This window comes from Agilicoccus flavus (assembly GCF_014857905.1).
Lineage (GTDB): Bacteria > Actinomycetota > Actinomycetes > Actinomycetales > Dermatophilaceae > Agilicoccus > Agilicoccus flavus.
Genome location: NZ_JACYXE010000006.1, coordinates 56,773 through 256,116, shown reverse-complemented (window position 1 = coordinate 256,116; position 199,344 = coordinate 56,773). Strand labels below are relative to the sequence as shown.

Genomic DNA, 199,344 nt, shown 5'->3' with positions numbered 1-199,344 from the left:
CGCATGGGCCACCACGCCGACACCATCGGAGGTCACGGACAAGCCGGTAGACCACGAAGTACGCTTCACCTACGGAGTGCCTTCCGGTTCGGAAACCTTGAGTCGTCGCAAACCCAAGTTTTCCTGCTGGACAGGCACTTCCGTGCTTCTACGCGCCGATCACACCCGAGTCTCGTGAACGATCCGGGTTAGACCGAAAATCTAAAATCCACCACGTCGCCGCAGATACCAACCTCTGGAGAAGTTAGCTACTCCCCGGGTTTGACCTTGTCGTAACGGCAAGGTTTACCGTCTCTTGCTATGACTATTTCAGTGATTGACAGCGCGTCGAGCATGCGCCGAGTGCTCGCAGCGACACCCGATGACCGCGCCGATCTGGTCCGTGAGATGTGGTCTCCCCTGGCTGGGATGTACCACTTCATCCCGGGAGGGGTCGACATGGCCACCGTGCACCGACAGAACTTCGGCTTCGACTGGGAGGGCGCAACCGAACCGATCCAGGGGGCCCTCGAGCGTCTCGTCGAGGCAGACGCCTGGAACCGCATCACTACGGCGCTCGAGTCCGGAGCCGCGGCACTCCGGGCAGCTGCCCCGGGCATCGAGGTGCCCGATCTGCAGGTGCTCCTCGTGTTAGGCGATCCCGACAACAAGCACTTCGTCGACGAGATCCAGGGGCTGTCCGCATTCGGTGGAATCAGCGGCTACATCACCATCACCGTCTGGCCCACGCCCCAGGTTCTGGAGCGACTCGAAGCGATTGCCGTTCATGAACTGCACCACAATGTGCGGTACTCGCCGGGCGGAGTCGTATGGGACCCGATGACGGTCACCGTCGGCGAGCAGGTAATCTCGGAAGGGCTTGCGGACGTGTTCGCTGCGGAGCTGTTCGGCGACCGCGGGTACACGCATTTCGTCAGTGAAAGCACCCACAACGATGCCGAAGTCCTTGCGAAGGTCGCAAGCGGGCTGCACGTCACAGGCATGCAGAACTTCACGGCGTGGGTGCATGGTGACGCGAGCGCGCGCCTCCTCGGCGCAGAGCCAGTTGGTCTGCCCACGGGTGCTGGCTACGCAGCCGGCATACGGCTAGTTCGCGCCTACCTCGATGCCACAGGAGCCACTGCGGCACAGAGCATTGCCGTGCCTGTGGACGAGGTTCTGCGTGTCGCCGCGCCTCAACTGGGCTTGCGCCTCAATCGGGAAGAATGAGAACGACGTCAACCAGCTGGAGGCAGTCCGTGGAGTGGACCGTGCACGAGCTCGCAGAACGTGCGGGCATCAGCGGGCGAACGCTGCGTCACTACCACCAGATTGGGCTGCTCGAGCCAGACCGCGTCGGGTCCAACGGTTACCGGTACTACGGGCCCGACGCAGTCTCCCGCCTGCAGCGAATCCTGCTGTTGCGAGAAACGGGCATGCCGCTGGCCGACATCGCGGACGTACTTGATGTGCCCACAACTCCTGAGGTGGAAGTCCAAGCGCTCACCGGGCACTTGGAGCATCTCGCTAGGGAACGCGACTCTCTGAATCGACGCATCAACGCGGTGGAGCACACTTTGTCCATGCGTCGCCAGGGCCGCGAACCTCGCATGGATGTCATGCTCGAGGGATTCAATGACCGATATGAGACTGAGGTCGTCGAGCGCTGGGGCCGGGAAGCATTCGACGCATCGAATCGGTGGTGGCATGGGAAATCGGTCCAGCAGCAGAAGGAATGGAAAGCCAGAGCCGACGCCCTGCTGGCTCAGTGGCGTGAGATCCAGGAAGACGGGCATGAACTGGACTCGGCCGTAGCGCAAGAGCACGCGTCAGTTCATCTGGAATGGTTCAAGGAGATTCCGGGAACTCCTACCCACGCAGGCGATACGGCGAAGTCCGTCGACATGATCCGAGGTCTCGCGGACCAGTACGAAACGAACCCCGACTTCCATGCCGCCTTCGGAACCCCGGAGGCCGCAAGGTTCGCTGCAAACGCGTTGCGACTTCGCATTCGAGGACTAAAGTCCTCTTCTGCGGATGACCTCAGAGGTTAGTTTGAAAATCTGAACTCCACGACATCGCCGTCGGCCATGACGTAGTCCTTGCCCTCCATGCGCACCTTGCCCGCGGCCTTGGCGTCGGCCATGGAGCCGGCGGCCACGAGGTCGTCGAACGAGACGATCTCGGCCTTGATGAAGCCCTTCTGGAAGTCCGTGTGGATGACGCCCGCGGCCTGGGGGGCGGTCCAGCCCGTGTGGATCGTCCACGCGCGCGACTCCTTGGGGCCCGCGGTGAGGTAGGTCTGCAGCCCGAGCGTGCGGAACCCCTTGTGGGCGAGCTGCTCCAGGCCCGGCTCGGTGACCCCGACCGACTCGAGCAGCTCGGCGGCCTCCGCCTCGTCGAGCTCGGCGAGGTCCATCTCGAGCTTGGCGTCGAGGAAGATCGCCTCGGCCGGGCTGACGAGCGCCTGGAGGCGGTCCTGCAGGTCGGTGTCGGTGAGCTGGTCCTCGTCGACGTTGAAGACGTAGAGGAACGGCTTGGTCGTCATGAGCCCGAGCTCGCGCAGCAGGGCCACATCGGTGCCCTTCGCCGCCAGCTCACCGGCCTTGGCGAAAAGCGTGTCGCCCACCTCGAGGACCTCGTTCGCGGCCACGGCCGCGTCGAGGATCGCCTTGTCGGTCTTCTTGCCCTTGACCTCCTTCTCGAGGCGCGGGATCGCGCGCTCGAGGGTCTGCAGGTCGGCGAGGATCAGCTCGGTGTTGATCGTCTCGATGTCGTCCTTGGGGCTCACCTTGCCGTCGACGTGGGTGACGTCGTCGTCGTCGAACGCGCGGATGACCTGGCAGATCGCGTCGGCCTCGCGGATGTTCGCGAGGAACTTGTTGCCCAGCCCCTCCCCCGTGGACGCGCCGCGGACGATGCCGGCGATGTCGACGAAGCTCACCGTCGCGGGGAGGATCTTCTCGCTGCCGAAGATCCCGGCGAGCGTCTTCAGACGCGGATCCGGCAGCGGGACGACCCCGACATTCGGCTCGATGGTCGCGAAGGGGTAGTTCGCCGCGAGCACGTTGTTCTTCGTGAGCGCGTTGAACATCGTGCTCTTGCCGACGTTGGGGAGACCGACGATTCCGATGGTGAGTGCCACGGGGACAGGAGTCTAGTCGCCCGCGCGACACCTCCCGTCCGGGCCGGGCGTCGGCGACCTTGTCGGTGCCGGCTGTCACCGTGTGGTCATGGACAGCACCCACGTGCTCGCGCTGGTCGCGGGCCTGCTCCTCGGCGCCGCGTTCACCTGGCTCCTCGTGCGCGCGAGGTACGTCGCCCCGCTGGCCGCCGCCGGCGCCGAACGCGACGCCCTCCGCTCCCGGGTCGAGGACCTGCGGGGGCGCGACGAGGCCGACGACGCGGTCACCGCGGTGCTCGCGCCCCTCGCGAGCGCCCTGACCCGCGTGGAACGCCAGGTGGGGGTCCTCGAGCGCGACCGGGTCGAGCAGTTCGGGGAGCTCGGCGAGCGACTCGGCGAGGTCTCGGCCACGACCCGGCGCCTCCACGAGGAGACGGCCTCGCTCGCCGGCTCGCTCAACTCGTCGACCACGCGGGGGGTCTGGGGCGAGACGCAACTGCGGCGGATCCTCGAACACGCGGGCCTGCTGGCCCGCTGCGACTTCGACGAGCAGGTGTCCGGCACGACCCGGGGGGGCGTCGCGGTGCGCCCCGACATCGTCGTCCACCTGCCCGGCGGCAAGTGCCTCGTCGTCGACGCGAAGGCGCCGCTGACGGCCTTCCTCGCCGCCCAGGGCACCGACGTCGACGACGCCGACCGGGCCGGCCTCCTGCGGTCGCACGCCACGTCGCTGCGCGGCCACGTCGACACCCTCGCGAAGAAGGAGTACTGGACGGCGTTCGAGACCTCGCCCGAGCTCGTGGTCTGCTTCGTCCCGTCCGACGCCACCCTCGCCGCGGCCCTGGGCTCCGATCCCGCGCTGTACGACCACGCGCTCGGCCGCGGCGTCGTCCTCGCCTCCCCCGCCACGCTGCTCGCCCTGCTGCGGACCGTGGCGTACGCGTGGCGTCAGGAGTCCCTGACCGAGAACGCCCGCGAGCTGCTCGAGCTCGGCCACGACCTGTACGCGCGGCTCGGGACGCTCGGCGGGCACGTCTCGAAGATGGGCGCGTCGCTGCGCCGCAGCGTCGAGACGTACAACGGGCTCGTCGGAGCACTCGAGTCGAGGGTGCTCGTCACCGCCCGCCGCATGCACGACCTCGGGCTGGCCCACGAGCAACCGCCGGTGGTCAGCGCCGTCGACGTGGCGCCGCGGCCCCTCACCGCCGTCGAGCTGCTCGAGACCGCCGACGACGGGGCGGCCCGGCGCGACGACCTGGCCCTCGACCGCGAACGACGCCGGGCACAGACGCCGCGCAGCGAGCGTGAGCACCCGGCGTGACGCCGGCCGTCGGCCCCTGCCCGCCGAACCCGGGGCCGGGCCGTGGTTCAGGCCGATCCCCCCATGGGATTCAGCGCAGGGAGGCCCCGGCGTCGCTCTTGACCTTCGCGTCGAAGGCGATGCCGCGCGCCTTGAGGTCGCGGCGCAGGTCGGCGGGCAGGGCGAACAGCAGGCTCTCCGTGGCCGACGTCACCGGGGCGACGTCGGTGTAGCCGAGCTCCGCGAGGTGGTCGAGCACGTCGTTGACGAGGATCTCGGGCACCGACGCCCCGCTCGTCACGCCGACCGTGCCCACGCCCTCGAACCAGGCGGGGTCGATCTCGTCCGCGTAGTCGACGAGGTGGCCGGCCCGGGCGCCGTACTCGAGCGCGACCTCCACGAGGCGCACGGAGTTGGACGAGTTGCGCGAGCCGACGACGATCATGAGGTCGGTGTCGGGCGCCATCTGGCGGACCGCGAGCTGCCGGTTCTGCGTCGCGTAGCAGATGTCGTCGCTCGGCGGGTCCTGCAGGCTCGGGAACCGCTCCCGCAGACGCCGCACCGTCTCCATCGTCTCGTCGACGCTCAGCGTCGTCTGCGACAGCCAGACGACCTTCTCGGGGTCCCTGACCTGCACGTTGGCGACATCCTCGGGGCCGTCGACGAGCGTGATGTGCTCGGGGGCCTCCCCCGCGGTGCCCACGACCTCCTCGTGGCCCTCGTGCCCGATGAGGAGGATGTCGAAGTCGGAGTCGGCGAAGCGTTTCGCCTCCTTGTGCACCTTCGTCACGAGCGGGCACGTCGCGTCGATGGCCTTGAGCGAGCGTTCCCGCGCCTGCTCGTGCACGACGGGGGCCACCCCGTGCGCGGAGAACACGACGGTCGCACCCTCAGGCACCTCGTCGGTCTCGTCGACGAAGATCGCGCCGCGGCGCTGCAGGACCGCGACGACGTGCTTGTTGTGCACGATCTCCTTGCGGACGTACACGGGGGCGCCGTACAGCTCGAGGGCCTTCTCCACGGTGACCACCGCGCGGTCGACGCCGGCGCAGTAGCCGCGGGGGGCGGCGAGCAGGACTCTCTTCGCATCGGTCACGCCCCCATCGTAGGGAGGCCGCCTGGGCGCACGGTGAACGCACCGGGGGCCGCTCGTCGCATTCGCGCCCTCTGACCCGCTCACGCCGGCTCGCACGCTCGCCTTCGCTCACCGCCGCTCGCCGCTCGAACCCACCGGGCCGCGGCTCGCCACGCCCGCCGACACCGCCCCTGCCCGGCCCGTCGAGACGTGCGCGACATACTCGTGCCCGTGAGCCCCGCCCTGCCCGAACGCGCCGCGGACACGCGCGCCGACGCGCCGTGGCCGGTCCGGCTGCTCTCGATGAAGATCTCCGACTACGTCGACAAGATGTCGCCGTTGTGGGTCGAGGGGCAGGTCGTGCAGCTCAACCGCCGCGGCGGGGCGTCCACGTGCTTCCTCACCCTGCGCGACGCGGACGTCGACATGTCGCTGTCGGTGTCGGTCGCGGCCCGGACCCTCGACGCGCTCGGAATGCCGCTGCGCGACGGCTCCCGGGTCGTCGTGCACGCCAAACCCACCTTCTGGGCCCGCCGCGGCACCCTCCAGCTCGACGCCCGCGAGATCCGCCCCGTCGGCGAGGGCGAGCTGCTGCTGCGCCTCGAGCACCTCAAGCAGCTCCTCGCCGCCGAGGGGCTGTTCGCTCCGGACCGCAAGAAGCCGTTGCCGTTCGTGCCGCGCCTCGTCGGCCTCGTGTGCGGTCGCAACAGCGCCGCCGAGCGGGACGTCGTCGAGAACGCCCGCCGGCGGTGGCCGTCGGTCCGCTTCGAGATCCGTGAGGTGCCCGTGCAGGGCACCGACGCCGTCCTCGCGGTCCGCCGGGCCCTCGAGGAGCTGGACGCGCACCCCGAGGTCGACGTCATCGTGCTCACCCGCGGTGGCGGGTCCTTCGAGGACCTGCTGCCGTTCTCGAACGAGTCCCTCGTCCGCGCGGTCGCCGGCGCCGTCACCCCGGTGGTCAGCGCGATCGGCCACGACGTGGACACGCCGCTGCTCGACTTCGTCGCCGACGTGCGCGCGTCCACCCCGACCGACGCCGCCAAGCGCGTCGTCCCCGACGCGGCCGCCGAGCGGGCCGGCGTCGACTCCCTGCGCGGGCGCCTCGGCGGCGCCGTGGTCGGACGATTCGCCGCCGAGCGGCGCCGGCTCGACGACCTGCGCAGCCGCCCGGTCCTCTCCTCGCCCCAGGACATGCTCGCCCCGCGCCGGGCCGAGCTCGAGCGGGCCCGGGTCGCCGCCCGCCGGGCACTGCTCGTCCGGGTCCATCGCGCGAGCGACCGGATCGACCATCTCGCGGCCCAGGTCCGAGCCCTCTCGCCGCAGTCGACCCTCGAACGGGGATACGCCGTCGTCCAGCACGCCGACGGGCGCGTCGTCGTCGACCGGGAGGACGTGGAGGTCGACGAGGTGCTCCGCGTCCGCGTCGCCCGCGGCGACTTCGGCGTCCGGCCGGTCACCGCCGCCGACGCCCACCGCCCCGGGCCGGTCGCGGCCGCGCCGACGACGGCACCGAAGACGAAGCAGGCGACGCGGCCGAAGACCGCGAGGACGCAGACCGCGAGGACGAAGAACAACCCCCGACCCGAGAGGACGTCATGACCGACGAGACCCCGACCGGCAGCGACGACCCCACCCCCGACCCGGCGCAGACGTCGGCCGCCACCCCCGCGACACCCGCGGACACCGGCTCGTCGGACGAGGTCGCGGCGGGGCCGACGGCGGAACACGCCGACATCGCCGGGATGGGCTACGAGCAGGCGCGCGACGAGCTCGTCTCGATCGTGTCCCGGTTGGAGGCGGGCCGGACCGAGCTCGAGGAGAGCATGCGGTTGTGGGAGCGCGGGGAGGCGCTCGCGGCGCACTGCACGCGGTGGCTCGACGGCGCCCAGGAACGCCTGGAGCACCGGGTGGCCGAGGACGGCTGACGCGGCCTGGGTCGACCCCGGATCATCCGGGCCGCTCCCGCGGGCGCCGATCGGGGCGTGGTCAACCCGCCCGGTACGGGGTGAGGGCGGCGGCGAAGGCGCGCAGGTCCTCCTCCTCCGCGGCCCCGACGAGGACGTACGTCATCTGCGTCGCCTCGTCACGGGCGACGAGCGAACGCCGCGTGGGGTCGCCCTCGGCGAGCCTCCTGCTCCACGTCAGCCCGCCGGCGGAGACGGTGCCCGTGTCCCGGCCGCCGTACGTCTGCGCCGACACCCAGCCGTCCAGCGCGGCCCCCGGGGCCGAGCGCGTCTGCTGGACGGAGAGGTAGCGCCGGTCCTCCCCGTCGTGGTAGCCCACCCGCCACACCGTCGGACCCGCCGGGACGGGGCCGTACGAGACGCTCGTCGGACGCCACCCCGCGGGCGGCGTGGCCGCGAACCGCAGCGGCCAGCCCGTCTGCGCGGCGACCGTCCGGGCCGACGACGCGGCGTCGACCGGCGGCAACGAGCGCCCGGCGGGCCGGGGGGTGAGCGCCGACCACGCGAGCACGAAGGCGAGGAGAACGAGCATCGACAGCACGAGGCTGCGCATGCCACCACCGCGACGCTTGCGGGCGGGCGCGCCCGTTCCCGATCCCGACGCCGCCGGCGTCGCCGCCCTCGTCCCACCGTTCGTCGACCCCGACGGCGGGGTCGGCGTCGCGGCGGGCTGCGGATCCGTGTCGGGCATGGAGCCATCCTCCCCCACCGGCGGAACGGCCGTGCGCAAGGGGCGGGCCGCGGAACAAGAATGCCGGTCCGCATCGGCCCGCACCGGCCCCGCTCGGGCACTACGGTGTCCAGCATGCACGCGCCCGTCATCGTCGCCGGAGAAGCCCTCATCGACATCGTCACGTCCCGGACCGGGACGGCGGAACACGTCGGCGGTTCGCCGGCGAACGTCGCCATCGGCCTGTCGCGGCTGGGTCACCGCACGCGCCTCGCCACCCACGTCGCCCACGACGAGCGGGGCGAGCGCATCCTCGCCGCGCTGGCGGAGGAGGACGTCGAGGTGACCGATCGCAGCGCCGACGCGGAGCGGACGCCCACCGCTCAGGCGAACCTCGACGACCACGGCGCCGCCACCTACACCTTCGACCTCACGTGGGAGATCGACCCGGGCCTCGAGGTCGCCCCGGGGACGCACTTCCACACCGGGTCGATCGCCGGCACCATGCGCCCCGGCGCCGACGACCTCGTCACCGTCGTCGAGCGCGCCCGCGAGACCGGGACGGTGTCCTACGACCCGAACGCCCGGCCCAAGATCATGCTCACGGCCGCGTCCGTGCTCGAGCAGATCGAGCGGCTCGCCGCCCTCGCGGACGTGGTCAAGGCGAGCGACGAGGACATCGAGTGGCTCTACGACGGCCTCTCCCTCGAGGACGCCCTGCGCCGCTGGCAGGGCCTCGGCGTCCCCCTCGGGCTCATCACCCGCGGTGGCGACGGCGCCCTCGTGTGCCTCGGCGACGAGATCCGCCACGTCGGGCTCGGCGCCGCCGACGTCGTCGACACCGTCGGGGCGGGCGACTCGTTCATGGCGGGCCTCATCTCGGGCCTGCTCGACCTCGGGTACCTCGGCGACACCCAGGCGCGCGAACGGCTCCGCGGCGCGTCGATCGACGACCTGGAGCCGGCCCTCAACCGTGCCCTCGCGGCGGCCGCCATCACCGTCTCACGCGCGGGCGCCAACCCGCCCCGGCGCGACGAGCTCGACCCCGCCTACGCGTGACCCGGCCGGCGCGCCTCGGGGCGGGCACGCGCCGCCGCCGCCGGGCGCCGCGGGGCGCGGCGACCCGGCTACCCTGATCGTCGAATCGCGAGCCGGGCAGGTCCCGGCGAGGCGACCGGCCGTGGCGGCCCGTCGCCGGACAGCGCGGCGAGGACGACAGGAGTCGACATGCCCGAGTTCGCCTACGAGGATCTTCTCCCCCTGGGTGACGACCCGACGCCCTATCGCCTCCTGACCACCGACGGCGTCCGGACGGTCGAGGGCCCCGGCGGGCGCACGTTCCTGGAGGTCGCACCGGAGGCGCTGCGCCTGCTCACGGCGACCGCGATGCACGACATCGCCCACTACCTGCGGCCGGGCCACCTGGCGCAGCTGCGGACGATCCTCGACGACCCCGAGGCGAGCGACAACGACAAGTTCGTCGCCCTCGACCTGTTGAAGAACGCGAACATCGCCAGCGGCGGCATCCTGCCGATGTGCCAGGACACCGGCACGGCCATCGTCATGGGCAAGCGGGGGCAGCACGTCCTCACCGCGGGGGACGACGAGGCGGCCATCGCGCGCGGCGTCCACGACGCCTACACGAGCCTCAACCTCAGGTACAGCCAGATGGCGCCCGTGACGATGTGGGAGGAGCGGAACACGGGCACCAACCTGCCCGCCCAGATCGAGCTGTACGCGGACACCGCCCCCGGGCACGAGACCGGGTACAAGTTCCTCTTCATGGCCAAGGGCGGCGGGTCGGCGAACAAGTCGTTCCTGTACCAGGAGACCAAGGCGATCCTCTCGCCGAACCGGCTCCTCGACTTCCTCCGCGAGAAGATCGCCTCGCTCGGCACCGCCGCCTGCCCGCCGTACCACCTCGCCGTCGTCATCGGTGGCACGTCGGCCGAGTTCGCGCTCAAGACGGCCAAGTACGCGAGCGCCCGGTACCTCGACGAGCTCCCCCGCACCGGCGACGCGGCCACCGGCCGCGGCTTCCGCGACGTCGAGCTCGAGGCCCAGGTGCACCGGCTCACCGCGGAGCTCGGCATCGGCGCGCAGTTCGGCGGCAAGTACTTCTGCCACGACGTCCGCGTCGTACGCCTCCCCCGCCACGGCGCGTCGTTGCCCGTCGCCATCGCCGTCTCGTGCTCGGCCGACCGGCAGGCCCGCGCCAAGATCACCGCCGAGGGCGTCTTCCTCGAGCAGCTCGAGACCGACCCGGCGCACTACCTGCCCGACACCACCCACCACCACCTCTCCGACGAGGACGCCGCCGCCGAGGCGCCGGTGGGTGCCGCGTCGACGGGCCGGGGCGCCGTGGTCGAGATCGACCTGTCCCGCCCGATGCCCGAGATCCTCGCCGAGCTGAGCCGGCACCCCGTCAAGACCCGCCTGTCGCTGACCGGGACGCTCGTCGTGGCCCGCGACATCGCCCACGCGAAGATCCGCGAGCGACTCGAGGCCGGCGACGACATGCCGCAGTACCTCAAGGACCATCCCGTCTACTACGCGGGGCCCGCCAAGACCCCCGCGGGCATGGCCAGCGGGTCGTTCGGCCCGACGACCGCGGGTCGCATGGACTCCTACGTCGACGAGTTCCAGGCCGCGGGCGGCTCGATGGTCATGCTCGCGAAGGGCAACCGCAGCGCGGCGGTGACGAAGGCCTGCGCGGCGCACGGCGGCTTCTACCTCGGCTCGATCGGCGGCCCCGCCGCCCGCCTGGCCCAGGACTGCATCAAGAAGGTGGAGGTCCTCGAGTACCCCGAGCTCGGCATGGAGGCGGTCTGGCGCATCGAGGTCGAGGACTTCCCGGCCTTCATCGTCGTCGACGACAAGGGCAACGACTTCTTCGCCGAGGTCGGTCCGTCGACGGTGGCACGGACCATCCCCACGCGTCCGGGCCTGACGTGACCGCGCCCCCGCTCGCCCCGCGCCCCCACACCCCGGCCCAGGCGTGGGCCGAGCTGTCCGACGGCAACGCCCGGTTCGTGGCCGGCACCCCGCTGCATCCGAACCAGGACGCCGCCCGGCGACAGGAGCTGGCCGGGGGGCAGCGCCCCTTCGCCACGTTCTTCGGATGCTCTGATTCGCGGGTCGCCGCCGAGGTGATCTTCGACCGGGGCCTCGGCGACCTGTTCGTCGTGCGCACCGCGGGTCACGTCGTCGACACGACCTCGCTGGGGTCGCTCGAGTTCGGCGCCCAGGAGCTCGACGTCCCCCTCATCGTCGTGCTGGGCCACGACTCGTGCGGGGCCATCGCCGCCTCGATCCGCGCCTTCGAGGAGGGCTCGATGCCGCCCGGCTTCATGCGGGATCTCGTCGAGCGCGTCACCCCCAGCGTCACCGCCTCGTTCCGGGCACACGAGACCGCACCCGACGAGGTGGGGCGCGAGCACGTCCGGCAGACCGTGACCCTGCTGCAGGATCGATCGCGCTGCCTCGCCGAGCGCATCGCGGACGGGCGTCTCGCCATCGTCGGGCTCACCTACACGTTGACGGACGGGCGCGCACGCGTCGTGGCCAGCGCCGGGGACCTGACCCTCCAGTAGATCTCGAGGACTGCGGCCTCGACGCGTCGAGCTCGGGAGCCACGCCCCACGAGTGCGGCGAGCGCCGTTAACTCCGGCCACGGTCGGCCGATCGGAGTAGCGCCCCGCGACAACCTGAGGGTCGTCGGTCCCTGCTCCGAGGATGATGATGACGACGACCACGCCGTTCCACGACGCCACCGCGGACGCCGCCCCGCAGACCCAGCCCACCACCGTCGTCGAGCAGCAGCCGACCGCGACCCCGGGCCTGGACCTGACCCCCGCGCCGCCGGCGACGTACCCGGTGGCGGTGCCCGCGCCGGCGCGGGCCCTCGACCTCACTTCGGGGGTCCCGGTCGCCTACCAGCCCCCGGTCGCCCACCAGGCGCCGGTCGCCCACCAGGCGCCGGTCGCGCCCGCCCCCGTCGTCGCGCCCTCGGTCGCTCCCGGCCCCGGCCGGCGGCCCCGCACCCCCGCCGAGGCCTACGCTGCCCTCCTCGAGGGCAACTCCCGGTTCACCGGCAACGCCCCGCACTACCCCAACCACCACACGGCCCGCCGCGACGCCCTGACGCAGGGCCAGGAGCCCTTCGCCGTCGTCTTCAGCTGCGCCGACTCCCGCGTCCCCCCGGAGCTCGTGTTCGACCGTGGCCTCGGGGACCTCTTCGTCGTGCGGACGGCCGGCCACGTCATCGGCCCGACGTCGCTCGGGACCATCGACTACGCCGTCGAGAACCTCGACACCCCCCTCATCGCCGTGGTCGGCCACGCCTCGTGCGGCGCGGTCGCCGCGACCGTCGGGGCGCACGAGACCGGTCGACTCCCCGACGGCAACATCCGCGCGCTCGTCGACCGCGTCATGCCGAGCGTCACCACCGCCAAGGCGGAGGGCGACGGGACGCTCGACGAGTGCATCGTCCAGCACGTCCACGCCACCGTGCACCAGCTCCCGGTCGTCTCACCGGCCATCGCCCAGCGCCTCGACGCGGGCACCCTGGGCGTCGTCGGCATGGTCTACCACCTCTCGAACGGCCGCACCGAGGTCATCTCGCACCTCGGTGACTTCCGCATCTGAGCGGCACCCCACCCGGGTACGCGAACGGGCCGGTCACCCCACTCGGGGAGTGACCGGCCCGTTCGTCGTCGGTGTCAGAGCGACAGGCGCTCGCGCACGACCTCCGCGAGCTCGTTGGCGACGCTCGAGGCCTCCTCGTTCGTCGGGGCCTCGACCATGACGCGGACGACGGGCTCGGTGCCGGACTTGCGCAGGAGGACCCGCCCCGTGCCGTGCAGCCGCGCCTCGACGTCGCGCACCGCGGCCGCGACACCCTCGTCGCCGTCCACGGCGTCCTTGTCGACGCCCTTGACGTTGATCATGCACTGCGGCAGGCGCGACATGACCTCGGCGAGCTCCTTGAGGGTCCGCCCGGTGGCCGCGACCCGCGCCGCGAGCAGGAGCCCGGTGAGGGTCCCGTCGCCGGTGGTGGCGTGGTCGAGGAGCACGACGTGCCCCGACTGCTCGCCACCGAGGGAGAAGCCCCCCGCCTTCATCTCCTCGAGGACGTACCGGTCGCCGACGCCCGTCTGCAGGACGGCGACGCCCTCCCGCTCCATCGCCTGGAGCATCCCCAGGTTGCTCATCACCGTCGCGACGAGCGTGTTCGACGCCAGCGTGCCGTGGTCGCGCATCGCGAGCGCGAGGATCGCCATGATCTGGTCACCGTCGACGGGCGCGCCCGTGTGGTCGACGGCGAGGCACCGGTCGGCGTCGCCGTCGTGCGCGACGCCGAGGTGGGCGCCGTGCTCGACGACGGCCGCCTGGAGCATCCCGAGGTGGGTCGATCCGTAGCCGTCGTTGATGTTGAGCCCGTCCGGCTCCCCACCGATGACGTGCACCGTGGCCCCCGCGGCCCGGAACGCGTGCGGGGACACCCGGCTCGCGGCGCCGTGCGCGGCGTCGACGACGACCGTGAGGCCCTCGAGTCGGTTCGGGAGGGCCGACAGCAGGTGCGCCACGTAGCGGGCGTCGCCGTCGTCGAGGGGGCGCACCCGGCCGACCGCGTCGCCCGTGGGTCGCTCCCACTCGTCGTCGAGGCGCGCCTCGATGGCGTCCTCCACGGCGTCGTCGAGCTTGTGGCCGCCGCGCGCGAAGAACTTGATGCCGTTGTCGGGCATCGCGTTGTGCGAGGCCGAGAGCATGACGCCGAGGTCGGCGTCCAGCTCGGCCGTGAGGAACGCGATGGCCGGGGTGGGCAGCACGCCGGCGTCGTACACGTCGACCCCGGACGAGGCGAGGCCGGCCACGACGGCCGCCGAGAGGAACTCCCCCGACGCGCGGGGGTCGCGGCCCACGACCGCGGTCGGGCGGTGGCCGGAGGCGGCGGCGCCGTCGGTGAGCACGTGGGCGGCGGCCACGGAGAGCCGAAGGGCCAGATCGGCGGTGACGTCACGATTGGCGAGGCCACGCACGCCGTCCGTGCCGAAGAGTCGCTTGGCCATGCAACAGGTCCTTCCTGTCGATCCGCGGGACGTCGTGCCCGGCGGATCCGCGGGTGGGTACGCGAACGGCGACCCCGCCCTCGGAGATCGATGCTCCCAGGGTGCGGGGCCGCCGTCGGGTTTCGCCGGGAGGGCGATCAGCGCTTGCTGTACTGCGGCGCCTTGCGGGCCTTCTTCAGACCGGCCTTCTTGCGCTCCGGGACGCGGGCGTCGCGGGTCAGGAAGCCGGCCTTCTTCAGGGCCGGGCGGTTGAGGTCGGCGTCGACCCCGTTGAGCGAGCGGGCCACGCCGAGACGGACGGCGCCGGCCTGGCCGGACGCGCCGCCGCCGTGCACGCGGACGAGCACGTCGTAGGCGCCGTCGAGCTCGAGCACCTTGAGGGGCTCGTTGACGATCTGCTGGTGCACCTTGTTCGGGAAGTACTCCTCGAGCGTGCGCCCGTTGATCTTCCACTCGCCGGCGCCGGGGACGATGCGCACCCGGGCGATGGCCTGCTTGCGGCGGCCGGTGGCCGCGCCGGGGGCCGAGGCGGACGGGCGGCGCACCTCGCCGCCGTCGGCCGGGGCGGCCGCGGACTCGGTGGTGTACTCGGAGACGGCGGGCTCGTTCTCTTCGAGCTCGACGTCGGGCGTGAAGTCGGTCACGGTTCTCCTCGTTGTTCCTGCGTCAGATCGCGGGCGCGATTACTGCGCGACCTGCGAGATCTCGAACGGCACCGGCTTCTGGGCCTGGTGCGGGTGGGTGTCGCCGGCGTACACCTTGAGCTTGCGCATCTGCTCGCGGGCGAGGGAGTTCTTCGGCAACATGCCGCGGATCGCCTTCTCGACGGCGCGCTCGGGGCTCTTGGCCATGAGCTCGGTGTACGAGGTGGCGCGCAGGCCGCCCGGGTAGCCGGAGTGGCTGTACGCCTTCTTCTGCTCCAGCTTGGCGCCGGTCAGGGCCACCTTGTCGGCGTTGATGATGATGACGAAGTCGCCGGTGTCGATGTGCGGCGCGAAGATCGTCTTGTGCTTGCCGCGCAGGAGCTGCGCGGTCTGGGACGCGAGGCGCCCGAGCACGACGTCGGTCGCGTCGATGACGTGCCAGGCGCGCTCGATGTCGCCCGGCTTGGGGGTGTAGGTACGCACGCGAACAGCCCTTGCTTTCTCTCGTGAACAGCGTCTCGGTCGTGCGCGCCGCGCCGCGGCTGCTTACGTGGAGCCGGCGGGAGGCGTCGGGCGCAACCGGACCGACATCGCTTCGGACGGGTCGGATCGCCGTTTCGCACAACGAGGTTCCACTCTACCGGCTCCCCTCCTCGCGCTCGAATCGCCGACCCCGGCGCCCTGACCTGCGACGACGCGGCCGAACACCCTCATTCGCACCGGCTGTACATAAGATATGTGCACATGATCTGTGCATCGAAGGGGGACGACATGACCGAGTCCGAGGGGCCGTCCGCGCCGTATCCGGTCGACCGGGACGCTCTGCGCGTCCTCGCCCATCCCCTCCGCTCGCGCCTGCTGGCCGAGCTGCGCGTCCTGGGCGAGGCGACCGCCACGGACCTCGCGCGAGCTCTCGACACGAACACCGGCGCCACGTCCTACCACCTGCGCCGCCTGGCCGACGCCGGCCTCGTGGAGGACACCGGCCACGGCACGGGGCGGCGCCGCACCTGGGCGGCGAGCACCGCCGACCGACCCCTCGACGTGGACGACCCCGACGACGACGACGAGGCGGGTCTCGACTGGCTGGCGCGGGACTACGTCGCCCACTTCGCCGAGAAGGCCCAGGCCTGGATCGGGGCCCGCCCGGACTACCCCCTGGAGTGGCAGGAGGTGTGTGGGCTCGACGACGCGCTCGTCCAGGTCACCGACGAGCAGCTCTCCGCTCTGCGGTCCGAGATCGCCGACGTCCTCGCCCGGTACCGGCGCGTCGGGGCCGGCAACCCGCAGGCCCGTCGGGTGACGGTGTGGACGTGCGCCCTCCCCGTCGACCCGCCCCGCCGCCGCTGACGGGCCGTCCTTCCCCGCCTGTCCCCGACGGCGCCGCCCCTCACGCGACGAGGACGAGCGCCGCGGTCCCGGCGGCGACCGCGAGGATCGCCACCGGGGCACCCTCCCGGGCCAGGTCGCGGGCCCGCACCTCGAGCCCGCGGGCCCGGCACCGCTGCCACCACAGCAGGTTCGCGAGCGAGGCCCACGGCAGGATCAGGGGGCCGGCCCCCACCCCCACGAGCACCGCCGTGAGCCGGGTCGGATCGGGCCCGACGAACCCCTCGAACGCGAGGTAGGCGGGCAGGTTGTCCACCGCGTTGGCCGCGAGGGCCGAGGCCCCGGCGAGCGCCCACGGCCCCCACGTCCCGGGGGCCGCGGACCCGAGCAGCGGGGTCAGGTGATCGACGAGGGAGCCGACGACGACGAAGAGCCCGAAGGCGAACGCCGCGAGGTCGAACGGCAGCATCCGGGCCAACCGCCCCGGGGCGATCCGGGCCGGCGCCCGCGCGGCGAATGCGAGCAGCAGCACGAGCGCCGCCCCGCCCGCCGCGGCCCAGGCGTGCGCGCCGGCGAGGACGGCGACGGCGAACCCGGCGACCGCGACCACCGAGGCGGCCAGGAGGGCCGTGTCGGTCCGGGGCGGCGCCGTCGGGGGGTCGTACCGGCCCCGCAGCGGCACGTGGAACCGGAGTGCGGCGTAGGCCACGACCGTCACGGCGCAGGCCGCGGCCGGGGCCCACGTCAGCGCGACGAACCCGGCCGCGCTCACACCCAGCCGCTGGGCGGCCAGCAGGTTGGTCAGGTTCGAGACCGGCAGCAGGAGACTGCCCGCGTTCGCGAGCCAGACGCAGACGTACGCGAAGGGACGTGCGTCGACCCGGATCGAGGCGGCGAGGGTGAGGAGCACGGGGGTGAGCAACACCGCCGTCGTGTCGAGGCTGAGCACGACGGTGACCGCCACCGCCAGGAGGCAGACCAGGAGGAACAGGCGCAGCCGGCTGCCCCGCCCCGCGCGGGCCACGAGGTGCGCCGCGCGGTCGAAGAGGCCCGCGGCGTCGCACAGCTCGGCGACGAGACTCCCCGCGAGGAGGAAGAGCAGGATCGGCCAGGTCCGCTCCCACACCCGGGCCACGTCGGCGGCGTCGACGTCGCCGACGGCGAGCAGGAGGGCGGCCGCGGCCAGGGCCACCGCGCCCTTCATCCCCGGGCGTCCTGTCCCGGGCCGGGCTCCACGGCGACGGGCGGCTCGTCGCGGCGGCGGCGCGCGGCGTGGGCCCGGGCCGCGAGCTCGTGCTCCGGCGGGTAGGCGACCTCGGCCAGGCTCAGCCCGTGGGCCGGCATGACGGTCACGCCCGAGTCGCGGCGGGCGGCCGAGAGCACCTGCGCGGGCCACGCGACCGGGCGGCGCCCCTGCCCGACCGGCACGACCGCCCCGACGAGCGAGCGCACCATCGAGTGACAGAACGCGTCGGCGACGACGCGGCCCACGACGAGCGGACCGGTGCGGTGCCAGTCGAACGTGAGCAGGGTGCGCACGGTCGTCGCGCCCTCGCGCCGCTTGCAGAACGCGGCGAAGTCCTGCAACCCGCACAGCGCCGCCGACGCGGCGTTCATCGCGTCCAGGTCGAGCGGCCCCTGCACGGTGACCGTGTCCCTCCGGCGAAGCGGGTCGAGCCCGCCGGGGACGTCGCACAGCCGGTAGGCGTAGCGGCGCGAGATGGCCGAGAAGCGGGCGTCGAACCCGTCCGGGGCCGGCGCGACGCGCCGCACCACGACGTCACCGGGAAGCACCCCGGCCAACCGCGTGAGCGCGGCGTCGGCGGGCGGCCTGCGCGAGCGACCGGGCAGCGCCGCCCAAGCGGAGGCCGGGACGTCGACGTGGGCGACGGCCCCGCGCGCGTGGACGCCTGCGTCGGTGCGGCCGGCCACGGTGACCCGGGCCGGCTCCCGCAACCGCAGGATGCGGGCCAGGGCGGCGGTCAGTTCCCCCTCGACGGTCCGCAGGCCGGGCTGGGCCGCCCAGCCCGAGAAGTCGGTGCCGTCGTAGGCGAAGTCGAGGCGCAGGCGCAGGTGCGGATCCGAGGGGCCGGTGCCCGGCCCGGCGCTCGGGTCCGTCACCAGATCGGGCGGGGCTGCGACAGCGCCGCCACGCTCGCCCTGCTCAGCGCACTCGCCGCGGCGGACCCGCTCACCGCCGGCCGCACCGACGCCCCGCGCGAACGCGAGAGGTGGGCGCCGACGATGCGCGACGCGTCGTTCACGTGGCGCACGCCCTCGCCCATCGACGCGTTCCGGTAGGACAGGACGGCCATGGTGTAGTCGCGCCCCGCCCCGCTCGCGTGCCCGATGCTGTTGACGCGCCACCCCTTGGGGCTCAGGGGCACCCAGCCGTTCTTCACCTGCGCCCGCACGCCGGCCGGGACCCGTCCCACGCCCCAGCGCTGCTCGGGTGAGACCCGGCCCATGAGCCGGAGCACGTAGGCGCGGTCGCGCGCCGACAACAGCGTCGAGCGCGGCGCGACGAGCGCGTCCATGAGCCTGAGCTGGTCCGGCGCCGTCGTGGCGGTCCTTCCCCACGATCCGGCCGACCGCGTCGACGTCATGCCCGCGGCCCGCGCGACCCGGTCGAGCGCGGACCGACCGCCCGCCTGGCGCAGCAGGCTCGTCGTCGCGTCGTTGTCGCTGAACCGGATCATGCGCTCGGCGAGGCGCTGCTGGCCGGCGCTGAGGAAGCGCCCGCCGGCGCGACGATCCCGGATGATCGCCGTGAGGACCATGACCTTGACGATGCTGCCGGTGCAGTTCGTGAGCCCGGGGTTGTACGTGAACACCGCACCCGTGCGGCGGTCCCGCACCGCGACCGACACCTCGTCGGCGGACGAACCGAACGCGGCCCGCAGCTCGCGCCGCAGGGACGCCGATCCCTCGAGCTCGGCCTCGAGCGCGGCCGAGGCCGGCGACCCCACCGTTCCCTGGACCGCCGTGGCCGGCGACGCCAGACGGGCGGGCCCGGCGGCCGACGCCGGCGCGGGCGACCCCACCACTCCGGCCGTGGCGAGGGCCGCAGTCGCGGTGACGACGAGGCGGGCGCGCCGGACCGCGCGGTCGCGGCGGACTCGGGTCATGGCGTGGTCCTTCGGAGGTGGGCGCCCGCGTCGCGGGCGTCATCGGCACCCTCGTGCCGTGAGATCAGTCTACGTGGGCGGACCTGCGTGTGAGGGTGGTCCGAGCCCGGGACACGCGGCGACCCCCGGCCCGATCGCGGGGATCGGGTCGGGGGTCGCCCGTGTGGTCTGCCGCGACGCGCGCCGCGGCATCGCTCACTTGGAGTCGGTGTTCTCCGGGGCCTCGTCGGCCGGGGCAGCCTCGGTCGTCTCCGCCGACTCGGTCGTCTCCGTCGACTCGGTCGTCTCCGTCGCGGCCGCCGGGGTGGCCTCGACGTCGGCCTCGTCCTTGTCCGTCGGCGCGGCGTCGGCGGCGGCGCGCGTGGTGGCGGCCTCCGCCTCCTTCACCGTCGCCTGCTTCGGGGAGAAGGGCTCACGCACGAGCTCGATGACGGCCATGGGGGCGTTGTCGCCCTTGCGGGGGCCGATCTTCGTGATGCGCGTGTACCCACCCGGGCGGGCGGCGACGTCGGGCGCGATCTCCGTGAAGAGACGGTGGACGGCACCCTTGTCGCGCACGACGGTGAGGACGCGGCGACGAGCGGACAGGTCACCGCGCTTGGCGAACGTCACGAGCCGCTCGGCGAGGGGGCGCAGGCGCTTCGCCTTGGCCTCCGTCGTCGTGATGCGGTCGTGCTGGAAGAGCGCCGTGGCGAGGTTGGCCAGGATGAGCCGCTCGTGGGCCGGGCCGCCGCCGAGGCGGGGACCCTTGGTGGGGGTAGGCATGGTGTCTCCTAATGATTCGACCGAACCGCGCCGGCGGGCACCGAGGCGGAACAGTCACGCGGGTCGGTCAGTACTGCTCGTCCTCGGCGAACGCGGCGTCGTCGTCCTCGTCGTACCGGTCGGCGATGGCGCTCGGGTCGAACCCGGGCGGGCTGTCCTTGAGCTGCAGGCCCATGCCGACGAGCTTCGCCTTGACCTCGTCGATCGACTTCGCACCGAAGTTGCGGATGTCGAGGAGGTCCGCCTCGCTGCGCCCGACGAGCTCACCCACGGTGTGGATGCCCTCGCGCTTGAGGCAGTTGTACGAGCGGACCGTGAGGTCGAGGTCCTCGATCGGCAGCGCCAGGTCGGCGGCGAGCGCCGCGTCCGTCGGCGACGGGCCCATGTCGATGCCCTCGGCCTCGACGTTGAGCTCGCGGGCCAGCCCGAACAGCTCGACGAGCGTCTTCCCGGCCGAGGCGAGCGCGTCGCGGGGAGCCATCGAGTTCTTCGTCTCGACGTCGACGACGAGCTTGTCGAAGTCGGTGCGCTGCTCGACACGCGTGGCCTCCACCTTGTAGGTGACGGCGAGGACCGGCGAGTAGATCGAGTCGACGGGGATGCGGCCGATCTCGGCGTCCCCCGCCTTGTTCTGCGAGGCCGAGACGTAGCCGCGGCCACGCTCGACGGTCAGCTCCATCTCGACCTTGCCCTGCTCGTTGAGCGTGGCGAGGTGGAGGTCGGGGTTGTGCACCTCGACCCCGGCCGGCGGCGCGATGTCCGCGGCCGTGACGGCGCCCGCACCCTGCTTGCGCAGGTACATGACGACCGGCTCGTCGTGCTCGCTGCTGACGACGAGGCCCTTGATGTTGAGGATGAGCTCGGTGACGTCCTCCTTCACCCCGGAGATCGTCGAGAACTCGTGCAGCACGCCGTCGATGCGGATGCTGGTGACGGCCGCACCGGGAATGCTCGACAGGAGGGTGCGACGAAGGCTGTTGCCCAGGGTGTAGCCGAAGCCGGGCTCGAGGGGCTCGATGACGAACCGCGATCGAGCCGGGGACACGACCTCCTCGGAGAGGACGGGGCGCTGTGCGATGAGCACTGGTGTCTTCCTTCCCACGGACCCCCGCTATATGAGGCCCATGAACGTGCCGGCCTCCGCGAGACCGGCGGCCCGTTCGTCTCTGTCCACGAACGGACCTTCGGCCGACCGCGGCCCCGCTCTCGCGGGGCGCGGCCGGCCCGGGTGCACGACGAGGCGTGCGCGTGTCCGCGGCCCGAACGTCGGACGTCCGGGCCGCGATCGCAGACTCAGTTCTTGGAGTAGAGCTCCACGATGAGCTGCTCGGTGAGCACCGTGTCGATCTGCTCGCGCACCGGGAGCTGGTGCACGAGGATCTGCAGCGTGCCCGGGACGACCTTCAGCCACGCCGGGACGGGGCGGTCGCCGAACGTCTGGCGGGCCAGCTCGAACGGGAACGTCTCACGCGACTTGGGGCGGACGTCGATGATGTCGTACTGGCTGACGCGGTACGACGGGACGTCGACGCGCTGACCGTTGACGTGGAAGTGACCGTGCGTCACGAGCTGACGGGCGGCGCGACGCGTGCGGGCGAGCCCGGCGCGGTACACGACGTTGTCGAGGCGCGACTCGAGGATCTGGAGCAGGTTCTCGCCGGTCTTGCCCTGGCGACGCACCGCCTCCTCGTAGTAGCCACGGAACTGCTTCTCCATGACGCCGTAGGTGAAGCGGGCCTTCTGCTTCTCCTGGAGCTGGTGCAGGTACTCCTTCTCCTGGATGCGGCCGCGGCCGTGCTGTCCGGGCGGGAAGGGGCGGTTCTCGAAGTTCTTGTCGCCACCGACGAGGTCGGTCTTGAGACGGCGGGACTTCTTCGTGATGGGGCCGGTGTAACGAGCCATGTTCTACTTCTCCCGATTCTCAGACGCGGCGACGCTTGGGCGGGCGGACACCGTTGTGCGGCGTGGGCGTGACGTCACTGATCGAACCGACCTCCAGGCCGGTCGCGGTGAGCGAGCGGATCGCGGTCTCGCGACCGGAACCCGGACCCTTGACGAAAACCTCGACCTTGCGCATGCCGTGCTCCATGGCGCGGCGCGCGGCGGCCTCGGCCGCCATCTGAGCGGCGAACGGGGTGGACTTGCGTGAGCCCTTGAAGCCGACCTGGCCGGCCGAGGCCCACGAGATCACGGCGCCCGTGGGGTCCGTGATCGAGACGATCGTGTTGTTGAACGTGCTCTTGATGTGAGCGTGCCCGTGGGCGACGTTCTTCTTCTCCTTGCGGCGCACCTTCTTGGCGCCCGCAGCCATGCGGCCCTTGGGAGGCATGAGTTCTCTTTCCTACGAGGTTCTTCGGCGATGTCCGGCGGAGCAAGGGACCGGGCGCGCGAGACGCGGCCCGGGCGGGGGCGAGCCCCCGCGTGCCTTACTTGGCCTTCTTCTTGCCCGCGACGGTGCGCTTGGGGCCCTTGCGGGTACGCGCGTTGGTCTTGGTGCGCTGGCCGCGGACGGGCAGACCGCGCCGGTGGCGCAGACCCTGGTAGCTGCCGATCTCGACCTTGCGTCGGATGTCGGCGGCCACCTCGCGGCGGAGGTCACCCTCGAGCTTGTAGTTGCCCTCGAGGAAGTCGCGCAGCTTGACGAGGTCCTCGTCCGCGAGATCGCGGACCCGGGTCGCCGAGTCGATGCCGGCGGCCTGGACGGCCTCCTTCGCGCGGGTGCGGCCCACGCCGAAGATGTAGGTGAGAGCGATCTCCACGCGCTTCTCGCGCGGGAGGTCCACTCCGACAAGACGTGCCATGTGGGGTTGTTCTCCCTGTTCGTTCGGAGGTCTGGAGCAACACCGGTCCGCGGCCGCCCGCAGGCGGTGCGGTCCCCGGCCTCCGTGCCGGGGGTGACGTCCGGGTCCGCGTCGCGGGCCCGGGGCCGGGTGCTGCTGTCGAGAGTCGTCGCGTCCTGGTGAAGCTCGACGACGTCGTGCGAGGGGGCGTCAGCCCTGCCGCTGCTTGTGGCGCGGGTCCTGGCAGATGACCATGACCCGTCCGTTGCGGCGGATGACCTTGCACTTGTCGCAGATCTTCTTGACGCTCGGCTGAACCTTCATCTGCCTGCCGTCTTCGGATCGACCCGGACGCGCCACCGCACGAAGCGGCCCGGCCCGGGTGGTGGAGACGCCGGCGGGTGCCGGCGTCACGGTGGTCAGCGGTAGCGGAAGACGATGCGGCCGCGGGAGAGGTCATACGGGCTCAGCTCGACCACGACCCGGTCCTCGGGGAGGATCCGGATGTAGTGCTGACGCATCTTGCCCGAGATGTGAGCGAGAACCTTGTGACCGTTGGTCAGCTCCACCCGAAACATCGCGTTCGGGAGGGCTTCGACGATCGTGCCCTCGATCTCGATGACTCCGTCCTTCTTAGCCATGTCCTCCACATTCCGTGAGTCGTGTCGTGCCGGGACCGGCACGACCGTGTTCGGCCGGCCATCCGGCCGACCGGGCGCAGGACGTCGCCTTCGCACCGAAGCGGGGAAGAGCGACCGTTCCGGTCACCGCACACCCCTGCGGGCGGCGGAACAGGCAGGACGGGCGAACGTGTCCACCCGCCCGGGACGCCTGTAGACCGGACATACCTGAGCCGACACACCAGTCTAGTGCAGCCGCCCGCCACAGGCGAATCCCCCGGCAGACACCGGGCACCGCGGCCCGGGACCGCGGCGCGCGCCGCTTTACGGGTCAGTCGAGCGGAGCGAACGGGGCGCCGACCGCCGACAACTGAGCCTTTCCACCGTCGAGCGCGGTGAGCACCCAGAGACCGGCATCGGTGACCGCCACCGTGTGCTCCCAGTGCGCGGCCGTGGTGCCGTCGGCCGACACGACGGTCCAGTCGTCGTCGAGCACGAGCGTGTCGGGCGTGCCCAGCGTGACCATCGGCTCGATCGCGACGGTGGCCCCGGAGCGCACCTTCGGCCCGCGCCGGGACGACCGGACGTTGGGCACGGGTGGGTCCATGTGCATCTCGCGGCCGATGCCGTGGCCCTCGTACTCGTCGACGACACCGTATCCGCGGCCGGTGGCCTCGAGGTGGCCCTCCACCGCCGCACCGAGGTCACCGACGTGGCCGCCGACGGCGAAGGCCGAGACGCCGGCCCACAGCGACGCCAGGGTGTCCGCGACGAGGGCCGCTTCCTGCGGGGTGCGGGCCTGCCCGTCCACGACGAGCGTGATCGCCGCGTCGCCGTGCCAGCCGTCGACGCTCGCCCCGCAGTCGATGGACACCACGTCGCCCGCCCGCAGCACCCGCTCCCCCGGGATCCCGTGGACGACCTGCTCGTCGACGCTCACGCACAGGGTGTGGCGGTAGCCCGGCACGTCGGGGAACGAGGGGCGCGCGCCGTGGCCGGTGATGAACTCGCGCGCTAGGACGTCGAGATCCAGGGTCGTCAGACCGGGCCGCGCGCTCTGCGCGAGCAGGTCGAGCGTCTGCGCCACGACCAGACCGGCGCGTCGCATGGCACGCAGCTCGTCGTCGCTCTTCGTCTCGAGGCGGGGGCGTCCGAAGATCACGGGACTCGCGTCACAGGGGTCGTCTCCCGAAGGGTCGTGTGTGGTCGTGCCGGGCGGCCGGGCCGGTCAGGCCGCGGTGGCCCGGAGAGCCCCCATGAGGCGCGCGAACACGTCGTCGACGTCGCCCGTCCCGTCGACCGTGCGGAGCAGTCCCCGCTCGGCGTACCGGGCCGCCAGCGGCTCGGTCTCGCGGGTGTACACGGCCAGCCGCTCCCGGACGACGTCCTCGGTGTCGTCGGCCCGACCCTCGATCTGCGCCCGCTTGAGGAGACGCTCGACCACGACGTCGACGGGCACCTGCAGCTCGAGCACGTGGTCGAGGCTCTTGCCGTCCGCGGCGAGCATCTGGTCCAGGGCGCCGACCTGGTCGGGCGTGCGGGGGTACCCGTCGAGCAGGAACCCCGCCGCCGCGTCCGGCTGGGCCAGACGGTCCGCGACGATCTCGTTGGTCACCGAGTCCGGCACGTACCGGCCGGCGGCGAGGATGTCGGCCACCTTGCGGCCGAGCTCCGTCCCGCCCTTGATGTTCGATCGGAAGATGTCGCCCGTCGAGATCGCCGGGACACCGAGCTCGCCGGCGATCCGGGCGGCCTGCGTGCCCTTGCCGGCTCCGGGGGGGCCGAGGATGATCAGTCGCATCAGCGGAGGAACCCTTCGTAGTGGTGCTGCTTGAGCTTGGACTCGATCTGCTTGACCGTCTCGAGTCCGACGCCGACGATGATGAGGATCGACGTCCCACCGAAGGGGAAGTTCTGGTTGGCGTCGACCATCACCAGCGCGATGAGCGGGATGAGCGACACCAGTGCCAGGTAGATGGCCCCGACCACGGTGATGCGGTTGAGGACGTAACTCAGGTACTGCTCCGTGGGCCGGCCCGCCCGGACGCCGGGGATGAAGCCACCGTACTTCTTCATGTTGTCGGCGACCTCCTCCGGATTGAAGGTGATCGACACGTAGAAGAACGTGAAGAAGACGATGAGGACAACGTACACGGCCATGTAGATCGGGTGGTCACCCCGAACGAGGTGGGCTCCGATCCACTGGACCCAGCCGGGCGGGTTCGGGTTGCCTTGCTGGAACTGGACGATGAGCCCGGGGATCGCGAGCAGCGAGGACGCGAAGATGATCGGGATGACGTTGGCCTGGTTGACCTTGAGCGGGATGTACGTCGAGGTGCCCCCGTACATCCGCCGGCCGATCATCCGCTTCGCGTACTGCACGGGGATGCGCCGCTGACACTGCTCGACGAAGACGACGATGCCGATGACGACGAAGCCGATGAGGATGACGAGCAGGAACGTGTCCCAGCGCCCGTCGCGCTGCTTGATCGCCCAGAGCGAGCCGGGGAAGCCGGCGGCGATGGACGTGAAGATGAGCAGCGACATGCCGTTGCCCACGCCGCGCTCGGTGATGAGCTCGCCCATCCACATGATGAGGCCGGTGCCCGCGGTCATCGTCAGGACCATGAGCCCGACCGTGAACAGGCTGTCGTCGACGAGGATCTGCTGGCAGTTGGAGCCCGGGAACAGCTGGCTGGGGTTCCGCGCGAACGTCACGAACGTCGCGGACTGGAGCACGGCCAGGGCGATCGTCAGGTAGCGCGTGTACTGCGTCAGCTTCGACTGGCCCGTCTGACCCTCCTTCTTGAGGGTCTCGAACCGCGGGATGACGACGGTCAGGAGCTGCACGATGATGCTCGCGGTGATGTAGGGCATGATGCCCAGCGCGAAGATCGACAGTTGCAGCAGCGCCCCACCGCTGAACAGGTTGGCGAGGCCGAGCAGCTGGTTGGTCTGCCCTCCCGCCGGGCGGCACTGCTGGACGGCGGCGTAGCTCACACCCGGCGACGGCATGACCGAGCCGAGCCGGAAGATCACGACGATGAACATCGTGAACAAGAGCCGCTTACGCAGATCCGGGGTCTTGAAGGCCCGCACGACAGCGGAAAGCACTCGTCCTCCTCCATGGCGCTCAGCGCCGACGATCAGTGCGGCGCGCGATGCGCCGACGCGGCCCCGCGCACCGAATGCGCGTCACCACGTTCGATACCCGCGTGAACCGCGTCGGGCGCCCGGCCGAATCCCTTCGACCGACACCACGATCCGTTCGGCCGCGCGCGAATACCCCTCGACAACGGTAACACCCCGGGGCCGGCGGAGCCGGGCACCCGGGGTGCAGGGGCGGGGTCGCTCCGCCCGGAATGACCCCGGGCGGAGACGACACTCACAGCTCGGTGACCGAGCCGCCCGCCGCTTCGATCTTGCTCTTCGCCGAGGCGGAGAACTTGTGTGCGGTGACGTCCACCTTGGCGGTGAGCTCACCGTCGCCGAGCACCTTGACCAGGTGTCCGGCGCGCACGGCGCCCTTGGCCACGAGGTCGTCGACACCGACGGTGCCGCCGTCCGGGTAAAGAGCGCTCAGGCGGTCGAGGTTGACCACCTGGTACTCCGTGCGGAACGGGTTGGTGAACCCGCGCAGCTTAGGCAGGCGCATGTGCAGCGGCATCTGGCCACCCTCGAAGCGCTCGGGCACCTGGTAACGCGCCTTCGTGCCCTTCGTGCCGCGACCGGCGGTCTTGCCCTTGCTGCCCTCACCGCGACCGACGCGCGTGCGCGCGGACTTGGCACCGGGGGCGGGACGCAGGTGGTGCGGCTTCAGCGCGTGCGTCTTCTCGGTCTTGTCCGGCGTACCGGCCATGATCACTCAACCTCCTCGACGGCGACCAGGTGGGCCACCGTGCGGACCATCCCGCGGAACTCGGGACGGTCCTCCTTGACGACGGAGTCGCCGATCCGCTTGAGGCCCAGCGAACGCAGCGTCTCGCGCTGGTTCGACTTGCCACCGATCTCGGATCGGGTCTGGGTCACCTTGAGACGTGCCATCACGCACCAACCCCCGCCGCGCGGGCCCGGAGCATGGCCGCCGGGGCGACGTCCTCGAGCGGCAGGCCGCGGCGGGCCGCGACCGACTCGGGACGCTCCAGGTCCTTCAGCGCCTGCACCGTCGCGTGGACGATGTTGATGGCGTTGTCCGAGCCGAGCGACTTGCTCAGCACGTCGTGGATGCCGGCGCACTCGAGGACGGCGCGCACCGGACCACCGGCGATGACACCGGTACCGGGCGACGCGGGGCGGAGCAGGACGACGCCGGCGGCGGCCTCACCCTGCACGGGGTGCGGGATCGTGCCCTGGATGCGGGGCACCTTGAAGAAGGACTTCTTGGCGGCCTCGACACCCTTGGCGATCGCCGCGGGCACCTCCTTGGCCTTGCCGTAGCCGACGCCCACGGTGCCGTCGCCGTCCCCGACCACGACGAGCGCGGTGAAGCTGAAGCGGCGGCCACCCTGGACGACCTTGCTCACACGGTTGATCGTGACGACCCGCTCCAGGAACTGGTTGCGGTCGTCGGCGGCGTTGTTGCCGCGGCGGTTGTCGCGATCGCGGCGGTCGCGACCGCCCGCGCGGTCGCTGCCACCGGCCTCGCCGCCGGTCGTACGGCGCTGGGGTCCGGGCATCAGACGTTCCTCTTTCCGGTCTCGGCGATCTCGGTCATGCGCGTCACAGCGACAGACCCCCCTCGCGGGCGCCGTCGGCGATCGCGGCCACGCGACCGTGGTACTGGTTGCCGCCGCGGTCGAACACGACGGCCTCGACGCCGGCGCCCTTGGCGCGCTCCGCGAGGAGCTCCCCGACGCGGCGCGCCTTGGCCGTCTTGTCGCCGTCGAAGGACCGCAGGTCCTTCTCCATCGTCGACGCGGACGCGAGGGTGCGTCCCACCGCGTCGTCGACGATCTGGGCGACGATGTGCCGCGACGAACGCGACACGACCAGGCGCGGACGCGCGGCGGTGCCGGCGATGCGCTTGCGCAGACGGAAGTGGCGACGGGTCCGGGCCGCGGCCTTGCCCTTGCCACGCTTGATGATGAGTGCCATGGCTTACTTACCAGCCTTTCCGACCTTGCGGCGGATCTGCTCGCCCGCGTAACGCACGCCCTTGCCCTTGTACGGGTCGGGCCGGCGGAGCTTGCGGATGTTGGCCGCGACCTCGCCGACGAGCTGCTTGTCGATGCCCTGGACCGAGAACCGGGTGGGCGCCTCGACGGCGAACGTGATGCCCTGCGGGGGCTCGACGGTGATCGGGTGGCTGTAGCCGAGCGCGAACTCGAGGTTGCCCCCCTTGTTCTGCACGCGGTAACCGGTGCCGTAGATCTCGAGCTTCTTCTCGTAGCCCTTGCTCACGCCCTCGACCATGTTCGCGATGAGCGAACGGGTCAGGCCGTGCAACGACCGCGACTCGCGCTCGTCGTTCGGCCGCGTGACCGCGATCGCACCGTCGTCGTCGTGGCCGACCGTGATGGGCTCCGCGACGGCGAGCGCGAGCTCGCCCTTGGGACCCTTGACGGTCACCGCACGGCCGTCGATCTTCACCTCGACGCCCGACGGCACGGTGACGGGGAGTCGTCCGATTCTGGACATTTGCGTCTCCTCTCTGTCCTCGTACCGACTACCAGACGTAGGCGAGGACTTCCCCACCCACGCCCTTCGTGGCGGCCTGCTTGTCGGTCAACAATCCGGAGGACGTGGAGATGATCGCCACGCCCAGGCCTCCGAGCACCTTGGGCAGGTTCGTCGACTTGGCGTACACGCGCAGACCGGGCTTGGACACGCGACGCACACCGGAGATCGAGCGCTCCCGGTTGGGGCCGTACTTCAGGTCGATGATGAGCGTCCGGCCCACCTCGGCGTCCTCGGCGCGCCATCCAGCGATGTAACCCTCGCTCTTCAGGATGTCGGCGATGTTGGACTTGAGCTTCGAGAACGGCATGGAGACCGCGTCGTGGTGCGCCGAGTTGGCGTTCCGCACGCGGGTCAACATGTCCGCAATCGGGTCTGTCATCGTCATTGGGCTTCTCCGCCCTTCCTCACCGGGGTTTCGCACTCCGCCTCTCGGCGGGTTTGACCTACGGTGTAGAAGCTGTGTGTGGGTGGGCTCTTACCAGCTGCTCTTGGTGACGCCGGGAAGCTCACCGCGGTGAGCCATCTCCCGGACGCACACTCGGCACAGACCGAACTTGCGGTACACCGAGTGGGGACGCCCGCACCGCTGGCAGCGGGTGTAGGCGCGCACCTTGAACTTGGGCTTGGCGTTGGCCTTGTTGATCAGCGCAGTCTTCGCCACGATCAGTTCTCCTTGAACGGGAATCCGAGGTGACGCAGCAGAGCGCGCCCCTCCTCGTCGTTGGTGGCCGTGGTGACCACGGTGATGTCCATGCCGCGCACGTGGTCGATCCGGTCGGGGTCGATCTCGTAGAACATGGACTGCTCGTTGAGCCCGAACGTGTAGTTACCACGCCCGTCGAACTGCTTCGGGGAGAGCCCGCGGAAGTCGCGGATCCGCGGCAGCGCCACGCTCACGAGACGGTCGAGGAACTCCCACATGCGGTCGCCGCGCAGCGTCGTGTGCGCACCGATCGGCATGCCCTCGCGCAGCTTGAACTGCGCGATCGACTTGCGCGCCTTCGTCACGACCGGCTTCTGCCCGGTGATGAGCGTGAGGTCGCGGACCGCGCCCTCGATGCGCTTGCTGTCGCGGGCCGCCTCGCCGACGCCCATGTTGACGACGACCTTGACGACGCCCGGGATCTGCATGACGTTCGCGTACTCGAACTGCTCGCGCAGCGCCGGCTTGATCTCCGCGGCGTACCGCGCCTTCATGCGGGGAGCCGTGGCCGTGGTGGTGTCCGTCATCAGATGTCCTTCCCCGAGCGCACGGCGACGCGGATCCGCTGCGCCTTCTGGCGGCCGTCACGCTCGACCATCTCGACCCGGGTCCGGACGCGCGTGGGCTTCTTCGTCTCGGGGTCGACGACGGCCACGTTGCTCACGTGGACCGGGGCCTCGGTGACGACGATGCCGCCCGCGCGGGTCTGGCCACCGGCCTGGCCCGCACGCGTGTGCTTCGTGATCCGGTTGATGCCCTCGACGAGCACCCGGTTGGTCTCGGGGAAGACCTCGATGACCTTCCCCTGCTTGCCGCGGTCGCCGCCCTTGTCCTGCTTGCGACCGCTGATGACCTGCACGAGGTCACCCTTCTTGATCTTCATCTTGGCCATGGTTCAGAGCACCTCCGGCGCCAGCGAGATGATCTTCATGAACTTCTTCTCACGCAGCTCGCGCCCCACAGGACCGAAGATACGGGTACCGCGCGGGTCCCCGTCGCCCTTGAGGATGACGGCTGCGTTCTCGTCGAACTTGATGTAGGAACCGTCGTTACGACGGCGCTCCTTCTTCGTGCGGACGATGACCGCCTTGACGACGTCGCCCTTCTTGACGTTGCCGCCCGGGATGGCGTCCTTGACCGTGGCGACGATGACGTCACCGATGCCGGCGTAACGCCGACCCGAGCCACCGAGAACCCGGATGCACAGGATCTCCTTGGCACCGGTGTTGTCGGCGACGCGCAGTCGCGACTCCTGCTGGATCACTTCTCACTCCTGTCGTCGCGCCGGTTCTCTGCTCCGGGTGTCTCCCCCGGCATCGAGCCTTGCGGAACGGATCTGTGGTCTTGACCGACCCGCGGACACATGGTCCGGGACCGGGGCCGGGGGGCGACGCGACCCGCATCACCCCCGCGGCTGCCTGCGGGGCGCCTGCCCCGCGGAGAGCTCACTTGGCGCGTTCGAGGATCTCCACGACGCGCCAGCGCTTGCCGGCCGACAGCGGACGGGTCTCCATGATGACGACGCGGTCGCCCGTGCCCGCCTCGTTGTTCTCGTCGTGCGCCTTCAGACGGCTCGTGCGTCGCAGGACCTTGCCGTAGAGCGCGTGCTTGACGCGGTCCTCGACCTCGACCACGACGGTCTTGTCCATCTTGTCGCTGACGACGTAGCCGCGAGCGGTCTTGCGGAAGTGGCGCGCCGTGGTCGCGCCGTCGTTGTCGGTGCTCACGTTCGTCTCCTCCGTGCTGTTGGCCGCGGTCACTTCTCCACCTTCGCTCCGCCGATGTTGAGCTCGCGCTCCCGCATGATCGTGTAGATCCGGGCGATGTCCTTGCGGACGGCGCGCAGTCGGCCGTTGTTCTCCAGCTGGCCCGTGGCCGACTGGAACCGCAGGTTGAAGAGTTCACCCTTGGCCTTGCCGAGCTCCTCGACGAGCTGCTCGGACGACAGGTCGCGGAGCTTCTCCGGGGTCAGGTCCTTGCTTCCGACCGCCATCAGTTGTCACCACCCTCACGCTGGACGAAGCGGCACTTCATCGGCAGCTTGTGCATCGCCAGGCGCATGGCCTCGCGAGCGATCTCCTCGGACACACCGGACAGCTCGAACATGACGCGTCCCGGCTTGACGTTCGCGACCCACCACTCGGGCGAACCCTTACCGGAACCCATGCGGGTCTCGGCGGGCTTCTTCGTGAGCGGACGGTCCGGGTAGATGTTGATCCAGACCTTTCCGCCACGCTTGATGTAGCGGGTCATCGCGATACGGGCCGACTCGATCTGGCGGTTCGTGACGTAGGCCGGCTCGAGGGCCTGGATGCCGTAGTCACCGAACGCGATCGTGGTACCGCCCTTGGCAGCGCCCGAGCGACCCGGGTGGTGCTGCTTGCGGTGCTTGACTCGACGGGGGATCAACATCAGGACTCAGCTCCCTGCGTGCTCGCGGGCGCCTCGGCGGGCGCACCGGACTCGTTGGGACGACCCGCGCCACGGCCACCGCCGGCGGGACGGCGAGCCCCACCGCGAGCCGGACGCTCACCGCGGGGGCCACCGCGCTGGGGGCGCGACGGCGCGGCCGCCTGCTGCGCCGCGAGCTCGCGGGCCGTCAGGTCGCCCTTGTAGATCCAGACCTTGACTCCGATGCGGCCGAACGTCGTCCGGGCCTCGTAGAAGCCGTAGTCGATGTTCGCGCGAAGCGTGTGCAGCGGCACGCGCCCCTCGCGGTAGAACTCCGAGCGGCTCATCTCGGCGCCGCCGAGACGGCCCGAGCACTGCACGCGAATGCCCTTGGCGCCGGCGCGCAGCGAGGACTGCATCCCCTTGCGCATGGCGCGGCGGAAGGACACGCGGGCCGAGAGCTGCTCGGCGATGCCCTGCGCCACGAGCTGGGCGTCCATCTCGGGGTTCTTGACCTCGAGGATGTTGAGCTGGACCTGCTTGCCCGTCAGCTTCTCGAGCTCACCGCGGATGCGGTCGGCCTCGGCGCCGCGGCGACCGATGACGATGCCCGGGCGCGCCGTGTGGATGTCCACGCGGACGCGGTCACGGGTGCGCTCGATCTCGACGCGGCTGATGCCGGCGCGGTCCATGCCCGTGGACATGAGCTTGCGGATCGCGACGTCTTCCTTCACGTAGTCGCGGTAACGCTGCCCGTCCTTGGTGCTGTCCGCGAACCAGCGGCTCTTGTGCTCCGTCGTGATGCCCAGGCGGAAACCGTTGGGGTTGACCTTCTGACCCATTAGCGGGTGCCTCCGTTCCGGGTGCCGGCCTGCGACACGTACACCGTGATGTGGCTGGTGCGCTTCATGATCTTGAAGGCCCGGCCCTGCGCACGCGGCTGGAAACGCTTCATCGTGGGGCCTTCGTCGACGTGCGCGGCGCTGACGACCAGGTTGCGCTCGTCGAACGGCAGGCTGTGCTTGTCGGCGTACACCCGGGCGTTCGCCATGGCGCTGGCCAGGACCTTGCGGACCGGGTCGGACGCCGTCTGCGGGGCGAACTGCAGGATGGCGAGCGCCTCGACGGCGTTCTTCCCGCGGACCAGGTCGACGACGCGGCGGGCCTTCATCGGCGTCACGCGCACCTGGCGCGCGACGGCCTTGGCCGACACGACGTTCTCGTTTTCGGTGATGTTGGTGGTCATCAGCGGCGACGTCCCTTCTTGTCGTCCTTGATGTGACCCTTGAACGTCCGGGTCGGGGCGAATTCGCCGAGCTTGTGCCCGACCATCGCCTCGGTGACGAACACGGGGACGTGCTTGCGCCCGTCGTGCACCGCGAACGTGTGACCCAGGAAGTCGGGAGCGATGACGGAGCGGCGCGACCACGTCTTGATGACGGTCTTGGCACCCTTCTCGTTCTGCACGTCCACCTTCTTCTGGAGGTGGTCGTCGATGAAGGGGCCCTTCTTCAGGCTACGAGGCATTCTTCAGGCTCCTTGTCAGCGCTTCTTGCCAGTACGACGGCGACGCACGATGAGCTTGTCGCTTTCCTTGTTCGGGCGACGCGTGCGGCCTTCCGGCTGACCCCAGGGGCTCACGGGGTTACGTCCACCGGACGTGCGACCCTCGCCACCACCGTGCGGGTGGTCCACCGGGTTCATGACGACACCGCGGACGGTCGGGCGCTTGCCCTTCCAGCGCATGCGACCGGCCTTGCCCCAGTTGATGTTGCTCTGCTCGGCGTTCCCGACCTCGCCGACGGTGGCGCGGCAGCGCACGTCGACGTTGCGGATCTCACCGGACGGCATGCGCAGCTGGGCGTACGGACCGTCCTTGGCGACGAGCTGCACGCGGGCGCCGGCGCTGCGGGCGATCTTCGCGCCACCGCCGGGCCGGAGCTCGATGGCGTGGATGACCGTACCGACGGGGATGTTGCGCATCGGCAGGTTGTTGCCCGGCTTGATGTCCGCGCTCGGCCCGTTCTCGATCGGGTCGCCCTGCTTGATGCGGTTCGGCGCGAGGATGTAACGCTTCTCGCCGTCCGCGTAGTGCAGCAGCGCGATGCGCGCCGTGCGGTTGGGGTCGTACTCGATGTGCGCGACCTTGGCCGGGATGCCGTCCTTGTCGTGGCGACGGAAGTCGATGACGCGGTAGGCGCGCTTGTGACCGCCGCCGATGTGACGCGTCGTGATCCGGCCGCTGGCGTTGCGCCCGCCCGTCTTGGTCAGCGGGCGCACGAGCGACTTCTCCGGCGTGGAGCGGGTCACCTCGACGAAGTCGGCGACGCTCGAACCACGACGACCGGGAGTGGTCGGCTTGTACTTGCGGATACCCATTGCTTAGTCCTTCGTTCCTCTCTCGGACGTCGCTCGGCTCACGCCGAGGCGCTCCCGAAGACGTCGATCGAGCCTTCCTTGAGGGTGACGATGGCGCGCTTGGTGTCCTTGCGCTTGCCGAGCCCGAAGCGGGTCCGTCGCGTCTTGCCCTGGCGGTTGAGCGTGTTCACGGAGGAGACCTTGACGCCGAAGATGGACTCGACGGCGATCTTGATCTGCGTCTTGTTCGCGCGGGGGTCGACGAGGAAGGTGTACTTCCCCTCGTCGAGAAGGCTGTAGGACTTCTCGGAGACGACCGGCGCGAGCACGATGTCGCGGGGGTTCTTGTTCAGGTTCACTTCGACTCCTCCGAGATCTCCGTGCGGCCGTGGCGGCCGGCCTCGACGAAGGTGCGCAGGGCGCCCTGCGTGAAGACGACGTCGTCCGCGCAGAGCACGTCGTACGTGTTGAGCTGGTCGGCCCAGAGGACGTGCACGTTCTCGAGGTTGCGCACGGACAGCGCGCCGAGCTCGTCGGTGCGCTCGAGCACGACCAGGAGGTTGCGGCGCTCCGTCAGGCTGCCGAGCAGCCCGGCGGCGGTCTTCGTCGAGGGCGCCTCGCCCTCGACGACCGCGGTGAGCGCGTGGACGCGGCCGTGGCGGGCCCGGTCCGAGAGGGCCCCGCGCAGGGCGGCGGCCTTCATCTTCTTGGGCGTGCGCTGGCTGTAGTCACGCGGCTGCGGGCCGTGGACGACGCCACCGCCGGCGAACTGCGGCGCGCGGGTCGAGCCCTGACGGGCGCGGCCGGTGCCCTTCTGGCGGTACGGCTTGCGGCCACCGCCACGCACCTGGCCCCGCGTCTTCGTGGCGTGGGTCCCCTGGCGCGCCGCGGCGAGCTGGGCCACGACCACCTGGTGGATCAGCGGGATGTTGGTCTGGACGTCGAAGATCTCGGGCGGCAGGTCGACCGTGCCCGACTTCGCGCCCTTCGCGTCGATGATGTCGATCGTCGTCATGACGTCACGCTCCCTTGGCGGCAGTGCGGACGAGCACGATGGCACCACGGGGACCGGGGACGGCGCCCTTGACGAGCAGCAGGCCCTTCTCGGCGTCCACCGCGTGGATCGTGAGGTTCTGGGTGGTCTGGCGCACACCGCCCATGCGGCCGGCCATGCGGACGCCCTTGAACACGCGACCGGGGGTCGCGCAGGCGCCGATGGAACCGGGCTTGCGGTGGTTGCGGTGCGCACCGTGGGACGCGCTCACGCCGTGGAAGCCGTGACGCTTCATGACACCGGCGAAGCCCTTGCCCTTGGTGCGGCCGACGACGTCGATCTTCTGGCCGCCCTCGAACGCCTCGACCGTGATCTCCTGGCCGAGCTCGAAGGACGAGGCGTCCGACGTGCGCAGCTCCAGGAGGTGTCGACGCGGCGTGACTCCGGCCTTCTCGAAGTGGCCGGACATGGGCTGATTGACCTTACGCGGGTCGATCGCGCCGTAGGCGATCTGCACCGCGTCGTACCCGTCGACGTCCTGGCCGCGGACCTGCGTGACGACGCACGGGCCGGCCTTGATGACCGTGACCGGGACGAGGCGGTTCTCGGCGTCCCAGACCTGGGTCATGCCGAGCTTCTCGCCGAGGAGGCCCTTGACGGCGCGCTGGTGCTGGTTGGTGACAGCAGTCATGATGCTTCCTCCTTCCCGATCAGAGCTTGATCTCGATGTTGACGTCCGCCGGCAGGTCGAGTCGCATGAGCGAGTCGACCGCCTTGGGCGTCGGGTCCACGATGTCGATGAGGCGCTTGTGCGTGCGCATCTCGAAGTGCTCGCGGCTGTCCTTGTACTTGTGGGGCGACCGGATGACGACGAAGACGTTCTTCTCCGTCGGTAGCGGCACCGGGCCGACGACCGTCGCGCCCGCGCGGGTCACCGTGTCGACAATCTTGCGCGCCGATGAGTCGATGACCTCGTGGTCGTACGACTTCAACCGGATGCGGATCTTCTGTCCCGCCATCGCTCGTCAGACTCTCTCTCGTCGTCCATCATGTCGGATCCGGCCTCATCCCCGACCCCCGCGGTCGGGCGTGTCGCGCGGTGCCCGATCGAACAGGCACATGCCAGCGACCCGCCCACCTGATCGGTGTCGGTGCGATGGAACCGGTGCTCTTCTCGCACGCGAGCGTCACCGGTTCCGAGAATCCGCGAAGATCCTTGGTGCTAGTAACCTCTCGCGAGGGACGCGGGCCCGCCACACCGGTGGATCCGGCGGCAGGGCTGCATCAAGCAACCTGTCCATAGTGCCAGATCGGCCGGTGCCGCATCAAATCGGGGCTCAGCAACGCCGCCGTGCCGCCGATACGTGGCCGCGACGTCGCCGGCTCCGAGGACCGGTCGCCCGCTCCCCGGTCGGTGGATCATCGCACGGGGGCGGGGCGCTTCGGGGGGTCTTGCCCCCGCCCACCCGATCCCCTAGCGTCTGAGCACCATTCGCAGTCTCGCCGCTGAGCTGCACGCGCGAGGCACCCTGCACAGGAGCGTGTCCATGACCTCAGTACGCGTGTGCGCAGCGGCCGGTCTGACCGCCGTCGGCCTGGCCCTGAGTCCCTCCCTCGTCCAGGCCGCACCGACGGCCGCCCAGGCCGAGCAGGCCCCGTACGGCTCGCCGCGGTGGCAACAGCAGTACGAGGAGCGGTTGCGGGGTGAGGTCGACAGCGAGCACCCGACGACGTGGATGCGCACGCTCGGCGCGAACGCCGCGCACGTCGGCACCCCCGGCAACCGACGCAACCTCGACTACGCCGTCGAGCAGCTGCGCGGGTACGGGCTGGACGTCGACGTCGACTCCTACTCGGTCCTCGCCACCCGACCGAAGAAGATCTCGGTCCGCCAGACGGCACCGCAACGCCGCGACCTGTCGGTCATCGAGGACGGGGCCGCGGACTTCACGAGGCCCGAGGACCTGCCCGTCGGATACAACGCCTACTCCCCCGCCGGCACGGTCGCCGGCGACGTCGTCTACGTCAACTACGCCCGCCCCGAGGACTTCGCGGAGCTGAAGAAGCGCGGGATCTCCCTCGAGGGACGCATCGCCCTGGCCCGGTACGGACAGAACTTCCGGGGGGTCAAGCCCGACCTCGCCGCCAAGGCGGGCGCCGTCGGCATGATCATCTACTCCGACCCGGCCGACGACGGGTTCGTCAAGGGTGAGGTCTACCCCGACGGCCCATGGCGCTCCGCCGATGCGATCCAACGGGGGTCGGTGCTGCGGATCTGGGACTACCCCGGCGACCCGCTCACCCCCGGCACCCCCTCGACCCCGGGCACCGCGCGCATCGCGGCGAAGGACGCGCGCACCATCGCCCCGATCCCGACGACACCGATCTCCTACGGCCAGGCCCGGGGGCTCATCGCCTCCCTCAGCGGCGCCCGCGTCGGCAAGGACTGGCAGGGCGGGCTCGACGTCCCCTACCGCTTCGGCGGTCCCGGCGGCACGAAGGTCCGGCTCGACCTCGACATCGGTCACGAGCAGGTCCCGATCCACAACGCCGTCGCGACGATCCCGGGCACCGACGCGGACGCCGGCTACGTCCTCGTCGGTGGGCACCGCGACACGTGGGGCACCGGCGTCGTCGACAACGAGTCGGGCTGGGTCTCGACGATGGAGATCGCACGCTCGCTCGGGGAGCTCTACCGCGACGGCTGGCGGCCGCGGCGCACCATCGTCCTGGCCGGCTGGGACGGCGAGGAGTACGGCCTCCTCGGCTCGACGGAGTACGCCGAGAACAACGCCGCGAAACTGCGCGAGGGCGCCATCGCCTACCTCAACATGGACGGCACGGCAGGGCGCCGGTTCGGAGCGGGAGCGGTGCCCGCCCTCGACGCGGTGATCCGGTCGGTGACCGCCGACGTCGACGACCCGTCCGGTGAGGGGTCGGTGTACGACGCGTGGTCCACGGCCTCCCAGGGCGAGACCGAGCCGGGGCGGCTCGGATCGGGGTCGGACTACACCGGGTTCCTGCAGCACCTCGGCGTCGCCTCGGCCGACATCGGCTTCGGCAGCGCGGGCGGGCAGTACCACTCCCTCTACGACAACCTCGACTACACGCAGCGCTTCGCCGACCCCGGGTTCAAGGGCGTCACGGCGGCGGCCGAGGTCTCGGGCAGCCTCGCCCTGCGCCTGGCCAACGCCGACATCCTGCCGATGAGGTACAGCGCCTACGCCGCCGACACGATCACGCGCCTGGAGGCGATGCGCGCCGAGGTGAGCGACCCCGCCGCCCTCGACCCTCGCCGCGGCGAAGGCCTGGGCGGCGGCGACGCGACGCCTCGAGAGCGCGGGCGCCCGGCTCGCCGTCGGTGGCCTCGTCTCGGGCGAGCGCCCCGTCGCCGCCAAGGTCAACGCCGCGATCCGCGCGCAGGAGCGGGCCCTGACCGACCCCGTCGGCCTGCCGTCCCGCCCGTGGTTCAAGCACCTCGTCTGGGCGCCGGGGCAGACGACCGGCTACGCCGCCCAGCCGCTGCCGGCGCTCGCCGAGGCGGCCCAGGCGAAGGACGACGCCGCCTTCGCCACCGCGGCGAAGGCCCTGACGGCCGCTCTCGATCGGGCGACCGCGGCGGCCGTGGAGGGCACGCCTCGCTGATCCTCCGACCACGGGCACGACGAAGGGCCCCGGGAGATCCCGGGGCCCTTCGCCGATGTGCGCCTAGGCGCAGGTGATCACTTGACGATCTTGGTGACGCGACCCGCGCCGACCGTCCGGCCACCCTCACGGATGGCGAACTTGAGGCCCTCTTCCATCGCGATGGGCTGGATGAGGTCGACCTTCATGTCGGTGTTGTCACCGGGCATGACCATCTCGGTGCCCTCGGGCAGGTGCACGACGCCCGTGACGTCCGTCGTCCGGAAGTAGAACTGCGGACGGTAGTTGTCGTAGAACGGCGTGTGACGGCCACCCTCGTCCTTGGACAGGATGTAGACCTGGCCCTCGAACTCGGTGTGCGGGGTGATCGAACCCGGCTTGCAGATGACCTGGCCGCGCTCGACGTCCTCGCGCTTGGTGCCGCGCAGGAGCAGACCGACGTTCTCACCCGCACGACCCTCGTCGAGGAGCTTGCGGAACATCTCGATGCCGGTGACCGTCGTCGTGGACGAGGCCTCCTTGATGCCGACGATCTCGATGGTCTCGTTGACCTTGAGGATGCCGCGCTCGATACGACCGGTGACGACCGTGCCACGACCGGTGATCGTGAAGACGTCCTCGACCGGCATGAGGAACGGCTTGTCGATGTCGCGCTCGGGCTGCGGGATGTACTCGTCGACCGCGTTCATGAGCTCGACGACCGACTTGCCCCACTCGGCGTCGCCCTCGAGCGCCTTGAGCGCCGAGACCTTGACGACCGGGACGTCGTCGCCCGGGAACTCGTAGTCGGAGAGGAGCTCACGGACCTCCATCTCGACGAGCTCCATGATCTCCTCGTCGTCGACCATGTCGGCCTTGTTCAGCGCCACGACGATGTAGGGGACGCCGACCTGGCGGGCCAGGAGGACGTGCTCCTTCGTCTGCGGCATCGGGCCGTCGGTCGCCGCGACCACGAGGATCGCGCCGTCCATCTGAGCCGCACCCGTGATCATGTTCTTCACGTAGTCGGCGTGCCCGGGGCAGTCGACGTGCGCGTAGTGACGGCTCTCGGTCTGGTACTCGATGTGAGCGATCGAGATCGTGATACCGCGCTGCTTCTCTTCGGGCGCCTTGTCGATCGAGTCGAACGGGGAAGCCTCGTTCAGGTCCGGGTACTGGTCGTGCAGCACCTTGGAGATGGCAGCCGTCAGCGTCGTCTTGCCGTGGTCGATGTGACCGATGGTGCCGATGTTGACGTGCGGCTTGGACCGCTCGAACTTCGCCTTCGCCACTGGGGTCCTCCTGTTGGACTTGGTGTGTCACGCCCCGCGCGCGGTGCGGCGCGATGACGCTGTGGGTTGATGATTCTGCTTCACGTGAAGAGCATCAACGGGTGAGTCTACCCGCCTCACTCGCCCCGCATCTTCTTCACGATCTCCTCGGCGACGTTCCGGGGAACCTCGGCGTAGGAGTCGAACTGCATCGTGTAGTTGGCGCGCCCCTGCGTCTTGCTGCGGAGGTCGCCGACGTACCCGAACATCTCGGACAGCGGGACGAGGCCGCGCACGACCTTGGCGCCGCTGATGTCCTCCATGGCCTGGATCTGGCCACGGCGGGAGTTGATGTCGCCGATGACGTCGCCCATGTAGTCCTCGGGCGTGCGCACCTCGACGGCCATCATCGGCTCGAGGAGCACCGGGTCGGCCTTGCGGACGGCCTCCTTGAGGGCCATCGACCCGGCGATCTTGAACGCCATCTCCGAGGAGTCGACGTCGTGGTAGGCCCCGTCGAGCAGGGTCGCCTTGATCCCCACCAGCGGGTAGCCGGCGAGCACGCCGTACTGCATGGCCTCCTGGATGCCGTGATCGACCGACGGGATGTACTCGCGCGGGATGCGCCCACCCGTCACCTTGTTGTCGAACTCGTACATCTCGTTCTCGTCCGTGCCGAGGGGCTCGAACGTGATCTGGACCTTGGCGTACTGGCCCGACCCACCCGTCTGCTTCTTGTGGGTGTAGTCGTACTTCTCGACGGCGCGACGAATGGTCTCGCGGTAGGCCACCTGCGGCTTGCCGACGTTCGCCTCGACCTTGAACTCGCGCTTCATGCGGTCCACGAGGATGTCGAGGTGGAGTTCGCCCATGCCGCCGATGACGGTCTGGCCGGTCTCCTCGTCGAGGCGCACGGTGAAGGTCGGGTCTTCCTGCGCGAGGCGCTGGATGGCGGTCCCGAGCTTCTCCTGGTCGCCCTTCGTCTTCGGCTCGATGGCGACGTGGATGACCGGCTCCGGGAACGTCATCGACTCGAGGACGACCTGCTGCCCCATGTCGGAGAGCGTGTCACCGGTCGTCGTGTCCTTGAGACCGATGACCGCGTAGATGTGCCCCGCCGACGCCTTGTCGACCGGGTTCTCCTTGTTCGCGTGCATCTGGAAGAGCTTGCCGAGGCGCTCGCGCTTGCCCTTGGTGGCGTTCATGACCGGCTGGCCGGCCGTGATCTCACCGGAGTACACGCGGATATAGGTCAGCGTGCCGAAGAACGGGTGCGCCGCGATCTTGAACGCCAGCGCCGAGAACGGCGCCGTCGAGCTCGGGTCGCGCGTGACGATCTCGTCCTCGTCGTCCGGCGCGTGCCCCTCGACCGGCGGGAGGTCGAGCGGGCTCGGCAGGTAGTCCAGGACGGCGTCGAGCAGGGGCTGGACGCCCTTGTTCTTGAACGCGGTGCCGCAGAAGACGGGGTTGACCTCGCCGGCGAGCGTCAGGGCGCGGACGCCCTTCTTGACCTCGTCCTCCGTGAGGTCGCCCTCCTCGAGGTACTTCTCCATGAGCGTCTCGTCGGACTCGGCGACCTTCTCGAGGAGCTCGGTGCGGTACTCATCGGCCTTGTCGACGAGGTCGGCGGGAATGTCCTCGACCTCGTAGTCGTCGCCGAGCTTCGTCTCGCCGCGCCACACGAGGGCCTTCATGCGGACGAGGTCGACGACGCCGATGAAGTCGCTCTCGGCGCCGATGGGCAGCTGCATGCACAGCGGCGTCGCGCCGAGGCGGTCGACCATCGTCTTCACCGAGAAGTAGAAGTCGGCGCCCATCTTGTCCATCTTGTTGATGAAGCAGATGCGCGGGACGCCGTAGCGGTCGGCCTGACGCCACACCGTCTCGGACTGGGGCTCGACGCCTTCCTTCGCGTCGAAGACCGCGACCGCACCGTCGAGCACTCGGAGGTTGCGCTCGACCTCGACCGTGAAGTCGACGTGGCCGGGCGTGTCGATCAGGTTGATCTGGGTGTTCTTCCAGAAGGAGGTGACGGCGGCGGAGGTGATGGTGATCCCCCGCTCCTTCTCCTGCTCCATCCAGTCGGTCGTCGACGCACCGTCGTGGGTCTCGCCCATCTTGTGGTTGACACCGGTGTAGAACAGGATCCGCTCGGTGGTGGTGGTCTTGCCGGCGTCGATGTGCGCCATGATGCCGATGTTGCGAACCTTGGACAGGTCGGTCAGGACATCCTGTGCCACTAGATCTCTCGTCTCATCTCGTCGTCTCGTCCCGGTGCGGTGCGCCGGGCCTGGTGGCCGTGCCGACGGCCGGTGCCGTCGCCGCCCGATCGGGGCGGCGACGGCGAGGGTGCCTTACCAGCGGTAGTGCGCGAAGGCCCGGTTCGACTCGGCCATCTTGTGCGTGTCCTCGCGGCGCTTCACCGCGGCACCGAGGCCGTTGCTCGCGTCGAGGATCTCGTTCATGAGGCGCTCGGTCATCGTCTTCTCGCGACGCTGCCGGGCGTAGCCCACGAGCCAGCGCAGCGCCAGCGTCGTGCTGCGGCCGGCGCGGACCTCGACGGGCACCTGGTAGGTGGCGCCACCGACGCGGCGGCTGCGGACCTCGAGGGTCGGCTTGACGTTGTCGAGCGCGCGCTTGAGCGTGAGGACCGGGTCGGTGCCGGTCTTCTGGCGGGCGCCCTCGAGGGCGCCGTAGACGATCCGCTCGGCGATGGACTTCTTGCCGTCGAGCAGGATCTTGTTGACGAGCTGCGTCACCAGCGGCGACCCGTAGACCGGGTCGACGACGAGGGCGCGCTTCGGGGCGGGTCCCTTACGAGGCATTACTTCTTGTCCTTCTTCGCTCCGTAGCGGCTGCGGGCCTGCTTGCGGTTCTTGACGCCCTGCGTGTCGAGGGCGCCGCGGACGATCTTGTACCGCACACCGGGGAGGTCCTTCACGCGGCCTCCGCGGACGAGCACCATCGAGTGCTCCTGCAGGTTGTGGCCGACGCCGGGGATGTACGCGGTGACCTCGATCTGGGAGGTCAGCTTGACGCGCGCCACCTTGCGGAGGGCGGAGTTCGGCTTCTTGGGCGTCGTGGTGTACACACGCGTGCACACGCCGCGACGCTGGGGGCTGCCCTTGAGCGCAGGCGTCTTGGCCTTGGTGGCCTTGTCCTGCCGGCCCTTGCGGACGAGCTGGTTGATGGTGGGCACTCAGTCTCCGATGGTCGAGATGTCATCGGGCCGCTCGCGCGAGCGAGCCGACCCTCCTTGAAGAACCGCGACCCGGGGCCGCGGTGCTCTCCCCTGCACTACGCATCCGATGCGTCGGCGCGGAGCAGACGTCCGGATGCGTCGCCCGGCGAGAGGACACGTCCCGGCGAGTGTGACTCGCGCCTGGAGGGCGTCCGCGACCGATCGAACACCTCGATCGCTTCTCGGACCCCTCGCCCGGCGCCCGCGCCCTACGCCGGCTCTCAGGCGACAGAACGCCCGAGACCCACCCGATGGAACGCATGACAACGCCAGGACATGCCCGTCCAGCCTACCGTCCGCGCTCACGACCGGCCAAATCGCGGCCGACCCAGGGGGTCCGGGACCTCGTGCGGCACACCGGTGCGCGCGCCCTGCACCTGCCGTTCACCCGCCGGCGACCTGCGCGCCACCGCAGCGTCGTGTGGTCTCCACTCTGGCCGCGCCCCCGGCTAGAGTTGGTCGGTCGTCCAGTCCAACGGCCGCGAGCCGTCTCGTGGGGGGAAACCACATGCGCACCACATCACTGCCCGGGACCGCCCGGGAACACGTCGGGATACGGACCTTCGGGTACGTCTTCGTCCCGCCGACGCTCGTCGTCCTCGCCGTCGGCGTCGTGAGCGTCGCGACGGGCCATCCGGTGGCGACCTTCACCATGGAACCGACCACGGCGCTGGGCGGGGCCCCGTACGTCGGCGCGGTCTCGTCCCTGGGCTGCTACGGGTGGGCCGCCGCCATCGGGATCTTCCTCCTCGGCGCCTGCCTGCTCTACGACGGGATGCGCCGCCGGGACGCCGCGTTCCTGGCCTGTTCCGCCCTCATCACCGGGTACCTGCTCGCCGACGACGCGTTCACGCTCCACGAGGCCGTGCTGCCGGCGGTCGGCATCCCCGAGTTCGTCACGTACCTGGCCATCCTCGCGGTGATCGGGGCCTACGCCGCCGCGTTCCACGCCGAGATCCGCCGCAGCGCCTGGCTCTTCCTCGGCCTCGCCGTCCTCCTGCTCGGAGGGTCCGTGGCCGTGGACGCCGCGTGGGAGATCCTCGAGCCGGCCCGCGGGGCCAACATCGAGCAGCTCGCCGAGGACGCCGCGAAGCTCCTCGGCATCAGCTCCTGGGTCGGGTACGCCGCCCTGTCCGTGCGTGGCCTCGTCCGCGCCCGCTTCGCCGGGACCGGGGGTCGCTGACACCTCGCGACCGCCGCCCAGCGGCCCACGCGTCACACACCACGCCGGAGGGCGGCCACCCGCAACGGGTGACCGCCCTCCGGTCGTCTCGAGCCGACGGCTCAGTTGTCCAGACCCAGCGTCGCGTCGTCGAGCCGGACCGCCTCGCCCGAGCCCGGGCCGAAGCTCGGGTAGTCGAACTGCTGGTAGTCGGGCATCGAGTACATCGCCGCCTTGGCCTCCTCCGTCGGCTCCACCCGCACGTCGCGGTACCGGGGCAGACCCGTACCGGCCGGGATGAGCTTTCCGAGGATGACGTTCTCCTTAAGGCCGAGCAGCGGGTCGGACTTGGCGTGGATCGCCGCGTCCGTGAGCACCCGCGTCGTCTCCTGGAACGACGCCGCCGACAGCCACGAGTCGGTCGCGAGCGACGCCTTCGTGATGCCCATGAGCTCCGGACGACCCGAGGCCGGCTTGCCGCCCTCGGCGACGACCCGACGGTTCTCGGTCTCGAAGACGCCACGCTCGGCCATCGAGCCGGGCAGCAGTTCGGCGTCGCCCGCCTCGATGATCGTCACCCGACGCAGCATCTGCCGGACGATGACCTCGATGTGCTTGTCGTGGATCGACACACCCTGCTGGCGGTACACCTTCTGGACCTCGTCGACGAGGTGCATCTGCACCGCGCGCGGGCCGAGGATGCGGAGCACCTGCTTGGGGTCGATCGCACCCTGGACGAGCTTCGTGCCGACGGCGACGTGCTGCCCCTCCTCGACGAGCAGGCGGGACCGCTTGCTCACCGGGTAGGCGTGCTCGTCGGTGCCGTCGTCCGGCGTGAGCAGGATGCGACGCGCCTTGTCCGTCTCCTCGATGGTGATCCGGCCGGTGGCCTCCGCGATCGGGGCGACACCCTTCGGGGTCCGGGCCTCGAAGAGCTCGACCACGCGGGGCAGACCCTGGGTGATGTCGTCACCCGCGGCGCCACCGGTGTGGAACGTCCGCATCGTCAGCTGCGTGCCGGGCTCACCGATCGACTGGGCCGCGATGATGCCGACCGCCTCGCCGATGTCGACGAGCTTGCCGGTGGCGAGCGAACGGCCGTAGCACCGCGCGCACGTCCCGACGTGGCTGTCGCAGGTGAGCACGGAGCGCACCTTGATCTCCTCGACCCCGGCCGCGATGAGCGCGCCGATGACGACGTCGCCCAGGTCGGCGCCGGCCTCGACGAGCGTCTCGCCGTCCTTGACGACGTCCGCCGCGAGCGTCCGCGCGTACACGGCCGCCTCGACGTCGTCGTGCGGGACGAGGGTGCCGTCGGAGCGACGCGTGCCGATCGGGAGCGTGAGCCCGCGCTCGGTCCCGCAGTCGTCCTCACGGATGATGACGTCCTGGCTGACGTCCACGAGACGACGGGTCAGGTAGCCCGAGTCGGCGGTCCGCAGCGCGGTGTCCGCCAGACCCTTGCGGGCACCGTGCGTCGAGATGAAGAACTCGAGCACGGACAGACCCTCGCGGAAGTTCGCCTTGATCGGGCGGGGGATGATCTCGCCCTTCGGGTTGGCCATGAGGCCGCGCATGCCGGCGATCTGGCGGAGCTGGAACCAGTTGCCTCGGGCACCGGAGGAGACCATCCGGTAGATGGGGTTGTCCCGCGGGAAGAAGCCCTCCATCTCCTTGGCGACCTCGGCGCTGCCCTGGGTCCAGATCTCGATGAGCTCCTGGCGGCGCTCCTCGTCGGTGATGAGACCGCGCTCGTACTGGACCTGGACCTTCTCGGCCTTGGTCTCGTAACCGGAGAGGATCTCGGTCTTGCGCGGCGGCGTGACGACGTCGGAGATGGCGACGGTCGTGCCGGACCGGGTGGCCCAGTAGTAGCCCGCCTCCTTGAGCGCGTCGAGGCTCGCCGCGACCTGCACCTTGCTGTACCGCTCGGCGAGGTCGTTGACGATCGTCGACAGGCGCTTCTTGTCGACCGGGAGGTCGACGTAGGGGTAGTCGACGGGCAGGGTCGTGTTGAAGATCGCCCGGCCGAGCGTCGTCTCGACGACGATCTGGTCGACCGCGCCGTCCGCGTTCGCCTCGACGCCCTCGGGCAGCTCGTAGCCGGCCGGGGGGACGAAGTCGGTGAGACGGATCTTCACGAGCGACCCGAGGCCGATCTCGCCCGCGTCGAAGGCCATCCGCGCCTCGTCGACGGTGCTGAAGGAACGACCGGTGCCCGGGCCCTCCTCGAGCGTCGAGGTGAGGTGGAACAGGCCGATGATCATGTCCTGGCTGGGCATGGTCACCGGGCGGCCGTCCGCCGGCTTGAGGATGTTGTGGCTGCTGAGCATGAGGATGCGGGCCTCGGCCTGCGCCTCGGCGCTCAGCGGCACGTGGACCGCCATCTGGTCACCGTCGAAGTCGGCGTTGAACGCGCCGCAGACGAGCGGGTGGAGCTGGATGGCCTTGCCCTCGACGAGCTGCGGCTCGAACGCCTGGATGCCCAGACGGTGCAGCGTGGGCGCACGGTTGAGCAGCACCGGGTGCTCGGTGATGACCTCTTCGAGGACGTCCCACACCTGCGGCCGCGCGCGCTCCACCATCCGCTTGGCGGACTTGATGTTCTGCGCGTGGTCGAGGTCGACGAGCCGCTTCATGACGAAGGGCTTGAAGAGCTCGAGCGCCATCTGCTTGGGCAGGCCGCACTGGTGCAGCTTGAGCGTCGGGCCGACGACGATGACCGAACGGCCCGAGTAGTCGACGCGCTTGCCGAGCAGGTTCTGGCGGAACCGACCCTGCTTGCCCTTGAGCATGTCGGACAGCGACTTCAGCGGCCGGTTTCCCGGGCCGGTGACCGGACGACCGCGGCGCCCGTTGTCGAACAGCGCGTCGACGGCCTCCTGCAGCATCCGCTTCTCGTTGTTGACGATGATCTCGGGCGCACCGAGGTCGAGCAGCCGCTTGAGGCGGTTGTTCCGGTTGATGACGCGGCGGTACAGGTCGTTGAGGTCGGAGGTCGCGAAGCGGCCACCGTCGAGCTGCACCATCGGGCGCAGGTCCGGCGGGATGACCGGGACCGCGTCGAGGACCATGCCGTCGGGGTTGTTCGTCGTCGTCTGGAAGGCGGTGACGACGCGCAGCCGCTTGATGGCGCGGGTCTTCTTCTGGCCCTTGCCGGTCGCGATGATCTCGCGCAGCAGCTCCGACTCGGCGTCGAGGTCGAAGGACTCGAGGCGGCGCTGGAGCGCCGCGGCGCCCATGCCGCCCTCGAAGTACATGCCGTAGCGGTCGCGCATCTCGCGGTAGAGCGCCTCGTCGCCCTCGAGGTCCTGGACCTTGAGGTTCTTGAAGCGGTCCCACACCTGGGAGACGCGCTCGATGAGCTGGTCCGCCTTCTTGCGGATGCTGTTCATCTCGCGCTCGGCGGACTCGCGCACCTTGCGGCGCACGTCGCCCTTGGCGCCCTCGGCCTCGAGCTCGGCGAGGTCGGCCTCGAGCTTCTTGGCGCGCGCCTCGACCTCGGCGTCGCGCTGCTTCTCGAGCTCCTTCTTCTCGACCTCTATCTGCGCCTCCATCGAGGGCATGTCGCGGTGACGGGCCTCGGTGTCGACGGACGTGATCATGTACGCCGCGAAGTAGATGACCTTCTCGAGGTCCTTCGGGGCGAGGTCGAGGAGGTAGCCGAGCCGGCTCGGCACGCCCTTGAAGTACCAGATGTGCGTGACGGGCGCCGCCAGCTCGATGTGGCCCATGCGCTCACGGCGGACGCCGGATCGCGTGACCTCGACGCCGCAGCGCTCGCAGATGATGCCCTTGAAGCGGACCCGCTTGTACTTGCCGCAGTAGCACTCCCAGTCGCGGGTGGGGCCGAAGATCTTCTCGCAGAAGAGCCCGTCCTTCTCCGGCTTGAGGGTGCGGTAGTTGATGGTCTCGGGCTTCTTGACCTCACCGTGGCTCCAGGCGCGGATGTCGTCCGCGGAGGCCAGGCCGATGCGAAGCTCGTCGAGGAAATTCACGTCCAGCACTGAGTGCTCCCTGCTCTCATTTCGTGTGCGTCACAAGGTCTTACGTCGTGGCCCGCCGGGCCGGTCGGTGCGTGGACCGACCGAACCGTCGGGGGCCGCCGGGGTAGTCCCCGACGGCTCACACCTCCTCGACGCTGCTCGGCTCGCGCCGGCTCAGGTCGATGCCGAGTTCCTCCGCGGCGCGGAAGACCTCCTGGTCCGGCTCGCGGAGGTCGATCGCCGTGCCGTCCGAGGACAGCGCCTCGACGTTGAGGCACAGCGACTGCATCTCCTTGATGAGGACCCGGAACGACTCCGGCACGCTCGGCTCGGGGATGTTCTCGCCCTTGACGATGGCCTCGTAGACCTTGACGCGTCCGGAGACGTCGTCGGACTTGATGGTGAGCAACTCGCGCAGGGCGTAGGCGGCGCCGTAGGCCTCGAGGGCCCAGACCTCCATCTCGCCGAAGCGCTGGCCACCGAACTGCGCCTTACCACCCAGGGGCTGCTGCGTGATCATCGAGTACGGACCCGTGCTGCGCGCGTGGATCTTGTCGTCGACGAGGTGGTGCAGCTTGAGGATGTACATGTAGCCCACCGAGATCGGCTCCGGGTACGGCTCGCCGGAGCGGCCGTCGAACAGCCGCGCCTTGCCGCTGGAACCGATGAGGCGCTGCCCGTCGCGGGTCTTGCGGGTCGCGTCGAGCAGACCGGTGATCTCGTCCTCGCGGGCGCCGTCGAAGACCGGCGTCGCCACGCGGGTGCCGGCCGGGGCCGACAGCGCGTCGTCGGGCAGCATGGCCGCCCACTCGGGCTCGCCCTCGACCTCCCAGCCGCGGCTGGCCGCCCACCCGAGGTGGAGCTCGAGGATCTGGCCGATGTTCATGCGGCCGGGGACGCCGAGCGGGTTGAGGACGATGTCGACCGGGGTGCCGTCCTCGAGGAACGGCATGTCCTCGACCGGGAGGATCTTGGAGATGACGCCCTTGTTGCCGTGCCGGCCGGCGAGCTTGTCGCCGTCCGTGATCTTGCGCTTGTTCGCGACGTAGACGCGCACCAGCTGGTTGACGCCCGGGGGAAGCTCGTCGCCCTCCTCGCGGTCGAACACCTTGACGCCGATGACCGTGCCGGTCTCACCGTGCGGGACCTTCAGCGACGTGTCGCGGACCTCGCGGGCCTTCTCGCCGAAGATCGCGCGCAGGAGACGCTCCTCCGGGGTCAGCTCGGTCTCACCCTTGGGCGTGACCTTGCCGACGAGCAGGTCGCCGTCGCGGACCTCGGCGCCGACGCGGATGATGCCGCGCTCGTCGAGGTCGGCGAGGACCTCGTCGGAGACGTTCGGGATGTCCCGCGTGATCTCCTCCGGGCCCAGCTTCGTGTCGCGGGCGTCGACCTCGTGCTCCTCGATGTGGATCGAGGACAGGACGTCGTCCTGCACGAGACGCTGACTCAGGATGATCGCGTCCTCGAAGTTGTAGCCCTCCCACGGCATGAACGCCACGAGCAGGTTGCGACCCAGGCTCATCTCGCCGCCGTCCGTGGCCGGACCGTCGGCGATGACCGCGCCGACCTCGAGGCGCTGCCCCTCGTCGACGAGGACCCGCTGGTTGTAGCTCGTGCCCTGGTTGGAGCGCTGGAACTTCGCGATCCGGTAGCTCTGGTGCGTGCCGTCGTCGTTGCCGACGGTGACGACGTCGGCCGAGACCGACTCGACGACACCCGCCTTGGTCGCGCGGACCACGTCACCCGAGTCGAGCGCCGCGCGGTACTCCATGCCGGTACCGACGTACGGCGCCTCGGAACGCACCAGCGGCACGGCCTGACGCTGCATGTTGGCGCCCATCAGCGCCCGGTTCGCGTCGTCGTGCTCGAGGAACGGGATGAGGGCGGTCGCGGCCGACACCATCTGGCGCGGGGAGACGTCCATGTAGTCGACGTCGACGCCCGGGAGGTCCTCGGACTCGCCGCCCTTGGAGCGGACGAGCACGCGCTCGTCGACGAAGAAGCCGTCCTCGCCGATGGGCGCGTTGGCCTGCGCGATGACGAACTCGTCCTCCTCGTCGGCCGACAGGTAGTGGACCTCGTCCGTGACGCGGCCGTGCTCGACCTTCCGGTACGGCGTCTCGACGAACCCGAACGGGTTGATCCGGCCGTACGAGGCGAGCGAGCCGATGAGGCCGATGTTCGGGCCTTCCGGCGTCTCGATCGGGCACATGCGGCCGTAGTGGCTCGGGTGGACGTCGCGGACCTCCATGCCGGCGCGGTCGCGGGAGAGACCACCCGGGCCGAGCGCCGACAGGCGACGCTTGTGCGTCAGACCCGCGAGCGGGTTGTTCTGGTCCATGAACTGCGAGAGCTGGCTCGTGCCGAAGAACTCGCGGATCGAGGCGACGACCGGGCGGATGTTGATGAGTGTCTGCGGCGTGATGGCCTCGACGTCCTGCGTCGTCATCCGCTCGCGCACGACGCGCTCCATCCGCGACAGACCCGTGCGGACCTGGTTCTGGATGAGCTCACCGACGTTGCGCAGGCGGCGGTTGCCGAAGTGGTCGATGTCGTCGACCTCGACGCGGACGGCGACGTCCTCTCCCCCGCGGCGACCCGGCATCGAGTCCTGACCGGCGTGCAGCGCGACGAGGTACCTGATGGTGGCGACGATGTCGTCGACCGTCAGGGTCGACTCCGACAGCTCCGCCTCGATACCCAGCTTCTTGCACACCTTGTAGCGGCCGACCTTCGCGAGGTCGTAGCGCTTGGGGTTGAAGTACAGGTTGTCGAGGAGGGTCTGCGCGGCCTCCTTGGTCGGCGGCTCGCCCGGACGCAGCTTGCGGTAGATGTCCAGCAGCGCGTCGTCCTGGCCGCTCGTGTTGTCCTTCTCGAGCGTCGCGCGGATCGAGTCGTACTCGCCGAACTCCTCGAGGATCTGCGCGTCGGTCCACCCCAGGGCCTTGAGCAGGACCGTCACCGACTGCTTGCGCTTGCGGTCCACGCGAACGCCGACCATGTCGCGCTTGTCGACCTCGAACTCGAGCCACGCGCCGCGGCTCGGGATGACCTTGGCGGAGTAGATGTCCTTGTCCGAGGTCTTGTCCGGGGTGCGCTCGAAGTACACGCCCGGGCTGCGCACGAGCTGGCTGACGACCACGCGCTCGGTGCCGTTGATGACGAAGGTGCCGCGGTCGGTCATTAGTGGGAAGTCGCCCATGAAGACCGTCTGGCTCTTGATCTCGCCCGTGTGGTTGTTCATGAACTCGGCGGTGACGAACAGCGGCGCGCTGTACGTCATGTCGCGCTCCTTGCACTCCTCGATGGAGTACTTCTGCTCCTCGAGGCGGTGGTCGCGGAACGACAGCGACATCGAACCCGAGAAGTCCTCGATCGGGGAGATCTCCTCGAAGATCTCCTCGAGGCCCGAGTGCTCGGGCACGTCCTTGCGACCGGACTCGATCGCCGCAGCGACCCGGTCCTGCCAGCGCTCGTTGCCGAGCAGCCAGTCGAAGCTCTCGGTCTGGAGGGCGAGGAGGTCGGGGACCTCGAGGGGTTCGCGGATCTTCGCGAAGGAGACACGGCCGGAAGCCGTGATCGCGCTGGGCATCTTCTGGGTCGCGGTACGCGAGGCAGCCAAGGATGGTCCTTCCAGAGGCCTATGTGTTTCGGCGGTTGCGCGCCTGCCACACGACCACGAGTGATCCGTAGGCCGCTCACCTGCGACGACGTCCCCGGATGGGGGCCGCGGGTCGGAGGCGGCGGGCCGATGATCACTCCGGGGACGATCCACCGTCGACCCCGGGGCAGCACATGGGCAGCGCAAAGCGACAGCATACCCGATATGGGCGGGCAAAGCCAGTCGGCCGTTGGAGGGCGGACCTGAGCCCCCACGCCGACGAATCGGGCGCCCGCAGCGTGCGTCCCGCGGACCGGGTTCGCCCCGGTGTGCTCACGGGGCCTTTCCGGCGGACACCTCCCGGCGGACCGGCGTCGACATCCGACGACCACGAGGATGCCCCCACCACCGGCGCAGGTCAAGCATGCGCGTGGGCGAGTGGCCGACCGCCTCGATCGCACGGGGCCGCCGGGGCGGGGACAGGCCGGCCGACAACGCGACGCGGCGGCACCGATCCGTGGATCGATGCCGCCGCGTCAGGGCGTGTCCCGGGGCGCCACACGGGCACCCCGGGAGGACGTCACTTGAGGGTGACGGTGGCGCCGGCGCCCTCGAGGGCAGCCTTCGCCTTCTCCGCGTCCTCCTTGGAGACCTTCTCCAGGACCGACTTGGGCGCGCCGTCGACGAGGTCCTTGGCCTCCTTCAGGCCGAGGCTCGTGAGACCGCGCACCTCCTTGATGACCTGGATCTTCTTGTCGCCCGCGGACTCGAGGACGACGTCGAACTCGTCTTGCTCCTCCGCTGCGGCAGCGCCCTCGCCGCCACCGGCGGGGGCGGCGCCGCCGGCCACGGCGACCGGGGCGGCGGCGGTGACGTCGAACTTGTCCTCGAACGCCTTGACGAACTCGGACAGCTCGATGAGCGTCATCTCGGAGAAGACGTCGAGAAGCTCGTCGTTGCTGAGCTTGGCCATGATGGCTTCCTTCCTGGTGATGCTGTGATGCCGGGAGTGGCTGGTTGTCGTGATGAGACCGGATCGCGGGAGCGATCAGGCCTGCGCGTCGCCACCCTCGGCGACCTTGGCGCGCAGGGCCTCGACGGTGCGGACCGTCTTGCTCAGCGGCGCCTGGAATAGGGCAGCGGCCTGACTCGTCTTCGCCTTCATGGCGCCGGCGAGCTTGGCCAGCAGAACCTCGCGGGACTCGAGGTCCGCGAGCTTGGTGATCTCCTCCGCCGTCATGGGCTTGCCGTCGAGGACGCCGGCCTTGATGACGAGGAGCGGGTTGGCCTTCGAGAAGTCACGCAGGCTCTTCGCGGCCTCCACCGGGTCACCGGTGATGAACGCGATCGCCGACGGACCGGTGAGCTGCCCGTCGAACGCCGTGACACCGGCGTCCTTCGCGGCGAGCTCGGTCAGCGTGTTCTTCACGACCGAGTACGTGCCGTACTCGCGCAGGGAGGCCCGCAGGCCGGCCAGCTGCGCGACGGTCAGGCCGCGGTACTCGGTGAGAACGGCCGCACCGGACTCGCGGAACTTCTCCGAGAGCTCGGCAATGGCTGCCTGCTTCGCGGGCGTTGCCATGGGGCCTCCTTCGTTCGTGCTGTGCCGGTCACCCCGACCCCGACACGAGAAAAGCTCCCGGCGCAGGGCACGGGAGCTCGGGGCGCACCGACCGAGATCGGGCGCGGAGTGTCGTGGCCTGCGCCGGACGCCCCTGCATGGGGGTCCTTCGGCCGCTCTTCCACCTGAGGTGGCAGCGCGACGACCGACGGTCATGGGTCTCCTCGATCTTACGGGCCGTTCACGACGCGGCCAAATCGCCGGTCGCGTCCGATGATCCGGGAGGCGCCGGCCGGCCCCGCGAGGCGTCCACGAGACCCCGGAGGCCCGATCCTCACCGCCGAACACGGGCAGAGGCCCGGACCGCACGGATGCGGTCCGGGCCCCTCGGGGCCGACGTGAGGAGGCTCAGGCCTCGTCCGCCGACAGGAGGTTGCGGGTGCGCGTGAAGTCCAGCGGGATGCCCGGGCCCATCGTCGTGCTCATCGTCGCCTTCGAGATGTAGCGACCCTTGCTCGCCGACGGCTTGAGACGGAGGATCTCCTCCAGCGCCGCCGAGTAGTTCTCGACGAGCGCCTTCTCGTCGAACGACGCCTTGCCGATGATGAAGTGCAGGTTGCTGTGCTTGTCGACGCGGAACTCGATCTTGCCGCCCTTGATGTCCGAGACCGCCTTGGCGACGTCCATCGTCACGGTGCCGGTCTTCGGGTTCGGCATGAGGCCGCGAGGGCCGAGCACCTTGCCGAGCCGACCCACCTTGCCCATGAGGTCCGGGGTGGCGACGACGGCGTCGAAGTCCAGCCAGCCGCCCTGCACCTTGGCGAGCAGCTCGTCGGAGCCGACGTGGTCGGCGCCGGCCGCCACGGCCGCGTCGGCGTTCGCGCCCGTCGCGAAGACGAGGACGCGGGCCGTCTTGCCCGTGCCGTTCGGCAGGTTCACCGTGCCGCGCACCATCTGGTCCGCCTTGCGCGGGTCGACGCCGAGGCGGAACGCCACCTCGACCGTCGGGTCGAACTTCGTCGCCGCCGTGTCCTTGGCGAGCCGGACCGCCTCGAGCGGGCCGTACACCTTGGCCTGGTCGATCTTTTCCTCCGCGGAGCGGTAGGCCTTGCTGCGCATGTGATTCTCCTTCTGTGTTCCTGGAGTCGTGGTGCGGGCCCCGCGCAGGCCCTACCACTGCCCGCCGCCGAACGGCGGCGAGAGCACGTCGTGGACCCGATCAGCCCTCGACCGTGATACCCATCGAGCGCGCCGTCCCCGCGATGATCTTCGCGGCCTGGTCGATGTCGTAGGCGTTGAGGTCCTCGAGCTTCTGCTGGGCGATCTCGCGGACCTGGTCGTTGGTGAGCTTGGCGACCTTGGTCTTGTGCGGCTCGCCGGAGCCCTTGGCCACGCCGGCCGCCTTCTTGATCAGCTCGGCCGCCGGGGGCGTCTTCGTCACGAAGGTGAACGAGCGGTCCTCGTAGACCGTGATCTCGACCGGGATGACGTTGCCGCGCTGGGACTCCGTCGCGGCGTTGTACGCCTTGACGAACTCCATGATGTTCACGCCGTGCTGACCGAGGGCCGGGCCCACGGGCGGCGCCGGAGTCGCGGCACCGGCCTGGATCTGCAGCTTGATGAAGCCGGAGACCCTCTTCTTCTTGGGAGGCATTCGCCTACCCCTTCCTGTCGTCGTGGGCCGACGCCGTGGGCGATGACCCGGTTGCAGTACTGCCGGACGGGTGCGCAGGCCCGGGACACACGTACGTCACGGGTGGGCCTGCACGACCGAAGAGTCGGCGATGTCGCCGACTCTTCAGTGTACGTGGCGGCGGACGAGGCGATGACGCCCGCCGGGGCGGCCCCCGGTGGGGGCCGCGGGTCAGATCTTGGCGACCTGGTTGAACGAGAGCTCGACCGGCGTCTCGCGACCGAAGATCGACACGAGCACCTTGAGCTTCTGCGTCTCGGGCAGGACCTCGGAGATCGTCGCCGGCAGGGTCTCGAACGGGCCCTCCATGACGGTGACGGACTCGCCGATCTCGAACTCGACCTCCACCGGCGAGCCGGATGCGGCCTGCGCCGGACGCGGACGGGCCGACTCCTGCGCCGCGGCCTGCTCCTGGGCCTGCGGCGCGAGCATCGACAGGACCTCGTCGAGGCTCAGCGGGACCGGGGAGTACGCGTTGCCGACGAAGCCGGTGACGCCCGGGGTGTGGCGGACCGCACCCCAGCTCTCGTCGGTGAGGTCCATGCGCACGAGCACGTACCCGGGCATCCGCACCCGCCGGACGACCTTGCGCTGCCCGTTCTTGATCTCGGTGACCTGCTCCATCGGGACCTCGGCCTGGAAGATGAACTCCTCCATGTTGAGGCTGGTCACGCGCTGCTCGAGGTTCTGCTTGACGCGGTTCTCGTACCCGGCGTAGCTGTGGACGACGTACCACTCGCCCTCGGCGAAGCGCAGGCTGCGGCGCAGCTCCTCGACGGGATCGACCGCCGGCTCCTCCTCCGCCTCCGCGTCGTCCGACACCTCGGCATCGTCGGACACCTCGGCATCGCCGGACACCTCCGCGTCGTCCGACACCTCGGCATCGCCGTCGACGGCGTCGGTGGGGGCCTCGTCGGACGCCGGAGCCTCATCGAGGCCGGGCTCCTCCGTCTCGTGCTCGTCGGCCCCGGTCACGTCCTCGTCGGCGTCGTCGACCGTCGCCTCCACGGCCGCCGCGTCGTCCCCGGCGTCCACCAGGTCGGCGAGGGACTCCTGCGTCGCCTCGGCGTCGTCGACGTCGGGCGCTCCGTTGTCCTCGACCTCGGGTGTCGGCTGATCGGACACGCGTTGACCTACTTCCTTCTCGAAAACGACGGATCCCGCGGCGCGCACGCCGCGGGAGGTGACGATCCTCGCCGCTCAGTCTCCGGCGAAGATCCAGAACATCAACTTCGTGAACGCGGCGTCGAGCCCGAACACGACGAGCATGACCACCGTGACGAAGACGATGACGACGATCGTGTAGCTCGTCAGCTCCTGCCGAGACGGGGGGACGACCTTGCGCATCTCGTCGACCACCTGGCCGACGAACAGCGCGATCGCGCGGAAGAACCGGGCGAACGGGTTGCCCTTCTTGCCACCGTCCTGCGGGGCCGACCCGGACGTCGCCCCGGACGACACCGTCTTCTGGTCGCTCACGGATCCTCATCTCTGCGCGCGACCTCGCCCCGGCCGTACGCACCTCGGCGTCGGTCACACCCATCCGGGGGTGACACCTCGTTGCGCCGATCGGTGCCCACGGGGGCGCCGGCCGGCGTCACACGCAGGGCAGGAGGGACTCGAACCCCCAACCGCCGGTTTTGGAGACCGGTGCTCTACCAATTGAGCCACTGCCCTACTGGGTGGACCTTGGTCGACGAGCACTCGGCGGGTCGGGCGGGACCGGAACGAACCGGGCCGCGCGGAAGACACGCCGGGCACGCCTATCGAGGCACCCGAACGGGAAGCATACGTGAACCCGCGCGCCCAAGGCCAACCGAGTCCCGCACGCGGGGGCCGTGTCCCGGCCGCGACTCCCTGCGGTCGGAACACCGGGGATCGACGGTCGATCCACGGACGACCCGCCTTCGCCGGCCGTTCCGGACACCTGACCAGCATCGACCTCGCCGGGCGGGCGGACCCACCCGAACGTCCGGGGCGCGGGTCGGCCCGGCGCGTCTGGGAGACTGACGGCATGTCGGCCCCGGTCCACGCTCTCCCGAAGGCCCACCTCCACCTGCACTTCACCGGCTCGATGCGATACACGACCCTGCTCGAGCTGGCCGACGGTCACGGGATGCGGCTGCCCCGGTTCCTCACCGACGCCTGGCCCCCGGACCTGCGCGAGGCCGACGAGCGGGGCTGGTTCCGGTTCCAGCGGATGTACGACGCCGCCCGGGCCTGCGTGCGCAGCGAGGCCGACATGCGCCGCATCGTCGCCGAGGCCGCCGAGGGCGACGCCGACGAGGGGTCGGGGTGGCTCGAGCTGCAGGTCGACCCGACGAGCTACGCGCCGCACGTCGGGGGGCTCACCCCGGCGCTGGAGATCGTCCTCGACGAGGCGAAGGCCGCGTCGGCGCGCACCGGGACCCAGGTGGCCGTCGTCGTGGCCGCGAGCCGCATCCGCCATCCGCTGGACGCCCGGACGTTGGCCCGCCTCGCCGCCTCGTACGCCGGGGACGGGCCGGGCGAGGTCGTCGGGTTCGGCCTGAGCAACGACGAGCGGCGCGGCGTGACCGACGACTTCGCGCCCGCCTTCGCGATCGCGGCGCGCGCGGGGCTCGCGCTCGTCCCCCACGGCGGCGAGCTCCTCGGGGCCGACGCGGTGGCCGACACCATCGCCGCCCTCCACCCCGACCGCCTCGGGCACGGGGTGCGCAGCATCGAGGATCCGGCGGTCCTGCGGCAGGTCGTCGATCACGACATCACTCTCGAGGTGTGCCCCGGCAGCAACGTCGCGCTGGGCGTCTACGCGCGGCAGGGGGACGTGCCCCTGCGCGGGCTCGTCGACGCGGGGGCCCGCGTGGCCCTCGGCGCCGACGACCCGCTGCTCTTCGGCAGCCGACTCGCCGACCAGTACGAGTACGCCCGCGCGGTGCACGGCTTCGACGACGCCGGCCTCGCCCACCTCGCGCGCGGGTCGATCGACGGCAGCCGCGCCCCAGAGTCCACGAAGGCCCGCCTGCGCCGGGGGGTCGACGACTGGCTCGCCCTCGGCGACGGGACGGGCTCGCCGCGCGACGAGCGGGCCGGCGCCGACCCGGTCGACCCGATCGCCTGACCGGTCGGTCGGCCGCGGCGGGCACGCCGTGGCCCTCACCTCCCCCGGCCCGCTCGGTCCTGTGGCTCCCGGCCCTCCCGGTCCTGTGGCTCCCCCTCCCGGTCCTGCGAGCCGGCCACCGGCCCGGCGTCAGTCGGGCTGCGGCAACACCCGCCCGCCCGCGACGACGAGCCGCAGGGAGGCGTCGGGGCCCACGCCCACGAGGTCCGCGCGGGCGCCCGGGGCGAGAACGCCGACGTCGGTGCGGCCCAGCCTCGCGGCGGGCACCTGCGTGGCCGCCCGCAGGGCGGCCTCGAGCCCGACCCCGGCCTCCCGGACGGCGAAGGCGACGGCCCGGTCGAGCGTGAGCGTGCTGCCGGCGATCGCACCCGTCGAGCGCACGCGGGCGACCCCGTTCTCGACGCGGACGGCCAACGGCCCCAACCGGTAGTCGCCGTCGCCGGCCCCGGCGGCGCTCATCGCGTCGGTGACGAGTGCGACGCGACCGGGGGCGGCGGCGAACACGGCCGCGACGACCGCGGGGTGGAGATGGACGCCGTCCGCGATGACCTCGAGGGTCGCGCACTCCGCCGTCGTCAGCGCGAGGATCGGCCCCGGTTCGCGGTGGTGCAGTGGCCGCATCGCGTTGCACAGGTGGGTGGCCACGCCCACGCCCGCGTCGAGGGCGCGGCGCGTCTGGTCGTACGTCGCGTCGGTGTGCCCGAGCGCGGCGACGACCCCGGCGGAGACGAGGCGACCGACCGCCTCGAGGCCCCCGTCGAGCTCCGTGGCGAGGGTGACCATGCGCACGGCGCCGTCACCGGCCTCGAGCACGGCGTCGATCGCGGCCGGGGTCGGCGCCGTCAGCAGGGACGGGTCGTGGGCGCCGCGGTGGGCCGGCGAGAGACACGGCCCCTCGAGATGGATCCCGACGAGCTCGCCGGAGCGCACGAGCGGCGCGAGGGCCGCCACGTCGGCGGCGAGGACGTCCGGGGCCTGCGTGACGAGACTCGCCATCATCGACGTCGTCCCCCGCGCCCGATGCGCCGCGAGGACGCGGCGCGCCTGCTCCGGGTCGCCGCTCGTGAACGAGGCACCGCCGCCGCCGTGCGCGTGCATGTCGACGAAGCCGGGCGCGAGGACCGTGCCGGGCGGGAGGCGCACCTGACCGGCCCGGCGCTCGGCGGGGTCCGACGCGTCGGCCGGCCGGCCGGGGCCGAGACCGGCGATCCGGTCACCGACGACCCGGACCCAGCCCGGCGCCAGCCACGCGTCCGGGGCGAGGACGGCGTCGGCGACGAACGTCGTCGCGCCGGCGGGAGCCGTCACGGGGTCGTGTTCGCGGGGGTCGACTCCGCGGCGTCGCCCGACTCGTCCTCCCGGCCCGGCGTCCTCAGGTTCCAGCGGCGGATCACGAACCGGAAGAGCACGTAGTAGATCACCGCGTAGACGAGCCCGACCCCGAGGAGCAGCAGGGGCCGCTGGGCGATGCCCCAGTTGAGGACGAAGTCGAACAGGCCCGCCGAGAAGCTGAACCCGTCGTGGATGCCGAGGGCGTTGCAGATCGCCAGCGACGTGCCGGTGAGCAGCGCGTGGACGACGTACAGGGGGAACGCCACGAACATGAACGCGAACTCGAGCGGCTCGGTGATGCCCGTGAGGAACGCCGTCAGCGCGACGGAGCTCATGAGGCCCAGCGTCGCCTTGCGGGCGTGGGGACGCGCCTCGTGGGCGATGGCGAGGGCCGCGGCCGGCAGGCCGAACATCATCACCGGGAAGAAGCCCGTCATGAACGCGCCGGCGGTCGGGTCGCCGGAGAGGAAACGCGCGATGTCGCCGGTCACGGGCTCCCCGCCGGGCGGGGTGTACTGCCCGAGCAGGAACCACGGCACCGAGTTGAGGATGTGGTGCAGCCCGAGCGGGATGAGGAGCCGGTTGAGCGTGCCGTAGACGAACCCGCCGACGACGGCGTTGTCCGCGACCCAGCGCCCGATCCCGCTGAGGCCGGCGTCGAACGCGGGGTAGATGAACGAGAGGAGCACGGCGAGAACGAGCGACGCGAACGCCGTGAGGATCGGCACGAGGCGCCGGCCGCCGAAGAACGCGAGGTAGGGCGGCAGCTTGGTCCGGTGGAAGCGGGCCCAGAGCCACGACGCGATGAGCCCGACGAGGATGCCGCCGAGGACGCCGAAGTTGACGACGGCCTGCTCGCCCTTGGGGTCGAGGCGCCCGGCGAGGACGTATGGGCTCATCGCCCCGCACACGCTCTCGAAGGTGAGATAGCCGACGACGGCGGCGAGCGCGGTCGACCCGTCCGCCTTCTTCGCCATGCCGATGGCGATGCCGAGCGCGAACAGCAGCGGCAGGTGGTCGAAGAGCGCAGCCCCGCCCGCACCGACGACGGCGGCGACCGGGCCCCAGCCGAAACCCTTCGCGCCGAGCATGTCCTCCGCGCCGAGGCGGAGCATGAGCCCCGCCACCGGCAGCGCGGCGATCGGGAGCATGAGGCTCCGGCCGAACTTCTGGATGCCGGCGAGCCCGATGCGGGGGCTGCGGGCCCCCGGACTCCCCGCGTCGGCGGTGGCACCTGCACTGGTCATGGGACGCGTCCTTTCGCGAGGCCGTGACGGCCGGGTCACGTCGTCGCCCTCCGGAGGCGGCGGCGGACCCCCCCGGCGCAGCACCTCGGCGCACGACGGAACGTCACCGGCAGCGCGTGCGACGGACGGGGGTCTCGACCGACCGTCCCGAGAGTACGCGCCGGGGTAGCGTCGGGGGCGGACCTGCGCCGATCCCGCGGCGGGTCCCGCCCTCAGCGAAGGAGATCTCCGTGAGCACCCAGGCCGAGCAGATCCTCGCCGCCCTCGGCGGCGACGCCAACGTCCTCGACATCGAACCGTGCACGACCCGGTTGCGGACCGAGGTGGCCGACCCCTCACTCGTCGACGACGCGGCGCTCAAGGCGGCCGGCGCCCACGGCGTCATGCGGGCCGGCAACGTCGTCCAGGTCGTCGTCGGGCTCGAGGCCGACACGATCGCCGACGAGATCGAGGACCTGAGGTGAGCGCTCCCCCGGTCGATCCCGCGGATCCCGTCGTCGGCCCCACCGCGGTCCTCGCCCCGTGCGCGGGCGTCGTGCGCCCGCTGAGCGAGGCGCCCGACCCCGTCTTCGCCGCCGAGATGGTCGGCTCCGGCGTGGCCGTGGAGCCCGATCCCGTGCGCGGCGCGGCCCTCGCACCCGTCTCGGGGACGGTGGTCAAGGCCCACCCGCACGCGGTGGCGATCGTCCGCGACGACGGCGTGGGCGTGCTCGTCCACCTCGGCATCGACACGGTGCGCCTGCGCGGCGAGGGCTTCGACCTGCTCGTCGCGACCGCGGACCGCGTCGAGGCCGGCTCCGAACTCGTGCGGTGGGACCCGGCGGGCGTCGCCGAACTCGGACTGTCGCCGTGGGTCCTCGTGTGCGTGTTCGACACCCCGCCCGGCGCGGTCGCCCCGCCCGACCCCGGCGCCCACGTCCGCGCGGGCGACCGCCTCTTCGACTGGCCGGCCGCCTGAGGCCCGTCGCCCCGGCCGGCTCCGAGGTCTACAGGGTCGCGCCGACGAGGACCGGCTCGTTGACGAGTTCGACCCCGAACGCGTCGAGGACCCCGCCGCGCACCTCGCGGGCGAGGGCGAGGACGTCGGTGGCGCGGGCCGAGCCCCGGTTGGTCACGGCCAGGGTGTGCTTCGTGGAGAGGGCGGCCGGGCCCGGCATCCCGTGACCCTTGGCGAAGCCGGCCCGGTCGATGAGCCACGCGGCGCTCGTCTTCACCGCGCCGTTCTCGCCCGGGAAGGCGGGCGGCTCGACGTCCGGCCCGAGGCGGGCGGCCACGCGGGCCCGCAGCGCGTCGAAGCGACCTCGGGAGAGGATCGGGTTGGTGAAGAACGACCCGCAGCTCCACGTGTCGTGGTCGGCGGGGTCGAGCACCATGCCGCGGCGGCGGCGCTGCGCGAGGACGGCCTCGCGGGCGTCGGCCAGCGGCACCCGCTCCCCCACCTCCACCTCCAGCCCGCGGGCCAGGTCGGCGTAGGCGATCGGGCGGGAGAGGTCGGCGAGCTCGAACTGGAAGACGACCTCGAGGACCACGTAGCGCGGCGATCCACCGTGCGCCGAGGCCTTGAACAGCGAGTCCCGATAGGCGAATCCGCAGTCGGCGTTCGCGAACGTGCGCACCGCCTCCTCGCGGCGGTCCCACACGCGCACCTGCGCGATCGTCTGGGCCACCTCCTGGCCGTACGCCCCCACGTTCTGCACCGGCGTCGCGCCGACGAGACCGGGGATGCCGGCGAGGGCCTCGATGCCCGCCCACCCCTGCTCGACGGCGTGCGCGCACAGGGCGTCCCAGTTCTCGCCGGCGGCGACGCGGACCGTCGCCCCCGAGCACGCGTCGGAGCTCTCGACGCGGATGCCGCGGGTGGCCACGGCCACGACGGAGCCGGGGAACCCGTCGTCGGCGATCACGAGGTTCGACCCACCCGAGACGAGCAGCAAGGGCTCGCCGGCGTCGTCGACCTCACGGACCGCGTCGACGAGCTCGTCGGTCGTCTCGGCGGTGACGAGCCGGTCGGCCGGGCCGCCGACGCGCATCGTCGTGCGCTCGGACAGGGGGGCGTTCTCCTCGACGCGCACGTCAGCGCAGTTCCACGGTCGCGAGGGCCCGTGACAGGACCTTGGCGCCGTCGTGCGTCACCGCCAGTTCGACCGTCACGGTCCGGGACGCCTCGTCGACCTTGCGGACAACCCCCGCGACCTCGACCTCGACCTGACCCGTGGCGGGCACGACGACCGGGGCGACGAACTTCGTGCCGTACTCGCGGACCGCGCTCGGATCGCCGGCCCAGCCGACGACGAGGTCGAGCGCGGCTCCCATCGTCAGCATGCCGTGCGCGATGACGTCGGGCAGGCCGGCGGCTCTCGCGGCGGGGTCGGACCAGTGGATGGGGTTCCGGTCGCCGCTCGCGGCGGCGTACGCGACGAGGCGGGCGCGGTCGAAGACCAGCGTGGTGGCGCCGATCTGCTCGCCGACCCCGATGCCCTCGAAGACCCGGCGGCCGGGCACGGTGTTCTCGGTCACGACTGCTCCCCCCGCACGACGATGCTCGACACGGACCGGCACCGGGGCGCGCCGTCCACGGTCGTCAGGACGCAGCGCGTCGTGACGAGGGAGTTGCCGCCGACCTCGCGGATCCGGTCGACGTGGACGGTCGTGAGGATCTCGTCACCCGCGACGAGCGGGTGGTCGTAGACGAACTTCTGCTCCCCGTGGACGACCCGGCCCCAGTCGACGCCCGTCCCCGGGTCGTCGAAGAACACCTTCTCGGCGTTCATGGAGATCTGGGCCGCGTACGTCGGCGGGGCGACGAGGTCGGCGTAGCCGGCGGCCCGGGCGGCCTCGACGTCGTGGTGCCGGGGGTCGCTCGTGCCGAGGGCGCGCGCGAAGTCGCGGACGTTCTCCCGGCCGACGACGAAGGTGCCGGCCGGTTCCAGCACCCGACCTTCGAACGAGGTGTTGACAGGCATGAGCACACCCTAGGTGCTGGCGGCCGGCCGACGGCGGGGGCGGGCTCCCGACCGTCGGTCCGTGCCGCCCGATCCGGGCGCGCAGGCGTCCACGCCGCTCTCGGGCAGGGTGATCGGCTGCCCGTGCGGGGTGGCCGCGGCGGCGGCGTGCCAACGGCCCTCCCGCGTCTCGACCTGCGCCGGCGTGAGGACGCCGTCGGCCGCCAACACGTCGACGAGCGCCGACGCCCAAGCCCGGTGGTAGTCCGGCTCGTCGGCCAGCCGCGCACCGAGGGCGGCGGCGAAGCGCGGCCAGGCGAGGACCCCGCGGTCGGCCAGGTGGACGGCTATCGCGAACACACTCGCCTGCCACGGTTCGCAGAACAGCGGCCCCTCCTCCCGCGGCACCGGAACGCCCACGTCCGGGAGGTCGCGTGGGGTGAGCCGGCCCGGCGGGGTGCCCACGGCCCGCCGCGGCCCGGGACGGCCCGGCGGGCGCGGCTCGCCGCCGGTCACGCCGTCCCCCTGTTCTCGACGTCGTCCGCGGCGTCGGCGTCGTCGGCGGGGTCGGTGGCGTCGGCGGTGACATCGGCGGCGTCGGCGGGTCGCAGGTAGGGCTCGAAGGCGTCGATCGTCACCGTCACGGTGGGGTCCGCGTCCGCGCCGAACAGCTCCCGCCCGTCGAAGGCGACCGTATACAGCCACTCCGGCGACGACGTCGGCCGTGCCTGAGCGCGGATCGACCCTCGGGCCGCTCCCGCAGCGTCGGGGGCGGCGTTGCGGTCGGGGAAGACGTGCGCGCCGCGGACGGCCACGACCTGCCCGACCTTGCCCCGGGCGTAGCGCGGCAGCCGGGTGTGGCCGCTCGGGTGCATGACCAGCGTGCGGACCCGCCGACCGACCGCGAACCGGGCCGGCGCGTCGGCGTCGCGATCGTAGGGCGAGCCGCGTTCGAGGGACTCGCGCAGAGTGGGCCAGGGCACGGCCGCCGGCGCCGGTGGGGCGGCGCCGGGGCGCAACCCGTCGTCGATGTCCGCGGCGCGGCCGGTGTCGAGGAGTCCCGACTCCGCGAGCAGCCGGTCGAGTCCGCGCAGCCAGATCTCGTAGTAGCTGCTGCCCAGGTAGAGCGCCGGCGGCAGCGACTCCCGCACGTGGCGGGAGCGGTCGATGGTCCACCGTCCGAGCGCGCCGGTGGCCAGCGTGAGCGCGAGGGCCCGGCGCTCCCAGTCCGCGTGGAAGACGGGTTCGGCCTCCTCCAGCACGACCGGTCCGAAGCCGTGCATCCCACCGAGGTCGTGCACCCCGTCCACGGTTCAGCCCTCCGTCGCCGTGGGCGCCGACGACGCCGCGACGTGGTCGTCCTTCGGGGCGTCCTTCGGGTCGTCCACGCGGTCGGCAGGGAGGTCGACCACGCTCATGCCGATCATCGCGTCCCGCGTCACCAGGTCCGCGAGCGCCTCGACCGACCAGCCGTCGGTCCCGGCGGGTCGCACCGGCACGACGAGATAGCGCACCTCGGCGGTCGAGTCCCACACCCGGACGGCCGTGTGCGCCGGCAGTGTCACGCCGGCGTCGGCGAGCACCCCGCGGGGGTCGCGGACGGCCTTCGCGCGGTAGGCCGGCGACTTGTACCAGACCGGCGGCAGGCCGAGGACGGGCCACGGATAGCACGAGCAGAGCGTGCAGACGACGAGGTGGTGCAGGTCGGGGGTGCATTCGAGCGCCACCAGGTGCTCGCCCTGGCGGCCGGCGTACCCCAGCGACGCCACGGCCGCGGTCGCATCGGCGAGCAACCGTTCCCGGAACGCCTCGTCCGTCCAGGCGAGGGCGACGACCCGGGCGCCGCGGTGCGGCCCCACCTCGTGCTCGTAGTACTCGACGATCGCGTCGAGCGCGTCGGGATCCACGAGTCCGGCCTCGACGAGCAGGGACTCGAGCGCACGCGTCCGCGCGTCCATCTCGCTCAGGGAGCTGCCGTGCGTGTGGTCGTGCTCGTGCTCGCTCATCCTGCGCAGTGTAGGGCCGGTCCGGGACGGTCCCGCTGCGCAACGAAGGCCGTCACCCTGCCGGGTGACGGCCTTCGTTGCGCAGCGGACTCAGCGCGTCTCGCGGTGCGGGGTCTGCTTGCGGCAGTTGGGGCAGAACTTCGCCAGCTCGAGCCGGTCGGGGTCGTTGCGGCGGTTCTTCTTGGTGATGTAGTTGCGGTCCTTGCAGTCCACGCACGCAAGCGTGATCTTGGGGCGGACGTCGCTGGACTTGCTGGCCACGGTGCTACCTGACTTTCACGATCGGACGGCGGTCGGCCCGGGGCGCGTCGTGCGCGGGACCTCGACGGACCAGGATACGCGCCCCGGATACGGATCCGTGAACGCGCTGGTAGCGAGGGCGGGACTCGAACCCGCGACACCACGATTATGAGTCGTGTGCTCTAACCACCTGAGCTACCCCGCCGGGAGTCGGCACGCTCCGTCCTCCACGTCGACGAGTCGATGGGAGGAGGACCGGCGAGCACCGGAGCCCCGATAGGGAATCGAACCCTAGACCTTCTCCTTACCATGGAGACGCTCTGCCGACTGAGCTATCGGGGCCTACCTGCCCGGGGCACGAACGCGCCGGACACGCAGGGAAAAACATACACGTTGGGGGCCGGTCGACAAAAATCCGGACGTGCGCATCGTCCCTCGTGGACGACCGCGTTCACTCCCCCGGCCCGTCGTCCACACCCCGCGCGACGAGCGCGTCGCCGACGGCGTCGGCGTGGCGGACGGCGCGCACGACGAGCGGGACGAGCAGCGCCCGGGGGCTACGCCCCATCCCGCGGGCGGCCCGCGCGTCGGCGACCTCCCGGGCGATGCCGGTCAACGCCGGGACGGTCCGGATCGTCAGACCGAGTGCGAGCGCGACCCGGTCCGGGTCGACGCCGACCCGGCGCAGGGGTCCCAGGGCGCCGACGACCGCGTCCATCATCGCCTCGATGCGCGTCGTCGCCGTGACGACGCCGGCCGCCAGGATCGCGACGAGGAGGCCGCCGACGACGACCACCGCCTCCCGCGGACCCGCGGCCCACCACTGGAGAACCGCCAGGACGGCGACGACCCACCGCAGCGCCCACACCTGGGCGAGGAGCCGTCGGACGCCCAGCCCCGCCCCGAGGTGCACCGCCGCGACGACGACGGCCCCGAGCGCGGGCGCGGCGGGGTCGCGCCACGCGAGCAGCAGGGTCGTCGCGACCAGCAGCCCGAGAACCTTGCCCCCCACCGGCGCCCGGTGCAGCCAGGAGTGCCCGGGCACGTAGAGGGAGGTCAGCACGCGTCCGCCTCCATGAGCGCGCGGTACGTGGCGACGCCGGCGGGTCCGTCCCCGTCGGCGACGACCCGCCCCTCGTCGACGACGATCACCCGTTCGAGGCCGCCGAGCAGCTCGAGGTCGTGGGTGACCATGAGCACCTGCTGGGGAAGGCCGTGGAGGAGGGCGGCGACACGACGGGTGTGGCGCAGGTCGAGCAGCGTCGTCGGCTCGTCGCAGACGAGCACGTCGGGTTCGGTGACGAGGATGCTCGCGAGGGCGAGGAGCTGGCGCTGGCCGCTCGAGAGCAGGCCCGCGGGATGGTCGGCGTGCCCGGCGAGGCCGAATCGCTCGAGGGTCTCCTCGACGCGGGCGGTCGTCTGCGAGCGGCTCAGTCCGGCCCGGCGCAGGGAGAACGCGACGTCCTCGGCCGGGGTCGGCATGACGATCTGGGCGGCCGGGTCGGGGAAGACAAAGCCGACGCGGCGGCGCACCCGGGCGGTCTGCCGCCCGACGTCCAGGCCGTCGACGACGACCCGCCCCGACGTCGGCCGGACGAGCCCGTTGACGCACCGCGCCAGCGTCGACTTCCCGGATCCGTTGGCGCCGACCACGCCGACGAACCTCTCCCTCAGGTCGAGGTCGATGCCGCGCAGCACGGTCCGGTCACCGAACCGGTGGCCGACCCCGTCGAACGTGATCACCCGGTCGGCCTGGGACGACGTCGGGCGCTCAGGGCCGCGCCCCGCGCGGAGGCAGCAACCCCGGCACGGCCCGGTGCACCGCGGCCGCGACGACCACCGCCAGCGCCGCCTTGACGAGGTCGCCGGGGACGAAGACGAGGTCGGCCGTCAGGGCCGCAGACGGCGCCAGGTGGGCGCGCCAGGCGAGGACGAGGACCCCGAGGGCGTGCACGACGCCGATCCCCCCGAGCAGCGCCCCCGCGGTCCCCCACGGGACCGAGAACCCGGGAGCACGCCTCGCGGCCAGCCACCCGGTGACCGCCGCGCCGGGCACCCATCCGAGCAGGAAGCCGACCGTGGGGCCGGCGAACACGCCCAACCCCCCTCGCCCGCCCGCGAGGACGGGCAGGCCGAGAGCGCACAGCGCCACGACGAGCAGGCAGGCGAGCGCGCCGCGGCGACCGCCGAGGATCAGCCCGGCGAGCATGACGCCGAACGTCTGCAGGGTGATGGGGACGCCGCTGCCGAAGGCGAAGATCGCCCCGGGCAGCCCGAGCACGACGATGAGCGCCGCGAACGTCGCCACGTACGCGAGGTCGCGGGCCCCGAGGCCGCGGGCGCGGGGCCCGGGCACGTCGGGTACGGAGGATGCGCTCGTGCCGGTCTCGCGGCGGGTCGGGTCGTCGGGGGTCGCTCGGGTCGCCATGGGGTCCTCTCGCGGATTCGATCGTCTCGGCGCGGCCGCCGGGGCCGGCGTCGGGTGCAGACGCGGTCCGGGCGCGAGTCTGCCAGGTCGGCCCGAGAGCGGCACGACGGTCGCGCGAGCCGGTCCACCGAGGGCGGGGGGCTCAGGTGACGGCGTCGAGGGAGACGTCCGTCTGCTCCGGGAGGAAGAGGGCCGCGAGCGCGGCGACGGCGAACGCGATCCCGAAGACGGCGAAGACGAAGGGCTGGCCGCCCCAGCCGAGGAACACCGGGACCGACAGCGGGGCGATGATGCTCGCGATCCGGCCGAACGCGGCCGCGGCGCCGGTGCCGGTCGCCCGGATCGACGTGGGGTAGATCTCGGGCGAGACGGCGTACAGGGCGCCCCAGGCCCCGAGGTTGAAGAACGACAGGCAGGCGCCCGTGACGACGAGCCAGGTGGCGCCCTGCGCGAGCCCGAACGCGCCCGCGGAGAGGGCCGACCCCGCGAGGAAGACGGCGAGGGTCGCCCGGCGCCCCCACACCTCGATGAGCCAGGCCGCGAGCGCGTAACCGGGCAGCTGGGCGAGCGTGATGAGCAGGGTGTACTCGAAGGACTTGACGACGGGGAAGCCCTGCTTGGCGATGAGGGTCGGCAGCCAGATGAAGGCGCCGTAGTAGGAGAAGTTGACGAGGAACCAGACGGTCCACAGGGCGGTGGTGCGGCGGCGGAACGCCCTCGACCACAGGCCCGGGCGCGCTGCCCCCGACGCGTCGTCGAGCTCGACCTCGTGCGCGCCGAGCCCGGCAGCCTCGGCGGACCGGACGCCCTCGACGGACCGGACGCCCTCAGCGGCGGCGGCCGTTCGGTGCGCGCCCGCGGGCTCCTCCCCCGCCCGGGCGGAGGCCCGCCAGGCCGGGCTGTCCTCGAAGGAGCGGACGGCCGCCTCGGCCTCGTCGTGACGGCCCTTGGACTCGAGGAAACGGACCGACTCGGGCAGGCCGAAGCGGACGACGACCGCGTAGAGGGTGGGGACGATGCCGACGGCGAGCGCCCACCGCCACCCGTCCGGGCTCGAGGGCACGACGAGGAAGCCGATGAGCGCCGCGAGGATCCACCCGACGGCCCAGAACGACTCGAGGGCGACGACCATGCGCCCGCGGACCGACCGGGGCGAGTACTCGGCGACGAGCGTGGACGCCACGGGCAGCTCGGCCCCCAGGCCGAGGCCGACGACGAACCGCAGCGCGATGAGCACGGCCACCGACCCGGCGAGCGCCGAGGCCCCCGTCGCGAGCCCGTACACGAGCAGCGTCACCGCGAAGACCTGCCGCCGGCCGATGCGGTCGGCGAGCAACCCGCCGAGGCTCGCGCCGATCGCCATGCCGACGAAGCCGATGGACCCGATCCACGACAGGGTCGTCGCGTCGAGCTGCCACTGCGCGGCCAGCGCCACCATGACGAAGGAGATGAGGCCGACGTCCATCGCGTCGAGCGCCCAGCCGACGCCGGAGCCGCCGAGCAGGCGAGCGTGGGCGCGGGTGAAGGGCAGCCGGTCGAGCCGCCTGCTGCGCGACGGCGGGTCCGCGACGTGGGGCCGGACGGGGGCGGGCATCAGCGACTCCCAGGGTGACGTCGGGTGGGCACGGCGGGCGGCGGCGGGGGATTCTCCCTCGCGCACGGTTCGGGCACGTGACGATGGTGCCCCATCCGGGCCCGGCCCACGCACCGGACCCGGATGCGGCGGCCCGACGCCGGGGCCGCGTCCGGCCTCCGGGCCGGCTCGACGGTCAGTCGAAGTCGATGTCGCCGTAGGCGGGGCGCCACATGCGCTGGAACACCTGCTGGACGGGGTCGACGACCGGGGTGCGGGCCAGCCCCTCCGCGTCGGCCGCCTTGCACACGGCGAGCGCGACGGACGCGGACACCGCACGCAGCTCGCGCACGCTGGGCAGGAGCCGCGCGCCGGGGCGGGCGGCGTCGACCGTCTCGGCGACGGCCTCGGCGGCCGCGGCGATCATGCCGTCGGACACGCGCGTCGCGCGGCAGACGGCCACCCCGAGCCCGAGGCCGGGGAAGACGAGCGCGTTGTTGGCCTGCGCGATCTCGTAGGTGATGTCGCCGCGCACGACCGGGTCGAACGGCGAGCCGGTGGCGATGAGCGCGGCCCCGTCGGTCCACTCGAGGAGGTCGACCGGGCGGGCCTCCGCGCGTGACGTGGGGTTGGACAGCGGCATGATGATCGGCCGCTCGACGTGCGAGGCCATCTCCTTGACGACGCTCTCGGTGAACGCCCCCGTCTGCGCGGACGTCCCGATGAGGATCGTGGGGTGGACGTTGCGGACCACGTCGTCGAGACCGATCCGGCCGTTCGGGCCGGTGCCCCAGCGCGCCACCTCGTCGGCCTCGCGGGCGAACGGGCGCTGGTAGTCGAGAATGCCCTCGGCCTCGCCCTGGGCGGTCGTGATGAGCCCCCCGCGCCCGAGGCACCAGAACCGCGCGTTGGCCTCGGCCTCGGTCAGGCCCTCCATCATCATCGTGTCGCGCATGAGGGTGACGATCCCGACGCCGGCCGTGCCCGCACCGTGCACGACGACCCGCTGGTCGCTCATGCGCGTGTTGTTCGCCCGGGCCGCGGCGACGGCCGCCCCGAGCACGACCGCGGCCGTGCCCTGGATGTCGTCGTTAAACGTGCAGCACCGGTCGCGGTACTTCGACAGGATGCGGTGCGCGTTGGCCGTCCCGAAGTCCTCCCAGTGCAGCATCGCGTTGGGGAACAGCTCCACGACCGTCTCGACGAAGTGCTCGATGAACTCGTCGTAGCGCTCGCCGCGGACCCGCGCGTGCCGCTCGCCGAGGTAGAGCGGGTCGTTGAGGAGCTTGAGGTTGTCGGTGCCGACGTCGAGGACGACGGGCACCGCGCGGCGGGGGTGGACCCCGGCGGCCGCGGTGTACACCGACAGCTTGCCAGTCGTGATGGCGATGCCGCCGACGCCCTGATCACCGATGCCGAGGATGCCCTCGGAGTCGGTGACGACGACGAGGTCGACCTCGTCGGCGCCGAGCCCGTAGTTGCTGAGGGACTCGGCGACCTCGTCGGGCCGGTCGATCGAGAGGAACACCCCGCGCGGCTTGTTGTACCAGTCGCTGTACCGCTCGATGGCGAGGCCGATCGTCGGCGTGTAGACGATGGGCAACATCTCGTCGATGTGGTCGGCCAGCAGGCGGTAGAAGAGCACCTCGTTGCGGTCGCGCATCGCGGTGAGGAAGACGTTCTTGCTGAGGTCGTCGGGCTGCTCGCTGTACTGCTTGTACACCCGCTGGACCTGCATCTCCATCGAGGAGTAGCCCGTCGGGAGCAGCCCGGTGAGGCCGAGCGCCCGGCGTTCCGCGTGCGTGAAGGCGGTGCCCCGGTTGAGCATGGGCCTGCTCATGAGCTGATAGCCCTTCCAGCGGATCGGGACCTCCTGTCCGTCCTCGAGCGTCATGGCGGCTGCGCGGGGGACGTTGCTCATGGGAACCACTCTATGGCGCGCGTCACACCCGGGGCGCCCCGGCCACGCCCCGATCCGGCCGTCGGGTCGAGGCCGGCGGACCGGCCGGTCGAGGGTCGGCCTCGGGGACCCCCGCGCGCCGGTTCAGGCGGGCGCGCCCGGCTCGACCAGCACGGCCATGGTCCGCAGGGCGGTCGCGTCACCGACGACGATCATCGTCGTGACGACCGAGTCCTCCCAGGCCGCGAGCTCGTCGCGGATCTTCGCGCGCGACCCGACGAGCGCGATCTGCTCGACCATCGACGTGGGCACGAGGCGCATCGCCTCCTCCTTGCGCCCGGCCAGGTAGGCGTCCTGGATGGCGGCGCACTCGGCCTCGAACCCGAGTCGGGCGACGGCGTCGAGGTGGAAGTTCGCGCCCTTGGCGCCCATCCCGCCGACGTAGAGCGCGATCATCGGGCGCAGCCGGTCGGCGGCGGCCTCGACGTCGTCGTCGACGACGACGTTGACCGGGCACACGACCTCGAAGAGGGCGGGATCCGCCCCGTCCGTGCGCGCGTCGAACCCGATCCGCAGACGTTCCCGGGCGAACCCGTCGTCGTGCGGGGTGAGGAAGAACGGCAGCCAGCCGTCGGCGATCTCGGCGGCGAGGGAGATGTTCTTCGGGCCCTCCGCCGCGAGCATGATCGGCAGGTCGGCCCGCAGGGGCCGCACGGTCGAGCGCAACGGCTTGCCGAGGCCCGTCCCACCCTCCAGGGGGACCCGGTAGTGCGCGCCGTCGTGCACGAGGGCCTCCCGGCGCAGGACGGTCCGGACCATCTCGACGTATTCCCGGGTCCGGGCCAGCGGGCGGGCGTAGGGGGCGCCGTACCAGCCCTCGACGACCTGCGGCCCGGACGCGCCGAGGCCGAGCACGAACCGGCCGCCGCTGAGGTGGTCGAGGGTGATGGCGGCCATCGCCGTCGCGGCCGGGGTGCGCGCCGACATCTGCGCGATCGCGGTGCCGAGCCGCAGCCGGGACGTGGCGGCGCCGTGCCAGGCCAGCGGCGTCAGCGCGTCGCTGCCGTACGCCTCGGACGTCCACACGGAGTCGACGCCGAGCCGCTCCGCCTCGGCGACGAGCTCCCCCACCCCCTCCGGCGGACGGGAACCCCAGTAGCCGAGGGAGAGACCGAGCTTCATCGCGCGCTCCTTGCGTCGGTGCGCCCGCGACGTCCGCGGGCGGGAAGCGACGAACCCCCCGGAGTCGGTGACTCCGGGGGGTTCGACCGCACGGGTGGCAGGTGAAGGATTCGAACCTTCGAAGCTTTCGCGACGGATTTACAGTCCGCTCCCATTGGCCGCTCGGGCAACCTGCCGCGGTGCGTCTGCGAGGATAGCAAGCCGATGCCCCGGTGGACCAATCGCCGCGGGCCGTGCGGAACGGGCCGCGGCGGTGCCCTCATCGAGGTCCTGACGGAGGTCCTCATGGAGGTCCTCATGGAGGTCCGCACGCGGGTCCGCACCGACATCTCCGGACCGCCGCGACAGCTGCGGGCCGCCCCGAGATCGACCCGTCGACCGACGGGTCGACGAAACCCGAACCCGAACCTGAACCCGAAGGAGAGCCCGGATGGCCGACAGCTCGTTCGACATCGTCAGCAAGGTCGACACGCAGGAGGTCGACAACGCCCTCAACCAGGCCGCGAAGGAGATCGCCCAGCGCTACGACTTCAAGGGCGTCGGCGCGTCGATCGAGTCCTCCGGCGACTCGATCGTCATGAAGGCCAACTCCCCCGAGCGCTGCCTCGCCGTCCTCGACGTCTTCCAGACCAAGCTCGTCAAGCGCGGCGTCTCGCTCAAGGCCCTCGACACCGGCGACGGCGAGCCCAAGGCGTCCGGCAAGGAGTACCGCCTCGTCGCCACGACGAAGGACGGCATCGACCAGGAGAACGCCAAGAAGGTGAGCAAGCTCATCCGCGACTCCTTCGGCAAGACCGTCAAGCCGGTCATCCAGGGCGACGAGCTGCGCGTCTCGAGCAAGAACCGCGACGACCTGCAGGCCGTCATCGCCATGCTCAAGGGCGCCGACCTCGACGTCGCCCTGCAGTTCACCAACTACCGCTGACGCTGCAGGGCGTGGAGCGCCCGACGGCGGGTGCCGTCGGGCGGGGCGCGCGCCGTCCGGGGGGCGACCACCGCCTAGAGTGCGCGCTGTGCTGAGCGCGCTCGTCGACGTCATCCTGCCCGTCGTCCTCGTCGCGGGGGTCGGCGTCGCGCTGGCCAAGTCGTTCACCCTCGACGTCGACACGGTCAACAAGGTGAGCATGTACGGCTTCACGCCGGCGCTCGCCTTCCAGAGCGTGACGACGACGACCGTGACCGCCGCCTCCGGAGTTCGCCTCGTCGGCGCCTACCTCGCGGCGATGCTGGTCGCCGCGGTGATCGCGTGGCTCGCGGCGACCCGCCTCGCGGGCGAGAGCCGCCGCGTCGTCGTCGGGTGCACGATCATCGGCAACAACGGCAACTTCGGGCTGCCGATCGCGCTGCTGGCCCTCGGTCGACCGGGCCTCGACCAGGCCCTCGTCATCTTCATCACCGCCTTGTTCGTCATGTTCACCATCGGCCCCGCGCTGCTCGGGGCGAGCGGCGGGCTCGGCGCCGGGCTGCGGCGGGTCGCGCTGCTCCCCGTGACGTGGGCCCTCGCGCTCGGCCTGCTGCTGCGCGGGCTGGGATGGCCGACGCCGGGTCCGCTCGCGAGCGCGGTCGACCTCCTCGCGGCCGCCGCGGTGCCGCTCGTGCTGCTCTCCCTCGGCCTGCAGCTCGGCCGCTCCGAGCGCCTCCACCTCACGCGGCCGGTCCTGCTCGCGGTGGGCCTGCGGACCGTCGTCGTCCCGGTCGTCGCCTACGGCGTCGGCCTCGCGGCCGGCCTGAGCGGCGTGCCGCTGGCGAGCCTCGTCCTCGCCTGCGCGATGCCGACCGCAGTCAACGCCTTCATGCTCGCGCGGGAGTTCGGCGCCGACCCTCAGACGGCCGCGAGCGCCGTCGCCCTCTCGACGTTCGTCTCGATCCCGCTCATCGCGGTCGTCGTCGCGGTGCTCCCCGCCCTCCCCTGACCCCCTTCGGCCTGCCGCTTCGTAGGCCGAGAGGGGCCGAGTCGTCCCGAGCCCGGTCGCGCGGGGACGGGAACGCCGGAGCGGCCTGGGAGGATGGAGCCCATGGGTGGGCGTCGCGCGTGGCTGGTCTGGGGTGTCGGTGTCCTCGCCTACTCGGCGGCCGTGCTGCAACGCACGACGTTCGGCGTCGCCGGGATCGAGGCCGCGCGCCACTTCGGGGCCGCCGCCGGCATCGTCTCCCTGTTCGTCGTGCTCCAACTCCTCGTCTACGCGCTCATGCAGGTGCCCGTCGGGGTGTTGCTCGACCGGTTCGGCAGCCGGGCCCTCGTGGCGGCAGGGGCCGCGGTCATGCTCATGGGCCAGGTGTCGATGGCGTTCGCGGAGTCCGTCCCGGCCGGGGTCATCGCGCGCATCCTCGTGGGCGCGGGCGACGCGATGACGTTCGCCAGCGTCGTGCGTCTCGTCCCCGCCTGGTTCCCCGCGCGCCGGGTCCCGTTCCTCACCCAGATCAACGGCCTGCTCGGCCAGTCGGGCCAGATCCTCTCGGCCGTGCCCTTCGTGGCCCTCCTCGGCACGTTCGGCTGGCAGGCCGCGTTCCTCGCGGCCGCGGCGGTCGCCGCCGCCGTGCTCGTGCTGTCGCTCGTCGGCCTGCGCGACCGGCCCGCCGGCGCCCCGCGCCCGCCCGCGCCGCCCGAGGGCGACGACGCCGGGCTGCTCGACCAGATCCGCGGGGTGTGGGCGCACCCCGGCACCCGCCTCGGGATGTGGACGCACTTCACGACGTGCTTCTCGCCCCTGGCGTTCTCGATGATGTGGGGCTATCCCTACCTCGTCGGCGGTCAGGGCCTGTCGCGGGGCGCGGCGAGCGGCATGCTCACCCTGTTCGTCCTCGCGGGCATCGTCTTCAGCCCGACGGTCGGCGTCCTCACCCAGCGCCACCCGCTGCGCCGCAGCAACCTCGCGTTCGCGGTCATCGCGCTCAACGTCGTGCCGTGGGTCGTCGTGCTCGCCTGGCCCGGCCACGCGCCGTACGCCGTCCTCGTCCTGCTGATGATCGGCATGGCGAGCGGCGGCCCGGGGTCCGCGATCGGCTTCGACTTCGCCCGGACCTTCGTGCCCGCCCACCGGCTCGGGACGGCCACGGGCCTCGTCATCATGGGCGGGTTCGGCGGGGCGCTGCTGACGATCCTGCTCACGGGGGTCGTCCTCGACGTGGCCACGCGGGCGGGACTCGAGGAGTCGCTGCGCTACCGCGTCGGGATGGCCACGCAGCTGCCCATCTTCGCGGTCGGGCTCATCGGCCTGGTCCGGTCGCGACGGGTCGTGCGCGCCCGCATGGCCCGGCAGGGCGTGCGCGTCGGGCCCTTCGGGACGGCGCTCGCGCGTCGCCTGCGCCGGGACTGACCGACCGCCCGCATCGCACGCAGGGCCCGCCGGGGTCTGGCCGACGCGCCCTGCGTGCCTCGGCGCGCCTCGCGCGGCGACCCTCAGTAGTGCGAGTGCATCCCACGCGCCAGGCCCTGGAGCCGGTCGATCCGGGCGGCCATCGGCGGGTGGGTGCTGAACATCCGGCCCACGTCGGCGGCCCGGAACGGGTTGGCGATCATCATGTGCGCCGCGTTCTGCAGCTGCGGCGCCGGGGGCAGCGGGGCCGCGGCCGTGCCGCGTTCGAGCTTGGACAGAGCGCTCGCGAGCGCCAGCGGGTCGCCGGTCAGCTTCGCGCCGTCCTCGTCCGCGTCGAACTCCCGGGTCCGGCTGATGGAGAACTGGATGAGCGTCGCCGCGAGGGGGGCCAGCAGCGCCATCGCGAACATCGCGACGGGGTTCGGGCGGTCCTCGTCGCCGCCGCCGCCGAAGAATATGGCCATCTGCGCGACGCTCGTGACGATGCCGGCGAGCGCGCCCGCGACCGACGACGTGAGGATGTCGCGGTTGTACACGTGCATGAGCTCGTGCCCGAGGACGCCGCGCAGCTCCCGCTCGTCGAGGAGCCGCAGGATCCCCTCGGTGCAGCACACGGCGGCGTGGTCCGGGTTGCGACCGGTCGCGAAGGCGTTGGGAGCGTCGGTCGGCGAGATGTACAGCCGCGGCATACGCTTGCCGGCACGCGAGGACAGCTCGCGCACGATCCGGTACATCACCGGGGCCTGGTCCTCGGTCACCGGGTAGGCGCGCATGGCCTTGATCGCGAGCTTGTCGCTGTTCCAGTAGCCGTAGAACGTCGTGGCGACGCCGATGAGGGCGAAGAGCCAGATGAACCGGCCCCCGCCCACGAACGAGCCGATGCCGAGCAGGAGAGCGAAGATCGCGCCGAACAGCGCGGCCGTCTTGACGCCGTTGAAATGCTGGTGCATGACCGATCCAACGCCCTCTCCGGACGGGGTGTTCCGGACCGGCGGCCCACGCTCCGCGCCGGTGGTGGCCCGCCTCGGGTATCACACTGCGGACACCGGGGAAGAGGGAATGGGCCGCCCCGGTTGTCGCGCAACGGGCCCTCATAACATGGTGGTCACCCGTCGGATCCGGGTCGTCATCGTCGGCATCGTCGGACGGGCCCGGGTCAGCATCGGACCGACCGTCGGGGCGGAACGGCCTCCGCACCGCCGGCCATCGGTACGCGGCAAACGAAAGCATGGTGAGCCAGGACATGTCCTCCACACAGGTCGAGCAGCTGCAGGGCGTCGTCATCCGCTTCGCGGGCGACTCGGGCGACGGGATGCAGCTCACGGGCGACCGCTTCACGGCCGAGACGGCCTCGCTCGGCAACGACCTGTCGACGCTGCCCAACTTCCCCGCCGAGATCCGCGCCCCCCAGGGCACCCTGCCGGGCGTGTCGAGCTTCCAGCTCCACTTCGCGCAGGACCGGGTGCTCACCCCGGGCGACCGGCCCGACGTGCTCGTCGCGATGAACCCCGCCGCGCTCAAGGCGAACCTCGGGGACCTCCCCCGCGGCGCGACGATCGTCGTCGACACCGACGCGTTCGGCAAGCGCAACCTCGCGAAGGTGGGATACGCGAGCAACCCGCTCGAGGACGACACGCTCGAGTCGTGGCACGTGCACGGGCTGCCGCTCACCTCGATCACCGTCGAGGCCCTCGGCGACTTCGACCTCACCCGCAAGGAGAAGGAGCGGGCGAAGAACATGTTCGCCCTCGGCCTGCTCTCCTGGCTGTACACCCGCCCCCTGCAGGGCACCCGCGCCTTCCTCAAGGCGAAGTTCGCGAAGAACCCCGAGATCCTCGAGGCCAACCTCACCGCGCTCATGGCCGGGTACCACTACGGCGAGACGACCGAGGACTTCGCGCACCGGTACGAGGTGGCGCCGGCGACCATGCCGCCCGGTCGGTACCGCAACATCACCGGCAACACGGCGACCGCGTACGGCCTCGCCGCCGCCGCCCAGCGCAGCGGGCTGCCGCTCGTGCTCGGCACCTACCCCATCACCCCGGCCTCCGACATCCTGCACGCGCTGTCGGGCCTCAAGCGGTACGGCGTGACGACGGTCCAGGCGGAGGACGAGATCGCCGGCGTCGGCATCGCGCTCGGCGCGTCGTTCGGCGGCGCGCTCGGCGTGACCTCGACGTCCGGGCCGGGCCTCGCGCTCAAGGCCGAGACGATCGGCCTGGCCGTCGCCACCGAGCTCCCGCTCGTCGTCATCGACGTCCAGCGCGGCGGGCCCTCGACCGGGCTGCCGACGAAGACCGAGCAGGCCGACCTCCTCCAGGCCCTGTACGGCCGCAACGGCGAGTCACCCGTCGCCGTCATCGCCCCCGCCACCCCCTCCGGATGCTTCGACGCCGCCCTCGAGGCGGTGCGCATCGCGACGCAGTACCGCACCCCGGTCATCCTCCTCTCGGACGGCTACCTCGCGAACGGCTCCGAGCCGTGGCAGATCCCCGAGGTGGCGGAGCTGCCCGACCTGCGGGTCGAGTTCGCCACCGAACCGAACGCCACCGACGCGAAGGGGCGGCCCGCGTTCCACCCGTACGTCCGCGACCCCGAGACGCTCGCCCGGCCGTGGGCCGTGCCGGGCACCAAGGGACTCGAGCACCGCATCGGCGGCATCGAGAAGGCCGACGGGACGGGCGAGATCTCCTACGACCCCGACAACCACGACCTCATGGTCCGCCTCCGGGCCGCCAAGATCGCCCGGATCGCCGACACGATCCCCGACCTCGCGGTCGACGACCCCGACGGTGACGCCGAGGTCCTCATCCTCGGCTGGGGGTCGACCTACGGTCCGATCGCCTCGGCCGTGCGCGACGTGCGGCTCGCGGGGATGAAGGTCGCCCAGGCGCACCTCACCCACCTCAACCCGATGCCGTCGAACACGGGCGACGTGCTGCGCCGCTACCGGCGCGTCATCGTGCCCGAGATGAACATGGGCCAGCTGGCCCTGCTGCTGCGGGGCACCTATCTCGTCGACGTGCAGTCGCACACGCAGGTGCGCGGGCTGCCCTTCACGAGCAGCGACCTCGCCGACGTCATCGCCGCCGCCGTCGTCGGCGACGCGCCGAAGACGGTCGACCCCGACGACACCGGCGCCCTCGACGACGGCGCCGACGACCTGCCCGCGGACGACGCGCCCGTCGCGGCCCCCAACGAGAGCGGAGCGAACGCGTGACCACCATCGATCTCGGTTTCCCCGGCAGCGGCGGCACCCACGGCGTGCCCCGGCTCGCCCCGGACGCGCTCCCCCAGACGAAGAAGGACTTCACTTCCGACCAGGAGGTCCGCTGGTGCCCCGGCTGCGGCGACTACGCGATCCTCGCGGCCGTGCAGAGCTTCCTGCCCTCCCTCGGATTGGCCCGCGAGAACATCGTCTTCGTCTCCGGCATCGGGTGCGCGTCCCGGTTCCCCTACTACCTCGACACGTTCGGGATGCACTCGATCCACGGCCGCGCCCCGTCGATCGCCACCGGGCTCGCCGTGGCCCGCGAGGACCTGTCGGTCTGGGTCGTCACCGGTGACGGCGACGCGCTCTCGATCGGCGGCAACCACCTCATCCACGCGCTGCGCCGCAACGTCAACATGACGATCCTGCTGTTCAACAACCGGATCTACGGCCTGACGAAGGGGCAGTACTCCCCCACCTCCGCCGAGGGCCTCGTGACGAAGTCGAGCCCGCTCGGCTCCGTCGACCGGCCGTTCAACCCGATCTCGCTGGCTCTCGGGGCCGGCGGGACATTCGTCGCGCGGACGATGGACTCCGACCGGGCCCACCTCACCGCGACGCTCAAGGCCGCCGCCGAGCACCGTGGCACGTCGTTTGTGGAGATCTACCAGAACTGCCCGATCTTCAACGACGGCGCCTTCGAGCTCATCAAGGACCACGAGCAGGCGCAGGCCCGCCTCATGCACCTCGTGCACGACCAGCCGGTCCGGGTGGGTGACCATCACGTCGTCATCCGCGACCACCACGACGGGTTCGAGGTCGTCGGGCAGCGCTCCGCGGACGCGAGCCGCATCGTCGTCCACGACGCCCACGCCGAGGACCCGTCGCAGGCCTTCGCCCTGAGCCAGCTCGACGGCCCCGAGATGACGCACGTGCCGATGGGGGTCTTCCGCGCGGTGTCGCGCCCGACGTACGACGACCAGGTCCGCGGCCAGGTCGCGGGAGCCGTCGCGGCCCGCGGGGGCCGCGCCGACGACAGCGACCTCGGTTCGCTCCTCGCCGGCAAGGACACCTGGACCGTCTCGTGACCGACCGGGCCCCGGCCCGGCCCCGCGGCACGCGGTCGCAGGGGTCTGCCGGGGTCTGGTACGGCGTCGGCGCCTACGGGCTGTGGGGCGTCCTGCCGGTCTATCTCGCGGTCCTGGCGCCCAGCGGGCCGTGGGAGATCGTCGCGCATCGCATCCTCTGGTCGGGGCTGTTCTGCGTGGCGCTCCTGCTGCTCCAGCGGCGCTTCCGGGCGTTCCTCGCCGCGGTCCGGCCCCCGGCGACCGCGGCGGCGCTCACGCTCGCGGGCGCCCTCATCGCGGTGAACTGGACGGGGTACGTCGTCGCGGCGACGTCGGGGCGGATCACCGAGGCGGCGCTCGGCTACTTCCTCAACCCGCTTGTCAGCATCGCGCTCGGTCTCGCCGTGCTCGGCGAACGACTGCGGCCCGGTCAGTGGGCGGCGGTCGCGGTCGGTGGGGCGGGCGCGCTGTACCTCGTCGTCGCCTCCGGGAGCCCGCCGTGGATCGCCCTGCTCCTCGCGTTCTCGTTCGGGGCCTACGGCCTCGTCAAGAAGAAGACCGGGGTGAGCCTGGGGGCCGTCGAGAGTCTCAGCGCCGAGACCCTCGTCCTCGCGCCCGTCGCCGTGGGCCTGCTCGTGTGGTGCCAGGTCACGGGGCGTGCGACGTTCGGCGCGCTCGGGCCCGGACACGCCGCCCTGCTCGCGGGCTGCGGTGTCGTCACCGCCGTCCCCCTGCTGCTCTTCGCCTCGGCCGCCCGCCGCGTCACCCTCGTGACGATCGGCCTCCTGCAGTTCATCGCCCCCGTGCTGCAGTTCGTCATGGGTCTGGCCATGGGCGAGGAGATGTCGCCGACGCGGTGGATCGGCTTCGGCATCGTGTGGCTGGCGGTGTGCATCCTCGTGGCCGACACCCTCGTGTGGGCGAACAGGATGCGGCGCACGCGCCTGCGGGAGGACGACCGGCTCCCGGCCTGACACGAGAGGCCGCCTGACCATAGGGGTAGGGGCCTGGAGGTCACGATGGAGGGATGACGACGCGCGGGCGACCGCCCGACGCGCCGGCGGCGGAGCTCAGGGCTGCGGGTCGTCGCCCGGCTCGTCGGGGCCGGTCCCGTCGGTGTTCGTGTCGTCGGTGCCCGTGCCGCCGTCCCCCGGCGCGTCGGGCTCGTCGATCGTGAGCAGACCCATGGCGGCGCCGTCACGGAGCAGCTTGAGGATGCTGCCGAGGAAGAGGTCGACCTGTTGCCGCGCGGACGCCTCGTCACCGTCGACGAGCCACGCGAGGGCGATCCCGTCGGTCAGGGTGAGGACCATGCGGGCCACGGAGCGCGTGCTCAGCGCATCGGTCCCCTGGATGCCGAGCCCGCGCGTGAGGAAGCCCTCGATGACGTCGAGGTAGGTCTGGTACAGCAGCCGCGCGGCCTCGCCGTCGCCGCGGATGGACCACGCCGCGAGCTCGTAACTGAGAAGTTGACGCCCGGGCGCCTTCTTGGTGACCTCGAGAAACGTCTCGAAACCGCGACGGGCCCGCGCTTCGAGCGTGCCCCCGCCCTCTTCGATGGCCACGGCCACCGGGCCGAGGATGGGAGCCGCGAACGACTCCGCCACGGCGTTGAGGAGGGCTTCCTTGCTGCTGAAGCAGTAGTGGACGACGCCGAGCGAGACGTTCGCCTCGTCGGCGATCCGCCGGACCGAGGCTGCGGCGAGCCCCTCACGGATGGCGAGATCGATCGTCGCCTCGATGAGCTGCTCGCGGCGCTGCTCGGCGGGAACTCGGGACATATGACAAAGCATACGGCCTGGACCACCCGCGACTCACCCGAGTCGCGCGTCCTTACTCCACCCATACCTTCTCGTGAGCCAACCGAGACCCTGGGCGGGCAGAACCCGCACGACCTCCCCGGATCCACCCCGAACTCTCGGCGAATCCGACTGGCGGGTAACACTTTCGGGAGCCTTCTGGGCCGCCCCGGAGCCCGGCCGATCGGCATCCTCCGAGAGATTCGACGGTTCCGAAGGAAGGCCGGCGCCGGCATTCATCTTTCCATCGGAGAGCCCCGGGTCGATCGGGATCCTGCCGGACGAGGCTGACAATAACTGATTCCGCCTCCGAAGCACACGGCTTTCGGCCGGACGAGGTGGTTCAGCCGACGCGGTCGACGCTGCCGGCCGCGAGGGCGGCGAGGGCCCCCACGACGGGGCCGTCCGGCAGCGGGGCGAGCACGGACCGGGCCTGCTCGGCGACGCCGCGGGTGTAGTCGCGCGCCCGGTCCAGCGCGGGATGCGCACGCACGAGCTCCAGGGCGCGGGCGTGGGCGGCGTCGTCGGCCCGCAGGTCGCGATCGAGCAGCCCCAGGAGCTCCGCGTCGGCCGGGTCGGCGGCAGCGCGGATGTCGAGCGTGGCGAGGGTGTCGACCCCCTCCCGCAGGTCGGTGCCGGGCGCCTTCCCGGAGGCGTCGGCCTCGGAGGTGATGTCGAGGATGTCGTCGGCGAGCTGGAACGCCACACCGAGCAGCTCCCCGTAGTTGCGCATCACCTCGACGGCGCCGGCGTCGGCCCCCGAGAACATGGCGCCGTACCGGGCCGCGGTGGCGATGAGCACGCCGGTCTTGTCGGCGAGGACCCCGAGGTAGTGCCCGACCGGGTCGACCCCGGGCGGGGTCGGCCGGTCGTCCCGGATCTGGCCGGAGCACAGGCGGACGAACGTGTCCGCCTGGATCTTCACGGCCTCGGGGCCCAGGTCCGCGACCATCGACGAGGCGGTGCCGAAGAGGAGGTCGCCCACGAGGATCGCCGTGGAGGCTCCGTAGCGGGCGTTGGCGCTGACGACACCCCGGCGCACGTCGGCCTCGTCCATGACGTCGTCGTGGTACAGCGAGGCGAGGTGGGTGAGCTCGACGGCCGCCGCGGCGGCGACGACCTCGTCGGTCACGCCGCGGGGCCCGAGGTGGGCCGCCAGCAGCGTCAGCAACGGCCGGAACCGCTTGCCGCCGGCCGCGAGGAGGTGCCCCGACGCCTCCGCGACGAACGGGTCGTCGTGGTCCACGCGCTCGCGGAGCAGGGCGTCCACCCGCTCCAGCCCGGTGGCGAGGCTCGCGGCGAGGGCGGGGTCGTCGACCGGCAGCGCTGACGTGGGCCGACCGACAGCGGCGCCGGCGTCGGCGGGAGTGGCCGTCACCAGAGGAACTGGGACGCGGAAGCGGCGAGCGCGAGCAGCGGCGCGGGGAACACGCCGAGCACCACCGTGGTCAGCAACCCGACACCGATGGCCGTGGCGCCACCGGCCGAGGGACGCAGGACGTCGACGGGGGCGCCGCCGGGCTCGGAGAAGAACATGAGCACCACGATACGGAAGTAGACGTAGGCCGTGACCGCGCTGGAGAGCACACCGATGACGGTCAGCACCACGCCGGCCGCCCCCGCGTGCGCCACGGCCGCGGCGAACACGGCGAACTTGGCCGTGAAACCCGAGGTCAGCGGGATCCCCGCGAACCCCATGAGGAGCAGGCCCATGCCGGCCGCGAGGACCGGAGCGCGGCGGCCGAGCCCGGCCCACTGCGAGATGTGGGTCGCCTCCGAGCCGCGCGCCCGCACGAGCAGGACGATGCCGAAGGCCGCGATCGTCGCGAAACCGTACGAGGCGAGGTAGAAGGTGACGGCGGCGATGCCGGCCCGGTCGATGGCGAGCAGGCCGACGAGGATGAATCCGGCGTGGGCCACCGAGCTGTAGGCCAGCAGGCGCTTGATGTCGGTCTGAGAGACAGACAGCACCGAGCCGACGACCATCGTCAGACCGGCGACGATCCACAGCACGAGCTCCCAGTCCCACCGGGATCCCGCGAGGCCGACGTACACGAGGCGCAGGAGCGCACCGAAGGCCGCGACCTTGGTGCACGCGGCCATGAAGCCGGTCACCGGGGTGGGCGCACCCTGGTACACGTCGGGGGTCCACGAGTGGAACGGCACGGCGCCCACCTTGAACAGCAGGCCGACGAAGAGCAGGAGGGCGCCGGCGGCGAGCAGCCCGCCGCGGCCGGACACGGTGCCCACGGCCCGCCCGATCTCGCCCAGGTTGAGCGACCCCGCGTACCCGTACAGCAGCGCCGCACCGAAGAGGAAGAACGCCGAGCTGAACGACCCGAGGAGGAAGTACTTGAGCGCGGCCTCCTGCGACAGCAGGCGCCGGCGGCGGGCCAGGGCGGTGAGCACGTACAGCGGCATCGAGAGCACCTCGAGCGCGACGAACATCGTCAGCAGGTCGCCGGAGGCGGGGAAGAGCATCATGCCGAGGAGGGCGAACATCGTCAGCGGGAACACCTCGGTCGTCGTCCCGAGCCGCTCCGCGAGGCCCTCCGCCTGCGAGCCGGGGACCGACGAGCCGGACGGCGTGAACGCGTCCGGCCCGCGGCCGCCGAACCGCTCGGCCATGAGCGCGAGGCCCGCGGCCCCCATGAGCAGCACCATCCCCTGGAAGACGAGCGCGGGCCCGTCGACGACGACGGCGCCGGACAGCGTCACCCCGATCATCGCCGGCGCCCGCATCGCGATGACGGCGAACGCGGCGAGCAGGCCGAGCATGGCGACCGCGAACTGGGCGGTGAAGCGGGCCGCGCGCGGTGCGAACGCCTCGACGAGGACCCCGATGAGCGCCGCTCCCGCGACGATGAGCATGGGGAGGATCGACAGGTAGGAGACCTCGGACGGCGTGAACGTCGCCGAGGGCGGGCCGATGAGGGCGAGGGGGCTCACTTGGCACTCCCGTTCATCGCGCCGGCGGGCGCGGGGTTCGTCGGTCGGGGTTCGGTGACACCCGCGTGCTGCAGCGTCGACGACACGGACGGGTTGATGACGTCCAGGACGGGCGCCGGGTAGAACCCGAGGACGAGGAACGCGGCGATGAGCGGGGCCATGACCCACTTCTCCCGCCCGGTCAGGTCGGGCACCCGCTCGAGCCCCTCGGGCTTCGGCCCGGTCATGACGCGCTGGTACCAGAGCAGGATGTAGATCGCGGCGAGGATGATGCCGAGCGACGACACCGCCGCGGCCCACGGGTAGCGCTGGAACGTGCCGAGCATGACGAGGAACTCGGAGACGAACGACCCCATGCCCGGCAGCGACAGCGTCGCGAGACCGGTGACGAGGAAGCAGCCCGCGAGCACCGGCGTGACGCGCTGCCAGCCGCCGTAGTCGCTGATGCGCACGCTCCCCCGCCGCTGGGCCAACATCCCCGCCATGAGGAACATGGCCGCGGTCGAGAAGCCGTGGTTGACCATGTAGAGCACGGACCCGGCGCCGGCCACGTGCGTGAAGGCGAAGATGCCGAGCACGATGAAGCCGAAGTGGCTGATCGAGGTGTAGGCGATGAGCCGCAGCATGTCGTCCTGGCCGATCGCGACGGCCGCGCCGAAGACGATCGAGACGAGCGCGAGCACGATGACGACGGGCGTGGCCCAACGGCTCGCCTCGGGGAACATCTGCAGGCAGAACCGGATCATGCCGAACGTGCCGACCTTGTCGAGGATGCCGACCAGCAGCGTCGACGTCGCCGGGGTGGCCTGCGACGCGGCCTGGGGCAGCCACGTGTGGACCGGCCACATCGGCGCCTTGATCGCGAAGGCGAGGAAGAACCCGACGAACAAAAGGCGCTCCACGAGCGGGTCGAAGCTCAGGCCGGTGAGGCGCTCGACGAGGAAACCGTCGGGCCCGCCGGGGCCGAGGACGTAGACGCCGATGACGGCGGCGAGCATGACGAGCCCGCCCGCGAGGGAGACGAGGAGGAACTTCGTCGCCGCCGCGTGCCGTTGCGGACCGCCGTAGCTGCCGATGAGGAAGTAGACGGGGACGAGCATCGCCTCGAAGAAGACGTAGAACAAGAAGACGTCAGTCGAGGCGAACACGCCGATGATCATGGCCTCGAGGAGCAGCATCCACGCGAAGTAGACGTTGCGCCGGCGCCCGCCCTCGGGGACGTCGTGCCACCCGGCGAGCACGCAGACCGGGACGATGATCGTCGACATGACGATCATCGCGATGCCCATGCCGTCGACGCCGAGCGAGTAGGACACCCCGAACTGCGGGATCCACTCCAGGCGCTCCCCGAGCTGGAACTGCGCCGTCGAACCCGGGTCGAACCGCGTCGCCGCGACGACGGAGACGACGAACGCGAGCAGCGAGAACCCCAGCGCGAGGGCGCGTCCCACCTGGGCCCGGCCCGGCAGGGCGAACAACAGGAGGGCGCCGAGCAGGGGGATGGCGCCGATGAGGGTCAGCCACGGGAACGCCGAGGCGCTCGTGCCCGCCGCGGTCACGACCGGTGAGGCGGGGGCGAGGGCCGACACCGACGTCATCGGGGTCGACATCAGCACGATCGGGGACATCACGACTGCACCATCCAGACGGCGGCGAGGACGAGGACGACGCCGAGGAGCATCGTCAGGGCGTAGGAGCGGACGAACCCGTTCTGCAGGCGGGCGAGGCGGGTCGAGGCCCCGAGCACCGCGCGGCCCACGCCGTCGGTGCCCTGGTCGACGCCCGAGTCGTCCGCGAGCGTCGCGGCCTCGACGAGGGCGTTGCCCGGCACGACGAGCAGACCGTGATTGACGTCGTCCTGGTAGAAGTCGCGCGCGGCGGCGCGGGTGAGCCACGAGCCGGCGGGCGCGGTCACGGGCACGTCGGCGCGCCAGTACCGGGCCCACGCGAGGCCGACGCCGAGGGCGACGAGCAGGAGCGTGCCGCCGGTGATGACGGGGATCGGGAGCACGGGCTCGTGATGGGCCGCCCCGGCGTGGCCGCCGGTGACCGGCGCCAGCCAGTCGAGGAACCCGCCGGCCTGGAGGACGCCCCCGAGCGCGACCGAGCCGACCGCGAGGATGATCATCGGCACCGTCATGCTGGCCGGCGACTCGTGCGGGTGGTCGTCCTCGAGCCAGCGGCGCTTCCCGTGGAAGGTCATGAAGAACAGGCGCGACATGTAGAAGGCGGTCAGGCCCGCGACGAGCATGGTCGTCAGGCCGAACACCCAGGGACGCCAGCCCTCCCCCACGAACGCCGCCTCGATGATCTTGTCCTTGCTGAAGAACCCGGACAGGAACGGGAAGCCGATGATGGCGAGCCAGCCGCACAGGAACGTGGCCCAGGTGATCTTCATCTTCCCGGAGAGCCCGCCGAACGTGCGCATGTCGACGCGGTCCCCCATGCCGTGCATGACCGACCCGGCCCCGAGGAACATCCCGGCCTTGAAGAAGCCGTGCGTGACGAGGTGGAAGATCGCGAAGGCGTAGCCCACCGGGCCGAGCCCGGCCGCGAGCATCATGTAGCCGATCTGGCTCATGGTCGACGCGGCGAGCGCCTTCTTGATGTCGTCCTTGGCGCACCCGATGATCGCGCCCATCGTCAGCGTGATCGCGCCGACGATCGTCACGGCGAGGGCCGCGACGGGCGCGTGGTCGTAGACCGGGTGGGCCCGGACCACGAGGTAGACGCCGGCGGTGACCATCGTCGCCGCGTGGATGAGCGCGGACACCGGCGTCGGACCGGCCATCGCGTCGCCGAGCCAGCTCTGCAGCGGGAACTGCGCCGACTTGCCGCACGCCCCCAGCAGCAGGAGAAAGCCGATGACGGTGAGCATCGTGCCGGCCTGATCGCCCGCGGCCTGGGCCGCCCGGTCGACCCCGGTGATCGTCACGGTGCCGAACGTGGCGAACATCGCCATGATCGCGAGGCCGAGGCCGAAGTCGCCGATGCGGTTGGCGATGAACGCCTTGTTCGCGGCGGAGGCGTACGGCGGGTTCCAGTTCCAGAACCCGATGAGCAGGTACGACGCGAGACCGACACCCTCCCAGCCGACGTAGAGCAGGAGGTAGGAGTCGGCCGTGACGAGCAGGAGCATCGCCGCGACGAAGAGGTTGAGGAACGCGAAGAACTTGCGCCGGTCGGGGTCGTGGGCCATGTACCCGAGCGAGTACACGTGGATGAGCGACCCGACGAACGTGATGAGCAGCACGAACGTCACCGAGAGCTGGTCGATGAGCATGCCCGCATCGAGCGAGAACGTGCCCACGGGCAGCCACGAGAACAGCGTGAGGTGCTGGGCGCGCGCCTCCGGCGAGCGGCCGATCATCTCGACGAGCAGGATGGCGCCGACGACGAAGCTGCCCCACGACAGCACAGTCGCGATGATCGGGCCGACGCGCTCGAGGGGTCGCCGGACCAGCAGCAGCAGGGCCGCGCCCGCGAGCGGCAGCGCCACGAGCAGCCAGGCCACGCCGGCCATACCCTGGGCCGGGGCGACGGCGGCGTCGGCGGCCGCCACCGCCGTCGGGAGCGAGAGGGGAAGGGTGGTCACTGGTCGCTCCTCACAGCTTCAGCAGATTGGCGTCGTCGACCGAGGCGGAACGGCGCGACCGGTGGATCGTCATGATGATGGCGAGCCCGACGACGACCTCCGCGGCGGCGACGACCATGACGAACAGGGCGACGGCCTGGCCGTCGAGCGACCCGTTCATGCGGGCGAACGTGACGAAGGCGAGGTTGACGGCGTTGAGCATGAGCTCGATGCCCATGAACACGATGATCGCGTTGCGCCGCACGAGCACCGTCGCGGCGCCGATCGCGAAGAGCACGATCGCCAGGTAGACGTAGTTCATCAGGCTCATCGCGCGTCGTCCCCCTCGTTGCCGCGCGCCGGGCCGCGGCCCCGGGCGTCGTCGGTCCCGACGTGCGTGCCGGGATCGGTCCCCCGATCGGGGCGGGCGTCGTCATCGGGTGACCCCACGGCCGAGGGCTCCGCCTCGCCGGGGGTGGCCGAGGAGTACCGCTCGGGCGTCGAGAGCTGGTGACGGGCGGCGAGCACCCGCGACACGGACAGCTCGCTCGGCGTGCCGTCGGGCAGCAGCGCGGGCGTGTCGACGGCGTTGTGGCGCGCGTACACCCCCGGCGCCGGCAAGCCGGCGACGTTGCGGTTCTCGTGCACCCGGCGCCGCGACCACTCCCGCTGGGTCGGCTTCGGGGTCAGCCGCTCGCGGTGCGCGAGCACCATCGCCGCGAGGGCGGCGGTGATGAGCAGCGCGCTCGTCAGCTCGAACACCCAGACGTACTCGCCGAAGATGAGCGAGGCCAGGCCGGCGACGTTGCCGTCCGCGTTCATCTGCGAGATGGGCGGCGGGGGGGCGAAGACGGCGCGCGACAACGACGAGGCGAGCAGGAGACCGAGCCCGACGGCGATGACCAGCGCGAACCACTTGTGGGCCCGGAGGGAGTCGATCGTCGTGTCGGAGGCGTCGACGCCGACGAGCATGATGACGAAGAGGAAGAGCATCATCACGGCGCCGGTGTAGACGAAGATCTGGATCACGCCGAGGAAGTCGGCGCCCTGCGTGAGGTACACGATCCCGAGCAGGATCATGACCAAGGCCATCGACAGGGCGGCGTACACGGCCCGCTTCGCGAAGACGAGGCCGAGGGCCCCGAGGACCATGGTCGGACCGGCGATCCAGAAGAGGACCGCCTCCGCTGTCCCGGTCATCGCCGGTCACCTCCGTTCGTCGCCGCCGACGTCGCCGCGGCCGCGGACGTCGCGGGTGAGGCCGTGCGGTGCGTCGCGTGGTGCCCGGCCGGACGGGGAGAGCCGTCACCGGGGTCGAGGAGGCTCTCGGTCGCCCCCGAGGACCGGGCGGCGCCCTCCGCGGCCGCCTCGCGGTCCCGGACGTAGGCCTCCTGCGCGGGAGTCGGCCCCGAGACCGCTCCGCGGTAGTAGTCGGCCTCGTCGGTGCCCTCGACCATCGGGTGGGGCGCGGGGACCATGCCGGGGGCGAGCGGAGCGAGGAGCTGGTGCTTCTCGAAGATGAGGTCCGCGCGCGTGTGGTCGGCCATCTCGTACTCGTTCGTCATCGTCAGCGCGCGCGTGGGGCACGCCTCGATGCACAGCCCGCAGAAGATGCAGCGCAGGTAGTTGATCTGGTAGACGCGGCCGTAGCGCTCACCCGGGGAGAACCGCCCGCGACCGCCCTCGGCCAGCGGCGTGTCGTCGTTGTCGGCGCCCTCGACGAGGATCGCGTCGGCCGGGCAGGCCCACGCGCACAACTCGCACCCCACGCACTTCTCGAGCCCGTCCGGGTGCCGGTTGAGCTGGTGACGGCCGTGGTACCGGGGCGCGGTCGGCCGCTTCTCCTCCGGGTACTCCTCGGTCGCGACCTTGCGGAACTGGGTCTTGAACGAGACCCCGAACCCGGCGACGGGCGCGAACAGGTCCGCGAGGAAGCCCGAGCGGGGTTCCTCCTGGCGCGCCGGCTCGGGACGCGCCACCGACGCGCCGGAGCCGTGCTCCCGGCGGGCGGGGACGTCGGACTCGCGGGCGGGGTCAGGCGTCGGATCCGCCACGGTGGGCCTCCTTCGTGGTGCCAAGGGCCGGGATGGACGTGGGCGTCGACGACGCCGAGGAGGCGAGCGCGCCGGAGCCGGAACCGCCGGCGGTGACGCCGCCGTCCGGTTCACGCAGCTGCTGGCCGGGCAGCGGCGGGACCGGGAACCCGCCGGCGAACGGGTCGATCTCGTCGGGGACGGGTTCGCTCTCGGTGGCGCGGGCGCGGCGCTCGTCCCAGTTCCACGCGGCCACGAGGGCCCCCACGGCGACGACGAGGACGACGATCACCGTCGCGAGCAGCGTGTTCTCGCCGAGGTAGCTCAGCTGGGCCCCGCGGATGAACGCCACCGCGAGCACCCACACGAGCGTGGCGGGGATGAGGAACTTCCAGCCGAAGCGCATGAACTGGTCGTAGCGGGTCCGGGGCAGCGAGCCCCGCAGCCACACGAAGAACCACATGAACACCCACATCTTGATCGTGAACCACAGCAGGCCCCACCAGCCCTGGTCGAGGACGCCGCCGCCGATCGCGGCGATCCCGGGGGGCGCGGCCGGGCCGCCGAGGAACATCGTCGTGGCCAGTGCCGAGACGGTGAACATGTTGACGTACTCGCCGAGGAAGAACATCGCGAACCGCATGCCGGAGTACTCGGTGTGGTACCCGCCGACGAGCTCGCCCTCGCCCTCCGCGAGGTCGAACGGGAGACGGTTCGTCTCCCCCACCATGCAGATGACGTACACGGCGAAGCTGAAGAACGCCGGGATGACGAACCACAGGTCGCGCTGTGCGGCGACGATCGACGACGTCGACATCGAGCCGGCGTACAGGAAGACGGCGACGAGCGAGAGGCCCATCGCGATCTCGTAGGAGACGACCTGCGCCGTCGAACGGAGCCCGCCGAGGAGCGGGTAGGTGGACCCCGAGGACCAGCCCGCGAGCACGAAGCCGTAGGCCCCGACGCCCGCGGCGGCGAGGACGACGAGCACGGCGACCGGGGCGTCCGTGATCTGCAGCGGTGTCATGTGCCCGAACAGGTTCACGGTCCCGCCGACGGGGATGATCGCGAACCCGACGAAGGCGACCGCCCCCGCGATGATCGGGGCGAGCAGGAACGTGAAGGTGTCCGCCCCCTTGGGGACGAACGTCTCCTTCCACATGAGCTTGAAGCCGTCGGCCAGGGTCTGGCCGATGCCCCAGGGCCCGAACCGGTTGGGACCGGGACGCTGCTGCATGCGGCCGATGACACGGCGCTCGAACCAGATGACGAGGACGACCTGCAGCATGAGGTAGACGAAGATCGCGACGGCCTTGACCGCCGCGAGCCACAGCGGCGTGTCGGAGAAGTCGGCCACGGGGTTGCCCCCGACGCCGGCCTCGGCCGGGAGCGACGACAGGGCGGAGAGAGTGGGGACCAGGCTCATGCGACACCGCCCTTGGTGAGGTTGACGACGGCCCCGGCGTCGACGTCGAGGTCGGGGCGGACCCGGGAGCCGGCGCTGTTGGTCGGCAGCCAGACGACGCGGTCGGCCATCGGGGTGATCAGGCACGTCAGCGAGAGCGCGCCGTGCGCGGTCGAGACGGTGAGCAGCTCCCCGTCCTCGACGCCGACCGCGGCCGCCGTGGCCGGGCTGAGGCGGGCGTGGGTCGTAGGCGCGGTGCCGGCGAGGTACGGCTCGCCGTCCTGCATCCGGCCGAGGTCGAGCAGGTGGTGCCACGTGGCGAGCACGGCCTGGCCCTCGCCCGGGGTCGGGACGGCGAGCGCCCGGGCCCGGGGGGCCGGCGGACGCGCGCCCGCCCACGGGCCGAGCGAGGTCATCTCGTCGCGGGCCGCGGCGACGCTGCGCGTCCCGAGCCACGCTCCGAGCTCGTCGGCGAGCATGTCGAGGACCCGCAGGTCGGAGGACAGGGACGTCGCCAGCGCGGCGTGGTTCTCGCGGACGCGGCCCTCCCAGTCGACGAAACGACCGTCCTTCTCGGCGGTCGAGGCCACGGGGAACACCACGTCGGCGTGCTCGGTGACGGCGCTGCGCCGCAGCTCGAGGGAGACGACGAAGCTCCTCTCCAGGGCGGTCGCGGCGAGGCGGGGCCGCGGCAGGTCGTCGATCTCGACGCCGCCGACGACGAGCCCGGCCAGGTTGCCGCTCGCCGCGGCGGCGACGATCTCGTCGGCGTCGCGACCCGGCCGTGAGGGCAGGTCGTCGACCTCCCAGGCCGCCGCGACCTCCGCACGGGCGGCGGGATCGGCCAGGGGGCGACCGCCGGGCAGCAGGCCCGGGAGGGCGCCGGCCTCCACCGCACCGCGCTCCCCGGCCCGGCGCGGGACCCACGCGAGCCCGGCACCGGTCGCCTCGGCGAGGCGGACGGCGGCGCTGAGCCCGCCGGCCACGGCGCCGAGCCGCTCGCCGACGAGGATCGCGGCCCCGGGTGCGCGCAGTGCCTCGACGACGGGGGCCAGCTCCGGCAGGCCGTCGGTGAGCGCGTCGAGGACCTCCGGCTCCGTGCCCGGGGCCGCCTGGACGAGGCTGCCGCCGGCCTTGGTCAGCCCCCGCGTCGCGAACGGCGCGACGGAGAAGACCGAGGTCTTGTTCTTGCGGGCCGCCTTGCGCAGGCGGAGGAAGACGATGGGCGCCTCCTCCTCGGGCTCGAGACCGACGAGGAGCACCGCGGGCGCGTTCTCGAGCCGCTCGTACGTCACCGCTCCCACGTGCGGACCCTTGCCGACCACGTGGGAGGCGAGGAAGTCGGCCTCCTCCGGCGAGCCGGGACGCGCGCGGAAGTCCACGTCGTTCGTCCCGAGCGCCACGCGGGCGAACTTGCCGTAGGCGTAGGCGTCCTCGGCGGTGACCCGGCCCCCGGTGAGGACACCGACCCCGCCGCGCGCCCGCGCCGCCGACAGACCCTGGGCCGCCGCGACGACCGCCTCCGGCCACGAGGCCGGGCGGAGCCGCCCGTCGGCGTCGCGCACCAGCGGGGTGGTCAGGCGGTCCTCGAGGGCGGTGTAGCGGAAGGCCCACCGGCCCTTGTCGCAGTTCCACTCGTCGTTGACGTCGGGGTCGAGCGCGGCCATGCGGCGCAGGACGCTGCCGCGCCGGTGGTCGGTGCGGATGGCGCATCCGGCGGCGCAGTGCTCGCACGCCGACGGCGTCGAGACGAGGTCGAACGGGCGGGACCGGAACCGGTACATCGCGCCGGTCAGTGCCCCGACCGGGCAGATCTGGACCGTGTTGCCGGAGAAGTAGGACTCGAACGGCTTGTCCTGGTAGACGCCGATCTGCTGGTTCGCGCCGCGCTCGACGAGCGCGATGAACGGGTCACCCGCGATCTGGTCGGAGAAGCGGGTGCACCGCTGACAGAGGATGCAGCGCTCGCGGTCGAGCAGGACCTGCGTCGAGACGCGGACCGGCTTGGGGAACGTGCGCTTGACGTCGGTGAACCGGCTCGTCGACCGGCCCGCCGACATCGCCTGGTTCTGCAGGGGGCACTCGCCGCCCTTGTCGCACACCGGGCAGTCCAGCGGATGGTTGACGAGCAGCAGCTCCATGACGCCCTGCTGGGCCTTGTCGGCGACGGGCGACGTGTGCTGGGTCTTGACGGCCATGCCCTCGGAGACCGTCATCGTGCACGCGGCCTGCGGCTTCGGCATGGGCCGCAGCTCACCGTCGGGGCCGGGGGTGGCGACGTCGACGAGACACTGGCGGCACGCGCCGGCCGGGTCGAGCAGCGGGTGGTCGCAGAAGCGCGGGATCTCGATCCCCACGGTCTCGGCGGCGCGGATGACGAGGGCGCCCTTGGGCGCCGTGACCGGGAGGCCGTCGATGGTCAGCGTGACCGTCTCGACCTTCGGGGTGCTCGGCGGCAGCGTGGCGTTGCCGCCCTGGTCGGTGGCGTTGCTCCCGGACGCGGGAGAGGTGGGAACGGTCATGAGGTCACGTCCTCCTTCGCGAAGACGGTGGACCGGTGGGGCGGGAACGAGACGTCGACCGGCGTGTGCATCGCCTGCTCGAACTCGTCGCGGAAATACTTCAGCCCGGAGTGGACCGGGCTCGTCGCGCCGTCGCCGAGGGCGCAGAACGAGCGGCCGAGGATGTTGCTCGCGATGTCGTCGAGCTTCTCGAGGTCGCCCGGCACGCCCTGGCCGGCCTCGAGCCGGGTGAGGATCTGCTTGAGCCAGTACGTGCCCTCCCGGCAGGGGGTGCACTTGCCGCACGACTCGTGCGCGTAGAAGTCGATCCACCGCGACACGGCCTTCACGACCGAGACCGTCTCGTCGAAGATCTGCAGCGCGCGCGTGCCGAGCATCGACCCGGCCTTGGCGACCGACTCGAAGTCGAGCGGGACGTCGAGGTGCTCGGTGGTGAACATCGGCGTCGAGCTGCCGCCCGGCGTCCAGAACTTGAGTTCGTGGCCGGCGCGCACCCCGCCCGCCACGTCGAGCAGCTCGCGCAGCGTGATGCCCAGCGGCGCCTCGTACTGGCCGGGCCGCGTGACGTGCCCGGAGAGGCTGAAGATGCCGTACCCCTTCGACTTCTCCGTGCCCATGCCGCCGAACCAGTCCGCGCCGTTCGCGAGGATCGACGGGACGGAGGCGATGGACTCGACGTTGTTGACGACCGTCGGCCGCGCGTACAGGCCGGCCACCGCCGGGAACGGGGGCTTGAGCCGCGGCTGGCCGCGACGGCCCTCGAGCGAGTCGAGCAGCGCCGTCTCCTCGCCGCAGATGTAGGCGCCCGCGCCGGCGTGGACGGTGATGTCGAGATCGAAGCCGCTCCCGAGGATGTCGCGTCCCAGGTACCCGGCCGCGTACGCCTCCTGCACCGCCTGGAGCACACGCCGGTACACGTGGACGACCTCGCCGCGGACGTAGACGAACGCGTGCGTGCAGCCGATCGCGTACGACGTGATGGCCATCCCCTCGACGAGGAGTTGCGGGGACGCCATGAGCAGCGGCATGTCCTTGCAGGTGCCGGGCTCGGACTCGTCGGCGTTGACGACGAGGTAGCGCGGGCCGCCGTCGGGCTCGGGCAGGAAGCCCCACTTCATGCCCGTGGGGAAGCCGGCGCCGCCCCGGCCGCGCAGGCCGGACTCCTTGGCGATCCCGACGAGCTCGGCGGGGTCCTTCGCGAGGGCGTTGCGCAGGCCGGTGTAGCCGCCGGTGCGCTCGTAGGACTCCAGAGTCCAGGACCGCGGTTCGTCCCAGTACCGCGTGAGGACCGGGGTCAGCTGCGTGCTCATTTCTCGACCTTCCCGTCGCCGGGCTTCTCGTCCGGCTCGTTGGCCGGCGTGTCCGTCGATCCGCTCCGCCCGGGCTCCAGGCCACCGCTCGGCGTGCGCCCGCCCGTGTCCGCGGCGTTGTCCTGCGCCTGCCCCGGCTCGGGGGCGTGCCAGCCGCGCTCCTTGGCGAGGCGCAGCCCCACGAGAGAGGCCTCCCCCGCGCCGGGGCCCTCGTCGGCCCGGCCGTCGGGGAACCCGGCGAGCACCCGGCTGACCTGCCGGAAGGTGCACACCCGGTCGGCGCCGCGGCTCGGGCGGACCGGCGCTCCCGAGCGCAGGGCGTCGGCGAGGTCGACCGCCGACTCGGGGGTCTGATTGTCGAAGAACTCCCAGTTCGCCATGACGACGGGCGCGTAGTCGCACGCCGCGTTGCACTCGACCCGCTCGAGGGTGATCGCCCCGTCGGGGGTCGTCTCGTCGTGGTCCACGCCGAGGTGGTCGGACAGGCGCTCGAAGATCGCGTCGCCGCCCATGAGGGCGCACAGCGTGTTCGTGCAGACGCCGATCGTGTAGTCGCCGTTGGGGTGGCGCTTGTACTGGGTGTAGAACGTCGCGACCCCGCTCACCTCGGCGGCGCTGAGGCCGAGCATCGCGGCGCAGAACTCGATGCCGCGCGTCGTCACGTACCCGTCGACGCTCTGCACGAGGTGCAGCAGGGGCAGCAGCGCCGACTCCTTCTGGGGGTAGCGCCGGACGACCTCCGCCGCGTCGACGAGGAGCGCGTCGAGCACCTGGGCGTCGTACGCGTCGCTCTCGGGCGCGGGGGCGGTGCCGTAGTTCGGCAGGTTCGCGTGGCCCATCAGCGGTCCACCCCTCCCAGGACGGGGTCGATGGAGGCGACCGCGACGATCGTGTCGGCGACGTTGCCGCCCTCGACCATCGCCGCCGTCGCCTGCAGGTTGTTGAAGGCGGGATCGCGGAAGTGGGCCCGGTAGGGGCGGGTCCCGCCGTCGGAGACGACGTGCGCGCCGAGCTCGCCCTTGGCCGACTCGACCGGCACGTACGCCTGGCCCGGGGGCACCCGGAATCCCTCGGTGACGAGCTTGAAGTGGTGGATGAGCGACTCCATCGAGGTGCCCATGATCTCGCGGATGTGCTCGAGGCTGTTGCCCTGGCCGTCGGCGCCGACCGACAGCTGCGCCGGCCACGCGATCTTCTTGTCGCCGATCATGACCGGGCCCTCGTCGCGCTGGAGCCGGTCGATGCACTGCTCGACGATGCGCAGGCTCTCCCACATCTCGTTGAACCGGACCCGGATGCGCCCGTAGGCGTCGGCGGTGTCCCACGTGCAGACGTCGAAGTCGTAGGTCTCGTAGCCGCAGTACGGCGTCGCCTTGCGCAGGTCGTGGGGCAGGCCGGCCGACCGCAGGACGGGGCCGGTGATGCCGAGCGCCATGCAGCCCGCGAGGTCGAGGTAGCCGACGCCCTCGGTGCGGCCCTTGAGGATCGGGTTCTCGACGATGAGGGCCTCGAGCTCCTTGAGGCCGCGGCGCAGCTGCGGCAGCTCGGTGTCGAGGATGTCCTGCCAGCCCACCGGCAGGTCGTTCGCGACGCCGCCCGGGCGGATATACGCGTTGTTCATGCGCAGCCCGGTGACGGCCTCGATGAAGCGCAGGATCCGCTCGCGCTCCCGGAAACCGACCGTCATCACGGTCGTGGCGCCGAGCTCCATGCCGCCGGTGCCGAGGCAGATGAGGTGGCTGCTGATCCGCGTGAGCTCCATCATGAGCACGCGGATGACGTTCGCCCGCTCCGGGATGTCGTCCTCGATGCGCAGCAGGCGCTCGATCCCGAGGCAGTACGTCGTCTCCTGGAACATCGGCGTCAGGTAGTCCATGCGGGTGCAGAACGTGACGCCCTGCGTCCACGTCCGGAACTCCATGTTCTTCTCGATGCCGGTGTGCAGGTAGCCGATGCCGACCCGGCACTCCGTGACGCTCTCGCCGTCGAGCTCGAGGATGAGGCGGAGCACCCCGTGGGTGGAGGGGTGCTGGGGGCCCATGTTGACGACGATGCGCTCGTCGCTGTGGTCGACCGCCTCGGCGGCGATCTCGTCCCAGTCGCCGCCCTCGGCGTGGAGCACGTAGTCGTCGGCGCGATCGTCCTCGCCGCCGGCCGCGTGCACGTCCTCGCCCCGGGGGGCCGTCGTCTCGCTCGTCGCAGCCATCAGTTGTACGACCTCCGCTCGTCCGGGGGCGGCACGGTGGCGCCCTTGTACTCGACCGGGATGCCGCCGAGGGGGTAGTCCTTGCGCTGGGGGTGACCCGGCCAGTCGTCCGGCATGAGGATGCGGGTCAGGGCCGGGTGACCGTCGAAGACGATCCCGAACATGTCCCACGTCTCGCGCTCGTGCCACGTCGTGGCCGGGTAGGTGTCGACGACCGACGGGATGTGCCGGTCGTCGTCGGGGCACGTGACCTCGAGGCGGACCCGGCGTGAGCCGTTCGTCACCGACAGGAGGTGGTACACGGCGTGCAGCTCGCGGCCGTGCTGGTCCGGGAAGTGCACCCCCGAGACGCCGAGGCAGAGCTCGAAGCGCAGGGCGGGCTCGTCGCGCAGCGCCCGCGCCACCTGCGGCAGGTGTTCGCGGCGGACGAGGATCGTCATCTCGCGACGGTCGACGACGACGCCCTCGAGCGCCGCGGCGGGGTCGGTCCCGCGGCGGCGGAGGGCGGCGTCGAGCGCGTCGGCGACCTCGTCGAACCAGCCGCCGTACGGGCGCTCCGAGGCACCGGGGAACAGGACGGGCGAGACGAGACCGGCGTAGCCGCTCGTATCGCCCCCGGGCGCGGCGCCGAACATGCCGTGACGCTCGCCGCGCACACTCGGTCCGCCCACCTGGGCGACGTCGCGCGACTCCGGCGACTGCGCGCCGGAGAGGTTCTCGAGCGGAGCGCCGCCGGTGGCGTGCGCCCGCGTCGTCGAGGGTCCGTCGTCGTTCACGCCAGCAGCCCCTTCATCGCGTGGGTGGGGGTCGCCTCCATCGCGGCCCGCTCGACGGCCTGCGCGATCTTGCGTCGGTCGCCGATGTGCGGCTCCCTGGTGATCTGTTCGTGGAGCGTGAGGATCGCGTTGAGCAGCATCTGCGGCCTCGGTGGACACCCCGGGAGGTAGACGTCGACGGGGACGATGTGGTCGACGCCCTGGACGATCGCGTAGTTGTTGAACATCCCGCCGGAGCTCGCGCAGACGCCCATCGAGAGCACCCACTTGGGCTCGGGCATCTGGTCGTACACCTGGCGGACGACGGGCGCCATCTTCTGGCTGACCCGGCCGGCGACGATCATGAGGTCGGCCTGCCGCGGGGTGGCGGCGAACCGCTCCATCCCGAACCGGGCGATGTCGTAGTCGGGCGTGCCGACGGCCATCATCTCGATCGCGCAGCACGCGAGGCCGAACGTGGCGGGCCACATCGACGTCTTGAGCAGGTGGCCGGCGACCGTGCTGACCTTCGCGGTCATGACCCCCGACGGGAGCTTCTCCTCGATACCCATGAGCTCAGTCCCAATCCAATCCGCCGCGGCGCCACACGTACACGTAGGCCACGAACACGGTGAGCACGAACAACACCATCTCGACGAGCGCGAACAACCCCAGGGAGTCGAACGCGACCGCGAACGGGAAGAGGAACACCGACTCGATGTCGAAGATGATGAAGAGCATGGCGACGGTGTAGAACTTCACCGGCACCCGGCCGCCCTGGTCGGCCCGCGGGGAGGGCTGGATCCCGCACTCGTAGGCCACGAACTTGGCGCTGTTGTACTTCTTCGGGCCGACGACGCCGAGGCCGAGGACCGAGAGCGCGGCGAACGCGATCCCGCAGGCGAAGAAGATGAGGATCGGCAGGTACGGGCTGCTCACCACGACGGCCACCCCTTTCGTCCGGTGCTCCGGGCGGAACCCCCGCACCCGGCGAGGATCGACGGCATGACCTGCGGGATTCCGTACTCCATCGTAGGGATACCTCTCCTGGACATCAGGCGGACGGCGTCAGTCGATTGAGCGCGGCGATGGCCCGGTCGGCGGCGCTGCCGCCGCGGGGTTCGCCGAGGTTGGCCATGACCTTGAGCAGCAGACGCATGAGCGTCGTGCGCGGCAGGCCGTACTTGACGGCCAGCCGCATGATCTCGGGGTGCCCGATCAGGGCGGCGAAGTGGCGACCCAGGGTGAAGTAGCCCCCCAGCGCGTCCTTCATCACGGCCGGGTAGGTCGCGAGCACCCGCTCGCGGCCGGCCGCGTCGGGGCGGGAGAAGGCCCGGGCAGTGACCTCGGCCGCGAGTCGCGCCGACTCCATCGCGTAGGCGATGCCCTCACCGTTGAACGGGTTGACCATGCCCCCCGCGTCGCCCACGAGCAGAAGACCGCGGTCGTAGTGCGGCTGCCGGTTGAAGCCCATCGGCAGGGCGGCGCCGCGGATCGGCTGCGTCATCGTCTCGTCGGAGTACGTCCACTCCTGCGGCATCGTCGCCACCCAGCGGCGCATGACGTCCTTGTAGTCGACCTTGCCGAACGCGTCGGAGGTGTTGAGGATGCCGAGCCCCACGTTGCTCGTGCCGTCGCCGACCCCGAAGATCCAGCCGTAGCCGGGCAGGAGGATGCGCTCCCCCGCCTCGTTCTCGCTCCACAGCTCGAGCCACGACTCGAGGTAGTCGTCGTTCGTGCGCGGGCTCGTGTAGTAGGTGCGGACGGCCACGCCCATCGGGCGGTCGTCGCGCTTCTGCCGCCCCATGGACAGCGAGATGCGGCTGCTGTTGCCGTCGGCGGCCACGACCAGCGGCGCCCGGAACTCGCGGGTCTCGCCCGTCGCCCGGCCTGCGTCGTCGAGGATCTTCGCGGTGACGCCGACGATGCGGCCCCCGTCGTCGAGGATCGGGGCCGTGACGTTCGTGCGCTCGCGCAGGCGCGCGCCCCGGGCGACCGCGTGGCGGGCGAGGATGTCGTCGAAGTCGCTGCGCGTGCGGACGAGACCGTACGGCGGGAACTCGGTGACGTCCGGCCAGTCGAGCTCGAGGATGTGCCCACCGCCGACGATCCGCAGGCCTCGGTTGCGGATCCACCCCTCCGACTCGGGCGTGGGGACCCCGAGGGCGACGAGCTCGCGCACGGCCCGCGGGGTGAGGCCGTCGCCGCACACCTTCTCGCGCGGGAACGCCGTCTTCTCGAGCAGCAGGACGTCCAGCCCGGCGGAGGCGAGATAGGCCGCAACGCTCGAGCCCCCGGGGCCCGCTCCGACCACGACCACGTCGGCCGACTCGGCCTTGGTCTCCACGCCTGACACCGATGTGTCCTCTCCACGACGAGCTCGCTGTGAGCGGTTGTGACGCCGTTCACGAAGTGCCTCGACCCTAAACCCGCCCCGTCGGCGCCCTCCACTAAGGACACCCTTCGTGGCGGATCCGGATGCGCCACGGGTATCTCAGGGCTCGCGTCGCCCGAGGTGGAGCGCGACGATCCCGCCCGTGAGGTCGCGCCACCCGACGTCGGACCAGCCGGCCGCGCGGACCACCTCGGCGAGCTCCGCCTGGGCGGGCCAGCGCTGGATGGACTCGGCCAGGTAGACGTAGGACTCCGGGTCGGAGCTGACGCGCCGGGCGATGCCCGGGAGCGACCGCATGATGTATCCGAGGTAGACGCGGCGGGCGGCGGCGTTGCGGGGGTGGGAGAACTCGGCCACGACGAGGCGGCCCCCGGGCCGGGTCACGCGCCGGAACTCCGCGAGCGCGGCGGGCACGTCGGCCACGTTGCGCAGCCCGAACGTCATCGTCACCGCGTCGAAGGAGGCGTCGGCGAACGGCAGCGACGTCGCGTCGGCGGCGACGAAGGGCAGGTCGGGGCGACGACGGCGACCCTGGCGCAGCATCCCCAGGGAGAAGTCGGCGGGGACGACGTCGATCCCGGCGTCGGCGTACGCGGTGCTCGAGACCCCCGTGCCCGCGGCGATGTCGAGGATCCGCTCTCCCGGCGCCGCGGCGACCGTGTCGCGGACGACACGCCGCCAGTAGGCGTCCAGCCCGGCGGTCATCACGGTGTTGGTGAGGTCGTACCTCGCGGCGACGTCGTCGAACATGGCGGCGACGGCGCGGGGCTGCTTGTCGAGGCTGGCACGGGTCATGGCTCCCATCCTCCCCGACGCCGTGCCGCGCGGGCCCGGGGGACACGGGCGGATGCGGGACGGACGGGCGCGGGAACCGACGGGACCCCGCCCGGCGGCGCGGTGGCCCGTCGTAGGCTTGCGCGTCGTGACCACCGCCGGAGTCCCCCCGCTGCGCGTCAGGACGGTGCGCGTCCCGCCACCCGACGGCGGGCTGCTCGGGCGGCTCCCGGAGGGCAGCGACCCGGCGGTGCCCCTGGCCTGGGTCCGCGCGGGCGAGGGAATGGTGGGCCTGCGGCGGTGCGCCGCCGTCACGACCCACGGGCCCGGCCGCTTCGCCGAGGCGCAGGCGTGGTGGGACGCCCTCGTGGCCGCGGCCCACGTCGAGGACGAGGTGGCGCTCCCGGGGTCCGGGCTCGTCGCCTTCGGCGCCTTCGCCTACGCCGCCGGGTCCTCCGCCGGGGCCACCCTCGTCGTCCCGCGCACCGTGTTCGGTCGCCGCAAGGACACGTGGTGGCGTACCGACGTCGAGGTGGTCCGGTCTCCCGACGCGTCCGGCGGGGCGAGCGCGGACGGGCCCGAGCTCGCGGACGGGCCCGAGGTCCCCGCGGCGTCCGGGCCGCCGGCCACCGGCGGCGTCACCATCGCCGAGGGGGCCCTGACCGGGGCGGAGTGGGGCGAGGCCGTCGCGCTCGCGGTCGAGCGCATCGGCGCCGGCGACGTGGACAAGCTCGTCCTCGCCCGCGACCTGCTCGCGCGCTCCGGCACCGACTTCGACGTGGCCCACCTCCTGCGGGCCCTCGCCGGGAGCTACCCGCGGACCTGGGTCTTCGCGGTCGACGGGCTCGTGGGCGCGACGCCCGAGATGCTCGTGCGCCTCGAGAAGGGTCTCGCGACCTCACGGGTCCTCGCGGGCACGATCCGCCGCACGGGCCACGACGAGGCCGACCTCGCGCTCGCGGCGTCGCTCGCCCGCTCGAGCAAGGACCTCGAGGAGCACGAGTACGCCGTGCGGTCCGTGGCGGACGCGCTCGAGCCCCACTGCACGTCGATGAACGTCCCCGAGACCCCGTTCGTCCTCCACCTGCCGAACGTCATGCATCTCGCGACCGACGTGGCCGGCCGGACGAGCAACGGGGCCTCCGCCCTCGATCTCGCGGAGGCGCTGCATCCGTCCGCGGCGGTGTGCGGCACGCCGCGCGCGGCGGCCGAGCCGGTCATCGCCGAGCTGGAACGGATGGACCGCGGCCGCTACGCCGGACCCGTCGGCTGGATGGACGCCACCGGCGACGGCGAGTGGGGCATCGCGCTGCGCTGCGGCCAGGTGGATCCGGCCGACCCGCGCACGATGCGGATCTTCGCCGGCTGCGGCATCGTCGCGGGGTCCGACCCGGCCTCGGAGCTCGCCGAGTCCGAGGCCAAGTTCGTGCCCATGCGCGGGGCGCTCACCTCCGGTTGACCCACCCCGGGCCCGGTCGGGGGTCGTCCGCGGGCCGGATCGGCGAAACCGCGTTGCCCGGGCGCCTCACGCCCGCCAGGCTGGGACGATGACGACCATCACCCCCCTGACCTCGGCCGACGCGACCGCGGTGCACGATCTCGACGCGTTCGCCTTCGCCCAGGACCCGACGTCGCGAGGGCCCGAGGTGGCCACGATGCCGCTCGACTGGTCCCGCACGTTCGGGGCGCGACACGAGATCACCGGCGTCGACGCCCTCGCGGGGGTGTACACCTCGTTCGACCTCACGCTCACGGTGCCGGGCGCGCACGGCCGTGTCGGCGGTGGACCGGGTGAGGCCGACACCCCCGCCGGCGACCGCACGACGACGCTCCCCCTCACCGGCCTGTCGTGGGTCGGCGTGCACCCGGACGTGCGCCGGCGGGGCGTGTTGCGCTCGATGATCGACCACCACCTGCGGGACTCGCGGGAGCGCGGCTACGCCCTCGCCGGCCTGACCGCGAGCGAGAAGGGCATCTACGGACGGTTCGGGTACGGGGTCGCCACCCTCGACGTGACGTACACGGTCAGCCGCGGCGCCGTCCTGCCGGGCCCCGGCACCGAGCTGGGGCGCCGCGCCGCAGAGGTGCTCGTGCGCCTCGTCCTGTCCGTCGACGACGCGGGGTTCCTCGGCCGGATGCTGGCCATCGACGCGTCCGGGGGCCCCGGCCGGTCGGGGTTCATCCGCGTGCCGGCGAGCTTCGCCCGGGCGGGGCTGCACGACACGCCGGCGTCCCGGGTCGGGCGGGAGCCGACGCGCGCGCTCGTGGCCACCCGGGACGGGCGCGACGTCGGCTACGCCCTGTTCGCCCGCGAGCCCCGGGTGCCCGGCGGGGGCGGCGGCCAGGTCGTCTCGCGCGTCGTCCACGCGCACGACGACGCCGCCCTGCTCGCCCTCGTCGCGCGCCTCTCGGACCTCGACCTCACGCCGGGGGTGACGCTCGCCGGTCGGTCGCTGGACGACGCACCCCTCGGCTGGTCGGGCGGGCCGCGCGACCTCGACGTCACCGTCAGGGACGGGCTGTGGCTGCGCCCGGTCGACGTCGGGGCGATGCTCGCCGGGCGCGGCTACGCGGGGGCGGCCGACGTCGTCCTCGACGTGCTCGACCCGACGTGCCCGTGGAACGAGGGGCGGTGGCGGCTCGCGATCGGCGAGGACGGGACCGCGACATGCGAACCGACGCGAGACCCCGCCGACCTCCGGCTGGGGGCCGCGGGGATCGGGCCGTGGTACCTCGGCCTGCACGACCTCCGCTCCCCCGTGCTCACCGCCGTGGCCCCGGAGGCCGGCGGCGTGGTCGAGCTCCGCCGCGGCGCCCTGCGCGCGCTCGCCCGGGCCGCGTCCACCGGCGTCGCGCCGCTCGGCGGCCGCGGCTTCTGACCCCGCCTCGCGCGCGGCGCGGGACGGCGCGCCCGTTCAGCTCGGCGGACGGGCCGGGTCGCCCGGGCCGTCCGCGACGAGCCGGACGAGTGCGTCCCGGGCCGCGCGATGGCCGTCGCGGGGCACGGCGACGGTGAGGACCCGCAGCCCGCGCGGAGGCCGGGCGAGGAGCTCCGCGAGCCGGTCGGGGTCGTCGACGTGCTCGTGGGCCACGCCGTGGGCCGCGAGCAGGTCGGCGATCCGGGTGCCCGTGGGGGTGCCGAAGACGCGCTCGAACCCGGCCGGGTCGGCGGCGAGCCGGTCGGCGTGCCCGTACTCGAGAGTGCCGAAGATGCCGCCCCCGTCGTCGTCGACGACGACGACGGTGAGGTCGACACGGGGCTCGCCCGGGCCGACGAGCAGCGCGTTCGTGTCATGCAGGAACGTGAGGTCGCCGACGAGGGCGTAGGTGGGGGTGCCGGGGCGGGCGAGCGCGTGGCCGGCGGCGGTGGAGACGTTGCCGTCGATGCCGGCGAGCCCGCGGTTGCCGAAGACGGCCGGACCCTGCGCGCCGCGGGCGAGGTCGACGTCGCGCGCGGCGTTCGAGGAGCCGACGAACAGCGTGGCCCCGGCGGGCAGCGCGCGCAGCACCACGTCGGCGACGCCCGCCCCCGTCGGCCACGCCTCCGCGAGCGCCCGGGGCACGAGGTCGGCGACGCGGGCCGCGGCGGCGCCCCAGGCGCGGACGAAGGCCTCGTCCGTGTCCTCGGCCTCCGTGGTCGGCGGCGGCGGCACAGATGACGGTGAGGCCGAGGGTGAGGGCGTCGATGACGTCGGGACGGTGTCGACGAGGCGCGGGAGCAGCACGGTCGCGGCGACGTGGCCGGGGTCGGGCCACACGCCGCGGTCGGTGACGACGACGACCTGCGCCCCCGGCGTGCGCACGAGGGCCGCGACGTCGCGGGTCAGCGTGAGGTGCCCGACGACGACGATCCGCCGTGGCGGGTGCTCCTCGAGCAGCGCCGGGCTGTGGAGCACGAGGGGGCCGTGCGGCGCCAGGGCCGCGCGCTCCCCGGCCCCGAACGGTTCCCCGACGGCGGGCCAGCCCCGCGCCGTGGCCGTGGCGAGCGCCCCGGCCGCGACCGCCGCGGGCGCGTCGCCGAGGACGAGGAGCGTGCGGGGCTCGTCGCCGGGGACGTCGAGGAAGGGGCCCGACGGCGGTCGGGAGTCGGTCGAAGGCTCGGGTGCGGTCGACGGCTGTGCGCGCGACGGCTCGGGTGCGGTCGGGCCCCCGCCCGGCAGAGGGCCCGACTCCCCCGCGTCCCCCGGGCCCACCGGCCGGACCGGTCGGGCGAACGGGTTCGCCGGGCCGGGCGTCGAGGTCCACGGCGCACCGTCGGCCCGCCCCCGCAGCTCCTCGGGGAGGTCCTCGGGCGGACCCTCCGACGGCGACCCGAGGGGCCGACGGGCCGCATCGGCCGCGCCGACGGCGCCGGCGTGCTCGGCGAGGGCGGGTGCGAGCGGATCCCGCAGGGGCACGTTGAGGTGGACGGGCCCGGGGTCGCCGCCCAGGGCTCCGGTGGCCGCGGCGACGGCGCGGTCGACCGCGGTGCGCCAGGACGGCATGCGCCGGGCGGCCTCGCCGTCCTCCGGCGCACCGAGATCGTGGCTCCAGCGCACGGCCCCGGCGAGGATCGGCAGGTGGGTCGTCGTCTGGTTGGCCCGCGTCCCGCGCAGCTCGGGGGGCCGGTCGGCGCTGATCACGAGCAGCGGGACCCCCGCCTCCGCGGCCTCGAGCACGGCGGGGTGGAGGTTGGCCACGGCCGTCCCCGAGGTCGTGACCACCGCCGCGGGTGTCCCCGACGCCGCGCCGAGACCGAGCGCGACGAAGGCGGCGCTGCGCTCGTCGACGCGCACGTGCAGCGTGAGAGCGCCCGCCCGGTCGGCGGCGAGGAGGGCGTACGCGAGCGGGGCCGAGCGCGACCCGGGGCACAGCACGACGTGGCGCACCCCGGCGCGGGCGAGTTCGTCGACGAGGACGTGCGCGAGCGCGGCCGACGGGGTCATCCGCTCATCGTGGCACGGCGCGTCTCCGCGGCCGGCAGCGCTCCGCCCCGCCCGCCCGCGGACGCGTCACGGCCCGTCGATCACGGCCCGTCGAGCAGCAGCGCGGGGACGCGGCGCCCCGCCGGGACCGCGGCCCGGACCGCCCACGCGGCGCGCAGGGCCTCGTCGCGGTCGGCCCCGTCGGCGAGGGCCGCGGCGAGCCCGGCCGCGAACGCGGCGTGCCGGCGCGCGGCCGCGACGCGGTCGTCGTGCTCGGCGAGGGGGTCGCGGGCGGATCCCTCGGCCGCCGCGGCGCGTCCGGCCACGACGGGCGGGGCGGGCGTGACCTCACCGTCCCACGACGTCCGGTCGTCGGTGACGAGCAGGACCGAGGCGGGGGCCGCGTCCGCGACGTCCGCGAGCCGCGCCGCCACCCTCGGCTCGACGACGGCGACGTCCACCCGGCCCAGGGCGCGCAGGTCGCCGTGCCGGCCGCCGCCCGGCCACGGCAGCGCGGACAGGTCCGCCACGACCTGCACGTCGGCCTCCCACGCCGCCTCGACGACGTCGGGCAGCCGGCCGAGGGCCCCGCCGTCGAGCAGCAGCGCGTCGCCGGGGCGGGTCGCCGCCAACGCGAACAGGGCGGCCTCGCGGGCCGGGTCGGGCCCCTCCCCCCATCCGTCGAGCACCGCGGCGGGCAGGACGATCGGCCCGCCCGCGGTGGTCCCGTCGGGGCGTCGCTCTCGCGGCTCGGGTCGCTCGAGCTCCCCCGGTGGGCCGCCCGGGACGGCGCGAGCGGGCGCACCCGAGGCCCCCTCGCCGTCGGCCCCGACCTCGAACTCCGGTGCGGCCCGGTCGGCCTCGTGCACGACGGCGTCGACGACGAGCCCGGTGGCACGGCGGTGGTCGGCGAGGACGGCACTCGTGTCGACGCCCAGGCGGGCCAGAGCGTCGACGAGCAGCCGACCGGCGTCGTCGTCCCCGACCGCGGCGGCCAGGCGCACGGCCGTCGTCGACCCGGTCACGGGGCCGCCGGTTGAGCGCGTCAGGGCCGGGGTCGCGCCTGCTCCCTCTCGCACGTCCGCCTGCGACCCCAGATGGGCCGCCGCCAGCAGCGCGGCGGCCACCCCGGCGTGGCCGCCGATCTCGCGGGTCGCGAACTCGGCCCGGGCCCCCTGCCCGGGCAGGGGCCCGTCGACGAGGAGCAGTCGCCAGGTGAGGGCGAGATCCCCGACGACGACGAGCGACGGGCCGCCCCGGGGCGCCGGCGGGCTCACCGGCCGGCGCAGGCGAGGCGATAGGCGACCCCGTCGTCGCGGCCGTGGCCGGGACGCGCGCTCTCGAGGCGGGCCCGGGCCTCCTCGAGCGGCACCGCCTGCTCGAACGTGACCTCGAGCGTGGAGGCGTGGGCCTGCGAGTCGCTCCCACCGGAGCGGGTGACGCCCACGATCGGGGTGTCGGCCGGCAGGGCGGGCACATCGGCCGAGGTGACCTCGCCGCACGCGGCGGGCGGGGCCTCCGGCGACGCGACGGCCCCGAGCGCCCCGATGACGAGCGCGGCGAGCATCCCGACGAGGGCCACGACGGCGACGATCGAGGTGAAGACCTGACGGGTCCGACGGTTCATCGGCGGTGTCCTCTCGAGGAGGGGATGGGACCGGCCGCGGGCGCGTCCGGCGGCCTCGTCCAGGCTAGCCCGGGCCGTCAGCGGCCCCGCCCGTGAGCGGCCCGGCCGGCGTCGACCCCACCGGCGACGTCGCGGCCGGCTCAGCCCGCGAGCGCGGCGTCGCGCTGGGCGCCCTCGTGCCGCACGGCGTCGGCGCCGGCGCGCAGGGCGACGTCGAGGGCGTCGGATCGCGACGCGCCGCCGGCGAGGGCGGCGCACAGCGTGCCGCAGAAGGCGTCGCCCGCGCCCGTCGTGTCGACGACCTCGCCCTCGGGCACCGCGACGCCCGGCCGCGACTGCCCGTCCCAGTCGGCGCCGGCCGGCCCGAGGGTCGTCAGCAGCGACCGGGCCGGCAGGCCCGCGGCCCGCAGCTGGGCCCCCTCGTGCTCGTTGACGACGACGACGTCGACCCGGTCCAGGACGTCGGCGGGCAGGTCGGCGTACGGGGCGAGGTTGACGACGACGGTGGCGCCGGCGTCGGCGGCGCGGCGCACGGCCGCGCCGACGACGGGCAGCGGGATCTCGAGCTGGAGGAGGACGACGTCGCCCGGCCCCACCTCGGCGAGCCCCGCGGCCAGCGTCTCCTCCCACCGCGTCGAGGCGTTGGCGCCCGGCGCGACGACGATCGTGTTCTCGCCGTCCGCGCCGACGACGATGAGGGCGTGCCCGCTGGGTCGGTCGGGGTCGACGATCACGGCACGGACGTCGATGCCGAGGCCCTCGAGACGGTCCCGATACGCAGCGCCGCCGGCGTCGCCGCCGACGTGCGCGACCATCGCGGTGCGCGCGCCGGCGGCCGCCGCGGCGACCGCCTGGTTGGCGCCCTTCCCGCCGGCGACGCGGACGAGGTCGGAACCGAGCAGCGTCTCGCCGGGCTTCGGGTGCCGGTCCACCTGGGTGACGAGGTCGATGTTCACCGACCCGACGACGACCACCCGCCCCCTCTCCCCCGTCCGGTCGCTCCGGTCGTCGGACCCCGTCCGTTCGGTCGTGTCGTTCATGACGCTCCTTCGCATCCGCTGCCGAGGGCCCGTGCGCCGACCGCGACGGGCAGGCGCCCCCGGGCGGGGGCGCGGCCGGTCAGCACGGCGACGAGCGCGTCGAACGTCGCCGGGGTCCGGCCGAACGTCGCGAGCCTAGCGGCGCCGGCGGCCCCGCCGGCCAGGCCGTAGGGCACGTCCAGGGCGACGACCACGCCTGCGCCCGACCGGCCGGCGTCCCCGTCGCCCCCGGCGCCGCCCTCCCCCTCGCCGGCCCGGTAGGCGCCGCCGTCGAGGAGGGCGACGTGCGTGCCCGAGCCGACGCCCAGACCGGCGCGGCGGGCGGCGGCCGTGAACGCGGCCCGGTCGTCGGCCCGGCCGCCGGTGACGCGCACCGAGCGGCCGACGAGCCGGGCCCCGCAGCGCCCCGAGAGCTGGACGACGGAGGCGGCGGCGAGCCGGGCGGCGACGTCGGCGTGCGAGCCGGGGGCCCGGTCCTGCGGCGAGGCGGGGGCCGCCGCCACCCGGAGCGCCGCGACCATCCGGGCCGCGGACTCCTCGAGACGGGCCCGCGTCAGGGTCCCGTCGCGGGTCGCGGCGACGAGGGCGGACACGGCCGCCCGGGGGTCGGCGGGCATGAGGAGGACGTCGGCGCCCGCCCCGACGGCGAGCACGGCGGCCCGGTCGGCGCCGAAGCGCTGCGCGACCGCCCCCATCTCGAGGGCGTCGGTGACGACGAGCCCGCGGAAGCCGAGGTCGCGGCGCAGGAGGCCGTCGAGCACGGCCGGGGACAGGGTCGCCGGCCGGTCGCGGTCCACGGCGGTGAGGACGATGTGCGCGGTCATCACCGCGGGCACGCCCGCCTCGATCCCCGCCCGGAACGGCGCGAGGTCGCGCCGCAGCAGCGTCGCCCGCGAGGCGTCCTGGCGGGCGGTGCCGACGTGGGTGTCGGCGGTGACGCTGCCGTGCCCCGGGAAGTGCTTGAGCGTGGGCAGCACCCCGGCCTCCAGGTAGCCCAGGGCGAGCGCGGTCGAGAGGCGCCCGACGGCGGCCGGGTCCGAGCCCGCGGACCGCACCCCGATCGTCGGGTCGTCCGGGCCGGTCGTCACGTCCGCCGACGGCGCCATGACGACCGTGAAGCCGAGCCCGACCAGCTCGGCGCCGGAGGCGACGCCGACGGCGCGGGCGAGCTCGGGGTCCCCGGCCGCGCCGAGGGCCATGAGCGCCGGGAACCGCGTCAGGGGCGCGTCGATGCGGGTGACCGGGCCGCCCTCCTGGTCGACGGACACGAACGGGGGCCAGGAGCGCCCCGACGCCGTCGTCGCCCGCGCGAACGCCGCGTTCGCCGACCGGGCGGCCGGTACCGCCGCCGCGCCGGCCGGCAGGTCCTCGCGGAACACCGCCACCCCGCCGTAACCGACGTCCCGCAGCCGCGCGGCCGCGTCCCGCGCCGACCCCGCCTGCCGGGGCACGACGAGCTGGGCGGCGAGCCGCTCCAGGGGCAGCTTCGCGACGTCGCGTCGGGCGGCGGCGAGGTCGTCGGGCCCCGGCGCCCGGCCGGCGGTGCCGGGGGCCGGCGGCGTCGTCGGGGCGGTGGCACCGGGGCCCGGCGCGCCCGTGCCGGCCGTGCCCGCCGTGGTCGAGGAGCGTCCCGACGCCGACCCGGCCGGGGCGGGATCGCCCGCCGGGGCACACGCCGCCGACAGGCCCAGTGTGAGCACAGTGAGCGCGGTGAGCGCCCTGAGCCCGGTGACCGCCGGGGCCGTTCCCCGCGCCGCCCGCCTCGTCCCGGTCCGGTGTCGCATCGACTCCCCCTTCGCGGTCGTCTCCCCCGCCGCCTCGGCCCACACCCCGCGCACGACCCGCCGGCGCGTCAGAGCCAGCGTCCCAGGACGGCGACCGCGAAGGCCACGTACACGCCGACGAGGCCGGCGCCGACGGCGCGGGTGACGCGGCGGCCCCGCATGAGCAGCAGCGTCAGGGGCAGGAGCGTCGCGAGCGCGGCGGCGGGCCAGAGTCCGGGCGCGTCGAGCGGCGCGACGAGGGCGGCGGCGCCGAGCGTCATCGTCGCGTTGAACACGACCGAGCCGAGCAGGGCCGCGACGGCGAGCCGGGCCAGCCCGCGGCGGCGGGCCGCGAAGACGATGGCGAAGACCTCGACGGACGTCGCGAGCGCGAGCACGATGAGTCCGGTGGCGCGGTGGCTCCACCCGGAGGCGTCGGCGAGGCGGGTGGCACCATCGACGGCGAGGGCCCCGCCGACGACCATCGCGAGCAGCCCGAGGGCCACCCCGCCGACCGTGCGCGGCAGGTCCCGCCGCAGCCCGGTGGGCAGCGGCGCGGCCTCGGGCGAGCCCAGCCCGGCGAGCCCCGGGAGTCCCTCCGGCCCGAGCCCGTCGGTGCCGCGCGACTCGGTCGGGGCGGCCCGTTCCGCCGACTCGGCGGGTGACGCGGGCGAGCGGCGGTAGGCGTCCTCGCGGGCCGTGGCGAGGCGGTCGATGCGCCACAGCAGCACGACGGAGGCCAGCGCCGCGCCGACGAGCAGCGCCCCCTCCCAGGCGGCGACGACCCCGTCGAGCAGCGCGAGGGTGGACAGGGCCCCGGCCGCCGACGCGACGAGGGCGAACCGGCGCAGCCGGGCGTCGAGCGCGACCGGCGCGAGGGCCATGGCCGCACCCAGGCCGAGGGCGACGATCGTGATGTTCGAGCCCACGGCGTCGCCGACCGCGAGCACGGGCCGGTCGCCGGCCGAGGCGAGGACCGCCGTCGTGAACTCCTCGGGCTCGGCCCCCGCCAGCAGCAGCGAGACGGCGTAGACGGGCACGCCCGCCCAGGCCGCGAGCGGCGGGAGGTGCTCCATGAACTCGTCGGCGCCCCAGAGCAGGACGACGCACCCGAGGGCGATGACGAGCAGCGGCGTACCGATCCCGGCGAGGGCGCTCACGCCGCCCTCACATCGTCACGTGCTGCACGGGCAGGGACGAGTCGCCGCCGATCGACAGCGACGACGGCGGCCGCCCGCGCGCGACGAGCTGGGCCCCGAGCGCCGCCACCATCGCGCCGTTGTCGGTGCACAGACCGAGCCGCGGCACGCGCAGGCCGATGCCGGCCTCGTCGCAGCGCTCCTGGGCGAGGGCGCGCAGGCGGCTGTTCGCGGCGACCCCGCCGCCCACCTGCAGGTCGGTGACGCCGTGCGCGCGGCACGCGTCGATCGCCTTGCGGACGAGGACGTCGGCGACCGCCTCGGCGAAGCTCGCGGCGACGTCGGCGACGGGGACCTCGAGCCCCTGAGCCCGCCGCGCCTCGACCCACCTCGCCACCGACGTCTTCAGGCCCGAGAACGAGAAGTCCCAGCGGTGCCGCTCGAGGTCGCGCCCCGAGGTGAGGCCGCGGGGGAAGGCGATGGCGCGCGGGTCGCCGCCCGCCGCGGCCGCGTCGACGCTCGGGCCGCCCGGGTAGGGCAGGCCGAGGATGCGGGCGACCTTGTCGTAGGCCTCCCCCGCGGCGTCGTCGATGGTCTCGCCGAGGGAGACCACGTCGCTCGTGATGTCCCGCACGAGGAGCAGGTTGGTATGGCCGCCCGAGACGAGCAGCGCCATCGTCGGTTCAGGCAGGGGCCCGTGGTCGAGGATGTCGACAGCGACGTGCGCGACGAGGTGGTTGAGCCCGTACAGCGGCTTGTCGAGGGCGTAGGCGAGGGCCTTCGCCGCCGAGAGACCCACGAGGAGGGCCCCCGCGAGGCCCGGCCCCGAGGTGACGGCGATGGCGTCGACGTCGCCCGGGCGCACCCCGGCGGTGTCGCACGCGCGGCGCAGGGTCGGCAACATCGCCTCGAGGTGGGCGCGCGAGGCGATCTCGGGCACGACCCCGCCGAACCGGGCGTGCTGGTCCATGCTGCTCGCGACCTCGTGCGCGAGCAGTGTCTCGCCGCGGACGATGCCGACGCCGGTCTCGTCGCAGGAGCTCTCGATGCCGAGGACGAGGGGTGCCGTGCTCACGGGTTCTCCTGGTGCGGGGTGCGTGGACTCGCTGACATGACCGGGCCGGATGGATGCGGTGGACCGGCTGGAGTCGCAGGGTCGGGCGGCGGCGGGGCGACCGCGCGGAGGTCGAGCCGCATGACGACGGCGTCGACGTCGCCGTAGTACCGGCGGCGGCGGGAGATCTCGACGAAGCCGCGCGCGGCGTACAGGCCGAGCGCAGCGGCGTTGTCGGCCTGGACCTCGAGGAGGACGTGCCGCGCGCCGGCGGCACGGGCGGCGTCCTCGAGCGCGGCGAGCAGGGTGCGGCCGTGGCCGGCGCCGCGGGCGGCCGGCACGACGGCGATCGTCATGACGTCGGCGACCTCCCCCGCGAGGTCCAGCCCCGCGTAGCCGAGGATCTCGTCGTCGCCGCCTCCGTCGTCGCCGACGCCGCGCCGGCCGGAGGAGGCGCGGACGAGGGTGAGGTAGTGCCGGCGCGGCCGGGCGGCGAGCTCGGACCACCACGACGCCTCGCTCCACGCGTCGCGGCCGAACAGCTCCGTCTCCAGCGCGGCGAGGGTGGCGACGTCGCGCCACGACGTCTCGCGCAGCACGGGCTCGGGCCCGGTCGCGCTCGCGGCCGCGGACGTGAGCGGGGTGGGGGCGCTCGCGGCCGCGGACGTGAGCGGGGTGGGGGCGCTCACCGCCGGCCCCGGCGGCCGTCGGCCGCGGTCACCGACTTCACCGCGGCCTGGGGCACGGCGTCGGGTCGGCGCAGGTAGTCGGGCCGCGGCGGCGGCAGGGCGCCGCCGGCGGACAGGTGCCGGGCGGCGGCGTCGGCCAGGGCGCCGGCGTCGACGTCGAGGGGCCCGACCGCGGGCCCGAACATTCCCGGGTACAGCCCCGGGCCGCGCCCGGCGCACGGCAGTTCGCGGACGTCGGCGGGCAGGTCCGCGGGACGCTCGACGCCCGGGCCGGCCTCGCGCACGACCCCGCCCGGCCCCGCGGCGAAGACGGCCCAGTAGACCTCCTTGCGGCGGGCGTCGGTGGCGACGACGAAGCGGCCGGGGGCGTCGCCGGTGAGCCAGAGGCCGTGCGCCATGGCGTCGAGGCTCCCCCATCCGCCGGACGTCGCCCCGACGGCGAACGCGAAGGTCTCCGCGGTGACGAGGCCGACGCGCAGGCCCGTGAAGGGGCCCGGCCCGCGGCCGCCGACGACGTGTGTGACGTCGGAGGGCGCGGCGCCGGCCTCGGCGAGGACGTCGCGGACCAGGGGCGTGAGCAGCTCCGCGTGCGCCCGCACGTCGAGGACGCCGCGGCGCGCGAGGACGGCCGAGCCGTCGTGGACGGCCGCGGTGACGGCCGACGTCGAGGTGTCCATGGCGAGCAGCAGCACGCCCCTACGATACGGACCGCTCCGCCCGCCCCGGCACGGCCGAGGGCCGGCTCAGGCCCAGCGGTCCCCGTGGCCGACGAGCCGGACCGTGCGGGGGTCGGCCGCCTCGGCGTCCTCGGAGTCGTCGAGGTCCTCGGCGGGCTCGGAGTCCTTGTCGTCCTCGCCGCGTCCCGCCGGGGACGGCGCCGCGCCACCCACCGCGCGGGTGAGCACCACCTCGAGGTGGTCCTCGCTCAGCGCCTCGGCGAGGCCCTTGCCCCACTCGACGACGGTGACGGCGCGGTCGAGGTCGGCGTCGAGGTCGAGCGCCTCGAGGTCGAGCTCGCCGGAGAGGCGGTAGGCGTCGGCGTGGACGAGCACGGGACCGCCGACCAGGCTCGGGTGGACGCGGGCGATGACGAACGTCGGCGACGTGATCGGCCCCCGCACCCCCAGCCCCTCCGCCAGGCCCTGGGTGAACGTCGTCTTCCCCGCACCGAGCTCGCCGGTGAGGATGAGCAGGTCGCCCGCCCGCAGGGCACCGGCGAGGCGTCGCCCCAGGTCCCGGGCCTCCTGCGCGGTCTCGAGCCTGAGGTCTTCCTCGAAGGGGATCCCGGCCACGGTGCCGGCGGCATCGGTGGCATCCGTGGGGTCGGTCACGAGCTCCTCCTGCGGGGGCGGACGACGGGGCGGATCACGGGCCGCGACGAGCGCCGGGCGCGGGCGGCCCGGGTGCGCGCGGCGACGTCGGTGACGGTGCGCGGTACGCGACGGCCCGCCGAGCGGCGCTCGCCGGCCGGGTCACGCCCGCTCGCGCCGCCCCGCCTCGACTCGTGACCCGAGTCGTCGCCGTCGGAGTCGTCGGAGTGCTCGCGCCGCCCGGCACCGTCGTCGTCGCGCGCCCGGCGGGCCCGGGCCACGAGGTCGAGCAGGTGCTCGGAGACGACGGCCGGGTGCTCGAGCATGATGACGTGGCCGGCGTCGCTGACGAGGACCTGCTCGGCCCCCGGCACGAGGCGCACGATCTCCTCGCTGTGCGAGGGCGGCGTGAGGCGGTCTTGGACCCCGGAGAGGACGAGCGTCTCGATGCCGTCGAACGCCTCGAGAGCCTCGCGCTTGTCGTGGGCGTCGAAGCGCCCGAAGAACGCGGAGATGACCTCCATGCGTGTGCCGAAGATCATCTCGGCCGTGAGGTGGGCGACCGACAGCGGCACCGGCGAGGCGAACGAGCCCCAGTCGACGAGGTAGTCGACGACGTCCCGCGCGAGGCGCACCGTGGCGTCGACGGCCCTCTGCCGGGGGGCGAGGAGGCCGGTCGCGCCCGGGCCGAGCCGGTGCACGAGCCCGCCGAGCGAGGCCCCGAGCCCGTACGTCACCTCGGCGAGCCCGCCGGGGCTCGTCGACACGAACGCCGCGCCGACGACGCGCTCGAGCACGTCGGGGTGCTCGAGGGCGAGCGACATCATCGTCATGCCGCCCATCGAGTGGCCGACGAGGACGAGGTCGCCCCGCGGCGCGACGGTCTCGATGACGAGCGCGAGGTCGTCACCGAGGCGATCGAGGTCGTAGGCGTCGGCCGGACCCGTGCCCGAGGCGCCGTGCCCCCGCTGGTCCCACGCGACGACTCGGTATCCCGCGTCCGCGAAGGCGCGCCGCTGGAACACCCACGAGCGCGACGACAGGCAGTACCCGTGGGAGAGGACGATCGTCGGCGCCGCGGGATCCGCCCCGGCAGGCTCGTCGACCTCCACGTGCAGCTCGATGCCGTCGGAGGTGGTGACGACGACCTCCCGGTCGGGGACGGCGACGAGGGCGTCGGGCCCCAGGTCGTCGTCGAGCGCCACGGAGAGCCGGCGGTCCCGGCTCAACCGGTCGGCGGCGAGACCGGCGACGGCCGTCAGGCTCGCGGCGGCCAGTCCCAACCCCACGCCGACGACCGGGAGCCCGCGCCGCCCCGCCCCGGAGGCGAGGGACGGCAGCGAGGGCACCCCGCGCCGGCGGGGCCGCGACTCACCGGCCACCGAGGACACCACCGCGCTCGGTCGAGGGGTCCCGACGCGTCCGCCGCAGCAGGGTGGCCACGACCGGACCGATCGCCTCGGCGACGGCGAGCGCCCGCACGGGCCCGCCGGGGACGGCCGCGTCGGCGGCCCGCCCGTGGACGAGCGCCGCGAGCGAGCCGGCGTCGAGCGGGTCGAGCCCCGCCGCGAGCAGCGTGCCGGCGAGACCGGCGAGGACGTCGCCGGCCCCCGCGGTCGCGAGCCAGGGGGGCGCGTCGGCCTGGGCCCGGACGGGCAGCGCGTCCGTGGGCGGCACGACGTACGTCGTCGCGCCCTTGAGCAGCACCGTCGCGTGCGTGAGCCGGGCCGCGCGCCGGGCGTGCGCGACCGGCTCGGCCTCGACCTGCTCCCGCGGGGTCGCGCCCGGCTCCCGGCCCTCGAGCCGGTCGAGCAGGCGGGCGAGCTCCCCCGCGTGCGGGGTGAGCAGGGTGCGGGCCCCGGCGCCCGCGCGCGGGCCGTCGAGCAGCTCCAGCCCGCCGGCGTCGACGACCGCGGGCTCGCCGGAGGCCAGGGCCTCCCGAGCCGCCCGGACCTGAGCCTGCCCGGCCTCGTCGTCGTCCGCCGGGTGCGGGTCCAGGCCGGGCCCGACGAGCCAGGCCTGCACGCGCCCGACGCCGTGCACGGCCTCGGGGACGCGCTCGCGGACGAGCCGGGTCGGGGTCGGCGGCCCGACGTAGCGGACCATGCCCGCCCCGGAGCACACCGCGGCCGTCACCGACAGCACGGGCGCGCCGGTGTACTCCTCGCCGCCGGCGACGACGCCGAGCACCCCGCGGGAGTACTTGTCGTCGGCGGGGCCGGGCACGGGCCACAGGCCGGCGACGTCGTCGAGGTCGAGCCGCTCCGCCGCCGGCGGCCCCGCCGGGGTGACGCCGATGTCGACGACCGTGAGCAGCCCCGTGGCGGGGGCCCCCGCGAGGACGTGCACCGGCTTGGCCACCCCGAACGTCACCGTCTCGTCGGCGAAGACCGCGTCGGGCACGACGCGCTCGCCGCCGGGGTCGGTGCCGCTCGGGAGATCCACCGCGACGACGTACGCGTCCGGCCCGATGGCGTCCGCGAGCACCGCCCCGACCCCCGACAGCCCCGGCCGGCCGCCGATGCCGATCATCCCGTCGACGACGACGTCCGCCTCCGCGAGCGCCTCGAGGGCCGCGCGCAACGCCTCGGGCACCTCCGGCGCCGCGTCGCCGGCGGCGTCGGCGTCGTCGTCGTCCGCGCCGGAGCCGTCGGTGTCACCCACCTCGACCTCGGAGCAGTCGAGCACGCCCACCCCCGCCTCGAGGGCGGCGGCGAGGGCGCCCTCGTGCAGGTCGGAGCCGGTCCGGACGACGACCACGCCCGCGATCTCGGGGGCGTCGGCCACGCGCGCCGCCGCGTACACGGCGTCGCCGCCGTTGCCGCCCGACCCGGCGAGCACGACGAGGCGCGCGCCGGCGCCGTCGGCCGCCTCGGTGAGCTCGGCCGCCCGCGCCCGCAGCACGAGCGCGAGGCCGCGGGCCGCGCGGCCCATGAGCTCGCCCTCCGGCAGGTCGGCCATCGCCGCCCGCTCGGCGTCGCGGACGTCCTGCACGGACCAGGTCTGTGTCGGCATGGGTCGCGTCCTTCCTTCTGGGGGTGGATGTCGGCGTGGCTGGTTGCCGGTGTGGCCGGGTGTCAGCCGGCCGGCGGCCCGGCCGGACCGGGTCGGGCCTCCGCCACGACGTACGCCGCGGCGACCCCGCCGTCGTGGGAGATGGACAGGTGCCAGTGCGTGATCCCGAGCTGCGCCGCCGCCGACGCCACGGGGCCCCCCACGCGCAGCAGTGGGCGACCGTGCGCCCCCCGCTCGACCCAGGCGTCGTGCCAGCCGAGCCCGGGCGGCGAGCCGAGCGTCTTGGCCACCGCCTCCTTGGCGGCGAACCGCCCCGCGAGCGAGGCCATGGGCAGCCCCCGCTCGGCCTCGACGAACAGGCGCGCCGCCATTGTCGGCGTGCGGCTGAGCACGCGCTCGAAGCGGGCGACGTCGACGACGTCCACCCCGATCCCGACGATCACGGCGCCTCCTGATCCCCCGGGCCTACTCGACCGTGACGCTCTTGGCGAGGTTGCGCGGCTGGTCGACGTCGAGACCCTTGGCGGTGGCGAGCTCGAGCGCGAAGACCTGCAGCGGCACGACCGACAGCAGCGGCGCGAGCAACGGCGGCGTCGCGGGGATGCGGATGACCTCGTCCGCGAACGGCACGACGTCCTCGTCGCCCTCCTCCGCGATGACGAGCGTGCGCGCGCCGCGGGCCCGGATCTCCTGGATGTTCGAGACGACCTTGTGGTGCAGCCCGTGCGGCGTGTCCGGGCCGGGGACCACGATGAACACCGGCTGGCCGGGCTCGATGAGGGCGATCGGGCCGTGCTTGAGCTCGCCCGCCGCGAAGCCCTCGGCGTGGATGTAGGCGAGCTCCTTGAGCTTGAGCGCCCCCTCCATCGCGATGGGGTACCCGACGTGCCGGCCGAGGAAGAGGACCGAGCGGGTGTCGGCCATGAAGTAGGCGATCTCCTTGACGCGGTCCATCTGGCCCAGGAGCGTCTCGATCTTCTCCGGCACCTGCGCGAGCTCGCGCATGACGGCCTGCGCCTCGTCGGCGTGCGTGCCGCCGCGCAGCTGAGCGAGGTAGAGCCCGAGGACGTAGCAGGCCGTGATCTGCGCGAGGAACGCCTTCGTGGACGCGACCGCGATCTCGGGGCCCGCGTGCGTGTACAGCACCGCGTCCGACTCCCGCGGGATCGTCGCGCCGTGCGTGTTGCAGATCGACACCGTCTTCGCGCCCAGCTCACGCGCGTGCTTGACCGCCATGAGCGTGTCCATCGTCTCGCCCGACTGGCTGATCGACACGACGAGCGTGTTCGCGCCGATGACCGGGTCGCGGTAGCGGAACTCGTGCGCGAGTTCGACCTCGCACTGGATCCGCGTCCAGTGCTCGATGGCGTACTTGGCGACCATGCCGGCGTACGAGGCGGTGCCGCAGGCGACGATGACGATGCGGTCGACCGCACGCAGCTCGTCCTCGGAGATGCGGACCTCGTCGAGCACCAGCGCGCCGGCGGAGTCGGTGCGCCCCAGCAACGTGTCCCCCACCGCGTGCGGCTGCTCGTTGATCTCCTTCTCCATGAACGTGGCGTAGCCGCCCTTCTCGGCGGCCGCGGCGTCCCACGTGACCTCGAACCGGGCGCCCTGCGCGGGCTGCCCGTCGAACCCGATGACCTCCACCGACGTGGGCGTGATCGTCGCGATCTGGTCCTGGCCCATCTCCATCGCCTGCTTGGTGTAGCCGATGAAGGCGGCGACGTCGGAGCCGAGGAAGTTCTCGCCGTCGCCGAGGCCGACGACGAGCGGGGAGTTGCGGCGCGCGCCGACGACCGTCTGCGGAGCGTCGGCGTGCACGGCGAGGAGCGTGAACGCACCCTCGAGGCGGTTGACGACGGCGCGCATCGCCTCCGTGAGGTCGCCCGTCTGCTCGTAGGCGCGGGCCACGAGGTGCGCCGCGACCTCCGTGTCCGTCTCGGAGGTGAACTCCACGCCGTCGGCGAGCAGCTCGGTCTTCAGGGAGTGGAAGTTCTCGATGATGCCGTTGTGGATGAGGGCGAGCCGGCCGTCGGTGCCACCGCGGTGCGGGTGGGCGTTCGCGTCGGTCGGGCCGCCGTGGGTCGCCCACCGCGTGTGGCCGATGCCGGCCGCAGAGGGCGGCAGCGGGGCGTTTTCGAGCGCCGCGCGCAGGTTCGCGAGCTTGCCGGCCGCCTTGCGCGTGGCCACCTCGCCGTCCGCGACGAGCGCGATGCCCGCCGAGTCGTACCCCCGGTACTCGAGGCGGGCGAGCCCCTCCATGACCACCTGCTGGGCGCGGTCGTCACGCCGCGGCCCCACGTATCCCACGATTCCACACATGGACACCAGGGTACGGGGCCGGACACCCGCCCACGGCCCCGCCGTCCGCCCCGCTCACCGGCCGGTCGCACACGGGTCACGAGGCCGGCCACCGGGCCGCACCCACCGGCGACCGGCCGGCCGGACCGGCCCCGGACGACCCACCGCGCGACCATTCCCGGCGACGGGCGCCGCCCACGACCAGGGCAGCCATGCGCAACAATGTGCCCGGTGAGCAACGGCCCCACCACGATGCCCTCGCCCTACGTCGAGTTCGACCGGAGCGACTGGGCCCGGCTGCGCCGCCACCACCCCATGAGCCTCACCGGCGAGGACGTCGAACGCCTCCGCGGCCTCGGGGAGCGCCTCGACCTCGCCGAGGTCGAGGAGGTCTACCTCCCCCTGTCCCGCCTCCTCGCCTACTACGTCGAGGGCACCGGGCGACTCCACCGCGTCACCTCCGACTTCCTCGGCGAACGCCCCGAACGCACCCCCTTCGTCATCGGCGTCGCCGGCTCGGTCGCCGTCGGCAAGTCCACGACGGCCCGCATCCTGCGCGAGCTCATGTCCCGCTGGCCCGACACCCCACGCGTCGAACTCGTCACCACCGACGGATTCCTCCACCCCAACGCCGAGCTCGAACGCCGCGGCATCCTCCACCGCAAGGGCTTCCCCGAGTCCTACGACCAGCGGGCCCTCCTGCGCTTCGTCGCCGCAGTCAAGGCCGGCCGCGACCGCGTCGCCGCCCCCGTCTACAGCCACCTCACGTACGACATCGTCCCCGACCGGCAGACGCTCGTGAGCCGCCCCGACGTGCTCATCGTCGAAGGCCTCAACGTCCTCCAGGCCCCCCGCGTGCGCGGCGACGGCCGCACCGGCCTCGCCGTCAGCGACTTCTTCGACTTCTCCGTCTACGTCGACGCCCGCGTCGACCACATCCGCAGCTGGTACATCGACCGCTTCACCCGACTGCGCGAGATCGCCTTCGCCAAGCCCGAGTCGTACTTCCACCGGTACGCGTCGCTCTCCGACGAGCAGGCCCGCGAGACCGCCGAACACATCTGGCGCACCATCAACGAACCCAACCTCGTCGACAACGTGCTCACCACCCGCGGACGCGCCACCCTCGTCCTCAGCAAGGGCGCCGACCACAGCGTCCAGCGCATGCGCCTGCGCAAGCTGTGACGGCGCCGGGAACCACGAACCCCGGTCGCGGGGCGACCGGGGTCTCGGGTGGGAACGTTCCCCTCTGTTAGTACCAGTTGTTCGCGCGCGAGTGCGCCCACGCCTCGCACGGCGTGCCGTAGCGGCCGTCGATGTACTTCAGGCCCCAGCGGATCTGCGTGGCCGGGTCGGTGCGCCACCTCGGCCCCTCCGACGCCATCTTGTGGCCCGGCAGTGCCTGCGGGATGCCGTAGGCGCTCGACGTCGGGTTGTCCGCCGTCGCGATCCAGTCGCTCTCCTTGTCCCACAGCTTCTCCAGGCACCGGAACTGCTGGGCACCCCACCCCTTGGACGCGACGAGCGAGCGGGCGATGGTCTTCGGGCTACCCGAGAGCGCCGCGCGGGCCGGACGGGCCGACGCGGCCTTCCGTGCACTGCTGCGGGAGGCCGTGACCTTCGCGCGGGCCGCCCGGGCCTGGGCCCGGACCGCCTGGGTGCGCATCGCGGCGCCGGCGGTCGCGGTCGGCGTCACGGCCTTCGCGCCGGCCTGCGCGGCGACCGCACCGAGGACCAGCGGCCCCGCGCCCGCCACCAGGACCGGCGCGTGGACGCCGCGCGGCACGACCGATCCGACGACCTGCACCAGCGGCCGGGCCTTCGGCGCCGGCGCCACCGGGGCCTGGGACGCCTGGGTGACAGTGGCGGAGACCGGCGCCACTGCCTGCGCACCCGCGGCCTGCGCCGGAGCGGCGCCTCCGGCGACGAGGACGCCCGCGGCGAGGGCCGCGGCGAGGCCGAGGCGGCGCGAGGGGGTCGGCGAGGTAGAGCGGGCGGCGCGTCCGAGCGTGGGCACAGGTGTCCTCCGGGCTGTCGTGACCGATTCGTGATGTGGTTGGTCACCTTGCCATCAAGTCGGACGTATGACAAACACGGCCGACGATGGTCCTTGACATCCCCCGGGGATCGGATAGCGACCGGAACGGCCCGTGCACGCCGCGCTCGCCGCGGCCGCCCACGAGGCGCCACCGGGCCCATGACCTGCACGAACGCCGCCCGGCGGCGGCGGCGGAGGCACCTCCGATCAGTGCCCGTCGCCCTCGAGGAGGTCGGTGACGAGCGCGGCGATGGGGCTGCGCTCGGATCGGGTCAGCGTCACGTGCGCGAACAGGGGATTTCCCTTGAGGACCTCGATGACGGCGGCGACGCCGTCGTGACGGCCCACCCGGAGGTTGTCTCGTTGCGCAACGTCGTGGGTGAGGACGACCCGCGAGTTCTGTCCGATGCGCGAGAGGACGGTGAGCAGGACGTTGCGCTCGAGCGACTGCGCCTCGTCGACGATGACGAACGCGTCGTGCAGCGACCGGCCGCGGATGTGGGTGAGCGGCAGCACCTCGAGGAGCCCGCGGTCGAGGATCTCCTCGACGACCTCGCTGCTGACGACGGCGCCGAGCGTGTCGAACACGGCCTGCGCCCACGGCCCCATCTTCTCCGCCTCGTTGCCGGGCAGGTAGCCGAGCTCTTGGCCGCCCACGGGGTAGAGCGGCCGGAAGATGAGCACCCGACGGTGCCGGCGCCGCTCGAGCACCGCCTCGAGGCCGGCGCACATCGCGAGCGCGCTCTTGCCGGTCCCGGCGCGCCCGCCGAGGCTGACGATGCCGACGTCGGGGTCGAGCAGGAGGTCGAGGGCGATCCGCTGCTCCGCGCTGCGCCCGTGCAGCCCGAACGCGTCGCGGTCGCCGCGGACGAGGCGGATCGCACCGTCGGGCCCGACCCGCCCGAGGCCGCTGCCCCGCCCCGCGTGCAGCACGACCCCGGTGTGGCAGGGCAGCCCGGCCGCCTGGGCGTGCCGCAGCGACCCGGTCGAGAACAGCTCCCCCATCTCCTCGTCGGAGACGTGGACGTCGGCCAGCCCCGTCCACCCGGAGTCGACGGCCAACTCGGCGCGGTACTCCTGGGCGTCGAGCCCCATCGCGGACGCCTTGATCCGCATGGGCAGGTCCTTGCTGACGACGGTGACGTCGCGGCCCGCCGCCGAGAGGTTCTTCGCGACGGCGAGGATGCGCGTGTCGTTGTCGCCGAGGCGGAACGCCACCGGTAACGCGGTCGGGTCGGCGTGGTTGAGCTCCACGTGCAGGGTGCCCCCGACGTCGCGGATCGGCAGGGGCCGGTCGAGGTGGCCGTGCCGCTCCCGCAGCTCGTCGAGCAGGCGCAGGGCGGAGCGGGCGAAGTAGCCGAGCTCGGGGTGGTGTCGCTTGGCCTCGAGCTCGATGACGACGGCGAGCGGCAGCACGACCTCGTGCTCGGCGAAGCGCAGGAACGCCCGCGGATCGGAGAGCAGGACGGACGTGTCGAGGACGTACACCTTGGCCGCGGCCATGCCGATCGCCTCCTGCGCGCGAGCCTGCGCCGCGCCCGTGTCGTTGTCGGCCCGCACGACCCGGCCCTCTCGGAGACCGCCGTCGGCGGGGCACCGGGCCGCACGCGCCCGGTGCACTCCGCACGCTACGTCGACTCGGCCTCGCGCGGCGGAGGTGGTGGGGCCGTCGCGAGATGTTCATCCGGTCGCGGCTCCGACGGGAGCTCGACGACCGGGTAGCCGGCCCCCCGGCCGTCCCCGTCGCCCGCGCCGACGGTCCCGCCGGCGACACCGTCCGGGCCGGGGCCGGGCTCGACGTCGCGGTCGTACAGCGGGGCGTCGACGAGGTCGGTGCGCGAGCGCGCCAGCCGGACGAGGGTGTAGGCGAGGATCGCCGCGGCCAGCAGCGGGACGCCGTTGGCCATGCCCACGTCGAAGGCGCTGTAGCCGACGAGACCGATCGTCAGCCAGACGGTCCCCTGGACGACGCGACGCGAGGAGTGCGCGACGCCGTAGAGGACGAGGCAGGGCAGCAGGTACCAGGGCTGCATCACCGGGCCGCACGCGACGACGACGGTGAACGCGGCCGCCGCCGACCCGAGCGGATGGCGCGGCGCGACCGACCACGTGAGCCACAGCAGCGTGCCCACGGCGACGATCGCTCCGAGGGCCTGCGCGGCGGGCACGGGCTGCGCCACCCAGGCCGCGGGGGCCCCGGCCGCGCTCAATCCGAGCTGGACGATGCTGCCGAGCAGCGTCGTGGGCGCGAGGTAGGAGCGCAGGGCCATCGGGACGCTGAGGTTGGGCACCCAGCCCCAGCCGAGGCCGGAGGCGAGGGTGAGCGCGACGAACCCGGCGAACGCGACGAGCCCGGTGTGCAGCGCGACCAGGAGGTAGTCGCGGCGCGGCGGCGTCAGCCCCCCGTGGATGCGCCGCGCGGCGAGGCCGGCCACGCCGACGAGCGCGAGCACGGCAGTCTGCTTGAACCCGGCCCCGGCGGCGACGGCGAGCGCCCCGGCCCCCAGCCGCCCGTCGGCGGCGAGGTACAGCCCGAGCACGACGCAGGCGATCATCATCGCGTCGTTGTGCGCGCCGCCCACGAGGTGGAGCACGACGAGGGGGTTGAGGACACCGAGCCACACCGCGCCGCGGGGGTCGACGCCGACGCGCGCCGCGAGGCGGGGCAGGAGCAGCGCGACGACGGCCACCGCGGCCACGGCCGGGATCCGCATCGCGACGGAGGCGACGAAGGCGTTGCCGAAGGTGAGGTCGACGACGAGGTGCTGGAGCTGGAGCGCGAGCGGGCCGTACGGGGCCGGCGTGTAGAGCCACATCGCGTCGACCTGGTCGGCGAACGAGCCCGGCACGCTGATCGGCGCCGTCGCGTACGGGTCCATGCCGCGGTCGACGATGAGCCCCTGGGCGGCGTAGCTGTACGTGTCGCGACTGAACAGGGGCGGCGTGAGCATGACGGGTGCGGCCCAGATCAGCCACGTCGACGTCGGCAGCGGCCCGGAGGTCCTCGTGGGTCGCAGGCGCAGCCACGCGTGGACGAGGATCGCCATCCCGCCGATGATGAGGCCGGTCGCGACGACGCGGCTGGGGCCGTCGGCGAGCCAGTCGAGGTGCAGCAGCTCGAGGATCGGCGAGTCGGGCGGCAGGAACGCCGGGGTGTACGCCCCCAGGGCGATGAGCGCCATGCCGGCGAGGCCGTGGCGCACGTACAGCAGTGCCCACGCCGCGCGCAGGTCGGCCCGCAGCGTGCGCATCGCGGCCCGGAACGGGCGCGGTCGCCTCGCCCGGGGGCCGGCGCCCCGCTCCGCGCTCACGTCACTCATCGGTACGAGTGTCCACCAGGGCGCGTCACCGCGTCCAACGTCGCGGCGCCTCAGACCCCGTACCGGCGCTCCCGTTCGGCGTACGCGCGGACCGCCCGCAGGTAGTCGACGCGGCGGAAGTCGGGCCAGTACGCCTCGCAGAAGTAGAACTCGCTGTGCGTGCTCTGCCAGAGCAGGAACCCGCCGACGCGTTGCTCGCCCGACGTGCGGATGACGAGGTCGGGGTCGGGTTGACCCTTCGTGTACAGGTGCGCGGCGATGTCCTCGACGGTGATGCGCTCGGCGATGTCGCGCAGGTCCCGCCCCTGCTCGGCCGCCTCGAGGAGCAGCCCCCGGACCGCGTCGGCGATCTCCTGCCGGCCCCCGTACCCGACGGCGACGTTGACGACGAGCCCCTCCACCCCGGCCGTCCGGCCCGCCGCGGCCAGGAGGCGCTCGGCGGTCTCGGCCGGCAGCAGGTGGCGGGCGCCGACGATGTTGACGCGCCAGCGGCCCGTGTCGGCGAGGTCGGCGACGACGTCCTCGATGATGCGCAGCAGCGGCGCGAGCTCGTCCGGCCGGCGCTTGAGGTTGTCGGTCGACAGGAGCCACAGGGTGACGATCTCGACCCCGAGCTCCTCGCTCCAACCGAGGAACGGGGCGATGTTGTCGGCGCCGGCGCGGTGCCCGACGGTCGTCTCCTCCCCCTTGGACCGGGCCCACCGCCGGTTGCCGTCGAGCATGACGCCGACGTGTCGCGGCACCCGGCCCGTGGGCAGGTCGGCGACCAGCCGACGTTCGTACGCCTCGTAGAGCAGGTGGCTCAGGTCCACGCGATCTCCCGCCGCCGTCCGTGTGCTAGGGGCCGGCCCGCACGCGGCCGACCGGGTCGGCCCCGCGACGTGCGGACCCGTTCCCCACGCTACGCCCCGACGGGTCGCGGGCCCGGTCACGACCTTCGCGACGGCACCGGGCCCGCCCGGCCCGACCACGTAACCTACGGTTCCGTAGGTTAAGCTCGGGTCATGCCCAGCTCGTCCACGCCCCGCCTGTCCGACGCCGGTGGGAACGCCGGCGGGAACCCCGGGGACGCGGTGGACGCCGCGGTCGATCACCTGCTCGACGTGGTCAAGCCGCGCCTGCGCGGCTGGCTGCACGCGGTGATGTTCCCGATCGTCGTCCTCGGCGGCATCGCCCTCGTGGCCGCCACCCCGACGCCGCGCGGGCGGATCGGCATGAGCGTCTTCGTCGTCACGGCCGCCCTGTTGTTCGGCACCTCCGCGCTCTACCACCGCGGCACGTGGACCCCACCCGTGGCGCGCGTCCTGCGCCGGCTCGACCACGCGAACATCTTCCTCGTCATCGCCGGGACCTACACGGCGTTCGCGGCCACCCTGCTCGACGACGCCGCGGCACGGACCCTGCTGTGGGTGATGTGGGTCGGTGCCGTGCTCGGCGTCGTCTTCAAGGTGGCCTGGGTCGGCGCCCCGCGCTGGGTGTCCACTCCCCTGTACGTCCTGCTCGGCTGGGTCGCGGTCTTCTACGTGGGGCCCTTCTACCGGTCCGGCGGGGCGCTCGTCCTCGCGCTCATCGTCGCCGGCGGCGTGCTCTACACCCTGGGCGCGGTCGTGTACGGCCTCAAGCGACCCGACCCCTCACCGCGGTGGTTCGGCTTCCACGAGGTCTTCCACACGTTCACGATCCTCGCGTTCCTCGCGCACTTCGCGGCCGCGGGCCTCGCCGTCGCGACCGCCGGCCCACCCGTCGGGGCCTGACCCTCAGCTCGAGGTCGAGCCGCCGCGCTCCGCGTCACGCGGGTCCTCGGGGGCGCCGGCCGGGTCGGCCGGGTCCGCGTCGCCGCCCGGATCGTCCGCGGCCCCGTCCCCGTCCCCGGATCCCGAGCGCCGCCCGGCGGCCGACGTGGGCCGGGTGCTCATGGGCGGTTCGTCCGCGGCGCGCACGGCCGCGGCGTCGACGGGCTCGTCCTCGAGCGCGGCGCGGCGGTCGACGTTGCGCAGCCGCACGATCATGTTCCGCATGAGCAGCCACAGCGCGCAGCCGAGGAGGAAGAAGGCGAGGAAGCCGCCGATGCCGGGCGAGACGGACGGGTCGGGCGTGTTCATCGGTGCCACCCCGGCGCGTCCGGGGAGCGCTCCACGACCGTGTCGAGGACCGGCTCGCGGCGATCGGCGAGCACCTCGGCCACGAGGGCGTCGGCCGCCGCGGCGTCGCCGAGCCCGGCGAACAGGTCGTCCTCGCCCTCCGTGATCGGCACGTACGAGACGGCCGACTCGAAGTCCTCGGTGGGCCACACCTGCGCCTCCAGGTCGAGGGGGATCGCGAACCACCAGCCGTCGGGGTCGATCTGGGTCGCGTGGGCGAGGAGCGCCTGGTTGCGCCGGTCGAAGTAGTCGGAGCACGGCACGCGGGTGCTGACGGGGCGGTCGTCGCGGTCCTTCCAGCGGGCGGCCCAGTCGGCGAACGGCGACTCCATGCCGCGCTCCGTGAGGGCGTCGTGGAACGCGAGCACGCGCGCCTTGGCGATGGTCTGGTTGTAGTAGAGCTTGAGGGGCTGCCACGGCGCTCCCGCGTGCGGGAAGGCGTCGGGATCACCCGCGGCGCGGAAGGCGGCGACGGCCACGACGTGGCACATGATGTGGTCGGGGTGCGGGTAGCCGCCGTTCTCGTCGTACGTCGTCACGACGTGCGGGCGCTGCTCGCGGATGACCCGGACCAGGGCCTCGACCGTGACGTCCAGGGGCGCCGTCGCGAAGCAGCCCTCGGGCACCGGCGGCAGCGGGTCACCCTCGGGCAGGCCCGAGTCGACGAAGCCGAGCCACGTGTGGCCGATGCCGAGGATCTCCTGGGCGCGGCGCATCTCGGCGCGCCGGAACTCCGGCAGGTCGCGCAGCACGTCGGGGTCGTCCTTGAGGCGCGGGTTGAGGATGTCGCCGCGCTCACCGCCGGTGCACGAGACGACACCCACCTCCACGCCCCGGTCGACGTACATGGCCATGGTCGCGGCACCCTTGCTCGACTCGTCGTCGGGGTGCGCGTGCACGGCCATCATTCGCAGGGACTGCGTCACGTCTGTCCTTCGTCGGGGGTCTGCTGGGTCGACCTCCATTCTCGCACCCCCGCCGACGCGCCCCGGGGGCCGGCCGGAGCCGCGGGCCCCGGTAGCGCCGCGATCGGCCCCGATAGCCTGGGCGCGTGCCCACACCCCCCGCCGACGACGTCGCCCGCGACGAGGCCGACCACGACCGCGTGTCGCAGGACGGCTGGATCCGCGGCGTCCGGCGGGCCTGGGCCGACGCCGACGCCGGGCGGCGGCGGTTCGTCCTGCTCGGGGTGGTCCTCACCGCGATCGGGCTCGCCGTCGCGATCTGGTGGGGCCTCGCCTCGACCGTCGGCAAACCGGCGTGGCGGGACCTCGGCTACCGGGTCGTCGACCCGTCGACGACCTACGTGCGCTTCGAGGTGACCCGGCCGCCGAGCCTGGCGCTGTCCTGCGTCGTCGAGGCGCAGGAGACGTCCCACGGCGTCGTCGGCCGCACCACCGTGCAGGTCCCCCCGGGCGAACCCGCGAGCGTCGTCGTCGAGACGCGGGTGCGCACGACCTCGACCGCGGTGTACGGGGCCGTGCGGCGCTGCGCCGCCGCCTGACCGGGCTCGGACACCTCCGCCGACTCCACCGCTCCCAAGAGCCCTGGCCGGCAGCGCCTCGGGGGCCTTTGGGTGGCCTCGGCGCCGCAGGTCAGCGGCCTGCGGAGGCGTACGAGCGGTTCGTCCCGTATGATCGAATGCTTACCGCCGGTCCGATCGACCGGGTCGGCGAGTCCCCCAGGGCCACCACGCGTGGGTCCCGGCTCACTCGCCGGGTCGGCCCGGGCCACCACCGACTCTGCGCGCCGCCCTGCCGGGCGGCGCGCGTCGTTCGCGCTCAGCGCGGACCTCTCGACGAAACGCAAGGAGTGATCGACGTGTCCGACACCGCCACGCCCACGGCGAGCTACCTCACCCAGGACGCCTACGACCGTCTGCAGGCCGAGCTGGAGCAGCTGTCGACGTCCGGCCGCAGCGAGATCAGCAAGCGCATCGAGGCCGCGCGCGACGAGGGCGACCTCAAGGAGAACGGCGGCTACCACGCGGCCAAGGAGGAGCAGGGCAAGATGGAGGCCCGCATCCGCCAGCTGACCTCCCTGCTGCAGAACGCCATCGTCGGCGAGACGCCGAAGGACGACGGCATCGTCGAGCAGGGCATGGTCGTCACCGTCGAGATGTTCGGCGACGAGATGACGTTCCTCCTGGGCAGCCGCGAGATCGGCGGCGACGACATGGACGTCTACTCGATGACCTCCCCGCTCGGCGAGGCCATCATGGGCAAGCGCGCCGGCGACGAGGCAAGCTACCAGGCGCCCAACGGCAAGACGATCACTGTCAAGATCCTCAAGGCGAAGCCCTACCAGGGCTGAGCGGCACCGCCACGCACGACGACGCCCCGACCCTCTCCGGGCCGGGGCGTCGTCGTGCGCGGGGCGTCCGCGCCGCGCCTGCGCGCGGGCCGCGGCTCTACAGGTAGCGGCGCGCCCCCGAGTACTCCCGGTTCACGTCGAAGGCGCGCAGGTCGACGATCTCGACGCTGCGGGCCGAGTTCGGCGAGTGCAGGATGCGCCCTCCCCCGGCGTAGATCGCGACGTGGTGGACGCGGCCGGTCCCGCCCGGCCCGGCGAAGAACACGAGGTCGCCGGGGCGCAGGTCGGCCCGCGCGACGGCCCGGCCGGCCGTGGACTGGGGCCCGGCGTCGCGGGGGATGGCGATGCCGTGGGCCTTGAAGACGGTCGAGGTGAAGCCGGAGCAGTCGAACCCGAACGCCGAGACCCCCGCCCACAGGTAACGCAGGCCGAGGAAGCGCGAACCGGTGGCGACGATCTGCGCCCCGGTCGGGCGGGCCGGCTTCGCGCCCGCGGCCCGCACCGCCACGTCCCGGGCGTCGACCCACCGGCTCGCCCCGTCGGGCAGCGCGACCCGCACGGCCCCGCGCGTCCGCCCCAGCACCGGGAGCTCGGTGTTGATCGACACCTCGGTCGTCCGCCCCCGCAGGCTCGCCCGCGTGGCCAGCCACGTCGTCTCGTCGGTGACGACGGCGTGCAGGGTGCGGCGGAGCCGGGCCGCGTACGCGTCGTTCTCCACGAGCTGGGCGGCGGGCAGCCAGCCGGGATACCCGCGGGCGTCGCGGGGCGTCGACTGGCCCGACACGACGACCTTGACCCAGGCCCCGTCCACCTGCGTGACCTGCACGCGCGTGCCCAGCGTGGCCTGCGTCTCGAGCCGGCTCCCCTCCGAGAGCCACGCCCGCGACGCGGTCGTCGGCATGTTCGCGTTCCAGGCGCGCAGGTCGACGGGGTTGCTCAGCGACGGGCGGTCGATCCGCCGCGTCGGGCCGGGCGAGCTCCACAGCGTGGCCACGGCGACGTCGACGTACGCGACGTCGCCCACCGCGAGCGCGTGGCCGCGCGCGGCCGCGGCGGCCGAGGACGCAGAGGGCGTGGCGGTCGTGGTCGCCGCGGTCGCGGCCGATCCCGCGGCGGACGCGGGCGCCGCCGCCGGGACGACGAAGGTCGCGGCCGCGGCGAGCCCGGCCGCGAGCGCGACGCGCCGCCGGGGCGCCGCGGACGGGGCGCCGACCGGCCGGTTCCGAGCTGCCGACGCCGGTCCGGTCGTCGCGCCGACGTGTGATCGTGGGTGGACGCGCATGGGTGGTGTTCCTCTCGTCGCGGGCGGCGCGCCCTCCCTGGCCCCCGGGGCGCACCGAGGTTCCACGGTAGCCGCGCACGACGCGATCGGAATGGAACCGACCCTCCCGGCGGTTGTCGCAGGCATGTTCGGATTCGGTCGCACCCCGTCCATGGTCAGCCGCGACGAGGCTCTGCCCGGTCGCCCGACGCCGGTCGCCGGGCCGCCCGCCCGGCACCTCGTCCTCGACACCCCGCCCGGCGGGCCCCTCCCCGCGGGCACGCAGGTCCTCTACCTCGCCGCCGGCTGCTTCTGGGGCGTCGAGCGGATCTACTGGCGCCTGCCCGGCGTCGTGTCGACCGCCGTCGGCTACCTCGGTGGATTCACGCCGAACCCGACGTACGAGGAGACGTGCACGGGCCGCACCGGCCACACCGAGGCCGTCCTCGTCGCCTACGACCCCGCCGCCGTCGACGCCGAGACCCTGCTCAAGACGTTCTGGGAGAACCACGACCCGACGACGGCGAACCGTCAGGGCAACGACGTCGGCACGCAGTACCGGTCGGGCATCTACTGGACCACCGACGAGCAGCGCCGGGCCGCCGAGGCGACCCGCGACGCGTTCGGTGAGGTCCTCGCCTCCCACGGGCACGGGCCGATCTCGACGGAGATCCGGCCCTACGACGCGACCGCCGACGACGACGGCGCCGGGCCGTTCTACTTCGCCGAGGGCTACCACCAGCAGTACCTGCACACCAACCCGAACGGGTACTGCAACCACGGGCCGAACGGTCTGAGCTGCCCGACCGGGCTGCTCAGCAAGGACGGCGTGCCGGCGCAGGTGGACGTCGAGCCGCCGACCCGGGCCTGACCCGGTGACGGTGCGCCCCGAGCCGACCGCGCCCGCCGCCCGGGTGCGGCTCGGCGCGTACGCACTCGTCGTGCGCGACGGGTCGATCCTGCTCACCCGCCTCGCGTCGCGGGTCGTCGACCGCGAGCTGTGGACCTTGCCCGGCGGCGGGGTCGAGACCGGCGAGGACCCGAACCTCGCCGTCGTCCGCGAGGTCCGCGAGGAGACGGGGCTCGACGTCACGGTCGAGCCGCGGGCGATCGTGCGGGCGGCCACGGTGACGCGCCCCGACGGCACGCCCGCGCACTCGGTGCGCCTCGTCTTCGCGGGGCGCGTGCCCAAGGACGCCCCCGCCCCGCGCGTCCTCGAGATCGACGGCTCCACCGCCGACGCGGCCTGGCACCCTGTGAGCCGGGTCCGCGACGGGCACGTTCCCGTCGTCGACCTCGTCCACCAGGCCCTGGACGCCCACGCCACGCCCCGCCGGCAGCGCCTCGCCGCGTACGGGCTCGCGACCCGGCCCGGGTCGGGCGGGCTCGAGATCCTCCTCACCCGCGTCTCGCCGCTCGGGCACCACGCCGGCGCGTGGACCCTGCCCGGGGGCGGGGTGGACCACGGCGAGCCGCCCGCCGCGGCGGTCGCTCGGGAGGTCGCCGAGGAGACGGGCCTGCGTGCCCGCGTGGGCGACCTGCTCGGCGTCCACGACGTCCACTTCACCGGCACCGCCCCGCACGGCGGCAGCGAGGACTACCACGGGGTGCACCTCGTGTTCGCCGTGCACGTGGACCCGGCGGCCGCCGGGGACGACGCCGCCGCAGCCGAGCGCTCCGACGACGACCGGGCCGGCTCGGACGCCCCGAGCGTGGTCGAGGTCGGCGGGACGACGGATCTCGCGGCGTGGGTGCCCGTCGACGACGTCCGGGCGGGCCGCCTCGTGGTCCTCGATCTCGTCGTCGACACCCTGGCCCGGCACGTGCCCCCTCCCGCACCCGCCGGATCCGTTCCCGACGAGCCGGACCCGGCCGGCCTCAGGTGAGCTGAGCCCGCAGCCACGCCCGCTCGTCGATGAGGTGGGTGAGCAGGGACTGCATCGCGGTGTGCCGACGCTCCACGACGTCCTGGCGGGGCGCGTCGCGGTCCTCGAGCCGCATCTGCGTGGAGTAGTCGTGCACGAGGGCCTGCTCCCCGACGATGCGGACGGGCAGGAACCCGACACGCAGGTCGCTGGCCTCCCGCGCCAGCGCGCCGAGGTCGCGCCCGAGCGACCGGGCGGCACCCTCGACCGCCTCCTCCCCCTGCGCGATCGCGCGCAGGAACGCCTCGCGGGCGAAGGTGAAGCGCTGCGCGGACCCCTCGGCCTGCAACCGGATTCCGGGCACGGCCCCGACGGCCGCCGGCGACGCGCCGAGCGCCGTCGCCGCGCCGGCGGCCCCTCCGGCGAGGCCCCCGGCCGCCGGACCGGCGACCACCGCGGCCCCCGCGAGCGAGGCCGCGATGCGCTCGGCGAGACCCGCGACCTGCGGATCCGAGCGCAGCGCCGTCGCGTCCGCGGCCGGAACGGCGCCGCGGCCCTCGACGACGTCGAGCACGGCACCGGCGGCCGAGGTCGCTCGCTCCACCTCGTCGGCGAGGCGCGCGGCCTCGGGGTGGGCGATCACGTCGACCCGCGCGCCCGCCGACGCCGACGGGACGAGCAGGCGCATGCCCGGCAGGGCCCCGTCGAGGGTGGCGGTGGGTGAGGTCGCGACGAACGGATCCCGGCCCTCCCACGTGACCCGGACCGCCGTGTCGGCCCCGGCGTCGAGCACCCGCAGCGGTCCGAGCACGGGCGACGGCACGCCGAGGCGCCCGTCGAGGAGCTCGACCCCCGCGCCGGCGCCGGGGGTCCGGGCGGTGACGAGGAGACGTTCCTGCCCCGGGCCAGCGGCGAGCACCGAGAAGGTCGCGGACGTGCCGAGCGAGTCCAGGCCCGCGGCGAGCCCGGCCAGCGTCGTGCCGGCCCCGACGGCGAGACGGTGAGCGACCGGGCCCCCGTCCGCCGCGGAGGCGCCGTGGTCGAGGACGGCCACCGAGAACGGTCGCCCGCCGCCGAGGACCTGCCCCGCCCCGACCGGGGACTGGGTGACCGCGCTGAACGACCGGGCGACGCCGAGCACCTCGAGCGTCGCCGCGAACGGCGGCAGCGGAGGCTGCGCCGGGGACGACCCGGGGGCGCGAGCGCCCCCGTCGAACCACGCCGCGACCGCGCCGAGCAGCCCGCCGAACCCGCCGCCGGTGGTCTCGGGCCCTGCACCCGGGGGGCTCGACGTGGCGTCGCCGACGGGGCCCATCGCGCCGCCTGCGGCGGCCGAACCCATCGCGCCGCCGGCGGCGGCCGAACCCATCGCGCCGCCTGCGGCGGCCGAGTTACCGGGGGTGAGCGGCACCGCGACGACGGCGCGCGGGTCGCCGCCCGTGACGAGCACCCGCGGCGAGTCGGGCCAGGCGGCGAGGGCACCGACGCTCTCGCCGAGGGCCGTCGTGCTCGAGTTGAGCGCCTGCAGGGCGCTGACCAGCGCCTGACCAGCCCGCGCGGCCCCGGCGGGCGGCGCGTCGACGGCACCGAGCGCGGCCCGGACCAACCCGCCGACCTGGCCCGACGGGGCCCCGGACAACACGGCGTCGACGACGCCGAGCACGTCGAGCGTGCGCTCGGCGTGCAGCCGGCGCTCGGTGACGTCGGCGAGCAACCCCTGGAGGATCCCGGCCGCGCCGGCCGCGAACCGCCCCTGGGCGTCGGCGACGCTCGCGGCGTCGTCCAGCGACCACCCCGTCGCGTCCGCGTCGGCCGTCGGGGACGGACGGGCCGGGACCTCGACGGGCGAGGCGGTCGCACCGGGCACGCCCGGGGCGCCCGGGCGGGACGGCAGGGCGACGGCGTCGGGGCCGGCGACGACGACCGGCCGTCCGTCCGCGATCTCGACGAGGGCCGGCTCCGCGGCACCGGTCGCGGTGGGCGCGGCGGCCTGGCGGGTGGCGACCTCGTCGGCGAACCCCGCGACGAGTCGGTCCAGCACGGCTCGGGCGCGCGGCGCCGCGGTCCGCGGACCGGCGACCGCGGCGGCCAGCACCCCGCCGAGCCCCTCGACCGGCGACCCCGAGGCGAACCGCACCGCCGGGTCCTCGGCCGGGGCGGACACCCGTCCGGCCCGGGCGGCCAGGTCCTCGCGGGCGGTGCGGACCTCGGCGGCCTCGTCGGGGTTACTCGGCACCGCGGGGGCACGGTCGTCGCCCCGCCGGTCGGCCGGCGGGGCCGCGGGCGGGGTCCGCGGGTCGGCGGCAACGACCTCGCCCGCCGTGACGTCACCGACGTGGCCGACGTCGCCGACGTCCCCCACGTCTCGCGGGTCGGTCACGACGAGGCGATCCACGACGTCCCCGCGCACGAGGTCGTCGTCCCCGATGCGGACGTCGACCGTCCCGTCGTCGGCGAACTCGGCGACGGCCCCGACGAGCCGGCCCAGTTCGCGCACGGCGGCGTCGCGGCGCAGCGTCGAGACCCGCTCGTCCTGCGCGGCGGCGGCGTCGTCGCGGGCGTCGGCCACCCGCTCGCGGCGGCGCTGCACCCGGGCGCGGTTGTCGGCGGCGACGTCGTCGGCCAGGGCGGCGACCCGCTCGGCCGTCTCGCGGACCGCGAGGCGCGCGTGCGCCTCGAGCTGGGTCAGGCGCCGGTCGGTGGCCGCGAACTCGCGGGCGGCCGCCGAGACGGCGTCGTGGACGACGGTCCGCGCCGCGTCGTCGCCGGCCGGCGACCCGTCGCGGCGCGCGGCCTGCGCGTAGGCACGGTCGACGTCGGCGAGGACGGGCCCGAGCCGCTCGCCCGCCCGCGCGAGCGCCCTCTCGACCTCGACGTACGTGTCGCGCTGGGTCGCGAGCTCTCCCACGGCGGCGTGGGCGTCGAGCGCGGCCGCGTCGAGGCGCGCCGACCGCGTCGCGTCGGGGTGGAGCCGGAGTGGGTCGACCGTGGCCGGGGCCGGGGCGAGAACCGCCCGGTCCACGCGCGACGGGCCGCCGACGCCCGCCGCGAGCCCGGCCCCGGACAGGTGCGGGGCGCGCCGCGGGTCCGCGAGCGCGTCCATCCAGCGACGCAGTCCGTCGCTCGCGCCGAGGTCCGTGCCGCCGATGGGGTTCAGGGTCATGTCGCTCATCCGTGAGTCGGGGTCGTCCGGGCCGCGTGGGGCGGTCGTCCTCCCATCGGCACGGCCCGCCGCCTTCTCAACCCACCTTCGTCACCCGCCCGACACGGTCCGGACACCGCGTCGTCGCCGGGCTCGCGCAGCCTCAAGCGATGCGAGGTGGTCCAGGGCGGTCGGGAGGCGCCGGCGCGGGACCGCGGCGGCCCCGGGTGCGGTCGCGGAGGCCCCGGGTGCGGTCGCGGCGGCCCCGGGTGCGGTCGCGGAGGCCCCAGGTGTGGTCGCGGAGGCCCGGGCGCGGTCGCGGAGGTCCCGGGAGAGTCGCGGAGGTCCCCGGGAGCGTCGGGCGGCGCGGAGGCTCAGGGAGCGTCGCGCAGGCCCGGGGCGCGGGTCGCGGCGACCCGGATCGCCCTGTGATCGAAGCGGATTCGCGCAGGTACCCCCGGCCGCGGCCGATGGGGTGGCGAGCGGCCGGTGGGGCCACGGGATCCGGGCGGGCCGGAGTCGGCGCCCGGGCGGTGCCCAGGTCGGATCGGTACCGTCGAACGCGGTCGGCAACGGCCGGGCCGCCGGGCGCGCTCGACGGACGGTGTCCCTCCGACACCTCGGGGGCCACCGTCGCCGCGGTGACCGACACGACCGCCGGAGACGCCCCGGCCACCGCGGCGGCCGGATCGCACCGACACGCAGAGGAACGCAGGGGGACGAAGGGGTGAGCACATGAGTCGGGCCTCACGGGCACGCCACATCGCCGCCGCGGCCGCCTACGGGGGCGGCATCGGGGCCGCCGGCGTCGGAGCGGCGGGGCTCGTCGGGTACGGGCTGCTCAAGGCGGAGGCACGGCTCGCACGCCGCATCGTCGGCAAGCCCTTCGAGGGCGCGCCGGACGACTCCGACGTCTACGGCAGCGGCCTCGGCCGCCCCGTCGAGCTCGTCGTCCTCGGCGACAGCCTCGCGGCCGGGATGGGCTGCGACAACCGCTTCCAGACCATCGGCGGAGTGCTCGCGACGGGCGTGTCGGCCCTCGCGGGCCGGCCGGTCCGCCTGACGAACCGCGCCGAGATCGGCGGCGAGTCCTCGTGGCTGGCCGGTCAGGTGGACCGCGCCCTCCAGGCGTGCACCCACCCCGACGTCGCCGTCGTCACCATCGGCGGCAACGACGTCACCCACCGCATCGACCGGACCGAGAGCGTGCGCGACCTCGCCGACGCCGTCGCCCGGCTGCGCGAGGCCGGGGCCGAGGTCGTCGTCGGCACGTGCCCCGACCTCGGCACGATCGAGCCGGTCGCCCAGCCGCTCAAGGCGATCATGCGCCGCTGGAGCCGCGACCTGGCCGCGGCGCAGACCGTCGCGGTGGTCGAGGCGGGCGGGCGCACCGTGTCACTCGGCGACCTGCTGTCGAACGACTTCCTCTCGCAGCCGGACCAGATGTTCAGCCACGACCGGTTCCACCCCTCGCCCGCGGGCTACGCCCGGGCGGCCGCGGCGATGCTGCCGAGCGTGTGCGCGGCCCTCGGTCTGTGGGCCGGCGAGACCGACCGGGCCCCCGACCGGCTCCGCGGCGAGAGCGTCGACCCGGTGTCCGTCGCCGCCGGCCGGGCCGTGTCGCGGCCCGGGACCGAGGTGAGCCCCGCCGACGTCGGGGGCCGGGGCCACGGCCCCCGCGGGCGGTGGGCCAAGCTCCTGCGCCGCCGCCGGCCCGACGGCCCGCCCGACGCCGAGGAGGTCGACGACGACGCCACGGCCCACGCGCTGGCCACCGGCTCCTGAGCCGTCACGCCTCGGCGCGCTGCGCGTGTCGATCCGAGGGTCGTCCCGGGGGGTCAGGCGGCGCCGACGCGTCCGGGGGTCAGGCGGCGCCGACGCTCCGCCGCAGGTCGGCGAGTTCGGCCACGAGCCGCTCCAGCCGCTCGGGCGTGCCGTCGCGGGCGAGGTCGTGGCTGCACACGGTGAGCACGTCGAGCGCGCCGGCGGCCCCCAGATCGGGCAGGGTCCGCCGGGGTATCCCGGCCGCGTCGGCCGACTCGTCGGCGTAGGCCTGGGCGAGCGCGTACACGGCCGGGACGACGACGAGCGCCCGGTCCAGCGGGAGGCTCCGCCACCGCCGGACCAGGCGCTCGAGGTCGATCCGGGCCTGCCGCGGCAGCGGATCGGGGGTCATGCGACGGGTCAGTCGCGACCGGTGAGCTGCGCGATGAGGCGCAGCATCTCCAGGTAGAGCCACACGACCGTGACGAGCAGGCCGTGCGCGAGGAGCCACGAGTACTTCTGCGGCATCCCGGCGCGGACCGCGTTGTCGATGGAGTCGAAGTCCATCGCGAGGGAGTACGACGCGAGGCCCACCGCGAAGAGCGACACGCCGATCGACATCGGCGAGCCGAAGGCGAAGAAGCCCCAGCCGCTGTTCATGCCGAAGATCATCGCGGCGCCGAGGTTGACGAGCGCGAAGATGAGGTAGCCGACGATGGCGAGGGAGAACATGCGCCGCGAGCGGCTCGTCACCTTGACGATGCCGAACTTCCAGCCCGCGAACATGGCCACGAACACCGACAGCGTCGCGACGATCGCCGTGGGCACGACGCCCTCGAAGCGGACGGCGTAGACCTGGCTGATCGCGCCGACGAGCACACCCTCGATCGCGGCGTAGGCGACGATGAGCGGCACGCTGATCGTCTTCTTGAAGCTGATGACCAGGCCGAGCGCGAGGGTCGCGACGATGCCGCCGAGGAGCAGCACACCGGCCATCGCCGGGTTGACCGCCGTGAACAGCCACGTGGCGCCGGCGACGACGAGCATGAGGCCGAAGAGGACGACGCCCTTCATGACGACGTCGTCGAGGGTCAGGCGACCCGTGGTGACCGGGCCCGCGGCGGGGCGGTCGTACATGTCCTGCAGGTCGGAGGGCGAGGAGGGCCCACCCTGCTGATACGGGGAGTACTGGCCGTAGGCCGGGGCGGCCGAGCCGCCCACGCCGCCGTGGCCCGGGTTTGCGTACCCCTGACCACGCTCCGGCTGACCGAAGGTCGCGTACCCGCCCTGACGGATGTTCTCGTCGACGCGGTTGAAGACCGGGTTGCTCATGGAGGTTCGTTCGCCTTCCTGGAACGGGCGCCACCGCTGGGGCGGCGTGGTGTCCGCCGCCCGTGCGGGCGGCGATTCGAGAGTTCGACGCGCGGCCCGGAGAAACGGTTCCCTCCCGCCGCACCCGAACCTGTCGGTGCCCCACCCTACGGTGAGGCCCCTCGGACACCGGAAGACGCCGGAGGAGACCCCGACGGCCGGCCGCCCTCGACATATGTGGATGCCCGACGATATCGTCGGACATCCAACCAATTGGCCTAGCGGTCCACGATGCAGCGGAGCGTGGGAGGGTCGAAGACATGAGTACCGGATCGGACGAGACCGCGGCGATGGCCGCGGCCGTACGGGAGTTCGCCCAGGAGCGGTTCGCCCCGCACGCGGCGCAGTGGGACCGCGAGAAGCACTTCCCGATGGACGCCCTGCGTGCCGCCGGGGAGCTCGGGCTGGGCGGGATCTGGCTCGCCGAGGACGTCGGCGGCAGCGGCCTCACCCGCGGCGACGGCGTCGTCTTCTTCGAGGAGCTCGCGCGCGCCGACCCGGCGCTGGCCGCCTACATCTCCATCCACAACATGGTCGCCTCGATGATCGACACCGGCGGCACGCCGGAGCAGCGCGAGCGCTGGGTCCCGCGGCTCGCCTCGTTCGAGCACCTCGGGAGCTACTGCCTCACCGAGCCCGACGCGGGCTCCGACGCGGGCGCCCTGCGCTCCACCGCCAATCGCACCGAGGGCGGCTACCGGCTCGACGGGGTCAAGCAGTTCATCTCCGGGGCCGGCGTCTCCGACGTCTACGTGGTCATGGCCCGCACGGGCGGCCCCGGGGCCAAGGGCGTGAGCGCCTTCGTCGTCGAGAAGGACACGCCCGGCCTGTCGTTCGGCGCGAACGAGGCCAAGATGGGCTGGAACTGCCAGCCCACCCGGCAGGTCGTGCTCGACGGCGTCGAGGTGGGCGAGGACGCGCGGCTCGGGGCCGAGGGAGACGGGTTCCGGATCGCCATGAAGGGCCTCGACGGCGGACGGCTCAACATCGCCGCGTGCTCGCTCGGCGGCGCGTCGTGGGCGTACGAGCAGTCGGTCGCCCACCTGCGCGACCGCGAGGCGTTCGGCGCCCCCCTCATCGACGCGCAGGCGTTGCGGTTCCGCCTCGCCGACATGCGCACCAAGCTCCACGCCTCGCGCCTCATGCTCCACGACGCCGCGGCCCGCGTCGACGCGGGCGACCCGAGCGCCACGGTCCACTCGGCCATGACCAAGCGGTTCGTCACCGACGCGTGCTTCGAGGTGGCGAACGACGCACTCCAGCTGCACGGTGGGTACGGCTACCTGTCCGAGTACGGCATCGAGAAGGTCGTGCGCGACCTGCGGGTGCACCAGATCCTCGAGGGGACCAACGAGATCATGAGCCACATCGTGGGCCGCGCGATCGCCGGGGGGACGGCATGACCGACGCCGGCACCGACACCGACACCGACACCGACACCGACCACGCGGCGCGCGCCGCCGGCGAGGGCCGCGGGCTGTACCCCGACGACTCCCCCGTCCTCGCCCGCGTCGTGGGCGGCGCCGGGCACATCGTCCTCAACCGGCCGCGCGCGATCAACGCCCTCACCCACGAGATGGTCGGCCTCATCGCGCGGACGCTGCAGACGTGGGAGCACGACGACGCCGTCCGGACGGTCGTACTCACGGGAGCGGGCGAGCGCGGCCTGTGCGCGGGGGGCGACATCGTCGCGCTGTACCGCGACGCGACGGACGGCGACGGACGGGCATCGGCGCAGTTCTGGGCCGACGAGTACCGCCTCGACCACGCCATCTCGGTCTACCCCAAGCCGTTCGTCGCGATCATGGACGGGATCGTCCTCGGCGGAGGGATCGGCCTGTCGGCCCACGCGGCCATCCGCGTCGTCACGGAGCGCTCGTCGATCGGCATGCCCGAGACGGGGATCGGGTTCATCCCCGACGTCGGCGGCACGTGGCTCCTCTCGCACACCCCCGGGCAGACCGGCACGCACCTCGGCCTCACCGCGGGGTCGGTGCAGGCGGGCGACGCCATCGCGCTCGGCCTGGCCGACCACTACGTCACCACCGACGCGCTCCCGGCCCTGCTCGAGGCGCTCGAGGGCGACGACGTGGACGCGCTCGCCGCGGTGCGCGAGGCGGCGGGCGAGCCGCCGGCCTCCCCCCTGTCACAGGCGCGCTCCTGGATCGACGAGGCCTACGCCCCCGAGGAGGTCACCGAGATCCTCGCCCGCCTCGACGCCTCGGGGGTGCCCGAGGCGGCGCAGGCCGCGGCGACGATCCGCCGCCGCTCGCCCACGTCGCTCGCCCTCACGCTGCGGGCGCTGCGCGCGGCCGCCACGATGAGCTCGCTCGGAGCGGCCCTCGACCAGGAGTACCGGCTGGCGACGCGTGTCCACGCCGGCCACGACTTCGCCGAGGGCGTGCGGGCGCAGGTCGTCGACAAGGACCGCAACCCCCGCTGGGACCCGGCGCGTCCCGAGGACGTCGACCCCGCCGCGATCGAGGCGTACTTCGCCCCCCTGGGCCCCGACGAGCTGGGGCTGGGCCCCGACGAGGCCACCACCACCGGCACCCCGCACCCGGAGAAGGAGACGTCATGAGTCGACGCATCGCGGTCATCGGACTGGGCAACATGGGCGGCCCGATGGCCGCCAACCTCGTCAAGGCGGGGCACACCGTCACCGGTTTCGACGTGTCGGAGGCGGCGCTCGCGGCCGCGACCGACGCCGGGGTGGCGGTGCGGCCCAGCGCCGCGGAGGCCGTGGCCGACGCCGAGGTGGTCCTGACGATGCTGCCCAACGGGGCCCTCGTGCTGGGCGCCTACGACGAGCTCCTGCCGGTGGCGGCCCCGGACACCCTGTTCATCGACTCCTCGACCATCTCGGTGGCCGACGCCCGCGAGGCCGCGGCCCGCGCCCACGCGGCGGGGCACCGCGCGATCGACGCGCCCGTCTCGGGGGGTGTCGGCGGAGCCACCGCCGGGACGCTGACGTTCATGGTGGGCGGCAGCGACGCCGACGTCGCCGACGCCGGTGACGTGCTCGAGCCCATGGCGGGACGCGTCGTGCACTGCGGGCCCGCCGGGGCCGGCCAGTCCGTCAAGGTGTGCAACAACCTCATCCTCGCGATCCACATGATCGGGGTGAGCGAGGCGTTCGTCCTCGCCGAGGAGCTCGGGCTCTCCCACCAGGCCCTGTTCGACGTCTCCTCGACGGCGACGGGCCAGTGCTGGGCGCTCAACGTCAACTGTCCGGTGCCCGGCCCGGTCCCCACGAGCCCCGCCAACCGCGACTACGCGCCCGGCTTCGCGAGCGCCCTCATGGCCAAGGACCTCGGCCTGGCCATGGACGCCGTCCACAGCACCGGCGTCGGGGCTCGCCTCGGCGAACTCGCCGAGCGGATCTACCGCGACTTCGCCGCCGGCGAGGGCGGGAGCCGGGACTTCTCCGCCGTCATCGCGGACGTCCGGGCCCACTCCACCGACCGTGCCGGCACCGATGCCGGGTCCGACCCCACCCCCGACGCGACGAAAGGCCGTTCCTCATGAGCGAGCTGGACCCCACCACCCGTGAGTACGAGTGCATCCTCGTCGCCCGCGAGGGCCGCGTGGCCACGATCACGCTGCACCGGCCCAAGGCGCTCAACGCGCTGAACGAGCAGCTCATGACCGAGGTCGTCCAGGCCGCGGAGGCCTTCGACGCCGACCCCGGCGTCGGCGCGATCGTCCTCACGGGCAGCGAGAAGGCGTTCGCGGCCGGCGCCGACATCAAGCAGATGGCCGGCAAGGACTTCCAGGAGATGTCGACCACCGGCTTCTTCGGCGCGTGGGACCGGCTCGCCGCGCTGCGGACGCCGCTCGTCGGGGCGGTGGCCGGGTACGCCCTCGGCGGCGGCTGCGAGGTCGCGATGATCTGCGACATCCTCATCGCGGCCGACACGGCCGTCTTCGGGCAGCCGGAGATCAATCTCGGCACGATCCCCGGCATCGGCGGGTCGCAGCGCCTGACCCGCGCCGTCGGCAAGGCCAAGGCGATGGACATGATCCTCACGGGCCGCCGGATGGACGCGGCGGAGGCCGAGCGTTCGGGCCTGGTCTCGCGGGTGGTGCCCGCCGACCGCCTGCTCGACGAGGCCCACGAGATCGCGGCCACCATCGCCTCGAAGTCGTTCCCCGTGGCCGCCACGGCCAAGGAGGCGGTGAACGTCGCCCTCGAGTCCACGCTCGCCGAGGGCCTGCGCTTCGAGAGGCGCGTCTTCTACTCGACCTTCGCGCTGGCAGACCGGAGCGAGGGCATGGCCGCGTTCGTCGAGAAGCGCACCCCCGACTTCCACCACCGCTGAGCCGGAGGTCCCCTCACAGCGGGGGCGGCGCCGGCGGCGGGTCGGTGAAGTCGCCGGCGTCGCGGCGGAAGCGGGCGAGGACGTGGGTGAGCCGGGCCTGGTCGTCGATCTCGAAGCCGACGTCGGTGAAGACGTCGGCGTTGAGGTCCGCCGTCGCCGCCTCGGCGACGGCGGCGCCGCGTCGGGTGAGCGCGAGCAGGGTGGAGCGTCCGTCGCTCGGGTGCGGCACGCGCTCGACGAGCCCGTCGCGTTCGAGGCGGTCGGCGATGCTCGTCACCGACGTGGGGTGGACCTGCAGCAACCGGCGCGCGCGGTTCATCGCCATCCGCCCGTCGCGGGTGAACGCGAGCAGCCGCAGCATCTCGTAGCGCGCGAACGAGACCCCGTGCGGCCGCAGCGTCGCCTCGATGCGGGCGAGGAGGATCTGTTGGACGCGCATGATGGACGTCACCGCGCTCATCCCGTCGGCGGCGTCCTCCCAACCGTGGGCGACCCACTGGGCCCGCGCCTGCGCGATGGGGTCGGCGGGCAGGACCGGCGCCGACTGCGGGTCCCGCGGCCGGGGCGTCCGGGGTGAGCTGGGGGGCATCGTCGTCCTCGTGGGGGGCGGTCCGGTACCCCCGACGGGATTCGAACCCGCACTCGAGCCATTTTAAGTGGCCTGCCTCTGCCGGTTGGGCTACGGGGGCCCGCCCAGGCTAACGCGCCGACCAGCGGGGCAGCGGGCCGGCGCGACGGCCGGCGGACACGGAACGGGTGACCGACCCCGCCCCGCTTGTGCCGGGATCAGTCGCCGGTGAGCGGCATGTGCTCGCCGCGGGCGGCGTCGTAGAACTTGATGCCGACGCCGATCTGCTCGGCGAGGTGGTACAGGTCGCGGTTGACCTCGATGATGTCGGCCTCCGCCGGGAGCTCGACGCGCAGCACCGAGATGCGGCCGCCACCGATGCGAGTGCCGAAGTCGATGACCTCGCCGTCGTACCGGGCGATGACGCTCGTGAACGCGGCGAGGACGCCCGGGCGGCCGGCGGTGCGGATGCGGAGCACGTAGCGCGGATCCGAGCGGGACTCCTGGCCGTCGGTCGTGTAGTCCGTGAGCTCGTACGCCGTGATGACGACGTCCTCCTCGTGCCCGGGCAGCTCGTCGAGGGCGGCCCGCACCTTCTCGAGGGTGCAGTCGGTGCGGACGGCGATCTGCAGGGACGTGTTGCCTCCGGGGAGCAGGCTCGTCCTCGGATCGTCGTGGTAGACCGCGATCTTCATGAGGGCGTCCGTGATCTCGGCGATCCGGCCCGGGCGATCCTTGCCGACGGCGAAGACGACGATCAGGTGCTCGCTCATGCCCCGACGATACCCCGGCCCCCCGCCTCCGAACCGTCCGGGGTGCCCGCCAGGGAGACGGCGAGACCGTCGAGGATGTCGTGCTCCGAGACGAGCACGACGACCCCCGGAGACGCGTCCGCGACGCGCTCGACGATGCGCGCCCACACGAGGGCGCCGGCGGCGATGACGTCGACGCGACCGGGGTGCATGAACCCGAGCGCCGCGCGCTGCGCGGTGCTCATCCCGGCGAGGTCGCGGCAGGCGGCGAGCGTGGCGGCCGGGGTCTGGACGCTGCCGTGGATCGCGTCCCGGTCGTAGGCGGGCAGTCCCAGCGCGTGGGCGGCGACGGTCGTCACCGTGCCGGCGAGGCCCACGAGGGTCGCCACCCCGGTGAGGTCCACGGCGCGTGCCACGTCGTCGAGGGCGGCGTCGACGTCGCGCAGGAGCGCGGCCACGCCCTCCGGACCGGGGCGGCCATCGCCCGACCCGCCCGGCCCGGCCGCCAGCGCCCGCTCGTACAGGCGGACGCACCCGACGTCGACCGAGATCGACGCCTCGACGTCGCCGGTCCCCCGGACGAACTCCGTCGAGCCTCCCCCGAGATCCACGACGACATACGGCCCGGCGGCGCGCCCGGCGAGCCCGGCCGTCGCCCCGGTGAAGGACAGGCGCGCCTCCTGATGTCCGGTGATGACCTCGGGCCGCACCGGCCGGGGCGCGAACGCCTCGACGACGCCGGCGACGAACTCGTCGGCGTTGCGGGCGTCCCGGGAGGCCGACGTCGCCGCGAACCGGACCCGTTCGACACCGAGGCGGTCGCACTCGGCGGCGTAGTCGCGGCACGCGGCGAGGGTGCGCGCGAGCGCCTCCGGCGCGATGAGGCCGGTCGCGTCGATGCCTGCCCCGAGGCGCACGATCTCCATGCGCCGCAGGACCTCGGTGGCGGCGACCTCGCCGCCGGCGTCGTCGACGTCCGCGACGAGGAGGCGGATCGAGTTGGTCCCGCAGTCGACGGCTCCGACGCGCACGGGCGCGCTCCCTTCGGGTGGGCGCACGGGGCGGTCGGGCCTCCGGCGCGCGGTGGTGACGGTGGTGGTGACGGTGGTGGTCGGTGCTGGTGCGAGGGGCGGCGGGGGTCGGTGTCGTCCAGGGTCGTCCAGGGGCGTTCGGAGCCCTGCGGGTGGGACGGACCGGCCGTCTCGACGGTCAACCGTGTCACACCCCCGTCACGTTCCGCCGGTAGCCTGCCGATCGTGGACACCTCGAGCACGACTCCGCCCTTCACCAAGGTCCTCGTCGCGAACCGCGGTGAGATCGCCATCCGCGCGTTCCGCGCGGCCTTCGAGCTCGGGATCCGGACCGTCGCGGTCTTCCCGTACGAGGACCGCGGCAGCGAGCACCGCCTCAAGGCCGACGAGAGCTACGAGATCGGGGAGCGCGGGCACCCCGTGCGCGCCTACCTCGACCCCGAGCTCATCGTGGCGACCGCGCTGAAGGCGGGCGCCGACGCGGTCTACCCCGGCTACGGCTTCATGTCCGAGAACCCGAAGCTCGCCGCCGCCTGCGAGCGCGAGGGCATCACCTTCATCGGTCCGAGCGCCCGGGTGCTCGCGCTCACCGGCGACAAGTCCCGCGCCATCGCCGCGGCGAAGGACGCCGGGGTGCCGACCCTCGAGGGCGTCGCGCCCACCCGGGACGCCGACGATCTCGTCGCGTCCGCGGAAGGCCTGGCCTACCCCCTGTTCGTCAAGGCCGTCGCGGGCGGCGGCGGACGCGGGATGCGGCGGGTCGACGAGCCGGCCCGCCTGCGCGAGGCGGTGCAGGCGTGCATGCGCGAGGCCGAGGGCGCGTTCGGAGACCCGACGGTGTTCGTCGAGCGGGCCGTCGTCGACCCGCGGCACATCGAGGTCCAGGTCCTCGCCGACGGGACCGGCGACGGCCCCGACGACGGGGTGATCCATCTCTTCGAGCGCGACTGCTCGGTCCAGCGGCGCCACCAGAAGGTCGTCGAGATCGCCCCGGCCCCCCACCTCGACCCGGAGCTGCGCGAGAGGATCTGCGCCGACGCGGTGGCGTTCGCCCGCGCGATCGGCTACCGCAACGCGGGCACGGTCGAGTTCCTCCTCGACCGCGACGGCAACCACGTCTTCATCGAGATGAACCCGCGCATCCAGGTCGAGCACACGGTCACCGAGGAGGTCACCGACGTCGATCTCGTCCAGTCGCAGATGCGTATCGCGGGCGGGGCCACCCTGGCCGACCTCGGCCTGGCCCAGGACACGATCCGCCTCCGCGGCGCCGCCCTGCAGTGCCGCATCACCACCGAGGACCCGGCGAACGACTTCCGCCCCGACACGGGCAAGATCACGACCTACCGCTCCCCCGGCGGCGCCGGCGTCCGCCTCGACGGCGGGACGACCTACACCGGCGCCACCGTGAGCCCCCACTTCGACTCGATGCTCGCCAAGCTCACCTGCCGGGGCCGGGACTTCGAGACCGCCGTCTCGCGGGCGACCCGGGCCATTGCCGAGTTCCGCATCCGCGGAGTGAGCACGAACATCCCGTTCCTGCAGGCCGTGCTCGACGACCCCGACTTCCGGGCCGGGCGGCTCGCGACGTCGTTCATCGAGACCCACCCCCACCTGCTCACGGCGCGCAGCTCGGCCGACCGCGGGACGAAGCTGCTCAGCTACCTCGCCGACGTGACCGTCAACCGGCCGAACGGCGAGGCTCCGGTCGTCGTCGAGCCCCGCTCGAAGCTGCCCGACACCGACCTGGGCGTCGCGCCGCGCGACGGCAGCCGCCAGCTCCTCCTCTCCCACGGGCCGGAGGGCTTCGCGCGCCGCCTGCGGGAGCAGAAGCGCGTCGCCGTCACCGACACGACGTTCCGCGACGCCCACCAGAGCCTGCTCGCGACGCGGGTGCGCACCTACGACCTGCTCGGGGCCGCGGAGCACGTGGCCCGCACGACCCCGCAGCTGTGGTCGATCGAGGCGTGGGGCGGGGCGACCTACGACGTCGCGCTGCGGTTCCTCGGCGAGGACCCGTGGGAGCGGCTCGCGCGCCTGCGCGAGGCCGTGCCGAACATCTGCCTGCAGATGCTCCTGCGGGGGCGCAACACCGTCGGGTACACGCCCTACCCCACGGAGGTGACGGCGGCGTTCGTGCAGGAGGCGGCGGCCACCGGCATCGACGTCTTCCGCATCTTCGACGCGCTCAACGACGTCGCGCAGATGGCGCCCGCCATCGAGGCGGTCCGCGAGACCGGCACGGCCGTCGCCGAGGTCGCGCTCTGCTACACCGGCGACCTGTCCGACCCGAACGAGTCGCTCTACACGCTCGACTACTACCTCGGCCTCGCGCAGCGCATCGTCGACGCGGGCGCCCACGTGATCGCGATCAAGGACATGGCGGGCCTGCTGCGGGCCCCGGCCGCCCGCACCCTCGTCACGGCGCTGCGCGAGCGTTTCGACCTGCCCGTGCACCTGCACACGCACGACACCGCGGGCGGCCAGCTCGCCACGCTCCTCGCGGCGATCGACGCCGGTGTCGACGCCGTCGACGCGGCGAGCGCGGCCCTCGCCGGCACGACCTCGCAGGTGGCGATGTCGTCGCTCGTGGCCGCGACCGATCACTCCGAGCGCGAGACGGGCCTCGACCTGCGGGCCGTGTGCGAGCTCGAGCCGTACTGGGAGGCGGTGCGCCGGGTGTACGCGCCGTTCGAGTCGGGGCTGCCCGCGCCGACCGGCCGCGTCTACCTCCACGAGATCCCCGGCGGCCAGCTGAGCAACCTGCGCCAGCAGGCGATCGCGCTGGGTCTCGGCGAGAAGTTCGAGCAGATCGAGGACATGTACGCGGCGGCCAACCGCATCCTGGGCAACATCGTCAAGGTGACCCCGAGCAGCAAGGTCGTCGGCGACCTCGCGCTGCACCTCGTCGCGGTCGGGGCGGACCCGGACGACTTCGAGGAGAACCCCGGTCGGTACGACGTCCCCGACTCGGTCATCGGGTTCCTTTCGGGCGAGCTCGGCGACCCGCCGGGTGGCTGGCCGGAGCCGTTCCGCAGCAAGGCACTGGAGGGGCGCACCGCCCGGCCCGGCCTCACCGAGCTCGACGACGCGCAGCGCACCGGTCTCGTCACCGACCGCCGGGCCACGCTCAACGCGCTGCTCTTCCCGGGCCCGACCAGCGACTTCCTCGAGGCGCGCCAGCTGTACGGCGACGTCTCGGTGCTGCCGAGCATCGACTACTTCTACGGTTTGCGGCAGGGCGAGGAGCGCGAGGTCCGGCTCGAGGAGGGCAAGACGCTCCTGCTCGGCCTGGAGGCGGTCGGCCCGGCCGACGAGCGCGGCTATCGCAACGTCATGTGCACGATCAACGGCCACCTGCGGCCCGTCAACGTGCGCGACCGTTCGGTCGCGTCCGAGGTGACCGAGCGCGAGAAGGCCGACCCGTCCGTGCCCGGCCAGGTGGCCGCCCCGTTCGCCGGGGCCGTCACGGTGAGCGTCGCGCAGGGCGACACCGTCGAGGCGGGCGACACCGTCGCGACGATCGAGGCCATGAAGATGGAGGCGTCGATCACCGCCCCCGTCGCGGGCACGGTCGCGCGGGTCGCGCTGAACGGCACCGGGCCCCTGGAGGGCGGCGACCTCGTCGTCGTGCTCGACCCGGCGGAGTAAGGGGTGGGGGGCCGACCCCCCGTCGACACGGCCGGCCGGTCGACCGGTCGTCGCGCGGTCCGTCAGGCGCCGCAGCAGCCGTCGGCCCACCACGGGCCGAGGGCGTCGAGGGCCTCGTCGCCGAGCGGGTTGACGCCCCGGCCGACGGCGAGGCTGTGGGCGACGAGCACGTGCAGGCACTTGACGCGGGTCGGCATGCCGCCGGCGCTGATGCCGTCGATCTCTTCGACGTGGCCGAGGCGCTCCCGGCGCGCGAGGTAGTCCTCGTGGGCGGCGCGGTACGCCGCGGCCAGGTCCTCGTCCTCGCGCAGGCGGGCCGTCATGTCGCGCATGAGCCCGTCGGCCTCGAGCGTGCTGATCGCGCCGGTGAGGCGGGGGCACGTCGCGTAGAAGGTCGTGGGGAACGGCGTCCCGTCGGGCAGCCGCGGCAGCGTGGCGAGCACGGCCGGGCACCCGCACGGGCACCGGTACGCGACCTCGACGACACCGCGCGGCACCCGCCCGAGCTGGTGGGCGACGGCGTCGAGGTCGGCCTGCGCCACCGCCAAACCGTCGCCCTCGCGGGTGTCACCGGCGAGCGCCGCCCCCGTCACCGGGGCCGCCTGCTCGGTCGCGGCGACGTCCGAACCCCCCGCGATCCCGGAGTCGGGGCTCACGGGAGGTTCTCGACGCCGTCGGCGCCGGAGGTCGTGGACGAGCCGGTCGGGGCGGGCGGGGCCGCCGGGTCTGCCGGCAGGACGTCCTCCCCGCCGATGGGGCTGACAGGGGCGTCGACGCTGCCCGTGTCCATCCGGTCGGCGATGACGACGGAACTCCACATGCGCCCGTACCAGGGCACGGAGTCGTCCCCGGCGCTCGGGTTGACGACCGTCGCTCGGCCCGTGAGGCGGTCGCCGAGGAGCTTCTCGGCGCCGATGACCTGGTAGGCCTTCTCGCCCGGGCGGACGAACTTGAGGCGGTCCCGGGCCTGCTGCTCGACGTAGGCCGGGTCCTGCCAGCGCCGGTTCTCGTCCTCGAGGGCGCTCACGGAGGCCCGCTGGGCGTCGAGCTGGGCGTGCAGTTCCGCGAGGTCGTGCTGCTGCTTGAGGTAGGCCCGCACCGTGGGCACGAGCATGATCGCCAGCAGGACGAACACCGCGCCCAGCATCGCGAGGCGGCGGGTCGACCGGCGCGCGAACGGGCTGGCCGCGACCCGGGTGGACCCGGTGGCGGCCCGCCCGTCCCGCCGCGGGGCGCCCGGGCGCCGGCCCGCTGCCCCGGCCGGCCCGCCCGGGGGCCGGCCGGCCGCGGTGGGGCGACGCGCGCCGCGGTTCGGGGTCGACGACGACCCGGCGCGACGGGCCGGCCCGGAACCGGGCCCGCCCGTCACGCTCGAGACACTGCTCGGGCCGGAACCGCGACGGAACCGGCGACGCTCGTCAGTCATGCGATCCCGGCTCAGGCCGAGGCGCCCTTGAAGCGCGGGAAGGCGCCGGCGCCGGCGTACACGGCCGCGTCGTCGAGGGCCTCCTCGATGCGCAGGAGCTGGTTGTACTTGGCGACGCGCTCGGACCGGGCCGGGGCGCCGGTCTTGATCTGGCCGCAGTTCGTCGCGACGGCCAGGTCGGCGATCGTCGTGTCCTCGGTCTCGCCGGAGCGGTGGCTCATCATGCAGCGGAAGCCGTTCGTCTGGGCCAGCGTCACGGCGTCCAGGGTCTCGGTGAGCGTGCCGATCTGGTTGACCTTGACGAGGAGCGCGTTCGCGGTGCCCGAGGCGATGCCGCGGCCGAGACGCTCGGGGTTGGTGACGAACAGGTCGTCGCCGACGAGCTGGACGCGGTCGCCGAGGCGGTCGGTCATCTGCTTCCAGCCGTCCCAGTCCTCCTCGTTCAGCGGGTCCTCGATGGACACGAGCGGGTAGGAGGCGACGAGGTCGGCGTAGTAGTCGATCATCTCCGCCGCCGTCTTGGAGCCGCCCTCGAACGCGTAGGTGCCGTTCTCGAAGAACTCGGACGCGGCGACGTCGAGCGCGAGCGCGATGTCGGTGCCGGGCGTGTAGCCGGCGGCCTCGATCGCCTCGAGGATGAGGTCGAGCGCGGCGCGGTTGCTCTCGAGGTTCGGCGCGAAGCCGCCCTCGTCGCCGAGGCCCGTGGCGAGGCCGCGGTCCTTGAGCACCTTCTTCAGGGCGTGGTACACCTCGGCGCCCCAGCGCACGGCCTCCTTGAAGGACGGCGCGCCGATCGGGGCGATCATGAACTCCTGGATGTCGACGTTGCTGTCGGCGTGGGAGCCGCCGTTGAGGATGTTCATCATCGGCACGGGCAGGATGTGGGCGTTGGGCCCGCCGACGTAGCGGAACAGGGGCAGGCCGGCCGAGTCGGCGGCGGCGCGGGCCACGGCGAGGGAGACGCCGAGGATGGCGTTGGCGCCGAGCTCGCCCTTGTTGTCGGTGCCGTCGAGCGCCAACATCTCGCCGTCGACGAGGCGCTGGTCGCTCGCGTCGAAACCGAGCAGCCGCGGGGTGATGTCGTCGAGCACCGCGTCCACGGCCTGCTCGACGCCCTTGCCGAGGTAGCGGCCCTTGTCGCCGTCGCGCCGCTCGACCGCCTCGAAGGCGCCGGTGGAGGCGCCGCTGGGCACGGCCGCGCGGGCCGTGACGCCGTCGTCGAGCAGCACCTCGACCTCCACGGTCGGGTTGCCACGGGAATCCAGGATCTCGCGGGCGCCGATTTCTTCGATGCTGGCCACAGAACTCTCCTTCGACGGGTGGTGTTCGGGGTGCCGGGTCGGGTCAGGGGCCGGTCCCGCCCGGGTGCGGGAACGATCTCGAGGGCCCGTGACGACCGGGTGACGACGCCGTGACGACGCATGACGACGCCCGGACGACGCCGGAGGGGCGACCCCTGCCTTCGCCCCCGAGCCTACGCGGTCCGGCCCGGGCCGCACCGGCGCGCCACCCCGCCCGCCTGGCGCAAACCTCGTACCTCCCGCGGACACCGGCCGCCACGCCGGTGGCGCGGGGGTGGGCGCGCGGCGCGGCGCGGACCTACACTCGCGGCCTGATCCCTCGGTCAGTCCCGCCCCCACCATCGGGCGGCCGCCCGGCGGACAGCACGAGACGCACCGCGCCGGCGCCCCCGGCGTCCGGTGTCCCCCCCGAGCTTCGAAGGAGAAGCGCAGATGACGACAGTGGCCTGGATCGGCCTCGGCAACATGGGGAGCCGGATGGCGACCCACCTCATCTCCGCGGGACACACCGTCCGCGGCTACGACGTCTCCCCGCAGGCCACGAGCGCCGCGCAGGAGGCCGGCCTGCAGGTCGCCGGCAGCATCGCGGAGGCGGTGGACGGGGCGGACGTCGTCGTCACGATGGTCCCCAAGGGCGACCACGCCCGGGCCGTGTACCTCGGCTCCGACGGCGAACAGGGCGTCTTCGACCACGCGGCGCCGGGCGCCGTCCTCATCGACTCCTCGACGATCGACGTCGCGACCGCCCAGGAGCTGCACGACGAGGCCGCCCGGCGCGGGCTCGCCTTCGTCGACGCCCCCGTCTCGGGCGGCATCAGCGGGGCGGCCGCGGGCACCCTCACCTTCATGGTCGGCGGGCTGCCCGAGAACGTCGACCAGGCCGTCCCCTACCTCGAGCCCATGGCCGGCAACGTCATCCCCACCGGCGGGCCGACGACCGGCCAGGCCGCGAAGATCTGCAACAACCTCATGCTCGGCATCAACATCGCCGCCATGTCCGAGGGCGCGGTGCTCGCCGACCGGCTCGGCCTCGACCGCAAGCTCTTCTGGGACATCGCGCGCGTGAGCTCGGGCGACTCCTGGGCCCTGCGCACGTGGTACCCGATGCCGGGCATCGTCGAGGGCGCCGCGTCGAACTCCGACTTCGCGGCGACCTTCTCGACCGCCCTCATGCACAAGGACCTCGGCCTCGCTCTCGCGGCGGCGGAGCAGACGGGCACGCCACTCGACTTCGGCGCCCTCATGGCGGAGCGCCTCCAGCAGATCACCGACGCCGGCTACGGCGACAAGGACTGCACCGCCGTCGTCAAGATCGTCGACGGCACGCTGACCGCGCAGTCCCCCGACGCGCAGAACGGAACGGCACCGTGAGCCACATCGACCCACCCTCGGGCGGTAGCCCCGACGGCCCCGACGGGCCCGTCGTCCCCGGCGCCAACCGCGCCCCGATCGACCCCGGTGTCGGGCGCCGCATGGAGCACGAGCACACGCAGGACACGTCGTACCTGCGCAAGGTGGTCGGCGCGTCCATGGCCGGCACGATCGTCGAGTGGTACGAGTTCTTCCTCTACGGCACCGCCGTGACCCTCGTCTTCGGCAAGCTCTTCTTCCCGCAGACCGGCAACGAGCTCGACGGCATCATCGCCGGGTTCGGCACCTACGCGGTGGGCTTCGTGGCCCGCCCGCTCGGCGGCATCGTCTTCGGCCACATCGGCGACCGGATCGGCCGCAAGAGCCTGCTGCAGCTCTCCCTCGTCCTCATCGGGGCGTCGACGTTCCTCATGGGCTGTCTGCCGACGTTCCAGCAGGTCGGGTACTGGGCCCCGGCGCTCCTCGTGCTGCTGCGCTTCATCCAGGGCTTCGCCCTCGGTGGCGAGTGGGGCGGCGCCGTCCTGCTCGTCACCGAGCACTCCCCCAACCGCAGCCGCGGCTTCTGGGGCAGCTGGCCGCAGGCGGGCGTGCCCTTGGGCAACCTGCTCGCGACGATCGTGCTCCTCGTCCTGTCGGCCACGCTGAGCAACGAGGCCTTCCTCTCGTGGGGCTGGCGCGTCGGCTTCTGGCTGAGCGTCGTCATCGTCGTCATCGGCTTCTACATCCGCACGAAGATCAGCGACTCCCCGATCTTCCAGGAGGCCAAGGCGGAGGCGGAGGCCGAGGCGGCCGCGTCGTACGGCCTCGTCGAGGTGTTCAAGCGGTACCCGCGCGGCGTCTTCACGGCCATGGGCCTGCGGTTCGCCGAGAACATCGTCTACTACATCGTCGTCACGTTCTCGATCACGTACCTGAAGGCGCTCAAGGTCGACACGACCGAGATCCTCTACCTGCTGCTCGTCGCCCACGTCCTGCACGCGATCTACGTGCCGTTCATCGGGCACCTGTCCGACCGCGTCGGACGCCGTCCGCTCTACGCGCTCGGCGCCCTGCTCACCGCGATCTGGCCGTTCGTCGGGTTCCCGCTCTTCGACACCAAGGCCCCGATGTTCATCCTGCTCGGCATCGTCCTCGGCCTGCTCGCGCACGGCCTCATGTACGCCGTGCAGCCCGCGATCATGGCCGAGATGTTCCCGACCCGCATGCGCTACTCGGGCGTTTCGCTCGGCTACCAGGTCACCTCGATCGTCGCCGGCTCGGTGGCCCCGCTCATCGCGACCGCCCTGCTGCGCGAGTACGGCTCGTGGGTGCCGATCGCCTGGTACCTCGTCATCGCCTCGGCGATCACGCTCGTCGCCGTGGCCGTGCTGCGCGAGACGAAGGGCGCCTCGCTCGTCGCCATCGACGACGAGGACATGCGGCGCCTGCAGGTCGAGAAGGACGGCGGCCGCTTCTGATCGGCGGGCCACCTGCGACCGACCCGGACCGCGGGTGAGGGCGGGGCCGGCGCGACGACCGCGCCGCCCCGCCCTCGTCGTCTCCGCCCCCGGCGACGCGCCTGGGCGCCATCACGACGGACCCACCCTGGACCCACGCCGGACCCTCGATGCACGCCGTGACGGGCCGACGATGCGCTCACGGATGGACACCGTGATGACGTCGCGGGTCCCCGTGCGCTAGGAAGGACGACATGACCTCCACCACCGACACGACCACCCCCGCGACGGAACGGATGCTGATCGGCGGCGACTGGGTCGACGCCGCCTCCGGCGAGACGATCGACATCATCACGCCGACGGACCGCAACCGCGTCATCGCCACGACCCCCCGCGGCGCCGAGGAGGACGTCGACCGGGCCGTCAAGGCGGCCCGCGCCGCGTTCCCCGGCTGGTCCGGCACCTCGTTCACCGTGCGCCAGAAGGCGCTGCTCGCGATCGCCGACCGGCTCGAGTCGGAGGCGGAGGGGCTCGCCCAGCTCACCGCCCTCGACACCGGCAACGCGCTGCGCACGCAGGCCCGCCCCGAGGCGCAGACCCTCATCAACCTGTTCCGCTACTTCGGTGGCGTCGCCGGTGAGGTCAAGGGCGTCACGCTGCCCGCGGGCGACGGCGAGCTGTCGTACACGCGCCGCCAGCCGCTCGGCGTCGTCGCCGGCATCCTGCCGTGGAACAGCCCGCTGCTCATCGCCGGGTTCAAGATCCCTGCGGCCCTCGCGGCCGGTAACACGATCGTCATCAAGGCCGCGGAGGACGCGCCGCTGACGATCGTGCGCCTCGCGCAGATCTGCGCCGAGTACCTGCCCGCGGGCGTCTTCAACCTCGTCACCGGATACGGCGCCGAGGTCGGCGAGGCCATGACGCTCCACCCCGACGTCGACAAGGTCTCGTTCACCGGCTCCACCCTCGTCGGGCGCGGCGTCGCCGCGAAGGCGGGGCAGCGGCTCGCCCACTCCAGCCTCGAGCTGGGTGGCAAGTCGCCGTCGATCGTCTTCCCCGACTACGCCGACTCCCCCGACCTCATCGGCCAGCTCATCGCGTCGACCCGGTTCGCCCGCCAGGGGCAGAGTTGCACCGCCGGATCCCGGCTGTTCCTCCACGAGGACTGCTACGACTCGGTGCTCGAGCGCCTCGTCGAGGCCGCCGCCGCCCTCAAGGTCGGCGACCCGCGGGACGAGGCCAGCGACATCGGCTGCATCATCAACGCGAAGCAGTACGACCGCGTCCAGGGCTACATCGACGACGGGCTGTCCCAGGAGGGCGTCGAGGTCGCCTACGACGGCCGCCCCCATCTGTCCGTCGGCGAGCCCGGCTTCTACCACGCGCCCATGATCCTCTCGCGGGTCGACAACGACTGGCGCATCGCCCAGGAGGAGATCTTCGGGCCCGTCCTGTCGGTCATCCCGTGGAAGGACGTCGACGAGGTCGTCGAGATGGCCAACGGGACGCACTACGGCCTGGCCGCGTTCGTCTTCAGCAAGGACCTCGACGCCGCCATCACGACGGCCAACCGCATCGACTCCGGCTGGGTGCAGGTCAACCAGGGCGGCGGCCAGCTCGTCGGCCAGTCCTACGGCGGCATGAAGACCTCCGGCATCGGCCGCGAGGCCTCCCTGGAGGGCATGCTCGAAGGCTTCACCCAGATCAAGCAGATCAACGTCAAGCTGCACTGAGCGACGGACCCGACGCCGGCCGCCCCCCGCTCGGGTGGCCGGCGTCGCCGTGCCCGGACGGGCGAGGGTGGAGCGGAGCGGGCGGTCGGCGCGAGTCCGTGAACCTCCACGTCACGAGCCGACCCGAGACCGGCAGCCTCCCCGGACGCGGTGGAGAACGGCGCGGGCCGCGCTCAGGAGAGCCGGGACTCGACCTCGCGCAGCGCGGCGCGCAGTTCCGTCGTCGGGTCGACGCCCGTCGCGGCGCAGGCCAGCGCCTCGCGCAGCAGGCGGGCGCCGGGGCCGTCGGGCAGGGCCGCCGCGGCGGCGGACACCTCGTCGGCCCGGCCCGCGCGGGACAGGCGGGAGGCGACCTTCGCGGCGCGCTCCAGGGGCGGCAGACCCGTGGGCAGTCCGTCGAGGGGGCCGGTGCGCTCCGGCTTCTCGCGCCGCTTGATCTCCTCCCAGCTCACCTCCACCTCGCCCGGGGTGCGGGCGGAGCCGTCGGCGAACACGTGGGGGTGGCGGCGGCGCAGCTTGGCGACGATGCGGCCGGCGACGTCGTCGAGGTCGAACCGGGCGGCCGGGTCGGGCGCGTCGGCGGCGACCCGGGCGTGGAAGACGACCTGGAGCAGGACGTCGCCGAGCTCGTCGGCGATGTCGTCGGGGTCGCCGGCGGCGATGGCGTCGGCGAGTTCGTGGGCCTCCTCCACCGCGTACGGGGCGAGGGTGGCGTGCGTCTGCTGCGCATCCCACGGGCATCCGCCCGGTGAGCGCAGCCGGTCCATGACCGCGACGAGCTCGGCCACCCGAGAGAGGTCGGCTGGACGCGACGTTCCGCCCGACGCGGCGGCGTGGACGCCCGGCTCCGACGGGTCGGCGTGGGCGGGGTCGGCGCCCACGCGCTCAGCCGGCCGGGTTGGGCGCGGCGAAGGGCTTGGCGAGCCAGTCGGGGTTGTACGGCGTCAGGCCTCCCTGGTCGGGGGCCCAGGTGCCGTACTTGGGGTTGACCTGCACGTCGGCGGTCGTCATCGCCTTCTGGAACGCGGCGCTCGTCCGCTCGTCGAACTGCTGGGCGAGTTGCTGGGTGTGGAAGAACTCGACCGTGGCCGGCGACGGGTCCGGGAGCTGCTGGGCGAGCGCCGAGCGCACGGAGGCCGTCGACACGCGGGAGGCCTGCGCGCCGAGCGCCTGCTGCACGAAGGGCCGCGCGATGAGCACGAACGCGATCTGGCTCCGCTGCGGCACCTGCGCCCCCTGGACGGAGGCGAAGTCGGCGGCGATGTCGTCGATCGCCTGCTCGGGGATCTCCTGCCCCTGGACGCGGGCCGCGACGCCGGGGGTCGGGACGGAGCACGACGCCGTGGTGACGGCGCCGGCGAGGGCCAGCCCCGCCGCGGCCGCCCGCATCGTCATCCGCCTACGAGCCGTGTGTGCGCTCACCGCAGTTCCTCTCGTGCCGGCCCGGGCCTGCTCGCCCGGGTCCCGGATGGATCCCATTCTCGGTCATCGTGCGTGCCTCGCCCGCCATCATCGCCTGCCCGCCCCGGCCGCGCTCGCACCGGCCGCCGCGGGCGCGCCGTCGAGGAGCACGTGGGTGAGCAGCTCGCCCGCCCATTCCAGCACGGCGGTGTCGCGCAGCGGCTGCCCGCCGACCGGCTTGGTCTTCGGGGCGTTGACGAGGATCGTCCGCGTCGCCGGCTTGACGATCGTGCCCTTGTACATCCGCTCGAGGCGCAGCTGCTGGCTCTCGCGGAGCTCGACCGGGCCGAACCGGATCCGGGTGCCCTGCACCCCGATGTCGGCCACCCCGGCCGCGCGCGCGAGGGTGCGCAGGCGGGCGACGGCGATGAGGTTGCGCACCGGCTCCGGCATCTGGCCGTACCGGTCGACGATCTCGGCCTCGATCTCGGCGAGGGCCTCCTCGCTCTCGACGGCGGCGAGCTTCTTGTACGCCTCGAGGCGCAGCCGCTCGCCGGGCACGTAGTCGTGCGGCAGGTGGGCGTCGACCGGCAGCTCGATCTTCACCTCGCGCGGCTGGTCGGCGGAGCGGTCCGAGCCCGTGCGGAAGTCGGCGACGGCCTCGCCGACGAGCCGCACGTACAGGTCGAAGCCGACCCCGGCGATGTGCCCCGACTGCTCGCCCCCGAGCAGGTTGCCGGCGCCGCGGATCTCGAGGTCCTTCATCGCCACCTGCATGCCGGCGCCGAGGTCGGTGTGGCTCGCGATCGTCGCCAGACGGTCGTGGGCCGTCTCGGTCATCGGCTTGTCGGGCGGGTAGAGGAAGTACGCGTACGCGCGCTCGCGACCGCGGCCGACCCGTCCGCGCAACTGGTGGAGCTGGGAGAGGCCGTAGGTGTCGGCGCGGTCGAGGATGAGGGTGTTCGCGTTCGAGATGTCGAGGCCCGTCTCGATGATCGTCGTGCACACGAGGACGTCGAACTTCTTCTCCCAGAAGTCGAGGACGACCTGCTCGAGCCGGTGCTCGCCCATCTTGCCGTGGGCCGTCGCGACCCGCGCCTCGGGCACGAGCTCGCGGATGCGGGCGGCGAGCCGGTCGATCGAACTCACCTTGTTGTGGACGAAGAAGACCTGCCCCTCGCGGAGCAGCTCGCGCCGGATGGCGGCCGTGATCTGCTTCTCGTCGTAGGCGCCGACGAACGTGAGCACCGGGTGGCGCTCCTCCGGGGGCGTGGCGAGCGTGCTCATCTCGCGGATCCCGGTGACGGCCATCTCGAGGGTGCGCGGGATCGGCGTCGCCGACATCGCGAGGACGTCGACGTTCGTGCGCAGCGCCTTGAGCTGCTCCTTGTGCTCGACGCCGAAGCGCTGCTCCTCGTCGATGACGACGAGCCCGAGGTCCTTGAACCGGATGCTCCCCGAGAGGAGGCGATGCGTGCCGATGACGAGGTCGACGCTGCCGTCGGCGAGCCCGTCGATCGTCGCCTTCGCCTCGGCGTCGCTCTGGAACCGCGAGAGCGCCTTGACCGTGACCGGGAACTGGGCGTACCGCTCCGAGAAGGTCTGGAAGTGCTGCTGCACGAGGAGGGTCGTCGGCACGAGCACGGCGACCTGCTTGCCGTCCTGGATCGCCTTGAACGCCGCGCGGACCGCGATCTCGGTCTTGCCGTAGCCGACGTCGCCGCAGATGAGGCGGTCCATGGGGACCTCCTTCTCCATGTCGGCCTTGACCTCGTCGATGCTCGAGAGCTGGTCGGTGGTCTCGACGTAGGCGAACGCGTCCTCGAGCTCGCGCTGCCAGGGCGTGTCGGGGCCGAAGGCGTGGCCGACGGTCGCCATCCGCGCGCTGTAGAGACGGATGAGCTCGCCGGCGATCTCCTTGACGTGCCGCTTGGCGCGCGACTTCGTCTTGCTCCAGTCGGAGCCGCCGAGCTTGTTGAGGGTCGGGGCCTCGCCGCCGACGTACCGCGTGACCTGGTCGAGCTGGTCGGTGGGGACGAAGAGGCGGTCGCCGGGCTGGCCGCGCTTGCTGCTCGCGTACTCCAGCAGCAGGTACTCCCGCGTCGCGCCCTGCACGGTGCGCTGGGCCATCTCGACGAACCGGCCGACGCCGTGCTGCTCGTGGACGACGAAGTCGCCGGCGCGCAGCGAGAGCGGGTCGACCTGGTTGCGCCGGCGCGACGGCATGCGCCGCATGTCCTTGGTGCTGCCGCCCGAGGTCGCCGTCCCGCTCTCGACGAGGTCGGCCTCGGTGAGCAGGACGAGCCCGGCGGTCGGGGCGAGGAAGCCGTGGTCGGCGGCGCCGGTCGTCAGGTGGACGAGGCCGCGCTCGAGGTCGAGCCCGTCGGGCTGGAGCCGGTGGGGCACCTCGTGCTCGGCGAGCACCTCCGCGAACCGCTTCGACAGGCCGGAGCCCTCGGTGACGACGACGACGAGGCGCCCCTCCTCGTTCCAGCGGCGCACGTCGGCGACCGCGGCCTCGGAGGCCCCGCGGTAGGGGATGACCTCGGTCGTGTCGATGCGGTGGTAGGTCGTGTCGTCGCTCTCGCCGCCGACCGTGGGCTCGTCGCCGTCGGGGCCGGCGGTGAAGCTCGTCAGCGACCACCAGGGGGTACCGATGGAGACGGCGTGGGCGCGCAGGTCGCCGAGCGTGCGGTAGGAGGCCTCGTCGAGGACGCCGCGCAGGTCGACGGGGACCGCGTTGCCGGCGGCCGCGTTCGCCCAGCTCGCCTCGAGGAACTCCGCGCTCGTCGCGACGAGGTCGTGGGCGCGGGTGCGGACCCGTTCGGGGTCAACGAGCACGGCCCGGGAGCCGGCCGGGAGCACGTCGAGGAGTGTCTCCATGCCGGGCAGCAGGGCCGGGGCGAGCGACTCCATCCCCTCGACGGCGATGCCCTCGGCGACCTTGCCGAGCAGGTCGGCGACGCCCGGGAGGGTCTGGGCGAGGCGGGCGGCGCGCTCGCGCACGTCGGGGGTGAGCAGCAGCTCGCGGCAGGGCGGGGCCCACAGCGACAGCGGCGGCGCCCCGGGCGTCGGGGCGAGGCTGCGCTGGTCGGCGACCTTGAACTCGCGGATCTCGTCGACCTCGTCGCCGAAGAACTCGACGCGGATCGGATGCTCGCGGGTGGGCGGGAACACGTCGAGCACGCCGCCGCGGACGGCGAACTCGCCGCGCCGCTCGACGAGGTCGGTGCGCGTGTACGCGGCGGCCGCGAGCGCGTCGACGACCTCGGACAGCGGGTGCTCCTCCCCCGCGTGCAGCGCGACCGGCTCGAGCTCGCCGAGCCCCTTGGCCACCGGCTGCAGGAGGGCGCGCACGGGGGCGACGACGACGTCGAGCGGGCCGTAGCCGCCCGCCTCGTCCGCCTCCGGGTGGGCGAGGCGGCGCAGCACGGCGAGGCGCTTGCCGACCGTGTCGCTGCGCGGGCTGAGCCGCTCGTGCGGCAGGGTCTCCCAGCTCGGGAACGGCGCGATCCGCTGCGCCGGCAGGTAGCAGCCGAGGGCCTCGACGAGGTCGTCCGCCGCCCGCGTCGTCGCCGTGACGACGAGCAGGACCGGCGGCGGGGCGGCCTCCACCGACCCGTCTGAGTCCCCGCGCGCCGCATCGGCCTCCCGCGCCGCGCCGGTGAGCGCCGCGAGCACGGCCGGACGGGCACCGGGGGCGACCGTGACGTCGACGAAGCCGGCGCCCGTACCGTCCCCGGCCGCCGCGAGGACGCGCGCCAGCGCGGGGTCGCCGCGCAGGACGTCGACGAGGGGGGTGAGGCTCATGGGTGGGCAGGCTCCTGTGGAAACGAAGTGGCAGCCCGGGTTCGCAGGCGTCCGTCGATAGACAGCCTAGAGTCGGCCTCCGACATTCCCCCGGGCGCCTGGACCGCCCCGTGCCACGGCCTGCCGGGGCGCGCGGAACAGGCCCTCAGGCTCGGGGCAACGGCCCCGGCACGTCGCCGACGCCGCTCTTGCCGTGCGAGAGGATCTCGAGCAGATAGTCGCCGTAGCCGGACTTGGCCAGGGCCTCGGCACGCCGACGCAGTCCGTCGTCGTCGAGGAATCCGAGACGCCACGCGGCCTCCTCGGGGCAGCCCACCTTCAGGCCCTGCCGGGACTGCACGGTCCGGACGAAGGTCCCGGCGTCACCGAGGGAGTCGAAGGTCCCGGTGTCGAGCCACGCCGTCCCCCGTTCGAGGACGGAGACGCGCAGGGTGCCGCGCTCGAGGTAGGCCCGGTTGACGTCGGTGATCTCGTACTCGCCCCGGGGCGAGGGCCGTAGGTTGCGAGCGATCTCGACGACGTCGTTGTTGTAGAAGTAGAGACCCGGCACGGCGTAGTTCGATCTCGGGACCGCGGGCTTCTCCTCGATGGACCGCACCCGACCGTCGTCTCCGAACTCCACGACGCCGTACGCGCTCGCGTCGGCCACCCAGTAGGCGAAGACCACTCCCCCGGTCAGGCCGCGCAGCAGCCGCAGCTGGGTCCCCAGACCGTGCCCGTGGAAGATGTTGTCGCCGAGGACGAGGGCGACCTCGTCCCCACCGATGAAGTCGGCCCCGATCGTGAAGGCCTGGGCCAGTCCGTCGGGTGAGGGTTGTTCCGCGTACGCGATCGACACCCCGAACTGTGAGCCGTCCCCCAGGAGCCGGCGGAAGCCCTCTGATTCGTGCGCGGTGGTGATGACCAGGATGTCCTGGATGCCCGAGAGGATGAGCGTCGACAGGGGGTAGTAGATCATCGGTTTGTCGTAGACGGGCACGAGCTGCTTGCTGATGCCCTGGGTGATCGGGTGGAGCCGAGAGCCGGTCCCACCGGCCAGAATGATGCCGCGCATGGGGCCAGTCTGGCGGGTATGCCGCCGCCGCGGCGCGTCGGCCCACCGCCCTCTTTCGCCAGGCGGGTCACGAACGATCGGCCGCCCGCAGGGCCGCCGATTCCGCCCCTACGATGGGGCCCATGTCCCGCTTTCTCGTGACCGGTGCGGCCGGGTTCATCGGCTCCAACTTCGTCCGCCACCTGTTGACCACGACGGACGCCCGCGTCACCGTCCTCGACAAGTTGACCTACGCCGGCGACCGCCGCACGCTCGACGGCCTGCCGGACGACCGGCTGACGTTCGTCCACGGCGACATCTGCGACGCCGAGGTGGTCGACCGGCTCGTGGCCGCGTCCGATGTCGTCGTGCACTTCGCCGCCGAGTCGCACAACGACAACTCGCTGTCCGAACCGTGGCCGTTCGTCGAGACCAACATCGTCGGCACGTACACCCTGCTCGAGGCCGTCAGGCGGTACGACACCCGCTACCACCACATCTCCACCGACGAGGTCTTCGGAGACCTCGAACTCGACGACCCGGAGCGGTTCTCCGAGGACACGCCGTACAACCCCTCGAGCCCCTACAGCTCGACCAAGGCCGGGTCCGATCTACTCGTACGCGCCTGGGTCCGCTCCTTCGGGGTGCGGGCCACCATCAGTAACTGCTCGAACAACTACGGACCCTTCCAGCACGTCGAGAAGTTCATCCCGCGCCAGATCACCAACGTGCTCGACGGAGGGCGGCCCAAGCTGTACGGGCAGGGCCGCAACGTGCGTGACTGGATCCACGTGGAGGATCACAGCTCGGCCGTGCTGCGCATCGCCGAACGCGGTGAGATCGGAGCGACCTACCTCATCGGCGCCGACGGCGAGCAGAACAACCGCGACGTCGTCGAGCTCGTCCTCGAGCTCATGGGCCGGCCGCGCGACGCCTACGACCTCGTCACCGACCGCGCCGGCCACGACCTGCGCTACGCCATCGACTCGACCAGGCTGCGCACGGAGCTCGGGTGGCAGCCGCGGTTCGCGGACTTCCGAGCCGGCCTCGCCGACACCATCGACTGGTACCGGGCGAACGAGGGCTGGTGGCGCGGCCAGAAGGCCGCCACCGAGGCGAAGTACGCCGCCGTCGGCCAGGCCTGAATCCCACCCGCCGCCCACCCCTCCCACGTCAGGACCCTGTGACAGTGAGCGAACTCGTCGTCCGCACGACCGACATCCCCGGCCTCCTCGTCCTCGATCTGCCCGTCCACGGCGACAACCGCGGCTGGTTCAAGGAGAACTGGCAACGGGCCAAGATGGTCGCGGCGGGGCTGCCGGACTTCGGTCCCGTCCAGCAGAACGTCTCGTACAACGAGGAACGCGGGGTGACCCGGGGCATCCACGCGGAGCCGTGGGACAAGCTCGTCTCCGTCACCACGGGCCGCGTCTTCGGGGCCTGGGTCGACCTGCGCGACGGTGCGGGCCACGGCCGCGTCGTCACCGTCGAGATCGGGCCCGGCACGGCGGTGTTCGTGCCCCGCGGGGTCGGCAACGCCTACCAGACCCTCGAACCAAGAACGGCGTACGCCTACCTCGTCAACGACCACTGGAGCCCCGCGGCCAAGGAGCGGTACACCTTCGTCCAGCTGGGCGATCCCGAGCTGGGGATCGCCTGGCCGGTCCCCCTCGACGAGGCCGTCCTGTCCGAGGCCGACCGGTCGCACCCGCCGCTCGCGCAGTCCCGCCCCGTCCGGGCGCGGCGGACGGTGATCCTCGGGGCCGGCGGTCAGCTCGGGCGCGCCCTCGCGTCGGCGATCCCCGACGCGCTCGCCCTCCCGCGCGCCGTGGCCGACCTGGCCCGGCCCGAGACTCTCGACGAGATCGACTGGGCCGACGTCGACGCCATCATCAACGCGGCGGCGTACACCGCCGTTGACGCCGCAGAGACCCCGGAGGGTCGACGGGAGGCGTGGGCGACGAACGTCACGGGCGTCGGGCGCCTGGCCCGCATCGCCACCGAGCGCGGGATCCCGTTGGTCCACGTCTCGTCCGACTACGTCTTCGACGGCACGCGAGAGGAGCACGACGAGGACGAGCCGTTCTCTCCGCTCGGGGTGTACGGCCAGACGAAGGCGGCCGGCGACGCCCTGGTCGCCGCCTGCCCCCGGCACTACATCGTGCGGACGAGCTGGGTCGTCGGCGAGGGGAAGAACTTCGTCGCGACGATGGCGATGCTCGCCGACAAGGGCGTGAGTCCGTCGGTCGTCGACGACCAGTTCGGCCGGCTCTCGTTCACCGAGGACATCGCGGCGGGCATCGTCCACCTCGTGCGTACCGGCGCGGCCTACGGCACGTACAACCTGACCAACTCGGGCCCGACGCAGAGCTGGGCCGACATCGCCGCCGACGTCTTCGAGCTGCGCGGCCGGGACCGTGACGACGTCGCGCGGGTGAGCACCGAGGAGTTCTTCGCCGGCAAGGCGATGGCTCCCCGGCCCACCCACAGCACGCTCGACACGAGCAAGCTCGAGGGCGTCGGCTCACGCGCACCCGAGGCCCGAGCGCGCTTACGGGAGATACTCGCTCGCGACTGACCCCGTTCACGGACCCGGGCGCCGGGGGCCGCCCGCCGGGCGGGGCTCGCCCCGGCGTGACGGTTCCCGCGCCTGTACAGTCGTTCTGAACGTTCGATCCACTGGGGCCCGCGTACGACACGGCGCGGAGGGGTCGCGAGCAGATGACGCCCAGGGTCATGGCCCGGGGGAAAGCGAGTCGGGACATGCCAGGTGGACACGCTGTGCGCGCGCGTCGGATCGCCCTCCTCGGAACGCGGGGCGTGCCCGCGCGTTACGGCGGTTTCGAGACGGCGATGGAGGAGGTCGGCCGCCGTCTGGTCGAGCAGGGCCACGACGTCACCGTCTATTGCCGGACGGGGAACAGCGGCGAGACGCCGCAACCCCGTGAGTACCTCGGGATGAAGCTGGTCCATCTGCCGGCCATGAAGAAGCGCTCGCTCGAGACCCTGAGCCACACGTTCCTCTCCGCTCTGCACCTGGTCTTCTCGCGGCGCCGATTCGACGCCGTCGTCGTCTGCAACGCGGCCAACGCGCCCGTGCTGCCGCTGCTGAGGTTGCGCGGCATCCCGGCCGCGGTGCACGTCGACGGCCTCGAGTGGCGCCGCACCAAGTGGGGGCCGGTAGGCCGCCGGTACTACCGGCTCGCCGAGTCGCTGTCCGTGCGATGGGCCGACGCGCTGGTCGCCGACGCCTACGGCATCGAGCGCTACTACGCGGACGAGTTCGGGGCCCGCACGGTCGGCATCGCCTACGGCGCCCCGGACATGACGCGGGTGGGCTCCGACCTGCTGTCGGGCGTGAGGGTGGAGAAGGGCCGCTTCCACGTCTGCGTCGCCCGGTTCGAGCCCGAGAACCACGTCGACCTCATGATCGAGGGGTATCTGCGCAGCGGGGCCCGCTACCCGCTCGTGGTCGTCGGGTCGACCCCGTACCCCACCGAGCACAACGCCCGGATCGAGGAACTGGCCTCCCGATCGGACCAGGTCCGCCTCCTGGGCGGTGTGTGGGACCAGAACCTCCTCGACCAGCTGTACGCCGGTGCCCTCACGTACCTGCACGGCCACTCCGTCGGGGGGACCAACCCCTCGCTGCTGCGGGCGATGGGCGCCGGCACGCAGACGATCGCCTACGACGTCGTGTTCAACCGCGAGGTCGCGGGACCCGACGCCCTGTACGCGTCCACCCCGGGTGAGATCGCGGCCGCCATCGACGAGGCGGAGGCCGACCCCGTCGACACCCGCAGGCGCGGCGACGCCCTCGCCGCCCGCGCTCTGCGGCGGTACACCTGGGACCACGTCGCCACCGCCTACGGCGCGTTGTGCGATCGTCTGGCCGGCGGAGAGTCCCAGCGCACGCTGTACTCGGGACGCCGCTCCCCCGCCTCCGCCTGGCGTTACGGGCGGACCCCGTGGATCCAACCCCCGGAGGAGGCGGGCCGCATCGAGTCCCCGGTCCCCGCGAACCCGGCCGACCGCCCTGCCGACGCGTCCGTCGACGCCCGGTGAGCCGGACGTCCCGGCACCGATTGCGCCGAAGCCATCCCCGACAGGAGACCCGGTGAAGATCCTCATCGCCAGCAAGTTCCTCCACCACGTGGGCGGCGTCGAGACCTACGTCCGGTGGCTCGCCCACGCCCTCGCGGACAGCGGGCACGAGGTCGGTCTGTTCGGCATGGCACCGCCCGCCGGCGCCGACCTCATGGCCCTCCCGGAGGCGCCGATGTGGCTGACCCGGACCCGCTCGTTCGAGGCCGGGGCCTCGGAGCGGGCACGGAGCGCCCTGCTCAGCGTCTGGTCGCCCGAGGCCGGTCGCCGGATGAGCCGGACGCTGGCCGAGTTCCGCCCCGACCTGGTGCACTTCCACGGGACGTGCTACCAGCTCACGCCCTCCGTCGTCAGCGCCGCGACGAAGGCGGGAGTCCCGTCCGTCCTCACGGCGCACGAGTTCAAGCTGATCTGCGCGAATCAGACCCTCTTCGACGACGCCGCGGGCGCGATCTGCACCGCCTGCGTGGGGGTGTCGGCCCGGACGAAGGTGACGGCCCCGCTGTCGCGTGCGTGCATGAAGGGCAGTCGGGCCGTCACCCTGCTGGGGGCAGCGGAAGGGCGTGTCGCGGATCGCGTCTGGGAGCGGACGGACCCGCGCATCCTGGCGCCGTCCCGTTTCATGCGGGACCTGCTCGTGGCCGACGGTCGCCCGGACGAGCGCATCGATTACCTCGACCTGCCCTGGAGACCGGCCTCGCGCCTGCCCCGGGCGGGACGACCCGATCAGACCGGGGAGGCCCGCCGGAACGTCGTCTTCCTCGGCCGTCTGTCACCGGTCAAGGGCGCCGACCGGCTGCTGCGCGCCTGGTCCGCCGTCGCCCACGAGCACCCGGGGGCGCGCCTGCGCATCCTCGGCGACGGCTCCGAACGTGCGTCGCTGGAGGCCGAGGTCGCGGCGCACCGCATCCCCCGGGTCGACTTCCTCGGACACTGCGACGCGACCCGGATCGAGGCCGAACTCGCCGAGGCGGTCGTCACGGTGCACCCGGCCCGGTGGTACGAGAACAGCCCGTTCTCGGTGCGGGAGAGCCTCATGGCCGGAGTTCCCGCCATCGTGTCGGACCTCGGTGGCATGCCGGAGATGGTGGGTGCCTCGACGGGGCGGGTCGTGCCCTATCAGGACGACGCGGCGCTGGTGGAGGCCCTGCGCGACGCTCTGACCTCCGACCTGGCGGGTTCGGAACGGCTGCGCGACCAGGTGCTGGAGCGATCGGTCACGGAGGAAGGTCACATGGAGGCACTGCTCGAGGTCTATCGGCAGGAGATCGCGGCCGCCCGCGCCTCGGGCGGCAGCCCGAGCGCCGAGGACGTGCCGGCATGAGCCTCACCGACCTCGTCCGGATCGTCCGACGACGGATCGTCTGGGTCATCGGGGTGACGCTGCTCGGCGCGCTGGCCGGACTGGCCGCCGCCTCGCTGCTGCCCAAGACGTACGAGGCTCACACCTCGCTGTACGTGACCTCGACCGACAGCCGGGACGCGGCCGCCCTCAGCCAGGGCGCCGAGTACGTGCAGAGTCAGATCCGGTCCTACCCGTTGATCGTCACGGCACCGGCCGTCCTGGCGGCCGTGTCCCGGGACACGGGTGTTCCTCCCGCCGAGCTCGCCTCGCAGGTGTCGGCCGCCGTGCCCACGGATTCGGCCGTGCTCGACATCACGACGACGGCGAGGGACGCCGAGGCGGCCGCGACGACGGCCTCGTCCTTCGCCCGCAACTTCGGGGCCGAGATCCAGCGGATCGAGACGCGGGCGGGCGGGCAGAGCCCGATCCGGGTGAGCACGATCCAGCCGGCCACGCCTCCCACTTCACCCGTCGCGCCCAACGTGCGCATCTACCTCCTCATCGGGCTCATGCTCGGTCTCGTCCTGGGTCTGCTCGCCGCGGTCGTCCGAGACCTGATGTCGCGGTCATGAGACCCGTCGCGTCCGTCCCGACCCCGGCCGGGCGGACGGGTGCACGCCGGCGTCGTCGAGCCGGGCTCGACGACACCGGCCCGCCGCACGACACGTGGGGCGGGCACGCGATCGTGCTCTTCCTCGTCGGAGCCCTCGGCTACCCCGTCGCCAGCCGTCTCGTGGACGGCGCGCACCTCGTCTCGGACGCCATGGGTCACATGACGATCGTCGAGAACGGGCACACCAGCACGATCGTCGGCGTCGGCTTCTTCTGCGCCGCGGTCGCTGCGGCCGGGATGGCGTCGATCGCCCCGCGGTCCGGCACCCGGGTCGGTTCCCCGCTCAGCTTGTCCCTGCAACTCCTCGTCGTGTGGTGGGTCGTCCTCAGCGTGCTCATCCCCCGCAAGGAGGGACTCGGCCCCGCCGACCTCGTCATCATCGGCGCCGTCCCGTTGGTCGTCGGTGTCGTCAGCGCACCACCGACCCTGACGACCGTCCGGCGCGTCAACCTCATCCGGGATCTCTTCGCCGTCGGGCAGTTCGTGTACCCGTTCGTCGCACCCGAGGTGTCCCGGCTCCCGTGTCGGGAGGACAAGTGCGGGATCTTCGGATCCCTCGACGCCGGATTCTTCACCCAGGAGAACACCGGCATCGCCGCCGTCTCCCTCCTGCTGCCGCTGGCCGCGGCCTCATCCGGGCCCCGTCTCGCGGTGAGCTCGCTCAGCGCTCTCCTCGTGGCGTTGGGCTCGGGCAGCCGAACCGGGATCGCCTCCGTGCTCCTCGCGACCGCGGTCGCGATCTACGTGCGGCACCTGTTCAGCGGAGGCGCGACGCGGGCCCGGATCAACGTCCTGTTCGTGGCCGCCCCGATCGCCGCCACGCTCGTCTCGCTGGCGCTGTTCCTCGCCGCCGATCCGACCGCGTTGACGGGCCGCGGCGCGGTCTACGCCGCCAACCGACACGCGCTCGAGGGCACGGCCCTGTGGTACGGCGTGCCCTGGAACACGGTCGAGGTGGCGTCGGAGGGGTATCTGTCCAGCGATCACGGCCAGACCTCCCACATCCTGGCCCGCGCCGGTCTCGTCGGCCTGATCCTCTGGCTCCTCGCGCTCGCGGCCCCGCTGCGCCGCCGCGTCTTCGGGCCGGAGGAGGCGCTCGGCCTGGCACTCCTGGCGGGGGCCTCGGCCCGCATGATCACCGAGTCCACGTTCGAGCTGGAGGCCCGCACCGTCGGCTTCTGCGCCGTCCTGCTGGTCGCCGGTCTCTGCGCGCGCGCCACCGCGGACGTGCACGACCCCTTTCGGTTGCCCACCCGTCGCGAGGTGCGCCTGGGCGCCACGGCGTCGCTGGTCGCGGCGGGCGTCGTGGCGCTCGTGCCTCTCGCGCTCCAGCCGGTCCACACCGCGAGCACGGTCGTCGTCGCGGCGGTGCCCGTCGGGAACCCGTCGGACGGCGAGGCCGGCCGCATCGCCCGGTCCCACGCGTCCGCCACGATGGAGACCCTCGGCTCACTCCCCGGTTTCCGGGCCGCGGCGGTCTCGGCGGCGGGGGTCTCGGAGGACGACGCCTCGCACGTCGACCTGGCCGTGCGCCGCGCACCCCAGGCCACGTCGCTGCGGCTGACGGCGACGGCCGACGATCCCGCGACCGCGTCACGGGTCGCGGACGCGGCGGCCCGCCTGTTGTCCGAGCGTCTGTCGACCCGCGCCGCGCAGTCGGGCGGAGCGGAGTTGGTCATCCGGCCGGTGGGCCCGGCCGTCGCGGAACGGGTGGCCCCCTGGCAGGCCCACCTCGTGCCGGCCGTCGGCCTCGGGGCTGCCGGCGCGCTCGCCGTGGCCTGGCTCGGGACGAGGTCCCGGCGAAGTAGCTCCCGGAGGCCGACCGGCCACCTCCGAGTGCCCTGAGGGGCACTGCGGTCGACCCCGCCGGACCTCAGGGGGCGCCGACGGCCCGCTCGACGACCTCGCGCACGACGTGCCGGGACCGAGCCGTGCGGAGCCCGTGGTCGATGGCGTCGGCCCGGGTGAGCCGGATGTCGCGCCCGGCCCGCCGCAGGGCGGGGAGGACGGCCCGCCCGCCCGAGGCCGCGAAGAAGGCGAGATCTCGTCCGGACAGCAGCACGTGGACCGTGGTCGTCCGGCCCACGGCCCACAGCAGCGGCAGGCCCACAGAACGTCGTCCGGCCGCGCGCACCGTCTCACGCGCCCGCATCACCCGCTCCCGCACGCGAGGCCAGCGCGTGAGCGACGCGATCGCCCCGGCGCGTAGCCGGGCCGACCTGCCCGGCGTGGAGTCCGCGAGCGGGGACGGCCCGTTCCAGTGGGCCAGGAACGCGTCGTCGAAGAACCGTGCGCTGCCGCTCCAGGACGGCACGTTGAGGGCCACGACGTCGTCGACCGTCGTCCGCCCGGCCGCCGCGAGCGCCAACCACGCCCCGGCGCAGGAGCCGACGAGGACGACGCGCCGGGCACCGCTCTCTCGCGCGTGACGCACCGCGTCGACGACGTCCTCCACACCCTCGGGCGTGAACGGATTGGGTTCCCGCGCGGCCGCCGGGTCGACGTGCCAACCGACCCGTCGTCGGTCCGCCCTGAGGCCGACCAGACCCGCTGCAGCGCCGTCGCGCGCGAGGTCGGTCCACAGGCCGCTCGGCCCGCTGGCCCGCTCCGCCCCCTGCCCCGTGAAGACGAGCCATGTCGGGCCCGGCCCGTCGGGCGGGAGGGTGAGCACCCCGCACAGCCGATGGGGCCCGATCCGGACGAAGGACTCCGTCACCCCCTCCGCCCCCGGCGCGAGGAGCCCGTCGCTGACCACGTGCTCGGTCCACGGGACGAGGGGGCTGGCCTGCGCTCTCGGCAGGGCGCCGACGAGATCGTCGATCACCGCGAACGGGATCTCGGCGTAGAACGGCGGCAGGCCCAGGGCCGCCTCTGCCGCTCGTCGGTCCTCGTCCATCCACACCTCCACCGACGCCGCGCCGACCTTGGGCGCGCGCAGGGTCCGGAGGTTGTCGAGTTGACCCGGGGTCAGGTCGAGCGCGAACGGCTCGGAGCCGCGAACAGCGGGGTCCGCGGACGGCTGCGAGATCGCCAGCACGAGCTGCTGCCGCCGGACGAACGACCGTCCCGAGACCGGTTCCCAGGCGATTCGGCGGGCGACCTCGGGGCCGGGGAAGGACGCCACCACGGCTCCACCCAGTCGATGCCCCAGCAGGGTCACGGGTGCCCGCGGAGCCAGCCGCGCCGCCATCCCCACGATGGCGCGCACGTCGCCGTGCCACGCCCCGACGAGGTCCTCGACACCCCGTGAGCAGGCCGAGTCCCCGTGGCCCGTGGGGTCCGTGACGATCGCGAGGAATCCCGCGGAGGTGGCGCGCTCCGCCACCGCGACCATCGACCGGTACGACACCTCGGCCTCGAAGCCGAACGAGGGCACGACGACCAGGACCCCGGCCGTCTGCGCCCCGTCGGGCTCGTAGACGTGCACGGCGAGAGACCTCTCCGCGGACCGGATCCATGTCCTGCGCATCGCCATCTCCCCTTCGCCGCCGCGCCGTCAGCCTAATCCGTGGCCGCCACGCGCGGGGTCGGAGGCATGCATTTATCCGCGGCGCGAGGCGCACCTGCCCGTCGAGGCCCGCTAATCCTTTGCCGCGCAGGAAGGCCCGGACCCATTCGGTCCGGACCTCGCGATCACCGTGCGAGTGATCCGGATCGCCCCCGCTCAGGACACCGACAGGCACGTCGATGTTCACGTGGCGGGTCATTCTCGGCCGGCATCTCATCGCTGATCTTTGCTGCACGAAGGGCCATTCCTGCATGCCTGCTCACCGCCCCACGGCTTTCCGCGCTCTCCGCCGTGCCTTGTGCGCCGCGACCCTGTCGGCCGTCGCCGTCACGGCCGGGACGACGGTCGCGACCTCGCGTTCGGAGGCGGCGCCCGCCCCCGTCGGGACGGTGACCGCGGCTGCAGGCAGGACCGCGACGACGGCACCGGCCGCCGGCGCCGCCTCGCGGCCGACCGCGACCGCGGCGCGACTGCGCTGGTCCAAGGCGCCCGCTGCCACCGTCCGGGCCGGTTCACCGGTGACGCTGCAGGTGAGCGTGACCAGCCCGCGCGTGCTGCGCACGAAGCATGTCCTCATCGACGTCCGCGACGGGAGGGGCCGCGCCTTCGCGACGGCCCTCAGGCGGAACGCGACGATCGGCCCCAAGCCGCTCGTCCTGACCGCCAAGCGCACGTTCCCCGCGGGTACGTACCGCTATCAGGTCGGCTACCAGCAGGGGAGCAAGCGCATCGCCGTGGGACCTGTGCGAACCTTCACCGTGGTCACCACCCTGTCCGGCAAGCGCAAGCCGCCCGCCCCCGTCCCCGCACCGCAGCCCGCGCGCTGGGTCATGGGGTACTACGTGGGATACCTCAAGGACCTCCAACCACTCGAGGCCGTCGAGTGGGACGCCATGACGCACGTCGCGGTCGGGGCGGCAGTGGCCCGGGCGGACGGCACGTTGGACACGACGTTCTTCCACCACGACACCGCCACAGGGCGGGCCTGGGCCAAGTCCGTCGTCGACCGCGCCCACCAGAACGGTCGCAAGGCCATCCTCATGCTCGGAGGAGCCGGCAGCCGCGCCGCCTTCGCCTCGGCCGCGTCGACGACCAATCGCCGCGCCTTCGTGGACAACATCATCTCGACCGTGACGGCCCTCGGCTTCGACGGCGTCGACATCGACTGGGAACCGATGATCGCGGCGGACGGCCCGAACGCCATTTCATTGGGACGCGAATTGAAAGCGCGGAAGCCCGGACTTCTTCTCACCATTCCCATCGTGCCGGTGAACACGAATCTGCCCCAGAACACCGTGTTTCCGTTCCTGCGGGACCTGGCCGGTGTCTACGATCAGGTGAACGTCATGAGCTATGGAATGACGGGTGGCTGGGAAGGCTGGGACTCGTGGCACAGCAGCGCGTTGTTCGGTGACTCGACGACGACACCGATGAGTGTCGACGCGAGTGTGCGGGCCTTCACGGCCGCGGGAGTCCCCGCGCGCAAGCTCGGGGTCGGGATCGGGTTCTTCGGCAGCTGCATGACCGGGACGACCGCGCCGCGTCAGTCCGGCCCGGACCTGCGCATCGTCGCCGACGACAACGTCATGAGCTACGCGAACGTCATGACCCGGTACTACCGCCCCGACATCGCCCGCTGGGACGACGTCGCCAAGGTGCCCTACCTGTCCAGCTCCACGCCGATCGGTCCGGCCGGGTGCACGTACGTCACCTACGAGAACGCGCGGAGCATCGCCGAGAAGGCCGCCTACGTCAAGGCCAAGGGATTGGGCGGCGCCATCGTCTGGAACATCAACGAGGGCCACCTGCCGGTGTCCGCCCGCTCGGCGCTGATCGGCACGGACGTCTCCATCATGTCCGCCGTCCGCACGGGCTTCCTGGGCTGAGCACGTCGGGGCGCCCCGTTCACCCGTCGGCGGGGTCCGCGGCGGCCCGCAGGACCGGCGGGCGACGCTGGAGGAACCGGTGAGCCAGCATCCCCCCGGAACTGACCAGCGACCAGACGATCAGGGCTTGCAGTGCCGACACGTGACCGGTGGCCGCCAGGGCGAACGGGATGACGGACAGGACGAACTGCACCGCGGTCCAGACGAACTGCGTCCGAAGGTGGCCGCTGAGGATGAGGGTCTGGGAGATCGGGAGCCAGCTCAGCGCCATGGGGAAGACGATGCACGCGGGCACGATCGCCAGCGACGAGACGCTCCACTCCGGACCCAGTAGGGGAACGAGCCACTCCAGGGCCACGTAACACCCCGCCAGAACGGGGATCGCCGCGCACGCGAGGCGGCGACTCCACACCCGGCGGTGCCGCTCGTACCCCTCCGGGTCCCGCTCACGGAGGTGGGCCGCCGCCTGACCGTAATAGATCGGTTGCATGGTGATCTGGGCCATGTTGACGATCGGGGTGAGGAAGCGGTTGGCCGCCGCCCAGGCGCCGCTGACGGTGGGCGCGCCCAGGGCGGGTAGCGCCAGCAGCGGGATCTGTCCCACGCCGTCGCTGAGGAGGTTGGAGAGGGGCTGCCATCGCACCTCGTCGAGCAGCTCGACCACGTCCGCCCGCCGGGCGGGGACGAAGGCGGGAGCCCACCCGGTCACCCGCGGGAGCAGGACGGCGTCGGCGAGCGTCATCGACAGACCCCAGGCCACGCTCAGCGCGTAGAACCCCGGCATCCCGGCCAGCACGAGCGCGACGATGAGCAGGGCGTTGGAGATGCCCTGCACGAGCCGGTTGCGGGCCAGCAACTCCTGCTGCTGGGTGCGCAGCACGATGCCGACGAGGAGGTGCTGCAGTCCGAGCCCGGCGGAGCACCACGCCGTAAGCAGGGCCACGTGCCCCCACCTCTGCCCCTGCGCCGCGCCGACTCCCCCGATGAGCGCGCAGACGGCCGAGAACACCACCACGGCGGTGAACCCGGCGCGGTTGAGGGATTCGGCCGACCGGCGCCCCACGACGGGGACCCGGCTCTCCGCCGCGAGCGAGTTCACGCTGCCCAGGACCGCGGTCGCCGCGGTCACCGCGGCGAAGAGCGCGAAGTCACCCGGCGAGGTCCGGCTCGCTGCGAAGGCGGTGGCGAGGAACCCGCACGCCTGCGCGACGACACCGGAGCCGAACAGCTTCGAGGCGAGGGCAGATCGACGCCGGTCGATCACGCCGGCACCGCGCCGCGATGACGCCGGCCCACCACGCGAGGCGCGATGCGCCCACACGCCGTCACTCGCAGGTGGCCTGGGCCGGGGACGAGGCGGCTGGGACTGCACACAGGGAGACACCTTCGGAAGGGGTTCGGTACGACGCACCCCATCCGACCCCTCGGCCGGACCTCGTGCGCGGCGAGCCGGGGGGCGCCCGGTCGCGGGAAGACTCTACGCGGACCCGGCCGGTAGGCTCACGCCGCGGCCACCACCCGCCCGCGGGGCGTGGCGCCCGACGAGCCCCGGAGAGTCCCTTGCCATTCGACGTCAGCTACATCGTCGCCGCCCACGACGCGCAGGACACGATCCGCGCCACCATCGAGAGCGCCCTGGCGCAGACCGACGTGACGGTGGAGGTCGTCGTCGTCGACGACGCCTCGTCGGACGGCACGGCGGAGGCCGCCCGCGCATCCGGGGACGACCGCGTCCGCGTCGTCGTGCTCGAGCGCAACCTCGGGCCCGGTGGCGCCCGCAACGTGGGGCTCGACCTCGCGACGGGCGAGTGGGTCGGCGTCCTCGACGCCGACGACACGATCACGCCGGGCCGGTCACGGGCGATGGTGGGCCGGGCGCAGGCGGCCGGCGCCGACGTCGTCGTCGACAACATCGAGATCATCGACGTGGCCGCCGGAACCACCCGCCTCATGTACACGGCCGACGCCTTCCGGCGCCCGGCGAGTCTCACCCTGGCGGACTACGTCGACGGCAACATCATGCTCGACCGCTCCGTGCCGTACGCCTACGGCTACCTGCAGCCCCTCGTCCGCCGCTCACTCCTGGAGCGCGAGGGTCTCCGCTACGACGAGGACCTGCGGATCGGGGAGGACTTCTACTTCTTCGCCGCCGCGCTCGCACACTCGGGCCCGTTCGTCACGGAGCCTTCGGCGGGCTACCGCTACCTCGTGCGCGAGGGGTCGACCTCGAGCCGCCTCCACCTCGACAGCGCCCGGAAGATGCGGGCGGCCGACGACGAGTTCCGCGCTCGGCACGACCTCGACCCCGAGGCGCTCGCCGCCCTGGCGCGCCGGTCCGCCAGCCTGGACGAGGCCATCGACTTCCTCGAGCTGCGTGAAGGAGTGCACCGGCGGGACCTCACCGGCGCCGCCCGGATCGTGCTGCGGAGACCGGCGGTGGTGCGCCACCTGCGCATCCCACTGGAGGCCAAACTCACCCGGCTGCGTCGGCGCTCGGGCGGCGGGCCGGCAGAGGGTTGACGACGGCGCCCGCTCGGAATCAGGCGTCGGCGGTGCGGCGAGCGGCGCGGACACGTCGAGCAACCCCGACGGCGCCGGCGGCCGCCAGGTGCAGGCCGACGACCGGGAGCCAGGTCCACCCTGCGGGCCGACCCAGGACGTCGCGGCCGACGCCGATGACGGCGTGTGGCCGTCCCGAGCGCACGGCCGGCCTGGCGAGCATGGACAGCTGTTCGACGGCCGCGGCCCCGGGTCGGAGCGCGTCGACGTCGTCGAGCCAGTCCCCCAGGTCGGTGGACCATCGCGACGTCGTCCGATCGCCGGAGCCGTGCACCACGGCGCCGATGTGGGAGCTCTGCGCCACGACCGCTCCCCGGTCGCGTTCGGCCGTGAGCAGCCACCACGTGTCCTCGTTCACCGCCCGGTGCCCCTCCATCGGGTGGGACCGCAGGGCCGCACGGAAGACGAGCGTCGGGGTCATGATGCGTCGGCAGCGGCTGCGCCAGGCGTTCCTCTCGAAGAAGTACTGCGCGACGGTGCGGTCGCCGAGGAGCACCGTCGGCTCGACCCGGCCGCGACCGGCCTCGTCGAGCACGAGCCCTCGAGCCGCGTAGACGTCGACCTCGGGCCTCGCCTCCAGCAGGGCCAGGGCGTCCGACAGGTGGCCCGGGAGCCAGACGTCGTCGTCGTCGAGGAAGGCGATGAACTCGGCCGTGGCCGCGGCCATCCCGACGTTGCGGGCCTCCGCCGCCCCCACTCGCCCCCGCGTGCGGATCACGTGCACGTCCGACCCGAGCGCCTCGCCCACCGCCCCGGACCCGCTGTCGTCGACGACGAGGATCTCGACGTCGACGCCCTGATGCCGCACGGAATCGAGCGCAGCGTGCAGGGACGCACGCCCCACGGTCGGGACGACCACCGACACCCGTGCGCTCACTGCCACCTCCGCGATCGATCCTCGTGGGACGCCGTGGGACCGGTGCCCCGGCCGGCGCGTCGTCTACAGTACAAGCGTCTCTCACGGGCTTCCGATGCACAGGCTCCTGGCCGCTGGACGGGTGGCCGGACGCGAGGCGCACCGGGGTCGCGCACGGAGGGGAGAGCGACGGGGGGACGCAGATGCGCAGACGCTGGACGGCCGTCGCCATCTCCGTGGTCGCCCTTCTCGTCGCCGGCCTGCTGGTATGGCGGCCGACGCCGCCGTCCACCGCCCCGAGCCCGCCCCCGTGGGTGATGGGCTACTACGTGGGCTATCAGCGAGACCTCTACCCGCTCGACGCGGTCGACTGGGAGTCCATGACGCACGTCGTCGTCGGTGCGGCCATGCCCCGCGACGACGGCAGCCTCGACACGTCGTTCTTCCTCGACGAGACGCAGGGGCCGATCTGGGCCCGGCAGGTCGTCGGCCGCGCGCATCAGCACGGGCGCCGGGCCGTGTTGATGCTCGGAGGCGCCCGGAGCCGCCCGGCGTTCTCGTCGGCGGCCTCGGCGGCCCGGCGCGATCGTCTCGTCGAACAGATCCTGACGGTGGTGGACGGCTACGGGTTCGACGGGGTGGACGTGGACTGGGAACCGCTCGAGGCCGCGGACCGGGCGGACCTGCTCGCGCTGGCGCGGCACCTGCGCCGGGAGCGCCCGGCACTGGAGCTCTCGCTCCCGATCAGCCCGATCAGCGTCAACGATCCCGCTCCGTCGGTGCTCTCGCTGATGCCCGACGCCGCTCATGTCTTCGACCGGATCAACGTCATGAGCTACGGGATGAGCGCGGGCTGGGACGGGTGGGACTCCTGGCACAGCTCGCCCCTGTTCGGCCAGGGCCCCCGCACCCCCATGAGCATCGACTCCAGCGTCCGGGCCCTGCTCGGGGCCGGCGTGCCGGCGGGGCGCCTGGGACTCGGCGTCGGCGCGTTCGGCGGGTGCATGCGGGGGGTGACGGGCCCCAAGCAGTCCGCGGCGGCGATGCGGACCCTGGGCGACGACAACACGATGACCTACTCGACCATCATGACGCGTTACCACGACCCGGGCCGGGCCCGATGGGACGACGCGGCCAAGGTGCCCTACCTCACCAGCGGGCGCCCGTTCGGTCCTGCGGGGTGCACCTTCGTCACGTACGAGGATCCCCGCAGCATCGCGGAGAAGGGCAGGTACGCCCGCGCTCTCGGACTCGGCGGCGCCATCGTGTGGACCATCGGCGGCGGCCATCTCCCGTCCGCTCCGCCAGGACGACGCGATCCGCTGCTCGAGGCGACCCGGCGAGGGTTCCTGCCCTGATCCCGCGACGAACCCCGGTGCCCGTTCTGCCCGATCGAGACGGCAGCGGCGATAGGGTTGCGCACGTCGTCGCGCCCGCCTCGATGTGGGCCCGACGGCGATCGGGATGCGGGGGCATCGTGCCCGCGGGCCATGACCACCGCGTCCCGTGTCGAGGACACCATCCACGAAGCGAGGGCCAGATGACGAGCGAGACGACGACGATCCGCGAGGTCCTGGCCGCGCACGGGCGGCTCTCTGCCGACGCTCACGACATCGCGGAGGACGCCGACCTGTACGCCCTCGGCCTCGCGTCACACGCCACGGTCAACGTCGTCATGGCCCTGGAGGACGAGCTCGACATCGAGATTCCCGACGAGCTCCTCGTCAAGAGCACCTTCGCCAGCATCGGCGACATCCGGCGCGCACTCGCCACGGTGGATTCATGACCTCGACGGAGGGCGGCACCTCCGACGCGCTCGCTGCGGCGGGGCGGGCCGCGCAGGTGGCGGCCACGTTCGCCGACGAGGTCGATCGGTGTGCTCGCTTCCCCCGCGAGGCACTGGACGCCGTGCGGGGAGCGGGCCTGCTGTCCGCCTGGCTCCCCTCCCGACTGGGGGGGCGGGACGCGACGTTGGCCCAGATGGCCGAGGTGACGACCGTTCTCGGACGTGCCTGCTCCGCCACCGCCATGATCTTCGCGATGCACCAGAGCCAGATCGCCTGCCTGATGCGACACGCCGACACCGACCCGCTCGTCGACCTCACCCGCCGGGTCGCCCGCGAGGGGCTCCTCGTCGCGTCGGCGACCACCGAGATCGGTGTCGGCGGTGACGTCCGGCGCAGCACGACCGCAGTCGAGGAGGACGGACACGGCGGTTTCACCCTCGTCAAGAGGGCACCCGTCATCTCCTACGCGTCGGAGTCCGACATCATCCTCGTCACCGCCCGGCGGAACGCGGACGCGGCCCCCACCGACCAGGTGCTCGTCGCCTGCGAGAAGGCAGACCTCGACCTACGCCAGACCGAGACGTGGGACACGCTCGGGCTTCGCGGGACCTGCAGCCCCGGCTTCGAACTCACCGCGCGTTCGTCCGTCGCTCACATCCTGCCCACCCCGTACGACGAGATCTCGACCCGCACCATGTTGCCCGTCGCGCACATCCTGTGGAGCGCGTGCTGGCTCGGCATCGCGGAGGGGGCGGCCGACAAGGCCCGCCGCTTCGTCCGGGAGCAGGCCCGCCGACGACCGGGCTCCACACCTCCGGGTGCCCTGCGACTGGCCGAGCTCGATGTGCGGCTGGCCGCCTTCCGAGCGCGGGTGCGTTGGGCCGCCGAGGCGTTCGACGCCTCCGGCGGGTCGGAGCGGACGATCGGCCAGAGCATCGACGACAACGTGCTCAAGGTGTTCGCCTCGGAGGCCGTCGTCGACATCGTCACGCGCGCGCTGGCCGTCGTGGGCATCGCCGGCTACTCGCTGGCGTCACCGTGGTGCCTCGGGCGCCCCCTGCGGGACGCCCACGGCGCCGCCCTCATGGTCAACAACGACCGCATCCTCGCCAACACGGCCACGCTCGAACTCGTCCACCGGGGCGAACGTCGATGACGCGGGCCGAGCGCGAGCGGGACCTGCGTGACCGGTTGATCCACGCCGGGCACCTCATCCCCTTGCCGACCCGGGGGCTGGCGACCTTCACCTCGGACGTCGAGGCGGTGGTCCGAGGCGTCGACGGACTCGTCCGCACGATGGAGCCCGTCGCGGGCGTGGTGGAGATCGGAGTCCCGCCCTTCCTGCCGGAGGTGGAGTTCGTCCGTACGGGGTACCTCCGGTCCTTCCCGCACCTGCTCGGATCCGTCGACGTCTTCACCGGCAGTCCCCGCGATCACCGTGCCCTGATGGCGGACGTGGAGGCGGGGAACCCGTGGACCGAGCGCCTGTCACCGGCCCACCTCGACCTGCTGTCCGCCCCGTGCCACTCGGCCTATCCCCTGCACCAGGGGCAGTCGCTCCACACGCCGCGGGTCTACGACATCCACAGCCGGTGCTGGCGTCACGAGCCGTCGGACGACCCCATGCGACTCATGAGCTTCCGGATGCGCGAGAAGGTCCTCATCGGATCCGCCGAGCAGGCGTCCGCTCATCGCGAGTCCGGGCTCGGTCACGGACCGCGGCTGCTGTCCGACCTCGGCCTGCCGGTGTCCCGCGTCGTCGCCAACGATCCCTTCTTCGGGCGGATGGCGAGGCTCATGGCCGAGGGTCAGCGGGACGACGAGCTCAAGTTCGAGTTCATCTGTGACGTGTACGGCGGTGACGACGGAGGGGTGGCTCTCGGTTCCGCGAACTATCACCAGGACCACTTCGGGGGCGACTTCGACATCACCGGGCCCGACGGTGGCCCGGCCCACAGCGCCTGCATCGGATTCGGTCTGGAACGGATCGCGCTCGCCCTGTTCGCGGTCCACGGCATGGACACCGGCCGGTGGCCGACGGCGGTCCGCGACGGGTTGCGGCTGGGCCCATGACGACCGCCTGGTTCGGCGTTCCCCCGGCGGACGCCCATCGGCCGCACCCGCTCCACGGACCGGACCGGGTGTGGGCCGAGACCAACTGCTACGTCGACGTCTGGATCGAACTGCTGTCCCTGCTCGGTCTGGATCCGCGGCCGGCCGGGGTGGCCGCGCTGTCCTCCGACGCACTCCCCCACGCGTGGTCGTTCCTCAAGTACCAGGTCGACGACCTGCGCAATCTGTACGGGATCGGCGTCACCGAGCTCGATGTCTGGCGCTCAGTGGAGGACCATCTCCTCGGCCACCTCGCGATCGGTGAGCTCCTCGCGATCGAAGCCGACTCGTGGTTCCTGCCCGACACGGCCGGCACCGCCTACCGGAGCGACCACGTGAAGACGACGATCGTGCCGTTGGAGGTCGAGCCGGCCGCGCAGCGGATGACGTATCTGCACAACGCCGGCCGGTTCGTGCTCGAGGGCGACGACTACCTCGGGTCTCTCGCCACCCCCGGCAGCGGGACCCACGTGCCGGCCCCCTACGTGGAACGGATCCGGTGCGACCGGATCCGCCGAGACCCTTCGCGCCTGGTCGACGACACGGTGCGACTGGCGCGGGACCATCTGGAACGGGCGCCCGACGACAACCCCGTGGTGCGGCTGTGCGACGGACTGGACGAAGAGCTCCCGGCGCTGGCCGAGGCCGGGATGGCCCGTTTCCATCTCGTGTCCTTCGCCACCACGCGGCAGCTCGGACTCAGTGCGCAAGGCGCCGCCGACGGGTTGTCGTGGTTGGCGACGTCCTGGGCCGGGGCGCGCGGGGACGCTTCGCGGGAAGACGCCCTGCGGGATGCGGCTACCCGTTTCGGGGAGGTCGCGTTCGGTGCCAAGAACCTGCAGTTCGGCCTCGCGAGGGTGGCGAGGGGTCGGCGTCGCGACCTCGGTGAGCTGCCCCGGACCCTGGCGGACACCTGGGGCCTCGCGATGGAGCAGGCCCGGATCGGTCTTCGATGATCCGACCGGAGTCCTGGCAGGTCACCCGCGTCACCCCCGGCTCGGCGGTCGACTCACCCACCGGAGTCCGGTCACTGAGCGCGGGTGACTGGGTCGATGCGGTCGTGCCGGGTTCACTCGGGGCGGGCGAGACCGGGCAGCGGTGGGGCCGGGACTCCGTCGCGCGGGCCGACGACGACGCCTGGTGGTTCCGAGCGGCCTTCACCAGCAGCGGTGACGACGACCTGGACCTCGTGTGGGATCGCGTCGCGACGTACGCCCGGTTCTTCGTCGACGGACGTTCGGTCGGGTCGAGCGACAGCGCCTTCCGGACGTACCGCGTCCCTGTGGACATCCCGCCGGGGCACCACGAGCTGCTGCTGCGCATCGCGCCACTCCACGAGACGCCGGTGCCGCGGACGCCCCGGGAGCGCTGGCGGAGTTCTCTCGTGCCCGACCGCAGTCTGCGCCGGCGCCGGACCCCTCTGTTGGGACGGTTCCCCACGTGGGCCGGCGCAGCGCCCCCGGTCGGGATCCTCGGGTCGTGCAAGATCCACCGCCGCGGTCTCGGCTCGGTCCGACGGCTCACGGCACGCCTTGACGAGCACGTCGGTCGTGTCGACCTCGACGTGGTCGACCCTCGGGAGACCCTGACGTTCTTCGTCGACGGAACACGGGTCGTGCCCGACCGGACCGCCGGCCCCGACGGCGCCGACCGCGCCACCCTCGTCATTCCGGGCGCTCGACTCTGGTGGCCCCACACCCACGGTGAGCCGACGACCTACCGCATCGAGGTCCGCGACGGCGACGACGTCGTCCTCTCCCGGGACATCGGGTTCCGCACGGTCGAGGTCGACCGCCGGGAGGGACGCTTCGGCCTGCGCGTCAACGGGGTGGAGGTCTTCGTGCGTGGTGCCTGTTGGGTGCCACCGGACCCCTGGGGCTGGACGCCGGCCGTCGACGCCGTGGTCGATGATCTGGCCGCTCTCGCCGCGGCGGGCCTCAACCTCGTCCGCGTGACGGGGACCGGGACCTACGAGTGCGATGCGTTCTGGGACGCAACCGGGCGCGCCGGATTTCTTGTCTGGCAGGACGTGATGCTGGGGACGTTCGATCCCCCGTCGGACGCCGCGTGGCTCGCGGACTTCGCCGACGAGCTCGGTGATCGGCTGTCGCCCCTCCAGGGGCGCCCGGGTCTCGTCGTGGTGTGCGGGGGCAGCGAGACGGAGCAGCAGCCGACCCTCCTCGGGCGCTCGCGCGACGAGAGCCGGATGCCCGCGATCCACGAGGTGGTGCCGCGCGCCGTCGCTGACATCCTGCCGGGAGTCGTGCACGTGGAGTCCAGCCCCTCCGGTGGGCCGCTGCCGATCTCGATCGACGAAGGGGTGTCGCACTACTTCGGGGTGGGGGCGTACCGACGCGGTCTCGACGACGCGCGCAGCGCACGGGTGTCGTTCGCCTCCGAGTCACTGGCCTTCTCCACACCGGCCGAGCGCGCGGACCTCGAGGCGTCCTTCGGGTCGGGCGACGCCGCCCACCTCGACGACGACCCGGCCTGGCGTCGTGGAGTCCCCGCCGACCGGGGCGTCGACTGGGACTTCCAGGACGTCACCCGCCATTACGTCGACCTGCTGTTCCCGCGGGCCGCGGCCGCCGCGGACGCCGATCGACTCCTGGACCTCCAGCGCGCAGCGGTCACCCACGCCATGACCGCGTCGATGGCGGCCTGGCGAAGCGGTGAGACGCCGACGCGGGGGGCCGTCGTCCTCTCCCACCGAGATCTCGCGCGGGGCCCCGGCTGGGGGTTGCTCGACCACCGAGGGGCACCCAAGGCACCCCTGCTCGCACTCCGCGACGTCTGCGCCCCGGTGGCGCTCCTGCTGCTCGACCTGGGTCTCGACGGTCCCGTGGCGTGGGCGGTGAACGACTCGGAGAGGTCGGTGACCGGCCGCCTCGCCCTGCGGGCCTACGGACGAGGGGACCTGCCCGCGCAGGAGGCGCACCTGCCGCTCGAGGTGCCCGCCCGAGCCGCCCGTCGTGTGCACGCGCAGGCGGCGCTCGGCGGGTTCCGGGACCTCACCTGGGCGTGGCGTTTCGGCGAACCGACCTACCGATTTTTGCGGGCCACCTGGACGATGCCCGGCACACCGGAACCGATCGCCGACACGACGATGCTGCTGGGGCCGCTCGACCGGCTCGTCGCGCCGCAGCCGACGCAGCTCCTGCACGCCGTGCACCGGGCGAGCGGCGGGGTGAGCCACGTCGAGGTGTCCGCCCCGAACGGTGCGGCCTTCGTCCATCTCGAGGCTCCCGGGGCCCGCCCCGACTCGGGCTGGTTCCACCTCGCCCCCGGCCAGACCCGCAGTATCGCCGTCCGCAGCCGCGGCGCGGAGCCCCCTGGGGGTCTGTTCGTCCGGGCCCTGTCGAGCGCCACCACCGTCTCGGTGACCACCGGGACGTCCGCGTGTTGACGATTCCCGTGGTCGGCGGTCGCGCCGTCGAAGGGGCCGTCCGCGGGGTGGGGATCGACGTCGTCGATGTCGCCGCCGTGGGCGACTCCCTCGAGCGGTACGGCGCGCGCTATCGGTCGCGGATCTGCGGCCCCGCCGAGACGGCCGAACTTGACCGACACCGCACGCCACAGTCGGCGCAGGTCCTCGCCTTCCTCTTCGGCCTCAAGGAGAGCGTGACCAAGGTGCTCGCACCGGAGCGCGACGCGTCGTGGCCGTGGACCGCCATCCAGAGCGTCGGCGGCCGATCACCGTCCGCCGTTCGGGTGGACGGCGCCGCCGCCGAACGGGCCCACGAGCTCGAGTTGGAGACGTTCATGGTGGCCGCCTCGACCTGGGGCGGTCTCGTCACCGTCCGGGTCGTCGGATTCGGGCCGGTGCCTCAGTAGGCGCCGCGAGCACGCAGCACGGCCTGGACCGTCCGCAACATGATGTGCATGTCCCCGAGCGGCGACCAGTTGTCGACGTAGTGCAGGTCGAGGCGCAGGGAGTTCTCCCACGTCAGATCGCTGCGGCCGCTGACCTGCCAGAGGCCGGTCATACCGGGGCGGACGTGGAGGCGACGGTGGGCGTCGGGCTCGTACTGGGCGACCTCGCGCGGCAGGGCGGGCGCGGGCCGACGAGCGACATGTCGCCCAAGAGGACGTTGAGGAGCTGCGGCAGCTCGTCGAGGCTGTAGCGGCTCAGCACCCCGCCGACGAGGGTGATGCGGGGGTCGCGCTGCATCTTGAACAGGACACCGTTGCCATCGGTGGCCGGGGTGAGCGCCTCCAGGCGCGCCTCGGCGTCGACGACCATCGTGCGGAACTTGTACATGTGCCGCGACGTTGTCGAGACGCGGGACCGTGCCGGTGCGCCGGCCGGAGGCCGGTCCCGTTGTCGACAATAAGTGACCGGTCAGTAGGCTCCGGAGCCGCGGACGACGGCGCTGAAGGTCCGGATGAGGATGTGCAGATCCCCCATCGGCGACCAGTTGTCGACGTAGCGCAGGTCGAGCCGCAGGGACTCCTCCCACGACAGGTCGCTGCGTCCGCTCACCTGCCACAGGCCGGTCATCCCGGGCCGCACGTGCAGGCGGCGCAGCGCGTCGGGCTCGTACTGCTCGACCTCGCGGGGCAGCGGCGGGCGCGGCCCGACGAGCGACATGTCGCCGAAGAGGACGTTGATGAGCTGCGGCAGCTCGTCGAGGCTGTACCGGCGCAGGATCTTGCCGACCCGCGTGACGCGGGGGTCGTCCTGCATCTTGAAGAGCACGCCGTTGCCGTCGCTCTTCTTCGCCAGGTCGGCGAGGCGCTTCTCGGCGTCGACGACCATCGTCCGGAACTTGTAGATGGGGAACAGCTGCCCCTTGACGCCGACGCGCTTCTGGCGGAAGAACACCGGCCCCGGGTCGGTGACCTTGATGGCCACCGCGATACCGATGAGCAGCGGCGACATCATGAGCAGGAGGACACCCGCGATGGACCGGTCCATGACCTGCTTGAGGATCTGCGAACGACGGGCCGCGGCGGGGCGCTCGATGTGCAGCAGCGACAGGTTCGTCGAGGGGCGGATCGACAGGCGCGGACCGGCGACGTCGAGCAGACCGGGCGACACGATGAGTTCGATCCCGCGCTCCTCCAGCGCCCACGCGAGGCGCCGCAGCGACTTGCCGGCGAGGTCGGGGTGCGAGGCGACGGCGACGACCTCGGCGTCGTAGAGGTCGGCGGCGGCGAGGGCGTCCCGCGGGGTGCCCATGACCGGCACGCCCTCGAGGGCGGTCGTGGCATCCCAGTCGGCGTCGAGGCCCGACGCGCACACGGCCACGGGCTTGAGGCCCTGCGCCGGCTCGCTGACGATGCTGCGCAGCAGGGAGGCGACGGCGTCGGCGCGCCCGATGACGATCGTGCGCTGCATGAGGTCGCCCTCGGCCCGCCGCGCGAGCAGCCAGCCGCGCATGTACTTGCGCACGGCGAGACCGCCGACCAGCAGCATCGGCAGGAGGATGAGGATGTACAGGCGCGCGAGGAGCACATTGGCGAGGAACGCGGAGATCGCGAGCACGGCCAAGAGACCGACCGCCGCGCGTCCGACCGCGCGGTACTCCTCACCGGAGACCCCGAGGAAGCGGCGCTCGTAGGCGTTCGTCATCGCCAGCGCGAGCACCCAGGCGAACGGGATGCACAGCGAGAGCAGGCGGTAGGAGTCGGACGGCCCCTCGCCGAAACGCAGCAGGGTGGCGACGACCGCACAGACGACCCCGACCGCGAAGTCGAGGGCCACGACGCGGGTGAGGTAGCGGCGGGCCCACGTCCCGGCCCCACCCGACCCGCCGGCGCGACCGAGGCTCGTGGAGCCGAGGGACGGAGCGAACGGGACGTCGGTCTGGCGGGCGACGGTCAGTCGCTCGACGGGGGCGGTGCGGCGCACACGGTGACGGCGCGCGGCGATCTCACGATCGTGGACGGACAAGAGATGAGGCCTTCCGGACTGACGACGGGCGGGCGATCGCCACGGACCCCAGTGCCGCGCGATCTGATGACGCCGGACGACCCTGAGCGGGCGCCCGGGCCGCGCTCGAGCCCCCCGCCCCCGTGTGGTGGCTCGCTCGCGACCTTCGACGTCGATATCTGTTCGTGACCACGATCGTCTCATGCGACCGGGGTGGAAGACCACCCGATCGTCGCGCAACAGCGTTGTCGGGCAACCGTTCTCGACGATCGTCCCGGACAGTCGTCAAGGTTGGTGAAATCGCTGCTGGGCGGCGGTGAGGCCCTCGGTGGCGAGCAGCTCGACGGCGTCGGCGGCGTCGGCCAGAAGAAAAGTGACATCGCCCCGCTGGGCGGCCGAGAAGTCCCGCAGGACGTAGTCGGCCGGGTCCATGCGCCCCGGCGGTCGACCGATACCCACTCGCACCCGCAGGTAGTCCCGCGTGCCGACCGACGAGCTGATCGACCGCAGGCCGTTGTGCCCGCCCTCGCCTCCCCCGATCTTGAGGCGTACCACCCCGAACGGGATGTCGAGCTCGTCGTGCACGACGATCAGGCGTGAGGGCCGCAGCGAGTAGAAGGACAGGAGCGCCTTGACGGGGCCGCCCGACTCGTTCATGTAGGCGCGGGGTACCCCGAGGATCGCCGCCGGGCCGGGCCGACCTCCGGGGCCGGTGCCGAGTCGCGTCGTCGCGACCTGCGCCCGGGCCTTGTGGTTCGAGAGCCGGTCCCCGCCGCGATCGGCGAGCTCCGCGACGACCATGGCGCCGACGTTGTGCCGGTTCTTCTCGTACCCCGGGCCCGGGTTGCCCAGGCCGACGACGAGCCACGGCGAGGAGTCGTCGCCTGCGGGGCCGGGACCGGTGGGGCGAGGACTCATGAGCGCCAGGATAGCCGTGGGGCCCGGTCCCTTCGGACCGGGCCCCACGCGCGTCAGCGGGACATCACTCCTGGTCGGAGCCACCCTCGGACTCGTTCGAGTCGCCGGAGCCATCGGCGGAGTCGCCCTCGCCCTCGGCGTCCTCGCTCTCCTCGCGCTCGATGCCGGCCTCGGCCTCCGCCTCGGCCAGCTCGGCCTCGAGGGCCTCCGCGGTGACGGCGGCGGAGACGTTGACGACGAGCATCTCGGGGTCGCCGTCGAGCTCGACGCCCGACGGGAGCTCGAGGGCGCCGGCGAGGATCTGGCTGCCGGCCTCGAGGCCCTCGACGGAGACCTCGACGTTCTCGGGGATCTTCGTCGCGTCGGCCGAGACGGTGACGGACGAGTTCTCGACGGTGACGACCGTCTCGGGCGCGGCCTCACCCGTGGTGTGCACGGCGATGTCGACGGTCACGCGCTCGCCGCGGCGGATGACGACGAGGTCGACGTGCTCGATGAAGCGCTTGATGACCTCGCGCTGCACGTCCTTGACGAGCGCGAGGTGGGTCTTGCCGTCGAGCGAGATCTCGAGCAGCGCGTTGGCCTGCTTGAGCGCGAGCATCGTGTCGTGGCCCGGGAGGCTGAGGTGGACGGGGTCGGTCCCGTGCCCGTAGAGGACGGCGGGGACCTGGTCGGCGCGGCGGATGCGGCGGGCGGCGCCCTTGCCGAACTCGGTGCGCCGGACGGCGGAGATCTTCGTGGTGTCGGCCATGAGGCTGCACTCCTGAACTGGTGGGGGTCGTCTCGGACGGTGGCCTCGGCGCGGGGCGCGGCACGAGCGGGGGCGGAGTGGACACGCGGGACCCGTGCGAGGGGCCACCGCGTCGATCACGGTCGGGCGCGTCGGTTCTCGACCTCGCGCCACGACCCTCGCCGAGGCAACCGTTTAATACTACCGGACGAGGATCACTGGTCGAACAGGCTCGTGACCGACCCGTCGTCGAAGACCTCGTGGATGGCCTGGCTGATGAGCGGCGCGATCGAGAGCACGGTGAGCTTGTCGAAGGTGCGCTCGGCCGGGATCGGCAGCGTGTTCGTCACGACGACCTCGCGGGCGACGCTGTCCTTGAGCCGCTGCGTCGCCGGGTCGGAGAAGATCGCGTGCGTGGCCGCGATGACCACGCCGGCCGCGCCCTCCTTCATGAGCGCGTCGGCCGCCTGGCAGATCGTGCCGCCGGAGTCGATCATGTCGTCGACGAGGATGCAGGTGCGGCCGCTGACGTCGCCGACCACCCGGTTCGCGACGCTCTCGTTGGGGCGCGTCACGTCGCGCGTCTTGTGGATGAACGCCAGCGGCGCACCGCCGAGGCGCTTGCTCCACTGCTCGGCCACCTTGATGCGGCCCGCGTCGGGCGAGACGACGGCGAGGTCCTCGGAGCCGTACTTGTTCGCCACGTGCTCGGAGAGGATCGGCAACGCCTGGAGGTGGTCGACCGGGCCGTCGAAGAAGCCCTGGATCTGGGCCGTGTGCAGGTCGACGCAGATGAGCCGGTCGGCGCCCGCCGCCTTGAACAGGTCGGCCATCAACCGCGCCGAGATGGGCTCGCGCCCGCGGTGCTTCTTGTCCTGGCGGGCGTAGCCGTAGAACGGGACGACGCACGTGATCCGCTTGGCCGACGCGCGCTTGAGCGCGTCGACCATGATGAGGTGCTCCATGATCCACTCGTTGATGGGAGCCGTGTGGCTCTGCACGACGAACGCGTCGGAGCCGCGGACCGACTCCTCGAACCGGACGTAGATCTCGCTGTTCGCGAACTCGTACGCCGTCGTGGGCACGAGCTCGATGCCGAGGTGATCGGCGATCTCCTCCGCGAGCTCGGGGTGGGCGCGCCCCGAGAGGAGCATGAGGCTCTTCTCGGTCGTGCGGGTGATGAGGTTCGGGCTGTCCCCGGCGCTCACGGGCGGGCCTCGCGAGCCGACTCGGTCGTGCCGTCGGTCGCGCCCTCGCCGCCGGCGGCCGCTTCCGGGGCGGGGGCGCCGGCGGCGAGCGCGGCGTCGGCGGCGGCGGTGCCCGGCCGGCGCCGCGGGACCCACCCCTCGACGTTGCGTTGGGTGCCGACGTTGAGCGCGAGCGCCCCGGCGGGCACGTCCTTGCGGATGACGGTCCCGGCCGCGCTGTAGGCCCCGTCGCCCACGGTGACGGGCGCGACGTACATGTTGTCGCTGCCGAGGCGGCAGTGGTCGCCGATGGTCGTGTGCGACTTGGTGACGCCGTCGTAGTTGACGAAGACGCTGGAGGCGCCGATGTTCGAGCCGGTCCCGATCGTCGCGTCGCCCACGTAGGTGAGGTGCGGCACCTTGGAGCCGTCGCCGATCGTCGCGTTCTTCGTCTCGACGAAGGTGCCGATCTTGCCCTTGGCGCCGAGCTCGCTGCCCGGGCGCAGGTAGGCGTACGGCCCGACGCTCGCGCCCTCCCCGATGACCGAGAGGGAACCGTGGGTGCGGACGACACTCGCGCCGTCGGCGACCTCCATGTCGGTCAGCGTCGTGTCGGGGCCGATGGTCGCGTCGGCGCCGATCGTGGTCGCGCCGAGGAGCTGGGTGTTCGGCAGGACCGTCGTGTCGGCGCCGATCGAGACCTCGACGTCGATCCACGTCGTCGCCGGGTCGACGACGGTGACGCCGGCGCGCATGTGCTTCTCGACGATGCGGCGGTTGAGCTCGGCGCCGAGGCGGGCGAGCTGCACCCGGTCGTTGACGCCCTCCGTCTGCCACAGATCGTCGAGCATGTGCGCGGAGACGAGGCGGCCGCCCTCGCGGGCGAGGCCGAGGACGTCGGTGAGGTACTTCTCGCCCTGGGCGTTGTCGGTGCCGACGCGGTCGAGGGCCTCCCGCAGCACCTGCGCGTCGAACGCGTAGATGCCGGAGTTGATCTCGGTGATCGCCCGCTGGGCCTCGTCGGCGTCCTTCTGCTCGACGATGCCGGCGACCGCGCCGTCGGCGTCCCGCAGGATGCGGCCGTAGCCGGTCGGGTCGGGCACGTGGGCGGTGATGACGCTCACCGCGCTGCCGGAGCGCTCGTGCGCGGCGACGAGGGAGTGCAGGCTGGCGGCCTCGAGCATCGGGACGTCGCCGTATGTCACGAGGACGGTGCCGCTCAGGTCGGTGGGGAGCGCGTCGAGTCCGCACTCGGCCGCGCGGCCGGTGCCCTTGACCTCGTCCTGGTCGGCGACGACGGCGTCGGGCGCGACCTCGGAGACGTGGGCCGCGACCAGATCACGCTGGTGGCGGACGACGACGGCGAGATGGTCGGGCCCGAGCGCCCGGGCCGCGGCGATGGCGTGCCCGAGCAGCGACCGGCCGGCGATGCGGTGCAGCACCTTCGGCCGGGCCGACTTCATACGGGTGCCCTCGCCGGCGGCGAGGACGATGACGGCGGTCGGACGGTGTTCGCTCACGAAGGCGACGCTCCCACACTCGCGGTTTCGGCTGACGTGGTGGCCGGGTCGGACCGGCCCTCGCCGGCTCCCGTCCCGCTCGCAGCGGGCACCGCGCCCACTCTAGTCGCGCCCACCCCCCGCCCACCCTCACGCGTCGTGCGGGGTCTGCCGGCGCGACACCTGCGGTCGACGGCCGCGACCGAGGCAGCGCGACACGGCCGCCGCCCGAGGAGAACGCGCGAGCCGAGTGGTCCCTGTGGCGAGCTGAGCTGCGACGACGCGCTCGGGCCGTCGTGACGGAGATCTAGGACCGCGCGCTGTCACACTCGTCACGTGACCGTGGAGCGGTGGGAGCGCCGGACGGACGTCCCCCTCACCCTTCTCGCACTGGCGTTCCTCGTGGCGTACGCGTGGCCCGTCCTGGATCCCGGCATGGACGGCAACATCCGAGACGCTCTCGGTGTCGTCTCGTGGAGCGTCTGGGTCGCCTTCGCGATCGACCTGGGCATCCGTCTACTGGTGGCCCGGAACCGCCGGCGTTACGCCCTCGCCCACTGGTACGACGTCGCCCTCGTCGCGTTGCCCCTGCTCCGGCCCCTTCGACTGCTCCGCCTGCTGGCCCTGCTGCGCATCCTCGACCGGGTGGCGTCCGGCACTCTCGCGGGCCGGGTGCTCGTCTACGTGGGTGGTGCGGCCGTCCTGTCCGTCGGCCTCGGCGCACTGGCCGCCCTGGACGCCGAAAGAAACGCCGACGGAGCCAACATCACGACGTTCGGAGACGCGTTGTGGTGGGCCACGACGACGGTCACCACGGTCGGGTACGGCGACTTCTTCCCGGTCACCCTGACAGGTCGCCTGGTCGCGGCGATTCTCATGCTCTTCGGCATCGGACTGGTCGGCTCGGTCACGGCCGCCGTCGCCTCATGGATCCTCTCCCGGGCAGGGCGGGCGCAGATCGGGCATTGACGTGGGCGACGGCTGTGGCAGTCGGCGGGAGCCTCGGGCTCCCTCGGGTGCGATGTGACGGCCGAGCGAGGATTGATACTTCTGCACTAGTTCTGCACAAAGTGGTCATGCGCACCACCACGTTCAGCGAGTTCATCCGTCAGCCGACCAAGGTGCTCACCGAGGCCACAGGGGAAGACATCCGCCTCACCCGGCGCGGCGAGGACGACCTGGTGGTATCGAACGCCGCGCGCCACGAGGGGCAGATCGGTGCGCTGGACCAGCTCTCCCGTCTGATCGCCGCCAGCCTGGACGAGGACACGGCCGACCGGATCGCCGGCCACCTGACCGCGGAGCTGCCCTGGATCCAGTTCCTCCCGGAGGTGCAGCGGCGAGCCTTCGTCGGCGACTACTTCCGCACCGCCCGGGCGTGCGCGTCGGTCGGCGACTTTCGCAGGCTGGGCATCGAGATCGAGGCTTGGTCGGAAACGGCAGCCGCCTACGCCGCCGACATCGACCCGACCGGTGCCGACCTCGAGATCCTCGACGAGCCGGCGAGCGTCGAGCGGCCTGTCGCGTCGTGAGCAAACGCACGCCCGGAGTGGTTCGGCTCGAGCGCCGCTCCCCCGGCTATGTCACCGCAGGCTGACCGCCGGGCCGCAGAGCTCGAGCTCGCCTGGCTCCCCGGGTAGGAATCGAACCTACGTCGCTTGTCCTGATTCAAAGTCAGGCGGGCCCTACCAGCAGACCAACCGGGGAACGGCCGCGGGCGCGCCGGGCCGGATCCAGCGTAGTGGACGGCTTCCGGGGCGGTCCGGATGCGCGGCCGTCCCTGGGTCCGTCGGGGCGGGACCGGGCGGGCGGCATGATGGGCGGGTGGCGAAGGACACCCCGACCCGGTCCCGGATGACGGCGGCGCAGCGGCGCGAGCAGCTGCTCGTCGTCGGTCGGACCCTGTTCGCGCAGAAGGGGTACGAGGGGACGAGCGTCGAGGAGATAGCCGCCAGCGCAAAGGTGAGCAAGCCCGTCGTGTACGAGCACTTCGGGGGCAAGGAGGGGCTCTACGCCGTCGTCGTCGACCGCGAGATCCGGACCCTGCTCTCGGCCGTCGAGGAGGCGCTGACCACGGCGGACAGCTCGCCTCGCGCCCTCGTGGAACTCGCGGCGCTCGCGTTGCTCGACTACGTGGAGACCTCGACCGACGGGTTCCGGATCCTCGTGCGCGACTCCCCCACGGGGCAGTCGACGGGGACGTTCGCCAGTCTCATCTCCGACATCGCCTCCCAGGTGGAGCACATCCTCGTCGCGGAGTTCCGTCGCCGCCGCCTCGACCCGCGCACGGCCCCGATGTACGCGCAGATGCTCGTGGGGATGGTCGCGCTCACCGGCCAGTGGTGGCTCGGGTCGTCCCGGACATTCAAGAAGGCCGACGTGGCCGCGCACGTGGTCAACCTCGCCTGGAACGGGCTCTCCGGTCTCGAGCGCGACCCCCACCTGGACACACCCCTGCCCTGACCCCGTCAGGCGGCGGCCCGCCCACCCCCGAACCATTCGGGCCGGGTCGATCGGGTGCTTGCAGGAGCGCCCGCAGCTCACGGGCCTGACCTCGCGCAGCTTCGGGGTCGACCCGGCCCGACTGGTTCTTCGCCGGCCGGCAACCGCCGCGGCCTGGTGGCCGCGAGCGACGGACGGGTCGGGATCGGCGGGCACGCCCGACCGGCTGTCCCATCGAGCCTGCGTGTTCGCTATGCGAACGCTTGTGCATCTGGCGAACGCGTGGAAGGATGAGGCGCGCCGGGCGAGGACGCTCTGCGTCATCGATCCCGATGACCCGGGCGACAGCGCCGGGCCGGAGGAGGACGGGATGAGCGTGCGCGGGCAGTCGTACCTGGCGGGGCTCATCGGCGACGGGACCACTCCGTCGCTGACGCCGCCGATGCACGAGATGGAGGCCGACGCGCTCGGCCTGCGCTGCATCTACCGCCCGATCGACCTCTCGACGAACGGGCGCTCCCCCGCCGACGTCGGCGAACTCGTGCGCACCGGCGCCGACCTCGGCTTCTCGGCCTTCAACATCACGCACCCGTGCAAGAACCTCGTCGTCGACGCGCTCGACGAGCTCAGCGAGGGCGCGGCCCGCCTCGGCGCCGTCAACACCGTCGTCGTCGGCCCCGACGGTCGTCTGACCGGGCACAACACCGACGTCACCGGCTTCGCGTGGGGTCTCGCGCGGGCGCTCCCGGACGCCGACCTGTCGCGGGTCGTCCAGCTCGGCACGGGCGGGGCGGGCGTGTCGGTCGCCCACGCGCTGCCCACCTCCGGTGCGCGCCACCTCACCCTGGTCGACCTCGACGCCGAGCGGTGCGAGACCATCGCGGCCGGCGTGCGCGCGGCGTTCCCCGACGCGACCGTCGAGGTCGCCGGCCCCGCCGACCTCCCCGAGGCGCTCGGCGCCGCCACCGGTCTCGTCAACGCGACGCCGGTCGGCATGCACCAGCACCCCGGCACGCCGCTGCCGCCGGCCCTCCTCCGCCCGGAGCTCTGGGTCGCCGACGTCGTCTACCGGCCCCTGCGCACCCCCCTGCTCGAGGCGGCCCGCGAGCTGGGCTGCGCCGTCATGGACGGCGGCTGGATGGCGACCGGCCAGGCCATCGACGCGTTCGAGCTCATGAGCGGGCAGCGTCCCGACCCCGAGCGCCTGCGCGGTCATTTCCTGCGCCTCGTCGCGGCCGAGGGCTGATCATCGGGTCATGCGCACCTCCATCGCGACCGTCTGCCTGTCCGGCACGCTGCCCGAGAAGCTCGAGGCCGCGGCCGCCGCGGGCTTCGACGGGGTCGAGATCTTCGAGCCCGACCTCGTCGTTTGCCCCGCCTCGCCGGAGGAGATCCGCGCCCGCTGTGCGGATCTCGGGCTGAGCATCGACCTCTATCAACCGTTCCGTGACGCCGAGGGCGTCGACGAGGTCGAGTTCGCGCGGGTCCTGCACCGGGCGCGCGCCAAGTTCGAGGTGATGAACCGGCTCGGGGCCGACACGATCCTCGTCTGCAGCAACGTCGGTACGGCGAGCGTCGGCGACGACGCCCACAGCGCGGCGCAGCTCGCCCGGCTCGGCGATCTCGGCGAGGAGTACGGTGTCCGCCTCGCGTACGAGGCCCTCGCGTGGGGCCGCTTCGTCTCCACCTACCGGCACGCGATGCGCATCGTCGACCTGGCCGACCACCCGCGCGTCGGCACGTGCCTCGACAGCTTCCACATCCTCTCCCGCGGCGACGACCCCGCCGGGATCGAGGACATCCCGTCCGAGAAGATCTTCTTCGTCCAGCTCGCCGACGCCCCCGACCTGTCGATGGACGTCCTCTCGTGGAGCCGGCACCACCGCGTCTTCCCCGGTCAGGGCGCCTGGGACCTGCCGGCCTTCACCGAGCACCTGCTCGCCGCCGGCTACGACGGCCCGATCTCCCTCGAGATCTTCAACGACGTGTTCCGCCAGAGCGACGTCCTGCGCACGGCGATCGACGCCCGCCGCTCGCTGCGCTGGCTCGAGGAGCGCACCGTCGCCCGGCTCGCCCGCGACGGCGCGGCCGCCGCCGTGCCCGCCGGGTACGCCGAGCTGCCCGCCGTGGAGGACCCGACCGGCTTCGACTTCGTCGAGATCCGCGTCGCCGACTCCACCGGGATCGACGCCCTGCTCACCAGGCTCGGGTTCACCAACGTCGGCCGCCACCGGACCAAGGACGTCCACCTGTGGCGTCTGGGCGACGCCCGCATCTGCGTCAACACGGGCGACGCGGCCCCGGACGCGCCCGCCCACCTCGCGGGCGTCGGCTTCCTCGTCGACTCCCCCGCCGACGCCGCCGGGCGCGCGGGCGAGCTGGGCTCGGTCGCGGTGCCGCGTCGGACCGGCTCCGACGAGCACCTCCTGCGCGGGGTCGTCGCCCCCGACGGCACCGAGGTGTTCTTCTGCTCCGAATCCGCGGCCTGGATCCCCGAGTTCGGCCCCGCCTCCGCGACCGAGGCCGACGGGGCTGCCGAGACCGACGCGGCCGCCGAGACCGACGGCGTCATCGACCACGTCAACCTCGCGCAGCCGTGGCAGCACTTCGACGAGGCGGTCCTGTTCTTCGCGAGCGCGCTCTCGCTCGACCCGCTGCCGAGCCACGACGTCGCCGGCCCCCTGGGGCTCGTGCGCAGCCAGGTCATGCGCACCAAGGACGGGGCCGTGCGCATCCCGCTCAACCTCGCCCCGCCGACGGCCCCCGACGACGGTCCGCACCGGGCGCAGCACCTCGCGGTGCGGGTCGACGACCTCGTCGCGTTCGCGCGCGCCGCCCGGGAACGCGGGCTGGACTTCCTGCCGATCCCCGCCAACTACTACGACGACCTCGCCGCGCGGTTCGACCTGCCCGCCGACACCCTCGCCACGCTCGCCGAGCTCGACCTGCTCTACGACCGCGACGGCGACGGCGAGTTCCTGCACGTCTTCACCCGGACGCACGGGCGCGTCTTCGTGGAGGTCCTCCAGCGGCTCGGCGGCTACG

Annotated in this window: 186 protein-coding genes, 6 tRNA genes and 1 pseudogene (1 of these 193 only partly in view); 58 read left to right on the top strand and 135 right to left on the bottom strand. The window is 72.9% G+C overall.

All coding sequences use genetic code 11. The features are described from left to right. Nucleotides 1–408: 408 nt before the first annotated feature. Together ICW24_RS11220 and ICW24_RS11215 are read left to right on the top strand one after the other, a co-directional pair. Nucleotides 409–1,209: a DUF2268 domain-containing putative Zn-dependent protease gene (locus tag ICW24_RS11220; RefSeq protein WP_226345782.1), complete on the top strand. Its 801-nt coding sequence runs from the start codon at nucleotides 409–411 to the stop codon at nucleotides 1,207–1,209. 29 nt (nucleotides 1,210–1,238) lie between these two features. After that, nucleotides 1,239–2,033: a MerR family transcriptional regulator gene (locus ICW24_RS11215; protein ID WP_226345781.1), complete on the top strand. Its 795-nt coding sequence runs from the start codon at nucleotides 1,239–1,241 to the stop codon at nucleotides 2,031–2,033. Here the strand turns inward: ICW24_RS11215 and ychF are convergent. Beyond that, complete coding sequence (gene ychF, locus ICW24_RS11210) at nucleotides 2,030–3,124, bottom strand: redox-regulated ATPase YchF (RefSeq protein WP_226345780.1); 1,095 nt, start codon at nucleotides 3,122–3,124, stop codon at nucleotides 2,030–2,032. The two genes, ICW24_RS11215 and ychF, sit on opposite strands and share 4 nt — an antisense overlap. A gap of 88 nt (nucleotides 3,125–3,212) precedes the next feature. Between ychF and ICW24_RS11205 the strand changes: the two genes are divergently transcribed. After that, complete coding sequence (locus ICW24_RS11205; protein ID WP_226345779.1) at nucleotides 3,213–4,424, top strand: DNA recombination protein RmuC; 1,212 nt, start codon at nucleotides 3,213–3,215, stop codon at nucleotides 4,422–4,424. A gap of 70 nt (nucleotides 4,425–4,494) precedes the next feature. On the opposite strand, the gene ICW24_RS11200 is transcribed toward ICW24_RS11205, so the two are convergent. After that, a complete protein-coding gene (locus ICW24_RS11200) occupies nucleotides 4,495–5,499 on the bottom strand; it encodes a 4-hydroxy-3-methylbut-2-enyl diphosphate reductase (protein WP_226345778.1) in 1,005 nt (334 codons plus the stop codon). Between the two features lie 210 nt (nucleotides 5,500–5,709). On the opposite strand from ICW24_RS11200, the gene xseA reads away from it, so the two are divergent. Next, nucleotides 5,710–7,077: an exodeoxyribonuclease VII large subunit gene (gene xseA / locus ICW24_RS11195; RefSeq protein WP_226345777.1), complete on the top strand. Its 1,368-nt coding sequence runs from the start codon at nucleotides 5,710–5,712 to the stop codon at nucleotides 7,075–7,077. Beyond that, nucleotides 7,074–7,403: an exodeoxyribonuclease VII small subunit gene (locus tag ICW24_RS19930; protein WP_264176473.1), complete on the top strand. Its 330-nt coding sequence runs from the start codon at nucleotides 7,074–7,076 to the stop codon at nucleotides 7,401–7,403. Before xseA ends, ICW24_RS19930 begins: the two co-directional genes overlap by 4 nt. 61 nt (nucleotides 7,404–7,464) lie before the next feature. Here the strand turns inward: ICW24_RS19930 and ICW24_RS11185 are convergent, their stop codons facing one another. Beyond that, nucleotides 7,465–8,133 (bottom strand): DUF4245 domain-containing protein, encoded by a 669-nt coding sequence (locus tag ICW24_RS11185; RefSeq protein ID WP_226345776.1) that lies wholly within the window; start codon nucleotides 8,131–8,133, stop codon nucleotides 7,465–7,467. Nucleotides 8,134–8,247: 114 nt separating this feature from the next. Here ICW24_RS11185 and ICW24_RS11180 point away from each other — a divergent pair, with 114 nt between their 5' ends. The 4 genes from ICW24_RS11180 (at nucleotide 8,248) to ICW24_RS11165 (ending at nucleotide 12,759) form a co-directional block, all read left to right on the top strand. Next, nucleotides 8,248–9,171 (top strand): carbohydrate kinase family protein, encoded by a 924-nt coding sequence (locus tag ICW24_RS11180; protein ID WP_226345775.1) that lies wholly within the window; start codon nucleotides 8,248–8,250, stop codon nucleotides 9,169–9,171. Between the two features lie 168 nt (nucleotides 9,172–9,339). Beyond that, a complete protein-coding gene (locus tag ICW24_RS11175) occupies nucleotides 9,340–11,067 on the top strand; it encodes a fumarate hydratase (protein ID WP_226345774.1) in 1,728 nt (575 codons plus the stop codon). Continuing rightward, nucleotides 11,064–11,705: a carbonic anhydrase gene (locus tag ICW24_RS11170; RefSeq protein ID WP_226345773.1), complete on the top strand. Its 642-nt coding sequence runs from the start codon at nucleotides 11,064–11,066 to the stop codon at nucleotides 11,703–11,705. The genes ICW24_RS11175 and ICW24_RS11170 overlap by 4 nt, the downstream gene beginning before the upstream one ends. A gap of 148 nt (nucleotides 11,706–11,853) precedes the next feature. After that, on the top strand, nucleotides 11,854–12,759 hold the full coding sequence (locus tag ICW24_RS11165; RefSeq protein ID WP_226345772.1) for a carbonic anhydrase: 906 nt from the start codon (nucleotides 11,854–11,856) through the stop codon (nucleotides 12,757–12,759). A 74-nt stretch (nucleotides 12,760–12,833) separates the two neighbouring features. Here ICW24_RS11165 and glmM read toward each other — a convergent pair whose 3' ends face one another. The 3 genes from glmM to rplM all read right to left on the bottom strand — a co-directional run bounded on the left by glmM (nucleotide 12,834) and on the right by rplM (nucleotide 15,310). Continuing rightward, nucleotides 12,834–14,183, bottom strand: coding sequence for a phosphoglucosamine mutase (gene glmM, locus ICW24_RS11160; RefSeq protein WP_226345771.1), 1,350 nt, complete (start codon nucleotides 14,181–14,183; stop codon nucleotides 12,834–12,836). A 137-nt stretch (nucleotides 14,184–14,320) separates the two neighbouring features. Beyond that, nucleotides 14,321–14,827: a 30S ribosomal protein S9 gene (gene rpsI, locus ICW24_RS11155; protein WP_226345770.1), complete on the bottom strand. Its 507-nt coding sequence runs from the start codon at nucleotides 14,825–14,827 to the stop codon at nucleotides 14,321–14,323. 39 nt (nucleotides 14,828–14,866) lie between these two features. Next, entirely contained in the window at nucleotides 14,867–15,310 is a 444-nt protein-coding gene (gene rplM / locus ICW24_RS11150; RefSeq protein WP_226345769.1) for a 50S ribosomal protein L13, read from the bottom strand. A gap of 288 nt (nucleotides 15,311–15,598) precedes the next feature. Between rplM and ICW24_RS11145 the strand changes: the two genes are divergently transcribed. Further along, nucleotides 15,599–16,177, top strand: a complete 579-nt coding sequence (locus ICW24_RS11145) for an ArsR/SmtB family transcription factor (protein WP_226345768.1) — start codon at nucleotides 15,599–15,601, stop codon at nucleotides 16,175–16,177. 40 nt (nucleotides 16,178–16,217) lie between these two features. On the opposite strand, the gene ICW24_RS11140 is transcribed toward ICW24_RS11145, so the two are convergent. The 34 genes from ICW24_RS11140 to rpsJ form a co-directional block, all read right to left on the bottom strand. Next, on the bottom strand, nucleotides 16,218–17,360 hold the full coding sequence (locus ICW24_RS11140; protein ID WP_226345767.1) for an SLC13 family permease: 1,143 nt from the start codon (nucleotides 17,358–17,360) through the stop codon (nucleotides 16,218–16,220). Continuing rightward, nucleotides 17,357–18,229 (bottom strand): tRNA pseudouridine(38-40) synthase TruA, encoded by an 873-nt coding sequence (gene truA / locus ICW24_RS11135; protein ID WP_226345808.1) that lies wholly within the window; start codon nucleotides 18,227–18,229, stop codon nucleotides 17,357–17,359. The genes ICW24_RS11140 and truA overlap by 4 nt, the downstream gene beginning before the upstream one ends. A gap of 44 nt (nucleotides 18,230–18,273) precedes the next feature. Then, nucleotides 18,274–19,284, bottom strand: a complete 1,011-nt coding sequence (locus ICW24_RS11130) for a serine hydrolase (RefSeq protein WP_226345766.1) — start codon at nucleotides 19,282–19,284, stop codon at nucleotides 18,274–18,276. Nucleotides 19,285–19,479: 195 nt separating this feature from the next. After that, nucleotides 19,480–20,049: a 50S ribosomal protein L17 gene (rplQ, locus tag ICW24_RS11125; RefSeq protein WP_226345765.1), complete on the bottom strand. Its 570-nt coding sequence runs from the start codon at nucleotides 20,047–20,049 to the stop codon at nucleotides 19,480–19,482. A 67-nt stretch (nucleotides 20,050–20,116) separates the two neighbouring features. Further along, nucleotides 20,117–21,133 carry a DNA-directed RNA polymerase subunit alpha gene (locus tag ICW24_RS11120; RefSeq protein WP_226345764.1) on the bottom strand — a complete coding sequence of 339 codons (1,017 nt, stop codon included), beginning with the start codon at nucleotides 21,131–21,133 and terminating at the stop codon, nucleotides 20,117–20,119. Nucleotides 21,134–21,342: 209 nt separating this feature from the next. Beyond that, complete coding sequence (rpsD, locus tag ICW24_RS11115) at nucleotides 21,343–21,951, bottom strand: 30S ribosomal protein S4 (RefSeq protein WP_226345763.1); 609 nt, start codon at nucleotides 21,949–21,951, stop codon at nucleotides 21,343–21,345. A 19-nt stretch (nucleotides 21,952–21,970) separates the two neighbouring features. Continuing rightward, on the bottom strand, nucleotides 21,971–22,378 hold the full coding sequence (rpsK, locus tag ICW24_RS11110; RefSeq protein ID WP_226345762.1) for a 30S ribosomal protein S11: 408 nt from the start codon (nucleotides 22,376–22,378) through the stop codon (nucleotides 21,971–21,973). A 97-nt stretch (nucleotides 22,379–22,475) separates the two neighbouring features. Next, nucleotides 22,476–22,850, bottom strand: coding sequence for a 30S ribosomal protein S13 (gene rpsM, locus ICW24_RS11105; protein WP_226345761.1), 375 nt, complete (start codon nucleotides 22,848–22,850; stop codon nucleotides 22,476–22,478). Nucleotides 22,851–23,039: 189 nt separating this feature from the next. Then, nucleotides 23,040–23,153: a 50S ribosomal protein L36 gene (rpmJ, locus tag ICW24_RS11100; protein ID WP_226345760.1), complete on the bottom strand. Its 114-nt coding sequence runs from the start codon at nucleotides 23,151–23,153 to the stop codon at nucleotides 23,040–23,042. Between the two features lie 95 nt (nucleotides 23,154–23,248). Next, a complete protein-coding gene (gene infA / locus ICW24_RS11095) occupies nucleotides 23,249–23,470 on the bottom strand; it encodes a translation initiation factor IF-1 (protein WP_006592631.1) in 222 nt (73 codons plus the stop codon). A gap of 310 nt (nucleotides 23,471–23,780) precedes the next feature. Next, nucleotides 23,781–24,611: a type I methionyl aminopeptidase gene (gene map / locus ICW24_RS11090; protein WP_307781330.1), complete on the bottom strand. Its 831-nt coding sequence runs from the start codon at nucleotides 24,609–24,611 to the stop codon at nucleotides 23,781–23,783. A 66-nt stretch (nucleotides 24,612–24,677) separates the two neighbouring features. Continuing rightward, entirely contained in the window at nucleotides 24,678–25,250 is a 573-nt protein-coding gene (locus tag ICW24_RS11085; RefSeq protein WP_226345759.1) for an adenylate kinase, read from the bottom strand. Further along, nucleotides 25,250–26,563, bottom strand: a complete 1,314-nt coding sequence (secY, locus tag ICW24_RS11080) for a preprotein translocase subunit SecY (protein ID WP_226345758.1) — start codon at nucleotides 26,561–26,563, stop codon at nucleotides 25,250–25,252. The genes ICW24_RS11085 and secY overlap by 1 nt, the downstream gene beginning before the upstream one ends. A gap of 271 nt (nucleotides 26,564–26,834) precedes the next feature. Continuing rightward, nucleotides 26,835–27,308, bottom strand: a complete 474-nt coding sequence (gene rplO / locus ICW24_RS11075) for a 50S ribosomal protein L15 (RefSeq protein WP_226345757.1) — start codon at nucleotides 27,306–27,308, stop codon at nucleotides 26,835–26,837. A 2-nt stretch (nucleotides 27,309–27,310) separates the two neighbouring features. Next, on the bottom strand, nucleotides 27,311–27,493 hold the full coding sequence (gene rpmD / locus ICW24_RS11070; RefSeq protein ID WP_226345806.1) for a 50S ribosomal protein L30: 183 nt from the start codon (nucleotides 27,491–27,493) through the stop codon (nucleotides 27,311–27,313). Beyond that, on the bottom strand, nucleotides 27,493–28,125 hold the full coding sequence (rpsE, locus tag ICW24_RS11065; RefSeq protein WP_226345756.1) for a 30S ribosomal protein S5: 633 nt from the start codon (nucleotides 28,123–28,125) through the stop codon (nucleotides 27,493–27,495). Before rpsE ends, rpmD begins: the two co-directional genes overlap by 1 nt. Before the next feature lie 43 nt (nucleotides 28,126–28,168). After that, a complete protein-coding gene (gene rplR, locus ICW24_RS11060) occupies nucleotides 28,169–28,543 on the bottom strand; it encodes a 50S ribosomal protein L18 (protein WP_226345755.1) in 375 nt (124 codons plus the stop codon). Between the two features lie 3 nt (nucleotides 28,544–28,546). Continuing rightward, nucleotides 28,547–29,086 (bottom strand): 50S ribosomal protein L6, encoded by a 540-nt coding sequence (gene rplF / locus ICW24_RS11055; RefSeq protein ID WP_226345754.1) that lies wholly within the window; start codon nucleotides 29,084–29,086, stop codon nucleotides 28,547–28,549. 28 nt (nucleotides 29,087–29,114) lie between these two features. Continuing rightward, a complete protein-coding gene (rpsH, locus tag ICW24_RS11050) occupies nucleotides 29,115–29,513 on the bottom strand; it encodes a 30S ribosomal protein S8 (RefSeq protein ID WP_226345753.1) in 399 nt (132 codons plus the stop codon). A gap of 90 nt (nucleotides 29,514–29,603) precedes the next feature. Further along, nucleotides 29,604–29,789, bottom strand: coding sequence for a type Z 30S ribosomal protein S14 (locus tag ICW24_RS11045; RefSeq protein WP_226345752.1), 186 nt, complete (start codon nucleotides 29,787–29,789; stop codon nucleotides 29,604–29,606). Between the two features lie 2 nt (nucleotides 29,790–29,791). Further along, nucleotides 29,792–30,358 carry a 50S ribosomal protein L5 gene (rplE, locus tag ICW24_RS11040; RefSeq protein WP_226345751.1) on the bottom strand — a complete coding sequence of 189 codons (567 nt, stop codon included), beginning with the start codon at nucleotides 30,356–30,358 and terminating at the stop codon, nucleotides 29,792–29,794. Then, nucleotides 30,358–30,723 (bottom strand): 50S ribosomal protein L24, encoded by a 366-nt coding sequence (gene rplX, locus ICW24_RS11035; RefSeq protein ID WP_226345750.1) that lies wholly within the window; start codon nucleotides 30,721–30,723, stop codon nucleotides 30,358–30,360. The genes rplE and rplX overlap by 1 nt, the downstream gene beginning before the upstream one ends. 3 nt (nucleotides 30,724–30,726) lie before the next feature. Continuing rightward, nucleotides 30,727–31,095 carry a 50S ribosomal protein L14 gene (gene rplN / locus ICW24_RS11030; protein WP_226345749.1) on the bottom strand — a complete coding sequence of 123 codons (369 nt, stop codon included), beginning with the start codon at nucleotides 31,093–31,095 and terminating at the stop codon, nucleotides 30,727–30,729. A 181-nt stretch (nucleotides 31,096–31,276) separates the two neighbouring features. After that, on the bottom strand, nucleotides 31,277–31,558 hold the full coding sequence (gene rpsQ, locus ICW24_RS11025) for a 30S ribosomal protein S17 (RefSeq protein ID WP_226345805.1): 282 nt from the start codon (nucleotides 31,556–31,558) through the stop codon (nucleotides 31,277–31,279). Nucleotides 31,559–31,587: 29 nt separating this feature from the next. After that, nucleotides 31,588–31,824, bottom strand: a complete 237-nt coding sequence (gene rpmC, locus ICW24_RS11020; protein WP_226345748.1) for a 50S ribosomal protein L29 — start codon at nucleotides 31,822–31,824, stop codon at nucleotides 31,588–31,590. Next, nucleotides 31,824–32,243 carry a 50S ribosomal protein L16 gene (gene rplP, locus ICW24_RS11015; protein ID WP_226345747.1) on the bottom strand — a complete coding sequence of 140 codons (420 nt, stop codon included), beginning with the start codon at nucleotides 32,241–32,243 and terminating at the stop codon, nucleotides 31,824–31,826. The genes rpmC and rplP overlap by 1 nt, the downstream gene beginning before the upstream one ends. Beyond that, the gene (gene rpsC, locus ICW24_RS11010) at nucleotides 32,243–33,064 is read right to left on the bottom strand and encodes a 30S ribosomal protein S3 (RefSeq protein ID WP_226345746.1); all 822 of its coding nucleotides are present in this window, start codon (nucleotides 33,062–33,064) and stop codon (nucleotides 32,243–32,245) included. The genes rplP and rpsC overlap by 1 nt, the downstream gene beginning before the upstream one ends. Beyond that, nucleotides 33,064–33,435 (bottom strand): 50S ribosomal protein L22, encoded by a 372-nt coding sequence (gene rplV, locus ICW24_RS11005; RefSeq protein WP_226345804.1) that lies wholly within the window; start codon nucleotides 33,433–33,435, stop codon nucleotides 33,064–33,066. Before rplV ends, rpsC begins: the two co-directional genes overlap by 1 nt. A 32-nt stretch (nucleotides 33,436–33,467) precedes the next feature. Continuing rightward, entirely contained in the window at nucleotides 33,468–33,749 is a 282-nt protein-coding gene (gene rpsS, locus ICW24_RS11000) for a 30S ribosomal protein S19 (protein ID WP_226345745.1), read from the bottom strand. Nucleotides 33,750–33,764: 15 nt separating this feature from the next. Next, nucleotides 33,765–34,601, bottom strand: a complete 837-nt coding sequence (gene rplB, locus ICW24_RS10995; RefSeq protein WP_226345744.1) for a 50S ribosomal protein L2 — start codon at nucleotides 34,599–34,601, stop codon at nucleotides 33,765–33,767. A 38-nt stretch (nucleotides 34,602–34,639) separates the two neighbouring features. Next, nucleotides 34,640–34,939 (bottom strand): 50S ribosomal protein L23, encoded by a 300-nt coding sequence (gene rplW / locus ICW24_RS10990; protein WP_226345743.1) that lies wholly within the window; start codon nucleotides 34,937–34,939, stop codon nucleotides 34,640–34,642. Further along, nucleotides 34,936–35,595, bottom strand: a complete 660-nt coding sequence (gene rplD, locus ICW24_RS10985) for a 50S ribosomal protein L4 (protein WP_226345742.1) — start codon at nucleotides 35,593–35,595, stop codon at nucleotides 34,936–34,938. The genes rplW and rplD overlap by 4 nt, the downstream gene beginning before the upstream one ends. Nucleotides 35,596–35,599: 4 nt before the next feature. Beyond that, nucleotides 35,600–36,265: a 50S ribosomal protein L3 gene (rplC, locus tag ICW24_RS10980; RefSeq protein ID WP_226345741.1), complete on the bottom strand. Its 666-nt coding sequence runs from the start codon at nucleotides 36,263–36,265 to the stop codon at nucleotides 35,600–35,602. Between the two features lie 19 nt (nucleotides 36,266–36,284). Continuing rightward, the gene (gene rpsJ / locus ICW24_RS10975; protein WP_006502853.1) at nucleotides 36,285–36,593 is read right to left on the bottom strand and encodes a 30S ribosomal protein S10; all 309 of its coding nucleotides are present in this window, start codon (nucleotides 36,591–36,593) and stop codon (nucleotides 36,285–36,287) included. Between the two features lie 528 nt (nucleotides 36,594–37,121). Here rpsJ and ICW24_RS19335 point away from each other — a divergent pair. Then, a complete protein-coding gene (locus ICW24_RS19335; RefSeq protein WP_264176471.1) occupies nucleotides 37,122–39,296 on the top strand; it encodes a M28 family peptidase in 2,175 nt (724 codons plus the stop codon). Here the strand turns inward: ICW24_RS19335 and tuf are convergent, their stop codons facing one another. The 4 genes from tuf to rpsL all read right to left on the bottom strand — a co-directional run bounded on the left by tuf (nucleotide 39,297) and on the right by rpsL (nucleotide 43,668). Next, complete coding sequence (gene tuf, locus ICW24_RS10960) at nucleotides 39,297–40,490, bottom strand: elongation factor Tu (RefSeq protein ID WP_226345740.1); 1,194 nt, start codon at nucleotides 40,488–40,490, stop codon at nucleotides 39,297–39,299. A 116-nt stretch (nucleotides 40,491–40,606) separates the two neighbouring features. Further along, the gene (gene fusA / locus ICW24_RS10955; RefSeq protein WP_226345739.1) at nucleotides 40,607–42,709 is read right to left on the bottom strand and encodes an elongation factor G; all 2,103 of its coding nucleotides are present in this window, start codon (nucleotides 42,707–42,709) and stop codon (nucleotides 40,607–40,609) included. 114 nt (nucleotides 42,710–42,823) lie between these two features. Continuing rightward, a complete protein-coding gene (gene rpsG / locus ICW24_RS10950) occupies nucleotides 42,824–43,294 on the bottom strand; it encodes a 30S ribosomal protein S7 (protein ID WP_226345738.1) in 471 nt (156 codons plus the stop codon). Further along, nucleotides 43,294–43,668 (bottom strand): 30S ribosomal protein S12, encoded by a 375-nt coding sequence (gene rpsL, locus ICW24_RS10945; protein ID WP_226345737.1) that lies wholly within the window; start codon nucleotides 43,666–43,668, stop codon nucleotides 43,294–43,296. The genes rpsG and rpsL overlap by 1 nt, the downstream gene beginning before the upstream one ends. A 550-nt stretch (nucleotides 43,669–44,218) precedes the next feature. Here rpsL and ICW24_RS10940 point away from each other — a divergent pair. Then, nucleotides 44,219–44,893, top strand: coding sequence for a DUF8692 domain-containing protein (locus tag ICW24_RS10940; RefSeq protein WP_226345736.1), 675 nt, complete (start codon nucleotides 44,219–44,221; stop codon nucleotides 44,891–44,893). Between the two features lie 101 nt (nucleotides 44,894–44,994). Here the strand turns inward: ICW24_RS10940 and ICW24_RS10935 are convergent, their stop codons facing one another. From ICW24_RS10935 to ICW24_RS10895, 9 genes are all read right to left on the bottom strand, one after another. Beyond that, on the bottom strand, nucleotides 44,995–48,879 hold the full coding sequence (locus tag ICW24_RS10935; protein ID WP_226345735.1) for a DNA-directed RNA polymerase subunit beta': 3,885 nt from the start codon (nucleotides 48,877–48,879) through the stop codon (nucleotides 44,995–44,997). A gap of 118 nt (nucleotides 48,880–48,997) precedes the next feature. After that, nucleotides 48,998–52,483 (bottom strand): DNA-directed RNA polymerase subunit beta, encoded by a 3,486-nt coding sequence (rpoB, locus tag ICW24_RS10930; protein WP_226345734.1) that lies wholly within the window; start codon nucleotides 52,481–52,483, stop codon nucleotides 48,998–49,000. A gap of 559 nt (nucleotides 52,484–53,042) precedes the next feature. After that, a complete protein-coding gene (rplL, locus tag ICW24_RS10925; RefSeq protein WP_226345733.1) occupies nucleotides 53,043–53,435 on the bottom strand; it encodes a 50S ribosomal protein L7/L12 in 393 nt (130 codons plus the stop codon). 75 nt (nucleotides 53,436–53,510) lie between these two features. After that, nucleotides 53,511–54,044, bottom strand: coding sequence for a 50S ribosomal protein L10 (gene rplJ, locus ICW24_RS10920; protein WP_226345732.1), 534 nt, complete (start codon nucleotides 54,042–54,044; stop codon nucleotides 53,511–53,513). 387 nt (nucleotides 54,045–54,431) lie between these two features. Then, nucleotides 54,432–55,142: a 50S ribosomal protein L1 gene (gene rplA / locus ICW24_RS10915; RefSeq protein ID WP_226345731.1), complete on the bottom strand. Its 711-nt coding sequence runs from the start codon at nucleotides 55,140–55,142 to the stop codon at nucleotides 54,432–54,434. A gap of 100 nt (nucleotides 55,143–55,242) precedes the next feature. Beyond that, complete coding sequence (rplK, locus tag ICW24_RS10910; protein WP_226345730.1) at nucleotides 55,243–55,677, bottom strand: 50S ribosomal protein L11; 435 nt, start codon at nucleotides 55,675–55,677, stop codon at nucleotides 55,243–55,245. Between the two features lie 210 nt (nucleotides 55,678–55,887). Then, nucleotides 55,888–56,841: a transcription termination/antitermination protein NusG gene (gene nusG, locus ICW24_RS10905; RefSeq protein ID WP_372360578.1), complete on the bottom strand. Its 954-nt coding sequence runs from the start codon at nucleotides 56,839–56,841 to the stop codon at nucleotides 55,888–55,890. A gap of 75 nt (nucleotides 56,842–56,916) precedes the next feature. Beyond that, complete coding sequence (secE, locus tag ICW24_RS10900) at nucleotides 56,917–57,195, bottom strand: preprotein translocase subunit SecE (protein WP_226345729.1); 279 nt, start codon at nucleotides 57,193–57,195, stop codon at nucleotides 56,917–56,919. A gap of 125 nt (nucleotides 57,196–57,320) precedes the next feature. Then, nucleotides 57,321–57,393 (bottom strand) — tRNA-Trp (locus ICW24_RS10895). 337 nt (nucleotides 57,394–57,730) lie between these two features. Here ICW24_RS10895 and ICW24_RS10890 point away from each other — a divergent pair. Continuing rightward, nucleotides 57,731–58,816, top strand: coding sequence for an adenosine deaminase (locus ICW24_RS10890; RefSeq protein WP_226345728.1), 1,086 nt, complete (start codon nucleotides 57,731–57,733; stop codon nucleotides 58,814–58,816). A 129-nt stretch (nucleotides 58,817–58,945) separates the two neighbouring features. On the opposite strand, the gene ICW24_RS10885 is transcribed toward ICW24_RS10890, so the two are convergent. Then, entirely contained in the window at nucleotides 58,946–60,124 is a 1,179-nt protein-coding gene (locus ICW24_RS10885; RefSeq protein ID WP_226345727.1) for an N-acetylglucosamine-6-phosphate deacetylase, read from the bottom strand. Continuing rightward, nucleotides 60,121–61,395 carry a PTS transporter subunit EIIC gene (locus ICW24_RS10880; protein ID WP_226345726.1) on the bottom strand — a complete coding sequence of 425 codons (1,275 nt, stop codon included), beginning with the start codon at nucleotides 61,393–61,395 and terminating at the stop codon, nucleotides 60,121–60,123. Before ICW24_RS10880 ends, ICW24_RS10885 begins: the two co-directional genes overlap by 4 nt. 230 nt (nucleotides 61,396–61,625) lie before the next feature. Here ICW24_RS10880 and ICW24_RS10875 point away from each other — a divergent pair, with 230 nt between their 5' ends. Together ICW24_RS10875 and ICW24_RS10870 are read left to right on the top strand one after the other, a co-directional pair. Continuing rightward, nucleotides 61,626–61,859, top strand: a complete 234-nt coding sequence (locus ICW24_RS10875; RefSeq protein WP_226345725.1) for a PTS sugar transporter subunit IIB — start codon at nucleotides 61,626–61,628, stop codon at nucleotides 61,857–61,859. Then, on the top strand, nucleotides 61,856–62,353 hold the full coding sequence (locus tag ICW24_RS10870; RefSeq protein WP_226345724.1) for a PTS sugar transporter subunit IIA: 498 nt from the start codon (nucleotides 61,856–61,858) through the stop codon (nucleotides 62,351–62,353). Before ICW24_RS10875 ends, ICW24_RS10870 begins: the two co-directional genes overlap by 4 nt. Before the next feature lie 28 nt (nucleotides 62,354–62,381). Here ICW24_RS10870 and ICW24_RS10865 read toward each other — a convergent pair whose 3' ends face one another. From ICW24_RS10865 to ICW24_RS10790, 16 genes are all read right to left on the bottom strand, one after another. Further along, entirely contained in the window at nucleotides 62,382–63,467 is a 1,086-nt protein-coding gene (locus tag ICW24_RS10865; protein ID WP_226345723.1) for a UDP-N-acetylmuramate dehydrogenase, read from the bottom strand. 1 nt (nucleotide 63,468) lies between these two features. Further along, nucleotides 63,469–63,912, bottom strand: a complete 444-nt coding sequence (locus ICW24_RS10860; protein WP_226345722.1) for a MaoC/PaaZ C-terminal domain-containing protein — start codon at nucleotides 63,910–63,912, stop codon at nucleotides 63,469–63,471. Beyond that, a complete protein-coding gene (locus ICW24_RS10855; protein ID WP_226345721.1) occupies nucleotides 63,909–64,358 on the bottom strand; it encodes an FAS1-like dehydratase domain-containing protein in 450 nt (149 codons plus the stop codon). The genes ICW24_RS10860 and ICW24_RS10855 overlap by 4 nt, the downstream gene beginning before the upstream one ends. Before the next feature lie 9 nt (nucleotides 64,359–64,367). After that, on the bottom strand, nucleotides 64,368–64,853 hold the full coding sequence (locus tag ICW24_RS10850; protein WP_226345720.1) for an SH3-like domain-containing protein: 486 nt from the start codon (nucleotides 64,851–64,853) through the stop codon (nucleotides 64,368–64,370). After that, nucleotides 64,850–65,647 (bottom strand): nitrile hydratase subunit beta, encoded by a 798-nt coding sequence (gene nthB / locus ICW24_RS10845; RefSeq protein WP_226345719.1) that lies wholly within the window; start codon nucleotides 65,645–65,647, stop codon nucleotides 64,850–64,852. The genes ICW24_RS10850 and nthB overlap by 4 nt, the downstream gene beginning before the upstream one ends. 3 nt (nucleotides 65,648–65,650) lie before the next feature. Then, nucleotides 65,651–66,343: a nitrile hydratase subunit alpha gene (gene nthA / locus ICW24_RS10840; RefSeq protein ID WP_226345718.1), complete on the bottom strand. Its 693-nt coding sequence runs from the start codon at nucleotides 66,341–66,343 to the stop codon at nucleotides 65,651–65,653. Between the two features lie 90 nt (nucleotides 66,344–66,433). Continuing rightward, complete coding sequence (rpmG, locus tag ICW24_RS10835; RefSeq protein ID WP_226345717.1) at nucleotides 66,434–66,604, bottom strand: 50S ribosomal protein L33; 171 nt, start codon at nucleotides 66,602–66,604, stop codon at nucleotides 66,434–66,436. Between the two features lie 107 nt (nucleotides 66,605–66,711). Then, nucleotides 66,712–66,788: transfer RNA gene (locus tag ICW24_RS10830), tRNA-Met, on the bottom strand. Between the two features lie 64 nt (nucleotides 66,789–66,852). Then, nucleotides 66,853–66,925, bottom strand: a tRNA-Thr gene (locus ICW24_RS10825). A gap of 109 nt (nucleotides 66,926–67,034) precedes the next feature. Further along, entirely contained in the window at nucleotides 67,035–67,646 is a 612-nt protein-coding gene (locus ICW24_RS10820; RefSeq protein ID WP_226345716.1) for an energy-coupling factor transporter transmembrane component T family protein, read from the bottom strand. Next, entirely contained in the window at nucleotides 67,640–68,326 is a 687-nt protein-coding gene (locus ICW24_RS10815; protein WP_226345715.1) for an energy-coupling factor ABC transporter ATP-binding protein, read from the bottom strand. The genes ICW24_RS10820 and ICW24_RS10815 overlap by 7 nt, the downstream gene beginning before the upstream one ends. A 28-nt stretch (nucleotides 68,327–68,354) precedes the next feature. Beyond that, complete coding sequence (locus ICW24_RS10810) at nucleotides 68,355–69,011, bottom strand: biotin transporter BioY (protein WP_226345714.1); 657 nt, start codon at nucleotides 69,009–69,011, stop codon at nucleotides 68,355–68,357. A gap of 142 nt (nucleotides 69,012–69,153) precedes the next feature. Then, nucleotides 69,154–70,605: an MFS transporter gene (locus ICW24_RS10805; protein ID WP_226345713.1), complete on the bottom strand. Its 1,452-nt coding sequence runs from the start codon at nucleotides 70,603–70,605 to the stop codon at nucleotides 69,154–69,156. Nucleotides 70,606–70,780: 175 nt separating this feature from the next. Further along, a complete protein-coding gene (locus ICW24_RS10800) occupies nucleotides 70,781–72,505 on the bottom strand; it encodes an NAD-dependent malic enzyme (protein WP_226345712.1) in 1,725 nt (574 codons plus the stop codon). A gap of 123 nt (nucleotides 72,506–72,628) precedes the next feature. Continuing rightward, nucleotides 72,629–73,666: an LLM class F420-dependent oxidoreductase gene (locus tag ICW24_RS10795; protein ID WP_226345711.1), complete on the bottom strand. Its 1,038-nt coding sequence runs from the start codon at nucleotides 73,664–73,666 to the stop codon at nucleotides 72,629–72,631. A gap of 95 nt (nucleotides 73,667–73,761) precedes the next feature. Next, a tRNA-Tyr gene (locus ICW24_RS10790) sits at nucleotides 73,762–73,842 on the bottom strand. Between the two features lie 254 nt (nucleotides 73,843–74,096). Between ICW24_RS10790 and ICW24_RS10785 the strand changes: the two genes are divergently transcribed. The 3 genes from ICW24_RS10785 (at nucleotide 74,097) to ICW24_RS10775 (ending at nucleotide 76,983) form a co-directional block, all read left to right on the top strand. Next, nucleotides 74,097–74,591 carry a YajQ family cyclic di-GMP-binding protein gene (locus tag ICW24_RS10785; RefSeq protein WP_226345710.1) on the top strand — a complete coding sequence of 165 codons (495 nt, stop codon included), beginning with the start codon at nucleotides 74,097–74,099 and terminating at the stop codon, nucleotides 74,589–74,591. A gap of 88 nt (nucleotides 74,592–74,679) precedes the next feature. Further along, nucleotides 74,680–75,579 carry an AEC family transporter gene (locus ICW24_RS10780; RefSeq protein ID WP_226345709.1) on the top strand — a complete coding sequence of 300 codons (900 nt, stop codon included), beginning with the start codon at nucleotides 74,680–74,682 and terminating at the stop codon, nucleotides 75,577–75,579. Nucleotides 75,580–75,681: 102 nt separating this feature from the next. After that, a complete protein-coding gene (locus tag ICW24_RS10775) occupies nucleotides 75,682–76,983 on the top strand; it encodes an MFS transporter (RefSeq protein ID WP_226345708.1) in 1,302 nt (433 codons plus the stop codon). A gap of 83 nt (nucleotides 76,984–77,066) precedes the next feature. On the opposite strand, the gene htpX is transcribed toward ICW24_RS10775, so the two are convergent. Further along, entirely contained in the window at nucleotides 77,067–77,933 is an 867-nt protein-coding gene (gene htpX / locus ICW24_RS10770; RefSeq protein WP_226345707.1) for a zinc metalloprotease HtpX, read from the bottom strand. A gap of 293 nt (nucleotides 77,934–78,226) precedes the next feature. Between htpX and ICW24_RS10765 the strand changes: the two genes are divergently transcribed. The 3 genes from ICW24_RS10765 to rarD are packed head-to-tail and all read left to right on the top strand — an operon-like array spanning nucleotide 78,227 to nucleotide 82,235. After that, nucleotides 78,227–80,203, top strand: a complete 1,977-nt coding sequence (locus ICW24_RS10765; RefSeq protein WP_226345706.1) for a 2-oxoacid:acceptor oxidoreductase subunit alpha — start codon at nucleotides 78,227–78,229, stop codon at nucleotides 80,201–80,203. After that, a complete protein-coding gene (locus ICW24_RS10760; RefSeq protein WP_226345705.1) occupies nucleotides 80,200–81,282 on the top strand; it encodes a 2-oxoacid:ferredoxin oxidoreductase subunit beta in 1,083 nt (360 codons plus the stop codon). Before ICW24_RS10765 ends, ICW24_RS10760 begins: the two co-directional genes overlap by 4 nt. Beyond that, nucleotides 81,279–82,235, top strand: a complete 957-nt coding sequence (gene rarD / locus ICW24_RS10755) for an EamA family transporter RarD (protein ID WP_226345704.1) — start codon at nucleotides 81,279–81,281, stop codon at nucleotides 82,233–82,235. Before ICW24_RS10760 ends, rarD begins: the two co-directional genes overlap by 4 nt. A 96-nt stretch (nucleotides 82,236–82,331) precedes the next feature. On the opposite strand, the gene ICW24_RS10750 is transcribed toward rarD, so the two are convergent. The 18 genes from ICW24_RS10750 to ICW24_RS10665 all read right to left on the bottom strand — a co-directional run bounded on the left by ICW24_RS10750 (nucleotide 82,332) and on the right by ICW24_RS10665 (nucleotide 103,004). Further along, entirely contained in the window at nucleotides 82,332–83,042 is a 711-nt protein-coding gene (locus tag ICW24_RS10750) for a TetR/AcrR family transcriptional regulator (RefSeq protein ID WP_226345703.1), read from the bottom strand. 361 nt (nucleotides 83,043–83,403) lie between these two features. Further along, nucleotides 83,404–84,438: a polyprenyl synthetase family protein gene (locus tag ICW24_RS10745; RefSeq protein WP_372360577.1), complete on the bottom strand. Its 1,035-nt coding sequence runs from the start codon at nucleotides 84,436–84,438 to the stop codon at nucleotides 83,404–83,406. Continuing rightward, nucleotides 84,435–85,931 (bottom strand): NADH-quinone oxidoreductase subunit NuoN, encoded by a 1,497-nt coding sequence (gene nuoN / locus ICW24_RS10740; protein WP_372360580.1) that lies wholly within the window; start codon nucleotides 85,929–85,931, stop codon nucleotides 84,435–84,437. The genes ICW24_RS10745 and nuoN overlap by 4 nt, the downstream gene beginning before the upstream one ends. Nucleotides 85,932–86,005: 74 nt before the next feature. Further along, complete coding sequence (locus tag ICW24_RS10735; RefSeq protein WP_226345801.1) at nucleotides 86,006–87,637, bottom strand: NADH-quinone oxidoreductase subunit M; 1,632 nt, start codon at nucleotides 87,635–87,637, stop codon at nucleotides 86,006–86,008. Next, nucleotides 87,637–89,532 carry an NADH-quinone oxidoreductase subunit L gene (gene nuoL, locus ICW24_RS10730; RefSeq protein WP_226345800.1) on the bottom strand — a complete coding sequence of 632 codons (1,896 nt, stop codon included), beginning with the start codon at nucleotides 89,530–89,532 and terminating at the stop codon, nucleotides 87,637–87,639. Before nuoL ends, ICW24_RS10735 begins: the two co-directional genes overlap by 1 nt. A gap of 82 nt (nucleotides 89,533–89,614) precedes the next feature. After that, nucleotides 89,615–89,914 carry an NADH-quinone oxidoreductase subunit NuoK gene (nuoK, locus tag ICW24_RS10725; RefSeq protein WP_226345701.1) on the bottom strand — a complete coding sequence of 100 codons (300 nt, stop codon included), beginning with the start codon at nucleotides 89,912–89,914 and terminating at the stop codon, nucleotides 89,615–89,617. Beyond that, nucleotides 89,911–90,783 (bottom strand): NADH-quinone oxidoreductase subunit J, encoded by an 873-nt coding sequence (locus ICW24_RS10720; protein ID WP_226345700.1) that lies wholly within the window; start codon nucleotides 90,781–90,783, stop codon nucleotides 89,911–89,913. Before ICW24_RS10720 ends, nuoK begins: the two co-directional genes overlap by 4 nt. Then, complete coding sequence (gene nuoI / locus ICW24_RS10715; RefSeq protein ID WP_372360576.1) at nucleotides 90,780–91,637, bottom strand: NADH-quinone oxidoreductase subunit NuoI; 858 nt, start codon at nucleotides 91,635–91,637, stop codon at nucleotides 90,780–90,782. Before nuoI ends, ICW24_RS10720 begins: the two co-directional genes overlap by 4 nt. After that, nucleotides 91,618–93,042 carry an NADH-quinone oxidoreductase subunit NuoH gene (gene nuoH, locus ICW24_RS10710; RefSeq protein ID WP_226345699.1) on the bottom strand — a complete coding sequence of 475 codons (1,425 nt, stop codon included), beginning with the start codon at nucleotides 93,040–93,042 and terminating at the stop codon, nucleotides 91,618–91,620. Before nuoH ends, nuoI begins: the two co-directional genes overlap by 20 nt. After that, nucleotides 93,039–95,543 carry an NADH-quinone oxidoreductase subunit G gene (locus tag ICW24_RS10705; RefSeq protein ID WP_226345698.1) on the bottom strand — a complete coding sequence of 835 codons (2,505 nt, stop codon included), beginning with the start codon at nucleotides 95,541–95,543 and terminating at the stop codon, nucleotides 93,039–93,041. The genes nuoH and ICW24_RS10705 overlap by 4 nt, the downstream gene beginning before the upstream one ends. Next, a complete protein-coding gene (gene nuoF, locus ICW24_RS10700) occupies nucleotides 95,540–96,853 on the bottom strand; it encodes an NADH-quinone oxidoreductase subunit NuoF (RefSeq protein WP_226345697.1) in 1,314 nt (437 codons plus the stop codon). The genes ICW24_RS10705 and nuoF overlap by 4 nt, the downstream gene beginning before the upstream one ends. Beyond that, nucleotides 96,850–97,692 (bottom strand): NADH-quinone oxidoreductase subunit NuoE, encoded by an 843-nt coding sequence (gene nuoE, locus ICW24_RS10695; RefSeq protein WP_226345696.1) that lies wholly within the window; start codon nucleotides 97,690–97,692, stop codon nucleotides 96,850–96,852. The genes nuoF and nuoE overlap by 4 nt, the downstream gene beginning before the upstream one ends. Continuing rightward, nucleotides 97,692–99,059 carry an NADH-quinone oxidoreductase subunit D gene (locus tag ICW24_RS10690; protein WP_226345695.1) on the bottom strand — a complete coding sequence of 456 codons (1,368 nt, stop codon included), beginning with the start codon at nucleotides 99,057–99,059 and terminating at the stop codon, nucleotides 97,692–97,694. The genes nuoE and ICW24_RS10690 overlap by 1 nt, the downstream gene beginning before the upstream one ends. Then, entirely contained in the window at nucleotides 99,059–99,730 is a 672-nt protein-coding gene (locus ICW24_RS10685) for an NADH-quinone oxidoreductase subunit C (RefSeq protein ID WP_226345798.1), read from the bottom strand. The genes ICW24_RS10690 and ICW24_RS10685 overlap by 1 nt, the downstream gene beginning before the upstream one ends. 101 nt (nucleotides 99,731–99,831) lie before the next feature. Next, nucleotides 99,832–100,386, bottom strand: a complete 555-nt coding sequence (locus ICW24_RS10680) for an NADH-quinone oxidoreductase subunit B (RefSeq protein WP_226345694.1) — start codon at nucleotides 100,384–100,386, stop codon at nucleotides 99,832–99,834. Between the two features lie 4 nt (nucleotides 100,387–100,390). After that, nucleotides 100,391–100,753, bottom strand: a complete 363-nt coding sequence (locus ICW24_RS10675) for an NADH-quinone oxidoreductase subunit A (RefSeq protein ID WP_226345797.1) — start codon at nucleotides 100,751–100,753, stop codon at nucleotides 100,391–100,393. 115 nt (nucleotides 100,754–100,868) lie between these two features. Next, nucleotides 100,869–102,161 (bottom strand): geranylgeranyl reductase family protein, encoded by a 1,293-nt coding sequence (locus tag ICW24_RS10670; RefSeq protein WP_226345693.1) that lies wholly within the window; start codon nucleotides 102,159–102,161, stop codon nucleotides 100,869–100,871. 147 nt (nucleotides 102,162–102,308) lie between these two features. After that, entirely contained in the window at nucleotides 102,309–103,004 is a 696-nt protein-coding gene (locus ICW24_RS10665; RefSeq protein ID WP_226345692.1) for a demethylmenaquinone methyltransferase, read from the bottom strand. Nucleotides 103,005–103,131: 127 nt separating this feature from the next. Here ICW24_RS10665 and ICW24_RS10660 point away from each other — a divergent pair, with 127 nt between their 5' ends. Together ICW24_RS10660 and ICW24_RS10655 are read left to right on the top strand one after the other, a co-directional pair. Next, nucleotides 103,132–104,442, top strand: a complete 1,311-nt coding sequence (locus ICW24_RS10660) for an isochorismate synthase (RefSeq protein WP_372360575.1) — start codon at nucleotides 103,132–103,134, stop codon at nucleotides 104,440–104,442. A gap of 88 nt (nucleotides 104,443–104,530) precedes the next feature. Then, nucleotides 104,531–105,862 carry a GNAT family N-acetyltransferase gene (locus ICW24_RS10655; protein ID WP_226345691.1) on the top strand — a complete coding sequence of 444 codons (1,332 nt, stop codon included), beginning with the start codon at nucleotides 104,531–104,533 and terminating at the stop codon, nucleotides 105,860–105,862. 36 nt (nucleotides 105,863–105,898) lie between these two features. Here ICW24_RS10655 and menD read toward each other — a convergent pair whose 3' ends face one another. From menD to glmS, 14 genes are all read right to left on the bottom strand, one after another. Next, nucleotides 105,899–107,908 (bottom strand): 2-succinyl-5-enolpyruvyl-6-hydroxy-3-cyclohexene-1-carboxylate synthase, encoded by a 2,010-nt coding sequence (menD, locus tag ICW24_RS10650; protein ID WP_226345690.1) that lies wholly within the window; start codon nucleotides 107,906–107,908, stop codon nucleotides 105,899–105,901. Between the two features lie 80 nt (nucleotides 107,909–107,988). Continuing rightward, nucleotides 107,989–109,164: a carbohydrate kinase family protein gene (locus ICW24_RS10645; RefSeq protein WP_226345689.1), complete on the bottom strand. Its 1,176-nt coding sequence runs from the start codon at nucleotides 109,162–109,164 to the stop codon at nucleotides 107,989–107,991. Beyond that, nucleotides 109,161–109,514 carry a hypothetical protein gene (locus ICW24_RS10640; RefSeq protein WP_226345688.1) on the bottom strand — a complete coding sequence of 118 codons (354 nt, stop codon included), beginning with the start codon at nucleotides 109,512–109,514 and terminating at the stop codon, nucleotides 109,161–109,163. The genes ICW24_RS10645 and ICW24_RS10640 overlap by 4 nt, the downstream gene beginning before the upstream one ends. 140 nt (nucleotides 109,515–109,654) lie before the next feature. After that, nucleotides 109,655–110,554: a PfkB family carbohydrate kinase gene (locus ICW24_RS10635; RefSeq protein WP_226345687.1), complete on the bottom strand. Its 900-nt coding sequence runs from the start codon at nucleotides 110,552–110,554 to the stop codon at nucleotides 109,655–109,657. Next, the gene (locus ICW24_RS10630) at nucleotides 110,551–112,254 is read right to left on the bottom strand and encodes a glycoside hydrolase family 3 N-terminal domain-containing protein (RefSeq protein ID WP_226345686.1); all 1,704 of its coding nucleotides are present in this window, start codon (nucleotides 112,252–112,254) and stop codon (nucleotides 110,551–110,553) included. Before ICW24_RS10630 ends, ICW24_RS10635 begins: the two co-directional genes overlap by 4 nt. Nucleotides 112,255–112,406: 152 nt before the next feature. After that, a complete protein-coding gene (locus tag ICW24_RS10625; protein ID WP_226345685.1) occupies nucleotides 112,407–113,477 on the bottom strand; it encodes a sodium:calcium antiporter in 1,071 nt (356 codons plus the stop codon). Between the two features lie 7 nt (nucleotides 113,478–113,484). Then, the gene (gene tsaD / locus ICW24_RS10620) at nucleotides 113,485–114,531 is read right to left on the bottom strand and encodes a tRNA (adenosine(37)-N6)-threonylcarbamoyltransferase complex transferase subunit TsaD (protein ID WP_226345684.1); all 1,047 of its coding nucleotides are present in this window, start codon (nucleotides 114,529–114,531) and stop codon (nucleotides 113,485–113,487) included. Next, nucleotides 114,528–115,199, bottom strand: a complete 672-nt coding sequence (locus ICW24_RS10615; protein WP_307781329.1) for a GNAT family N-acetyltransferase — start codon at nucleotides 115,197–115,199, stop codon at nucleotides 114,528–114,530. Before ICW24_RS10615 ends, tsaD begins: the two co-directional genes overlap by 4 nt. Beyond that, nucleotides 115,196–115,891 (bottom strand): tRNA (adenosine(37)-N6)-threonylcarbamoyltransferase complex dimerization subunit type 1 TsaB, encoded by a 696-nt coding sequence (tsaB, locus tag ICW24_RS10610; RefSeq protein ID WP_226345683.1) that lies wholly within the window; start codon nucleotides 115,889–115,891, stop codon nucleotides 115,196–115,198. Before tsaB ends, ICW24_RS10615 begins: the two co-directional genes overlap by 4 nt. 51 nt (nucleotides 115,892–115,942) lie before the next feature. Beyond that, a complete protein-coding gene (gene tsaE, locus ICW24_RS10605) occupies nucleotides 115,943–116,530 on the bottom strand; it encodes a tRNA (adenosine(37)-N6)-threonylcarbamoyltransferase complex ATPase subunit type 1 TsaE (protein ID WP_372360574.1) in 588 nt (195 codons plus the stop codon). Continuing rightward, nucleotides 116,527–117,891 carry an alpha/beta fold hydrolase gene (locus tag ICW24_RS10600; RefSeq protein WP_226345682.1) on the bottom strand — a complete coding sequence of 455 codons (1,365 nt, stop codon included), beginning with the start codon at nucleotides 117,889–117,891 and terminating at the stop codon, nucleotides 116,527–116,529. The genes tsaE and ICW24_RS10600 overlap by 4 nt, the downstream gene beginning before the upstream one ends. Further along, nucleotides 117,881–119,524, bottom strand: coding sequence for a bifunctional ADP-dependent NAD(P)H-hydrate dehydratase/NAD(P)H-hydrate epimerase (locus ICW24_RS10595; protein WP_226345681.1), 1,644 nt, complete (start codon nucleotides 119,522–119,524; stop codon nucleotides 117,881–117,883). The genes ICW24_RS10600 and ICW24_RS10595 overlap by 11 nt, the downstream gene beginning before the upstream one ends. A gap of 62 nt (nucleotides 119,525–119,586) precedes the next feature. Continuing rightward, nucleotides 119,587–119,967, bottom strand: a complete 381-nt coding sequence (locus ICW24_RS10590) for a holo-ACP synthase (protein WP_226345680.1) — start codon at nucleotides 119,965–119,967, stop codon at nucleotides 119,587–119,589. 22 nt (nucleotides 119,968–119,989) lie between these two features. Then, the gene (gene glmS / locus ICW24_RS10585) at nucleotides 119,990–121,849 is read right to left on the bottom strand and encodes a glutamine--fructose-6-phosphate transaminase (isomerizing) (protein ID WP_226345679.1); all 1,860 of its coding nucleotides are present in this window, start codon (nucleotides 121,847–121,849) and stop codon (nucleotides 119,990–119,992) included. Between the two features lie 201 nt (nucleotides 121,850–122,050). Here glmS and coaA point away from each other — a divergent pair, with 201 nt between their 5' ends. After that, on the top strand, nucleotides 122,051–123,013 hold the full coding sequence (gene coaA, locus ICW24_RS10580; RefSeq protein ID WP_372360573.1) for a type I pantothenate kinase: 963 nt from the start codon (nucleotides 122,051–122,053) through the stop codon (nucleotides 123,011–123,013). A 67-nt stretch (nucleotides 123,014–123,080) separates the two neighbouring features. Here coaA and ICW24_RS10575 read toward each other — a convergent pair whose 3' ends face one another. The 4 genes from ICW24_RS10575 to ICW24_RS10560 form a co-directional block, all read right to left on the bottom strand. After that, nucleotides 123,081–123,845, bottom strand: coding sequence for an aggregation-promoting factor C-terminal-like domain-containing protein (locus tag ICW24_RS10575; RefSeq protein WP_226345678.1), 765 nt, complete (start codon nucleotides 123,843–123,845; stop codon nucleotides 123,081–123,083). A gap of 228 nt (nucleotides 123,846–124,073) precedes the next feature. Next, nucleotides 124,074–125,369 (bottom strand): RNA 5'-3' helicase PhoH2, encoded by a 1,296-nt coding sequence (gene phoH2, locus ICW24_RS10570; RefSeq protein ID WP_226345792.1) that lies wholly within the window; start codon nucleotides 125,367–125,369, stop codon nucleotides 124,074–124,076. 125 nt (nucleotides 125,370–125,494) lie between these two features. Beyond that, complete coding sequence (mptB, locus tag ICW24_RS10565) at nucleotides 125,495–127,186, bottom strand: polyprenol phosphomannose-dependent alpha 1,6 mannosyltransferase MptB (protein ID WP_226345677.1); 1,692 nt, start codon at nucleotides 127,184–127,186, stop codon at nucleotides 125,495–125,497. 50 nt (nucleotides 127,187–127,236) lie between these two features. After that, complete coding sequence (locus ICW24_RS10560) at nucleotides 127,237–127,998, bottom strand: isoprenyl transferase (RefSeq protein WP_226345676.1); 762 nt, start codon at nucleotides 127,996–127,998, stop codon at nucleotides 127,237–127,239. A gap of 192 nt (nucleotides 127,999–128,190) precedes the next feature. On the opposite strand from ICW24_RS10560, the gene trhA reads away from it, so the two are divergent. After that, nucleotides 128,191–128,940: a PAQR family membrane homeostasis protein TrhA gene (trhA, locus tag ICW24_RS10555; protein WP_226345675.1), complete on the top strand. Its 750-nt coding sequence runs from the start codon at nucleotides 128,191–128,193 to the stop codon at nucleotides 128,938–128,940. Nucleotides 128,941–128,943: 3 nt separating this feature from the next. On the opposite strand, the gene ICW24_RS10550 is transcribed toward trhA, so the two are convergent. Next, nucleotides 128,944–129,288, bottom strand: coding sequence for a hypothetical protein (locus ICW24_RS10550; protein WP_226345674.1), 345 nt, complete (start codon nucleotides 129,286–129,288; stop codon nucleotides 128,944–128,946). Next, nucleotides 129,285–130,253 carry a mycothiol conjugate amidase Mca gene (mca, locus tag ICW24_RS10545; protein WP_226345673.1) on the bottom strand — a complete coding sequence of 323 codons (969 nt, stop codon included), beginning with the start codon at nucleotides 130,251–130,253 and terminating at the stop codon, nucleotides 129,285–129,287. The genes ICW24_RS10550 and mca overlap by 4 nt, the downstream gene beginning before the upstream one ends. Before the next feature lie 125 nt (nucleotides 130,254–130,378). Between mca and ICW24_RS10540 the strand changes: the two genes are divergently transcribed. Both ICW24_RS10540 and greA read left to right on the top strand, forming a co-directional pair. Further along, nucleotides 130,379–130,831: a DUF4307 domain-containing protein gene (locus tag ICW24_RS10540; RefSeq protein ID WP_226345672.1), complete on the top strand. Its 453-nt coding sequence runs from the start codon at nucleotides 130,379–130,381 to the stop codon at nucleotides 130,829–130,831. 317 nt (nucleotides 130,832–131,148) lie between these two features. Beyond that, on the top strand, nucleotides 131,149–131,640 hold the full coding sequence (greA, locus tag ICW24_RS10535) for a transcription elongation factor GreA (protein WP_226345671.1): 492 nt from the start codon (nucleotides 131,149–131,151) through the stop codon (nucleotides 131,638–131,640). A gap of 97 nt (nucleotides 131,641–131,737) precedes the next feature. Here the strand turns inward: greA and ICW24_RS10530 are convergent, their stop codons facing one another. Next, the gene (locus ICW24_RS10530; RefSeq protein WP_226345670.1) at nucleotides 131,738–132,922 is read right to left on the bottom strand and encodes a C40 family peptidase; all 1,185 of its coding nucleotides are present in this window, start codon (nucleotides 132,920–132,922) and stop codon (nucleotides 131,738–131,740) included. A 151-nt stretch (nucleotides 132,923–133,073) separates the two neighbouring features. On the opposite strand from ICW24_RS10530, the gene msrA reads away from it, so the two are divergent. After that, complete coding sequence (gene msrA / locus ICW24_RS10525; RefSeq protein WP_226345669.1) at nucleotides 133,074–133,772, top strand: peptide-methionine (S)-S-oxide reductase MsrA; 699 nt, start codon at nucleotides 133,074–133,076, stop codon at nucleotides 133,770–133,772. A gap of 4 nt (nucleotides 133,773–133,776) precedes the next feature. Further along, entirely contained in the window at nucleotides 133,777–134,787 is a 1,011-nt protein-coding gene (locus ICW24_RS19710; protein ID WP_307781328.1) for an NUDIX domain-containing protein, read from the top strand. Here the strand turns inward: ICW24_RS19710 and ICW24_RS10510 are convergent. Then, nucleotides 134,780–137,929 (bottom strand): FlgK family flagellar hook-associated protein, encoded by a 3,150-nt coding sequence (locus ICW24_RS10510; RefSeq protein WP_226345668.1) that lies wholly within the window; start codon nucleotides 137,927–137,929, stop codon nucleotides 134,780–134,782. The two genes, ICW24_RS19710 and ICW24_RS10510, sit on opposite strands and share 8 nt — an antisense overlap. A 714-nt stretch (nucleotides 137,930–138,643) precedes the next feature. Between ICW24_RS10510 and ICW24_RS10505 the strand changes: the two genes are divergently transcribed. Then, complete coding sequence (locus tag ICW24_RS10505; protein WP_226345667.1) at nucleotides 138,644–139,693, top strand: SGNH/GDSL hydrolase family protein; 1,050 nt, start codon at nucleotides 138,644–138,646, stop codon at nucleotides 139,691–139,693. A gap of 79 nt (nucleotides 139,694–139,772) precedes the next feature. Here ICW24_RS10505 and ICW24_RS10500 read toward each other — a convergent pair whose 3' ends face one another. Beyond that, nucleotides 139,773–140,084: a hypothetical protein gene (locus ICW24_RS10500; protein ID WP_226345666.1), complete on the bottom strand. Its 312-nt coding sequence runs from the start codon at nucleotides 140,082–140,084 to the stop codon at nucleotides 139,773–139,775. 8 nt (nucleotides 140,085–140,092) lie between these two features. After that, nucleotides 140,093–141,004, bottom strand: a complete 912-nt coding sequence (locus tag ICW24_RS10495; protein WP_226345665.1) for a Bax inhibitor-1/YccA family protein — start codon at nucleotides 141,002–141,004, stop codon at nucleotides 140,093–140,095. 299 nt (nucleotides 141,005–141,303) lie between these two features. Here ICW24_RS10495 and ICW24_RS10490 point away from each other — a divergent pair, with 299 nt between their 5' ends. Genes ICW24_RS10490 through ICW24_RS10475 form a run of 4 tightly spaced genes read left to right on the top strand, consistent with a single transcriptional unit; the run spans nucleotide 141,304 to nucleotide 145,365 of the window. Then, on the top strand, nucleotides 141,304–142,446 hold the full coding sequence (locus ICW24_RS10490; protein ID WP_226345664.1) for an acyl-CoA dehydrogenase family protein: 1,143 nt from the start codon (nucleotides 141,304–141,306) through the stop codon (nucleotides 142,444–142,446). Beyond that, a complete protein-coding gene (locus ICW24_RS10485) occupies nucleotides 142,443–143,624 on the top strand; it encodes an enoyl-CoA hydratase/isomerase family protein (protein ID WP_226345663.1) in 1,182 nt (393 codons plus the stop codon). The genes ICW24_RS10490 and ICW24_RS10485 overlap by 4 nt, the downstream gene beginning before the upstream one ends. After that, entirely contained in the window at nucleotides 143,621–144,571 is a 951-nt protein-coding gene (gene mmsB / locus ICW24_RS10480) for a 3-hydroxyisobutyrate dehydrogenase (protein WP_226345662.1), read from the top strand. Before ICW24_RS10485 ends, mmsB (ICW24_RS10480) begins: the two co-directional genes overlap by 4 nt. Further along, on the top strand, nucleotides 144,568–145,365 hold the full coding sequence (locus ICW24_RS10475) for an enoyl-CoA hydratase (protein ID WP_226345661.1): 798 nt from the start codon (nucleotides 144,568–144,570) through the stop codon (nucleotides 145,363–145,365). Before mmsB (ICW24_RS10480) ends, ICW24_RS10475 begins: the two co-directional genes overlap by 4 nt. Nucleotides 145,366–145,378: 13 nt before the next feature. Here ICW24_RS10475 and ICW24_RS10470 read toward each other — a convergent pair whose 3' ends face one another. The 4 genes from ICW24_RS10470 to ICW24_RS10455 all read right to left on the bottom strand — a co-directional run bounded on the left by ICW24_RS10470 (nucleotide 145,379) and on the right by ICW24_RS10455 (nucleotide 147,716). Continuing rightward, nucleotides 145,379–145,954: a MarR family winged helix-turn-helix transcriptional regulator gene (locus ICW24_RS10470; RefSeq protein WP_226345660.1), complete on the bottom strand. Its 576-nt coding sequence runs from the start codon at nucleotides 145,952–145,954 to the stop codon at nucleotides 145,379–145,381. Nucleotides 145,955–145,980: 26 nt separating this feature from the next. Then, nucleotides 145,981–146,054 (bottom strand) — tRNA-Leu (locus tag ICW24_RS10465). 97 nt (nucleotides 146,055–146,151) lie between these two features. After that, a complete protein-coding gene (locus ICW24_RS10460; protein ID WP_226345659.1) occupies nucleotides 146,152–146,706 on the bottom strand; it encodes an ACT domain-containing protein in 555 nt (184 codons plus the stop codon). Then, the gene (locus ICW24_RS10455) at nucleotides 146,703–147,716 is read right to left on the bottom strand and encodes a Ppx/GppA phosphatase family protein (RefSeq protein ID WP_226345658.1); all 1,014 of its coding nucleotides are present in this window, start codon (nucleotides 147,714–147,716) and stop codon (nucleotides 146,703–146,705) included. The genes ICW24_RS10460 and ICW24_RS10455 overlap by 4 nt, the downstream gene beginning before the upstream one ends. 225 nt (nucleotides 147,717–147,941) lie before the next feature. On the opposite strand from ICW24_RS10455, the gene ICW24_RS10450 reads away from it, so the two are divergent. Next, nucleotides 147,942–151,367: a pyruvate carboxylase gene (locus ICW24_RS10450; protein ID WP_226345657.1), complete on the top strand. Its 3,426-nt coding sequence runs from the start codon at nucleotides 147,942–147,944 to the stop codon at nucleotides 151,365–151,367. Between the two features lie 62 nt (nucleotides 151,368–151,429). On the opposite strand, the gene ICW24_RS10445 is transcribed toward ICW24_RS10450, so the two are convergent. The 3 genes from ICW24_RS10445 to eno form a co-directional block, all read right to left on the bottom strand. Continuing rightward, complete coding sequence (locus tag ICW24_RS10445; RefSeq protein WP_226345790.1) at nucleotides 151,430–151,915, bottom strand: DUF501 domain-containing protein; 486 nt, start codon at nucleotides 151,913–151,915, stop codon at nucleotides 151,430–151,432. Nucleotides 151,916–152,019: 104 nt separating this feature from the next. Next, nucleotides 152,020–152,502 (bottom strand): FtsB family cell division protein, encoded by a 483-nt coding sequence (locus ICW24_RS10440; protein ID WP_307781327.1) that lies wholly within the window; start codon nucleotides 152,500–152,502, stop codon nucleotides 152,020–152,022. A gap of 302 nt (nucleotides 152,503–152,804) precedes the next feature. Then, complete coding sequence (eno, locus tag ICW24_RS10435; RefSeq protein ID WP_226345656.1) at nucleotides 152,805–154,094, bottom strand: phosphopyruvate hydratase; 1,290 nt, start codon at nucleotides 154,092–154,094, stop codon at nucleotides 152,805–152,807. 432 nt (nucleotides 154,095–154,526) lie between these two features. On the opposite strand from eno, the gene mmsB (ICW24_RS10430) reads away from it, so the two are divergent. From mmsB (ICW24_RS10430) to ICW24_RS10420, 3 genes are all read left to right on the top strand, one after another. Further along, nucleotides 154,527–155,465: a 3-hydroxyisobutyrate dehydrogenase gene (gene mmsB / locus ICW24_RS10430; protein WP_226345655.1), complete on the top strand. Its 939-nt coding sequence runs from the start codon at nucleotides 154,527–154,529 to the stop codon at nucleotides 155,463–155,465. Between the two features lie 101 nt (nucleotides 155,466–155,566). Next, the gene (locus ICW24_RS10425; RefSeq protein ID WP_226345788.1) at nucleotides 155,567–156,922 is read left to right on the top strand and encodes an MFS transporter; all 1,356 of its coding nucleotides are present in this window, start codon (nucleotides 155,567–155,569) and stop codon (nucleotides 156,920–156,922) included. A gap of 233 nt (nucleotides 156,923–157,155) precedes the next feature. Next, complete coding sequence (locus ICW24_RS10420; RefSeq protein WP_226345654.1) at nucleotides 157,156–158,634, top strand: aldehyde dehydrogenase family protein; 1,479 nt, start codon at nucleotides 157,156–157,158, stop codon at nucleotides 158,632–158,634. Between the two features lie 173 nt (nucleotides 158,635–158,807). Here ICW24_RS10420 and ICW24_RS10415 read toward each other — a convergent pair whose 3' ends face one another. The 4 genes from ICW24_RS10415 to rfbA all read right to left on the bottom strand — a co-directional run bounded on the left by ICW24_RS10415 (nucleotide 158,808) and on the right by rfbA (nucleotide 164,899). After that, entirely contained in the window at nucleotides 158,808–159,422 is a 615-nt protein-coding gene (locus tag ICW24_RS10415; RefSeq protein ID WP_226345653.1) for a MazG family protein, read from the bottom strand. A 97-nt stretch (nucleotides 159,423–159,519) separates the two neighbouring features. Further along, nucleotides 159,520–160,056 (bottom strand): hypothetical protein, encoded by a 537-nt coding sequence (locus ICW24_RS10410; RefSeq protein WP_226345652.1) that lies wholly within the window; start codon nucleotides 160,054–160,056, stop codon nucleotides 159,520–159,522. An 87-nt stretch (nucleotides 160,057–160,143) separates the two neighbouring features. After that, the gene (gene mfd, locus ICW24_RS10405) at nucleotides 160,144–163,845 is read right to left on the bottom strand and encodes a transcription-repair coupling factor (protein WP_226345651.1); all 3,702 of its coding nucleotides are present in this window, start codon (nucleotides 163,843–163,845) and stop codon (nucleotides 160,144–160,146) included. Between the two features lie 145 nt (nucleotides 163,846–163,990). Then, a complete protein-coding gene (rfbA, locus tag ICW24_RS10400) occupies nucleotides 163,991–164,899 on the bottom strand; it encodes a glucose-1-phosphate thymidylyltransferase RfbA (protein WP_226345650.1) in 909 nt (302 codons plus the stop codon). Nucleotides 164,900–165,021: 122 nt separating this feature from the next. Here rfbA and rfbB point away from each other — a divergent pair, with 122 nt between their 5' ends. The 6 genes from rfbB to ICW24_RS10370 all read left to right on the top strand — a co-directional run bounded on the left by rfbB (nucleotide 165,022) and on the right by ICW24_RS10370 (nucleotide 172,785). After that, complete coding sequence (gene rfbB / locus ICW24_RS10395; protein WP_226345649.1) at nucleotides 165,022–166,023, top strand: dTDP-glucose 4,6-dehydratase; 1,002 nt, start codon at nucleotides 165,022–165,024, stop codon at nucleotides 166,021–166,023. Between the two features lie 44 nt (nucleotides 166,024–166,067). Further along, on the top strand, nucleotides 166,068–167,456 hold the full coding sequence (locus tag ICW24_RS10390; RefSeq protein ID WP_226345648.1) for a sugar nucleotide-binding protein: 1,389 nt from the start codon (nucleotides 166,068–166,070) through the stop codon (nucleotides 167,454–167,456). A 203-nt stretch (nucleotides 167,457–167,659) separates the two neighbouring features. Next, nucleotides 167,660–168,943: a DUF1972 domain-containing protein gene (locus ICW24_RS10385; RefSeq protein WP_226345647.1), complete on the top strand. Its 1,284-nt coding sequence runs from the start codon at nucleotides 167,660–167,662 to the stop codon at nucleotides 168,941–168,943. 52 nt (nucleotides 168,944–168,995) lie between these two features. Next, complete coding sequence (locus ICW24_RS10380; RefSeq protein ID WP_226345646.1) at nucleotides 168,996–170,306, top strand: glycosyltransferase; 1,311 nt, start codon at nucleotides 168,996–168,998, stop codon at nucleotides 170,304–170,306. Then, on the top strand, nucleotides 170,303–170,899 hold the full coding sequence (locus tag ICW24_RS10375) for a YveK family protein (RefSeq protein ID WP_226345645.1): 597 nt from the start codon (nucleotides 170,303–170,305) through the stop codon (nucleotides 170,897–170,899). Before ICW24_RS10380 ends, ICW24_RS10375 begins: the two co-directional genes overlap by 4 nt. Then, nucleotides 170,896–172,785: a hypothetical protein gene (locus tag ICW24_RS10370; RefSeq protein ID WP_226345644.1), complete on the top strand. Its 1,890-nt coding sequence runs from the start codon at nucleotides 170,896–170,898 to the stop codon at nucleotides 172,783–172,785. The genes ICW24_RS10375 and ICW24_RS10370 overlap by 4 nt, the downstream gene beginning before the upstream one ends. A 28-nt stretch (nucleotides 172,786–172,813) precedes the next feature. On the opposite strand, the gene ICW24_RS10365 is transcribed toward ICW24_RS10370, so the two are convergent. Next, entirely contained in the window at nucleotides 172,814–174,409 is a 1,596-nt protein-coding gene (locus ICW24_RS10365; protein WP_226345643.1) for a serine aminopeptidase domain-containing protein, read from the bottom strand. Between the two features lie 575 nt (nucleotides 174,410–174,984). Between ICW24_RS10365 and ICW24_RS10360 the strand changes: the two genes are divergently transcribed. Further along, the gene (locus tag ICW24_RS10360) at nucleotides 174,985–176,334 is read left to right on the top strand and encodes a glycosyl hydrolase family 18 protein (RefSeq protein WP_226345642.1); all 1,350 of its coding nucleotides are present in this window, start codon (nucleotides 174,985–174,987) and stop codon (nucleotides 176,332–176,334) included. A 19-nt stretch (nucleotides 176,335–176,353) separates the two neighbouring features. Here ICW24_RS10360 and ICW24_RS10355 read toward each other — a convergent pair whose 3' ends face one another. After that, entirely contained in the window at nucleotides 176,354–177,598 is a 1,245-nt protein-coding gene (locus ICW24_RS10355) for a lipopolysaccharide biosynthesis protein (RefSeq protein WP_226345641.1), read from the bottom strand. A gap of 296 nt (nucleotides 177,599–177,894) precedes the next feature. Here ICW24_RS10355 and ICW24_RS10350 point away from each other — a divergent pair, with 296 nt between their 5' ends. Beyond that, nucleotides 177,895–178,854, top strand: coding sequence for a glycosyltransferase family 2 protein (locus ICW24_RS10350; RefSeq protein WP_226345640.1), 960 nt, complete (start codon nucleotides 177,895–177,897; stop codon nucleotides 178,852–178,854). Nucleotides 178,855–178,873: 19 nt separating this feature from the next. Here ICW24_RS10350 and ICW24_RS10345 read toward each other — a convergent pair whose 3' ends face one another. Further along, nucleotides 178,874–179,770, bottom strand: coding sequence for a glycosyltransferase family 2 protein (locus tag ICW24_RS10345; protein ID WP_226345639.1), 897 nt, complete (start codon nucleotides 179,768–179,770; stop codon nucleotides 178,874–178,876). Between the two features lie 182 nt (nucleotides 179,771–179,952). Here ICW24_RS10345 and ICW24_RS10340 point away from each other — a divergent pair, with 182 nt between their 5' ends. The 7 genes from ICW24_RS10340 to ICW24_RS10310 all read left to right on the top strand — a co-directional run bounded on the left by ICW24_RS10340 (nucleotide 179,953) and on the right by ICW24_RS10310 (nucleotide 187,482). Continuing rightward, nucleotides 179,953–181,107: a glycosyl hydrolase family 18 protein gene (locus tag ICW24_RS10340; protein WP_226345638.1), complete on the top strand. Its 1,155-nt coding sequence runs from the start codon at nucleotides 179,953–179,955 to the stop codon at nucleotides 181,105–181,107. Nucleotides 181,108–181,289: 182 nt separating this feature from the next. After that, entirely contained in the window at nucleotides 181,290–181,535 is a 246-nt protein-coding gene (locus ICW24_RS10335; RefSeq protein ID WP_226345637.1) for an acyl carrier protein, read from the top strand. Continuing rightward, the gene (locus ICW24_RS10330; RefSeq protein ID WP_226345636.1) at nucleotides 181,532–182,692 is read left to right on the top strand and encodes an acyl-CoA dehydrogenase family protein; all 1,161 of its coding nucleotides are present in this window, start codon (nucleotides 181,532–181,534) and stop codon (nucleotides 182,690–182,692) included. Before ICW24_RS10335 ends, ICW24_RS10330 begins: the two co-directional genes overlap by 4 nt. Continuing rightward, entirely contained in the window at nucleotides 182,689–183,609 is a 921-nt protein-coding gene (locus tag ICW24_RS10325; protein ID WP_226345635.1) for a class-II aminoacyl-tRNA synthetase family protein, read from the top strand. The genes ICW24_RS10330 and ICW24_RS10325 overlap by 4 nt, the downstream gene beginning before the upstream one ends. Continuing rightward, nucleotides 183,606–184,604, top strand: coding sequence for a DUF1839 family protein (locus tag ICW24_RS10320; RefSeq protein WP_226345634.1), 999 nt, complete (start codon nucleotides 183,606–183,608; stop codon nucleotides 184,602–184,604). The genes ICW24_RS10325 and ICW24_RS10320 overlap by 4 nt, the downstream gene beginning before the upstream one ends. Further along, nucleotides 184,601–187,054 (top strand): glycosyl hydrolase 2 galactose-binding domain-containing protein, encoded by a 2,454-nt coding sequence (locus ICW24_RS10315; RefSeq protein ID WP_226345633.1) that lies wholly within the window; start codon nucleotides 184,601–184,603, stop codon nucleotides 187,052–187,054. Before ICW24_RS10320 ends, ICW24_RS10315 begins: the two co-directional genes overlap by 4 nt. Beyond that, a complete protein-coding gene (locus ICW24_RS10310) occupies nucleotides 187,048–187,482 on the top strand; it encodes a 4'-phosphopantetheinyl transferase superfamily protein (RefSeq protein WP_226345632.1) in 435 nt (144 codons plus the stop codon). The genes ICW24_RS10315 and ICW24_RS10310 overlap by 7 nt, the downstream gene beginning before the upstream one ends. On the opposite strand, the pseudogene ICW24_RS10305 reads toward ICW24_RS10310, so the two are convergent. The 6 genes and pseudogenes from ICW24_RS10305 to glmU form a co-directional block, all read right to left on the bottom strand. Next, a pseudogene (locus ICW24_RS10305) lies at nucleotides 187,476–187,909 on the bottom strand (sugar transferase); the annotation flags it as partial. The gene ICW24_RS10310 and the pseudogene ICW24_RS10305 overlap by 7 nt on opposite strands. A gap of 81 nt (nucleotides 187,910–187,990) precedes the next feature. After that, nucleotides 187,991–189,544: a sugar transferase gene (locus ICW24_RS10300; RefSeq protein ID WP_226345631.1), complete on the bottom strand. Its 1,554-nt coding sequence runs from the start codon at nucleotides 189,542–189,544 to the stop codon at nucleotides 187,991–187,993. Between the two features lie 264 nt (nucleotides 189,545–189,808). Then, entirely contained in the window at nucleotides 189,809–190,441 is a 633-nt protein-coding gene (gene pth, locus ICW24_RS10295) for an aminoacyl-tRNA hydrolase (RefSeq protein WP_226345630.1), read from the bottom strand. A gap of 64 nt (nucleotides 190,442–190,505) precedes the next feature. Next, nucleotides 190,506–191,192: a 50S ribosomal protein L25/general stress protein Ctc gene (locus ICW24_RS10290; protein ID WP_226345629.1), complete on the bottom strand. Its 687-nt coding sequence runs from the start codon at nucleotides 191,190–191,192 to the stop codon at nucleotides 190,506–190,508. A gap of 194 nt (nucleotides 191,193–191,386) precedes the next feature. Next, nucleotides 191,387–192,379, bottom strand: coding sequence for a ribose-phosphate diphosphokinase (locus ICW24_RS10285; protein WP_226345628.1), 993 nt, complete (start codon nucleotides 192,377–192,379; stop codon nucleotides 191,387–191,389). Then, nucleotides 192,376–193,878 carry a bifunctional UDP-N-acetylglucosamine diphosphorylase/glucosamine-1-phosphate N-acetyltransferase GlmU gene (gene glmU, locus ICW24_RS10280; RefSeq protein WP_226345627.1) on the bottom strand — a complete coding sequence of 501 codons (1,503 nt, stop codon included), beginning with the start codon at nucleotides 193,876–193,878 and terminating at the stop codon, nucleotides 192,376–192,378. Before glmU ends, ICW24_RS10285 begins: the two co-directional genes overlap by 4 nt. Before the next feature lie 315 nt (nucleotides 193,879–194,193). Between glmU and ICW24_RS10275 the strand changes: the two genes are divergently transcribed. Together ICW24_RS10275 and ICW24_RS10270 are read left to right on the top strand one after the other, a co-directional pair. Then, entirely contained in the window at nucleotides 194,194–194,826 is a 633-nt protein-coding gene (locus tag ICW24_RS10275; RefSeq protein WP_226345626.1) for a potassium channel family protein, read from the top strand. A gap of 107 nt (nucleotides 194,827–194,933) precedes the next feature. After that, nucleotides 194,934–195,389: a hypothetical protein gene (locus ICW24_RS10270; protein ID WP_226345625.1), complete on the top strand. Its 456-nt coding sequence runs from the start codon at nucleotides 194,934–194,936 to the stop codon at nucleotides 195,387–195,389. A gap of 93 nt (nucleotides 195,390–195,482) precedes the next feature. Here ICW24_RS10270 and ICW24_RS10265 read toward each other — a convergent pair. Continuing rightward, nucleotides 195,483–195,564: transfer RNA gene (locus ICW24_RS10265), tRNA-Gln, on the bottom strand. Between the two features lie 147 nt (nucleotides 195,565–195,711). On the opposite strand from ICW24_RS10265, the gene ICW24_RS10260 reads away from it, so the two are divergent. The 3 genes from ICW24_RS10260 to ICW24_RS10250 form a co-directional block, all read left to right on the top strand. Continuing rightward, the gene (locus ICW24_RS10260; RefSeq protein ID WP_226345787.1) at nucleotides 195,712–196,320 is read left to right on the top strand and encodes a TetR/AcrR family transcriptional regulator; all 609 of its coding nucleotides are present in this window, start codon (nucleotides 195,712–195,714) and stop codon (nucleotides 196,318–196,320) included. A gap of 349 nt (nucleotides 196,321–196,669) precedes the next feature. After that, nucleotides 196,670–197,545: a shikimate dehydrogenase gene (locus ICW24_RS10255; RefSeq protein ID WP_226345624.1), complete on the top strand. Its 876-nt coding sequence runs from the start codon at nucleotides 196,670–196,672 to the stop codon at nucleotides 197,543–197,545. 10 nt (nucleotides 197,546–197,555) lie between these two features. After that, nucleotides 197,556–199,344, top strand: the 5' portion of a protein-coding gene (locus tag ICW24_RS10250) for a bifunctional sugar phosphate isomerase/epimerase/4-hydroxyphenylpyruvate dioxygenase family protein (protein WP_226345623.1). 113 nt of this gene lie beyond the right edge of the window; 1,789 of the gene's 1,902 nt are visible here — the first part of the coding sequence; it begins with the start codon at nucleotides 197,556–197,558; the stop codon falls past the right edge of the window.

Coding starts and splice junctions, on each gene's coding strand:
- ICW24_RS11220 (WP_226345782.1), top strand. CDS start 409: ATGTACCACTTCATCCCGGGAGGGGTCGACATGGCCACCGTGCACCGA.
- glmS (WP_226345679.1), bottom strand. CDS start 121,849: ATGTGTGGAATCGTGGGATACGTGGGGCCGCGGCGTGACGACCGCGCC.
- ICW24_RS10750 (WP_226345703.1), bottom strand. CDS start 83,042: ATGTCCCGAGTTCCCGCCGAGCAGCGCCGCGAGCAGCTCATCGAGGCG.
- ICW24_RS10370 (WP_226345644.1), top strand. CDS start 170,896: ATGAGACCCGTCGCGTCCGTCCCGACCCCGGCCGGGCGGACGGGTGCA.
- ICW24_RS10785 (WP_226345710.1), top strand. CDS start 74,097: ATGGCCGACAGCTCGTTCGACATCGTCAGCAAGGTCGACACGCAGGAG.
- ICW24_RS10485 (WP_226345663.1), top strand. CDS start 142,443: ATGACCGACGCCGGCACCGACACCGACACCGACACCGACACCGACCAC.
- pth (WP_226345630.1), bottom strand. CDS start 190,441: ATGAGTCCTCGCCCCACCGGTCCCGGCCCCGCAGGCGACGACTCCTCG.
- ICW24_RS10855 (WP_226345721.1), bottom strand. CDS start 64,358: ATGCCTGTCAACACCTCGTTCGAAGGTCGGGTGCTGGAACCGGCCGGC.
- ICW24_RS10260 (WP_226345787.1), top strand. CDS start 195,712: ATGACGGCGGCGCAGCGGCGCGAGCAGCTGCTCGTCGTCGGTCGGACC.
- rplB (WP_226345744.1), bottom strand. CDS start 34,601: ATGGGTATCCGCAAGTACAAGCCGACCACTCCCGGTCGTCGTGGTTCG.
- ICW24_RS10890 (WP_226345728.1), top strand. CDS start 57,731: ATGTCGGCCCCGGTCCACGCTCTCCCGAAGGCCCACCTCCACCTGCAC.
- ICW24_RS10335 (WP_226345637.1), top strand. CDS start 181,290: ATGACGAGCGAGACGACGACGATCCGCGAGGTCCTGGCCGCGCACGGG.
- rfbA (WP_226345650.1), bottom strand. CDS start 164,899: ATGCGCGGCATCATTCTGGCCGGTGGGACCGGCTCTCGGCTCCACCCG.
- rplE (WP_226345751.1), bottom strand. CDS start 30,358: ATGACGGACACCACCACGGCCACGGCTCCCCGCATGAAGGCGCGGTAC.
- ICW24_RS10270 (WP_226345625.1), top strand. CDS start 194,934: ATGCGCACCACCACGTTCAGCGAGTTCATCCGTCAGCCGACCAAGGTG.
- rplO (WP_226345757.1), bottom strand. CDS start 27,308: ATGGCCGGTACGCCGGACAAGACCGAGAAGACGCACGCGCTGAAGCCG.
- ICW24_RS10255 (WP_226345624.1), top strand. CDS start 196,670: ATGAGCGTGCGCGGGCAGTCGTACCTGGCGGGGCTCATCGGCGACGGG.
- rpsS (WP_226345745.1), bottom strand. CDS start 33,749: ATGCCTCGTAGCCTGAAGAAGGGCCCCTTCATCGACGACCACCTCCAG.
- nuoL (WP_226345800.1), bottom strand. CDS start 89,532: ATGGCCGGCGTGGCCTGGCTGCTCGTGGCGCTGCCGCTCGCGGGCGCG.
- mptB (WP_226345677.1), bottom strand. CDS start 127,186: ATGAGTGACGTGAGCGCGGAGCGGGGCGCCGGCCCCCGGGCGAGGCGA.
- ICW24_RS10800 (WP_226345712.1), bottom strand. CDS start 72,505: ATGAGCAACGTCCCCCGCGCAGCCGCCATGACGCTCGAGGACGGACAG.
- rpsG (WP_226345738.1), bottom strand. CDS start 43,294: ATGCCTCGTAAGGGACCCGCCCCGAAGCGCGCCCTCGTCGTCGACCCG.
- ICW24_RS10665 (WP_226345692.1), bottom strand. CDS start 103,004: ATGACCCGTGCCAGCCTCGACAAGCAGCCCCGCGCCGTCGCCGCCATG.
- phoH2 (WP_226345792.1), bottom strand. CDS start 125,369: ATGGCCGCGGCCAAGGTGTACGTCCTCGACACGTCCGTCCTGCTCTCC.
- rplF (WP_226345754.1), bottom strand. CDS start 29,086: ATGTCCAGAATCGGACGACTCCCCGTCACCGTGCCGTCGGGCGTCGAG.
- nuoF (WP_226345697.1), bottom strand. CDS start 96,853: ATGAGCACGCAGCTGACCCCGGTCCTCACGCGGTACTGGGACGAACCG.
- nuoK (WP_226345701.1), bottom strand. CDS start 89,914: ATGAGCCTGATGAACTACGTCTACCTGGCGATCGTGCTCTTCGCGATC.
- ICW24_RS11130 (WP_226345766.1), bottom strand. CDS start 19,284: ATGACCCGAGTCCGCCGCGACCGCGCGGTCCGGCGCGCCCGCCTCGTC.
- ICW24_RS11140 (WP_226345767.1), bottom strand. CDS start 17,360: ATGAAGGGCGCGGTGGCCCTGGCCGCGGCCGCCCTCCTGCTCGCCGTC.
- ICW24_RS10940 (WP_226345736.1), top strand. CDS start 44,219: ATGCGCACCACATCACTGCCCGGGACCGCCCGGGAACACGTCGGGATA.
- rpsK (WP_226345762.1), bottom strand. CDS start 22,378: ATGCCTCCCAAGGGCCGCATGGCTGCGGGCGCCAAGAAGGTGCGCCGC.
- ICW24_RS10775 (WP_226345708.1), top strand. CDS start 75,682: ATGGGTGGGCGTCGCGCGTGGCTGGTCTGGGGTGTCGGTGTCCTCGCC.
- ICW24_RS10500 (WP_226345666.1), bottom strand. CDS start 140,084: ATGACCCCCGATCCGCTGCCGCGGCAGGCCCGGATCGACCTCGAGCGC.
- ICW24_RS10325 (WP_226345635.1), top strand. CDS start 182,689: ATGACGCGGGCCGAGCGCGAGCGGGACCTGCGTGACCGGTTGATCCAC.
- ICW24_RS10805 (WP_226345713.1), bottom strand. CDS start 70,605: ATGCCCGCCCCCGTCCGGCCCCACGTCGCGGACCCGCCGTCGCGCAGC.
- ICW24_RS10290 (WP_226345629.1), bottom strand. CDS start 191,192: ATGGCCGACACCACGAAGATCTCCGCCGTCCGGCGCACCGAGTTCGGC.
- infA (WP_006592631.1), bottom strand. CDS start 23,470: ATGGCTAAGAAGGACGGAGTCATCGAGATCGAGGGCACGATCGTCGAA.
- rpsD (WP_226345763.1), bottom strand. CDS start 21,951: ATGGCTCGTTACACCGGCCCCATCACGAAGAAGTCCCGCCGTCTCAAG.
- nthA (WP_226345718.1), bottom strand. CDS start 66,343: ATGAGCGAGCACGAGCACGACCACACGCACGGCAGCTCCCTGAGCGAG.
- ICW24_RS10495 (WP_226345665.1), bottom strand. CDS start 141,004: ATGAGCAACCCGGTCTTCAACCGCGTCGACGAGAACATCCGTCAGGGC.
- rpmC (WP_226345748.1), bottom strand. CDS start 31,824: ATGGCGGTCGGAAGCAAGGACCTGACCCCGGAGAAGCTCCGCGACCTG.
- trhA (WP_226345675.1), top strand. CDS start 128,191: ATGCCCAGCTCGTCCACGCCCCGCCTGTCCGACGCCGGTGGGAACGCC.
- ICW24_RS11145 (WP_226345768.1), top strand. CDS start 15,599: ATGACCGAGTCCGAGGGGCCGTCCGCGCCGTATCCGGTCGACCGGGAC.
- ICW24_RS10420 (WP_226345654.1), top strand. CDS start 157,156: ATGACCTCCACCACCGACACGACCACCCCCGCGACGGAACGGATGCTG.
- ICW24_RS10765 (WP_226345706.1), top strand. CDS start 78,227: ATGTCCTCCACACAGGTCGAGCAGCTGCAGGGCGTCGTCATCCGCTTC.
- ICW24_RS10510 (WP_226345668.1), bottom strand. CDS start 137,929: ATGACCCTGAACCCCATCGGCGGCACGGACCTCGGCGCGAGCGACGGA.
- rplC (WP_226345741.1), bottom strand. CDS start 36,265: ATGACTGCTGTCACCAACCAGCACCAGCGCGCCGTCAAGGGCCTCCTC.
- rplQ (WP_226345765.1), bottom strand. CDS start 20,049: ATGCCTACCCCCACCAAGGGTCCCCGCCTCGGCGGCGGCCCGGCCCAC.
- ICW24_RS10505 (WP_226345667.1), top strand. CDS start 138,644: ATGAGTCGGGCCTCACGGGCACGCCACATCGCCGCCGCGGCCGCCTAC.
- ICW24_RS11180 (WP_226345775.1), top strand. CDS start 8,248: ATGCACGCGCCCGTCATCGTCGCCGGAGAAGCCCTCATCGACATCGTC.
- rplK (WP_226345730.1), bottom strand. CDS start 55,677: ATGCCTCCCAAGAAGAAGAGGGTCTCCGGCTTCATCAAGCTGCAGATC.
- mmsB (WP_226345655.1), top strand. CDS start 154,527: ATGACGACAGTGGCCTGGATCGGCCTCGGCAACATGGGGAGCCGGATG.
- ICW24_RS11205 (WP_226345779.1), top strand. CDS start 3,213: ATGGACAGCACCCACGTGCTCGCGCTGGTCGCGGGCCTGCTCCTCGGC.
- htpX (WP_226345707.1), bottom strand. CDS start 77,933: ATGCACCAGCATTTCAACGGCGTCAAGACGGCCGCGCTGTTCGGCGCG.
- rpmJ (WP_226345760.1), bottom strand. CDS start 23,153: ATGAAGGTTCAGCCGAGCGTCAAGAAGATCTGCGACAAGTGCAAGGTC.
- ICW24_RS10720 (WP_226345700.1), bottom strand. CDS start 90,783: ATGACCGGGACAGCGGAGGCGGTCCTCTTCTGGATCGCCGGTCCGACC.
- ICW24_RS10705 (WP_226345698.1), bottom strand. CDS start 95,543: ATGACCGTTCCCACCTCTCCCGCGTCCGGGAGCAACGCCACCGACCAG.
- ICW24_RS10680 (WP_226345694.1), bottom strand. CDS start 100,386: ATGGGTATCGAGGAGAAGCTCCCGTCGGGGGTCATGACCGCGAAGGTC.
- nuoN (WP_372360580.1), bottom strand. CDS start 85,931: ATGCTCATCGTCGCGGGAGCGGCGCTCATCGGGGTCCTCGTCGAGGCG.
- glmM (WP_226345771.1), bottom strand. CDS start 14,183: ATGGCCAAGCGACTCTTCGGCACGGACGGCGTGCGTGGCCTCGCCAAT.
- rplJ (WP_226345732.1), bottom strand. CDS start 54,044: ATGGCAACGCCCGCGAAGCAGGCAGCCATTGCCGAGCTCTCGGAGAAG.
- mmsB (WP_226345662.1), top strand. CDS start 143,621: ATGAGTCGACGCATCGCGGTCATCGGACTGGGCAACATGGGCGGCCCG.
- rplX (WP_226345750.1), bottom strand. CDS start 30,723: ATGGCCAAGATGAAGATCAAGAAGGGTGACCTCGTGCAGGTCATCAGC.
- ICW24_RS10320 (WP_226345634.1), top strand. CDS start 183,606: ATGACGACCGCCTGGTTCGGCGTTCCCCCGGCGGACGCCCATCGGCCG.
- mfd (WP_226345651.1), bottom strand. CDS start 163,845: ATGAGCCTCACCCCCCTCGTCGACGTCCTGCGCGGCGACCCCGCGCTG.
- rplL (WP_226345733.1), bottom strand. CDS start 53,435: ATGGCCAAGCTCAGCAACGACGAGCTTCTCGACGTCTTCTCCGAGATG.
- ICW24_RS10880 (WP_226345726.1), bottom strand. CDS start 61,395: ATGACCAGTGCAGGTGCCACCGCCGACGCGGGGAGTCCGGGGGCCCGC.
- ICW24_RS11175 (WP_226345774.1), top strand. CDS start 9,340: ATGCCCGAGTTCGCCTACGAGGATCTTCTCCCCCTGGGTGACGACCCG.
- rplD (WP_226345742.1), bottom strand. CDS start 35,595: ATGACGACGATCGACATCATCGACGCGAAGGGCGCGAAGTCGGGCACG.
- ICW24_RS19930 (WP_264176473.1), top strand. CDS start 7,074: ATGACCGACGAGACCCCGACCGGCAGCGACGACCCCACCCCCGACCCG.
- ICW24_RS10530 (WP_226345670.1), bottom strand. CDS start 132,922: ATGCGCGTCCACCCACGATCACACGTCGGCGCGACGACCGGACCGGCG.
- menD (WP_226345690.1), bottom strand. CDS start 107,908: ATGACCCCGTCGGCCGCGCTCGCGCACGTCCTCGTCGACGAACTCGCC.
- ICW24_RS11085 (WP_226345759.1), bottom strand. CDS start 25,250: ATGCGACTGATCATCCTCGGCCCCCCCGGAGCCGGCAAGGGCACGCAG.
- ICW24_RS10470 (WP_226345660.1), bottom strand. CDS start 145,954: ATGCCCCCCAGCTCACCCCGGACGCCCCGGCCGCGGGACCCGCAGTCG.
- rpsC (WP_226345746.1), bottom strand. CDS start 33,064: ATGGGTCAGAAGGTCAACCCCAACGGTTTCCGCCTGGGCATCACGACG.
- msrA (WP_226345669.1), top strand. CDS start 133,074: ATGGTCAGCCGCGACGAGGCTCTGCCCGGTCGCCCGACGCCGGTCGCC.
- ICW24_RS10340 (WP_226345638.1), top strand. CDS start 179,953: ATGCGCAGACGCTGGACGGCCGTCGCCATCTCCGTGGTCGCCCTTCTC.
- rpsE (WP_226345756.1), bottom strand. CDS start 28,125: ATGCCCGGACCCCAGCGCCGTACGACCGGCGGCGAGGCCGGTGGCAGC.
- ICW24_RS10365 (WP_226345643.1), bottom strand. CDS start 174,409: ATGCGCAGGACATGGATCCGGTCCGCGGAGAGGTCTCTCGCCGTGCAC.
- rpsM (WP_226345761.1), bottom strand. CDS start 22,850: ATGGCACGTCTTGTCGGAGTGGACCTCCCGCGCGAGAAGCGCGTGGAG.
- nuoH (WP_226345699.1), bottom strand. CDS start 93,042: ATGAGCCTGGTCCCCACTCTCTCCGCCCTGTCGTCGCTCCCGGCCGAG.
- ICW24_RS10425 (WP_226345788.1), top strand. CDS start 155,567: ATGGAGCACGAGCACACGCAGGACACGTCGTACCTGCGCAAGGTGGTC.
- ICW24_RS10330 (WP_226345636.1), top strand. CDS start 181,532: ATGACCTCGACGGAGGGCGGCACCTCCGACGCGCTCGCTGCGGCGGGG.
- ICW24_RS10690 (WP_226345695.1), bottom strand. CDS start 99,059: ATGGCTGCGACGAGCGAGACGACGGCCCCCCGGGGCGAGGACGTGCAC.
- coaA (WP_372360573.1), top strand. CDS start 122,051: ATGTGCCCGGTGAGCAACGGCCCCACCACGATGCCCTCGCCCTACGTC.
- rpmD (WP_226345806.1), bottom strand. CDS start 27,493: ATGGCACGTCTCAAGGTGACCCAGACCCGATCCGAGATCGGTGGCAAG.
- ICW24_RS10735 (WP_226345801.1), bottom strand. CDS start 87,637: ATGTCCCCGATCGTGCTGATGTCGACCCCGATGACGTCGGTGTCGGCC.
- rplR (WP_226345755.1), bottom strand. CDS start 28,543: ATGGCACTCATCATCAAGCGTGGCAAGGGCAAGGCCGCGGCCCGGACC.
- ICW24_RS10550 (WP_226345674.1), bottom strand. CDS start 129,288: ATGAACACGCCCGACCCGTCCGTCTCGCCCGGCATCGGCGGCTTCCTC.
- ICW24_RS10475 (WP_226345661.1), top strand. CDS start 144,568: ATGAGCGAGCTGGACCCCACCACCCGTGAGTACGAGTGCATCCTCGTC.
- ICW24_RS10315 (WP_226345633.1), top strand. CDS start 184,601: ATGATCCGACCGGAGTCCTGGCAGGTCACCCGCGTCACCCCCGGCTCG.
- ICW24_RS10640 (WP_226345688.1), bottom strand. CDS start 109,514: ATGAACCGTCGGACCCGTCAGGTCTTCACCTCGATCGTCGCCGTCGTG.
- nuoE (WP_226345696.1), bottom strand. CDS start 97,692: ATGGGCCACGCGAACCTGCCGAACTACGGCACCGCCCCCGCGCCCGAG.
- ICW24_RS10810 (WP_226345714.1), bottom strand. CDS start 69,011: ATGGCGACCCGAGCGACCCCCGACGACCCGACCCGCCGCGAGACCGGC.
- rpsJ (WP_006502853.1), bottom strand. CDS start 36,593: ATGGCGGGACAGAAGATCCGCATCCGGTTGAAGTCGTACGACCACGAG.
- ICW24_RS10490 (WP_226345664.1), top strand. CDS start 141,304: ATGAGTACCGGATCGGACGAGACCGCGGCGATGGCCGCGGCCGTACGG.
- ICW24_RS10655 (WP_226345691.1), top strand. CDS start 104,531: ATGACGACCATCACCCCCCTGACCTCGGCCGACGCGACCGCGGTGCAC.
- rpsH (WP_226345753.1), bottom strand. CDS start 29,513: ATGACGATGACAGACCCGATTGCGGACATGTTGACCCGCGTGCGGAAC.
- ICW24_RS19335 (WP_264176471.1), top strand. CDS start 37,122: ATGACCTCAGTACGCGTGTGCGCAGCGGCCGGTCTGACCGCCGTCGGC.
- ICW24_RS10595 (WP_226345681.1), bottom strand. CDS start 119,524: ATGCCGACACAGACCTGGTCCGTGCAGGACGTCCGCGACGCCGAGCGG.
- ICW24_RS10635 (WP_226345687.1), bottom strand. CDS start 110,554: ATGAACGACACGACCGAACGGACGGGGTCCGACGACCGGAGCGACCGG.
- ICW24_RS11165 (WP_226345772.1), top strand. CDS start 11,854: ATGACGACGACCACGCCGTTCCACGACGCCACCGCGGACGCCGCCCCG.
- ICW24_RS10795 (WP_226345711.1), bottom strand. CDS start 73,666: ATGAAGCTCGGTCTCTCCCTCGGCTACTGGGGTTCCCGTCCGCCGGAG.
- ICW24_RS10375 (WP_226345645.1), top strand. CDS start 170,303: ATGAGCCTCACCGACCTCGTCCGGATCGTCCGACGACGGATCGTCTGG.
- rfbB (WP_226345649.1), top strand. CDS start 165,022: ATGTCCCGCTTTCTCGTGACCGGTGCGGCCGGGTTCATCGGCTCCAAC.
- rplP (WP_226345747.1), bottom strand. CDS start 32,243: ATGTTGATCCCCCGTCGAGTCAAGCACCGCAAGCAGCACCACCCGGGT.
- ICW24_RS11185 (WP_226345776.1), bottom strand. CDS start 8,133: ATGCCCGACACGGATCCGCAGCCCGCCGCGACGCCGACCCCGCCGTCG.
- ICW24_RS10460 (WP_226345659.1), bottom strand. CDS start 146,706: ATGAGCGAGCACCTGATCGTCGTCTTCGCCGTCGGCAAGGATCGCCCG.
- rplA (WP_226345731.1), bottom strand. CDS start 55,142: ATGCGCAGCAAGGCCTACCGCTCCGCGGAGGAAAAGATCGACCAGGCC.